The 224,738-nt window shown below is 69.1% G+C and carries 204 protein-coding genes and 8 tRNA genes (2 of these 212 only partly in view); 98 read left to right on the forward strand and 114 right to left on the reverse strand.

Annotated features, from left to right (window positions below):
- From HEP74_RS11750 to HEP74_RS11760, 3 genes are all read right to left on the reverse strand, one after another.
- A protein-coding gene (locus HEP74_RS11750; RefSeq protein WP_185813041.1) for a TonB-dependent receptor crosses the window boundary here: on the reverse strand, window positions 1-543 show its start. The gene continues 2,190 nt to the left of window position 1, outside the view; only the first 543 of its 2,733 coding nucleotides appear in the window; it begins with the start codon at window positions 541-543; its stop codon lies off the left edge, out of view.
- Between the two features lie 371 nt (window positions 544-914).
- Window positions 915-3,767 carry a TonB-dependent receptor gene (locus tag HEP74_RS11755; RefSeq protein ID WP_185813042.1) on the reverse strand — a complete coding sequence of 951 codons (2,853 nt, stop codon included), beginning with the start codon at window positions 3,765-3,767 and terminating at the stop codon, window positions 915-917.
- A gap of 462 nt (window positions 3,768-4,229) precedes the next feature.
- Window positions 4,230-5,189, reverse strand: coding sequence for a LysR substrate-binding domain-containing protein (locus HEP74_RS11760; RefSeq protein ID WP_185813043.1), 960 nt, complete (start codon window positions 5,187-5,189; stop codon window positions 4,230-4,232).
- 332 nt (window positions 5,190-5,521) lie between these two features.
- On the opposite strand from HEP74_RS11760, the gene HEP74_RS11765 reads away from it, so the two are divergent.
- From HEP74_RS11765 to fdxA, 5 genes are all read left to right on the forward strand, one after another.
- A complete protein-coding gene (locus HEP74_RS11765) occupies window positions 5,522-6,142 on the forward strand; it encodes a 2-dehydro-3-deoxy-6-phosphogalactonate aldolase (RefSeq protein WP_185813044.1) in 621 nt (206 codons plus the stop codon).
- Complete coding sequence (gene dgoD, locus HEP74_RS11770) at window positions 6,139-7,290, forward strand: galactonate dehydratase (protein ID WP_185813045.1); 1,152 nt, start codon at window positions 6,139-6,141, stop codon at window positions 7,288-7,290. The genes HEP74_RS11765 and dgoD overlap by 4 nt, the downstream gene beginning before the upstream one ends.
- 8 nt (window positions 7,291-7,298) lie before the next feature.
- Window positions 7,299-8,222 (forward strand): SMP-30/gluconolactonase/LRE family protein, encoded by a 924-nt coding sequence (locus HEP74_RS11775; protein ID WP_185813046.1) that lies wholly within the window; start codon window positions 7,299-7,301, stop codon window positions 8,220-8,222.
- On the forward strand, window positions 8,219-9,118 hold the full coding sequence (locus tag HEP74_RS11780) for a 2-dehydro-3-deoxygalactonokinase (RefSeq protein ID WP_185813047.1): 900 nt from the start codon (window positions 8,219-8,221) through the stop codon (window positions 9,116-9,118). Before HEP74_RS11775 ends, HEP74_RS11780 begins: the two co-directional genes overlap by 4 nt.
- Window positions 9,119-9,269: 151 nt before the next feature.
- Window positions 9,270-9,593 (forward strand): ferredoxin FdxA, encoded by a 324-nt coding sequence (fdxA, locus tag HEP74_RS11785; RefSeq protein ID WP_003475089.1) that lies wholly within the window; start codon window positions 9,270-9,272, stop codon window positions 9,591-9,593.
- A gap of 200 nt (window positions 9,594-9,793) precedes the next feature.
- On the opposite strand, the gene HEP74_RS11790 is transcribed toward fdxA, so the two are convergent.
- Together HEP74_RS11790 and dapA are read right to left on the reverse strand one after the other, a co-directional pair.
- Entirely contained in the window at window positions 9,794-10,327 is a 534-nt protein-coding gene (locus tag HEP74_RS11790) for a hypothetical protein (protein ID WP_185813048.1), read from the reverse strand.
- Between the two features lie 18 nt (window positions 10,328-10,345).
- Window positions 10,346-11,254: a 4-hydroxy-tetrahydrodipicolinate synthase gene (gene dapA / locus HEP74_RS11795; RefSeq protein WP_185813049.1), complete on the reverse strand. Its 909-nt coding sequence runs from the start codon at window positions 11,252-11,254 to the stop codon at window positions 10,346-10,348.
- A 162-nt stretch (window positions 11,255-11,416) separates the two neighbouring features.
- Between dapA and HEP74_RS11800 the strand changes: the two genes are divergently transcribed.
- The 9 genes from HEP74_RS11800 to HEP74_RS11840 all read left to right on the forward strand — a co-directional run bounded on the left by HEP74_RS11800 (window position 11,417) and on the right by HEP74_RS11840 (window position 17,325).
- Window positions 11,417-11,992 carry a glycine cleavage system transcriptional repressor gene (locus HEP74_RS11800; RefSeq protein WP_003475101.1) on the forward strand — a complete coding sequence of 192 codons (576 nt, stop codon included), beginning with the start codon at window positions 11,417-11,419 and terminating at the stop codon, window positions 11,990-11,992.
- A 61-nt stretch (window positions 11,993-12,053) separates the two neighbouring features.
- Window positions 12,054-12,533, forward strand: a complete 480-nt coding sequence (locus HEP74_RS11805) for a peroxiredoxin (protein ID WP_009604221.1) — start codon at window positions 12,054-12,056, stop codon at window positions 12,531-12,533.
- Window positions 12,534-12,617: 84 nt separating this feature from the next.
- A complete protein-coding gene (locus tag HEP74_RS11810) occupies window positions 12,618-14,018 on the forward strand; it encodes a PhoH family protein (RefSeq protein WP_185813050.1) in 1,401 nt (466 codons plus the stop codon).
- Window positions 14,015-14,509: a hypothetical protein gene (locus HEP74_RS11815; RefSeq protein WP_185813051.1), complete on the forward strand. Its 495-nt coding sequence runs from the start codon at window positions 14,015-14,017 to the stop codon at window positions 14,507-14,509. The genes HEP74_RS11810 and HEP74_RS11815 overlap by 4 nt, the downstream gene beginning before the upstream one ends.
- Window positions 14,510-14,578: 69 nt before the next feature.
- Entirely contained in the window at window positions 14,579-15,247 is a 669-nt protein-coding gene (locus HEP74_RS11820; protein ID WP_185813052.1) for a YoaK family protein, read from the forward strand.
- Between the two features lie 43 nt (window positions 15,248-15,290).
- Window positions 15,291-16,100, forward strand: coding sequence for a bifunctional hydroxymethylpyrimidine kinase/phosphomethylpyrimidine kinase (gene thiD / locus HEP74_RS11825; RefSeq protein WP_185813053.1), 810 nt, complete (start codon window positions 15,291-15,293; stop codon window positions 16,098-16,100).
- Complete coding sequence (locus HEP74_RS11830) at window positions 16,097-16,948, forward strand: alpha/beta hydrolase family protein (RefSeq protein ID WP_185813054.1); 852 nt, start codon at window positions 16,097-16,099, stop codon at window positions 16,946-16,948. The genes thiD and HEP74_RS11830 overlap by 4 nt, the downstream gene beginning before the upstream one ends.
- A gap of 63 nt (window positions 16,949-17,011) precedes the next feature.
- Window positions 17,012-17,088 (forward strand) — tRNA-Arg (locus HEP74_RS11835).
- Between the two features lie 160 nt (window positions 17,089-17,248).
- Window positions 17,249-17,325, forward strand: a tRNA-Arg gene (locus tag HEP74_RS11840).
- 80 nt (window positions 17,326-17,405) lie between these two features.
- On the opposite strand, the gene HEP74_RS11845 is transcribed toward HEP74_RS11840, so the two are convergent.
- Window positions 17,406-18,395 (reverse strand): DedA family protein/thiosulfate sulfurtransferase GlpE, encoded by a 990-nt coding sequence (locus tag HEP74_RS11845; protein WP_185813055.1) that lies wholly within the window; start codon window positions 18,393-18,395, stop codon window positions 17,406-17,408.
- Window positions 18,396-18,498: 103 nt separating this feature from the next.
- Window positions 18,499-19,425: a LysR substrate-binding domain-containing protein gene (locus tag HEP74_RS11850; protein WP_185813056.1), complete on the reverse strand. Its 927-nt coding sequence runs from the start codon at window positions 19,423-19,425 to the stop codon at window positions 18,499-18,501.
- Between the two features lie 160 nt (window positions 19,426-19,585).
- On the opposite strand from HEP74_RS11850, the gene HEP74_RS11855 reads away from it, so the two are divergent.
- The 5 genes from HEP74_RS11855 to HEP74_RS11875 all read left to right on the forward strand — a co-directional run bounded on the left by HEP74_RS11855 (window position 19,586) and on the right by HEP74_RS11875 (window position 24,482).
- Window positions 19,586-20,287 (forward strand): pirin family protein, encoded by a 702-nt coding sequence (locus HEP74_RS11855; RefSeq protein WP_185813057.1) that lies wholly within the window; start codon window positions 19,586-19,588, stop codon window positions 20,285-20,287.
- A 293-nt stretch (window positions 20,288-20,580) separates the two neighbouring features.
- Window positions 20,581-22,710, forward strand: a complete 2,130-nt coding sequence (gene glgX / locus HEP74_RS11860) for a glycogen debranching protein GlgX (protein ID WP_185813058.1) — start codon at window positions 20,581-20,583, stop codon at window positions 22,708-22,710.
- Window positions 22,711-23,137: 427 nt separating this feature from the next.
- A complete protein-coding gene (locus HEP74_RS11865) occupies window positions 23,138-23,482 on the forward strand; it encodes a type II toxin-antitoxin system prevent-host-death family antitoxin (RefSeq protein ID WP_185813059.1) in 345 nt (114 codons plus the stop codon).
- A gap of 3 nt (window positions 23,483-23,485) precedes the next feature.
- Window positions 23,486-24,127 (forward strand): ATPase, encoded by a 642-nt coding sequence (locus HEP74_RS11870; protein ID WP_185813060.1) that lies wholly within the window; start codon window positions 23,486-23,488, stop codon window positions 24,125-24,127.
- A 184-nt stretch (window positions 24,128-24,311) separates the two neighbouring features.
- On the forward strand, window positions 24,312-24,482 hold the full coding sequence (locus HEP74_RS11875; protein WP_185813061.1) for a CsbD family protein: 171 nt from the start codon (window positions 24,312-24,314) through the stop codon (window positions 24,480-24,482).
- Window positions 24,483-25,188: 706 nt separating this feature from the next.
- Here the strand turns inward: HEP74_RS11875 and HEP74_RS11880 are convergent.
- From HEP74_RS11880 to HEP74_RS11915, 8 genes are all read right to left on the reverse strand, one after another.
- A tRNA-Ser gene (locus tag HEP74_RS11880) sits at window positions 25,189-25,281 on the reverse strand.
- Between the two features lie 81 nt (window positions 25,282-25,362).
- Window positions 25,363-25,575 (reverse strand): carbon storage regulator CsrA, encoded by a 213-nt coding sequence (gene csrA, locus HEP74_RS11885; protein WP_145700275.1) that lies wholly within the window; start codon window positions 25,573-25,575, stop codon window positions 25,363-25,365.
- A 135-nt stretch (window positions 25,576-25,710) separates the two neighbouring features.
- Entirely contained in the window at window positions 25,711-28,359 is a 2,649-nt protein-coding gene (gene alaS / locus HEP74_RS11890) for an alanine--tRNA ligase (RefSeq protein ID WP_185813062.1), read from the reverse strand.
- Window positions 28,360-28,465: 106 nt separating this feature from the next.
- Window positions 28,466-28,960 carry a recombination regulator RecX gene (gene recX / locus HEP74_RS11895; protein WP_185813063.1) on the reverse strand — a complete coding sequence of 165 codons (495 nt, stop codon included), beginning with the start codon at window positions 28,958-28,960 and terminating at the stop codon, window positions 28,466-28,468.
- 120 nt (window positions 28,961-29,080) lie between these two features.
- Window positions 29,081-30,130, reverse strand: coding sequence for a recombinase RecA (gene recA / locus HEP74_RS11900; RefSeq protein ID WP_003471577.1), 1,050 nt, complete (start codon window positions 30,128-30,130; stop codon window positions 29,081-29,083).
- Between the two features lie 184 nt (window positions 30,131-30,314).
- Window positions 30,315-30,950 carry a transcriptional repressor LexA gene (gene lexA / locus HEP74_RS11905; RefSeq protein WP_184414639.1) on the reverse strand — a complete coding sequence of 212 codons (636 nt, stop codon included), beginning with the start codon at window positions 30,948-30,950 and terminating at the stop codon, window positions 30,315-30,317.
- Window positions 30,951-31,101: 151 nt separating this feature from the next.
- Window positions 31,102-32,778 (reverse strand): ABC1 kinase family protein, encoded by a 1,677-nt coding sequence (locus HEP74_RS11910; protein WP_185816602.1) that lies wholly within the window; start codon window positions 32,776-32,778, stop codon window positions 31,102-31,104.
- A 29-nt stretch (window positions 32,779-32,807) separates the two neighbouring features.
- Window positions 32,808-33,302 (reverse strand): CinA family protein, encoded by a 495-nt coding sequence (locus HEP74_RS11915; RefSeq protein WP_185813064.1) that lies wholly within the window; start codon window positions 33,300-33,302, stop codon window positions 32,808-32,810.
- On the opposite strand from HEP74_RS11915, the gene HEP74_RS11920 reads away from it, so the two are divergent.
- The gene (locus HEP74_RS11920; RefSeq protein WP_185813065.1) at window positions 33,301-33,522 is read left to right on the forward strand and encodes a hypothetical protein; all 222 of its coding nucleotides are present in this window, start codon (window positions 33,301-33,303) and stop codon (window positions 33,520-33,522) included. The two genes, HEP74_RS11915 and HEP74_RS11920, sit on opposite strands and share 2 nt — an antisense overlap.
- 129 nt (window positions 33,523-33,651) lie before the next feature.
- On the opposite strand, the gene hflX is transcribed toward HEP74_RS11920, so the two are convergent.
- From hflX to rlmE, 6 genes are all read right to left on the reverse strand, one after another.
- The gene (hflX, locus tag HEP74_RS11925) at window positions 33,652-34,977 is read right to left on the reverse strand and encodes a ribosome rescue GTPase HflX (RefSeq protein ID WP_185813066.1); all 1,326 of its coding nucleotides are present in this window, start codon (window positions 34,975-34,977) and stop codon (window positions 33,652-33,654) included.
- Between the two features lie 26 nt (window positions 34,978-35,003).
- Window positions 35,004-35,279, reverse strand: a complete 276-nt coding sequence (hfq, locus tag HEP74_RS11930; RefSeq protein WP_009604477.1) for an RNA chaperone Hfq — start codon at window positions 35,277-35,279, stop codon at window positions 35,004-35,006.
- Between the two features lie 119 nt (window positions 35,280-35,398).
- Window positions 35,399-36,349, reverse strand: coding sequence for a tRNA (adenosine(37)-N6)-dimethylallyltransferase MiaA (gene miaA / locus HEP74_RS11935; RefSeq protein ID WP_185813067.1), 951 nt, complete (start codon window positions 36,347-36,349; stop codon window positions 35,399-35,401).
- Window positions 36,349-37,248 carry a dihydropteroate synthase gene (gene folP / locus HEP74_RS11940; RefSeq protein WP_185813068.1) on the reverse strand — a complete coding sequence of 300 codons (900 nt, stop codon included), beginning with the start codon at window positions 37,246-37,248 and terminating at the stop codon, window positions 36,349-36,351. Before folP ends, miaA begins: the two co-directional genes overlap by 1 nt.
- Window positions 37,249-37,599: 351 nt before the next feature.
- A complete protein-coding gene (ftsH, locus tag HEP74_RS11945; RefSeq protein ID WP_185813069.1) occupies window positions 37,600-39,543 on the reverse strand; it encodes an ATP-dependent zinc metalloprotease FtsH in 1,944 nt (647 codons plus the stop codon).
- Window positions 39,544-39,602: 59 nt separating this feature from the next.
- Window positions 39,603-40,235, reverse strand: coding sequence for a 23S rRNA (uridine(2552)-2'-O)-methyltransferase RlmE (rlmE, locus tag HEP74_RS11950; protein WP_185816603.1), 633 nt, complete (start codon window positions 40,233-40,235; stop codon window positions 39,603-39,605).
- Between the two features lie 66 nt (window positions 40,236-40,301).
- On the opposite strand from rlmE, the gene yhbY reads away from it, so the two are divergent.
- Together yhbY and HEP74_RS11960 are read left to right on the forward strand one after the other, a co-directional pair.
- Entirely contained in the window at window positions 40,302-40,607 is a 306-nt protein-coding gene (gene yhbY, locus HEP74_RS11955; protein ID WP_003471333.1) for a ribosome assembly RNA-binding protein YhbY, read from the forward strand.
- 19 nt (window positions 40,608-40,626) lie between these two features.
- A complete protein-coding gene (locus HEP74_RS11960; RefSeq protein ID WP_185813070.1) occupies window positions 40,627-41,001 on the forward strand; it encodes an Mth938-like domain-containing protein in 375 nt (124 codons plus the stop codon).
- 200 nt (window positions 41,002-41,201) lie between these two features.
- Here the strand turns inward: HEP74_RS11960 and HEP74_RS11965 are convergent, their stop codons facing one another.
- From HEP74_RS11965 to surE, 5 genes are read right to left on the reverse strand one after another with little or no spacing between them, the layout of a single operon-like run.
- Window positions 41,202-41,339 (reverse strand): hypothetical protein, encoded by a 138-nt coding sequence (locus HEP74_RS11965; RefSeq protein WP_185813071.1) that lies wholly within the window; start codon window positions 41,337-41,339, stop codon window positions 41,202-41,204.
- 11 nt (window positions 41,340-41,350) lie between these two features.
- Window positions 41,351-42,166: a peptidoglycan DD-metalloendopeptidase family protein gene (locus tag HEP74_RS11970; protein ID WP_185813072.1), complete on the reverse strand. Its 816-nt coding sequence runs from the start codon at window positions 42,164-42,166 to the stop codon at window positions 41,351-41,353.
- Window positions 42,145-42,759 (reverse strand): YqaA family protein, encoded by a 615-nt coding sequence (locus tag HEP74_RS11975; RefSeq protein ID WP_185813073.1) that lies wholly within the window; start codon window positions 42,757-42,759, stop codon window positions 42,145-42,147. The genes HEP74_RS11970 and HEP74_RS11975 overlap by 22 nt, the downstream gene beginning before the upstream one ends.
- A 34-nt stretch (window positions 42,760-42,793) precedes the next feature.
- A complete protein-coding gene (locus HEP74_RS11980) occupies window positions 42,794-43,471 on the reverse strand; it encodes a protein-L-isoaspartate(D-aspartate) O-methyltransferase (RefSeq protein ID WP_185813074.1) in 678 nt (225 codons plus the stop codon).
- Window positions 43,468-44,247, reverse strand: coding sequence for a 5'/3'-nucleotidase SurE (gene surE, locus HEP74_RS11985; protein WP_185813075.1), 780 nt, complete (start codon window positions 44,245-44,247; stop codon window positions 43,468-43,470). The genes HEP74_RS11980 and surE overlap by 4 nt, the downstream gene beginning before the upstream one ends.
- 101 nt (window positions 44,248-44,348) lie before the next feature.
- On the opposite strand from surE, the gene HEP74_RS11990 reads away from it, so the two are divergent.
- Complete coding sequence (locus HEP74_RS11990) at window positions 44,349-44,882, forward strand: Smr/MutS family protein (RefSeq protein WP_185813076.1); 534 nt, start codon at window positions 44,349-44,351, stop codon at window positions 44,880-44,882.
- A 16-nt stretch (window positions 44,883-44,898) separates the two neighbouring features.
- On the opposite strand, the gene truD is transcribed toward HEP74_RS11990, so the two are convergent.
- The 9 genes from truD to HEP74_RS12035 all read right to left on the reverse strand — a co-directional run bounded on the left by truD (window position 44,899) and on the right by HEP74_RS12035 (window position 52,591).
- Window positions 44,899-45,963 (reverse strand): tRNA pseudouridine(13) synthase TruD, encoded by a 1,065-nt coding sequence (gene truD / locus HEP74_RS11995; RefSeq protein WP_185813077.1) that lies wholly within the window; start codon window positions 45,961-45,963, stop codon window positions 44,899-44,901.
- On the reverse strand, window positions 45,960-46,457 hold the full coding sequence (gene ispF / locus HEP74_RS12000; protein ID WP_458309617.1) for a 2-C-methyl-D-erythritol 2,4-cyclodiphosphate synthase: 498 nt from the start codon (window positions 46,455-46,457) through the stop codon (window positions 45,960-45,962). Before ispF ends, truD begins: the two co-directional genes overlap by 4 nt.
- Before the next feature lie 65 nt (window positions 46,458-46,522).
- A complete protein-coding gene (gene ispD / locus HEP74_RS12005; protein WP_524540734.1) occupies window positions 46,523-47,224 on the reverse strand; it encodes an IspD/TarI family cytidylyltransferase in 702 nt (233 codons plus the stop codon).
- Window positions 47,224-47,577, reverse strand: coding sequence for a cell division protein FtsB (gene ftsB, locus HEP74_RS12010; protein WP_185813078.1), 354 nt, complete (start codon window positions 47,575-47,577; stop codon window positions 47,224-47,226). Before ftsB ends, ispD begins: the two co-directional genes overlap by 1 nt.
- 3 nt (window positions 47,578-47,580) lie before the next feature.
- Window positions 47,581-48,873: a phosphopyruvate hydratase gene (gene eno / locus HEP74_RS12015; RefSeq protein ID WP_185813079.1), complete on the reverse strand. Its 1,293-nt coding sequence runs from the start codon at window positions 48,871-48,873 to the stop codon at window positions 47,581-47,583.
- Between the two features lie 125 nt (window positions 48,874-48,998).
- Entirely contained in the window at window positions 48,999-49,280 is a 282-nt protein-coding gene (locus tag HEP74_RS12020) for a hypothetical protein (RefSeq protein WP_343203490.1), read from the reverse strand.
- 77 nt (window positions 49,281-49,357) lie between these two features.
- A complete protein-coding gene (kdsA, locus tag HEP74_RS12025; protein ID WP_185813081.1) occupies window positions 49,358-50,188 on the reverse strand; it encodes a 3-deoxy-8-phosphooctulonate synthase in 831 nt (276 codons plus the stop codon).
- Between the two features lie 346 nt (window positions 50,189-50,534).
- A complete protein-coding gene (gene pyrG, locus HEP74_RS12030) occupies window positions 50,535-52,199 on the reverse strand; it encodes a CTP synthase (protein ID WP_003474007.1) in 1,665 nt (554 codons plus the stop codon).
- Window positions 52,200-52,336: 137 nt separating this feature from the next.
- Entirely contained in the window at window positions 52,337-52,591 is a 255-nt protein-coding gene (locus tag HEP74_RS12035) for a hypothetical protein (protein WP_179564140.1), read from the reverse strand.
- A gap of 167 nt (window positions 52,592-52,758) precedes the next feature.
- On the opposite strand from HEP74_RS12035, the gene parE reads away from it, so the two are divergent.
- Together parE and HEP74_RS12045 are read left to right on the forward strand one after the other, a co-directional pair.
- Window positions 52,759-54,648, forward strand: coding sequence for a DNA topoisomerase IV subunit B (gene parE, locus HEP74_RS12040; RefSeq protein WP_185813082.1), 1,890 nt, complete (start codon window positions 52,759-52,761; stop codon window positions 54,646-54,648).
- Between the two features lie 188 nt (window positions 54,649-54,836).
- Window positions 54,837-56,396, forward strand: coding sequence for a S10 family peptidase (locus tag HEP74_RS12045; RefSeq protein ID WP_185813083.1), 1,560 nt, complete (start codon window positions 54,837-54,839; stop codon window positions 56,394-56,396).
- 98 nt (window positions 56,397-56,494) lie between these two features.
- On the opposite strand, the gene HEP74_RS12050 is transcribed toward HEP74_RS12045, so the two are convergent.
- Both HEP74_RS12050 and HEP74_RS12055 read right to left on the reverse strand, forming a co-directional pair.
- The gene (locus HEP74_RS12050; protein WP_185813084.1) at window positions 56,495-57,616 is read right to left on the reverse strand and encodes an inorganic phosphate transporter; all 1,122 of its coding nucleotides are present in this window, start codon (window positions 57,614-57,616) and stop codon (window positions 56,495-56,497) included.
- Between the two features lie 85 nt (window positions 57,617-57,701).
- Window positions 57,702-58,331 carry a DUF47 domain-containing protein gene (locus HEP74_RS12055; RefSeq protein ID WP_185813085.1) on the reverse strand — a complete coding sequence of 210 codons (630 nt, stop codon included), beginning with the start codon at window positions 58,329-58,331 and terminating at the stop codon, window positions 57,702-57,704.
- A 250-nt stretch (window positions 58,332-58,581) separates the two neighbouring features.
- On the opposite strand from HEP74_RS12055, the gene HEP74_RS12060 reads away from it, so the two are divergent.
- Window positions 58,582-59,925, forward strand: coding sequence for a hemolysin family protein (locus tag HEP74_RS12060; RefSeq protein ID WP_185813086.1), 1,344 nt, complete (start codon window positions 58,582-58,584; stop codon window positions 59,923-59,925).
- A complete protein-coding gene (locus HEP74_RS12065; protein WP_185813087.1) occupies window positions 59,909-60,559 on the forward strand; it encodes an exopolysaccharide biosynthesis protein in 651 nt (216 codons plus the stop codon). The genes HEP74_RS12060 and HEP74_RS12065 overlap by 17 nt, the downstream gene beginning before the upstream one ends.
- A gap of 63 nt (window positions 60,560-60,622) precedes the next feature.
- Here the strand turns inward: HEP74_RS12065 and HEP74_RS12070 are convergent, their stop codons facing one another.
- A complete protein-coding gene (locus tag HEP74_RS12070) occupies window positions 60,623-60,787 on the reverse strand; it encodes a hypothetical protein (protein ID WP_185813088.1) in 165 nt (54 codons plus the stop codon).
- A gap of 219 nt (window positions 60,788-61,006) precedes the next feature.
- Window positions 61,007-62,002, reverse strand: a complete 996-nt coding sequence (locus tag HEP74_RS12075; RefSeq protein WP_185813089.1) for an LLM class flavin-dependent oxidoreductase — start codon at window positions 62,000-62,002, stop codon at window positions 61,007-61,009.
- Between the two features lie 324 nt (window positions 62,003-62,326).
- On the opposite strand from HEP74_RS12075, the gene HEP74_RS12080 reads away from it, so the two are divergent.
- A complete protein-coding gene (locus HEP74_RS12080) occupies window positions 62,327-63,133 on the forward strand; it encodes an SDR family oxidoreductase (protein ID WP_185813090.1) in 807 nt (268 codons plus the stop codon).
- 322 nt (window positions 63,134-63,455) lie between these two features.
- Here the strand turns inward: HEP74_RS12080 and HEP74_RS12085 are convergent, their stop codons facing one another.
- Complete coding sequence (locus HEP74_RS12085; RefSeq protein WP_185813091.1) at window positions 63,456-64,211, reverse strand: sulfurtransferase; 756 nt, start codon at window positions 64,209-64,211, stop codon at window positions 63,456-63,458.
- A 207-nt stretch (window positions 64,212-64,418) separates the two neighbouring features.
- Window positions 64,419-64,784: a DUF6164 family protein gene (locus HEP74_RS12090; RefSeq protein ID WP_185813092.1), complete on the reverse strand. Its 366-nt coding sequence runs from the start codon at window positions 64,782-64,784 to the stop codon at window positions 64,419-64,421.
- 66 nt (window positions 64,785-64,850) lie between these two features.
- Between HEP74_RS12090 and HEP74_RS12095 the strand changes: the two genes are divergently transcribed.
- Both HEP74_RS12095 and HEP74_RS12100 read left to right on the forward strand, forming a co-directional pair.
- Window positions 64,851-65,294: an FKBP-type peptidyl-prolyl cis-trans isomerase gene (locus tag HEP74_RS12095; protein ID WP_185813093.1), complete on the forward strand. Its 444-nt coding sequence runs from the start codon at window positions 64,851-64,853 to the stop codon at window positions 65,292-65,294.
- A 13-nt stretch (window positions 65,295-65,307) separates the two neighbouring features.
- Window positions 65,308-66,564 carry a TIGR03862 family flavoprotein gene (locus tag HEP74_RS12100; RefSeq protein ID WP_185813094.1) on the forward strand — a complete coding sequence of 419 codons (1,257 nt, stop codon included), beginning with the start codon at window positions 65,308-65,310 and terminating at the stop codon, window positions 66,562-66,564.
- Between the two features lie 261 nt (window positions 66,565-66,825).
- Here HEP74_RS12100 and HEP74_RS12105 read toward each other — a convergent pair whose 3' ends face one another.
- The 3 genes from HEP74_RS12105 to HEP74_RS12115 all read right to left on the reverse strand — a co-directional run bounded on the left by HEP74_RS12105 (window position 66,826) and on the right by HEP74_RS12115 (window position 70,375).
- A complete protein-coding gene (locus HEP74_RS12105) occupies window positions 66,826-67,335 on the reverse strand; it encodes a GNAT family N-acetyltransferase (protein WP_185813095.1) in 510 nt (169 codons plus the stop codon).
- Entirely contained in the window at window positions 67,332-68,957 is a 1,626-nt protein-coding gene (locus HEP74_RS12110) for an FMN-binding glutamate synthase family protein (protein ID WP_185813096.1), read from the reverse strand. Before HEP74_RS12110 ends, HEP74_RS12105 begins: the two co-directional genes overlap by 4 nt.
- 125 nt (window positions 68,958-69,082) lie before the next feature.
- On the reverse strand, window positions 69,083-70,375 hold the full coding sequence (locus HEP74_RS12115) for a nucleotide sugar dehydrogenase (RefSeq protein WP_185813097.1): 1,293 nt from the start codon (window positions 70,373-70,375) through the stop codon (window positions 69,083-69,085).
- 315 nt (window positions 70,376-70,690) lie between these two features.
- Between HEP74_RS12115 and HEP74_RS12120 the strand changes: the two genes are divergently transcribed.
- Entirely contained in the window at window positions 70,691-71,014 is a 324-nt protein-coding gene (locus tag HEP74_RS12120; RefSeq protein WP_179564115.1) for a transposase, read from the forward strand.
- A 16-nt stretch (window positions 71,015-71,030) separates the two neighbouring features.
- A complete protein-coding gene (locus tag HEP74_RS12125; RefSeq protein ID WP_179564113.1) occupies window positions 71,031-71,207 on the forward strand; it encodes a hypothetical protein in 177 nt (58 codons plus the stop codon).
- 134 nt (window positions 71,208-71,341) lie between these two features.
- On the opposite strand, the gene HEP74_RS12130 is transcribed toward HEP74_RS12125, so the two are convergent.
- Window positions 71,342-72,322 carry a LacI family DNA-binding transcriptional regulator gene (locus HEP74_RS12130; RefSeq protein WP_179564111.1) on the reverse strand — a complete coding sequence of 327 codons (981 nt, stop codon included), beginning with the start codon at window positions 72,320-72,322 and terminating at the stop codon, window positions 71,342-71,344.
- 158 nt (window positions 72,323-72,480) lie between these two features.
- On the opposite strand from HEP74_RS12130, the gene ptsP reads away from it, so the two are divergent.
- The 4 genes from ptsP (at window position 72,481) to HEP74_RS12150 (ending at window position 79,127) form a co-directional block, all read left to right on the forward strand.
- Window positions 72,481-75,000 (forward strand): phosphoenolpyruvate--protein phosphotransferase, encoded by a 2,520-nt coding sequence (gene ptsP, locus HEP74_RS12135; RefSeq protein WP_185813098.1) that lies wholly within the window; start codon window positions 72,481-72,483, stop codon window positions 74,998-75,000.
- Entirely contained in the window at window positions 74,997-75,950 is a 954-nt protein-coding gene (locus tag HEP74_RS12140) for a 1-phosphofructokinase family hexose kinase (RefSeq protein ID WP_185813099.1), read from the forward strand. The genes ptsP and HEP74_RS12140 overlap by 4 nt, the downstream gene beginning before the upstream one ends.
- A gap of 97 nt (window positions 75,951-76,047) precedes the next feature.
- On the forward strand, window positions 76,048-77,769 hold the full coding sequence (locus HEP74_RS12145; protein ID WP_185813100.1) for a PTS fructose transporter subunit IIC: 1,722 nt from the start codon (window positions 76,048-76,050) through the stop codon (window positions 77,767-77,769).
- 92 nt (window positions 77,770-77,861) lie between these two features.
- The gene (locus tag HEP74_RS12150) at window positions 77,862-79,127 is read left to right on the forward strand and encodes a carbohydrate porin (RefSeq protein ID WP_185813101.1); all 1,266 of its coding nucleotides are present in this window, start codon (window positions 77,862-77,864) and stop codon (window positions 79,125-79,127) included.
- A gap of 624 nt (window positions 79,128-79,751) precedes the next feature.
- On the opposite strand, the gene HEP74_RS12155 is transcribed toward HEP74_RS12150, so the two are convergent.
- Complete coding sequence (locus HEP74_RS12155) at window positions 79,752-80,420, reverse strand: cupin domain-containing protein (protein WP_185813102.1); 669 nt, start codon at window positions 80,418-80,420, stop codon at window positions 79,752-79,754.
- A gap of 271 nt (window positions 80,421-80,691) precedes the next feature.
- Here HEP74_RS12155 and HEP74_RS12160 point away from each other — a divergent pair, with 271 nt between their 5' ends.
- The 10 genes from HEP74_RS12160 (at window position 80,692) to HEP74_RS12205 (ending at window position 89,908) form a co-directional block, all read left to right on the forward strand.
- Entirely contained in the window at window positions 80,692-81,405 is a 714-nt protein-coding gene (locus HEP74_RS12160) for a response regulator (RefSeq protein WP_185813103.1), read from the forward strand.
- Between the two features lie 29 nt (window positions 81,406-81,434).
- Complete coding sequence (locus HEP74_RS12165) at window positions 81,435-82,832, forward strand: sensor histidine kinase (RefSeq protein WP_255427727.1); 1,398 nt, start codon at window positions 81,435-81,437, stop codon at window positions 82,830-82,832.
- On the forward strand, window positions 82,829-84,265 hold the full coding sequence (locus HEP74_RS12170; protein ID WP_185813104.1) for a TolC family protein: 1,437 nt from the start codon (window positions 82,829-82,831) through the stop codon (window positions 84,263-84,265). The genes HEP74_RS12165 and HEP74_RS12170 overlap by 4 nt, the downstream gene beginning before the upstream one ends.
- Window positions 84,265-85,398, forward strand: coding sequence for an ABC transporter permease (locus tag HEP74_RS12175; protein ID WP_185813105.1), 1,134 nt, complete (start codon window positions 84,265-84,267; stop codon window positions 85,396-85,398). Before HEP74_RS12170 ends, HEP74_RS12175 begins: the two co-directional genes overlap by 1 nt.
- Complete coding sequence (locus HEP74_RS12180; protein ID WP_185813106.1) at window positions 85,395-86,162, forward strand: ABC transporter ATP-binding protein; 768 nt, start codon at window positions 85,395-85,397, stop codon at window positions 86,160-86,162. The genes HEP74_RS12175 and HEP74_RS12180 overlap by 4 nt, the downstream gene beginning before the upstream one ends.
- Window positions 86,159-87,064 carry an HlyD family secretion protein gene (locus tag HEP74_RS12185; protein WP_185813107.1) on the forward strand — a complete coding sequence of 302 codons (906 nt, stop codon included), beginning with the start codon at window positions 86,159-86,161 and terminating at the stop codon, window positions 87,062-87,064. The genes HEP74_RS12180 and HEP74_RS12185 overlap by 4 nt, the downstream gene beginning before the upstream one ends.
- A 67-nt stretch (window positions 87,065-87,131) precedes the next feature.
- Window positions 87,132-87,956 carry an alpha/beta hydrolase gene (locus HEP74_RS12190; protein WP_185813108.1) on the forward strand — a complete coding sequence of 275 codons (825 nt, stop codon included), beginning with the start codon at window positions 87,132-87,134 and terminating at the stop codon, window positions 87,954-87,956.
- Window positions 87,956-88,318 carry an EamA family transporter gene (locus HEP74_RS12195; RefSeq protein ID WP_185813109.1) on the forward strand — a complete coding sequence of 121 codons (363 nt, stop codon included), beginning with the start codon at window positions 87,956-87,958 and terminating at the stop codon, window positions 88,316-88,318. Before HEP74_RS12190 ends, HEP74_RS12195 begins: the two co-directional genes overlap by 1 nt.
- Window positions 88,315-88,713, forward strand: coding sequence for a DMT family transporter (locus tag HEP74_RS12200; RefSeq protein WP_185813110.1), 399 nt, complete (start codon window positions 88,315-88,317; stop codon window positions 88,711-88,713). The genes HEP74_RS12195 and HEP74_RS12200 overlap by 4 nt, the downstream gene beginning before the upstream one ends.
- Window positions 88,703-89,908 (forward strand): DegT/DnrJ/EryC1/StrS family aminotransferase, encoded by a 1,206-nt coding sequence (locus tag HEP74_RS12205; RefSeq protein WP_185813111.1) that lies wholly within the window; start codon window positions 88,703-88,705, stop codon window positions 89,906-89,908. The genes HEP74_RS12200 and HEP74_RS12205 overlap by 11 nt, the downstream gene beginning before the upstream one ends.
- Window positions 89,909-89,995: 87 nt before the next feature.
- Here the strand turns inward: HEP74_RS12205 and HEP74_RS12210 are convergent, their stop codons facing one another.
- The 3 genes from HEP74_RS12210 to HEP74_RS12220 all read right to left on the reverse strand — a co-directional run bounded on the left by HEP74_RS12210 (window position 89,996) and on the right by HEP74_RS12220 (window position 93,871).
- Complete coding sequence (locus HEP74_RS12210) at window positions 89,996-91,789, reverse strand: methyl-accepting chemotaxis protein (protein ID WP_185813112.1); 1,794 nt, start codon at window positions 91,787-91,789, stop codon at window positions 89,996-89,998.
- Window positions 91,790-91,917: 128 nt separating this feature from the next.
- Window positions 91,918-92,799: an arginase family protein gene (locus tag HEP74_RS12215; RefSeq protein ID WP_185813113.1), complete on the reverse strand. Its 882-nt coding sequence runs from the start codon at window positions 92,797-92,799 to the stop codon at window positions 91,918-91,920.
- Between the two features lies 1 nt (window position 92,800).
- The gene (locus HEP74_RS12220) at window positions 92,801-93,871 is read right to left on the reverse strand and encodes a GNAT family N-acetyltransferase (protein WP_185813114.1); all 1,071 of its coding nucleotides are present in this window, start codon (window positions 93,869-93,871) and stop codon (window positions 92,801-92,803) included.
- Between the two features lie 113 nt (window positions 93,872-93,984).
- Here HEP74_RS12220 and HEP74_RS12225 point away from each other — a divergent pair, with 113 nt between their 5' ends.
- Window positions 93,985-94,257 (forward strand): acyl carrier protein, encoded by a 273-nt coding sequence (locus tag HEP74_RS12225; protein ID WP_185813115.1) that lies wholly within the window; start codon window positions 93,985-93,987, stop codon window positions 94,255-94,257.
- Window positions 94,258-94,263: 6 nt separating this feature from the next.
- Window positions 94,264-95,499 carry a beta-ketoacyl-[acyl-carrier-protein] synthase family protein gene (locus tag HEP74_RS12230; protein WP_185813116.1) on the forward strand — a complete coding sequence of 412 codons (1,236 nt, stop codon included), beginning with the start codon at window positions 94,264-94,266 and terminating at the stop codon, window positions 95,497-95,499.
- A 61-nt stretch (window positions 95,500-95,560) separates the two neighbouring features.
- Here the strand turns inward: HEP74_RS12230 and HEP74_RS12235 are convergent, their stop codons facing one another.
- Together HEP74_RS12235 and HEP74_RS12240 are read right to left on the reverse strand one after the other, a co-directional pair.
- Window positions 95,561-96,916 (reverse strand): aspartate aminotransferase family protein, encoded by a 1,356-nt coding sequence (locus HEP74_RS12235; RefSeq protein WP_221893190.1) that lies wholly within the window; start codon window positions 96,914-96,916, stop codon window positions 95,561-95,563.
- 167 nt (window positions 96,917-97,083) lie between these two features.
- The gene (locus HEP74_RS12240; RefSeq protein WP_185813118.1) at window positions 97,084-97,776 is read right to left on the reverse strand and encodes an MtnX-like HAD-IB family phosphatase; all 693 of its coding nucleotides are present in this window, start codon (window positions 97,774-97,776) and stop codon (window positions 97,084-97,086) included.
- Window positions 97,777-97,930: 154 nt separating this feature from the next.
- On the opposite strand from HEP74_RS12240, the gene HEP74_RS12245 reads away from it, so the two are divergent.
- A tRNA-Leu gene (locus HEP74_RS12245) sits at window positions 97,931-98,017 on the forward strand.
- Window positions 98,018-98,193: 176 nt separating this feature from the next.
- Here HEP74_RS12245 and hemN read toward each other — a convergent pair.
- Window positions 98,194-99,600: an oxygen-independent coproporphyrinogen III oxidase gene (gene hemN / locus HEP74_RS12250; protein ID WP_185813119.1), complete on the reverse strand. Its 1,407-nt coding sequence runs from the start codon at window positions 99,598-99,600 to the stop codon at window positions 98,194-98,196.
- 763 nt (window positions 99,601-100,363) lie between these two features.
- Between hemN and HEP74_RS12255 the strand changes: the two genes are divergently transcribed.
- Both HEP74_RS12255 and HEP74_RS12260 read left to right on the forward strand, forming a co-directional pair.
- Window positions 100,364-100,678: a hypothetical protein gene (locus HEP74_RS12255; protein ID WP_185813120.1), complete on the forward strand. Its 315-nt coding sequence runs from the start codon at window positions 100,364-100,366 to the stop codon at window positions 100,676-100,678.
- Between the two features lie 11 nt (window positions 100,679-100,689).
- Window positions 100,690-101,820, forward strand: coding sequence for a 4Fe-4S dicluster domain-containing protein (locus HEP74_RS12260; protein WP_185813121.1), 1,131 nt, complete (start codon window positions 100,690-100,692; stop codon window positions 101,818-101,820).
- Window positions 101,821-101,987: 167 nt separating this feature from the next.
- On the opposite strand, the gene HEP74_RS12265 is transcribed toward HEP74_RS12260, so the two are convergent.
- A tRNA-Cys gene (locus tag HEP74_RS12265) sits at window positions 101,988-102,061 on the reverse strand.
- Between the two features lie 80 nt (window positions 102,062-102,141).
- Window positions 102,142-102,217, reverse strand: a tRNA-Gly gene (locus tag HEP74_RS12270).
- Window positions 102,218-102,532: 315 nt separating this feature from the next.
- Here HEP74_RS12270 and HEP74_RS12275 point away from each other — a divergent pair.
- A complete protein-coding gene (locus tag HEP74_RS12275; protein WP_185813122.1) occupies window positions 102,533-103,786 on the forward strand; it encodes a hypothetical protein in 1,254 nt (417 codons plus the stop codon).
- A gap of 143 nt (window positions 103,787-103,929) precedes the next feature.
- On the opposite strand, the gene HEP74_RS12280 is transcribed toward HEP74_RS12275, so the two are convergent.
- Window positions 103,930-104,628 (reverse strand): hypothetical protein, encoded by a 699-nt coding sequence (locus HEP74_RS12280; RefSeq protein ID WP_185813123.1) that lies wholly within the window; start codon window positions 104,626-104,628, stop codon window positions 103,930-103,932.
- Here HEP74_RS12280 and HEP74_RS12285 point away from each other — a divergent pair.
- A complete protein-coding gene (locus tag HEP74_RS12285) occupies window positions 104,615-105,409 on the forward strand; it encodes a hypothetical protein (RefSeq protein ID WP_185813124.1) in 795 nt (264 codons plus the stop codon). The two genes, HEP74_RS12280 and HEP74_RS12285, sit on opposite strands and share 14 nt — an antisense overlap.
- A gap of 96 nt (window positions 105,410-105,505) precedes the next feature.
- On the opposite strand, the gene HEP74_RS12290 is transcribed toward HEP74_RS12285, so the two are convergent.
- Together HEP74_RS12290 and HEP74_RS12295 are read right to left on the reverse strand one after the other, a co-directional pair.
- Window positions 105,506-106,330 (reverse strand): glycoside hydrolase family 18 protein, encoded by an 825-nt coding sequence (locus HEP74_RS12290; protein WP_185813125.1) that lies wholly within the window; start codon window positions 106,328-106,330, stop codon window positions 105,506-105,508.
- A gap of 286 nt (window positions 106,331-106,616) precedes the next feature.
- On the reverse strand, window positions 106,617-106,793 hold the full coding sequence (locus HEP74_RS12295; protein WP_185813126.1) for a hypothetical protein: 177 nt from the start codon (window positions 106,791-106,793) through the stop codon (window positions 106,617-106,619).
- A gap of 240 nt (window positions 106,794-107,033) precedes the next feature.
- On the opposite strand from HEP74_RS12295, the gene HEP74_RS12300 reads away from it, so the two are divergent.
- A complete protein-coding gene (locus HEP74_RS12300) occupies window positions 107,034-110,411 on the forward strand; it encodes a DEAD/DEAH box helicase (RefSeq protein ID WP_185813127.1) in 3,378 nt (1,125 codons plus the stop codon).
- 173 nt (window positions 110,412-110,584) lie between these two features.
- On the opposite strand, the gene HEP74_RS12305 is transcribed toward HEP74_RS12300, so the two are convergent.
- The 6 genes from HEP74_RS12305 to kdsB form a co-directional block, all read right to left on the reverse strand.
- Window positions 110,585-110,660, reverse strand: a tRNA-Gly gene (locus HEP74_RS12305).
- Between the two features lie 36 nt (window positions 110,661-110,696).
- Window positions 110,697-111,332 (reverse strand): CDP-diacylglycerol--glycerol-3-phosphate 3-phosphatidyltransferase, encoded by a 636-nt coding sequence (gene pgsA, locus HEP74_RS12310; protein ID WP_003472804.1) that lies wholly within the window; start codon window positions 111,330-111,332, stop codon window positions 110,697-110,699.
- A gap of 9 nt (window positions 111,333-111,341) precedes the next feature.
- A complete protein-coding gene (uvrC, locus tag HEP74_RS12315) occupies window positions 111,342-113,201 on the reverse strand; it encodes an excinuclease ABC subunit UvrC (RefSeq protein ID WP_179564044.1) in 1,860 nt (619 codons plus the stop codon).
- Window positions 113,198-114,619, reverse strand: a complete 1,422-nt coding sequence (locus HEP74_RS12320; protein ID WP_179564043.1) for a hypothetical protein — start codon at window positions 114,617-114,619, stop codon at window positions 113,198-113,200. Before HEP74_RS12320 ends, uvrC begins: the two co-directional genes overlap by 4 nt.
- Entirely contained in the window at window positions 114,616-115,104 is a 489-nt protein-coding gene (locus HEP74_RS12325; protein ID WP_185813128.1) for a low molecular weight protein-tyrosine-phosphatase, read from the reverse strand. Before HEP74_RS12325 ends, HEP74_RS12320 begins: the two co-directional genes overlap by 4 nt.
- Complete coding sequence (gene kdsB / locus HEP74_RS12330) at window positions 115,101-115,868, reverse strand: 3-deoxy-manno-octulosonate cytidylyltransferase (protein WP_185816607.1); 768 nt, start codon at window positions 115,866-115,868, stop codon at window positions 115,101-115,103. Before kdsB ends, HEP74_RS12325 begins: the two co-directional genes overlap by 4 nt.
- 226 nt (window positions 115,869-116,094) lie before the next feature.
- On the opposite strand from kdsB, the gene HEP74_RS12335 reads away from it, so the two are divergent.
- Window positions 116,095-118,290, forward strand: coding sequence for a TonB-dependent siderophore receptor (locus HEP74_RS12335; protein WP_255424053.1), 2,196 nt, complete (start codon window positions 116,095-116,097; stop codon window positions 118,288-118,290).
- A gap of 519 nt (window positions 118,291-118,809) precedes the next feature.
- Here the strand turns inward: HEP74_RS12335 and lpxK are convergent.
- Genes lpxK through HEP74_RS12360 form a run of 5 tightly spaced genes read right to left on the reverse strand, consistent with a single transcriptional unit; the run spans window position 118,810 to window position 125,172 of the window.
- On the reverse strand, window positions 118,810-119,844 hold the full coding sequence (gene lpxK, locus HEP74_RS12340; protein WP_185813129.1) for a tetraacyldisaccharide 4'-kinase: 1,035 nt from the start codon (window positions 119,842-119,844) through the stop codon (window positions 118,810-118,812).
- Window positions 119,844-121,580 (reverse strand): lipid A export permease/ATP-binding protein MsbA, encoded by a 1,737-nt coding sequence (gene msbA, locus HEP74_RS12345; RefSeq protein WP_185816609.1) that lies wholly within the window; start codon window positions 121,578-121,580, stop codon window positions 119,844-119,846. Before msbA ends, lpxK begins: the two co-directional genes overlap by 1 nt.
- An 8-nt stretch (window positions 121,581-121,588) precedes the next feature.
- Window positions 121,589-122,026 carry an ExbD/TolR family protein gene (locus HEP74_RS12350; RefSeq protein ID WP_185813130.1) on the reverse strand — a complete coding sequence of 146 codons (438 nt, stop codon included), beginning with the start codon at window positions 122,024-122,026 and terminating at the stop codon, window positions 121,589-121,591.
- Between the two features lie 4 nt (window positions 122,027-122,030).
- Entirely contained in the window at window positions 122,031-122,708 is a 678-nt protein-coding gene (locus HEP74_RS12355; protein ID WP_185813131.1) for a MotA/TolQ/ExbB proton channel family protein, read from the reverse strand.
- Window positions 122,602-125,172, reverse strand: coding sequence for a DNA internalization-related competence protein ComEC/Rec2 (locus HEP74_RS12360; RefSeq protein ID WP_255427728.1), 2,571 nt, complete (start codon window positions 125,170-125,172; stop codon window positions 122,602-122,604). The genes HEP74_RS12355 and HEP74_RS12360 overlap by 107 nt, the downstream gene beginning before the upstream one ends.
- 257 nt (window positions 125,173-125,429) lie before the next feature.
- On the opposite strand from HEP74_RS12360, the gene HEP74_RS12365 reads away from it, so the two are divergent.
- Complete coding sequence (locus tag HEP74_RS12365; protein WP_185813132.1) at window positions 125,430-126,494, forward strand: SDR family oxidoreductase; 1,065 nt, start codon at window positions 125,430-125,432, stop codon at window positions 126,492-126,494.
- Window positions 126,495-126,846: 352 nt separating this feature from the next.
- Here the strand turns inward: HEP74_RS12365 and lolD are convergent, their stop codons facing one another.
- From lolD to HEP74_RS12410, 9 genes are all read right to left on the reverse strand, one after another.
- Entirely contained in the window at window positions 126,847-127,485 is a 639-nt protein-coding gene (lolD, locus tag HEP74_RS12370) for a lipoprotein-releasing ABC transporter ATP-binding protein LolD (protein WP_524540796.1), read from the reverse strand.
- A 109-nt stretch (window positions 127,486-127,594) separates the two neighbouring features.
- Window positions 127,595-128,839, reverse strand: coding sequence for a lipoprotein-releasing ABC transporter permease subunit (locus tag HEP74_RS12375; protein ID WP_185813134.1), 1,245 nt, complete (start codon window positions 128,837-128,839; stop codon window positions 127,595-127,597).
- Window positions 128,840-128,862: 23 nt separating this feature from the next.
- A complete protein-coding gene (locus HEP74_RS12380; RefSeq protein ID WP_185813135.1) occupies window positions 128,863-129,318 on the reverse strand; it encodes a hypothetical protein in 456 nt (151 codons plus the stop codon).
- A complete protein-coding gene (locus tag HEP74_RS12385) occupies window positions 129,269-129,517 on the reverse strand; it encodes an FAD assembly factor SdhE (protein WP_039006563.1) in 249 nt (82 codons plus the stop codon). Before HEP74_RS12385 ends, HEP74_RS12380 begins: the two co-directional genes overlap by 50 nt.
- Before the next feature lie 130 nt (window positions 129,518-129,647).
- On the reverse strand, window positions 129,648-130,430 hold the full coding sequence (gene sdhB / locus HEP74_RS12390; protein ID WP_145700444.1) for a succinate dehydrogenase iron-sulfur subunit: 783 nt from the start codon (window positions 130,428-130,430) through the stop codon (window positions 129,648-129,650).
- A gap of 103 nt (window positions 130,431-130,533) precedes the next feature.
- Window positions 130,534-132,324, reverse strand: a complete 1,791-nt coding sequence (sdhA, locus tag HEP74_RS12395; RefSeq protein WP_185813136.1) for a succinate dehydrogenase flavoprotein subunit — start codon at window positions 132,322-132,324, stop codon at window positions 130,534-130,536.
- 29 nt (window positions 132,325-132,353) lie between these two features.
- Window positions 132,354-132,740, reverse strand: a complete 387-nt coding sequence (gene sdhD, locus HEP74_RS12400) for a succinate dehydrogenase, hydrophobic membrane anchor protein (RefSeq protein ID WP_185813137.1) — start codon at window positions 132,738-132,740, stop codon at window positions 132,354-132,356.
- Entirely contained in the window at window positions 132,737-133,129 is a 393-nt protein-coding gene (gene sdhC / locus HEP74_RS12405) for a succinate dehydrogenase, cytochrome b556 subunit (protein WP_185813138.1), read from the reverse strand. Before sdhC ends, sdhD begins: the two co-directional genes overlap by 4 nt.
- Before the next feature lie 60 nt (window positions 133,130-133,189).
- Window positions 133,190-133,360, reverse strand: coding sequence for a DUF1674 domain-containing protein (locus HEP74_RS12410; protein ID WP_179564016.1), 171 nt, complete (start codon window positions 133,358-133,360; stop codon window positions 133,190-133,192).
- A gap of 38 nt (window positions 133,361-133,398) precedes the next feature.
- Between HEP74_RS12410 and ygfZ the strand changes: the two genes are divergently transcribed.
- The gene (ygfZ, locus tag HEP74_RS12415; RefSeq protein WP_185813139.1) at window positions 133,399-134,277 is read left to right on the forward strand and encodes a CAF17-like 4Fe-4S cluster assembly/insertion protein YgfZ; all 879 of its coding nucleotides are present in this window, start codon (window positions 133,399-133,401) and stop codon (window positions 134,275-134,277) included.
- A gap of 92 nt (window positions 134,278-134,369) precedes the next feature.
- Here the strand turns inward: ygfZ and HEP74_RS12420 are convergent, their stop codons facing one another.
- A complete protein-coding gene (locus HEP74_RS12420; protein WP_185813140.1) occupies window positions 134,370-135,461 on the reverse strand; it encodes an ABC transporter ATP-binding protein in 1,092 nt (363 codons plus the stop codon).
- Between the two features lie 412 nt (window positions 135,462-135,873).
- On the opposite strand from HEP74_RS12420, the gene zwf reads away from it, so the two are divergent.
- The 5 genes from zwf to HEP74_RS12445 all read left to right on the forward strand — a co-directional run bounded on the left by zwf (window position 135,874) and on the right by HEP74_RS12445 (window position 141,847).
- On the forward strand, window positions 135,874-137,337 hold the full coding sequence (gene zwf / locus HEP74_RS12425) for a glucose-6-phosphate dehydrogenase (protein WP_255423492.1): 1,464 nt from the start codon (window positions 135,874-135,876) through the stop codon (window positions 137,335-137,337).
- Window positions 137,334-138,341 (forward strand): glucokinase, encoded by a 1,008-nt coding sequence (gene glk / locus HEP74_RS12430; protein ID WP_185813142.1) that lies wholly within the window; start codon window positions 137,334-137,336, stop codon window positions 138,339-138,341. The genes zwf and glk overlap by 4 nt, the downstream gene beginning before the upstream one ends.
- On the forward strand, window positions 138,338-139,057 hold the full coding sequence (gene pgl / locus HEP74_RS12435; protein ID WP_185813143.1) for a 6-phosphogluconolactonase: 720 nt from the start codon (window positions 138,338-138,340) through the stop codon (window positions 139,055-139,057). Before glk ends, pgl begins: the two co-directional genes overlap by 4 nt.
- A 133-nt stretch (window positions 139,058-139,190) precedes the next feature.
- Window positions 139,191-141,107 carry a phosphogluconate dehydratase gene (gene edd, locus HEP74_RS12440; protein ID WP_185813144.1) on the forward strand — a complete coding sequence of 639 codons (1,917 nt, stop codon included), beginning with the start codon at window positions 139,191-139,193 and terminating at the stop codon, window positions 141,105-141,107.
- An 83-nt stretch (window positions 141,108-141,190) separates the two neighbouring features.
- Window positions 141,191-141,847 (forward strand): bifunctional 4-hydroxy-2-oxoglutarate aldolase/2-dehydro-3-deoxy-phosphogluconate aldolase, encoded by a 657-nt coding sequence (locus HEP74_RS12445; RefSeq protein ID WP_185813145.1) that lies wholly within the window; start codon window positions 141,191-141,193, stop codon window positions 141,845-141,847.
- 126 nt (window positions 141,848-141,973) lie between these two features.
- On the opposite strand, the gene HEP74_RS12450 is transcribed toward HEP74_RS12445, so the two are convergent.
- The 10 genes from HEP74_RS12450 to HEP74_RS12495 all read right to left on the reverse strand — a co-directional run bounded on the left by HEP74_RS12450 (window position 141,974) and on the right by HEP74_RS12495 (window position 158,433).
- Complete coding sequence (locus HEP74_RS12450; protein ID WP_524540797.1) at window positions 141,974-145,096, reverse strand: discoidin domain-containing protein; 3,123 nt, start codon at window positions 145,094-145,096, stop codon at window positions 141,974-141,976.
- Window positions 145,097-145,403: 307 nt separating this feature from the next.
- Window positions 145,404-146,240 (reverse strand): carbohydrate ABC transporter permease, encoded by an 837-nt coding sequence (locus HEP74_RS12455; RefSeq protein ID WP_184411024.1) that lies wholly within the window; start codon window positions 146,238-146,240, stop codon window positions 145,404-145,406.
- Window positions 146,237-147,118: a carbohydrate ABC transporter permease gene (locus tag HEP74_RS12460; protein WP_185813146.1), complete on the reverse strand. Its 882-nt coding sequence runs from the start codon at window positions 147,116-147,118 to the stop codon at window positions 146,237-146,239. Before HEP74_RS12460 ends, HEP74_RS12455 begins: the two co-directional genes overlap by 4 nt.
- Window positions 147,115-148,425, reverse strand: coding sequence for a sugar ABC transporter substrate-binding protein (locus HEP74_RS12465; protein ID WP_185813147.1), 1,311 nt, complete (start codon window positions 148,423-148,425; stop codon window positions 147,115-147,117). The genes HEP74_RS12460 and HEP74_RS12465 overlap by 4 nt, the downstream gene beginning before the upstream one ends.
- Complete coding sequence (locus HEP74_RS12470; protein ID WP_185813148.1) at window positions 148,422-150,044, reverse strand: glucoamylase family protein; 1,623 nt, start codon at window positions 150,042-150,044, stop codon at window positions 148,422-148,424. The genes HEP74_RS12465 and HEP74_RS12470 overlap by 4 nt, the downstream gene beginning before the upstream one ends.
- Before the next feature lie 106 nt (window positions 150,045-150,150).
- Complete coding sequence (locus HEP74_RS12475) at window positions 150,151-153,126, reverse strand: TonB-dependent receptor (protein WP_185813149.1); 2,976 nt, start codon at window positions 153,124-153,126, stop codon at window positions 150,151-150,153.
- A 346-nt stretch (window positions 153,127-153,472) separates the two neighbouring features.
- Complete coding sequence (locus HEP74_RS12480) at window positions 153,473-156,454, reverse strand: TonB-dependent receptor (RefSeq protein WP_185813150.1); 2,982 nt, start codon at window positions 156,452-156,454, stop codon at window positions 153,473-153,475.
- A 117-nt stretch (window positions 156,455-156,571) separates the two neighbouring features.
- On the reverse strand, window positions 156,572-157,591 hold the full coding sequence (locus tag HEP74_RS12485) for a LacI family DNA-binding transcriptional regulator (protein WP_185813151.1): 1,020 nt from the start codon (window positions 157,589-157,591) through the stop codon (window positions 156,572-156,574).
- Window positions 157,592-157,837: 246 nt separating this feature from the next.
- Window positions 157,838-158,137 carry a BolA family protein gene (locus tag HEP74_RS12490; RefSeq protein WP_524540737.1) on the reverse strand — a complete coding sequence of 100 codons (300 nt, stop codon included), beginning with the start codon at window positions 158,135-158,137 and terminating at the stop codon, window positions 157,838-157,840.
- Complete coding sequence (locus HEP74_RS12495) at window positions 158,134-158,433, reverse strand: YciI family protein (RefSeq protein WP_185813152.1); 300 nt, start codon at window positions 158,431-158,433, stop codon at window positions 158,134-158,136. The genes HEP74_RS12490 and HEP74_RS12495 overlap by 4 nt, the downstream gene beginning before the upstream one ends.
- 371 nt (window positions 158,434-158,804) lie before the next feature.
- Between HEP74_RS12495 and HEP74_RS12500 the strand changes: the two genes are divergently transcribed.
- From HEP74_RS12500 to HEP74_RS12510, 3 genes are read left to right on the forward strand one after another with little or no spacing between them, the layout of a single operon-like run.
- Complete coding sequence (locus tag HEP74_RS12500; RefSeq protein ID WP_179563987.1) at window positions 158,805-159,743, forward strand: segregation and condensation protein A; 939 nt, start codon at window positions 158,805-158,807, stop codon at window positions 159,741-159,743.
- 22 nt (window positions 159,744-159,765) lie between these two features.
- Window positions 159,766-160,785 (forward strand): SMC-Scp complex subunit ScpB, encoded by a 1,020-nt coding sequence (gene scpB, locus HEP74_RS12505; RefSeq protein ID WP_185813153.1) that lies wholly within the window; start codon window positions 159,766-159,768, stop codon window positions 160,783-160,785.
- Window positions 160,778-162,349 carry a pseudouridine synthase gene (locus HEP74_RS12510; protein ID WP_185813154.1) on the forward strand — a complete coding sequence of 524 codons (1,572 nt, stop codon included), beginning with the start codon at window positions 160,778-160,780 and terminating at the stop codon, window positions 162,347-162,349. The genes scpB and HEP74_RS12510 overlap by 8 nt, the downstream gene beginning before the upstream one ends.
- 447 nt (window positions 162,350-162,796) lie before the next feature.
- Here the strand turns inward: HEP74_RS12510 and HEP74_RS12515 are convergent, their stop codons facing one another.
- On the reverse strand, window positions 162,797-163,423 hold the full coding sequence (locus HEP74_RS12515) for a hypothetical protein (RefSeq protein WP_185813155.1): 627 nt from the start codon (window positions 163,421-163,423) through the stop codon (window positions 162,797-162,799).
- Between the two features lie 256 nt (window positions 163,424-163,679).
- On the opposite strand from HEP74_RS12515, the gene HEP74_RS12520 reads away from it, so the two are divergent.
- Window positions 163,680-164,372: a hypothetical protein gene (locus HEP74_RS12520; RefSeq protein ID WP_185813156.1), complete on the forward strand. Its 693-nt coding sequence runs from the start codon at window positions 163,680-163,682 to the stop codon at window positions 164,370-164,372.
- Between the two features lie 81 nt (window positions 164,373-164,453).
- Here HEP74_RS12520 and HEP74_RS12525 read toward each other — a convergent pair whose 3' ends face one another.
- From HEP74_RS12525 to HEP74_RS12535, 3 genes are all read right to left on the reverse strand, one after another.
- Window positions 164,454-164,891, reverse strand: a complete 438-nt coding sequence (locus HEP74_RS12525) for a hypothetical protein (RefSeq protein WP_185813157.1) — start codon at window positions 164,889-164,891, stop codon at window positions 164,454-164,456.
- 88 nt (window positions 164,892-164,979) lie between these two features.
- Window positions 164,980-165,810, reverse strand: a complete 831-nt coding sequence (locus tag HEP74_RS12530) for an amidohydrolase (RefSeq protein ID WP_185813158.1) — start codon at window positions 165,808-165,810, stop codon at window positions 164,980-164,982.
- A 144-nt stretch (window positions 165,811-165,954) separates the two neighbouring features.
- Window positions 165,955-167,103 carry a pyridoxal phosphate-dependent aminotransferase gene (locus HEP74_RS12535; RefSeq protein ID WP_185813159.1) on the reverse strand — a complete coding sequence of 383 codons (1,149 nt, stop codon included), beginning with the start codon at window positions 167,101-167,103 and terminating at the stop codon, window positions 165,955-165,957.
- Between the two features lie 219 nt (window positions 167,104-167,322).
- Here HEP74_RS12535 and ccmA point away from each other — a divergent pair, with 219 nt between their 5' ends.
- The 11 genes from ccmA (at window position 167,323) to HEP74_RS12590 (ending at window position 176,283) form a co-directional block, all read left to right on the forward strand.
- The gene (ccmA, locus tag HEP74_RS12540; protein ID WP_047324868.1) at window positions 167,323-167,970 is read left to right on the forward strand and encodes a heme ABC exporter ATP-binding protein CcmA; all 648 of its coding nucleotides are present in this window, start codon (window positions 167,323-167,325) and stop codon (window positions 167,968-167,970) included.
- Window positions 167,967-168,662: a heme exporter protein CcmB gene (gene ccmB, locus HEP74_RS12545; protein WP_179563973.1), complete on the forward strand. Its 696-nt coding sequence runs from the start codon at window positions 167,967-167,969 to the stop codon at window positions 168,660-168,662. Before ccmA ends, ccmB begins: the two co-directional genes overlap by 4 nt.
- 115 nt (window positions 168,663-168,777) lie before the next feature.
- Entirely contained in the window at window positions 168,778-169,527 is a 750-nt protein-coding gene (gene ccmC / locus HEP74_RS12550) for a heme ABC transporter permease CcmC (protein WP_179563971.1), read from the forward strand.
- Window positions 169,524-169,697, forward strand: coding sequence for a heme exporter protein CcmD (gene ccmD / locus HEP74_RS12555; RefSeq protein WP_003474125.1), 174 nt, complete (start codon window positions 169,524-169,526; stop codon window positions 169,695-169,697). Before ccmC ends, ccmD begins: the two co-directional genes overlap by 4 nt.
- A complete protein-coding gene (gene ccmE / locus HEP74_RS12560) occupies window positions 169,694-170,146 on the forward strand; it encodes a cytochrome c maturation protein CcmE (protein ID WP_185813160.1) in 453 nt (150 codons plus the stop codon). Before ccmD ends, ccmE begins: the two co-directional genes overlap by 4 nt.
- Window positions 170,147-170,269: 123 nt before the next feature.
- The gene (locus tag HEP74_RS12565; RefSeq protein ID WP_185813161.1) at window positions 170,270-172,204 is read left to right on the forward strand and encodes a heme lyase CcmF/NrfE family subunit; all 1,935 of its coding nucleotides are present in this window, start codon (window positions 170,270-170,272) and stop codon (window positions 172,202-172,204) included.
- Window positions 172,204-172,806, forward strand: a complete 603-nt coding sequence (locus tag HEP74_RS12570) for a DsbE family thiol:disulfide interchange protein (protein WP_185813162.1) — start codon at window positions 172,204-172,206, stop codon at window positions 172,804-172,806. The genes HEP74_RS12565 and HEP74_RS12570 overlap by 1 nt, the downstream gene beginning before the upstream one ends.
- Complete coding sequence (locus HEP74_RS12575) at window positions 172,803-173,249, forward strand: cytochrome c-type biogenesis protein (protein WP_185813163.1); 447 nt, start codon at window positions 172,803-172,805, stop codon at window positions 173,247-173,249. The genes HEP74_RS12570 and HEP74_RS12575 overlap by 4 nt, the downstream gene beginning before the upstream one ends.
- A gap of 4 nt (window positions 173,250-173,253) precedes the next feature.
- Window positions 173,254-174,330 (forward strand): tetratricopeptide repeat protein, encoded by a 1,077-nt coding sequence (locus HEP74_RS12580; RefSeq protein ID WP_185813164.1) that lies wholly within the window; start codon window positions 173,254-173,256, stop codon window positions 174,328-174,330.
- 187 nt (window positions 174,331-174,517) lie between these two features.
- Window positions 174,518-175,630, forward strand: a complete 1,113-nt coding sequence (gene metX, locus HEP74_RS12585) for a homoserine O-acetyltransferase MetX (protein WP_185813165.1) — start codon at window positions 174,518-174,520, stop codon at window positions 175,628-175,630.
- Between the two features lie 26 nt (window positions 175,631-175,656).
- Window positions 175,657-176,283, forward strand: coding sequence for a DUF1294 domain-containing protein (locus HEP74_RS12590; RefSeq protein ID WP_185816613.1), 627 nt, complete (start codon window positions 175,657-175,659; stop codon window positions 176,281-176,283).
- A 109-nt stretch (window positions 176,284-176,392) separates the two neighbouring features.
- On the opposite strand, the gene cydC is transcribed toward HEP74_RS12590, so the two are convergent.
- Together cydC and HEP74_RS22125 are read right to left on the reverse strand one after the other, a co-directional pair.
- Window positions 176,393-178,078 (reverse strand): thiol reductant ABC exporter subunit CydC, encoded by a 1,686-nt coding sequence (gene cydC / locus HEP74_RS12595; RefSeq protein WP_255427731.1) that lies wholly within the window; start codon window positions 178,076-178,078, stop codon window positions 176,393-176,395.
- On the reverse strand, window positions 178,075-179,994 hold the full coding sequence (locus HEP74_RS22125; RefSeq protein WP_185813166.1) for an ABC transporter ATP-binding protein/permease: 1,920 nt from the start codon (window positions 179,992-179,994) through the stop codon (window positions 178,075-178,077). Before HEP74_RS22125 ends, cydC begins: the two co-directional genes overlap by 4 nt.
- A gap of 201 nt (window positions 179,995-180,195) precedes the next feature.
- Between HEP74_RS22125 and HEP74_RS12605 the strand changes: the two genes are divergently transcribed.
- The 4 genes from HEP74_RS12605 (at window position 180,196) to HEP74_RS12620 (ending at window position 183,238) form a co-directional block, all read left to right on the forward strand.
- The gene (locus HEP74_RS12605) at window positions 180,196-181,785 is read left to right on the forward strand and encodes a cytochrome ubiquinol oxidase subunit I (RefSeq protein ID WP_185813167.1); all 1,590 of its coding nucleotides are present in this window, start codon (window positions 180,196-180,198) and stop codon (window positions 181,783-181,785) included.
- Window positions 181,786-181,804: 19 nt separating this feature from the next.
- A complete protein-coding gene (cydB, locus tag HEP74_RS12610) occupies window positions 181,805-182,956 on the forward strand; it encodes a cytochrome d ubiquinol oxidase subunit II (RefSeq protein WP_185813168.1) in 1,152 nt (383 codons plus the stop codon).
- Window positions 182,957-182,990: 34 nt separating this feature from the next.
- The gene (gene cydX, locus HEP74_RS12615) at window positions 182,991-183,101 is read left to right on the forward strand and encodes a cytochrome bd-I oxidase subunit CydX (RefSeq protein ID WP_185813169.1); all 111 of its coding nucleotides are present in this window, start codon (window positions 182,991-182,993) and stop codon (window positions 183,099-183,101) included.
- A gap of 60 nt (window positions 183,102-183,161) precedes the next feature.
- Window positions 183,162-183,238 (forward strand) — tRNA-Pro (locus HEP74_RS12620).
- A gap of 126 nt (window positions 183,239-183,364) precedes the next feature.
- Here HEP74_RS12620 and HEP74_RS21935 read toward each other — a convergent pair.
- The 4 genes from HEP74_RS21935 to HEP74_RS12640 form a co-directional block, all read right to left on the reverse strand.
- Entirely contained in the window at window positions 183,365-183,919 is a 555-nt protein-coding gene (locus HEP74_RS21935; RefSeq protein WP_255427732.1) for a cyclophilin-like fold protein, read from the reverse strand.
- Window positions 183,920-183,953: 34 nt separating this feature from the next.
- The gene (locus HEP74_RS12630) at window positions 183,954-185,165 is read right to left on the reverse strand and encodes an MFS transporter (RefSeq protein ID WP_255427733.1); all 1,212 of its coding nucleotides are present in this window, start codon (window positions 185,163-185,165) and stop codon (window positions 183,954-183,956) included.
- A 91-nt stretch (window positions 185,166-185,256) separates the two neighbouring features.
- On the reverse strand, window positions 185,257-186,291 hold the full coding sequence (locus HEP74_RS12635) for an alpha/beta hydrolase (protein WP_185813170.1): 1,035 nt from the start codon (window positions 186,289-186,291) through the stop codon (window positions 185,257-185,259).
- 12 nt (window positions 186,292-186,303) lie between these two features.
- Window positions 186,304-187,353: an NAD(P)-dependent alcohol dehydrogenase gene (locus tag HEP74_RS12640; protein WP_185813171.1), complete on the reverse strand. Its 1,050-nt coding sequence runs from the start codon at window positions 187,351-187,353 to the stop codon at window positions 186,304-186,306.
- Between the two features lie 122 nt (window positions 187,354-187,475).
- Between HEP74_RS12640 and HEP74_RS12645 the strand changes: the two genes are divergently transcribed.
- Window positions 187,476-188,363, forward strand: coding sequence for a LysR family transcriptional regulator (locus HEP74_RS12645; protein WP_185813172.1), 888 nt, complete (start codon window positions 187,476-187,478; stop codon window positions 188,361-188,363).
- Between the two features lie 96 nt (window positions 188,364-188,459).
- Here HEP74_RS12645 and HEP74_RS12650 read toward each other — a convergent pair whose 3' ends face one another.
- Entirely contained in the window at window positions 188,460-190,376 is a 1,917-nt protein-coding gene (locus HEP74_RS12650; RefSeq protein WP_185813173.1) for a CocE/NonD family hydrolase, read from the reverse strand.
- Between the two features lie 170 nt (window positions 190,377-190,546).
- On the opposite strand from HEP74_RS12650, the gene HEP74_RS12655 reads away from it, so the two are divergent.
- Window positions 190,547-191,770 (forward strand): GGDEF domain-containing protein, encoded by a 1,224-nt coding sequence (locus tag HEP74_RS12655; protein ID WP_185813174.1) that lies wholly within the window; start codon window positions 190,547-190,549, stop codon window positions 191,768-191,770.
- A 48-nt stretch (window positions 191,771-191,818) separates the two neighbouring features.
- On the opposite strand, the gene HEP74_RS12660 is transcribed toward HEP74_RS12655, so the two are convergent.
- The 12 genes from HEP74_RS12660 to HEP74_RS12715 all read right to left on the reverse strand — a co-directional run bounded on the left by HEP74_RS12660 (window position 191,819) and on the right by HEP74_RS12715 (window position 204,446).
- The gene (locus HEP74_RS12660) at window positions 191,819-193,066 is read right to left on the reverse strand and encodes a glutamate-5-semialdehyde dehydrogenase (RefSeq protein WP_185813175.1); all 1,248 of its coding nucleotides are present in this window, start codon (window positions 193,064-193,066) and stop codon (window positions 191,819-191,821) included.
- A 182-nt stretch (window positions 193,067-193,248) separates the two neighbouring features.
- Window positions 193,249-194,439 carry a glutamate 5-kinase gene (proB, locus tag HEP74_RS12665; protein WP_185813176.1) on the reverse strand — a complete coding sequence of 397 codons (1,191 nt, stop codon included), beginning with the start codon at window positions 194,437-194,439 and terminating at the stop codon, window positions 193,249-193,251.
- A 16-nt stretch (window positions 194,440-194,455) separates the two neighbouring features.
- Entirely contained in the window at window positions 194,456-194,713 is a 258-nt protein-coding gene (locus tag HEP74_RS12670) for a YciI family protein (protein ID WP_185813177.1), read from the reverse strand.
- Window positions 194,714-194,801: 88 nt separating this feature from the next.
- Complete coding sequence (locus tag HEP74_RS12675) at window positions 194,802-195,599, reverse strand: hypothetical protein (protein WP_185813178.1); 798 nt, start codon at window positions 195,597-195,599, stop codon at window positions 194,802-194,804.
- A 51-nt stretch (window positions 195,600-195,650) separates the two neighbouring features.
- Window positions 195,651-196,949, reverse strand: coding sequence for an argininosuccinate lyase (gene argH, locus HEP74_RS12680; RefSeq protein ID WP_185813179.1), 1,299 nt, complete (start codon window positions 196,947-196,949; stop codon window positions 195,651-195,653).
- 55 nt (window positions 196,950-197,004) lie between these two features.
- Window positions 197,005-197,973 (reverse strand): N-acetyl-gamma-glutamyl-phosphate reductase, encoded by a 969-nt coding sequence (argC, locus tag HEP74_RS12685; protein WP_185813180.1) that lies wholly within the window; start codon window positions 197,971-197,973, stop codon window positions 197,005-197,007.
- On the reverse strand, window positions 197,970-198,581 hold the full coding sequence (locus HEP74_RS12690) for a GNAT family N-acetyltransferase (protein ID WP_185813181.1): 612 nt from the start codon (window positions 198,579-198,581) through the stop codon (window positions 197,970-197,972). The genes argC and HEP74_RS12690 overlap by 4 nt, the downstream gene beginning before the upstream one ends.
- Window positions 198,582-198,586: 5 nt before the next feature.
- Entirely contained in the window at window positions 198,587-199,903 is a 1,317-nt protein-coding gene (locus HEP74_RS12695; RefSeq protein ID WP_185813182.1) for an acetylglutamate kinase, read from the reverse strand.
- Between the two features lie 59 nt (window positions 199,904-199,962).
- Window positions 199,963-201,060 (reverse strand): acetylornithine deacetylase, encoded by a 1,098-nt coding sequence (locus HEP74_RS12700; RefSeq protein ID WP_185813183.1) that lies wholly within the window; start codon window positions 201,058-201,060, stop codon window positions 199,963-199,965.
- Between the two features lie 216 nt (window positions 201,061-201,276).
- Entirely contained in the window at window positions 201,277-202,518 is a 1,242-nt protein-coding gene (locus HEP74_RS12705) for an argininosuccinate synthase (protein WP_185813184.1), read from the reverse strand.
- Between the two features lie 72 nt (window positions 202,519-202,590).
- On the reverse strand, window positions 202,591-203,616 hold the full coding sequence (locus HEP74_RS12710) for an N-acetylornithine carbamoyltransferase (RefSeq protein ID WP_185813185.1): 1,026 nt from the start codon (window positions 203,614-203,616) through the stop codon (window positions 202,591-202,593).
- A 302-nt stretch (window positions 203,617-203,918) separates the two neighbouring features.
- Window positions 203,919-204,446 (reverse strand): hypothetical protein, encoded by a 528-nt coding sequence (locus HEP74_RS12715; RefSeq protein ID WP_185816617.1) that lies wholly within the window; start codon window positions 204,444-204,446, stop codon window positions 203,919-203,921.
- A gap of 384 nt (window positions 204,447-204,830) precedes the next feature.
- Between HEP74_RS12715 and cysS the strand changes: the two genes are divergently transcribed.
- From cysS to HEP74_RS12730, 3 genes are all read left to right on the forward strand, one after another.
- A complete protein-coding gene (gene cysS / locus HEP74_RS12720; protein WP_185813186.1) occupies window positions 204,831-206,240 on the forward strand; it encodes a cysteine--tRNA ligase in 1,410 nt (469 codons plus the stop codon).
- Window positions 206,241-206,444: 204 nt separating this feature from the next.
- Window positions 206,445-206,882 carry a SufE family protein gene (locus HEP74_RS12725; RefSeq protein ID WP_185813187.1) on the forward strand — a complete coding sequence of 146 codons (438 nt, stop codon included), beginning with the start codon at window positions 206,445-206,447 and terminating at the stop codon, window positions 206,880-206,882.
- On the forward strand, window positions 206,879-208,126 hold the full coding sequence (locus HEP74_RS12730; protein ID WP_185813188.1) for an MFS transporter: 1,248 nt from the start codon (window positions 206,879-206,881) through the stop codon (window positions 208,124-208,126). The genes HEP74_RS12725 and HEP74_RS12730 overlap by 4 nt, the downstream gene beginning before the upstream one ends.
- Window positions 208,127-208,151: 25 nt before the next feature.
- On the opposite strand, the gene HEP74_RS12735 is transcribed toward HEP74_RS12730, so the two are convergent.
- The gene (locus tag HEP74_RS12735) at window positions 208,152-209,273 is read right to left on the reverse strand and encodes an alpha/beta hydrolase (protein WP_185813189.1); all 1,122 of its coding nucleotides are present in this window, start codon (window positions 209,271-209,273) and stop codon (window positions 208,152-208,154) included.
- 629 nt (window positions 209,274-209,902) lie between these two features.
- Between HEP74_RS12735 and HEP74_RS12740 the strand changes: the two genes are divergently transcribed.
- The 9 genes from HEP74_RS12740 (at window position 209,903) to HEP74_RS12780 (ending at window position 220,065) form a co-directional block, all read left to right on the forward strand.
- Complete coding sequence (locus HEP74_RS12740; RefSeq protein WP_255427734.1) at window positions 209,903-211,177, forward strand: beta-barrel domain-containing protein; 1,275 nt, start codon at window positions 209,903-209,905, stop codon at window positions 211,175-211,177.
- Window positions 211,174-213,387, forward strand: a complete 2,214-nt coding sequence (locus HEP74_RS12745) for a peptidase domain-containing ABC transporter (protein WP_255427735.1) — start codon at window positions 211,174-211,176, stop codon at window positions 213,385-213,387. Before HEP74_RS12740 ends, HEP74_RS12745 begins: the two co-directional genes overlap by 4 nt.
- 119 nt (window positions 213,388-213,506) lie before the next feature.
- Window positions 213,507-214,082, forward strand: coding sequence for a 2OG-Fe(II) oxygenase (locus HEP74_RS12750; RefSeq protein WP_003470112.1), 576 nt, complete (start codon window positions 213,507-213,509; stop codon window positions 214,080-214,082).
- A 56-nt stretch (window positions 214,083-214,138) separates the two neighbouring features.
- Window positions 214,139-215,008 carry an alpha/beta hydrolase family protein gene (locus tag HEP74_RS12755; protein ID WP_255427736.1) on the forward strand — a complete coding sequence of 290 codons (870 nt, stop codon included), beginning with the start codon at window positions 214,139-214,141 and terminating at the stop codon, window positions 215,006-215,008.
- A 35-nt stretch (window positions 215,009-215,043) separates the two neighbouring features.
- A complete protein-coding gene (locus HEP74_RS12760) occupies window positions 215,044-216,705 on the forward strand; it encodes a BamB-related PQQ repeat family beta-propellar protein (RefSeq protein WP_255427737.1) in 1,662 nt (553 codons plus the stop codon).
- A gap of 107 nt (window positions 216,706-216,812) precedes the next feature.
- On the forward strand, window positions 216,813-217,643 hold the full coding sequence (locus HEP74_RS21940) for a hypothetical protein (protein ID WP_255427738.1): 831 nt from the start codon (window positions 216,813-216,815) through the stop codon (window positions 217,641-217,643).
- 73 nt (window positions 217,644-217,716) lie between these two features.
- A complete protein-coding gene (locus HEP74_RS12770; RefSeq protein ID WP_185813191.1) occupies window positions 217,717-218,100 on the forward strand; it encodes a hypothetical protein in 384 nt (127 codons plus the stop codon).
- Between the two features lie 351 nt (window positions 218,101-218,451).
- Entirely contained in the window at window positions 218,452-219,321 is an 870-nt protein-coding gene (locus tag HEP74_RS12775) for a hypothetical protein (RefSeq protein ID WP_185813192.1), read from the forward strand.
- Window positions 219,322-219,390: 69 nt separating this feature from the next.
- Window positions 219,391-220,065, forward strand: a complete 675-nt coding sequence (locus tag HEP74_RS12780; protein ID WP_185813193.1) for a secreted signal peptide protein — start codon at window positions 219,391-219,393, stop codon at window positions 220,063-220,065.
- 299 nt (window positions 220,066-220,364) lie between these two features.
- Here HEP74_RS12780 and dksA read toward each other — a convergent pair whose 3' ends face one another.
- The gene (gene dksA / locus HEP74_RS12785; RefSeq protein ID WP_185813194.1) at window positions 220,365-221,453 is read right to left on the reverse strand and encodes an RNA polymerase-binding protein DksA; all 1,089 of its coding nucleotides are present in this window, start codon (window positions 221,451-221,453) and stop codon (window positions 220,365-220,367) included.
- A 131-nt stretch (window positions 221,454-221,584) separates the two neighbouring features.
- On the opposite strand from dksA, the gene yidD reads away from it, so the two are divergent.
- From yidD to HEP74_RS12800, 3 genes are read left to right on the forward strand one after another with little or no spacing between them, the layout of a single operon-like run.
- Window positions 221,585-221,857, forward strand: a complete 273-nt coding sequence (gene yidD / locus HEP74_RS12790; RefSeq protein WP_185816621.1) for a membrane protein insertion efficiency factor YidD — start codon at window positions 221,585-221,587, stop codon at window positions 221,855-221,857.
- Window positions 221,858-223,192: a dihydroorotase gene (locus HEP74_RS12795; RefSeq protein ID WP_185813195.1), complete on the forward strand. Its 1,335-nt coding sequence runs from the start codon at window positions 221,858-221,860 to the stop codon at window positions 223,190-223,192.
- Window positions 223,192-224,052: a M23 family metallopeptidase gene (locus HEP74_RS12800; RefSeq protein ID WP_185813196.1), complete on the forward strand. Its 861-nt coding sequence runs from the start codon at window positions 223,192-223,194 to the stop codon at window positions 224,050-224,052. Before HEP74_RS12795 ends, HEP74_RS12800 begins: the two co-directional genes overlap by 1 nt.
- Window positions 224,053-224,487: 435 nt before the next feature.
- On the opposite strand, the gene HEP74_RS12805 is transcribed toward HEP74_RS12800, so the two are convergent.
- On the reverse strand, window positions 224,488-224,738 hold the 3' end of the coding sequence (locus HEP74_RS12805; RefSeq protein ID WP_255427739.1) for a C40 family peptidase. 706 nt of this gene lie beyond the right edge of the window; the window shows 251 of its 957 coding nt (coding positions 707-957); the start codon falls outside the window, past its right edge — the gene reads right to left on this strand; the stop codon is at window positions 224,488-224,490.

The following is a 224,738-nucleotide window of genomic DNA, read 5'->3' on the forward strand; positions in this document are numbered from 1 at the left end:
GCCTTCGATCATGTCCGCGGACGGATTCTTGTAGACGTTGACGCCGGCCAGCAGTTCCGCCGACACGTCCTCGAAGCTCAGGCCGCGGCCGTCGTTGGCGGTGAAGATGTCGCGGCCGTTGAGCTCGGTGCGGACCTGGGTCAGGCCGCGAATCGCGATGCTGCTGCCCTCGCCGTAGTTGCGCGCGATCTGCACGCCGGAGATGCGCTGCAGCGCCTCGGCGACGTTGTTGTCGGGCAGCTTGCCGATGTCCTCGGCCACGATCGAGTCGACGATCTGCTCGGAATTCTGCTTGACCAGCTGCGCCTTGGTCACGCTGCTGCGGGTGCCGCTGACCTGCACCGTATCCAGTTGCGTGGTGGCAGCGTCGGCCTGCGCAGGCGCGGTCTGCTCGGCTTGCTGAGCCTGCGCGGCGGACGCGGCGACCAGCGCGGCGACGGCCAGGGCAATGGCGGAGCGGCGCACGCCGCAGCCGGAAATCGAACGGGTAGCACGGGGCGCCACGGTCCGCGCAGGCGGACAATGGTGATGGGGCGCTGACATGGTGTTTCCCTCCCAGGACACAATGTGCAAACGATCTGGCGATCGCGCCAAGGGCAACGTCGCCGCTTCTAGTTGTCCGGCCGCACCGGGTCGAAATGGAGTGCTGGCCGCAAGTCCGGACGCGCACGGGATGATCGCGACGCGCACGCGATCGAAAGCGATCACGACTCGGAGGTGAGAATAGGTCGCAGTCGCCCACGCAAACCAATGAAATATTTACAGTTAGCTATACCTTTTTTTACATACGAAACACGTGCACAACCATGAATAGCGGCGCACCTGCAAGGCAGCGCCGGTTTCGGAGCGGCGGCACGAAAAAGCCCGCATGCGCGGGGCGCATGCGGGCCAGGAAACGCCTTGGCGGATGCCGCTTACCAGTTGCCGCGCAGCACCAGCGAGTAGCGGCGGTCGTTGACGAACCAGCTGCGCGTGTACAGGTGGTTGTCGACCTCGCCGTCGGCATAGGAGGTCGGCCCCATCAACACCTTGGTCACGGTATTGGTCAGGTTGTTGGCCTGGACACCGAGCTGCAGGTGCGGGGTGAACCGATAGAACACCGAAGCGTCGAGCTGGCCGTAGTCGTCCGACCAGGTCGGCAGCTTGGTCGACACGTCGCTGGCGGTCAGCAGGTAGCGCGAACGCCAGTTGTAGGCCAGGCGTACCGACAACGGCCCCTTCTCGTAGATGCCGGCGAGGTTGTAGCTGCGCCGCGACAGGCCTTCCAGCGGCAGGCTCACCCCGGTGACGGTGGTCTGCGTATACGGATCGGTCGCCGAATTCACGCCGCCGCTGCTGTCCACGAAGGTGAAGTTGGCATTGACGCCGAAGCCGCTCAGCCAGCCCGGCCACGAGTCGAAGAACTGCGTGTAGCCGTATTCGAAACCGCGGATGCGGCCCTTGGCCATGTTGAACGGCCGCGTCACCAGCCAGTCCTGGCCACCGTAGGTCTCGGTGGTGGTCTGGGTGGAGATGTAGTCCTTGACGCTCTTGTAGAACAGGGTCAGGTACATCATGTCGCTGGTGTCGAAATACCATTCCAGCGCGGTGTCGTACTGGGTGGCCTTCATCGGCTTGAGGTTCGGATTGCCCGCGGTGCCGGTCCACTTGGACACGCTGCCGTCGTCCTCGGTGGTCGCCTCCAGCAACAGATAGGGCTGCAGCTGGATGTAGTCCGGACGCGCCATCGCCTTGGACGCGGCGATGCGCCACTGCAGCGCATCGGAGAACTTGAAGCGCATGTTGAAGCTCGGCAGCACGTTGGTGTAGCTGCCTTGCGCGTTGTTGGGGAAAAACTGCCCGGTGTATTGCGCCTTGAGCGCGTCCGACCCCGCGGTGGCCGACAGGTCGGGGAACTGGCCGTAGCCGGCGGCCTCGGTCTTAGTCTGCACGATGCGCACGCCGACGTTGCCGTCCACCGGCACGCCCAGCGCGTTGTCGTTGCCGAAGTACAACACCGCGTAGGCCGCCTGGGTGCGCTCGAACTGGCGGTTGGTGTCCTGCAACTGGTACTGGTCCGGCGCCCAGCCCCAGCCGCGCAGCGCCACCAGCTGCTGGATCAGCTTGGAGGTGCCGGCATAGTCCTTGACCGCGGCATTGGTGGGAAAGTACAGGCTGTTGGGCACGCCGATCTTGCCGCGGAACAGGTTCGAGTACGAATACAGCTGCGAGGACTCGGGCGAGTAGCTGGCCAGGTCGGCCAGGCCGGTCCCGTTGGCGGTACCGGGAATCATCGCCCAGTTGTCGCTGATCACGCCCCAGTTGTAGCCGGAGTTCTTGTTGGTCTGGGTGCGGTCGGTGGCGCGGATACCGGCGCGGAAGGTGCGCAGCCACGCATTGTCGTCGTAGGTGTATTCCAGGTCGAAGCGCGTGGCCAGCTCGCGGCCGCGGTTCTTGGCCAGGTGGTCCATCGCCGCGCTCCAGAAATAATTGGAGGGGTCGGAGGTATAGCTGGTATCGGCGATCGACACCGACGGGTACTTGCCGCTCAGGTCGAAGTTCAGGCCCGGCAGGTAGATCGAACTGAACACGGTGAAGTCCAGCGAATTGCTTTCAGACTGCACCAACTGCATGTCGCCGCGCACGGTGAGGTTGCTGGTGAGCTTGTGGCTGAAGCCGCCGGACAGATCGGAGGTGGTGGTGCTCTGCTGCGAGTAGCGGTTGTCGGTGTAGAAGCGCACGCCGTCGTTGCCGGTGACGTTGCCGCGCCAGGAACTGGACACCGGCGAGCCGCTGACGAAACGGCCGTCAGCGTCATAGGTGAAGGTGGTGCCGGGGGCGGGACCGACCGCATTGGTGTCGTCGTTGAAGAACGCCGCGCGCTCCTGCCAGTTCATGTCGTAGGTGGAGCGCATGTACTGCACGTAGATTTCGGTGTCGTCGCTGGGCCGCCACTGGAACGCTCCCGCAACGCCCTTGCGCTTGCGCTCGAAGTCCAACTGCCGCCAGTTGACGCCGCCAGGCACGTAGACCTTGTCGAAATCGGTGCCGGCCAGCAGCGCCGGATCGGTACGGCGCACGAACGGCTCCATCTGGATGCCGTCGCTGCGGGTGGCCAGTTCAGAATAGGCAACGTCCAGCATCAGCCCCATCTCGCCGACGCCGGTGTTCCAGCGATCGCTGATCAGGAACGAGCCGGACGGCTTGTAGGTCTTGCTGAAGTCGCCGTAGTTCTCGTCGGCGGTGAAGCCGATCACCCGGCCCGGCTGGTCGAACGGCATGCGCGTGCGCAGGTTGACCGTGCCGCCGAGGCCGCCTTCGATGATCTCGGCCGACGGGTTCTTGTACACGTCCACGCCGGCCATCAGTTCGGCCGGCACGTCCTCGAAGCTGAGTCCGCGGCCGCTGGCGGCGCTGAAGCTGTCGCGCCCGTTGAGCTCGCCGCGCACCTGGGTCATGCCGCGGATCATCACGCCGCTGCCTTCGGCGGAGAAATGATCGGGATCGTTGCGTGCCATGAAATGGTCGATGGTCACGCCGCTGACCCGCTGCAGGGTCTCGGTGACGCTGCGGTCGGGCAGCGCGCCGATGTCTTCGGCACTGACCGAGTCGACGATCTGCTCGGCATCGTGCTTGATCGTCTGCGACTTGATCAGGCTGGCGCGCACGCCCTTGACCTCGATCGCGTCGAGCTGGGTCACTGGATCGGCGCTCTTCTTCTTGCTGCTGTCCGCGGCGTCCTGTGCCATCGCCTGCGCGCTGAGCAACAGGCCGATGCTCAGCGCCATGGCCGAGCGACGCAAAAGACAGGTATGACGAACCGCTGCGGTCGGCGAGGCCGGACCACGGTAGTGACGCGATGACATGATGTTTCCCTCCCAGGACACATGCACACACGGATGACGGTCGCGCGTACGCGCCGCCTTGCTGGTTGTGACGGCGACAAGCCAACGGCTCGCTGCCGTATCGCTAGGCGTGGCGGGCGTCGCAATGAGCGGCGCGCCGCGACAGCGGTCACGATCGACTGAGCCTAGAAGTGAATTTCGCGTTAAGCAAATGAAAAATTCACGCTAAGCTATACTTTTTTCGACTAGCTGGATGGCATTAGAGAAGGTCGAACCAGCGGACCTTGAGTCGACCGTAACCACGCTCCGCACCGCATGCCGACAGTCGCCGACCCACGACCCACGACACACCATCCGCCCGATCGTCCGCCCGGCATCATAAGACGGCGCCTCCGCGGTCTCCGCTCAGCCCGACGCGCGCTCCGGATACAGGCGCTTGGCCGCGTTGCGCAGCGCCAGCAGGACGCGTTCGGCGCCGGGCGGCAGCATGTAGTCGCGGCGGCGGATGATGCCGAACGACTCCATCCGCACCCCCAGCGCGATCGGCAGCACGGTCAGCAGCTTGGCCTGCACGTACGGCGCCACCGCGTCGGCCGGCAGCGCCGCCAGCAGGTCGCTGCCGCGCAACAGGCTGGTCATCACCGGCAACGACGAGGTCTCAATGACGTTCTGCGGGGGCAGCACGCCGTGCTCCATGAACATCGCGTCCAGCCGCGCGCGCAGCACGCTGTCCACCGGTGGCAGCACCCAGCCGTAGCGCGCCAGGTCGGCATGGCGCAGGTCGGTGCGCGCCGACAGCGGATGCCCGGCGCGCGCCACCACCGAATGCGGTTCGTCGGCCAGCGGCTCGAACTCCAGCTCGTCGCCGCCGTACGGGCCGAGGATGCGGCCGATGACGATGTCGAGTTGGCCGTCCAGCAGCTTGGCCACCAGCGGCCGGCTGTAGTCCATCTCCACCCGTACCAGGATGCCGGGGAACTCGCGCTTGACCTCGGCGATCGCCTGCGGCACCAGGTTGGTGCCCGGATTGACCACGGTGCCGATCGAGACCTGGCCCATGCGACCCTCGCGCAGCGCCGCGATCTCCTCCTGCGCGCGGCCGATCTCCGACATCGCCGAACGCGCGCGGCGGATCAGCACCTGCCCGTACCAGGTCGGCTCCACCCCGCGCGCATGCCGCTCGAACAGCTTGACCCCGAGCAGATCCTCCATTTCCGCCAACAGCTTGGACGCCGCCGGCTGGGTCATGCTCGCCGCCTCGGCCGCGCGCAGCACCGAGCGGTGCTCGTGCAACTGCAGCAGCAGCAACAGATGCCGGGTCTTGAGGCGGGCGGCGTTGAACCAGGGATTGGCGGCAGCGGTCATAAACGGAAAGCGTCCTGAGCAAGAAGATGCGTATTCACCACCGGAATAGCATATGTCTAAAATTTCATTTGCCGAGCATATCTTCGCGCGCGCAGGCTATCGGCCAGTCGCGACTCCCGCCGCGACGCCGTCCCACCGCCACACCCGCCTCGTGAAGGCGCCGGCGCACCGCGCCAGCGTCGATGAGCAGGACGATCCGCCAGCGCACCGGTCGATGGCGTCCGCCCGTTCGTCGCCAACGGGACGGTCGCTCACCTGCGCGCCACTGCGGCCGCGCGATGACGACGTCGCAGTGGACGCCTTTCGCTCCACGCACGTTGCCAGGTAAGCCGATGTCCGCCGTCTCCCCGTTCCAGTTTCCCCTGATCGCGATCCTGCGCGGCCTCACCCCCGACGACGCGCTGGACCATGTCGGTGCGCTGGCCGAGGCCGGTTACGACGCGATCGAGATCCCGCTCAACTCGCCGCGCTGGGCCGACAGCATCGGCGCGGCGGTGCAGGCGTTCGGCCAGCGCTGCTGGATCGGCGGCGGCACCGTGCTGAAGATCGCCGACGTCGACACCCTCGCCGATCTCGGCGCGCGCTTCATCGTCACCCCGAACACGCGGCCGCCGGTGATCCGCCACGCGGTCGCGCGCGGCCTGCAGGTGGTGGCCGGCTTCGCCACCGCCAGCGAAGCCTTCGACGCGCTCGACGCTGGCGCGCAGATGCTCAAGCTGTTCCCGGCCGCCACCTACGGCCCCGGCCACCTGCGCGCGTTGCGCGCGGTGCTGCCGCCGACGGTGCCGCTGTTCGTGGTCGGCGGAGTCAACACCGACACGCTGCGCGACTATCTGGCCGCCGGCGCGATCGGCGCCGGCATCGGCGGCGAACTGTACCGGCCCGGGCAGGCGCTGGCGCAGACCCAGGCGCAGGCCGCCGCCTTCCGCCAAGCCTACTTGGACCACGCATGAAGATCGTTCGCCTCACCACCTATCACGCCGCGCCGCGCTGGCTGTTCCTGAAGATCGAAACCGACGAAGGCATCACCGGCTGGGGCGAACCGGTGATCGAGGGCCGCGCGCGCAGCGTCGACGCCGCGGTGCACGAGCTGAGCGGCTATCTGATCGGCAAGGATCCGTCGCGGATCAACGACATCTGGCAACTGCTGTACCGCAGCGGCTTCTACCGCGGCGGCCCGATCCTGATGAGCGCCATCGCCGGCATCGACCAGGCGCTGTGGGACATCAAGGGCAAGGCGCTGGGCGTGCCGGTGTACGAACTGCTAGGCGGGCTGGTGCGCGACCGCATGAAGACCTATCGCTGGGTCGGCGGCGACCGCCCGTCGGCGACCATCGCGCAGATCCAGGGTTACCGCGAGCTGGGCTTCGACACCTTCAAGTTCAACGGCACCGAGGAAATGAAGCTGATCGACGGGCCGCGCGCGGTGGACGCCGCAGTGGCCAAGGTCGCGCAGATCCGCGAGGCGTTCGGCACCAGCATCGACTTCGGCATCGATTTCCACGGCCGCGTCGCCGCGCCGATGGCGCGCGTGCTGCTGCGCGAACTGGAGCCGTTCAAGCCGCTGTTCGTCGAGGAACCGGTGCTGCCGGAACTGGCCGAATACTATCCGCGCCTGGCGGCGTCCACGCCGATCCCGCTCGCGGCCGGCGAACGCATGTTCTCGCGCTTCGACTTCAAACCGGTGCTGCAGGCCGGCGGCCTGTCGCTGCTGCAGCCGGACCTGTCGCATGCCGGCGGCATCACCGAATGCCTGAAAATCGCCAGCATGGCCGACGCCTACGACGTCGGCCTGGCCCCGCACTGCCCGCTCGGCCCGGTCGCGCTGGCGGCCTGCCTGCAGGTCGATTTCGTCTCGCACAACGCGGTGCTGCAGGAACAGAGCATCGGCATCCACTACAACGAAGGCGCCGACCTGCTCGACTACGTGATCAACAAGGAAGACTTCGCCTGCGACGACAGCGGCAGCATCGCCGCACTGCCCAAGCCCGGCCTGGGCGTGGAAATCGACGAGGAGCGCCTGCGCCATGCCAACGAAAATCCGCCCGACTGGCACAACCCGGTCTGGCGCCACGCCGACGGCAGCATCGCCGAATGGTGAGTGAGTCCATGAACGCTACGTCCTCCCCCGCCCACACCGCCACGCTGGCGGTGGACAGCCGCTGCACCCACGGCGAAGGCGTGGTCTGGTGCGAACGCCGGCAAGCGCTGTTCTGGGTCGACATCGACGGACGCCAGCTGTGGCGCCACGACCCGGCCAGCGGCGCCACGCGGCACTGGGCCCTGCCTGATCGCCCCGGCTGCCTGGGCCTGTTCGACGACGGCCGCCTGCTGCTGGCGCTGGCCAAGGGCGTGTACGCCGCCGATCCCGACGCCAGCGCCGCCGACGCGACCGACCTGCCGCTGCACAAGCTCGCCGACCTGGAACCGGAGCGCGACGACACCCGCGCCAACGACGGCCGCGCCGACCGCCACGGCAACTTCGTGTTCGGCACCATGAGCGAACGCGCCGACCAGGCCCCGGTCGGCAGCTTCTACCAGTGGTCCGCACGCCATGGCCTGCGCCGCCTGCCGCTGCCCGGCGTGGCGATCCCCAACGCGATCTGCTTCAGCGCCGACGGCCGCACGCTGTACTACTGCGACTCGGTGCGCCCGCAGATCCTGTGCTGCGACTACGACGCCGCCAACGCGCAGACCAGCAACAGCCGCGTGTTCGCCGGACTCGACCACCCCGGCGCCGAACCCGACGGCGCCATCGTCGATGCCGAAGGCCACCTGTGGAACGCGCAGTGGCGCGCCTGGCGCGTGGTCCGCTACCGGCCCGACGGCAGCGTCGAACGCAGCGTCGCGCTGCCGGTCAAGCACCCCACCTGCCCGGCGCTGGGTGGCGCCGACGGCCGCACTCTGTACCTGAGCACCTCGCGCATGGACCACGCCGACGACGAACTGTTGAGCACGCCGCAGGCCGGCGGGCTGTTCGTCGCCGCGGTCGGCGTCGCCGGCCTGCCCGAAGGACGTATCGCCAGCGCATGATCGCCATCGATTGGGGCACCAGCAGCCTGCGCGGCTACCGGCTCGCAGCCGATGGCCGCGTCCTCGAGCAGCGCCGCAGCGACCAGGGCATCGGCGCCTGCCAGGGCCGCTTCGCCGCGACCCTGGCGGCGCTGATCGACGGCTGGCCCGGCGACGTGGTGCTGTGCGGCATGATCGGCAGCCGCAACGGCTGGATCGAACTGCCCTACGCGCCCTGCCCGGCCGACGCCGCCGCGCTGGCCGCGGCGATGCAGCCGCTGCACGACCCGGCCCTGCCCGGGCGCACGCTGTGGTTCGTGCCCGGCGTGGCCAGCAGCGCCGAGGCGGTGCCGGACGTGATGCGCGGCGAGGAGACCCAGCTGATCGGGCTGCTCGACGTGCTCGCGCAGGACGCACCGGGTGCAGCCGGCCACAGCGTGTGCCTGCCCGGCACCCACAGCAAATGGGTCGACCTGCAACACGGCCGCATCGCCGCCCTGGCCACGATGATGACCGGCGAGCTGTACGCGCTGCTGCGCCAGCACAGCCTGTTGGCGCGATTGATGGATGCCGACGACGGGCATTTCGACGAGACCGGCTTCGACGCCGGCCTGCAGCGCAGCGGCGAGTCCGGCGGCCTGCTGCACCACCTGTTCGGCGTGCGCAGCCTGGGCCTGTTCGAGCGGCTGAACGCGGCCGCCGCGCCGTCCTACCTGTCCGGCCTGCTGATCGGCCACGAACTGCGCGCGCGCCTGCCGCTGGCGCCGAGCGTGCACCTGATCGGCGGCAGCGGCCTGCTGAACCGCTACGCGCATGCGCTGCGCGCGCTGGGCAGCTTGGTCCACAGCCACCCGGAAGACCTCGCCGCACGCGGCCTGTACCGCCTGGCGCAACGCCACGGCGGTATCGGCGACTGATCCCCGCACGCCCCCGGCGCCGCCTACAAGCCGTGCCGCACGGCCTGCCGGCCGCGGCGCGGCGGGACCCGCGCCGCCACCGCCACCACGCGTTCTCCACGCACCGGCGCCGACTGCTTTAGAATTGCGCGCTTAACCGCCGGATCGAACCATGCCTTTTGTCGTCACCGAAAACTGCATCAAGTGCAAATACACCGACTGCGTGGAAGTGTGTCCCGTGGATTGTTTCCACGTGGGTCCCAATTTCATGGTGATCGATCCGGACGAGTGCATCGACTGCACCCTGTGCGAGCCGGAGTGCCCGGCCAACGCGATCTATCCCGAGGACGACGTGCCGGCCGGTCAGGAAGGCTTCGTCGCGCTCAACGCGGAGCTGGCCAAGGCCTGGCCGGTGCTGACCACGCGCCAGGAACCGCTGCCCGACGCCGCCGAGTGGGACGGCAAGCCGAACAAGCTGCCGCTGCTGCTGAAGTAGCCGTCGAGGCAGAGCGGTTGTTGTAGGAGCGGCTTCAGCCGCGACAGGCTCCATCGGTAACGCCTGTTGCGGCTGAAGCCGCTGCTACAAGGGTTTCCTGGAACCGCGCCAGCATCCTCTCCAAAACGAAACGGGCGCCCTGCGGCGCCCGTCTCTGTTTATCGCAACAGCCGGCGCGAACGCCGGCCAGCGATGCCGGCTCAATGGCCGAGCTTGGCCTTCAGCGCCGCGATCAGCTTGACCGGGGCATCGCCGTTGGCCGGCATGCCGCGCGGATCGACCGCCGACACGTACACGCCGGCATCCACCGCAACCACGCGGACCAGGAAGTTGCTGCCTTCGTAGGCTACGTCGTAGGAGCCCAACACCTGCGCACGGCTGGCGATGGTGACGCCCTCGATGCCGCCCAGCGCGTCGCCGACCTGGCCGAACACCTGATCGCGCGCGCCCGGCACCACGAAACCGCTGTTCGACGCCGCCGGCGCCTGGCCCGGCGCGCTGCTGGCGCCGGGGCGCTGCGTGGCCGAGGCCAGCGCCGGCACCTTCATCGCCGCCGAGGTGTCCGGCGCGGTCAGATCCGGCGGCACTTCCAGCGGACGCGCTTCGGGAGCCAGCGCATAGTCGCCGCGCGGCTTGCCCTTGTGGAACCAGCTGCAACCGCTGGTGGCCGCGACCATGGTGGTCGCCAGCACGGCGGCCGACAGCACGCGGACGTAGGGAACGGAAGCACGCATCGATAAATCTCCTGAGGGTCAGGCCGCGAGCGTTTCGCGGCTGGATAGTTCTTCCAACGCGGCTGCGTCGGTGGCGAGACGGTCGGCCGTGGCGTGGTGCGCCGCGGACAGCGGCAGCAGCGGCAGCCGCAGCCCCTGGCCGATACCGGCGCGCTGCAGCAGCGCCTTGACCGGGATCGGGTTGGATTCGATGCCGCAGAAGGCGTGGAACGGCTGCAGGCGCGCGTCCCAGGCCTGCGCCGGCTCGGCCTGGCGCGCGCGCGCCAGGTCGCACAGGCGGCGGTAGGCGGCCGGCAAGGCGTTGGAGGCGACCGAGATCAGCCCGTCGTAGCCGCCGAGCATGGCCTGCGCAGCGCTGCCATCGTCGCCGCTGAGCACGGCGAAGCCGTCGCTACGCAACGCCAGCAGCGCGGCGATGCGCTGCGGATCGCTGCTGGCTTCCTTGATGCCGACGATCTGAGGATGCTGCGCCAGCTGCGCCACCGTCTCCGGCAGCAGATCGCAGCCGGTGCGCCCGGGCACGTTGTACAGCACCACCGGCAGGCCGCCGTGCTCGGCCACCTGCAGGTAGTGCGCGAGCAGGCCGGCCTGGGTCGGACGCACGTACGGCGGGGTCACCACCAGCGCGTACTGCGCGCCGTTGGCCGCGGCGCGGCGGGTCAGCGCGACGGTCTTGGCGGTGCCGGACAGGCCGGTGCCGGCCAGCAGCGGCACGCGCCCGCCGAGCGCCTGCGCCGCCTCGCGCAGGATCAGGTCGTACTCTTCGTCCAGCAGCGTGGCCGCCTCGCCGGTCGATCCCGCCACCACCACGCCCTGCACGCCGCCGTCCAGCTGCCGTTTGAGCAGCCGCTGCCAGGCGTCGAGGTCAAGGTCGCCATTGCCCTGGAAGGGCGTGGCCAGGGCGGTGATGATGCCGGAGAGGGACAAGATGCCTGATGCTCGCTGTGTAGGTAGAAAGGGCCGCGTGCGGCCTGCACGGACTTCGATTCGTCCCGCATGTTACTTGCGGCCCGAAAGCGCGGGCAAGTATGCTGCATACTGCACCGAGCGACCGCCCGGACGCCGTTCAGCCTTACGCAATCCTACGCAATGCCGGAAGCCCCTTTGACAGACACCACGCCCCGGCCCGCGCCGACCGAAAACCACCTCCTGATCAACGCCTATACGACGCATCCGGAGTCGCCGCTGTTGCCGGTGACGCGGCGTATCGCCGACAGCGGCTGCAATCTCGTCGATGCGCGCCTGGCTACGGTCGGCCGCGACGTGTCGGTGACTGCGCTGGCGACCGGCTCGTGGGACGCGGTGGCCAAGCTCGAAGCCATGCTGACCCGGCTAGACCGCGAGGAAGGCATGAAGCTGGTGTGGTACCGCACCGGCGCCAAGCAGGCGCAATCCAACCTGCTGCCCTACATCGTCGAGGTCATCGCCGCCGACAAGCCGGGCATCCTGTTCCAGCTGGCGGACTTCTTCGACCGCCAGGGCATCACCATCGAGAACCTGCAGAGCACCCGCTACCGCGCGATGCAGACCGGCGCGGAGATGTTCTCGGCGCAGGTGACGATCGGGGTGCCGGCGAACATGCACATCGCCGCGCTGCGCGACGATTTCCTCGAGTTCTGCGACCACCTGAACCTGGACGCGATCATGGACCCGATGAAGTTCTGATCCGCGCTGGACATCGACGCAGTGGAACGCAGATGATGGCGATGCACGCGGAGGACACCCCATGAAGGACGGCGACACCCTGGACCGCACCACGCTGGCATTGCCGCTGGCGTTGTCCGGCGGCGCCAGCGCCACGCTCGGCGATTACGCCGGCCGCTGGCTGGTGCTGTATTTCTATCCGAAGGACAGCACCCCCGGCTGCACCACCGAGGGCATCGACTTCAACGCGCTGCTGCCGCAGTTCGAGCAGGCCAACGCCGCCGTGCTCGGCGTCTCGCGCGATTCGCTGAAGTCGCACGACAACTTCTGCGCCAAGCAGGGCTTCCGTTTCCCGCTGGTCAGCGACGCCGACGAGGCCCTGTGCCGCGCGTTCGACGTGATCAAGGAAAAGAACATGTACGGCCGCCAGGTGCTCGGCATCGAGCGCAGCACCTTCCTGATCTCGCCCTCGGGCCGGCTGCTGCGCAGCTGGCGCAAGGTCAAGGTACCCGGCCACGCCCAGGCCGTGTTCGACGCACTGCAGGCCGCCGCCCAGCAGTGATCATTCGCGTTTCCCGCACGTCGCATCACCCTGCCCTGCGCAGGCGGTGATGGTCTTTCCCTGTCCCATTCCCAGGAATCCACGATGACCCGAGGCAAGCGCATCTACGTGCTGGATACCAACGTGCTGATGCACGACCCGACCGCGCTGTTCAAGTTCGAGGAGCACGACGTGTTCCTGCCGATGCAGGTGATCGAGGAGCTGGACAACGCCAAGAAGGGCATGTCCGAAGTCAGCCGCAACGCGCGCCAGGTCAGCCGTTTCCTCAACGAGCTGATCGAGGGCGCCGGCGCCGAGCAGATCGAGTCGGGCATCCCGCTCAGCCATCCGCAGGGCATCCAGCTCAAGAGCAGCGGCAGCATCGGCCGGCTGTACTTCCAGACCCGCCCGGTCGAGCCCGGTCGCAGCTTCGGCACCGTGGCGCCGGACAACAAGATCCTGGCCGCGGTGCTGGCGCTGCGCGAGGACGGCCCGGAAACGCCGGTGATCCTGGTGTCCAAGGACATCAACCTGCGAATCAAGGCGGCGATCAGCGGCCTGAGCGCCGAAGACTACGAGAACGACCGCGCGCTCGACGATTTCAGCCTGCTGTATACCGGCGCGATCGAGCTACCGGAGGATTTCTGGCAGAAGCACAACCAGGACCTGCGCAGCTGGAGCGACCGCGGCCGCACCTGCTATGAAATCGCGCTGGCCGACGACGAGGACTGGCATCCGAACCAGTACCTGTACCTGCCCGGCGACGACGAAGTGGAACTGCGCGTGGTCAAGGTCAGCGGCGAGCGCAAGGCGACGCTGGCGCTGGTCGACGATTTCCGCAGCGGCCAGCACGCGGTGTGGGGCATCGCCGCGCGCAACCGCGAGCAGAACTTCGCGCTCAACGCGCTGATGGACCCGGAGATCGACTTCGTCACCCTGCTCGGCACCGCCGGCACTGGCAAGACCCTGCTGGCGCTGGCGGCGGGCCTGGCGCAGACCATGGACCAGCAGCGCTACCGCGAGATCATCATGACCCGCGCCACGGTCAGCGTCGGCGAGGACATCGGTTTCCTGCCCGGCACCGAGGAAGAGAAGATGACGCCGTGGATGGGCGCGCTGACCGACAACCTGGAAGTGCTGACCCACAACCAGGAAGGCGGCGCCTGGGGCCGCGCGGCGACCAACGACCTGCTCGCCAGCCGGATCAAGATCCGCTCGATGAACTTCATGCGCGGGCGCACCTTCCTGTCGCGCTACCTGATCCTGGACGAAGCGCAGAACCTGACCCCGAAGCAGATGAAGACGCTGATCACCCGCGCTGGCCCCGGCACCAAGATCGTGTGCCTGGGCAACGTCGAGCAGATCGACACGCCGTACCTGACCGAGACCACCTCGGGCCTGACCTATGCGGTGGACCGGTTCAAGGCCTGGCCGCACAGCGCGCACGTCACCCTGCGCCGCGGCGAGCGCTCGCGCCTGGCCGACTACGCCTCGGAGGTGCTGTGAACGCCGCCAGCGCACGCCGCCTCGGCGGCGCCGCGCTGGCCCTGGCCCTGCTCGGCGCGTGTACCACCACGCGCGGGCCGGCCAGCGTGCCGACCGCGATCAAGGCAGGGCAGTCGTGGATCGTCACCCGCAACAGCACCGCCGCGCAGGTGCTCGACACCTGTTCGCGCGACAGCCCGGCGCGCCACGACGGCGCGGTGAGCGGCTACTGGGCGCCGAGCGTGGAGCAGGTCGCGCAGTTGGAAACGCGACTGGCGCAACTGCAGCCCGCGATCGCCGATCCAGGCAGCTACGACCGCCAGTACGTCGGCATCCTCTACCGCGGCAAGCAGGCGATCTACGTCAACGCGTTCAAGCCGCGCGACGACAGCGCGCTGGATCCCAGCGTCGATGCGGTGCGCGTGTGCGGCGGTGGCGGCAGCTTCTGGGGTGCGGTGTTCGACCCGGACAGCGGCACGTTCTCCGAGATCGCCGCCAACGGCGCGAAGTAGGCCGCGGCGCATGCGCCGGCCGCCCTCGCCCAGCCCGTCGCGCGCCGCGCGGCGGCGCCGCCGCGGCGCATGAACTTCGAGCTGCCGCGCTGGGCCTGGGCGTTCGCCGGCGCGCTGGCCTGCGTCGCCGGCATGGTCAACGTGGTCGGTTATCTGGGTTTCGAGCACCAGGCGGTGACCCACCTGACCGGCACCACAACCCTGCTCGGCGCGGCGTTGGCCGATGGCGACCTGCGCGTGATCGGCAACCTGCTGGGCGTGGTGCTGGCCTTCCTCGGCGGCGCCGTGCTCAGCGGCATCGTGGTGCAGGACAGCCGGCTGCGCCTGGGCCGCCGCTACGGCGTGGCGCTTGCCTTGGAAGCATTGCTGCTGCTGGCGGCGATGCAGGCGTTCAAGCAGCAGCAACTGCTCGGCGCGCTGTTGGCGGCCAGCGCCTGCGGCCTGCAGAACGCGATGACCACCACCTACAGCGGCGCGGTGGTGCGCACCACCCACCTGACCGGCATGTTCACCGACCTGGGCATCGGCCTGGGCCAGGCCTTGCGCGGCCTGCCGCTGCCGCGGCGGCGCATCCGCCTGAGCCTGCTGATCATCGGCGGCTTCCTGCTCGGCGGGGTGCTCGGCGCCTGGGCCTACCGCCATGTCGGCTTCGATGCGCTACTGGCGCCGGCGCTGCTGACCGGCGTGGTCGGCACCATCTACGCGCTGCAGGCGCACTACCGCCGCCAGCAGCGCTGAGCCCGCGATCGCCAAGCCGCGGCAGGCGCTGCACAATCGGCGCATGAGCGAACCCACCGTCGTATCCGCACTGAGCATCGCCGGCACCGACTCGGGCGGCGGCGCCGGCATCCAGGCCGACCTGAAGACCTTCGCCGCGCATCGCGTGCACGGGCTGTCGGCGATCGCCGCGCTGACCGCACAGCACACCCGCGGGGTCAGTGCCGTGCACGTGCCGCCGCTGGCGTTCCTGCGCGCGCAGATCGACGCCTGCTTCGCCGATTTCGACATCGGCGCGGTCAAGCTCGGCATGCTCGCCAACGCCGCGGTGATCCACCTGGTCGCCGATGCGCTGGAGGAATACCGCCCGCCGTTCGTGGTGCTGGACCCGGTGATGGTCGCGACCAGCGGCGCCAAGCTGCTCGAAGACGACGCGCTGGATGCGCTGCGCCGTCGCCTGCTGCCGCTGGCGACACTGGTCACCCCGAACACCCCGGAAGCGCAACTGCTGCTGGGCCGTGCGATCGAGAACGCCGACGATGCCGAGCACGCCACCGCCGCGCTGCTCGAGGCCGGCGCGCAGGCGGTGCTGCTCAAGGGCGGCCACCTGGACGAAGGCCATCGGGTCATCGACCGCTACGACGACGGCGTCAGCCGCAGCGAATTCAGCCATGCGCGGCTGCCGCTGCAGGCGCACGGCACCGGCTGCACCCTCGCCTCGGCGATCGCCGCGCAGCTATGCCAGGGACTGGCGCTGCCGGTGGCCTGCGAGGCGGCGATCGACTATGTCGCCCGTGCGCTGCAGGGCGGCTACCGTCCCGGCCGCAGCGAGGTGCTGGTGCTGGACCACTTCGGCGCCGCGCGCCACGCATGAGCACCCACGCGCTGGCGAGCGCGGCGCTGCCGGCCAGCGCCGGCGACGGCCATCGTTGGACGCTGCTCGCACGCATTCCCGCAGCGCCGCGCCAGGCCCTGCTGTGGCTGCCCGCACTGGGCGTGGCCGCGCGTCATTACCTGCCGTTCGCCGAAGCGCTGGCCGCGCAGGGCGTGGCCGTGTTCCTGCGCGAATGGCGCGGCAACGGCAGCAGCACGCTGCGCCCGTCGCGCACGCAGGACTGGGGCTACCGGCAACTGCTGTGCGAGGACCTCCCGGCGAGCCACGCCGCGATCGCGCAGCACAGCGCGCTGCCGCCGGCCATCGGCGGCCACAGCCTCGGCGGGCAAATCGCCTGCTGCTACGCCGCGCTGCATCCGCAGGCCTTCGCCCAGCTGTGGCTGGTCGCCAGCGGCACGCCGTACTGGCGCCATTTCGCCGCGCCGCGCCGGTATCTGTTGCCGCTGGCATACCGCTTCCTGCCGTGGCTGGCGCGGCGCCAGGGCGTGCTGCATGGGCGCAGGCTCGGCTTCGGCGGGACCGAAGCGCGCTCGCTGATCGCGGACTGGGCGCGGGTGGGCCTGAGCGGCCGCTATGCGGCTGCAGGCCTGGCAGCGGACCTGGAAACGCTGCTGGCGCAGTTGAGCGCACCGGCGCGCGGCGTGCTGCTGCAGGACGACTGGATGGCGCCGCAAACCTCGCTGCGCGCCCTGCTGCGCAAAATGGCGCCGCGCACGCTCGATCTGCGCTCGCTGGATGCGGCGCAGCTCGGCACCGCGGCCGACCATTTCGCCTGGATGAAGCGGCCGGCGGCCGTGGCGCAGGCCCTGCTCGGCAGCGCAGACTGAATTTTTTCCGCGAAGGGCATTGACGGGTCCGGGCGACTCGGTAATAATTCCGCTCCTGACGACGCGCCCGTAGCTCAGTTGGATAGAGTACCTGGCTACGAACCAGGCGGTCGGGAGTTCGAATCTCTCCGGGCGCACCAGTCAGATAAAAAACGACAAACTCGGTTTGTCGTTTTTTTTTGCGTGTTCGCCAGCCATTTGCAGGCATGCGAGCGCAACATTGCGCAGCCCGACGACGCATCGGCGCACGCCGCTGTAGACGAATCGGCCGAACTCGGGAATAATCCCGCGCCTGACGACGCGCCCGTAGCTCAGTTGGATAGAGTACCTGGCTACGAACCAGGCGGTCGGGAGTTCGAATCTCTCCGGGCGCACCAGTCAGATGAAAAACGACAAGCCTGCGCTTGTCGTTTTTTTTGCCCTTCCGTTTGCCCCTGCCCGCGCCGCAAGCGCGCGCTTACGCGGCGACCTTGCCGCCGATGTCCGGCGCCTGCGCCGCCACGCCGCCGCCCAGCTCGATCACCGCATAGCCCGCCGCACGCCACGCATCCAGCCCGCCGCGCAGCGGCACCACGTCCTCGTAGTGACGCTGGCGCAGGCGCGTGGCCAGCACCGCCGCCGACACCTCGTTCGGACAGGCGCAGTAGATGACGATCTTGCGGTCGCGCGGCAACGCCGCGACGATGGCGTCGATGCGGCGATCGTCCACCTCCAGCGCACCGGGAATCGCGAACGGCTCGATCGCCCTATAGCCCGGCGCGCGGATGTCCAGCAGCACCGGCACCGCCTCGCCCTGCATCAGCGCGTACAGCTCGTCGACGTCGATGCGCAACGTCTCCATCGACTTCAGCAACGCATGCCGGCGCCACGCGCGATAGCCGATATAGAGCACGAGCAGGCCCGCCAGCAGCAGCACCGCGCGCGTGCCGAGCAGGCTCAGCCAGTCGAGCACGTCCTGCACCTGGTCGGCGAACGCCAGGCCCAGCAGCAGCCCGCAACCGGCCCACAGCGCCGCGCCCAGCGCGTCGTAGCGCAGGAACGCGCCCGGGCGCACCCGCATCGCCCCGGCCATCGGCACCGACACCATCGACAGGCCGGGCACGAACTTGGCCACCGCCAGCACGCGCACGCCCCAGCGCGTGTAGAAGCGCTCGGTCTGCTTCATGCAGGTATCGCGCGACAGCGACAGGCGGCACAACGACTGCAGCGTGCGGTTGCCGTAGCGGCGGCCGGCGCCGAACCAGACCAGGTCGCCGATCAGGCTGGCCACGATCGAGACCGACAACGCGGCCAGCAGGCTGCTCCACACCGCGCTGCCATCGAGCAGCGCATAGGTCGCACCGACCAGTATCAACGTCGGCAATGCCGGTACCGGCAGCCCCAGCGACAACGCCAGCACATTGACGAAGACCAGGCCCAGGCCGTAACGCGCGATCAGTTCCTGCATGGCCGTGCCTGCGCCTGGAAAAAGAGGATGCGCCATTATCCTCCCGGCATCGCCAGCCGGTGCGGGCAATGGCGCACCACCAGCGGAACAGACCCGCCCACGCTCAGTCCAATCGCGCCTGTAGCCGCGCCAGCCACGCCTCGAACACCCCCGACTGGCGCATGCGCGCGCGCCACCAGGCCAGCGCCGCGCCCTCCTCGCCGCTGCGCCACGCCAACTGGAACACCTCGTCCGGCTTCGGCTCCTCGACCTGCTTGCGCAGCAGCGCGCCGCGCGCCAGCGCCGCCCGCGCGTAGGGTTCGGGCAGGAAACCGAAGCCCAGCCCGGCCACCTGCAGCAGATACTTGCTGCGCATGTCCGGCACGGTCAGCGCATCCTGGCCGAACAGCAGCCCGACCGTGCGCGGCAGCAGCCGCCGCGCCGAATCGGCGACCGCGATCGCGCGATGCTCGGCCAACTGACTGCGGCCGAGCGGCTCGGCTTCCTGCGCCAACGGATGGGTGGGCGCGACCACGAACACGAACGGCAGCGTGCCGAACGCTTCGGCCACATAGCCGCCGCCGCTGGGCCCCTCCCCGGCCGCGCCGACCAGCAGGTCCACGCGCCGGTCCAGCAGCGCCTCCCAGGTGCCGGACAGCGATTCCTGCACGATCCGCAGCCGGGTCCGGTCGGCGACCGCATAGAACGCGGTGATGTCTTCGGCCAGGCAGTCCGGCGCGAACACCGAATCCAGGCCCAGCGCGAACTCGGTCTCCCAGCCGGAGGCGACGCGGCGCACCCGCAGTTCCAGATCGCCGGCCGCGCGCAGCAGGTGCCGGCCCTCGCGCAGCAACTCGGCCCCGGCCGCGGTGAGCGCCACCTTCGGTCCGAGGCGGTCGAACAGCTGCACGCCCAGGTCTTCCTCCAGCTTGGCCACCGTGTAGGAAATCGTGGACGGCACCTTGTACAGCGCCTTGCCGGCCGCCGAGAACGAGCCGCGGCGGTCGATGGCGTCGATGATCTGCAGCGCGTCGAGGCTGATCTTGAGCATTCGAATTTTTCGATGATAGACCCCGAATCTATCCGTTTTTCAAACCCGGCAACAGTGCGGATACTTGTCCTCACCGCAAGGCAGCCACGAAATCAAGCAGATATCGCCGCCGCCCTGCTATCGACCCACTTGCACATACCGCCACTACCAGGAGCTTTCCATGTTGCAGATCCGCACCAGCGATACCCGTGGCCGCGCCGAGCACGGCTGGCTATCCTCGCGCCACACCTTCTCCTTCGGCCACTACCACGATCCGCGCCACATGGGCTTCGGGCCGCTGCGGGTGATCAACGAGGACCGGGTGCAGCCGGGCCAGGGCTTCGGCACCCATGCGCACCGCGACATGGAGATCCTCTCCTACGTGCTCGAAGGCGCGCTGGAGCACAAGGACAGCATGGGCAACGGTTCGGTGCTGCGCTACGGCGACGTGCAGCGCATGAGCGCCGGCTCCGGGGTCACCCACAGCGAGTTCAACCACTCCGCCAGCGAGCTGGTGCACTTCCTGCAGATCTGGCTGATGCCGGAACGCGCCGGGATCGAACCCGGCTACGAGGAAAAGCACTTCGCGCCGGAGACCAAGCGCGGCCAGCTGCGCCTGATCGCCGCGCCGCAGGGCGAGGACGGTGCGGTGCGGATCCACCAGGATGCGCGCATCTACGCGGCGATCCTGGACGGCGCCGAGCGCGTCGACTACGCGCTGGCGAACGGACGCGGCGCCTACGTGCAGGTCATCCGCGGCGCGCTGACGGTCAATGGCCAGTCACTGAAGGCCGGCGACGCGGCGCAGACCGTCGACGAGACCGAGCTGCACTTCGCCGACGCGCAGGACACGGAATTCCTGTTGTTCGACCTGCCGCGCTGAGCCGCGGCGCCAGCCCGAGCGCTGCCACAGCGCGGGCAGCGCACGAAGAACCCGCCCGATGGCGGGTTCTTCGCGTTGGCGCAATGCACTCGCACATCCGCGATGCGGCATCGGCTGTTCACTCCCCAATGCCTCTGCGCCGCACATCTCCGGCGCCACCACACGCGGAAGCGGCGCCGTACGGCGCGCTCCTCACGCCTCTCTCGGAATGCCATGACGCGTCCTGCACGGTACCCGCGTCAATGCTTGCGCTCTTTCCCTACGCCGGCACGCCGGCCGAGAGCCCTCCCCCGATGCGACACCCCGCCAGCGCCGTCTACGCCACTCCCTCGCGCATCCGCCAAGGACGCCCCTTTCCCCGCGGCGCCGTGTTCGATGGCCAGGGCACCAACTTCGCCCTGTTCTCGGCGCACGCCACGCGCGTCGAGCTGTGCCTGTTCGACGAATCCGGCACGGAAACGCGGCTGGACCTGCCCGAGTACACCAACGAGATCTGGCACGGCTACCTGCCCGACGCCAAGCCAGGCCAGCGCTACGGCTATCGCGTGCATGGCCCGTACGCGCCCAGCGAGGGCCATCGCTTCAATCCCAACAAGCTGCTGCTCGATCCCTACGCCCGCGAAATCGAGGGCGACCTGGTCTGGGCCGACGAGCTCTATGGCTACACCGTCGGCCACCCGGATGGCGACCTCAGCTTCGACGAACGCGACAGCGCGCCGTTCATGCCCAAGTGCGTGGTGGTCGAGGACACCTACGACTGGGGCGACGACGCCCGGCTGCTGACACCGTGGAGCGACACCCTGGTGTACGAGACGCACGTGCGCGGCTACACCATGCGCCACCCGCAGGTGCCGCAGGAGCTGCGCGGCACCTGTGCCGGACTGGCGCAGGAATCGGTGCTGCGCTACATCAAGGAGCTGGGCGTCAGCGCGGTGGAACTGCTGCCGGTGCACGCCTATCTCGACGACCAGCACCTGCTCGACAAGGACCTGCGCAACTACTGGGGCTACAACACCCTGGGTTTCTTCGCGATCAAATCGCGCTACCTGGCCAGCGGCCACCGCGACGAATTCCGCGACATGGTCAAGGCCATGCACCGCCAGGGCCTGGAGGTCATCCTCGACGTGGTCTACAACCACACCGCCGAAGGCAGCGAACTCGGCCCGACCCTGTCGTTCCGCGGCATCGACAACGCCAGCTACTACCGCCTGGCCGAGGACAAGCGCTACTACATCAACGATACCGGCACCGGCAACACCTTGAACCTGAGCAACTCGCGGGTGATCCAGTTCGTCAACGACTCGCTGCGCTACTGGGCCGGCGAGATGCACGTGGACGGCTTCCGCTTCGACCTGGCCACCATCCTCGGCCGCGAACCCACCGGCTTCGACCAGCGCGGCGGCTTCCTGGATGCATGCAACCAGGATCCGTTGCTGTCGGAAGTGAAACTGATCGCCGAGCCCTGGGACTGCGGCCCGGGCGGCTACCAGGTCGGGCATTTCCCGCCGGGCTGGTCGGAGTGGAACGACAAGTTCCGCGACAACGCCCGCGCCTTCTGGAAGGGCGACGACGGCATGCTGGCCGAGTTCGCGACCCGCTTCACCGGCTCGGCCGACCTGTTCGATCGCCGCGGCCGCCGCCCGTGGGCCTCGGTCAACTTCATCACCGCGCACGACGGCTTCACCCTGCGCGACCTGGTCAGCTACAACGAAAAACACAATGAGGCCAACGGCGAAGACAACTGCGACGGCTCCAACAACGACGGCTCCTGCAACTACGGCGCGGAAGGCGCCAGCGACGACGCCGAGATCCTGCAGCTCCGCGAACGGCAGAGCAAGAACCTGCTGGCCACGCTGCTGCTGGCGCAAGGCACGCCGATGCTGCTCGCCGGCGACGAGCGCGCGCAGACCCAGGGCGGCAACAACAACACCTATTGCCAGGACAACGAGATCACCTGGCTCGACTGGGACAACGACCTCAGCGAGGGCCGGCTGACCGCCTTCGTGAAGGCGCTGAGCGCACTGCGCAAGCGCTACCCGATCCTGACCCGCGGGCGCTTCCTCAACGGCCAGTACAACGAAGAGGCCGGCCTGCGCGATCTCACCTGGCTCAATCCCGGCGGCACGCAGATGGAGGACGCGCATTGGACCGATGCCGGCGCGCGCTCGGTCGGATTGTTGCTGGAAGGCAAGGCGCAGACCTCCGGGGTCAAGGAACTGGCCAACGACGACACCTTGCTGATCGTCATCAACGCCTACCACGAAGGAGTGAACTTCACCCTGCCCTCGTCGGAGGAGGAACTGCACTGGAAGCTGGTGCTTTCCACCGATGACGCATTGCAGATCGACAGCATGCCCGCAGGCGCCAGCGAATTCCTGGCACCGCCGCGCAGCGTCAGCGTGTTCGAGTGCCAGACACCGTAGTTGCTTGAACTGAGGCGACGCCTTGGCCGGAAGCGGCAGGCTGGCCATCGCATGCGATGTGGTGCGAGCCGATAGAGCGCAGTCTGCGCGCAGACTGCGGTCCAAGGCCGATAAAGAAGGGAAGAGCGGCAAACGGACCCATCGCCAGCCTTGTCCAAGGCTGGCGGACTGCAAGGCAACCGTTCACGCATCCCGTCATCGCTGGCGACCAACTCTGCCTGCCGAAATACTCGCAAACCGTATCGGGACAAGCGTTCGCGTTCCCCAGCTTCGCCTCAGATTTAGACACGCTCGATGCGCCACAGGCAGCGCCCATTCTTTTCACCTTGGACGCTGGATGCACCCGTGAACGGCGCATAGTCCAAATTTACCAAAATGGTAATTTTGGAAGTAGACTCGACCCTATCCCGTCCTCCGGTCCGCCCCCATGGAACTTCCCCTGGACTTCCCCGATCTGGAAAAAGCCCCGGCCAGCGACATCAAGACCAAAGGCTGGCCCGGACTGATGCGCAAGGTCCGTGCGAACGGCGCCATCGTGGTCACCAACCACAACTACCCCGAAGCGGTGGTGGTGGACGCGGAGGAATACCGCCGGCTGGTGGCCGAAGCGAGCGCAGCATCCACGGCCATTGCCCGCACCCAGTCGCTCAAGGCGCTGCAAACGAAATTCGACGAGCACTTGGCCTCAGTGAAGGACGGCAGCGGCTTGAGCCGGGCACTGGACCGCCCCGCCCGACGCGGCAAGAAAATCACCCTGGGCAAATCCCTGTAAGTGGTGGGCAGGATCCTGGTCCTGGCCGGCGTCAACGGCGCCGGCAAGAGTTCGCTGCTGGGTGCGATGCTGCAAGAGGATCAGGCGACCTGGTTCAATCCGGATTCCTTCACTCGAGCGCTGACCGAACAAGGATGGCCGTTCGAGGAAGCCAACGCCCAGGCCTGGCATGAAAGCAAGCGGCGACTGGAGTGCGCCCTTGCCGAAGGCACGGACTACGCGTTCGAGACCACGCTCGGCGCGAACACGATCCCCGCATTGATTCGCCAAGCTTGCGCGCGGCACGAGGTGACGATCTGGTTCTGCGGCCTGGCGAGCGTGGAGCTTCACCTGCAGCGCGTGGCCGCCCGGGTGGCGCGTGGCGGGCACGACATTGCGGAAGCCAAGATTCGCCAGCGCTACGACGCCTCCCGCGCCAACCTGATCGCGCTGATTCCCCATTTGAGCACCCTGCACGTCTACGACAACAGCAGCCCTGCGGACGCGGATGGCCAAGTCGCTCCCCTGCTGGTGCTGGAAATGGACAAGTCCGGCATCCACTGCCCGCTCACCGCCGAGGAATTCGAGCAAGTGCCGGAATGGGCAAAGCCGATCGTGATGGCAGCCCTCGACGCGCGCGCACCTTCAATGCCGCAGCCACCCTGATCGTCAAACACCTGCAGGCGAACAGTGCAGTCGCGCCACAACTTCGCATCCCCTCGGGCGCTCGAACTTTCCAGGAGCTAAACCGGCGCGTTCGACTACGCCGAATCTTCACTCGCGGCATACCGCGCTGCGCGCAGCTTGGCGATGCCCGCTCAAGGGTGCTCACTTACTCGCGGAGTCAACGATGGACAAGAATCGCACCGAAGGCGCAAAGAATCAGGTCAAGGGCAGCGTCAAGGAAGTCGTCGGCAAGGTCACCGGCAACAAGCTGAAGGAAGTCGAAGGCAAACTGCAGAAGGGCGCCGGCAAGGTCCAGAGCGCAGTCGGCAAGGCACGGGACAACGCTCGCAGCTGAGGCGCGATGCAACGCCTCCCGGTCTTGCAAGGATCTGGACGCAAGTGTTTTGGATGAGGGCCTTCGAGGCGCGCTCTGGATCGGCCCCCAAGCAGACGGTTTCGAGTACGACAGAGTTCGCAGCAAGGGGGTCACGCCATCGGCTTCGGCGAGTCCCGCAGCCATGCAATCAAACAGGGACTTGCGGTGATGGCGTGGCCGGGGCGGAGGATCGCCCCAAACGCCCGATGCTGTGCCATCGATCGGCAAACAGGCACAGATCGCTGTTATCGCTGATTTCGACGGTCAGAAACGGCATCCGCTCCCGCTGGTTGCAGCTATGAATGCAAGCCCCAGGACCGACTTTCCCTGAGGCGCCTCAAGCCTCATCCATCCCCGCTTGGTCCTGCCAGCGCGATGGCTGCGGAGGCAGCAAGCACGCATCGCCCTGCGGCAACAGCAGTGCGCAACAGATCGCAACGTGGCCTACAGCAGTGCGTAGCCACTTGCCTATCGCCGACGCCCTGGGCTTTGCATTGCATTTGCAGACATTGACCCGAAGCGCGGCGGCCGCAGCGGCCCGAATGCGCAAACGGACGTAGTAGCGGCCGGTCTCGCCGCGGGTGAGGTAGTGCGCTACTCGCATGGAAGTGTCCAAGCGAGTGTCCAAGGTCGGGAAAAAGAAAAACGCCCGCAAATCGTTGATTTGCGGGCGTTTCCTTAACACTGGCGGAGTGAGAGGGATTCGAACCCTCGATAGAGCTTTTGACCCTATACTCCCTTAGCAGGGGAGCCCCTTCAGCCGCTCGGGCATCACTCCGGATCTAGACGCTGCGGATATTCCGCGACCGGGCGCGAAGGATAACGGTTTGTAGGGTCTCAGGTAAACCCTTTCGACGCATCAATCGGAAGATTGATCGCCATGGCCGCCGCCATGCGAGGTCGGCTCGTCGCCGCGTTGGATGCGCTGATAGATTTCTTCGCGGTGCACGGCGACATCCTTCGGCGCGGTGATGCCGATGCGCACTTGATTGCCCTTGACCCCAAGCACCGTCACGGTGACCGAATCGCCGATCATCAAGGTTTCGCCTACCCGGCGAGTCAGGATCAACATTTTTAAAATTCTCCAGGGAACCGGTGATTCCCACCGGTACGGCATCCCGAGCCGGGACGCCCCATCACGAAAGGGAAAAGAAGATCGATGTTAAGGGAAGCCGCGCCCTGCCAGCAAGGCGGCGCGAGTTCGTGTTCAGGGGAGATGTTGCTTGACCCAGTCGGGTACGCCCTCGAGCGCAAGGGCAAGGGCGGGCCCGTCCTCGCCACCACCCTGGGCGAGGTCCGGGCGGCCGCCGCCCTTGCCCGAGATCTGACCGGCGATATGGCTCAGCAGTTCCCCTGCCTTGACCCGGCCCATTGGGCTGCCGTTCACCCCGGCGACCAGGGCCGCCTTGCCCTCGCTGGCACCGGCCAGCACGATCACGCTGTCGCCCAACTGCTGCTTCAGGCGGTCGATCGCCTCGCGCAAGGCCTTGGCGTCGAAGCCTTCCAGGCGCACAGCGAGCACCTTCACCCCGGCCACCTCGACCGCGGCGGCGGCCAGGTCGGCGGTGGCGCCGGACGCCAGCTTGGCCTTCAGCGCCTCCAGCTCGCGCTCCAGGCGCTTGTGCTTGTCGCCGAGCTGGCGGATCTTCTCGACCACGTCGCCGGCGCTGCCGCCGACCAGCTCGGCCGCCTCGTGCAGCTTGGCCTCTTCGGCCGCCACATGGTCCAGGGCGCCCTGCCCGGTCACCGCCTCGATCCGGCGCACGCCGGCCGACACGCCGCCCTCGCTGGTGATCTTGAACAGGCCGATGTCGCCGGTGCGCGCCACGTGCGTGCCGCCGCACAGCTCGGTGGAGTAGTCGCCCATCTTCAGCACGCGCACGCGTTCGCCGTACTTCTCGCCGAACAGCGCCATCGCGCCGAAGTCCAGCGCTTCCTGCATGCCCATGTGGTGCACTTCGACCGCATGGTTGGCGCGTACCTGCGCGTTGACCTTGCGCTCGACCACCGCCAGTTCCTCGGCGCTCATCGGCTGGAAGTGCGAGAAATCGAAGCGCAGCCGGTCCGGCGCGACCAGCGAACCCTTCTGCTGCACGTGAGTGCCGAGCACCTCGCGCAACGCGGCGTGCAGCAGGTGCGTGGCGGAATGGTTGAGGATGGTGGCGCCGCGGCGGTCGCTGTCGACCTGCGCCGACAGCGTGGCGCCGACCTGCAGGCGGCCGCTGCGCAACTGGCCGACATGGCCATGGAACTGGCCGGCGAACTTCTGCGTCTCCTCGACCTGGAACAGCACGCCGTCCGCGCTCAACTGGCCCAGGTCGCCGACCTGGCCGCCGGATTCGGCATAGAACGGGGTGCGATCGAGCAGCACGATCGCCGCATCGCCGGCCTCGACCGACTCGACCGGGCGCCCATCCTTCAACAACGCGACCACCTTCAGCGCATCGGCCTGCAGCGCGTCGTAGCCCAGGAACATCGTCGGAACCAGCTGCGCCACCAGGTCCGCCGGCAGCGTGGTGCCGCCGCCGAACTTGCCGGCCGCACGCGCGGTCTCGCGCTGGCGCTCCATCGCGCTTTCGAAACCGGCCATGTCCACGTCCATGCCGCGCTCGCGGGCGATGTCGGCGGTGAGATCGACCGGGAAACCATAGGTGTCGTACAGGCGGAACGCGTCCGTGCCGGGGATCGTGCCGCTGGCGCGGGCGGCGATCTCGTCGAAGATCTTCATGCCCGAATCCAGGGTCTCGGCAAAACGCTCCTCTTCGGCCTGCAGCGCCCGCTGCACGGTGGACAGCGCCGCCGGCAGTTCCGGATAGGCTTCGCCCATCAGCTCGGACAGGGTGGCCGCCATCTTGTGGAAGAACGGCTCGCGCACGCCGAGCATCCAGCCATGGCGCAGGGCGCGGCGGATGATCCGGCGCAGCACGTAGCCGCGGCCTTCGTTGGACGGCAGCACGCCATCAACGATCAGGAACGAGCAGGCGCGGATATGGTCGGCGATCACGCGCAGCGACTTGTTCTCCAGGTCGGCCATGCCGGTCAGCTCGGAGGCATGACGGATCAGCGTCTGGAACAGGTCGATCTCGTAGTTGCTGTGCACGTGCTGCAGGATCGCGGCCAGGCGCTCCAGGCCCATGCCGGTATCCACGCACGGCGCCGGCAGCGGCACCAGGGTGCCGTCGGGCTGGCGGTCGAACTGCATGAACACCAGGTTCCAGATCTCGATGAAGCGGTCGCCATCCTCGTCCGGCGAGCCCGGAGGACCGCCGGCGATATGCGCGCCGTGGTCATAGAAGATCTCGGTGCAGGGGCCGCAGGGGCCGGTATCGGCCATCTGCCAGAAGTTGTCCGAGGCGTACGGCGCGCCTTTGTTGTCGCCGATGCGCACGATCCGCTCCGGCGGCACCCCGATCATGTCGCGCCACAGCTCGTAGGCCTGCTCGTCGGTGTGGTAGACGGTGACCAGCAGGCGTTCGGCGGGCAGCTTCCAGACCTGGGTCAGCAGTTCCCAGGCCCAGGCGATGGCCTCTTTCTTGAAGTAGTCGCCGAACGACCAGTTGCCCAGCATTTCGAAGAAGGTGTGATGGCGCGCGGTATAGCCGACCGCATCCAGGTCGTTGTGCTTGCCGCCGGCGCGCAAGCAGCGCTGCACGTCGGCCGCGCGCACATAGCTGCGCTTCTCGGCGCCGAGGAACACGTCCTTGAATTGCACCATGCCGGAATTGGTGAACAGCAGCGTCGGATCGTTGCCCGGCACCAGCGGCGCGGACGGAACGATGGTGTGGCCCTTCCCGTTGAAGAACTCGAGGAAGTCGCTGCGGATCTGGGAGGTGGAGAATTTGGCGGGTGCGTTCATGGGCTGGCTATAGACGAGCGGACGGGTTTCCGGGCGTACCCCCTCAAGATAAGGGCGTGCGGAAACCGGACAAGACAATCCGCCAAGGTTAGCAGGCCCGGCCCGCTCAGTCCTCCGGCTCGTAGCGCGTGGCCGCGCGGATGCTGTCGCCATCGAAACCGCGCCGCGCCAGCAGATCGGCGGCCTTGCGCCGCTGCGGCAGATCCGCCGGTCCGGCCGCGCCGAAGCGGCGCTGCACCAGATCGCGGGCGTTTTCGCTCCAGTCGCCGTCGAAGGCAGCCATCGCCGTGGCGATGGCTTCGCTGTCCAGGCCATGGGTGCCCAGTTCGGCGCGTATGTGCAAAGGCCCGTAGCCGGTATTGGCACGGCTGCGCACCAGCAGTTCGGCGAAGCGGCCATCGTCCTGCCAGCCCTCGCCCGCCAGGCGCTCCACCGCGGCAGCGGCGGCGTCCGGCTCCACGCCGCGTGCCCGCAATTTGCGGGTCAGTTCCTTGCGCGAATGTTCGCGGCGTACCAGCAGGCCCAAGGCCCGCTGCAGCGGCGTCTGTTCCGGCTGCCGGCGGCGCCGGCGCGGTTCCTGTACTTGTTCGTCGTCAGCCATGCAGGCTTATCCCGCCATGATCGTCAATGTGCCGTCCTTGGCACCTGCCCTCCTGGCTTGCTCAAGACTGCCGAGGGAGACGAGCGGCACTGACTCCACCGCTCCCCCGGCAGAAGACCATCACGCCTCGGCGTCTGCGTCGGCGTCCTCGGCTTCGGCCGCGCTCGGCGCGACTTCCGTCGGCTGGAACTTCTCGCGCAGCTCGCTTTCCAGCTTCGCCGCCACCTGCGGGTTGTCGCGCAGGTACTGGCGCGAATTGTCCTTGCCCTGGCCGATGCGCTCGCTGCCGTAGCTGTACCAGGCGCCGGCCTTCTCGACCAGCTTGGCTTCCACGCCCATGTCGATCAGCTCGCCTTCGCGGCTGATGCCCTCGCCGTACAGGATCTCGGTGATGACCTGCTTGAACGGCGGCGCCAGCTTGTTCTTGACCACCTTGATCTTGGTCTGGTTGCCGATGATCTCGTCGCCTTTCTTGATTGCGCCGATGCGGCGGATGTCCAGGCGCACCGAGGCGTAGAACTTCAACGCATTGCCGCCGGTGGTCACTTCCGGGCTCTGGCCGGGCATCATCACGCCGATCTTCATGCGCAGCTGGTTGATGAACACCACCAGCGTGTTGGAACGCTTGATGTTGCCGGTCAGCTTGCGCAGCGCCTGGCTCATCAGGCGGGCCTGCAGGCCCGGCAGCTGGTCGCCCATCTCGCCTTCGATTTCGGCCTTCGGGGTCAGCGCGGCGACCGAGTCGACCACCACGATGTCGACCGAACCCGAACGCACCAGCATGTCGGCGATTTCCAGAGCCTGTTCGCCGGTATCCGGCTGCGACAGCAGCAGTTCGTCGACGTTGACGCCGAGCTTGCCGGCATAGATCGGGTCCAGCGCATGTTCGGCATCGATGAAGGCCGCGGTGCCGCCCTTCTTCTGGCACTCGGCGATGGCCTGCAGGGTCAGCGTGGTCTTGCCCGAGGATTCCGGGCCGTATATCTCGACGACGCGGCCCTTCGGCAAGCCGCCGATGCCCAGCGCGATATCCAGCATCAGCGAGCCGGTCGGAATCACCTCGACGGCCTCGATGATGCGATCGCCCATCCGCATCACCGAACCCTTGCCGAACTGTTTCTCGATCTGGCTCAGGGCAGCAGCGAGCGCGCGCTTCTTGTTCTCGTCCATTTTGGTGTCCTTCGGAGGTGAGGATGATTTGCGGGGTAGGTTCAATTTAGCGGCCTGGTATCGCACGGGCTGAGACAGTGCGGGGCAAAGAAAAAATAATTCGTCCGGCAGGTCTACAGCAGCGGCGAACAGCGATGTCGCGGGTCGGGAAAATCCGGCCTGCGGTGTAGTGCAATATCCAAAATCAACGGTTGGGGCGCAGCAGGCCGCAGTACAGGCCTTCGATGGCGAAATCCTGGTCCGGCAGCACTTCGATCGGCGCGTAGTCCGGGTTGCGCGGCAGCAGGCGGATGCGGTCCTTGCCGATCTTCAACAGCTTGACCGTGATCTCCTCGTCGATCCGCGCCACCACGATCTGCCCGGAACGGGCGTCGCGGGTGCGGTGCACACCGATCAAGTCGCCGTCGAAGATGCCTTCGTCGCGCATCGAGTCGCCCTGCACCTTCAGCAGGTAGTCCGGCGCTGGCGAGAAGAACACCCGGTCCAGCACCACGAAATCGTCCGAACCGATGTCCGCGCCGATCGGCAGGCCGGCGGCGACCCGCCCCAGCACCGGCAGGCGCAGGATGTCGGCGCTGTCCACCTGCGGCGCCGGGGCCGGCGCGGCCGCGCCGGTCACCAAACGAATGCCGCGCGCCTGGCCCGGCACGCGGCGGATCGCGCCGGCCTGCTCCAGGGCTTCCAGGTGGTATTGCGCGGCGCGCACGCCCTTGAAGCCGAAGGCGCGGGCGATCTCGGTCTGCGACGGCGGCGCGCCGTCGTGCTCGATACGCTGGGCGATCAGGTCGAGAATCGCTTGCTGGGTTTCGGTCAGTTCCATGGTTAGTAGTAATACTACTAAAAATGGAAATGGGCAACCACCGCGTAATTGCACCAAGGGTGGCTGCCGTTCCGCAGATCGCCCGCCCCTGCCGGGCCTGGCCGCCACGCGCCCGCACACCGGACTTGGCTTGCAGCAACAACCACTCCGCTCAGCGGCCGCTGCGCCAGATCGAAATCAGGATCCACACGCCCGACAGTGCCGCACCGATGAAGCCGCCGACGCCGATCGCCAGCAGCCAGCGGCTGGAGACGCCGCCGACGCTGTTCATCACGATCGAGGAGCCGATGATCAGCGCCGCGGTGACGATGCCCATGGTCAGCCGATTCGCGGCGCGGTTGACCTGGTCGCCGAAGCCCTTCAGCGACGTCGTCTCGACGTTGAGCTGCAGCCGTCCGCGCCGCGCCGCCTGCAGCAGCCGGCGGGTGTCGCGCGGCAGGTCGCCGAGCAGTTCCAGCGCGCCGAGCACGGTACGCCGGCCGCGCTTGGCCATCGCGCGCGGGGCGAAGCGCTGCAGCATCACCCGCTCCAGGTACGGTGCCGCGGCACTGGCCATGTCGAAGTCCGGATCGAGCTGGCGCCCTACCCCTTCCAGGGTCAGGAAGGTCTTGATCATCAACGCCAGGTCGGCCGGCAGCGCCAGCGCGTGCTGGCGCAGGATCGCGGTGACGTCGCCGAGCATCGCCCCGACCCGCAACTCCTTCAGCGGCACGCCGCGGTACTGGTCGACGAAGCCGGCGATCTCCAGTTGCAGCCGCGCCTCGTCGATCTCGGCATCGCCGTCGGTCCATTCCAGCAGCACGTCGGTGACCGCCTCGGCTTCCTGCGTGACCAGGCCATGCAGCAGCTGCACGACCTGGTAGCGGCGCTGCTCGGAAATGCGCCCGACCATGCCGAAATCGATCACCGCGATGCGCTCGCCGGGCAGGTAGAAGATGTTGCCCGGGTGCGGATCGGCGTGGAAGCAGCCGTCCTCGAGCACCATCTTCAGCACGATGTCGGCGCCGACGCGGGCCAGCTGGCGGCGGTCCAGGCCGGCGGCGTCCACGCCGGCCAAATCGCGCCCGCCGATGCCGGCGACGAAGTCCTGCACGTTGAGGGTTTCGCAGGTCCACTGCCAGTGCACGCGCGGGATCAGGATCTCGTCGTGGCCCTGGAAATTGGCGGCGATGCGCTCGGCGTTGCGGCATTCGCCGGCGAAATCCAGCTCGCGCCGCAGCGACACGGTGAACTGATGCACCACCTCCGCCGGGTGATAGCGCTTGAGGTCGGCCGCGCGCGCCTCGACGATCTCGGCCAGCCGCGCCAGCAACCGCAGGTCGGCCTCGATCACGTCGCGGATGCCGGGGCGGCGCACCTTCATCACCACCGCGGTGCCGTCGTGCAGCCAGGCGCGGTGGGTCTGCGCCAGCGACGCGGCGGCCAGCGGAGTCTCCTCGACCTGGGCGAAGATCGCCGACGGCGCCTCGCCCAATGCCTCGAGCAGTTGCGGCAGGATCTGTTCGTAGGGCAACGCCGGCGCCGCGTTCTGCAGTTCGCCGAGTTCGTCGATCCACTCCGGTGGCAGCAGGTCCACGCGCGTGGCCAGCACCTGGCCGAGTTTGACGAAGGTCGGGCCGAGATCCTGCAACGCGCGCCGCACCCGCTGCGGCGCCGACATGCGCAGCATCTCTTCGGCGTTATGCCAGTGCAGCAGGCGCCCGGCGCGTTCCAGCACGTCGGCCATGCCGATGCGGCGGACCACGTCGCCGAAGCCGTAGCGGATCAGCACCGAGGCGATTTCCTGCAAGCGCCCCAGGTCGCGGACCGTGCTCAGCGCCTCCCACATCGCAGTCGCCATCTAGAGTGCGCCGGCGCTCACAGCAGCGCGCCGAGACCGCGCAACGCGGCGGCCACGGTCTGCCGGCGCACCGCGTCGCGGTCGCCGTCGAAATTGAACAATTGCGCGCTGGCGTAGCCGCCGCGCCGTTTCCAGCCGACCCACACGGTGCCGACCGGCTTGTCGGCCGAACCGCCGCCGGGGCCGGCGATGCCGGTCACCGCTACCGCGATGCTGGCGCCGGAATTGACCAGCGCACCGGACACCATCTCGATCACCGTCTCGCGGCTGACCGCGCCGTGGTGCTCCAGGGTCTGCGGACGCACGCCGAGCAATGCCTGTTTGGCCTCGTAGCTGTAGGCGACCATGCCGCAGTCGAACCAGTCCGAGGAACCGGAGATGTCGGTCATCGCCTTGGCGATCCAGCCGCCGCTGCAGCTCTCGGCGGTGACCAGGCGTTCGCGCCCGCTGCGCAACTGGTCGCTGAGCGCAGTGGCGAGTTGCAGGAGTTGCGGATCGGTGGGGACGGTCATGGCGCTGCTCGAGAAACCAATGCGCTTTGTAGCCCAATTCGCCACGGCTGTCGCGCCTGCGCGGCGCGGCGTCGGGCATGGCTTCAGCGATGGTGGTGCAGGCGGGATGGCTGTCGCCGGTGCGGCAGATACGGCATTGCTGGCATGGTTGCGCCAGTATTGGCTTCGCGCCGCACCGAGGAAGAACAGCGGCTTGCTGATTGAGAGGACGTCACTGTAGGAGCGGCTTCAGCCGCGACAGGCGATATCGGTAACGCCCGTCGCGGCTGAAGCCGCTCCTACAGAAACTGGGCAAGCTGTAAACGCCTTAGTCGAAGCTGCACCCAGGCGACGGTGGCAACAGCGGCGGCTAACGCCGTTGCCATTCCTCTTCCTCGCGCGGCGGCAGCAGCGCGCGGATCGGAGCGCCTTCGGCGCTGGCGGCCAGGCGTTCGGCCTCGGTGATCGGGATGTCCACCTGCAGCAGCCAGCCGTCTTCGTCGGCCTGCTCGCTGCGGATCACCTGCAGTTGATGCAGCTGCGAGCGCAGGCGCCCGGCGCTGGACGGCAGGCGCAGGCTGCCCTGCACGTGCTGCAGCCCCAGCCGCTGGCCGAGCACGCCCTGCAGCAGTTCCAGGCCACGTTCGTCGCGCGCCGAGATCCACACCCGCTCGCGGCGCGCCTCGTCCGGCACGCCGTCCTGCGCATCGTGGCGTACGTCGGCGCCTTCGATGCGGTCGATCTTGTTGAACACCAGCAGCTGCGGCAGATCGCCGGCGCCAACCGCGTGCAGCACCTCGTCGACCTGGGCGATGCGCTCTTCGCGCAACGGATCGGCGGCATCGACCACGTGCAGCAGGAAATCGGCCTCGCGCGCTTCGGACAGGGTCGAGCGGAACGCGGCGACCAGTTCGTGCGGCAGGTTGCGCACGAAGCCGACGGTGTCGGCCAGCATCGCATTGCCGCCCGGTAGCGCGATGCGGCGCACGGTCGGGTCCAGCGTCGCGAACAGCTGGTCGGCGGCGTAGGCCTCGGCGCCGGTCAACGTATTGAACAGGGTCGACTTGCCGGCATTGGTGTAGCCGACCACCGCGATCCGCGGCAGTTCGCTACGCACCCGCGCACGGCGCATCTGGGTGTGCTGCACCTCGACCTTCTCCAGCCGCTTCTGCAGCTGTTCGACCCGCTTCTGCAGCAGCCGGCGGTCGGTTTCCAGCTGGGTTTCGCCGGGGCCGCGCAGACCGATCGAACCGCCGCGCTGGCGCTCCAGATGGGTCCAGCCGCGTATCAGCCGCGTGGCCATGTGCCGCAGCTGCGCCAGTTCGACCTGCAGCTTGCCCTCGTGGCTGCGCGCGCGCTGCGCGAAGATGTCCAGGATCAGCCCGGTGCGGTCGATCACGCGCCGCTCCAGGTACTTTTCCAGGTTGCGCTCCTGGCCCGGGCTCAGGGCATGGTTGACCAGGATCAGATCGGCGCCGCTGGCTTCGGCCACAGCCTTGACCTCTTCCAGCTTGCCGCTGCCGATCAGCGTCGACGGGCTGGGCTTGTCGATGCGCGCGGTCAGCGTGGCGGCGATGCTGGCACCGGCGGAGCGCGCCAGGTCGGCGAACTCCTCCAGCACGTCGTCCTCCAACGGTCCACCGGCATAGGGCTGGATCAGCAGCGCGTGTTCGCCGCGGCGGGAACGATCAAACACCCGCGGCTCCGGTCTTCAACAGCGTCTTACTCGGCTTCGTCATCTTCCGCACTACCACCCTCGTTCTGCTGCACATAGCCACCGCCCGGTCCGACGCGCACGTTGCGTGCCGGCACCACGGTGGAAATGGCGTGTTTGTAGACCATCTGGCTCACGGTGTTGCGCAACAGCACCACGAACTGGTCGAAGGACTCGATGGTACCCTGCAGCTTGATGCCGTTGACCAGGTACACCGAGACCGGCACCCGTTCGCGACGCAGCGCGTTCAGGAAAGGATCCTGTAAGGATTGCCCCTTGGACATGCTTCACTCCCGTTTATTGTTTTTATGTGCCCGGGTCGGCACTGCAGCTCCCCTGCCGTGGCCCGGACCGTCGATGTTACACAACCGCGGGCTTCAGCACAGCGCGGCGTGTAGCCAAATCAGCCAAGAAAGTCCGCCACTGCGACATCCAGGCGCGCGCCGTCGCGTTCGGGGTCGAACCAGCGCGCGTCCAGCTCCCCGCGCAGCCAGGTCAGCTGGCGCTTGGCCAGCTGGCGGGTCGCGAAGATCGCGCGATCGCGGAACGTCGCCGCATCGCTGGCCCCGCCCAAGTGTTCCCAGGCTTGGCGGTAGCCGACCGCGCGCACCGCCGGCAGCTCCAACGGCTGCGCCACCTGGCGCAACGCCGGCAAGGCGCGCAGCGCGCGCACCTCGTCGAGGAAGCCCTGCTCCAGCATCGCGTCGAAGCGCAGCTCGATGCGCCGGTGCAGCAGCATGCGCTCGGCTGGCGCCAGCACCAGTTTCAGCACCCGCAACGGCAGCCGCGGCGGCCCCGACTGCGCCTGCCATTCGCTGATCGGGCGGCCGCTGAGCTGGAACACTTCCAGCGCACGCTGGATGCGCTGCGCGTCGCCGGGCCGGATCCGCCGCGCGGCCAGCGGATCGACCTGCTGCAGCTGCGCATGCAGCGCCGCCCAGCCTTCGGCCTGCGCGCGTGCGGCCAGCGCCGCGCGCAGCTGCGGATCGGCAGGCGGCATCGGCGCCAGGCCTTCCAGCAATGCCTGGAAATACAGGCCGGTGCCGCCGGCCAGGATCGGCAGGCGGCCGCGGGCGACGATCGCATCCAGCGCGGCGCGCGCGTCCACCGCGAATTCGGCGGCCGAATACGGTTGCCACGGATCGCGCAGGTCCAGCAGATGGTGCGGCACGCGCGCCAGCTGCTGCGCGTCGGGCTTGGCCGCGCCGATGTTCAGGCCGCGGTACACCAGCGCCGAATCGACGCTGACGATCTCGCCGCCGTAGCGCTCGGCCAGGGCGATCGCCGCGGCGGTCTTGCCCGACGCGGTCGGTCCCATCAGGGCGATGGCGCGCGGGCGCCGGTCGGCCGGCATCAGTCCTCGTCCGGCCAGCGGATCGTGGCGGGCGCGGTGCCGCTGCGCGGCAACGGCACCGCCGCCAGCGCCTGCCAGACCTTCAACGCGTCCACCGTGGCGGCGACGTCGTGCACGCGCAGCAGCAGCGCGCCGCGCTGCGCCGCCAGCAGATGCGCCGCCACCGAACCGGCCACGCGCTGCTCCGGCGCGATGCGCCCGGTCAGTTCGCCGATGCTGCGCTTGCGCGACAGCCCGGCCAGCACCGGCACGCCGAGTTCGACCAGGCGCGGCAGCTGCGCCAGCAACTGCAGGTTGTCAGCAGTGCCCTTGCCGAACCCGAAGCCCGGGTCGACCAGCAGGCGGCGCTTGTCGATGCCGGCCATTTCCGCGGCGAAGATGCGCTCGGCCAGGAACCGGTGCACCTCGCCGACCACGTCGTCGTAGTGCGGCGCGCTGCCGGCGGCATAGGCGTCGTCGGGCATGTGCATCAGCACCACCGGCACCCGCAGTTCCGCCGCCGCGTCCAGTGCGCCGGGCCGGCGCAAGGCCTGGATGTCGTTGATCATGCCTGCGCCGGCGGCGACCGCCGCGCGCATCACCTCCGGCTTGAAGGTGTCCACGCTCAGCGGCACCGCGGTCTGCGCCGCCAGCCGCTCGATCACCGGGATGACCCGGCGCAATTCTTCTTCCAGCGGAACCGGGGTGGCGCCGGGGCGGGTCGATTCGCCGCCGATGTCGAGCAGGTCGGCGCCCTCCTCCACCAGGCGCAGGCCGTGCGCGACGGCCGCTTCCAGCGTCGCATGCGCGCCGCCGTCGGAAAACGAGTCAGGGGTGACGTTGACGATGCCCATCACCCGTGGACGATCCAGCAGCAGGCGGCGGCCGCCGCAATCCAGGCTCGGCGAGGTCTCGAACATCAGCGGTACTCCTGGGCGTTGCCGCGATGCATGGGAATGCTGCGCGTGTCCTTGGTTGCGACCGGGGCGGCAACGCGGAGCCTCGTGGCGACAACGGCGTTGGCAAGTGGCGGCAGCGATGGATGGGCGAGCGAGGTCATGGGCGGCGGAGAATGGATAACGGAACCGCCATTGTCGCCCAGTCGCAGTGCCTACGACGACGACGCGGCGGGATAGCTTCAAAAGATCGGCCGCAGCGACGCGATCGCCGCTCCGGCTACCTGCCCTGCACCGCCGGGGATATACAAAAGGCACCGGCAACAAAAAAGCCAGGGATCGCTCCCTGGCTTTCTGATCGACCCGAGCGCTCGCTTACAGCTGCTCGGCAGGCCCTGTGATCGGCGGCAGCGGGCGCGAATTGCCCTTGTCGTTGCCGCCGTCCTTGCCATCCTTGCCGGACTTGTTCCAGCCCATCGGCGGCGGCGGATCGCGGCCTTCCATGATCGCGTCGATCTGCGGCACGTCGATGGTCTCGTACTCCAGCAGCAACTTGGCCATCACGTGCAGCTTGTCCAGGTTCTCGGTCAGGATATGCGTGGTCTTGGCATAGGCCTTGTCGAGGATCGAACGCACCACTTCGTCGATGCGGCGCGCGGTATCGTCGGACACGCTCTTGTGCTGGGTCACCGAACGGCCCAGGAACACCTCGTCGTCTTCCTCGCCGTAGGCGATCGGCCCCAGCTCGTCGGACAGGCCCCACTTGGTGACCATGTTGCGCGCCATCTTGGTCGCGCGCTCGATGTCGTTGGAGGCGCCGGTGGTGACCTTGTCGGTACCGAAGATCAGCTCTTCGGCGACGCGGCCGCCGTACAGCGAGCACAGCTGCGACTGGATCGCGACCCGGTTGATCGAGTACTTGTCGCCTTCCGGCAGGTACATGGTCACGCCCAGCGCACGCCCGCGCGGAATGATGGTGACCTTGTAGACCGGATCGTGCTCCGGCACCAGGCGGCCGACGATGGCATGGCCGGCTTCGTGGTAGGCGGTGAGCGTCTTCTCTTCCTCGCTCATCGCCATCGAACGGCGCTCGGACCCCATCAGGATCTTGTCGCGGGCACGATCGAAGTGGTCCATGCGGACCTCCTTGACCGTTTCGCGCGCGGCGAACAGCGCCGCCTCGTTGCACAGGTTGGCCAGATCGGCGCCGGAGAAGCCCGGGGTACCGCGCGCGATCACCATCGGCTCGACGTCGTCGGCCAGCGGCAGCTTGCGCATGTGCACCTTCAGGATCTGCTCGCGGCCGCGCACGTCCGGCAGGCCAACCACCACTTGGCGGTCGAAGCGGCCCGGGCGCAGTAGCGCCGGGTCGAGCACGTCCGGGCGGTTGGTCGCGGCGATGACGATCACGCCTTCGCCGCCCTCGAAGCCGTCCATTTCCACCAGCAACTGGTTCAGGGTCTGCTCGCGCTCGTCGTGGCCGCCGCCCAGGCCGGCGCCGCGATGACGGCCGACCGCATCGATTTCGTCGATGAAGATGATGCACGGCGCATGCTTCTTGGCCTGCTCGAACATGTCGCGCACGCGGCTGGCGCCGACGCCGACGAACATCTCGACGAAGTCGGAACCGGAAATGCTGAAGAACGGCACCTTGGCCTCGCCGGCGATGGCCTTGGCCAGCAGCGTCTTGCCGGTGCCGGGCGGGCCGACCATCAGCACGCCGCGCGGGATCTTGCCGCCGAGCTTGGTGAACTTGGTCGGATCGCGCAGGAAATCGACCAGTTCGCCGACTTCTTCCTTGGCCTCGTCGCAGCCGGCGACGTCGGCGAAGGTGATCTTGATCTGGTCCTCGCCCTGCAGCTTGGCGCGCGACTTGCCGAACGACATCGCGCCCTTGGCGCCGCCGCCGCCGCCCTGCATCTGGCGCATGATGAACAGCCAGAAGCCGATGATCAGGATGACCGGCAGGAAGTTCAGCACCAGCGACCAGAAGCTCGGGCCGTTGGCCGGCTTCTGCCGGGTCATTTCCACGTTCTTGCTGTACAGCACGTCGACCAGCTTGTCGTCGCGCGGCCCGTAGACCGTGCTCTCGCTGCCGTCGCTGCGCTTGAAGCGGATAGCGGTCACCGACAGCCCGGTGTCGTCGGTGAAGTCGACCGACTTCACCCGCCCGCCGTCCACTTCCTTTAGGAACTGGGTATAGGTCACGGTGTCGTTGCCGGGACCGCCGGCCAGCCGTGGCGAGAAGCTCTGGAACACCACCATCAGCACGACGGCGACGACTACCCACAGCAACAGATTCTTGGTCAAGTCGTTCATCCTCATTGGCTCCGGTGTCCCTTCAACTCTTTCTCGATGCGTGATGCGACGGGTTCAGCTTACTTGATCTGGGCACGCTTGCCCTGTCCGAGGACATAGACCTCCGGCGAGCGCTTGCGCGATGCCGCCGGTTTGCGGATGGACACCTTCTCGTAACGGCGGCGCATCTCGCGGATGTAGTCGTCGGACCCGACGCCCTGGAACAGCTTGATCAGGAACGCCCCGCCCAGTTTGAGGTGGGTATCGGCGAACGCCATCGCCAGTTCGGCCAGATGCATCATCCGCGGCTGGTCCACCGCATCCATGCCGCTTTTATTGGGGGCCATATCCGACAGCACAAGGTCTACCGGGTTGTCGCCCAGCATTTCCTCGAACTGCGATAGCACCGTTTCTTCCCTGAAGTCGCCGTGAAGGAACTCCACGCCGGCCAGCGGCGGCATCTCCAGGATGTCCAGCGCCAGCACCCGGCCGCGCTCGCCCAGCGACTTGCGCACCTGCTGCGACCAGCCGCCCGGCGCGGCGCCGAGATCGACCACCAGCATGTCCGGCTTGAGCAACTTGTCGCGCTGCAGCAGTTCTTCCAGCTTGTAGGCGGCACGCGAACGCATGCCTTCGGCCTGGGCCTTCTTCACGAAGGGGTCGGCGAAATGTTCGCGGAGCCAGCGTTGGCTGCTTTTGCTGCGGGTTGCCATGGGATCGCGGTCGTAGTGGGCGGCCATGATACCCTGATCGCCCTTGGCAACCCCGTTCCCGCCTGCATGTCGATCAGCCTGACTCCGTCCCAGAACCGCTTCCTGCGCGGCCTGGCGCACGACCTCAAACCCCTGTTGCAGATTGGCGGCAAGGGCGTCACGCCGGCCTTCCTGGCCGAACTGGACGAGGTGCTGGAGCGCCACGAACTGGTCAAGGTGAAGGTCGGCGGCGACGACCGCGAAGCCCGCGACGCGAGCATCGCCAGCCTGGTCGAGCAATCGCACAGCGTGCTGGTGCAGCGCATCGGCCACACCGCGATCCTGTATCGCCCGGCCAAGGAAGACCGCCAGATCGTGCTGCCACGCGGCTGATCCGCTTTCCGGTGACATCATGCAGCTGACCCAGGACCTGCCCGATTACGCCTACACCCTGCGCATGGCCGATGGCCGCCAGGCCAAGGTGAACGACCGCCTGCTCACCCGCAGTTTCATTCTCGCCCCGGACACCTTGGTCGAGACGTGGGACGCGCCGGTCGCGGCCGAGCTGCAACCCCAGCACCTGCAGCCCTTGCTGGAACTGAACCCGGCCCTGGTGATCCTGGGCACCGGCGAACGCCAGGTATTTCCCTCGGCCGCCGCGCTGGCGCTGTTCCTGACCCGCGGCATCGGCATCGAGGTAATGAACAACGCCGCGGCGGCGCGCACCTACAACGTGCTGGCCGCCGAAGGCCGGCGCGTGGCGGTCGGGTTCCTGCTCGAAGGCTGAGCTTGACACCGCGCCAAGCGGTGTCTGATCTACGGCTTCCAGCCGCCACGCTTTTTTGTAGGAGCGGCTTCAGCCGCGACCGACCATCCCAGGTAATGCCCTGTCGCGGCTGAAGCCGCTCCTACAAAAGCAAAAAAGCGGCAACAGCTACGTGCTGCGCTGCGCCGGGCCGTGGATCCGCCCGACCGACGACGCGCCGATTACTTGCTGGGCAGATACAGCAGCGGGTCCACCGGCTTGCCGTTGTAGTGGGCGAAGCGGCGCCGCTTGCGGTCCACCGGACCGCGCGCCGCTGAGCGCCCGGCGCGCTGCGCCGGGCCGGGGATCCGCCCGGCCAACGACGTACCGGCTACTTGCTGGGCAGATACAGCAGCGGGTCGACCGGCTTGCCGTTGTAGCGGATCTCGAAGTGCAGCATGTCGCGCGCGGCGCCGCTGCGGCCCATCTCGGCGATCTGCTCGCCGGCCTTCACGTTCTGGCCTTCGTTGACCAGGCGCTTGCGGTTGTGGCCGTAGGCCGACAGCCATTGTTCGTTGTGCTTGATGATGATCAGTTCGCCGTAACCGACCAGGCCGGCGCCCGAATACACCACCACGCCATCGGCGGCGGCACGCACCGCCTGGCCGCTGCTGCCGGCGATGTCCACGCCCTGCTTTGTGGTCTCGCCGACCACGAAGCGGCTGACCACCGCGCCGTCGGCCGGCCAGCGCCAGCTGAAGCCGCTGCTCACCGGCGTCGGCGCGGCGACCGGCGGCCGCGCGGCCGTTCCCGCCGAACTCGGCGGCACTACCGCAGCGCTGCCGGGCCGCGCGACGACCGTACCGCTGCTACTGCCGCCACCGGGCGGATACAGCTTCAACGACTGCCCTGGGTAGATCGTGTACGGCGGCGGCAGCCGGTTCCAGGCGGCCAGGTCCTGCGGATTGATGTTGTTGACGCGGGCGATCGCATACAGCGTGTCGCCGCGGCGCACGGTCGCACTGACCCCGGGCTTGGGCACGGACGGACGCGGCGCCGCTGTGCCGGGCCTGCCAGGCGCCCCGGACGTACGCACCACGGTAGCGCTGCTGCACGCGCCCATCCCTGCCGCCACCAGCAACCACACGCTGCAACGCAGGCCGTTGCGCACCACCCGATCGACGCTCATCCGTACTTCGCTCTCCATATGACCCACACCACCAGCAGCGCCAGGATCGCCATCGCGACCCAACCGAGCGGTTCGATCCAGCGCCGCAATGCGGCTTCCGCACGCGGCCCGCCCAGGCGGATCGCGCCGGCCACCAGATACACGCGCTTGCCGCGGCCGACCAACATGCTCGCCAGGAACGGTAGCAGCGGGATTCCAACGATGCCTGAGGCCCAGGTAAATATCTTCAGCGGGATCGGGGTGAAACCGGCCAGCACCAGCAGCCAGAACGCACGCCACGGCGACTCGGCGACCACCTCGCGCAGATGGCTGACCTGCGCATCGATCTTCTGCGTCCAGCCCAGCCATTCGATCAACGGCTGCACCGCGGCGAAGGCGAAATGGCCGAGCATGTAGCCGACCAGCGCGCCAGCCAGCGAGCCCATCAGGCTCAACGTGGCGAACCACAGCGCGCGCCGCGGCTGCGCCAGCGACATCGGCGCCAGCATCACCTCCGGCGGCACCGGAAACACGATCGCCTCGGCGAAGCTGAGTCCGGTCAGGAACGCCGGCGCGCGGCGGTGCCGCGACCAGCCGATGGCGCGTTCGTACAACGGCCCGAATATCTTCATCCAACCCAACTCCGGTGCTTCAATCCAGGGTGATTCAATCCAGCATGCCCGACAGCAGCGGGACGAACGTCACCGGCGCCAGAATGTCTTGTTCGATACGGCCTTCGGCATCGCGGCGCAGGCGCACCAGCGATTGCGACGAGGGGCCGCCGACCGGCGCCACCAGACAGCCGCCCGGCGCCAGTTGCTCGACCAAGGCGTCGACCAGCGCCGGCGCCGCGGCGGTGACCACGATCGCATCGTAGGGGCCGTGCTCGGCCCAACCGATGCGGCCGTCGTCGTGCTTGCTGCGCACGTTCATGCCGAGCTGGCGCAAGCGCTTGCGCGCCTGCCGCAGCAGGTCGCCGATGCGCTCCACGGTGTAGACCTCCAGCCCCAGCGCGGCCAGGATCGCGGCCTGGTAGCCGGAACCGGTGCCCACTTCCAGCACCTTCTTCGGTGCTGCCTCGAGCACCGTCTCGGTCATCCGCGCTACCACCCACGGCTGCGAGATGGTCTGGCCGTGGCCGATCGGCAGCGCGGTGTCCTCGTAGGCGCGCGAGGCCAGCGCCTCGTCGATGAACAGGTGCCGCGGCACCGTGCGCACCGCGTTGAGCACGGCCTCGTCGAGAATGCCGGACTCGCGCAGGCGCTCGACCAGGCGGTCGCGCACGCGCTGCGAGGTCATGCCGATGCCGATCGCTTCCGGTTGCAGGCGCAGCCGCGGGGTCATGCCGGGTTGCCCAGCGCGGCGGTGAGGCCGCCGACCCAGCTGGCGACCGTCTCCAGCGCCTGGTAGCGGGTCAGGTCGACCTGGATCGGGGTGATCGAGATGAAGCCGGTGCGCACCGCGTGGAAATCGGTGCCGGGGCCGGCGTCCTGCTCGCGGCCGGCCGGGCCGATCCAGTACACGGTGCCGCCACGCGGGTCGGGCTGCGGCAGGCACGGTTCGGAGCGGTGGCGGTTGCCGAGCCGGGTGACCTCGAAGCCCTTGATCTCGCCCCACGGCAGGTCCGGCACGTTGACGTTGAGGATGGTGTCCGCCGGCAGCGGATCGGCCTTCAGCCGCGCCACGATCTCCACCGCGGCGCGCGCCGCGGTCTGGAAGTGCTTGGGTTCGTGGTTGTGGGTGACCAGCGACATCGCCAGCGCGGGCAGGCCCAGGAAGCGGCCTTCCATCGCCGCCGACACGGTGCCCGAATAGATCACGTCGTCGCCCAGGTTGGCCGAGTTGTTGATCCCCGAGACCACCATGTCCGGTTCTTCGTCGAGCATGCCGGTGAGCGCCAGGTGCACGCAATCGGTGGGCGTACCGGCGACGCTGCAGGTGTGCGGGTCGATGCGCTTGATCCGGATCGGCAGATCCAGGGTCAGCGAGTTGCTGGCGCCGGAACGATCGCGGTCGGGTGCGACCACGGTCACTTCGTGGCCCGCGCTGCGCAGTTGCTCGGCCAGCATCTTGATGCCGGGGGCGTCGACGCCGTCGTCGTTGCTCACTAGTACGCGCATGGGACTCCTCGGATAACCCGACCATGATACCGGATGCGTCCCTCGCCTTCCGCCCTCATGCACGGCTTGCGCCGCGTGACTGGCGGGTTACGCTGTGCGCCATGTCGCATCCCGAAGACGAAGATCCCGCCGCCCTGTTCCGCGCGGCGATCGGCGCGGTCACGCCGCTCAACGCGACGCCGCCGGCCAATGCCAAGCCGCGGCCGAAGCCGCGCGCGCGCATGGCCGAGCGCGACGATGCCGAGGCGCAGAGCGAGTTCCAGCGCCTGTTGCGCGACAGCGCGCCGCTGGAGGCCGGCGACGTGGCCAGCTACCGCCGCGAGAACGTGCCGGCGCGGGTGTTCCAGCGCCTGCGCCGCGGCCAGTTCTCCGCCCAGGACGAACTCGACCTGCATGGCGCCAACGCGACGCAGGCCGAGGCGCTGCTGCGCCAGTTCATCGCCGAGGCGCATGCGCACGAGTTCGGCTGCGTGCGCATCGTGCACGGCAAGGGCCTGCAGTCCGGCGGCATCCCGCTGCTGAAGAATCTGGTCGACCGCCTGCTGCGGCAGCGCAACGACGTGCTGGCGTTCCATTCGGCGCCGCCCACGCAAGGCGGTACCGGGGCGATGCTGGTGTTGCTGGCGCGGCGCTGAAACGGCGCCGCGCGGTTCATTCCTGCGCCGCCTGCTCGGCCTGCGCGCCCTGCCCGGCATCGACGACCTCGCCCAGCTCGTGCAGCAGCGCGGTGGCATAGCTGCCCGGCGGCAGCGCGAAACGCAGTTCCAGCACGTCCTCGTGCGTGTCCAGCCAGCGCCACTGCAGCTCGGCCGCGCGCAAGCGGGTGGCGCGCCGTTCCTGCTTCAGGCCTTCGCGCTCCAGGCCCTCGCGCAAGCGCACGGACGTCGCATCCTCAAGCGCGGCCAGTTCCAGCGCGCGCGCCACGTCGGCGCTGCGCAACTCGCCCGCGCCCCACAACGGCGCCGAAGGATGGATGTCGAAGCGCTGCAGCCGCTCGGCCAACACGTCGGACCAGGGCTCCGGGCCGAACACGCTGCGGCTGCCGTCGAGCAGCCACACCTCGCCGTCCAGTGGGGCATCCCAGTTGCCCGCCGCCACGCGCGCGGCCAGCACCCGGTTGAACAGTTCCGAGCGCGCCGCCGACAGCAGCAGCGAGCGCTGCTCGCGCCGCACCCGGCGCCCGCCGAACATCGCCAGCGCGTTGCCGACATTGCCGCCGTCGCGGCCGAAGCGCTGTTCGCCGAACCAGTTGGGGATGCCGCGCGCGGCGATCTGCGCCAGCCGCGCCTCGATCGCGGCGCGCTCGCCGCGCACCTCGCGCAACACCAGCACGAAGCCGTTGCCGGCCAGCGCGCCGCGCGGCAGCTTGCGGTTGTGCCACTGCGACTGCACGACCTGCAGGTCCTCGCTGTGCAACGTATCCAGCGCCGGCGCCACGCGCTTGGGCAGGTGCACCGAGAAGCGCTGGGTGGTGACCGCGTGGCGGTCCTTCATGCCCGCGTAGCCGATCGCCATCTCCGCCACGCCGGCCCACTGCGCCAGGCGGCGTGCAGCGAAGGCGGTGTTCATGCCGCGCTTGCGCACGGTCAGCAACAGGTGCTCGCCCTCGCCGCTCGGCTCGAACGCGGGCATTTCGTCGACCTGGAAATCCTCGGCCACGCTGCGCAGGCGCGCCTGCAACGGCGCGGCGCCGAACGCACGCGGCAAGTCGCTCACAGCGCCACCAGCAGCACCGCCGCCTGCGCCGCGATGCCTTCGCCGCGGCCGGTGAAGCCCAACTGCTCGCTGGTGGTGGCCTTGACGCTGACGCGATCGACTCCGACCTGCAGCAGCGCGGCCAGGCGTTCGCGCATCGCCAGCGCATGCGGGCCGACCTTGGGCCGCTCGCAGATCACGGTGACGTCGGCGTTGCCGAGCTGCCAGCCACGCTCGCGCAACAGCTGCTCGCAATGGCTCAGGAACTGCGCGCTGTCGGCGCCCTTCCAGCGCGCATCGGACGGCGGGAAATGCTGGCCGATGTCGCCCAGCGCCAGCGCGCCGAGCAGTGCGTCGCACAGCGCGTGGATCACCACATCGCCGTCGCTGTGCGCGAGCACGCCGCGCGTATGCGGCACGCGCACGCCGCCGAGCATCACGTGGTCGCCGTCGCCGAAGGCGTGCACGTCGTAGCCCTGGCCGATACGCAAGGGAGGAAAGTCAGGCATAGGCATCGCAGATCAAAAAAGGAAAAAGGAAAGGCATCGGCGGCGCGAGGCCGCAGCGCGGCGCGGCCGCTTCACGGCTGCCGCGCGCGCAGAAACAGCTCGAACTCGAAGCGCACCAGGTCGGCCGGGGTGGTGACCTTGAAGTTGTCCTCGGCACCCTCGACCAGCAACGGCCGCAGGCCCAGCAACTCCATCGCCATCGCATCGTCGGTGACCTCGACGCCGGCGGCCGCGGCCTGTTCCAGCGCCCGAGTCAGCTGCAGGCGCCGGAACAACTGCGGGGTCAGCGCGCGCCACAGGCGCTCGCGCGGCTCGGTTGCGTCGATGCCGCCGTCGTCGCCGGCGCGCTTGAGCGTGTCGCGCACCGGTGCGGCCAGGATCGCGCCGACCGGATCGCCGCGCCCGGTTTCCAGCAGCCGGTCGAGGTCGGCCAGGGCCAGGTTCGGGCGCGCCGCATCGTGCACCAGCACGAAATCGTCGGCCTTGACCGAGTCCGGCAAGGCCTGCAACGCGGCCAGCACCGAGCCGGCCCGGCTGGCGCCGCCGACGCAGGTCAGCACCGGCTTGCCGTCCAGTTCGGTCCAGCCCGGCCAATCGGCATCGTCGGCACCGAGCGCGACCATCGCCCCGGCCACCGCCGGATGCGCCAGCAAGGCCTGCAGCGCATGCGCGATCAACGGCTGCCCACCGGCCTGCAGATACTGTTTGGGCAGCGGACTGCCGAAACGGGTGCCGCGACCGGCGGCCGGCACCACCGCCCAGACCGTGGCCATCAGGGTTGCTCGCTCGGCGCGGCCGGCGCCTGCGCCTGCCTGCCGTCGGCGGCCGGTGCGACGGGCACCGGCGCGTCCTCGACGACGCGGTAGAACTTCTCGCCCGGCTTGATCATGCCCAGCTCGCTGCGCGCGCGTTCCTCGATCGCCGCCTCGCCGTCCTTGAGGTCCTTGACCTCGGCGGCGAGTGCGGCATTGCGTTGCTGCAGGCCTTCGTTATCGCGCTTCTGGTGCTCGACCTGGCTCTCGAGCACCAGGACTTCGCCGGAATTACCCGGACCGAGCCAGAAACGGTACTGCAGCCACGCCAGCAGTCCCGCCAGCACCAGCAGCAGCCAGCGCCAGTTGCGCACGGCTTACCGCTTGAGCGAGACGAATGCGTCGCGCCCTGCGTAGCGCGCGCCGCTGCCCAGCGCTTCCTCGATCCGCAGCAGCTGGTTGTACTTGGCCACGCGATCGCTGCGGCACAGCGAGCCGGTCTTGATCTGGGTGGCGGTGGTGGCCACGGCGATGTCGGCGATGGTGGTGTCCTCGGTCTCGCCGGAACGGTGCGAGACGATCGCCGCGTAGCCGGCGGCGTCGGCCATGGCGATCGCTTCCAGGGTCTCGGTCAGGGTGCCGATCTGGTTGACCTTGATCAGGATCGCGTTGGCGGTGCCGGACTCGATGCCCTGCTTGAAGATCTTCGGGTTGGTCACGAACAGGTCGTCGCCGACCAGCTGCACCTTGCTGCCGAGGCGGTCGGTCAGCAGCTTCCAGCCGGCCCAGTCGTCCTCGGCCAGGCCGTCCTCGATGCTGACGATCGGGTACTGCGCGGCCCAGTCGGCGAGGAAGTCGACGAACTGCTCGCTGGTCAGGCGCTTGCCCTCGCCCACCAGATGGTACTTGCCATTGTCGTAGAACTCGCTGGAGGCCACGTCCAGGCCCAGCAGCACGTCTTCGCCGGCGGTGTAGCCGGCCTTGCCGATCGCCTCGAGGATGGTGTCCAGCGCTTCCACGTTGCTGCGGAAGTCCGGCGCGAAGCCGCCTTCGTCGCCGACCGCGGTGGACAGGCCATGGCCCTTCAGCACCGCCTTGAGCGCGTGGAAGATCTCGGTGCCTGCCCGCAGCGCCTCGGAGAACGACGCGGCACCGACCGGCAGCACCATGAATTCCTGGAAATCGACGTTGTTGTCGGCATGCGCGCCGCCGTTGATGATGTTCATCATCGGCACCGGCAACGCGACGTTGGAGGTGTTGGCGCCGGCCAGGTACTGCCACAGCGCCTGCTTGCGCGAGGCGGCGACCGCATGCGCGTTGGCCAGCGACACGCCGAGCAGCGCGTTGGCGCCGAGGCGGCCCTTGTTCTCGGTGCCGTCCAGGTCGATCAGGCGCCGGTCCAGGCCCTGCTGGTCGGCAGCGTCGAAGCCCTGCAACGCGCTGGCGATCGTGGTGTTGACGTTCTCCACCGCCTTGCGCACGCCCTTGCCCAGGTAGCGGGTCTTGTCGCCATCGCGCAGCTCGACCGCTTCCTTGGTGCCGGTGGAAGCGCCCGACGGCACCGCGGCGCGGCCCAGCGAGCCGTCGGCCAGCGTGACTTCCGCTTCGAGCGTGGGATTGCCGCGGGAATCGAGAATCTCGCGGGCGTGGATCTTGGCGATAGTGGTCATAGGTCCGATCGGTTACCAGTAAGGGGGAAAGTACACCGGAAACAAGCTGCCGGATTATCGCCGTACACCGGCCCGTTGCCAAATCGCAAGGGGCTGAGACGCGCGACGGGTCGGCCAGCGCGGCGCTAGGCCCTCAAGCCCAGCGCCGACAAGCCAAACAGAAGCAACAACACCAGCAGCAGCGCAAGCGCGCTGGCCGCTGCGGCAGGTTGGCGACGCAGCCAGAACGCCGCCGGGCTGGCGATGAGGCACGCCACGGTCAGCAGCGCGCCCACCACCAGCGTGACCAGCATCGGGATCCGCGTGGCCTGCATTGCGTGGCTGCCGTCGCCCGGCATGCCAATGCTGGCGGCGACCAGGAAGGCCATGACGGCCAGACAGGCCCAGACACCGATCGACAGGGCCAACGCCACCCAGCCCCAGGGCCAATGGCGCCAGTGCCGGCGCTGCCGGCGCGACGCCGCCAGCGCCCATGGGTCGGACCTCATGCGAAGCGTGCGAACCCGTGCTTCTTGGTCACTGCATCGAGTTCCATCAGCGTTTCCAGCAATTCTTCCATGCGGTCCAGCGGCCAGGCATTGGGGCCATCGGACAGCGCCTTGGACGGATCCGGATGGGTCTCGGCGAACACGCCGGACACGCCCACCGCCACCGCTGCGCGCGCCAGCACCGGCACGAACTCGCGCTGGCCGCCGGAGGTGCTGCCCTGCCCGCCCGGCAACTGCACCGAATGGGTGGCGTCGAACACCACCGGGCAGCCGGTCTCGCGCATCACGCTCAGCGAACGCATGTCGCTGACCAGGTTGTTGTAGCCGAAGCTGGCGCCGCGCTCGCAGACCATGATCTGCTCGTTGCCTGTGGACTTGGCCTTGTCCACCACCGGCTTCATGTCCCACGGCGACAGGAACTGGCCCTTCTTGATGTTGACCGGCTTGCCGGCGGCGCAGACGTTCTTGATGAAATCGGTCTGCCGCACCAGGAACGCCGGCGTCTGCAGCACGTCGACCACCGCCGCGACCTCGTTCATCGGCGTGTATTCGTGCACGTCGGTCAGCACCGGCACGCCGATCTGCTTCTTCACCGCCTCGAGCACCTTCAATCCCTCTTCCAGGCCGGGGCCGCGGAAGCTGGTGCCGGAGGTCCGGTTGGCCTTGTCGAAGCTCGACTTGAAGATGAAGTTGATCCCCAGCCTGCCGGTGATCTCCTTGAGCTTGCCGGCCACGTCCAGCTGCAGCTGCATCGACTCGATCACGCACGGGCCTGCGATCAGGAACAGCGGCTGGTCCAGGCCGACTTCGAAGCCACACAGTTTCATCGGATCACCTATTGGGTTGAGCCCCTCTCCCATTGGGAGGGGGTTGGGGTGAGGGTACGGGCGAAGCTTCGAGGAATTCAGGCGCGCGAGGCTGCGTCCGTACCCTCATCCGCCCCTGCGGGGCACCTTCTCCCGATGGGAGAAGGAATGAATCAGGCTGCTGCTTGCTTTGATAACTTGCCGCCGCCCTATTCATGACACCGCCTATGGAGTTGAGCCCCTCTCCCATTGGGAGAGGGGTTGGGGTGAGGGTACGGGCGAAGCCTTGAGGAATTCAGGCGCGCGAGGCTGCGCACGTACCCTCATCCGGCGCTTCGCGCCACCTTCTCCCGATGGGAGAAAGAAGTTAGGCGCGCGCTTCCTTCAACAGCTTGCCGCCAGCCTTCTTCTCGCGCGCGGCGCGCACGAAGCCGATGAACAGCGGATGGCCGTCGCGCGGCGTGGACAGGAATTCCGGGTGCGCCTGGCAGGCCAGGAACCATGGATGCACTTCGCGCGGCAGTTCGACCATTTCCACCAGGGTGTCGTCCATCGACTTGGCGGAAATCACCAGGCCGGCGTCCTCGAGCTGGGTGCGGTAGCGGTTGTTGAACTCGTAGCGATGGCGATGGCGCTCGGACACCACGTCCTTGCCGTACATCTCGCGCGACAGCGTGCCGGGCTTGAGCCGTTGTTCCTGCAGGCCCAGGCGCATGGTGCCGCCCAGATCGGACTTCTCGTCGCGCTTCTCCACATCGCCGCTGGCGGTGCGCCACTCGGTGATCAGGCCGATCACCGGATACGGCGACTGGCGGTCGTTTTCGGTGCTGTTGGCGCCGTCCAGGCCGGCGACATGGCGCGCGTAGTCCACCACCGCTGCCTGCATGCCATAGCAGATGCCGAAGTACGGCACGCGGTGCTCGCGCGCATAGCGCGAGGTCAGCACCTTGCCTTCGAAGCCGCGATCGCCGAAGCCGCCGGGCACCAGGATGCCGTCCACGTCGGCCAGCGCCGACAGGTCGCTGCCTTCCAGTTCCTGCGCTTCCAGCCATTTCAAGGTGACCTTGGTGCGCTGGCGCAGGCCGCCGTGCTTGAGCGCCTCGCCGACCGACTTGTAGGCGTCTTGGTGGTCCACATACTTGCCGACCACGGCGATGGTGACCTCGTCGAGCGGATGCTTGGTGGCATCCACCACCGCTTCCCATTCGGACAGATCGGCCGGGCCGACCTTGTCGCGCAGCTTGAACTGATCGATGACGATCTCGTCCAGGCCCTGCCGGTGCAGTTCCAGCGGCATGCCGTAGAGCACGTCGATGTCGGCGGCGCTGATCACCGCGCGCTCGGAGACGTTGGTGAACAGCGCGATCTTGCGCCGCTCCGAATCCGGAATCGCCTGCTCGGAGCGGCACAGCAGCACGTCCGGCTGGATGCCGATCGAGCGCAGTTCCTTGACCGAGTGCTGGGTCGGCTTGGTCTTCAACTCGCCGGCGGCGGCGATGTACGGCACCAGGGTGAGATGCATGAACAGCGCGCGCTCGGCGCCGCGTTCGGTGCGCACCTGGCGGATCGCTTCCAGGAACGGCAGCGACTCGATATCGCCGACGGTGCCGCCGATTTCCACCAGCGCCACGTCGAATCCGGCGGTGGCTTCGTCCACGCAACGACGGATTTCGTCGGTGATGTGCGGGATCACCTGCACGGTGGCGCCGAGATAGTCGCCGCGACGCTCCTTGCGGATCACGTTCTCGTAGATGCGGCCGGTGGTGACCGAATTCTTGCGCGACAGGCGGGTGCGCACGAAGCGCTCGTAGTGGCCCAGGTCCAGGTCGGTCTCGGCGCCGTCGTCGGTGACGTACACCTCGCCGTGCTGGAACGGGCTCATCGTGCCCGGGTCGACGTTGATGTAGGGATCCAGCTTCATCATCGTGACCGACAGGCCACGTGCTTCGAGAATGGACGCAAGCGAAGCGGCCGCGATGCCCTTGCCAAGCGAGGACACTACGCCGCCGGTAACGAAGATCAGGGGGGTCATGGCTCGAAGGCCTCCCGGAAAGCCATAGTTTAACGGGTGAAGCCGATTTGCCCAAGCGCTTTCGGACCGATCGACTCCACAAAAAGAAGACGCCCCGGCACCAGCCGGGGCGTCGCAGGTCGCAACAGGGCGCGCGCTCAGGGCTTGCGCGCTTCCTCTTCTTCCTCTTTCTTCGGCGCAGCCGCGTCCTTGCCGGCCTTGTGCTCGGCCGCCGCAGCGGCGCGGCGCTTGGCCTTGGCATCGGCCTCGGCCTTCTCCTTCGCGACCTGCGCCTCGTAGGCGGCGGCGCCGGAGGTGGCCGGATCGGCGCTCTGCGCCTGGGCCATCGCGACCGGGATGGCCACCGCGGCGGCGACCAGCGCGGCCAGGGTCAACAGCTTGCGAACGTTCATGGCGTACTCCTGTGTAAGGCTGCAACGACTAATGGGGATGCCGTCGCGGATTTTCCAGTGCAAGGCTAGCGCGCCGCCACGGCACTGGCCCTGAACACCGGCGACGTGCAAAAAGCCGCCGCACACCGCACACTTCCGGATCTGCTTCGCGCCACCTGTTGAGACGCATGAATACCCGCTACAACGCCGCCGACATCGAAGTTCTCTCTGGCCTGGACCCGGTCAAGCGCCGGCCGGGCATGTACACCGACACCGCACGCCCCAACCACCTGGCGCAGGAAGTCATCGACAACGCCGTGGACGAGGCGCTGGCCGGCCACGCCCGGCACATCGAGGTGACCCTGTTCAAGGACGGCAGCTGCGAGGTCTCCGACGACGGCCGCGGCATGCCGGTGGACATCCATCCGGAAGAAAAGATTTCCGGCGTCGAACTGATCCTGACCCGGCTGCATGCCGGCGGCAAGTTCAACGACCGCAACTACACCTTCAGCGGCGGCCTGCACGGCGTCGGCGTCAGCGTGGTCAATGCGCTGTCGAAGAAGGTGGAGCTGTTCATCAAGCGCGACGGCAACGAATACCGGATGGAATTCGGCGACGGCTTCCCCGCCTCCAAGCTGGAGATCGTCGGCAGCGTCGGCAAGAAGAACACCGGCACGCGCCTGCGCTTCTGGGCCGATCCGAAGTACTTCGACACACCGAAGTTCGCCGTGCGCGCGCTGCGCCACCTGCTGCGCGCCAAGGCGGTGCTGTGCCCCGGGCTGACCGTGAAGCTGCACGACGAGGCCACCGGCGAGCAGGACACCTGGTACTTCGAGGACGGCCTGCGCGACTACCTCAAGGGCGAGCTGGCCGAGCGCGAATTGCTGCCGGCCGACCTGTTCGTCGGCAACCTGAAGAAGGACCGCGAGATCGTCGATTGGGCGGTGGCCTGGGTCGCCGACGGCGAACTGGTACAGGAAAGCTACGTCAACCTGATCCCGACCGCGCAGCACGGCACCCACGTCAACGGCCTGCGCAGCGGCTTCACCGACGCGCTGCGCGAGTTCTGCGACTTCCGCAACCTGCTGCCGCGCGGGGTCAAGCTGGCGCCGGAAGACGTGTGGGACCGGGTCACCTTCGTACTGTCGCTGAAGATGACCGACCCGCAATTCAGCGGCCAGACCAAGGAGCGTCTGTCCTCGCGCCAGGCCGCCGGCTTCATCGAAGGCGCCGCGCACGACGCTTTCAGCCTGTGGCTGAACCAGAACGTGGAAACCGGCACGCGCATCGCGCAGATCGCGATCGACCGCGCCAGCGCACGGTTGAAAACCGAAAAGCAGATCACCCGCAAAAAGGTCACCTCCGGCCCAGCGCTGCCCGGCAAGCTGGCCGACTGCATCAGCCAGGACCTGTCGCGCACCGAGCTGTTCCTGGTGGAGGGCGACTCGGCCGGCGGCAGCGCCAAGCAGGCGCGCGACAAGGACTTCCAGGCGATCCTGCCGCTGCGCGGCAAGATCCTCAACACCTGGGAAGTGGCCTCCGGCAGCGTGCTGGCCTCCGAGGAAGTGCACAACCTGGCGATCGCGATCGGCTGCGACCCGGGCAAGGACGACATCAGCGGGCTGCGTTACGGCAAGGTGGTGATCCTGGCCGACGCCGACTCCGACGGCCTGCACATCGCCACCCTGCTCACCGCGCTGTTCCTGCGCCACTTCCCGACGCTGGTGAAGGCCGGCCACGTGTTCGTGGCGATGCCGCCGCTGTTCCGCGTCGATGTGGGCAAGCAGGTGTTCTACGCGCTGGACGAGGAAGAGAAGCGCTCGCTGCTGGAGAAGATCGCGCGCGAGAAGATCAAGGGCCAGCTCAGCGTGACCCGCTTCAAGGGCCTGGGCGAGATGAACCCGCAGCAGCTGCGCGAATCCACCATCCACCCGGACACGCGGCGGCTGGTGCAGCTGACCATCGCCGACGGCGACGAGACCGGTTCGCTGATGGACATGCTGCTGGCCAAGAAGCGCGCCGGCGACCGCAAGCAGTGGCTGGAGACCAAGGGCGACCTGGCTTCGCTGGAGGTCTGAGGAGCCGGGATTGAGGAGCCGGGATTGGGGATTGGCCCAGCCCGATAGATTCCATGCGCTGCCCGCGCTGCCACTGGTGACGGGCTCGCGATTCGGTTGGAGCGGAGCATTGCGGCGTGCCATCGGCACTGCGCTGCGCGCCGACCATGCCTTTGTGCACATCCGCGCGCGCCGCGCCGCGGCCTAGCATGCCGGCTTCCCTTCTGCCGAGCGCCCTCCCCGTGCCGAATCTGTCCAAGCCGCTGCTGGCGGCGTTGTTGCTGGCCGTCCTGCCGATCTCCGCCGTGCTGGCCGCCGATGCCGACGCTGCCGACAAGCCAGACAAAACCGACAAGACCGACAAGGCCGACAGCGCCGAGCCGGCCAGGCCGGCCGCGTTGCCTGCCGATGCGAAGGTGCGCCAGGTCACGCACGTGGACGGCAAGTCGCTGAGCTACACCGCCACGGTCGGCACGCTGCCGGTGAAGGACGCGCAGGGCAAGACCGTCGCCGACGTGGTGTTCACCGCCTACACCGTGGACGGCAAGGACCGCCCGGTGACCTTCGCCTTGAACGGCGGCCCCGGCGCGGCCTCGGTATACCTCAACCTGGGCGCGATCGGGCCGAAGGTGGTCACCTTCGGCAGCGAGGGCGACAGCGCCTCCGCGCCGGCGACGCTGCACGACAACCCCGGCACCTGGCTGGACTTCACCGACCTGGTGTTCATCGACCCGGTCGGCACCGGCTTCAGCCGTTCGCGGGTCGCCGACGAGCAGGCCAAGAAGCTGTTCTACAACCCGCAGGCCGACATCGAATACCTGTCGCGCACGATCTACGACTGGCTGCTGAAGAACCAGCGCCTGCAGTCGCGCAAGTATCTGGTCGGCGAAAGCTACGGCGGCTTCCGCGGGCCGCGCATCACCCATTACCTGCAGACCCAGCTGGGCGTGGCGATGAACGGCGTGGTGCTGGTCTCGCCGTACCTCAACCCGACCCTGGACGACAACGGCGACGTGTCGCCGCTGGCGTGGATGCTGACCCTGCCCTCGATCGCCGCCGCGCACCTGGAGCGCGAGCAGCGGCTGACCCCGGAGGCGATGCGCCAGGTGATCGACTACACCCGCGGCGACTACGTCACCGCACTGCTGCGCGGACGCTCGGACGCGGCCGGCAGCGAACGCATGATCCAGCAGGTGGCGGCGATGACCGGGCTGGACCCGGTCTACGTGCGCCGCGCCGGCGGCCGCCTGGAAACCCAGGCCTACCTACGCGAAGTATTCCGCGACAAGGGCCAGCTCGGCAGCCGCTACGACTCCAACGTGACCGCGTTCGACCCGTTCCCGAACGCGCCCGAGCAGCGCGCCAACGATCCGCTGCTGGACAGCATCATCGCCCCGACCACCACCGCGATGGTCGATTTCGTGACCCGCGTGGTCGGCTGGAAGGTGGACGCGCGCTACCAGGCGCTGAACTACGACGTGAACAAGCTGTGGGACTGGAACGACGAACTGCGCAAGGGCTCGGTGACCGAGCTGCGCCAGGCGGTGGCGATCGACCCCAAGCTGCGGGTGCTGATCGTGCACGGCTGGAACGACCTGTCGTGCCCGTTCATGGGTTCGGTGCTGACCGTGGACCAGATGCCGGTGATGGGCAACGACCCGAGCCGGGTGCAGGTCAAGAACTATCCGGGCGGGCACATGTTCTACAACCGCGCCGACAGCCAGCGCGCGCTGCGCGGGGATGTTCTGGCGATGTATCGGGCTAACTAGCCGGGATTCGGGATTGGGGATTCGGGATTGGCAAGAGCGGGGTTTCAGCGCGCGCCAGACCCGCTTCTACGAATCCCTAATCCCGACTCCCCAATCCCTCACGTCCAACCAAACAGCGCAAACAATCGGAAAATTAAATAAGCCACGCCGGCAGCAGCCGGGATGGTCAGGATCCAGGCCCAGACGATGCGCTCGATCACGCCGAAGCGCAGCGAGCGCGGGTTCTTGGCGAAGCCCACGCCCATGATCGCGGTGGAGATGCTGTGGGTGGTGGACACCGGCATGCCGAAGTGCGCGGCCAGGGTCAGGATCGTCGCCGAGCTGGTTTCCGCGGCGAAGCCGTGGATCGGGTGCAGCTTGACCATCTTGTGGCCCAGCGTCTTGATGATCTTCCAGCCGCCCGAGGCGGTGCCGGCGGCCATCACCACCGCGCAGGTCAGCACGATCCAGGTGGCGATGCCCTGGCCCTGACTGGCGGCCGGGTGCAGGAACGCCAGCCACGACGGCAACTCGTCCAGCGCGCCGGTGCTCTGCGCGCCGACCAGGGTCATGGCGATGATGCCCATGGTCTTCTGCGCGTCGTTGTGGCCGTGCGCATAGCCCATGTACGCGGCCGAGGCGATCTGCGCCTTGCCGAAGAAGGCGTTGACCCAGCGCGGCCGCGCCAGCCGGCCGATGCGGCCGCCGACCTTGGACAGCCCGGCGATCAGCGCCCACAGCAGCAGCATCACCGCGATGCCGAGCAGGAAGCCGGCGATCGGCGAGGTGATCATCGGCACGAACACCTTCCACAGCAGGCCCTTGTTCTTGGCCCAGTCGCCGACGTTCTGCGACCAGATCAGAGCGCCCCAGTTGTTGTGCGCCGCGGCCAGGCCGGCGCCGCACAGGCCGCCGATCAGGGCATGCGAGGACGAAGACGGCAGGCCCTTCCACCAGGTGATCAGGTTCCAGACGATGCCGCCGAGCAGAGCGCACAGGATCACCTGCGGGGTGACCGTCACCACGTCGGTGTTGAGCAGGCCCGAGGCGATGGTCATCGCCACCGCGGTGCCGGTCAGCGCGCCGATCAGGTTCATGCCGGCGGCCAGGATCACCGCCCAGCCGGGGCTGAGCACCTTGGTCGCGACCACCGTGGCGATGGAATTGGCGGTGTCGTGGAAGCCGTTGATGAACTCGAACACCAGCGCGGCCAGGATCACGATCAGGACCAGCGTCAGCATCGTGCGCTCCTCGCCTCACCCATGGCGGCCGCGGCGGCGGGCATGGCGGCGCAGCCGCGCATGCAGCGGATCCGGACCGTGCCCATTACGAATTCTTCAGCACGATCTGGTAGACCACCACGCCGGCCTCGCGGCAGCGGTCGATGGCCTTCTCCAGGATCTCGAAGAATTCCTTGAGCAGGAACATCTGCAGGTTGTCCAGGCGCCCGGAGTAGATGTCGCGGTACAGCTCCAGCATCAGCCGGTCGGCCTCGTTCTCCAGCGAGCGCAGCTTGTCGTTGAGCGCGCTCATCCGGTCCAGGTGCATGTTGCGCAGGTCGTGGACCATCTCCACCACCACCGCCGCGGCCTGTTCCAGCATCGCCGCGCGCGGGGCGAAGTCGATGTGCTCCAGGTGCTGCACCGCCAGCGAATAGCGGTCGGCGAACTTCTCCACCTGCTTGGGGATCTTGTACAGCGCCGAGCCCAGCGCCTCGATGTCCTCGCGCTCGATCGGGGTCATGAAGCTGTCGACCAGCGCCTGGCCGATCTTGTCGGCGGCGGCGCGCTCGCGCAGCCGCGCCAGCTTGAAGGCGTCCAGCGCCGGCTGCCGGTCCGACGATGCGCGCATCATCGAATGCAGCGCCTTGGTGCTGTCGTAGGCGGCCTGCGCCGCTTCGTCGAGCAGGGTGTAGAACTGCTTGCCGGAACCGAAGATGGTCTGCAACGAGAACATGTAACGCAATCCCGCCGTCGCGGGAGGGACGGCACCGGGGCGGAATTATGACCGTTTGCTGACAAAACGGGGGAATCGGGCGACCGGCGGCAGCGCGTCGGCGTCGTGTGGACGCGGCCGCCACCCGGGTTTGCTACCATGCAGCCGCGCCGTCGCTAGGCGCACCCTATGGACGACCACCCCAGCCCCCCTCCCCCGCGCCGCCTCGGCGCCCATGTCCCCGCTTCCCTTGCCGCCAGGGAGCGCGCGCATGCTTGAATTATTGGTCGTGGCAGCCCTGGTGCTGCTGAACGGCTTCTTCGCGATGTCCGAGATGTCGCTGATGACCTCGCGCAAGAGCCGCCTGAAGCAGATGGCGCAGTCCAGCACGCGTGCGGCCAAGGCGCTGGCGCTGGCCGAGAATCCGGAAAACTTCCTGTCCACCGTGCAGATCGGCATCACCGCGATCGGCATCCTGACCGGCGTGTTCGGCGGCGAGGCCATCGGCGAGGCGATCGCGGCCAAGCTGCAGTCGCTGTTCCCGGCGCTGTCGGCCACCTTCAGCCTGATCGGACAGCCGCAGCCGTACTCGGCGGTGATCGGCAAGACCCTGGCGATCGTGCTGATCACCTTCCTGACGCTGATCTTCGGCGAACTGGTGCCCAAGCGCCTGGCGCTGACCCGCTCGGAAGTCATCGCCGGCTTCGTCGCGGTGCCGATGGGCTGGCTGGCCCTGGTCGCCGCGCCCGCGGTGTGGGTGCTGTCGCGCTCGACCCGGCTGGTGCTGCGGGTGCTGGGCCTGGGCAACGAGCAATCGGCGTCGGTGACCGAAGAGGAGATCCGCATGCTGGTGGCCGAGAGCCACGAGGCCGGCGTGATCGACAGCCACGAGCGCGACATGATGAACCGGGTCATGCGCCTGGGCGACCGCACCGCCGACAGCCTGATGACGCCGCGCAATCGCATCGCCTGGCTCGACGCCAACGCCGAGGCGGAGCGCAATTTCCAGACCATGCGCGAGCACGAGTTCTCGCGCTATCCGGTGTACCGCGGCAGCGACCAGGACATCGCCGGCGTGCTGGAAGTGAAATCGCTGGTCACGCGCATGGATGGCGACGCCACCCAGCTGTTCCAGAGCCTGCGCGAGACCCTGTTCGTCTCCGAATCCACCCACGCGATGAAGCTGCTGGAGATCTTCCGCGAGGAACAGCAGTCGATGGCGCTGGTGGTGGACGAGTACGGCGAGATCCAGGGCCTGGTCACGATCAGCGACCTGATGGGTGCGGTGGTCGGGCGCCTGCAGTCGGTGGACAACGCCGACGAGGACGCGCTGGTGGTGACCCGCGCCGACGGCTCGCTGCTGATCGACGGCTCGCTGGCCATCGAGGACCTGCGCGAACTGCTCGGCGGCGCCGAGCTGCCCAACGCCGAGGAAGGCGACTACAACACCCTGGCCGGCCTGTGCATCTACTACTTCGGCCGCATTCCGCACGCCGGCGAGTTCTTCGACTGGGCCGGCTGGCGCATCGAGATCGTCGACCTGGACGGCGCGCGCGTGGACAAGCTGCTGCTGAGCAAGCTGCAGGACGAGAACAGCGATGACATCACCGGGTGACGCGCCCGACGCGGCGCCCGGCCACGGCTACAGCGCCGAAGGCATCCGCACCCTGCTCGACACCTTCCTGCTCGGCGATCCGGACGAGCAGTTGCGGCTGCGCACGATCCTGGCCGACCTGCAGCACAGCGCGTTCGGCGTGTTCCTGTTCGTGGCGATCCTGCCGGCGTTCCTGCCGGTGCCGGGCCTGGCCGGCGGCCTCAGCGGGCCGCTGGTGACGCTGATCGGCGCGCAGATGCTGATCGGCCTGCGCAAACCTTGGTTGCCGCGTTTCATCGGCGAACGCGGCCCGCGCCGGCGCACCATGCAGCGCTTCGTCGGGCGCATTGCGCCGTGGCTGCGGCGGCTGGACAAGCTGCTCAAGCCGCGCCTGCCGGCGCTGGTCGAGACGCTGCCGGCACGCGCGTTCAGCGGCCTGCTACTGGTGGTATTGGGAATCCTGCTGTCGCTGCCGATCCCGTTCACCAACTACGCGTTCGGCGCGATGCTGCTGCTGTTCTCGCTGGCGCTGCTGGAACGCGACGGCGGCCTGATGCTGGTGTCGTGGCTGGGCGGCATCGCGGTGGCGCTCGGCCTGGGCCTGGCCTCGGACCAGGTGGTGGACCTGAGCCGCGAGTGGATGCACAAGCTGTAACCCGAGGCTCGCACGCAAACCGTGCCGCACGCGCCTCGCGCACACTTCTGGCGCGAGGCAGCGCTACTCCGCAAGCGGCGCTTCGGCGAACACCTGCCTGCGCATCGGCTGCGCCGCCCCGGCGGCGTCCGGCGCGCGTTGCAGACGTTGCAGTTGCAGCGCGAGCTGATGCAAGACGGCCTCCAGGCCGCAGCCGCGCGCGGCCGGCGGCAGGTATTCGGATTCCATGTGACGCCCCCTGTTTCGATCCGTTGATGCGTGGTGCCGACCGGCGCGATGCCGGGTCCTGCCGCCACGTGCGCGCCAGCCCCTGGCACGCCATCCGAATCTGATCCAAGGCCCCGGCAAGGCGCAGTGAAAACCGCCGCTGTCGCCGCCACTTGTCTACGCTGCGCGCCAAGGCAGTCCAGACGTGGCCGTGCAGTGCGCGGCCACGCCTGCCGACGCCTACGCGGCGGCCGCCTGAGTCCAGGCCTCGGCGGCGATCGCGAACGAGCGCAGCCGCGCCGCGTGGTCGTGGATGTTGGCGGTCAGCAGCAGCTCGTCCGGGCGATGACGGGCGACGAACTCCGCCATGCCGCGCGCGACCTCGGCCGCATCGCCGAGCACGGTGCAGGCCAGCGCGCGCTCCACGCCGGCCTTCTCGTGCGGCTGCCAGAACGCCTCGATGTCGTCGATCGGCGGCGGGATCAGCCCCGGGCGGCCGCGGCGCAGGTTGACGAAGCTCTGCTGCTGGGTGGTAAACAGGCGCCGCGCCGCATCCGTGGACTCGGCGCCGACCACGTTCAACGCCAGCACCGCGTACGGATCGCGCAGCCGCGCCGAGGGGCGGAACTCGCGCCGGTAGACCGCCAGCGCCTCGTCCATCGCATCCGGGGCGAAGTGCGAGGCGAACGCGAACGGCAGCCCCAGCGTCGCCGCCAGGCGCGCGCTGAACAGGCTGGAGCCGAGCAGCCACACCGGCACCTCGATGCCGGCGCCGGGCACCGCGCGCACCAGCTGGCCGGGTTCGGCCGGCTCGAAATAGCGCAGCAGCTCGGCGACGTCGTGCGGGAACTGGTCGGCGCTGTCGAAGTAGCGGCGCAAGGCGCGCGCCGTGGCCTGGTCGGTGCCGGGCGCGCGGCCCAGGCCCAGGTCGATGCGCCCGGGATACAGCGAGGCCAGCGTACCGAACTGCTCGGCCACCTGCAGCGGCGCGTGGTTGGGCAGCATGATGCCGCCGGCGCCGACCCGGATCCGGCGCGTGCCGCCGGCCACATGTCCGATCAGCACCGCGGTTGCAGCGCTGGCGATGCCCGGCATGTTGTGGTGCTCGGCCAGCCAGTAGCGGTGATAGCCCCAGCGCTCGGCGTGCTGCGCCAGGTCCAGCATGTTGGCGAAGGCCTGGGTGGTGTCGCTGCCTTCGCAGACCGGGGCGAGATCGAGGATGGAGATCGGCATCATGGAGAGCGGGTTCCTGCAAAGCGATGCAGTGGAAATGGGGACGGCCGGGCCGATTGCAGCGGCCGGGGCCGGAACGCTGATTTGCGGTGGCGGCATGGCTGCGCCAGGGTTTGCGTGCGGTCGTACCCTCACCCCAACCCCTCTCCCGGTGGGAGAGGGGCTTAGCATCTCCCTTCTCCCTTCGGGAGAAGGTGCCCCGAAGGGACGGATGAGGGTACGTGCGCCCTGCTGTCTGTCGACACCCACACACAGCCGCGACGACGGCAACGCCGACTGCACGGTCGCCTGGCTACGCTTTGCTCCCGCCCCGCACGGTTGTCCGCCATGTCCCTGATCCCGCCGGTACCCACCACCCCCGCCCTGCCGCTGCGCGACCGCGTGGTCCTGGTCACGGGCGGCGCGCAGGGCATCGGCCGCGGCGTGGTGCAGGCGGTGCTGGGCGCCGGCGGCCGGGTCGCGTTCGGCGATCTGGACGCCGAGGCCGGGCGCGCCTGCGTCGCCGAACTCGATGCCGGCGACCGGGTGCTGTTCCTGCGCCTAGACGTGGCCGCCGAGGCCGGTGTGCGGCGTTTCGTCGATGCCGCGCTGGCGCAGTTCGGCCGCATCGATGGCCTGGTCAACAATGCCGGCGTCGCCGATCCGCACAGCGGCCCGCTGGAGCGCCTGGCACTGCGCGAATGGAACCGGCGCCTGGGCGCGAGCCTGGGCGGCGCCTTCCTGTGCAGCAAGCACGCGCTGCCGGCGCTGCGCGACAGCGCCGGCGGCGGCGCGATCGTCAATATCGCCTCGACCCGCGCCCACCAATCCGAACCAGACAGCGAAGCCTACGCGGCGGCGAAAGGCGGCCTGCTCGCCTTCACCCATGCGCTGGCGATCAGCGCCGGGCCGGCGGTGCGGGTCAACTGCATCAGCCCCGGCTGGATCGCCACCGATGCCTGGCGCAAGCCCAGCGCGCGGCGCAAGCCGGCGCTGTCGCGGCAGGACCATGCGCAGCATCCGGCCGGCCGGGTCGGCACGCCGCAGGATATCGGCGCGTTGGCGGTGTATCTGCTGTCGAGCGATGCAGGGTTCGTGACCGGCCAGGACTTCGTGGTCGATGGCGGGATGACGCGCAAGATGCAGTACGCCTGACGGCGTCGGGATTGAGGATTCGGGATTGGGGATTCGCCAAAGCGGCTTCTGCCTTGCCAGAGGGGCCGAGTGCGCCATCGCGCCACTGGCTTCCCGCTCCTGGAGAACACTACGGCTCGGAGCGCTGACCGGGCGCTTGCCAGGCCAGACCCGTTTTACGGGATTCGTCGCTGGGGATTGGGGATTCGCTGGAGAGGATTCCTTTGAGGCGCTGATATGACGCGGCGGCGACACAGCTTGCAGAGCGCAAATTTTGGTCAGTCGCGTGGCAGACCGCCTTTGCCAATCCCCAATCCCGACTCCCCAATCCCTGCCGCGGCAATCAATCGCTCACCGGCGCCGCGACATCCACCAGCGGCTGCAGCTGCGGGTCCAGCGCCACGCGTTCGTCGAACACGAAGCAGCGGCCGGCGTAGCCCTCGCCGCCCACTTCCTCGAAATAGCCGAGGATGCCGCCGTCCAGCTGCAGCACGTTGTCCATGCCGTCGGCGCGCATCCACAGCGCCGCCTTCTCGCAGCGGATGCCGCCGGTGCAGAAGCTGACCACGGTGGCGTCGGCCAGGTCGGCGCGATGCGGCGCCAGCGCCTCGGGCAAGTCGGTGAACTTGACGATCGGCAGGGTCAGCGCGCCGGCGAAGGTGCCGTAGTCCACTTCCTGGGCGTTGCGCGTATCCAGCAGCACCACGCGGCGGCCGGTGTCGTCGTGGCCCTGGCGCAACCAGCGCTGCAGCGTGGCCGGCGCCACTGCCGGGGCGCGTTCGGCGGCCAGCGGCGAGGCGGCATCGCGGCGGAAACTGATGATCTCCGGCTTGACCTTGGTCTTCAGCCGCGCGAACGGTTGCTGCGCGCTGATGCTGGTCTTGACCCGCAGCGCGGCGAAGCGCGGGTCGGCACGCAACTGCGCGTAGAAGGCGTCGATCGCCTCCGGCGCGCCGGCCAGGAACAGGTTGATGCCCTCGCCCGCGACCAGGATGGTGCCGCGCAAGGCGCCGGCCTGCGCCCGGTCCTGCAACTGCGCGGCAAGCACGTCGGGATCGGCGATGGCGACGAAATGGTAGACGGCGGTATTGGCGATCATCCGCGCATTTTAGCGTGCGGCATGCGGCCGGGGCTGGCGGCGATGGCGATGGCGATGGCGATGGCATCGCAGTGCCGACGCGCGCGCCAAGGAGCAACGAGGAGCAACTATGCGTCGCTTGAATCGCCGAGCGACGATCCTTCCAGCACACGCCCAGGCACGTCGCGCCGGTTGCCGTGCCCTCTCCCGATACGCCGACTGGCTTTATTAGCCGCGCAGCAGGAAGAACGGAAGCAGCACCAGCGAGGCGATCAGCAGCATGCCCAGCAATGTCGCCAGCACGAACAGCGGGCGCCGTCGCAGCAGCATGGCGAAGGTCTCGGCGCTGCCGTCGCGCAGCGCCGCGGCCCGCTCGGCGCGGGCGCGTTCGCCGCGCTGCGCCTGGTAGTCGGCCAGCAGCGCCTTGGCCCGCGCCTGCTCGGCGTCCTCGCGCAGCCACACGCCGCCGGCGGAAATGCCGAAGGTGCCGGGGCGGGTTTCGTAGTAGTCGATGCGCGCGGCATCGAGCAGTGCACGCACCTCGGCGAGTTCGTCGTCGGGCACGTGGCGCAGATTGAGCAGCAGTTTGGCCATGCGCCGATGATAGCCGCTGCGGCGATGCGCTACCCTTGCACGCCCTGTTCGCCCATGGATGACCGCATGCGCCGTGTCCTGTTGCTGTTGAGCCTGTCGTTGCCGGCCTGGCTGTTGAGCGGTTGCACGCCGCCGGGTCCGCCGCCGGGCGGCAGCATCGCCACGTTCCAGATGATCGACGAGCAGGTCGGCAGCGGCGCCGAGGCGCGGCCCGGCAACCAGGTGACCGTGCACTACACCGGCTGGCTGTACGACGAGGCCGCCAAGAACCAGTGCGGCGAGAAGTTCGACGCCTCCGCCGATCACGGCCAACCCTTCAGCTTCACCCTCGGCGGCGGCCAGGTGATCCGCGGCTGGGACGAAGGCGTGGCCGGCATGCGCGTAGGCGGCAAGCGCAAGCTGATGATCCCGTCGGAATACGGCTACGGCGCCAGCGGCGCCGGCGGGGTGATCCCGCCCGGCGCCTCGCTGGTGTTCGAGGTCGAACTGCTCGACGTCAAGCCGCGTTGAGCCGTTGCCGCCGATGCCCGCCAACAAGTTCGCCGCCGCCGTGCGCGGCCGCATCGCCATCGTCGGCGGCGGCCCGGCCGGACTGATCGCCGCCGAGACCGCGCGCGCGGCCGGCGCCGAGGTCGATGTGTACGAGGGCAAGGGCTCGGTCGGGCGCAAGTTCCTGATCGCCGGCAAGGGCGGGCTCAACCTGACCCACTCCGATCCGTTCGCGCTGTTCGTGTCGCGCTACCGCGAGCGGGCCGCGCAGGTCGGCGCATGGCTGGCCGACTTCGATGCCGATGCGCTGCGCGCCTGGGCGCAGGCGCAGGGCGTGGAGACCTACGTCGGCAGTTCCGGCCGGGTGTTCCCGCTGGACCGCAAGGCCGCGCCGCTGCTGCGCGGCTGGGTACGGCGGCTGAAGGAGGCCGGGGTGCGCTTCCACGTGCAGCATCGCTGGCAGGGTTGGGACCGCGACGGCGCGCTGCGCTTCGCCAGCGCCGACGGCGAACGCCTGGTGCATGCCGATGCCTGCGTGCTGGCGCTGGGCGGCGGCAGCTGGCCGCAGCTGGGTTCCGATGGCGCCTGGCAGGACACGCTGCGCGCGCGCGGCGTCGATCTGGCGCCGCTGCAGCCGGCCAACTGCGGCTTCGATATCGACTGGAGCGCGCATTTCCGCGAACGCCATGCGGGCGCGCCGCTGAAACCGGTGATCGCGCACTGGCACGATGCGCAGGGCCGCGACCACACACTGCAGGGCGAATGCGTGGTCGGCGAACACGGCATCGAGGGCAGCCTGGTCTATGCGCTGTCGGCGGACCTGCGCGAGGCCATCGCCGCGCACGGGCCGACCGCGCTGTGGCTGGACCTGGCGCCGGGCCGCGATCTGGCGCGGCTGCAGGCCGAACTGGGCAAGCCGCGCGGCGGGCGCAGCTTCGGCGAGCACCTGCGGCGCCAGGCCGGCATCGACGGGGTCAAGGCGGCGCTGCTGTTCGAGGTCCTGGGCAAGCAGGCCGGCGACGATCCGGCGCGCGCGGCGGCCACGCTGAAGCGGCTGCCGCTGACCCTGCTGCGCCCGCGCCCGCTGGCCGAGGCGATCAGCAGCGCCGGCGGCGTGCGCCTGGAAGCGCTGGACCCGACGCTGATGCTGAATGCCCTGCCTGGCACCTTCTGCGCCGGCGAAATGCTCGACTGGGAAGCGCCGACCGGCGGCTACCTGCTCAGCGCCTGCTTCGCCAGCGGCCTGCGCGCCGGGCGCGGTGCGGTGGCGTGGTTGGGGCGAAATGGATGAATGGCGCGGGACTAGGGACTAGGGACTAGGGACTAGGGACTAGGGATTCGGGATTCGGGATTCGGGATTCGGGATTCGGAAAAGCTTGCGCTCTTGCCACGGGCCCGGGACTGGCGCTAGCGAAGTGCTGAAGCGGCGACCGCGTTCAGCGGGATCGCACGCAGTCGCTGTTCTCGCGCCCCGGCATGCTTCGAGCGAATGCGCACGGTGCCGCCATACAGAGAGGACCGCGTCGTGCTGTTCGCATTCGCTACCGGCGCCTCATGCGCTCGATTCCGCTGCAGCGAGCTTTTCCATATAGACGCAATCGAGCGCCATCCCGCTGGGATGCGCGTAGCTGCCCTGCCGCAGTACCGCGTAGCCCTGCGCGCTGTAGAACGCGACCGCATTGAGCGCCGCCGCCAGATGGATGCGCGTTGCCGACGGCAGCTTCGCCTCCAGCGCACGCAACAGGCGTCCGCCCAGGCCGGTGCCTTGCGCCTCCGGCGCGACGAACAGGCCATCGATCTCACTGCCGGCCAGATCGACCATGCCGAAGCCGAGCAGGCGGCCACCGGCGTCCTCGGCGAGCACTGCGCCGCCGCTGGCGATCAACTGCGGGTACGTCGCCGGTGCCGGCGATGCGGCCCAGGCCTCGATCACCGCCGGCGGATAGTGCGAGCGGCACACTTCGCGCACGCAGCGGGTGCGCAGCGCCCACATCGCATCGATGTCCGCCAGCGTCGCTGGCCGCAGCTCGATCCGCGGCGCCACGCCAGTACCGGCACTCATCGCGACTTGCTGTCGCGCAGACTGCGGATCCGCGCCGGCGGCTGGAACGAATCGCTGCGCGCATCGGCCCAGTACTCCTGGAACACCGCATGGTCGGGCACGCCATCGTGCAGCAGTTCGCCCGGTTCCAGATAACGGTACAGCGAGGCCAGCGAACGGATCTCGACCTGCGAGATGCGCCGCAGGATGTGCTCCGGCCCCAGTTGCGACGGATCGGCCAGGCCGGCGGCGCTGAGCAGTTCGCGCAGCGCGCGCAGGGTGTTGGCGTGGTAGTGCTCCACCCGCACCGCCTTGTCGGTGGGATCCAGGTGCTTCCAGCGGCGCTGGTCCTGGGTCGCGATGCCGGTCGGGCAGCGGTCGCTGTGGCAGCTCAGCGACTGGATGCAGCCCAGTGCGAACATGAAGCCGCGCCCGGCGTTGCACCAGTCCGCGCCCAGCGCCAGGGTGCGCGCGATGTCGAACGCGCTGGTGATCTTGCCGGCCGCGCCGAGTTTGACCCGGTCGCGGACGTCCAGCCCGACCAGGGTGTTGTGCACCAGCAGCAGCGCCTCGTGCATCGGCACGCCGACATGGTCGATGAACTCGGCCGGCGCCGCGCCGGTGCCGCCCTCGGCGCCGTCGACGACGATGAAATCCGGGTACAGCCCGCTTTCCTGCATCGCCTTGGCGATCGCGAACCACTCCCACGGATGCCCGATCGCCAGCTTGAACCCACTCGGCTTGCCGCCGGACAGCTCGCGCAGCCGGGCCACGAACTGCAGCAGTTGCAGCGGCGTGGAGAACGCCGAATGCCGCGACGGCGACACGCAGTCCTGGCCCATCGCCACGCCGCGGGTGGCGGAGATCTCGGCGCTGACCTTGGCCGCCGGCAGCACCCCGCCGTGGCCGGGCTTGGCGCCCTGCGACAGCTTGACCTCGATCATCTTCACCTGCGCCAGGGTGGCGTTGGCGACGAAGCGCTCCTCGCTGAAGCGCCCTTCCGCGTCGCGGCAGCCGAAGTAGCCCGAGCCGATCTCCCACACCAGGTCGCCGCCGCATTCGCGGTGGTACGGCGAGATCGAACCTTCGCCGGTGTCGTGGTAGAAGCCGCCGCGGCGCGCGCCTTCGTTGAGCGCGCGGATGGCGTTGGCCGACAGCGCGCCGAAGCTCATCGCCGAGATGTTGAACACGCTGGCCGAGTACGGCTGCGCGCAGCCGGCGCCGATGGTCACGCGGAAATCGTGGTGGGCGATCTCGCTGGTCGCCAGCGAGTGGTTGATCCACTCGTAGTCGGTGGCGTAGGCGCTGCGCAGGGTGCCGAACGGCACCACGTCCATGACGTTCTTGGCGCGCTGGTAGACCAGGGCGCGCTGCTGGCGCGAGAACGGCGCTTCCTCGATATCGCTCTGCAGGAAATACTGGCGCATCTCCGGGCCGACCGATTCCAGCCCATAGCGAAAATGCGCCAGGATCGGATAGTTGCGGCGCAGCGTGCTGCGTGTCTGCAGCAGGTCCCAGGTGCCGAGCAGCGCCAGGACCGCGAAGGCGGCCACGCCCCAGCCCCACAGCGGCCAGATCGCGCACAGGGCGATGGACAGCGCCAGCAGCACGCAGCTGGCGACATAGGCTAGGTAGCGGTGCATCGCGTTCCTCGCGAGATTCGGAAGGCGCGAGTGTAGGCGGTGCAGGCCGGCAATGGCGCTGGCGCCGCCTACTGCCCGCTTGGGCGGCGTACAGCTTGACGGTGCACAGCGTGCGGCGTTTTCGGTTACAGCCGGTCGTCCACCGCGGCGCGCGGCCACACCGACTTGACGTCGTAGACCACCAGGTTCGGCGTGCCCAGCGCGCGGATCTGCGCGGCGTCGAAGCCGCGGTATTCGTCGTGCGCCACCGCCAGTACCACCGCGTCGTAGCGGCCGGCGACCGGCGCCGGCAGCAGTTCCACGCCGCCATGTTCGCGCGCCAGCTGCGGCTCGGCCCAGGGGTCGCAGGCATCGACCCGCGCGCCGCTGGCGGCCAGCGCCTGCACCAGTTCCAGCGCGCGGCTGTTGCGCAGGTCCGGGCAGTTCTCCTTGAAGGTGACGCCGAGCACCAGGATCGTGGCCGCGGCCATGTCCACGCCCTTGTCCGCCAGCAGCGCCTGCACCCGCGCGGCGACGTGCGCGCCGACCCGGTTGTTGACCTGGCGCGCGGTGTGGATCAGGTCCGGGTGGTAGCCCATGCTCTCGGACTTGTGCAGCAGGTAGTACGGATCCACGCCGATGCAGTGACCGCCGACCAGCCCGGGCCGGAACGGCAGGAAGTTCCATTTGGTACCGGCGGCTTCCAGCACGTCCTGGGTATCGATGCCGAGGCGGTCGAAGATCAGCGCCAGTTCGTTGACCAGGGCGATATTCACATCGCGCTGGATGTTCTCCACCACCTTCGCCGCCTCGGCCACGCGGATCGACGGCGCGCGCCAGGTGCCGGCGTCGATGATGCTCGCGTACAGCGCATCGACCGCGTCGGCGGCCGCGGCGCTGGAGCCAGAGGTGATCTTGCGGATGTCGGCCAGGCGCCGCTGGCGGTCGCCCGGGTTGACCCGCTCCGGGCTGTAGCCGCAGTGGAAGTCCTCGTTGAAACGCAGGCCCGAGCCTTGTTCCAGCAGCGGCACGCACACCTCTTCGGTGGTGCCCGGATACACCGTGGACTCGTAGATCACCAGGTCGCCACGCTTGAGCACGCCGGCCAGCAGTTCGCTGGCCTGGCGCAACGGCTGCAGGTCGGGCTGCTCGTAGGCATCGATCGGGGTCGGCACGGTAACGATGTAGACGTTGCGGTCGCGCAGCGCGGCGGCATCGTCGCTGTAGCGCAGGTGCACGCCGGCACGCAGTTCGTCCGGTTCCATTTCCAGGGTCTGGTCGTGGCCGTCGCGCAACTGCGCCACGCGCTGCGCGTCGATGTCGTAGCCGAGCGTGTCGTAGCGCGCGCCGAACGCCACCGCCAGCGGCAGGCCGACATAACCCAGGCCGATGACGGCGATGCGCAGTTGCGCGGGATCGAACACGATATCGACGGGCATGCCGTTCCTTTCGGGGGCGCAGCGGCGGCGGCGTGCGCCGTCGATGCGGGTGATCGCGGAAGTGCGGATGTCCGCGGCGCGGACCCACGGCCATGGTAAGCGGCGCGGCGGCACGCTCCAAGCGGGCACTGCCTTCACGTACGACGTGCCTATCATTGGCCCATCGCACACACCGTCTCGCCAGCCTGTCGCGGTTCTTGCCACGGCCGCGACGCCGATGTGACCTGGCGTTTACGCCTTACGCCCTAGTCTGGCCAAGCGCCTCCGCGCAGTTCCCAGAACAACCCCCTCATTACTACTACAGGAGATCCTGCCGTGAGCCACGCTCCGTGCCTGCTCGTGGATGTCGAAGCCGAACTGGCGCATTGGAAGGTGCTGCACGGGGAAGGCAAGCTGGGGCCGCAGTCCTTCAGCGAGCATGCGCGTCTGATCAAGATGGCCTGCGATGTGTTTCTGCAGCTGCCGCGCGAGTCCAACGAGGTGCGCATGCAGCGCCTGCGCCAGCGCTACGACGCCGAACATCCGTGGCCGCGCATCGCCTGGAACGATGCCGAAGCCTTCGTGCTGGCCTGCTGGGCCAGGCTCGACGGTTCCGAGCGGCGCGATACCCAGCCAGATCCTGCCCCTGTCCCCGCCTGACCCTGGAGGCACGCCCATGTCCAACCCACCCAATCGCGAGAACGCGGACAGTCCGCAGCAGCGCGGCCACACGCCCGACAAGCTGCGCAACGACGCGGCGAAGTGGAAGGACCGCGACCAGCCGGACAGCGACCCCGAACGCGACCACGCCGATCCGGAGCACGACTACCCGCGGCCGGACGGCAGCGAGTAGGCAGATACACAGCCGGCGTTACAGCGCCGGCGATTCCAGACTCACGCACCGGGCATCGCGCTGCGGCGCGCTCATCGACGCTCGGGCCACCGCGCCAGCGTCCGTCCCTCGGCGCGCCCTGCGACGCCATGCCCTCAGCGCAGGCTGGACCCGCGCACGATGCAGCGTCCGCTCAGCACCACCTTGCGCATCGGCAGGGTCGGCGCATTCAGCCGTTCCAGCAGCAGTGACATCGCGGTGCGGCCCATGTCCTCCACCGGCTGTTCGATCACGGTGATGCCCGGCTCGACCAGGTCGGTCCAGCTCTCGTTGTCGAAGCCGGCCAGCGCCAGGTCCTGCGGAATGCGCAGGCCGGCGCCGCGCGCGGCCTTCAGCGCGCCCATCAGCAACAGGCTGTTGCTGGCCACCAGCGCCTCCGGGCGCTCGGGTTGCGCCAGCCACGCCTGCACCTCGGCGGTCGCCGCCTCCGCGCTAGGCGCCACCTCGCGGTAGCTCGGCGCCAGGCCGTGCGCCTGCATCGCCGCCAGATAGCCGTCGCGGCGCTCGGCGGCGGTGCTGCTGGTCTTGCCGAACAGCCCGCCGATGCGCCGCAAGCCGCGTTCGGCCAGGTGCTCGATCAAGCTCGCCATCGCCGCGGCATTGTCCAGCACCACGCTGTCGTGCACGCCGGCCTTGCCGGCACGGTCGAGCAGCACCACCGGATAGTCGAAGTTCAACTTCGGCAACTGGCTCTGGGTGGTGCGGGTCGGCGCGAAGATCAGGCCGCTGACCCGTTCTTCCTGCATCAGCTGCAGGTACAGCGCCTCGCGCTGCGGATCCTCGTCGGTGTTGCACAGAATCACCCGCATCCCGGCGCGGTAGGCCACCTCCTCGACCGCGCCGATCGCCGCGGTGAAGAACGGGTTGCGGATGTCGGCCACGATCAGCCCGACGATCCCCGAATGCTGCGAACGCAGCCGCCGCGCCATCAGGTTCGGCCGGTAGCCGGTCTCGCGCACCGCCGCCTCGACCCGCGCCCGCACGTCCTCGCTGACCGGGCCCTGGCCCAGCGCCCGCGATACGGTCGAAGTCGAGACCCCGGCCACCCGCGCCACGTCATGGATGCTGACCGTCACTGGCAACGTTCCCGCAAAATTCCCACTGCAACCCCCTTCCAAGTGGCCAAATTCGATAGTAGCACCGGGTTTTCCCGAATAAATTGTGCAGTGCACATTGACGCAGCAGTGGGAACGTTCCCACACTGCGCCCACTCGCCGCCCCAGACCCTCGAAGGATGCCCCGCGTGACCCAGACGAATCCCCCCGTATTGGTCGCCAGCGAACTGGTCCGCGTCAACGTCCAGGTCCGCGACAAGGCCGACGCCATCGCCCAGGCCGCGCAGCTGCTGGTCGCCGCCGGTTGCGTGCCGCCGGCCTACGCGGCCAGCATGCTGCGCCGCGAAGCCCTGGCCAACACCTTCCTCGGCCACGGCGTGGCGATCCCGCACTGCACCGGCGAGGACCGCCACCTGGTCCAGCGCGACGGCATCGCGGTGCTGCAGATCCGCGACGGCGTGGAGTGGAATCCGGGCCAGACCACCCATCTGGTGGTCGCCATCGCCGCGCAGTCCGATACCCACATCACCTTGCTGCGGCGCCTGACCCGGCTGATCCAGGACCAGCCGCGGCTGGACGCGCTGTTCGCCAGCGACGACCCGCAGGCGATCGTCGACGCGCTGAGCCAGGATCCGGCCGTCGCGGCGAGCGGCGCTCCGGTCGCCGACCTCGGCGAGCGCTTCGAATGGACCGTGGCCTACCCCACCGGCCTGCATGCGCGCCCCGCGACGCGCTGGGTGGAGACCGCGCGCGGTTTCGCCGCCAGGATCCAGGTGCGCGCCGGCGAGCAGACCGGCGATGCAAAGAACCTGGTGTCGCTGCTGCAGCTGGGCCTGCATGCCGGCGACACGGTGACCATCTCGGCCGAAGGCCAGGACGCCGCCGCCGCGCTGGCGCGGCTGCGCAGCGTCATCGACGGCCTCACCGCACAGGAGAAAGCCGACGCGCAGGCCGCGGCGCAGCGCCGTGCCGCCCCGGTCAGCGGCTGGACCCCGCCGCAGGCGCAGCCGGCCATCGTCGGCATCGGCGCCAGCCCCGGGCTGGCGATCGGCGTGGTGCACAAGCTGGCCGGCAACGACGGCCCGGTGCCGGACGCGCCGGTGCCGCTCAGCGACGGCGGCGCGCTGCTGCACGACGCCTTGCTGCGCACCCGCCAGCAACTGCAGGCGATCGAGGACGACACCCGGCGCCGGCTCGGTGCCGGCGATGCGGCGATCTTCCGCGCCCAGGCCGAACTGCTCAACGACACCGACCTGATCACCCTGGCCTGCCAGCTGATGGTCGAAGGCCACGGCGTGGCCTGGTCCTGGCAGCAGGCGGTCGAGCGCATGGCCAACAAACTGTCGGCGCTGGGCAATGCGGTACTGGCCGGACGCGCCAGCGACCTGCGCGACGTCGGCCGCCGGGTGCTGACCCAGATCGACCCGAGCCTGGCCAGCGGCAGCCTGGAGCACCTGCCCGACAGTCCGTGCATCCTGCTCGCCAGCGACCTGTCGCCGTCGGACACCGCGCACCTGGACACCAGCCGCGTGCTCGGCCTGGCCACCGCGCTGGGCGGGCCGACCTCGCATACCGCGATCCTGTCGCGCACCCTGGGCCTGCCGGCGCTGGTCGCCGGCGGTGCCGACCTGCTCGACCTGGACGACGGCGCCACCGTCATCGTCGACGGCAACAGCGGCCGCCTGTACCTGGCGCCGTCGGAGGCCGACCTGGCCTCGGCCCGCGCCTACATCGAGGAACAGCGCCAGCTGCGCGAGCGCGAGGCCGAGCAGCGCAACCAGCCGGCCCAGACCCAGGACGGCCACCGCGTGGAGATCGGCGCCAACGTCAACCTGCCCGAGCAGGTGCCGATGGCGCTGGCGCAGGGCGCCGAGAGCGTCGGCCTGATGCGCACCGAATTCCTGTTCCTGGAGCGCGGCAGCACGCCGAGCGAGGACGAGCAGTACGACACCTACATGGCGATGGCCAAGGCGCTGGACGGGCGTTCGCTGATCGTGCGCGCGCTGGACATCGGCGGCGACAAGCAGGTCGCGCACCTGAACCTGCCGCGCGAGGACAACCCGTTCCTCGGCGTGCGCGGCGCGCGCCTGCTGCTGCGCCGCGCCGACCTGCTGCAACCGCAGCTGCGCGCGCTGTACCGCGCGGCCAGGGACGGCGCCAAGCTGGCGATCATGTTCCCGATGATCACCTCGGCGGCGGAGATCGTCGCGCTGCGCGCCGAGTGCGAACGCCTGCGCGCCGAACTGGACGCGCCGGAAGTGCCGCTGGGGATCATGATCGAAGTGCCGGCGGCGGCGATCCAGGCCGACGCGCTGGCGCGGCATGCCGACTTCTTCTCGATCGGCACCAACGACCTGACCCAGTACACGCTGGCGATCGACCGGCAGAACCCGGACCTGGCCGCCGAGGCCGACAGCCTGCACCCGGCGGTGCTGCGCCTGATCCGCACCACCGTCGAGGGCGCCGCGCGCCACGGGCGCTGGGTCGGCGTGTGCGGCGGCCTGGCCGGCGATGCGTTCGGCGCGGCGCTGCTGACCGGGCTGGGCGTGCACGAGCTGTCGATGACCCCCAACGACGTGCCGGCGGTGAAGGCGCGCCTGCGCGGCAGCCGCCTGGATGCGCTGCAGGCGCTGGCGCAGCGGGCGCTGGACTGCGAAAGCGCGGCCGACGTGCGCGCGCTGGACGGAGCCGGCGCATGAGCGTGCAGGCCGTCAGCGTCAGCCTGAATCCGGCGATCGACCTGACCGTGGCGATCGAGCGGCTGCAGCCCGGTCAGGTGCATCGCGCCAGCAGCGCGCACGCCATCGCCGGCGGCAAGGGCATCAATGTCGCCGCCTGCCTGGCCGACGCCGGCGTCGCCACGGCCGCGCTCGGCGTGCTCGGTGCCGGCAACGCGCACCTGTTCGAGACCCTGTTCGCCGCGCGCGGCATCGACGACCGCTGCCTGCGCGTGCCCGGCGACACCCGCACCAATCTCAAGCTGGTCGCCGCCGACAGCGGCGACACCACCGACATCAACCTGCCCGGCCTGCCGCTGGGCGCGGCCGAGCTGCACGCGGTCGGCGCGCGCCTGGCCCCGCTGCTGCGTCCGGGTCTGCCGGTGGTGCTGACCGGCAGCCTGCCGGCCGGCCTGGCCGACGACAGCTGGCGCGTGCTGCAGGCGCAGGCCGCCGCCGCCGGCGCACGGGTGCTGCTGGACACCAGCGGCGCGCCGCTGCGCGAAGCGCTGGCCGCACCGCACGCGCAGCTGCCGTTCGCGATCAAGCCCAATCGCCACGAACTGGAAGACTGGGCCGGCACGCCGTTGCGCGCGACCGCCGAATTGCTGGCGGCCACCCGCGCACTGCTGGACAGCGGCATCGAACTGGTGGTGGTGTCGCTGGGCACCGACGGCGCGCTGTTCGTGCGCGGCGAGCAGGCGCTGCTGGCACGCCCGCCGCAGCTGGCCGGCGGCAGCAGCGTCGGCGCCGGCGATGCGATGGTCGCCGGCCTGGTCACGGCGCTGCTCGCCGAGGCCGACCTGGCGACCTGCGCGCGCCAGGCCACCGCCTTCGCCGTGGCCACGCTCGGCAGCGGCGCCGCGCGCCGGCTGCCGCGCGACCAGGTCGACGGCATCGCCGCCGCGGTCCGCATCGAGTCGCTGCAATGAACCCCACGTCGAACCGCATGTGTTCGAACCGCATGTCATCGAACCGCACGCCGCCGCCATCGCGCGCGGCGTCCCCCTGCGTCCATCGGGAGCAAGCATGAATCCTATCTTCGTGGTGATCGTCGCCGGCGAGCGCAGCACCGAAGCCGTCCTCGCCGCCGAAGCCTTGCGCCATGCGGCCAGCGCACGCGGCGCGGTGGTGCACGCCGAGGTGCGTACGCCGCAGGGCGTGATCGCGCCACTGGACCTGGCCGCGGCCGGCAGCGGCTATCCGCTGCTGCTGGTCGGCGACGGCGATGCCGATGCGGCGCGCTTCGCCGGCGCCGCGCCGCTGCGCGCCAGCCTGGATGCGGTGCTCGACGATGCCGACGGCGTGCTCGCGCAGCTGCTGGCCGCGGCCGCGCCGGCAACGACCGCCGGCGCGGCCACGCAGACGGACGGTCCCAAGCGCATCGTCGCCGTGACCTCCTGCCCCACCGGCATCGCCCACACCTTCATGGCCGCCGAAGGCCTGCAGCAGGCGGCCAAGACCCTGGGCCACCAGATCCGGGTCGAGACGCAAGGCTCGGTCGGCGCCCAGGACACGCTCAGCGACGCCGAAATCGCCGACGCCGACCTGGTGCTGATCGCCGCCGACCGCGAAGTGGACCTGTCCCGCTTCGGCGGCAAGCGCCTGTTCAAGAGCGGCACCAAGCCGGCGATCAACGACGGCCCCGGGCTGATCCGCAAGGCGCTGGCCGAGGCCGGCGTGCATGCGGCCAGCGGCAACGGCGCCGCACCGGCGAGCAGCGAACGCGGGAAGTCGGCCGGCCCCTACAAGCACCTGATGACCGGCGTGTCGTTCATGCTGCCGTTCGTCACCGCCGGCGGCCTGCTGATCGCGCTGGCATTCGCGCTGGGCGGCATCTACGCCTTCGACGACGCGCATAAGGGCACCCTGGCCTGGTCGCTGTTCCAGATCGGCGCCAAGGCCGGCTTCACCCTGATGGTGCCGGCGCTGGCCGGCTACATCGCCTACTCCATCGCCGACCGCCCCGGCATCGCCCCCGGCATGATCGGCGGCATGGTCGCGGCCAACCTCGGCGCCGGCTTCATCGGCGGCATCTTCGCCGGCTTCATCGCCGGCTACGGCGTGGCCGCGCTGAACCGCGCGATCAAGCTGCCGCGCACCCTGGAAGGGCTCAAGCCGGTGCTGATCCTGCCGGTGCTGGGCACCCTGCTGGTCGGCCTGACCATGCTGTACGTGGTCGGCCAGCCGGTCGCCGAAGCGCTGGCCTGGCTCACCGACTGGCTGCGCGGCATGCAGGGCAGCAGCGCGGTGCTGCTGGGCCTGCTGCTCGGCGCGATGATGGCCTTCGACATGGGCGGGCCGGTCAACAAGGCCGCCTATGCGTTCTCCACCGGCCTGATCGCCAGCCAGGTGTACACGCCGATGGCCGCGGCGATGGTCGCCGGCATGACCCCGCCGCTGGGCATCGCGCTGGCCACCTGGGTGTTCCGCAACCGCTTCACCCGCGAGGAGCGCGGCACCAGCGCCGCCACCGGCGTGCTCGGCCTGGCCTTCGTCACCGAAGGCGCGATTCCGTATGCCGCGCGCGACCCGCTGCGCACCATCCCGGCGCTGATGCTGGGCTCGGCGCTGGCCGGCGCGATCTCGATGGCGGCCGGTGCCGAACTGAAGGTGCCGCACGGCGGCGTGTTCGTGCTGCCGATCCCCAACGCGGTGACCCATCTGGGCATGTACCTGATCGCGCTGCTCGCCGGCACCGCGCTGACCGCGCTGGCGCTGCGCGTGCTGAAGAAGCCGGTCGCCGAATAAGTCCTGCGCCGACGCGCTGCCGGGGGCGATGTCCCCTCCCCCGTCGCCCACGGCGGCGCGCCGGCCTCCATCACACCCCAGGAGTCTCTGCCATGTCCCTCCCCCTCACCCGGCGCCTGTCGCTCACCGCCCTGGCGCTCGCGCTCGCCCCGCTGGCCCACGCCCAGGACGCCAGCGACGCGTTCAAGCTCAAGCTCGCCTACACCGGCGAGGCCGCGGTCTCGCTGGACGGCGGCAAGGAACAGGGCAGCGCCTACGCCGGCCAGCTGATGCTCGGCACCGACGTCGACCTGCAGCGGCTGATGGGCTGGAACGGCGCCACGCTGAAGGTCTATGCGATCAACCGCCACGGCACCAACCTGGCCAACAGCGACATCGGCAACAGCACCTCGGTACAGGAAATCTACGGCGGTCAGGGCACGCGTCTGGCCAACTTCACCATCGCGCAGAAGCTGTTCGACGACCGCCTGGAACTGGAGGCCGGACGCAGCGTGGCCAACATCCATTTCCTCGGCTCGGACCTGTGCGGCTACTTCCAGGGCAACTCGGCCTGCGGCAATCCGACCTTCGTGTTCCGCACCAGCAACTTCACCTACTGGCCGGTGTCCAGCTGGGCCGCGCACGCCAAGGCCTGGGTGACCCCGAACGTGTACGTGCACGTCGGCGCCTACGAGGTCAATCCGACCCAGGCCGAGGACGGCGAGCACGGCCTGAACTGGAGCACCCGCGACCGCACCGGGGTGATCGTGCCCTACGCGATCGGCTACAAGACCGAGGCGGCCAGCGTGCGCTTCCCGGCGATGTACGAACTGGGCGGCTGGCAGGACAACTCCGACTACACCGACCCGCTGACCGACCGCAACGGCAACCCGGCGCGGCTCAGCGGGCTGGACTACGCCACCCGCAACGGCCGCTCCGGCGCGTTCTTCCGCTTCGAACAGCAGGTCACCCGCCCCGACGCCGACAGCGCGCGCGGGCTGGTGCTGTTCGGCTCGGTGCTCAAGGGCACCTCCGGGCAACTGATCGAAGACCACTTCCTGGAGCTGGGCCTGGTCCAGCGCGGCACCTTCGCCAGCCGCGAGCAGGACAACATCGCCTTCGTCGTCACCCAGCAGCGCTACAGCGACGACGCGCTGGAAGACCTGCGCCTGGCGCGCGCCGCGGCCGGCGGCAGCGGCACCCCGCACAGCTCGCAATACATGATGGAACTGAGCTACGGCATCCAGGTCACCCCGCAGCTGCGCATCGCGCCGAACCTGCACTACATCGTGCACCCGGACCAGTTCAACGAACCGTCGCGGACCCGCGACCTGCCGAATGCGTTGGTCGCCGGCATGCGCGTGGATTGGGCGTTGTAGGGCCGGGATTGGGGATTCGAGATTTGGGATTCGTCGCGCCTGGACGGACGCTGATGGCGGCGTTTGCAGTCCGCGGCGTTTCCACAGCTGACGGGCAGCGGATCGCCGCGAGGCCAGGTGGTAGGCGGCAGATAATAGGCTGCAGGATCGAAGCAACCGCGATAGCGGCGATCCTGCCTGGCTAACGAAGCAGCGGCCCAGCGGATCTCGCGAGGCGAAGGACGGTGCTGGGACGGATGCATAGCCAGTTCCCAACAGCTGCCATGCGATGCCGATCCTGCATCGGGCCACCTCCAGACCGTCACGCCAGTCAGGTGTTCCGCGAAGCACGGCAAAGCAACATGCACCCAAACGCACGACGCCCCGGCATGCCGGGGCGTCGTGCGTTTCGTCCGTGTCACTCCGCTCGCATGCAGATGCGCCAGTCCGTCGGCGCATGCGGGAACGAAATCGGTGGCCGGCGAATCGAGATCCGTTCGATTCCGTGCAAGTGCGCATCCCTGGCGCGGGAGCGATGACGTTGCCGACGGACACAGGATGCCTTGCGGCACGTGCCGGCGCGATCGGCCAATACCGCGGCGTACTGTCAGAATTTCCCGACACGCGCCGATAGCGGATGGGCGCTCAGTGCGCTCGATCCGCCGCAAGCTGCCGCGCGCAGCCTCCTTGCGGCTGCCAGGCCTGGGTCAGGGTCGTCGGTAGCCGCTCGGCGTCGTGCAGAATCAGCGCAAAGCCTTGCCGAGGCACCGTGCCGATCGCCATCAGCAGCATCGGCGGCCCTGCCTCGATGGTCAGGCTGTTGCCGGGGCCACGGCCGATCCGAACGCCATCGGGCGTTTCCAGGCAGGTGTCGCCGCTCACCGCGAAGAAGGCCTCCGGTCCGGAGTGCACATGCAATGGCGCCATCGTCCCCGGGGTGAAGACCGAGCGGAGGTATTCGGCCGCATAGGTCGACGCAGGCGCCACCGCGAGCGGACCGACCGCGGACACGTGCTCGCCGCCCTCGGAGCGCCATTCGGCCGGTGCCAGCGTGAACAGCCACACCGATCCGAACGCCTCCACCACGACGCTGGAAGCGCTGGCGGCGGCGTCGGCCGATGGCTTGGACGCAAAGCGATCGAGGTGCCAGTACACCGGTCCGGCAGGCAACGACGGCAGCGTCTTCCTGGCCAGCAGACAGGCCGGACCCGCCTCCTCGGCCGCGTCGCATGGGCGCGCGGTCGCCTGGGCGAACGCCGTCGAAGGCAAGGCCCCCGCCGCAACCGCAAACAGCCAGAACACCAGTCCGCGCATCGCCCGCCCCTTGGCCGCAAACAGACGCGAGCGTGCGCGCTTCCGATCCCGGTTTCAATGCGCGGAACGGCGCCTTGCGCAACGCTGGACCCCGCCGCGAACGGGTCACCGGCAGGCGCCGCGGCGCTTCTCGTCCTCCCCTCGCGGCGCCGGCCGCATCGCGCTGCCGCGCAACGGTCACCGCCGCTACATAAACGGATCCCATCGTAGCGGCCTCGCCACCGCCGATTACGACGGTTTTCCAACATCCGCGTTGCAAGCATCTCGCGCCATGCGCATCCTGGTTGCCGAAGACGATACGTCCATTGCCGTTGCGTTGCGCGACTCGCTAGCCGAGTGCGGGCACGTGGTGGACCACGTCAACGACGGCGCCGCCGCCGAGCGCGCGCTCAGCGCAGAGTCCTACCACCTGCTGGTGCTGGACCTGGGCCTGCCGCGGCGCGACGGCCTGCAGGTGCTGCAGCGCGTGCGCGAGCGCCGCGACGAGGTGGCGGTGCTGGTGGTGACCGCGCGCGACGGCGTGGAAGACCGCATCCGCGCCCTCGACCAGGGCGCCGACGACTACCTGATCAAGCCGTTCGAACTCTCCGAGTTCCTGGCCCGTACCCGCGCCCTGCTCCGCCGGCGCAGCAGCGGCGGCATCCCCGAGCTGGCCCTGGGCCAGTTGCGGATCAACCTGGCCGGGCGCCGGGTGTGGCTGCAGGACGAACCGCTGGAACTGACCGCGCGCGAGTTCGCGCTGCTGGAAACGCTGCTGATGCGTAGCGGGCGCGTGGTCAGCCGCGGCCAGCTCACCGACGCGCTGTGCGACTGGCAGCACGAGATCACCGACAACGGCCTGGACATCTCCATGCACCGCCTGCGCCGCAAGCTGCACGGCTCCGGCGTCGGCATCCGCACCATCCGCGGCCTGGGCTACCTGCTGGAAGAATCCCGCACCGCAGAAGCCGACGCCGACGCCGCCCACGACCCGCAGGCGTCGTGAGCGCGGCCGTGGCAGCCGGAACGGCGGGCGTGTTGCCCGCCCATCCCAGCCTGCGCCGGCGCCTGCTGGCGTTCCTGCTGATCCCGACCCTGCTGCTGATGCTGGTGGTCTCGGCGCTGTTCTACCTGCTGATGCTCAAGTACTCCAACCACGTCCACGACATGGACCTGAAGGAGGACACGCTGGGCCTGGCCAAGGCGGTCAACGATGCCGGCGCCAGCCTGCCGTTGCCGCTGCAGGCGCGGCGCCTGCTCGAATACAGCAGCGACGGCCGGGTGTTCTTCGAAGTGCGCAGCCGCGACCACGGCGTGATCAGCAACAGCGCGCAGCCGATTCCGGCGCACGACGCGCCGGCCACGCTCGGCCGGGTGGCGCTGCGCGACGAACGCATGGCCGACGGCACCCCGGTGCGCGTGGCCAGCCTGATCGTGCCGTCGGCCTGGGAGGCCAGCGACCGGCTGACGATCTCGGTGGCCGAGACCCTGGACGACCGCCACCGCCGCGCGCGCGAGATCCTGATGCTGATGCTGCCGATCGAACTGCTGCTGACCTGCTCGCTGCTGGCGCTGGTCTGGCACGGGGTGCGCGTGGGCCTGCGCCTGCTGCAACCGGCGGTGCGCCGGCTCGACGACAGCCAGCGCGACCTGAGCCCGGTGTCCGGCCCCGACATCCCGATCGAGGTGCTGCCGCTGACCCAGGCCATCGACGGCCTGCTCGGTCGGCTCAAGCAGCTGATGGCCTTGCAGGAGCGCTTCGTCGCCGATGCCGCGCACCAGCTGCGCACGCCGCTGGCCGGACTGAGCATGCACGTGCAGCGCGCCCAGGCCAGCACCCGCCCGCAGGACACCGCGCAGGCGCTGCAGCACATCCGCCAGCTGACCGACCGCGCGATCCGCAGCTCCACCCAGTTGCTGGCGCTGACCCGCGCGCAGGCGCCGCGCGAGAGCATCCGCCCGCTGCTGCCGCTGGACCTGGCCGCGTGGCTGCCGCAGGCGCTGGCCGAGCGCATTCCCGACGCGCTGCTGGCCGGGGTCGACCTGGGCTACGACGACGACGATACCGAGGGCAGACCGGCCTGGGTCGCAGCCGATACCTGGTCGTTGCGCGAACTGCTCGACAACCTACTCGACAACGCCTTCAAGCACGCCGCCGGCGGCATGGTCACGGTGAGCCTGCGCCGGCAGCCGCGATACCTGCAGTTGGCGGTAGACGATGCCGGCCCGGGCGTGGACGAGGCCTTGCTGCCGCGCCTGGGCGAACGCTTCTTCCGGGCACCGGATGCGCCCGAAGGCGGCACCGGCCTGGGCCTGGCGATCGTCGCCAGCATCGCCGCACGCCACCACGCCGCCCTGCGCTACCAGCGCTCGGCGCTGGGCGGATTGCGCGTGGAACTGGACCTGCCCGCCAGCGCGGCACCGCCCGCATGAGCCGGCGCCACGCATCCCGGCTGGCCGGCCTTGCCGTGCTGAGCGCTGCGGCGCTGGCCGGCTGCGTCAGCACCCCGCTGCCCGACCTGGCGCAACCGCTGCCGCCGCAATGGACCGCGCTGCCGGCCGCGGCCACTCCTCGGCCGGCCGGCAGCGCCTGGTGGCAGGACTTCCACGATCCGCAACTCGACGCGCTGGTCGCGCAGGCGCTGCGCGACGATCTCGACGTGGCCCAGGCGCTGGCCAGGCTGCGCGCGGCGCGGCGCATGGACGGCGTCGCCACCGCCGATTTGAAGCCGCAGCTGCACGCGCGCACCGAAGAACCGATCGACCCCGACGCCAGCGCCTCGTTCCTGGTCGCCGGCTTCGACGCGGAATGGGAACTGCCGCTGTTCGGGCGCGGCGAAGCCGCCCGCCGCATGAGCCGCGGCGACCTGCAGGCCGCGCAGGCCAGCCTGGAACAGGTCCGCGCCGCCACCGTCGCCGACGTGGCGCGCAACTGGATCGAACTGCGCCACGCGCAACAGGCCGAACGGTTGCTGCAACGCATCGCCGACGCCCGCCAACGGCAGGCCACGCTGAGCGCCGCGCTGGTCGAGCTGCGCCTGGCGCCGCCGGCGGCCGCCGCGCAGGCACAGGCAGCGCAACTGCAGGCGCAAGCGGCGCTGGGCGAACCGCGCACCGCCAGCGCCGCCGCCGCGCAACGGCTGGCGGTGCTGCTGGCGCGCAGTGAACCGGACCCGGCGTGGAGCGCCACCGTTGCGGCAGCCGCCGCTCCGGCCGCGGCGCCATCGGGCCTGCAGATCGGCGCGCTCGACGCGGTGCCCGCCGACCTGCTGCGACGCCGTCCGGACATCGCCGCGCGCGAAGCCGAGGTGCTGCACGCGGCCGGTGAGCTTGGCATCGCCCGAGCCGACCGCTACCCGAGCATCGGCCTGGGCGGCGCCATCCACTGGTCCACCAATCTGCTCTCGCACCGCCGCACCGCCACTCCGCACGAGATCGCCTCGCTGGGGCCGCTGATCGACATCCCGCTATTCGACTGGGGCCTGCGCCAGGCCCAGGCGCAGGCCCGCGGCGACCTGCTGCAGGCGGCGGCGCTGGCCTACCGCCAATGCGTGCTGGAGGCGGTGGCCGAAGTGCAGAACGCGCTGACCGCACTGGAGCAACAACGCCAGCGCGCGCTGGCGCAGCAGCAGGCGCTACAGGCGTTGCAGCAGGCCGCCGACGCGGCGCAGGCGCGGCGCAAATTGGGCCTGGGCAGCGATCTGGACGTCGCCACGCAGCAGGCCGCGCGCGACCAGGCCGCGCTGGAACTGTTGGATGCGCAGCGCCAGCGCGACCTCGACTACATCGCGCTGCAGACCGCACTGGGCAGCGCGGACACGCAGACCGCCGCCACCGAGGCCGGCGCGGCAGGCGCGACGCCCTGATGGTCGCGCTGGCCCGCCAGACCCTGCGCCACGAATGGCGCCGCTTCCTGCCGGTGGTGGTCTCGGTCGGCTTCGCCAGCCTGTTGCTGTTGCTTCAGACCGCGCTGGTGCTGGGCATCTTCGGCAGCGCCAGCGTCTACGTGTCCGGCTCCGACGCCGACCTGTGGCTGGGCTATCCGGGCACGCAGAGCGTGGACCAGGGGCGTCCGATCGATCCCGATGCCGCCACCGCGCTGTACCTGGACCCGCGGGTGCTGCAGGTCGAACCGTTCGTGTGGTTCGACGGCGACTGGCGCGGCCCCGACGACACCGGCGCGGTATCGATCTACGTCTCCGGCATCGACACCCGCAACGACGGGCTGATGTTCGCGCGGCTGTTGAGCCCCGCCCTGCGCGCGGCGCTGCGCGAACCGGACACGGTGGTGGTGGACCGCGCCGAACTGGACAAGCTCGGCGTCGGCATCGGCCGCAGCGCGCGCATCAACGGCCACCGGGTGCGGGTGATCGGGGTCGGCCGCGGCCTGCGTGCGCTGGGCGGGGTCAACGTGCTGGCCTCGCTGGAAACCGCGCGCGCCTTGAACACCGATGCCGTGCACCCGGACTGGCCGACCTACGTGGTCGCGCGGCTGCGGCCCGGCACCGACGCCGCGGCGGTGGCGCGCGGCCTGGTCGGCAGCGCCGCGCCGGTACGCATCGAGGCGTGGAGTGCGGCGGAGTTCGCCCGGCGCAGCATCCTGTTCTGGATGTTCGACACCGGCGCCGGCTCCGGCGTGCTGTTCCTCGGCGGCATCGTGCTGCTGGTCGGCGTGGCGATCACCAGCCAGACCCTGCTGGCCACGGTGCTCGGTGCGGCGCGCGAATACGCCACGCTCAACGCCTTGGGTGTGAGCATGCGCGCATTGCGCTGGGTGGTGCTGGAACAGGCGGCCTGGGTCGGCGCGCTCGGCCTGCTCGGTGCCAGCGCGCTCGGCGCCGCGCTGGTGGCGCTGGCCCGCGCGCACGACGTGCCGGTGGCCTTCGACGGCAACGGCTGGGCCGCATGCGTGGTCGCGGTGATGCTGCTGACCCTGCTCTCGGCGCTGGCCGCGCTACGCGGCTTGCGCCGCGCCGATCCGGCGCTGTTGCTGCGATGAACCGCGCCGCCGTTCCCGCCACGCTGTTGCCCGATGCCGCCACGCTGCACGGCAGCGGCCTGTGCAAGAGCTTCGTCTCCGGCAAGCTGCGCACCGACGTGCTGCGCGAGGTGACGCTGCAGGTGTGGCCCGGCGAACTGACCCTGATCTCCGGCCCCTCGGGCTGCGGCAAGAGCACCCTGCTGTCGATCCTCAGCGGCCTGCAGCGCGCCGACAGCGGCCGCGTGCAGGCCTTGGGCGAAGACCTGGGCGCGCTCGACGCGAGCGCGCTGGAACGCTTCCGCCTGCGCCATACCGGCTTCATCTTCCAGGGCTTCAACCTGTTCCCGGCGCTGAGCGCGCTGGACCAGGTGCGGCTGCCGCTGCAGTACATGGGCCTGGCCGCCGCCGAGGTGCGCGCGCGCGCCGAAGCGGCGCTGGCCGAGGTCGGCATCGCGCATCGCCAGCAGCTGCGCCCGGCCGAGCTGTCCGGCGGCGAAAAACAGCGCGTGGCGATCGCGCGCGCGCTGGCCAAGCACCCGGCGCTGCTGTTCGCCGACGAGCCGACCAGCGCGCTGGACGCCGGCAACGGCCAGATCGTGATCGACCTGCTGCACCGCATCGCCCGCAGCCACAACACCATGGTGCTGTGCGTCAGCCACGACCCGCGGTTGATCCGCCATGCCGACCGCGTGCTGTCGATGGAGGACGGCCGCATCCTCGACGACCGCCGCCTGGCGCCTGCACCCTCGTCCCCCACTTCGCCCCGGATGTCCGCACCATGAAAGCGCTCCTCGCCGCTCCCCTGCTGGGCCTGCTGCTGGCCGCCTGCGCGCGACCGCCGCAGGCCGCGCCCGCGCCCAACGCGGCGCCGGCCTACCTGGCGGTGGCGCGCGGGCGCATCGACGTGGAAGGCGGGCTGCTGCGGCTGAGCCTGCCGGTCGCCGCGACGTTGCAGCGGGTGGCGGTGCACGAAGGCGATGCGGTGCGCCGCGGCGCGCTGCTGATCGCAGCCGACGACCGCGCCGCGGCGCTGGACCTGGACATCGCGCAGACCCGCGCGCAGGCCGCGAACGCGCACGTTCACCAGTTGCAGCAGCGACTGGCGCACGCGCAGCAGCGCCAGCAACGGCTGGCCGAGGCGGCGCGGATCGGCGCCGGCGACGGCCAGAGCGCCGACGATGCCGGCGACGCCAGCCAGACCCTGGCCGACGCGCTGCAGGCCGCGCGCAGCGACGCCGCGCTGGCCACCGAGCAGGTGCACCAGGCGCAACTGCAGCGCGACCAGTACCGCCTGTACGCGCCCGCCGACGGCCGCGTGCTGCAACTGGCCGCGGCGGCCGGCGCGCGCAGCGACGGCGGCGCCACGCCGCTGCTGACCCTGCTGCCGGACGCGCCGCGCCTGGTTCGCGCCGAATTGAACGAAAGCTACGCCGCCGCGGTGCGCCCCGGCATGCAGGCCGAGGTGATCAGCGACGACGGCCGCCAGACCGCGCTGGGCAGCGCGGTGGTGCGCTGGCTGGCGCCGGCGTTCGGCCCGGCGCAACTGCACGACGACGCCGATGGCGCCAGCGCCGGCAACGACCGCAGCGTGGCCTGCGTGCTGGCGTTCCGGCAGCCGTCGGCGCTGCGCCTGGGCCAGCGCGTGCTGGTGCGCTTCCGCAACCCTTCCGTGGCGCAACGCTGACGAAAGGCTGCTGAAACGCCCATCCGCCACGCTGCGCGCGTTCCTTCGCAGCCAACCCCGTGCCGCCATGATCCAATCCGCCGAATTCCACTTCCAGGGCGGCCGCCACGGCGTGCTGCTGATCCACGGCCTGACCGGCACCCCCAGCGAGATGCGCCTGCTCGGCAAATCGCTGAACCGCGAGGGCTTCAGCGTGCACGGCGTGCAGCTGGCCGGGCATTGCGGCAACGAGGACGACCTGCTCGCCACCGGCTGGCGCGACTGGACCGCCAGCGTCGAACAGGCCGCGGCGCAGATGCGCCCGCAGGTGGACAAACTGTTCGTGGCCGGGCTGTCGATGGGCGCGCTGCTGGCGCTGCAACTGGCCGAAGAACGGCCGGAATGGGTCGATGGCGTCGGCGTGCTCGGCGCCACCTTCCGCTACGACGGCTGGAACATCCCGCGCCGCGCGCGGCTGGCGTTCCTGCTGCCGTGGTTCAAGCGTCTGGGCATCGGCCGCCGCCGCATGTTCCTGGAAGAACCGCCGTACGGCCTGCGCGACGAGCGCATCCGCGCACAGATCAGCGGCGCGATGCTCGGCGGCGACAGCAGCGCCGCCGGCCTGCCCGGCAATCCCTGGCATGCGCTGGCCGAGATGCACCTGCTGTCGCGGCGGGTGCGCCGCAACCTGGCCAAGGTGACCGCACCGTGTCTGGTCGCGCATGCGGCCGAGGACGACATCGCGCATCTGCGCAACGCGCAGTTGGTGGTGGCCGGCGTGTCCGGACCGGTGGAATTGCTGCTGCTGCACGACAGCTATCACATGATCACCCTGGATCGCGAACGCCGCGTGCTCGGCGCGCGCCTGGCGCAGTTCTTCGCCGCGCAGGCTGCGCCGCGCCAGGCCGCCTGATGGCGCTGCAGGCGCCCGTGGTCGGCGTGTGGCTGGCGACGGTGGCGCTGGACACGGTCGGCCAGCTGGCCTTCAAGCACGTCGCCAGCGACCCGCTGGCGAGCGGCGCGGCGCGCTGGCGGCGCATGGCGCGGCAGCCGTGGCTGTGGCTGGGCATCGCCTGCTACGCGTTCGAATTCCTGGCCTGGACCGCGTTCCTGTCGCTGGTGCCGCTGGGCCGCGGCGTGCTGCTCGGCTCGATCAACATCGTGGCGATCATGCTCGCCGGACGCTGGCTGTTCGGCGAGCGGCTGGGGCGCATGCAGGTGGCCGGGATCTGCCTGGTAAGCGCCGGCGTGGCCGTGGTCGGGCTCGGCACATGACCCGCCCGCCGCTGCAACGCTACGCCGTTGGTTTCGCGCTGCTGCTGGGCTTCGACACCCTGGCCCAGTTCGGCTTCAAGCTCGGCGGCGCGCACGCGTTCCCGCCACAAGCCGAGTGGGCCTGGGTGCTGCGCCTGCTCGCCAGTCCCTGGCTGTACGCCGCGCTGCTGGGCTATGTCGGCGCGTTCTTCACCTGGATGAAACTGCTCGAGCACGCGCCGATCGGTCCGGCCTTCGCCGCCTCGCATCTGGAGATCGTCAGCGTGCTGCTGCTGTCGGCGTGGTGGTTCGGCGAGCCGATCGGCGTGTTGCAGGCGATCGGCGCGGCGCTGATCGTGGCCGGCATCGTCTGCCTCGCGCTCGGCGAGCGCGCCGCGCCGGCCGATGCGCACTGAGGTTCCGCCCACCGCCGGCCTGCCGCTGCGCTGGCGCGACCTGTGGCCGGCGCGCACGCCGCAGCGGCTGGCCGCGCAACTCGGCTTTCCCGATGCGCTGCTGACCTGCTCGGGCACCGCTGCATTGGTCATCGCGCTGCGCACCCTGGCCGCCGGCAGCCGCCGCCGGCAGGTGCTGGTGGCCGCCTACACCTGCCCGCTGGTCGCGCTGGCGGTCGCCCATTGCGGCCTGCAACTGGTGCTGTGCGATCTGCTGCCCGACTCGATCGAACCCGACCCTGCGCAGCTGGCGCAGCGCTGCGGCAGCGACACCCTGGCGATCGTCGCCACCCATCTGGGCGGACGCCTGACCGACCTGGAGCCGCTGCGCCATGCCGCCGCGGCCTGCGGCGCGATGCTGATCGAAGACGCCGCGCAGGCGCTGGGCGGCGTGCATGCCGACGGCCGTCCGGCCGGCCTGGGTGGCGACATCGGCTTCTGCAGCCTGGCGGTTGGCAAGGGCCCGACCCTGTACGAAGGCGGCCTGCTGATGTCGCCGCACGCGCCGTTGCGGCACGGCCTGGCCGCGATGGCGGCGCGCCTGGGCCAGCCCGACTGGCGCCGCGAACTGCAGCGCAGCCTGCAGTTGCTCGGCTATGCCGCGCTGTACCGGCCGCACGCCTTGCGCTGGGCCTACGGCGCGCCGCTGCGCCGCGCCTTGCGCCGCGGCGACCGCGTGGCCGCGGCCGGCGACCAGTTCGATGCGGCAATCCCGCAGCACGCGGTCGGCGCCTGGCGCGAAGCGGTCGGCGTGCGCGCCAGCGTGCGCTGGCCGGCGTTCCTGGCGCAGGCACGCGCACAGGGCCGGCGCCGCAGCGCACGTCTGGCCGCGATCGCCGGGCTGCGGGTGGTCGCCGACAGCGCCGGCGCGCAAGGCAGCTGGCCGGCACTGCTGGTGCTGCTGCCGGATGCGGCCGCACGCGAACGGGCACTGGCGCAGCTGTGGCCGCGCGGACTCGGCGTCGGCCTGCTGTTCGTGCACGCCCTGCCCGACTACGCCTACCTGCGCGGCATCGTCGATCCCGCACCGATGCCGCACGCGCGCGACTTCGCCGCGCGCTGCCTCAGCATCAGCAACAGCCCGTGGCTGGACGAGGATGGGTTCGAGGCAATCGTCGCGCTGTTGCGGCAGGCGTGTGCGGAGAGCATGGGCTGATCCGGCGGCAGCGGTGCCGGCCGTGTTTTGCCAATCGATTACGCACCGCTGCGGCGCAGGACGCCGCAGCGATCTTTCCTCGACCGGTCAGACGACCAAGGCGAGCGCGGCCTTGCCAGCGGTGCCCCGAGCATTGTTCGCCACGCTGTCGACCAGGGCCGTCGCCTGATCTTCCAACGCGCGTGCAGCAGACGCCATCGTGTCCACGAGCGCGGCGTTCTGCTGGGTGGCCGTGTCCATCTGCACGATGCTCTGGTTGATCTGCTCGATACCCGCGCTTTGCTCGCGACTGGCCGCCGCGATATCGCCGACGATGGCATTGACCTGGTTCACCGAGGCCATCAACTCGTCCATCGCCTTGCCGGCAACGCCCACCTGCTGCGCCCCCTGCCCGACCTTCGCGCCCGAGTCGGCGATCAGGCCGCGGATCTCCTTGGCGGCACTGGTGCAGCGCTGCGCGAGACTGCGCACCTCGGTGGCCACGACCGCGAAGCCGCGGCCCTGCTCGCCGGCGCGCGCCGCTTCCACGGCCGCATTCAGCGCCAGGATGTTGGTCTGGAACGCAATGCCGTCGATGACGGAGATGATTTCCCCGATCTTTTGCGAGGAAGCCTGGATTTCCGCCATCGTGCCGACCACGCCATTGACCAGCTGCCCGCCGCGAAGCGCGGTCTCGGCAGCGCCGCTGGCCAGTTCGTTGGCGCGACGCGCGCTGTCGGCATTGGTGCGCACGATGCTGGTGATTTCTTCCATGGAACTGGCGGTTTCTTCCAGCGCCGCCGCCTGTTGCTCGCTGCGCCGCGCCAAGTCGTCGTTGCTGCGCACGATGTCGCCGGCGGCATTGCTGAGCGTATTCGCCACCTCGCCGAGCTGGCGTCCGGCTTCGATGTCCATCAACGCACCGACCGCGCGCAACGGGGTGCCATCCGCCGCGCGCTTGGTCAGGCCGCGCGCCCTGAACCACCGGTACTGGCCGTTCTTGAGCTGCAGGCGGTACTCGATGTCGAATTTGGTGCGGCCGCTGCGGTCGTTCAGGTGCGCGGCGAACGCATTCAAGGCGCGCTGCTTGTCTTGCGGATGAAGCCGCGATGCCCAGCTGTCCAGCACATTGGGAAACTCCTGCTCCGACTCGAACCCGAGCTGATAGCGGAACTGCTGCGACCACCAGAACTCGTTGCTGGGGTTGATCGGGTCGCCGGCGATCACGCTCATGTCCCACAAGCCATCGCTGAGCATCTGCGAGCCGAGTTCGAAGCGCGTCAGGGTGATGTCGAGGAACTGTTCGCGTTCGCGCCGCTCGGTGATGTCGGCGATCGAACCGGCAACGCGAAGCGGCATCCCGCTGGCGTCGCGCTCGGTGGTGCCGAACGCCCGGAACCAACGGTACTCGCCCGACTTCAGCCGCAGCCGATTCTCCACGTCGTACGGCGTCCGCCCGCTGCGATCGGCAAGATGCGCCGCGAATGCGTCCAGCGTTCGCTGCTTGTCTTCCGGATGCAAGCGTGAGACCCAGCTGTCCAGCACGTTGGGGAACTCCTGCTCGGAGGAAAAGCCCAACAGCCGGCGCATCTGCGGCGACCACCACACGGGGCTGTCGGGGTGGCTCGGGTCTCCGGCGATGACGCCGATGTCCCACAGTCCGTCCGTCGTGCCGTTGGCCACCAGTTCGAAGCGGCCTTGCAGATGCCGCAGCGCGGCAGACGCCTGCTCGGCTTGCAGCACGGCCTGGTCCCGCTCCTTCTGCAGTTCGCAAAAGCGCTCAGCGAGTTGCTTGGTCAATTGCGCTGGCGCCGAGCCGGGCCACTGCGCCGACCGGCCCTGCAGCGTCGCCTCCAATGCCTTGCCCAGTGCCGCTGCTTGCTGGCTACCCGTGAACCACATGCTTGCCTCTGCTTTCTTATGATGTCCGTTGCTAGCGGCACCAACAGAAATTTATTGAGCAAAAGATGCGTTCCGTCCGGGGTCGCTACCGCTGTTCCCACAACATTTCGTCCACTGCCGGCGCCGCGCTACCGCGGCAACCCCGCCTCCGTCAGCGCCTCCAGCAACCGCAGGTTCACCTCGTGCTGCTGCGCCTGCCACGCGGCCAGCGATTGCGGCGACGGCAGCGGCTGCGCATCCAGCGCCGCCAGGCGCCGTTTCCACCACTGCGGATAGCGCGCTTCCGACACCTCGCCGGTGATGTCGCTGCCGAGCAGTTGTCCGTGCAGATAAGCGATGGCGGTGAGCAGGTGCGGCACCCGCAGTTCGCCCTGGTCCCAGTTGGTGCGCGCGTCCTGCGGATCCAGCACGTCCTTGTCCAGCGACAGGTAGGTCGGCATCGGCGTGCTGCGCAGGTGCTGCAGGAAGGCGTCGATCATCTCCATGCTCGAGCCGAAGCCGCGCACTGCCCGCCCCAGGCCGAGGCGCCGCGCCCAGCCCACGTCCACGCCGCTGCACCAGTAGCGCAGCTTGCCGCGATACAGCGGCCGCAGATGGTTTTCCCAGGCGTGCGCGGCGCCGACATCGCCCGAAGTGATGCCGACCACTTCCACCCGCGCCACCTGCGGCAGCGCTGCCACCCGCCATACCCACGAGCCGCAATGCACCGCGAACGGGAAGCGCATGTTGTCCGGGTGGTTGTCGAACACCACCACCCGCAGCGGCGCCTGTGCGCGCTGCGCCTGGCGCACGATCAGCGGCAGGCTCAGGTGATGGAAATCGCCGCTGCCGAGCAGAACGGTGCCGTGCCGTGCCGGCAGCACGCCGTCGAGCGCGGCGCCGAAACGCCGCAGCCGGCGCAGCGAACAGGCGAAGCGCAGGCCGTCGCGCCATTGCTGCAGCGGCAGGCGCAACGCGCCCGGCAGCGTGCCGAGCGAGTCGTCCAGGTCCAGCAGTACCGGTGCGCTCATCTCATTCCGCCAGGTCGGCATCGGTGTCGGCAAGGCCGACGTCGTCGGCTTCGAACAGCGGCCGCAGCCGCCGCAGCGCGATGCGCAGCAGCGGGTTGCGCAGGTACACCGCATGCCAGGTGTAGGTGAAGCTGGCGCCGAGTTGCGCCTTCACTTGCGGATCGGTCCAGCCGGCGACATAGGCGCGCAGGCCATGGCGGCAGGCGTAGTCCAGGTTGTGCATCCAGCTCAGCGCGTACAGGTTGTGCTCGCGCGCCTGCGGATAGTGCAGGCCGATGTACTTGTCGACCAAACGTCCCTGGTGCACGTAGCACAGGTTCCAGCCGATCAGCCGGCCCTGGTGACGATAGGCGAACACCAGCCCGCCGGAGTCCGCATCGGTCAACAGTGCATCGAAGAACGCTTCGGTCAGCAGGTCGAAGTGCACCTCGCTCTGCGCGTAGACCTGCAGGTACAGCGCATAGCACTGCGCGCGCAGCGCCGGATCGGCGAAGGCGGCGCCGGTCGGCAGCACCTCGATCTGCAGGTCGGCACGCGAGCGTAGCTTGCGGCGGATGTTGCGGCGGCGGCCGCGCGACAGCCGCGCCAGGTATTCGTCGGTGGAGGCGAAATCGATCGGCACCCAGGCCAGCGCCTGCCCGCGCAGCAGCACGTAGCCGCTGCGCGTGCAGGCCTCCAGGAACACGTGCGCCCAGGCGTTGTCGGTGGCATCGAGCAGCGGCGAGTGCTGCGGAATGTCCTTGACGATCAGCAGCGGGCGCTCGCGCCCCAGTTGCGCCCGCCACTGGCCGGGCAACTGCGCCGGGTCGGCCGCACGCGGCAGCCAGGCGTATTCGCTGACGGTACTGCCGACGAAGCTGGTGCGCGGCCGCAGCCAGCGCCGCCACAGCCGCTGCAGCGGCCAGCCGGCCACGCGCGCGCGCAGTGCCGGGTCGGCGGTGGTGAGCAGATCGAACACGGCGTCGAACGCAGGCACGCCGTGCTCCAGGGTCCGCGCCTGGAAATCCTGCGGAGGATGCGCGAGGAACTGCCGCTGCAGGGCCTGCGGTTCGAGTTGGCTTACGAAAGGCATCTGCAAGATTGACCGGCTAGCGTGGAGGATGGACGCCGCAGCCGTGGGCCGCGGCATGCCTTCCACCGGCGGCACCCGCCGCGCGGTGGCCATTCATTTCGCGGAGGACTGCCATGACCCCGTCTATCGAGACACAGATCCACAGCATCGTCGCCAAGCATGGCGAGATCGATCCCGCCGGCCTGACCGCGGACACCAAACTGCAGGACCTGGGCGTGGATTCGCTCGAGGCGATCGAAATCCTGTTCGACATCGAGGAACACTTCGACATCACCTTCCCGCAGCGCGATCCGAACCTGGACGACGGCTCGCTGGGCAAGCTGGCCGAAGCGGTGCAGCAGGCGCTGGCCGCCAAGGCCGCCGCGGCGCTGGCACCGGCGCACTGAGCGGGCATGGACCGCTCGGCGCAGGGACACCGCGTCGTCGTCACCGGGATGGGCGCGGTCAGCGCGCTCGGCCTGGGTGCCGATGCCCTGTGGCGCGGCATGTGCGAGGGCCATAGCGGCATCGCCGCGCTGGCCACGCCCGATCCGCAGGCCACGCTGAAGATGCGCCTGGCCGCCTGCGTGCCCGGGTTCGCGCCGCAGGCGGCGCAGCTGGGCGGCATCGCGCCGGGCCAGCTGGATCGCATGACGCAGATGGCGCTGGTCGCGGCCTGCGAGGCCGTGGCCCAGTCCGGCCTGCAATTGGATGCCGCCGGCGCCGCACGCGGCGCGGTGGTGATCGGCACCGGCGTCGGCGCCGAGTTGAGCCGCGACGAACAATCGCGGCGGCTGTACCGCGAGCAGGCCGAGCGCCTGCATCCGCTGACCATCGTGCGCAGCATGAACAACGCCCCGGTCAGCCAGATCAGCATCGCCTTCGGCCTGCGCGGCCCGGCCTTCGCCGTGTCCAGCGCCTGCGCCTCGGCCAACCACGCGCTGGCGCAGGCGGCGCTGCTGATCCGCAACGGCCTGGCCGACGTGGCCATTGCCGGCGGCAGCGAAGCCTGCCTGAGCCTGCCGCTGATCCGCGCCTGGGAAGCGATGCGGGTGATCAGCGACGACACCTGCCGGCCGTTCTGCGCGCAGCGCAGCGGCCTGGTGCTGGGCGAAGGCGCCGGCATCTTCGTGCTGGAAAGCGCCGCGCATGCGGCCGCGCGTGGCGCGGTCCCGCTGGCCGAACTGGCCGGCTTCGGCATGGGCGCCGATGCCCACGACATCGTCGCGCCCAGCACCGACGGCGCCGCCGCGGCGATGCGCCTGGCGCTGCAGGACGCAGAACTGCAGCCGCAGCAGATCGACTACATCAATGCCCACGGCACCGGCACCCTGGCCAACGACCGCTGCGAGACGCAGGCGATCCGTGAGGTGTTCGGCAGTCACGCCGATGCGCTGGCGGTGAGTTCGACCAAGGCGGTGCACGGCCATGCGCTGGGCGCCGCCGGCGCGCTGGAACTGGTCGCGGCGATCGGCGCGCTGCGCGAGCAGCGGGTGCCGCCGACCGCCAATTTCCTCGATGCGGATCCGGACTGCGACCTGGACTACGTCCCCAACCAGGCCCGCGCGCAACGGGTGCGCGCGGTGCTCAGCAATTCCTTCGCCTTCGGCGGCCTCAACGCGGTGCTCGCAGTACGCGAGGCGCGCTGAGGCGCAGGCCGCGGCGGCGGACGGGAGGCAACGCGGCGCCAACGCGCTGTCTCCCGCCATCTCATGCCACCCGCTTGGCGCGGGTCAGCAACTGGTCCAGCAGCGACAGGCCCAGATCGATCTCGTCGTGGCTGATGTGCAGCGACGGCGCCAGGGTGATCACGTTCTTGTAGTAGCCGCCCACGTCCAGCACCAGCCCGATGCGCTTGCCGTTGTGGCGCAGCTCGCCTTCCAGGCCCATGTCCACCATCGTGTCGAGCAGCTTGCGGTTCGGGGTGAAGCCGTCCGCCTGGCAGATCTCCGCGCGCAGCGCCAGGCCCAGGCCGTCGACGTCGCCGATTTCCGGATGGCGCTTCTGCAGGTCGCGCAGGCCGTCGAGGAAGTGCGCGCCCTTGGCCATGACCATCGACTCGTAGTCGGTCTCGGCCAGCATGCGCATCGTCTCCAGGCCGACCGCGGTGCCGAGCGGATTGGAGGCGAAGGTGGAATGGGTCGATCCCGGCGGGAACACGGTGGGGTTGATCAATTCCTCGCGCGCCCAGACCCCGGCCAGCGGATTGAGGCCGTTGGTCAGTGCCTTGCCGAACACCAGCACGTCCGGGGTCACCCCGAAATGCTCGATCGCCCACAGCTTGCCGGTGCGGAAGAAGCCCATCTGGATCTCGTCCACCACCAGCAGGATGCCGTACTTGTCCAGCACCCGCTTCAAGCCGGTGAAGAAGTTCGGCGGCGGGATCACGTAGCCGCCGGTGCCCTGGATCGGCTCGACGTAGAACGCGGCGTACTCGCACTGCCCGGCCTTGGGATCCCACACGCCGTTGTACTCGGTCTCGAACAGGCGCTCGAACTTGGCCACGCACTGCTCGCCGTACTCTTCCTTGGAAATGCCCTTGGGCCCGCGGAAGTGATACGGGAATTCGATGAACTGGGCGCGGTCGAAATGGCCGAAGCGGCGCCGGTAGCGGTATGAGGAGGTGATCGCCGAGGCGCCCAGGGTGCGGCCGTGGTAGCCGCCCTCGAAGGCGAACATCAGGCTCTTGCCGCCCGTGGCGTTGCGCACCAGCTTCAGCGAATCCTCCACCGACTGCGCGCCGCCGACATTGAAGTGCACGCGGCCCTTGCGGCCCCACTTGCGTTCGGCGTCCTGGGCGATGGTCTTGGCCAGTTCGATCTTGGTCGGATGCAGGTACTGGCTGGCCACCTGCGGCAGGCTGTCGATCTGCCGCTTCAAGGCACCGTTCAGGCGCGGATTGGCGTAGCCGAAGTTGACCGCCGAATACCACATCTGCAGGTCCAGGTACGGCACCTCCTCGGTGTCGTACAGATAGCTGCCGTCGCAGTGCGCGAAGATCCGCGGCGGCTCGCTGTAGTGCACGGTGTCGCCGAACGAGCAGTACTGGGCCTCGTCGGCCAGCATCTGCGCATCGCTGAGCGCGGCGTGGTAGGCCGGGCCGGTGCGCAGCAGCGCGTCCGGATCCGGCGAGGCCGGCTGCAGGCCGTCGTGCGCGGCCAGATCGAGCGTGTCGAGATCGCCGGGCAGCGGCGCAAGCGCGGTGGGGAGCGGAACATTCCGATTCATGGGGATCAGGCTCGTTGGGGAACGGGGAGTGGGAGGCGCGCGCTGGCGACGGCAGGCGCGGCGAGTTCGTGCAGCAGCGCGATGGCGTCGTCGAAACCATCGATCGCGCGGTGGGCGATGCCGCTGGCGCGGCAATGGCGTAAAAGGCCGTCCTTGGCGAAGACCAGGTCGGCCTTGCCGGCCACGCAGAAATCGGAGCGGCCGTCGCCGATCAGCAGGGTCGAGCGCGCCGGTTCCTGCTGCGCCATCACCGCGCATTTGCAGGTGCCGCTGGCGCAGTCCGGCTGCGCGTGCGGCGAGGCCATGCGCCAGTGCCCGGCGTCGGTGCGCAGCAGGCGGTTGGCGATGATCGGCAGCTGGTGCAGGCCGTGCCGCGCCAGGATCCGCGCGATCGGGTAGTCCAGGCCGTCGCTGACGATGCTCAGCGGCATGCCCAGGTCGCGCGCCAGATCGACGAAGCGCACGAACGCCGGATCGATGCGGACCTCGTCGAGCACCCGGTGCAGCGCGTCCACGTCGCCGTCGAGCAGCGCCACCTGGCCGCTCATGCATTCGCGCGCACCGATGCGCCCGGCCACCCAATCCTCTTCCAGCGCGCGCCAGCCTGGCTGGCCGAGACGCTCGAGCAAGGTATCGGTCACGTCCTGCAGCGACACGGTACCGTCGAAATCGCAAAGAATTTTCCACTGGACGCGCAAGGCGGCTCTCCGGCTAATTCGGGCAGAGCCTAGGCGCGCTGTCTTTCGTGCTCCTTTCGGGCAGATCTCAAGCGGGCGCAACCGCGCCTGATGCCGCGGCGGCGGCAAGCGCGGTTCCCAATTCGGACGCAATCAGGCACGCTAGCGGCACCAGGCCCGGATGGCGAAACTGGTAGACGCATCGGACTTAAAATCCGCCGGGGGCGACCCCATGCCGGTTCGATTCCGGCTCCGGGCACCATCGCGTTTCGGCGCGTGCAGCCGCAGATGCAGGCCTGCGCAGCGCTCGCACGCCGCAGGCGACGGCCATACAGACGGCCGCGGTGCCACAAGCGCCAGACAAAAGCCCCGGCACCGCCGCCACGACGGAACCGGGGATGCCACTGGGCAAACGGTGAACCTGTCGGCGGGCGGCGCTCAGATCGCCCGCGAATAACGTGCCGGCTGCGCCGGCTGGCGCAGGTAGCGGTCGAAGCACATCGCAATCAGGCGCAGCAGCGGGCGCCCGCGCGCGGTGGCCTGGATCGTGCCGTCTCGGTAGTCGGCCAGGCCGTCGGCGCACAACGGCGCCAGCGCCTGCAGCTCGTCATGGAAATAGCTGGCGAAGTCGATGCCGTGGCGCTGCGCCAGCGCGGCGACGTCGGCGCGGCCCTGGCACATCAGCTGCTGGATCAGCTCCGCGCGCAGCGCATCGTCGGCGCTGAGCTGCAGGCCGCGCAGCACCGGGCTGTCGCCGGCGTCCACCGCCGCCTCCCAGGCCGGCAGCTCGCGCTGGTTCTGGCTGTAGCTGTCGCCGATGCGGCTGATCGCGCTGACGCCCAGGCCGAGCAGGTCGGTGTCGGCGTGCGTGGTATAGCCCATGAAATTGCGGTGCAGCCCGCCCTGGCGCTGCGCGCGCGCCAGGTCCTCGTGCGGCAGCGCGAAATGGTCCATACCGATGTACTGGTAGCCGGCCGCCGACAGCGTGCGCACCGCCAATCCGAGCAGCGCGAGCTTGTGCTCGGCGTCGGGCAACTCCGCATCGGCGATGCGCCGTTGCGCCTTGAACAACTGCGGCATATGCGCATAGCCGTAGACCGCCAGGCGGTCCGGGCGCGCCGCGATCACCGTCTCCAGGGTGCGCTCGAAGCCGGCCAGGGTCTGACGCGGCAGACCGTAGATCAGGTCCACGTTGACCGAGCGCATGCCCTGCACGCGGCAGGCGCACAGGATGTCCAATGTTTCGGCCACGCCCTGGCGGCGATTGATCGCCTGCTGCACCAGCGGATCGAAATCCTGGATGCCCAGGCTGGCGCGGTTGAACCCCAGCGCCGCCAGCGCGGCGATGTCCTGCGGCGTCACCGTGCGCGGATCCAGTTCGATGGAAATGTCGCGATCCGGCGCCTCGCTGAAGCGGAACAGCCCGCGCAGGCCGCGCAGCAGTTCGCCGAGCAGTTCCGGCGCCAGGAAATTCGGCGTGCCGCCACCCAGGTGCAACTGCACCACCTCGCGCTCGCTCTCCAGGCAGGCGGCCATCATCGCCGCCTCCCGCAGCACGCGCTGCACGTAGGCGCGGCCCTTGCCGGCGTCGCGGGTGATGACCCGGTTGCAGCCGCAGTAGAAACACGGGTTGCGGCAGAACGGCACATGCACATACAGCGACAGCGGCCGCGCCGGATCGCTGGCCTGCACCGCCGCGAACAGCTGCGCCGGGCCGAAACCGGCCTGGAAATGCGGCGCGGTCGGATACGAGGTGTAGCGCGGGCCGGGACGGTCGTAGCGGCGCAGCAGTTCGGCGTCGAAGGTCCAGGTGGCGGCGGGATCGGAGGCGGTCAGGATGTCCATGGCGGCCAGCATGCGCGGCCAGGTGGCAGGCCGCCTTGACCTGGATCAATCCGCTGCATCGATGCGCTGCATCACTCCGCAGGCGGCAACGGCAGCGCCGGCTCGAACGGCCGCCAGCGCATGTGGTGGCGGCGCCAGAAGGTGGCGGCGATACGCCTGGTGGTAGAAGGCCAACCGCTCCCGCCGGAGAGGGGCTAGCTGCTGTTCCCTTCTCCCATCGGGAGAAGGTGGCCCGAAGGGCCGGATGAGGGTACGGAGCGAAGCCTCGCGCACCCAAACTCAACGAGACGCTGCGCGCCGTACCCTCACCCCAACCCCTCTCCCGTCGGGAGAGGGGCTATGCACGCACACTGCTTTTCCTTCTCCCACCGGGAGAAGGTGGCGCGCAGCGCCGGATGAGGGTACGGGCGAAGCCTCGCGCACCCAAACTCAACGAGACGCTGCGCGCCGCACCCTCACCCATCCACCAGTGCGCACACCTCCTCGCTGCACAGGTCCGGCCCGGGCAACGGCAATGCGGCGAGATCGTCATGCATGTCAGTGCTCCTGCTCGATGGCGCCAGTCTCAGCAGCCGCCGCGGCCCGGCCTTGATCAGGATCAATGTCGCCACGCGCTGCGCTGCCTAGTCTGCGTGGGCGGCATGCGCCTGCGCCGACGCCGACGGGGAGCGGCGGCGCGACCGCGTGCGGGCGGCGCCAGCCCATGCGTGGCACCACCCAGGCGCATGCCGCACCTCTCCTTCCGCGATGGAACCCGCCCGTCATGACGCCCAGCGACGATCCCCTGCTCGACCCGCTCGATGCCACCGCACCGCGCCCGCTGGTGCAACGGCTGGGCGTGATCCTGTGGCCCAGCTTCCTGATCGCAGGCGCGATGAGCGTGCTGTTCTTCGCCCTGGTCGATCCGCTGGCGCTGCGCGACATCACCTTCCCCGGCCGCCCGCTGAGCCGCGAACTCGGCTACACGCTGGGCTTCTTCATGTTCTGGTTGGCCACGCTGGGCTCGAGCGTGCTGACCGGGTTCCTGCTGCGGCCGGCGCCGCACGCCGCTGCAGACGACGACGAGCCGCTGTCGTGAGCGGAACGCCGATGCCCCGCAGCATTCCATTGCGCATGCACGATGCCAGTGCCGCAAACGTCGCCGCCGATGCGGCGGCAGCGCCGCGCGGCCGCTACGCGCGCCTGCGCCGCTGCAGCCTGTGGCTGCTGTTCGCCACGTTCTACCTGCTGCCGTGGCTGCGCTGGGACGGCCGCCAGGCGCTGCGCTTCGACCTTCCCGCGCGGCGCCTGGACCTGTTCGGCGGGACCTTGTGGCCGCACGATGTCGGCTGGCTGCTGCTGGCGCTGTTCGCCGCAGCTGCCGCCTTGATGCTTGCGACCACCCTGGCCGGACGGGTGTGGTGCGGTTTCGCCTGCCCGCAGTCGGTCTGGAGCCATGCCTTCGCCTGGCTGGAACGGCGCTTCGCCGCCTGGCCGGCAGCCGCGCGGCATGTGGTCTGGGCGGCGCTGGCACTGTGGACCGGGATCAGCTTCGTCGGCTACTTCGCGCCGATCGCCGATTTGGTGACGCGACTGCGGCCGTTCGCCTGGAGCGGCTGGGAAACCTTCTGGGTGCTGTTCTACGCGCTGGCCACGTGGGGCAATGCCGGCTTCCTGCGCAGCCAGGTGTGCCGCTACCTGTGCCCCTACGCGCGGCTGCAGCCGCTGCTGTGCGATCGCGACACGCCCTTGATCGGTTACGACGCGATGCGTGGCGAACCGCGCGGCGCGCGCGCCTGCGGCCAGGGCAGCGTCGCCCAGCGAGGGCGGCGCCTGCTCGACGCCGGCACCGCGCGCGACTATGCGCTGCGCGCCAGCATCGCCCGGCGCGCCGGCCAGGGCGGACAGCGCGGCGATGCGCTGACCAGCTACGCCGGTACCCTGCCCAAGTTCACCGACGCGCAACTCGGCGACTGCGTGGACTGCAGCGCCTGCGTGGATGCCTGCCCGGCGCGTATCGACCTGCGCAACGGCCCGCACTACGCGTGCACCGCCTGCGGCGCCTGCGTGGACGCCTGCGACCGCAGCATGGACCGCCACGGCTTCGCCCACGGCCTGCTGCGCTGGGCTGGCGCCAACGCGATCGAGCGCCAGCCGCGGCGCCGGTTGCGGCCGCGGCTGCTGGCTGGCGCCGCATTGCTGCTGGCGGCCTTGCTGGCGGTGTTGCTTGCGGCTGGTTGACCGGCACGCGCTCGGCGGTGGAAAGGACAGGCATCCCGGGCACGCAGCAAAAAAAGGCCCGGCACGCGCGGCAGCGCTCCACCGAAGCGAGCGCCAGCCAGATCGTCGGGCAGCCACAAACGCAAACGCCCGGTAGATCGTGGATCTACCGGGCGTCGAATTGCAGATGGAGGCCTGGGTCGGAATTGAACCGGCGTACGCGGATTTGCAGTCCGCTGCATAACCACTCTGCCACCAGGCCGGTGGACTGAATTCTAGCCGAAACCGCCAACAGCGGTGTCCGACAAAACAAAGCCCCGCTGACGGGGCTCTGTCTGAATCTGGAGCGGGAAACGAGACTCGAACTCGCGACCTCAACCTTGGCAAGGTTGCGCTCTACCAACTGAGCTATTCCCGCTTGGGAGCCAGCAATTCTACAGCCCTCCTGGGCATTGCGCCAGCCTTCCGGCAAAAAAATCCGACGGTGGCGTCCGCGCGACCGGGAAGCACGGTAAAGCGTGCCGGCCGCACCGGATTCGCGACGCGCGGCGATACCTGTCCGGACGAAGACCGCTGCCGCATCGGCAGTGCCGCCGGCGCGAGCGCGGACTGGAATCCACACCACAGCGCCTCGCCCATCGAGGTAGACAAGTGCCTGGACGCGCGCGCGACGCAGCGCACCCGCGCCGTCCCGCCCCTAGCATCGCAGCGACACCCATCCCGAGGAATCGCCATGAACCGATGGACACGCTGCAGCGGTGCGATGGTTTGCCTGATCGCGGCCGGCGCCGCGCAGGCGCAATCCTGCCGGCTGCAGACGCAGACCCTGCCCTTGCCGCTGGTCTCGCAGAACATGCCGAAATATGCCTACCAGGTGCGGGTGCAGGTCGGCACGCCTCCGGCCTCGGCGAACTCCGCCGCCGCGGCCAGCCAGGTGCTGGAAGTGGACACCGGCTCCACCGGCGTGGTCGTGCCGCTCAGCGCGGCGATCCAGCAAGCCTGGGATGCCTCGACCAAGCTCGGCTACATCTTCTATTCCAGCAACAGCAAGTACCACCCGGGCAAGTACGTGCAGGTACCGATGCGACTGGGCGTGTCGGCCGACGGCAACAGCGCCGTGGCGAGCATCGACTCGATCGAAGTCCTGGCCGCGCAATGCAGCTGCGACGTCGCCCCGATTCCGAAGGGAACGCTGCCGAGTTCGGTGCAGACGCTGAGCCAGGCGCCAGACAACTGCGCCGCCTACAACAACACTCTGGCACTGAGCAGCGGCGGCAAGCAGACGCTGCAGAACTGCAAAACGATCCCTTCCGACTTCGGCATGATGGGCGTGGGCTACGACCGCGGCGTCGACAAGGCGCGCAATCCGTTCCTCAACATCGTACAGATGCATGCCGGCAGCATCAGTCCGGGCTACATCATCAGCGCGTCCGGCATCACCCTGGGCGTCAGCGACCAGGCGCTGCAGGGCTTCTCGCTGATCCCGCTGCAACGCGAAGCGGCGAACGCCGCCGGCGGTGCCGACTGGCAGGCGCCGAACGCGTGCGCCAGCTTCCCGGCCAGCGGCAGCGACTACCAGGTCTGCGGCAAGCTGCTGCCGGATACCGGCATCACCTACATGATGCTGACCCCTACCAAACAGCCGCCTGCGCCGGCAAAGTTGCAGCAGATGCTCACTAAGCCCGCAAAGCCTGCAAGCGCAGCGTCCGGGCAGACCTCCGACACCAGCGCGAGCACCTCGCTGGTGGTGCCGGAAGGGACGCCGATGACCCTCGCCATCGGCCCAACCAGGCATCCGGTATTCAGCTACGACTTCAAGGTCGGCGGCGCCACGCCGGCGACACCGGACGGCGTGCAATGGCGGGCAGCGCTCGACGTGCCGCCCGCGCATATCAACAGCGGTCGCCATGTGCTCGCCGCGGCGGACTATGCCTACGATGCCGCCTGCGGACGGGCGGGATTCCGCGAGGCGGCGACGTCGCCCTGACATAACGGCCGGGTACCGTGCGGTTGCGACAGGCGTTGCCGGTAACGCCCCGTCGCGGCTGAAGCCGCTCCTACACGGCCAGGCCCATCGACAGACCGCGTCCGCAACGAACGCTCCGTCTCTCCAGCGCCGCCGGCACGCGTTCAGCGGCGCCGGAGCAGGAACAGACCTACGCGGACAGCGGCCAGCGCCTTCTTCAATGTGTTGGGGAGTGAGACCTTGCCGAAGGACTCACGATCGGCGCTGCCGGCCAGGTGCTGCTGCAGGCGGCGGAAGCTGTCGACCTGCCGCGCGAGCGCGTCGATATCGACGAGGTCGCCTTCGCACGCGGCGAGCAGGTACTCGGGGCCGGTGACCAGCGCGACCGCAGGAATCCTGCGCTCGAACAGCGGCTCGCCTTCGCCGAAATGCAGCAAGGCGCCGGGCTTGACCGGGGTCGCCGCGTCGACGACGGCACCGCTCCACAGCGCGCGCGTGAGTCGGGCGAGTTCAGGCGTGGTGGCGTACAGCAATTCGGGTTCTAGTGAGCCGTTGGACGCATAGCGTCCTTTGTCCGAATCGATGCGGAGATGCCTTGCGCCCAGGTGTTCGATGACCAGGCCGGCGGCCGCGGTGTAGCCGCCGGGTGTTCCGGCCCACAGCGCGCGGTGGGCATCCAGCCAGGCCGTGGTGGCTTGGCCGTGCGCGGTGACCGCAGGCATGCGTAGATGGCCTGCGGTATACACGAACACGATGCTGCGTTGGTGGGGCGCGGCGACCGCGTCCCGCGCCAGCGCGAGCAAGCCGATGTGGCCGTTCTCTTCGACCGCGTTGCAGCCGTCGCTGTGGGTGACGACCAGCACCGACTCGCTGGCCCGCGGACCGGTTCCCAGCGACGACCCAGAGCGTCTCCATGCGCGCATTCGTGGTCTTGCTCGCGCTCAAGGTCAACGTGGCCACAGCGCCGCGTCCGGCGGCGGCGAGCAGCTGCGCGCGTTCGCTTTCGGCAACCCAGACGGCCGGCAGGCCCTGATAGCCGCGGGTGAAAGGCAGATACTGACCCGCGGCGACCGCATCGAGCAGGCCGCGCCAGACCGCGATCACGCCGAGAACCCCAGCCTGCTTCGCCTTGGCCAGATCGGTGCCGGCGAGTTCGGAACTGATGATCGGGTTGGAGACCCGGTCGAACGGAAGCGGCCCGTCCCAAGTCTCGACCAGCAGCCTCGTCGGCACGGCAACGTGCGGCACTTCGATCACTGCGATCTTGCCCGCAGCCGCGCGCCATCGCTTGCGCCGCCCGCGCAGCAGAACCAGCGGCGCCGTCGTGCCTGCGCGCGGAGTCTCGCCGGAATAAGGCCACGCCGAGGCGAGCGCGATGCGGCGTTCGCCCACCTGCAGCGCCAAGGCATCACCGTCGACGTCCCAGCGTTCGAACGTGTGCGGGTCGCGCTGCACGTCGAGGCCGAGCGCGGCCAACGCGTTCGCCACCCTGTCGATCAACGCGTTGTGGGCCTGCGTGCCGGACGCGCGCGGCCCCAACTCGGCCAGATAGCGAATCTGATCCGCGTAGGCGGCATGATCGGCACTCACTTCCGCGATCTTTTCTCTCGTCTGCGCCATCGCAGTATATCCAGCGGCGCATGACACCTTGATCGTGCGCGCGGAGATGCGAGCGGAGTGCAGCCCGCCACGTCCGCCGCCAGACCTGGCGGCGGCGCACTGCCGCCGTGCCGAATCGCGCTAACGCAGCGGATCCGCGGCACCGCGCTGCGCATAAACGGTGTCGTAGATCGTCTTGGCGCCAGTGAAGGTCGGATCCACGTCTTCTTCCTGGCCGTCCTGGCCATGGTCGTTGTCGAGCCTCCAGCTGAACATGCCGCGCAAGCCGTTCTGCAGCGCGTAACTAGTCCAGGCCGCGGTGTCTTCGAGCGAGGTCTGCACGTTGCCGTTCTCGGTGGCCACCCCGCCCATCAGGATGTCTGCGCGGACGCCGGCCTGGATCCACACCTGCGCATCCTGCGGCGTGCCGGAGGACGAATAGTCCTGCAATTCGGCGGCATCCACGTACTGGTTGAACGCCGCCACCGCGCCGTCGCCGTACAGCGCGACAGGGCCGCCGGCGGGCCACGGCACCGACACCGCGATGCCGAGCCCGGCCGCCTTGAAACTCGGGCTGAGCTGCGTTACCAGCTCCACGACCGAGGACATGCCGTCGCCTTCGGAATCGATGCTGATGCCGTTGAGCCCTTGCTGCTGCAGATAGGCCACGATATTGGCGGTGGAACGATTGGCGTTGTCGCGATTGTCGGCCACCGTCGCCACCAGCCCGGTGTCGCCGACGCCGGCGTAGATCAGCGCGCTGGGCGCCTGCGTCTTGATCTGGCCGAGGTTCTGCGCGGCGAATTGCGCATTGAGGTCCAGGGTATAGCCGTTGCCGGTCTCGGCGAAGACGCCGAAGGCCAGGTTGTAGCGGCTGGCATAGCCGAGCGGCACCTTGCCCTGCGCAAGATTGTCGGCACCCGTGCCGTTCCATGTGTCGTACCAGGTCGCGATCTCGAAGTTCATGGTGGCTCCTGCAGTGGTGAGAGGGAGTTGCGGCGAGGGCGACCGTCATCCGCGCATGCGCTCGGCGCCGCGACCGCTCCGGTCCCGGCGCAAACGTCTGTCGTGTCTTGCTCGTGCCCGGTCGCTGCGACCGCAACGCCGCGGCTTCCTCCGCTTGTCTGCACGCGATGCGATGCCCCTGGCCGAACCTAGCGCAGATCGCGGCGCGCGCGGTCGACACTGTGCGGCTTCGGAACAGCCATCCCAGTCGCGGCGCCGGCGCGCGTGCCGACCGGCGGCGCCGGTCTCAGTAGCCCACGCTCACCACGTCCTGCAGGCCGAAGCGTTCGCCGGCACGGACCTGCAGCAGCACCGCCACTACCCGCGCACATTCACCACCGTGTCGGCGCTGCGCAGTCCGCGCGTGGTGGACGGTACCGGGGCGCTGCAGATCGAGAAACTCGCCGGGTGTGGATCGAACCATCCATGCAACCGGCAACCCGACACCGCACAACACGCCGATAGCGGGCGTGATAGACGCCACAATCCAGCGCTGCACCACTCCCGACTGCGATGCTCCGCACGGCATCCTGCGGACTACTGCATGGTTGGACAAATTCGGAAGCGCTATGCTCGAAGCGCATTGCTTATGTCATCGGCGGGACCGGTAAGGACTCGTGCAGGCGCAGGAAACGCGCCGATGTATCTTCAATGGAGTGCGAACTTGAGCAATTCGGCCAGCGAACCCCTTCGCGTCCTCGGTTTTTGGCGCGATCTGGAAGTCTTCAATATCCCTACCGCGCCTTCGGCCCGGGATGCCACCGATCAGACCAAGATCACAACCCTTCGCCACGGCCAGGCGCTGCCCTGGCGCAACAACGATTTCAGGCCCACGGCAGAACACGGCTACGTCCATGTGGTCTATCTCGGCGTCGTGGATACCGAGGATCTGTCCCGCCTGCTGTTGCGCGCGATCTTCCCCGACCGCGACCTGAGCGAGCGCGAGCGTCAACGCGCCACCGGCAACGGCTGGCTGGCCGCTTTCGTCGTCGACGAGCACGGCCGTCCCAAGCCTGATAGCTACCTGGCTGCCAGCTTCGCCCACGGCGTGCAGGCATTGCGGCAAACCAACGCGCTGGAGAACGTCAATGCGCGTCTTGGCCGTGCGCGCGACGAGTTCGCCCAGCGCTGCCACCGCCTCGAAGAGATCGACGATGCCTCCGCTCCCGGCACGGCGAGCGAAAGCGCGACAGCCTTGTCGCTGACCTGGGATGAGCTGGAGACCGAGTTGCAGTTGGTGCGCCAGTTGCTCGGTAACAACACCGACGAGACAGCCTTGGATTGGCGGGTGGTTGTGCGCAGCAGCCGGGTCAAACGCCGCTACCTGAGCGACAGCCTGCAGGCCGCCACCGATTTCCTGAATTCGTTCTACCTGGACGACCTCGATCGCCTGATTGCCCAGGCACAGAACGGCCGCCCCTTCGGCGCGGCGTTGAGCGCCTATCTGGGATCTGCGCTTGAGCAGCATCAGCGTACCGACATCCTGGTACAGCATGCCGCAATGGCCAGCCTGGTGAGCGCGGCGCATCTGCCCAGCGCCCGCTGGCCCGCGCCGTCGCGGCACCCCTTGGTACTGGCGCAGCAAGCCGCGGTCGCGCAGGTGTTGCATACGCTCGGAACGGCCGATGGCGTCATCGGCGTCAATGGACCTCCCGGCACCGGCAAGACCACCCTGCTGTGCGATGTGGTCGCCGACATCGTCACCGAACGCGCCCGTCGGATTGCCGCGCTCGATCGCCCTGCGGCCCTGTTCGAGGACAAGATCAGTGTGGCCGGCAAGAGCTTCTTTCCGCTCAAGGCTTCGGTGGTCGCCGGTACCTCCATCGTGGTGGCCAGCACCAACAACAACGCGGTCAAGAACATCACCCAGGAGTTGCCGGCACGCAAGAAAATCGCCGACGAGTACGGCCCTGTCGATTATTTCGCCGAGGTCATGACGGAGATATTCAAGGCGCAGAAGGTCGTGGACGACAACGATCAGCCGCTGCAAGGCTGGGGCGTGATCGCCGCGGCGCTGGGCAACGCAGGCAATCGGCGCTCGTTCGCCCAGGGGTTCTTCCGCGACGACTATGTGCCGCGGGTCGAGGCAACCGAGGCAACCGAGGCAACCGGCGAAGATGCGGAATCGACGCAGGAGCAAGCTGAGGTATCAGCTGGCGCCACTCCACCCGCCACACTGCCGCCGTCGATGAAGCAGCTGCTCGAGATCGCCGCCAACGCCGACTACCGACGCCATCAGGAAGAATGGCAAACCGCCAAACGCGGTTTCCTGCAACTGCTGTCCGAGTTCGAGCAACACCGCGAGGCGTTGCTAAGCGCAGAGCGAGCGGCCCAGGCGCTGGACGCCGAGCGTGGCGACCCGGACGCCCTCCAGGCCGACATCGATCGCATGACCGGCGACATCGCCGAGCACGCAGAGATCCTCTCCCGACAGCAGGCAGCGCTGTCGGATCAACGCGCGATGCTGGAGGCCCACAAAGCCCTGTTCGCGCAGCGGCAAGCGGCAGCGACGCCCAACCTGCGCGATCGCCTATCGAGCTTGTTCGGCCGCCAGACGCAGCGGATGGCGGCATTGCGCCAGGCCCTGGAAGAGCCCGCCAGGCGTCTGGCCGAGTCCGCCGAGACCTTTGCGCAGCAAGCCAAGGAGGTCGCCCAAAGCCAGGCAGAGCTGGATCATCGGCACGAGCGCCTGAAGTTGCTGTCCTCCAAGCGCGCCAAGTTGGACCAGGAACTGCAACGGCACAGACAGGCGCTGGAGGCCGGCTCCGCGCTGGGCGCCATCCACTTCCCGGACCGCAGCCTGTGGGAACTGCAGCCCGCCGACCTCCAACGCGCCAGCGTAGCGGTCCATGCGGAGCTTGACCAACTGCGGGCACGCGTCTTCCTGCAAGCGGTGGAATTGCACAGGCTGAGCATTCTGGCCAACGCCGGCAAATTCATCGCCAACCTGCGCGCGGTCAACGGCATGCTGATGGGCTCGCTGCGGGACAAGCTCCCCATCGAACAACGCCCCACGCTGTGGGATGCGTTCTTCTTCGTCGTGCCGGTGGTGTCCACCACCCTCGCCTCCTTCGACCGCTTGTTTCTGGGCATGGGCCAGGACAGCCTGGGCTGGTTGCTGCTGGATGAAGCCGGCCAGGCCACGCCGCAGTCGGCGGCAGGCGCCCTGTGGCGCAGCCGCCGCGCCGTGATCGTGGGCGACCCGCTGCAGATCGAACCCGTCTTCACCGTGCCGCTCAGCCTCGCCGAAGACCTGCGCCAGCGGCATGGCGTCGACCGCACCTGGTCGCCGGTCGACGAATCCGTGCAGACGCTGGCCGATCGCATCACGCCCTTCGGCTCATGGGTTGCGATGGCATCCGATCCGGCCGCAGCCGATGCGCCGGAACGCCTGTGGACCGGCATGCCGTTGCGCACGCATCGCCGCTGCGACGACCCGATGTTTTCCGTTGCCAACGACATCGCCTATGCAGGACAGATGGTGCAAGGCCGGGTGGACAAGCACGGGCAACCCCAGCCCATCGCGTTCTCCTGCGTGCTGGGCGAGAGTGCCTGGCTGGACGTGCGATCCAGCCAGATCCAGCACCCAGTCTGCAGCGACGAAATCGCTCACCTGCTCGCATGCCTGGAGCAATTGCGGCAGACGCCGGCACGCGTGCTGTCGGGATCGCCGGATGAGCCGGACACGCAGGCCAAGGTGTTCGTCATTTCGCCCTTCCGCAAGATCGCCCAGGCCTGCAGGAGCCACATCAAGCAGGCCGGCGTCAGCGGCATCGAATGCGGCACCGTACATACGTTCCAGGGAAAGGAAGCGGATATCGTGTTCTTCGTCCTCGGCACCGCGCCGGGCGCGGAGGGTGCAGGCGCGCGTGCCTGGGCCGCAGGCAAGCCCAACCTGTTGAACGTGGCGATCACGCGCGCCAAGTGCCGCCTGTATGTGCTGGGCGATGTGCAGCAATGGGGTGGCCTGGACTATTTCCGGCAATTGCGCGAAGCGTTGCCGGTGCGGCGTATCGACGCGACGACCGCATCGACGCCGTAGCGGACGGCGCGTCCGCTCGCGCGATGGCGCCCGCCAGGCGCAGCACCGTGCCGATGAGCGGAGCGTCGTCGCGCAAGCGCATTGCGCTGCCATCGGCCAGAAACGAAAAAAGGACCCGAAGGTCCTGATTTCATTGTTTCGCCGGTATCCGCTGGATGCCTGCAAAAACCGTCTGGAGCGGGAAACGAGACTCGAACTCGCGACCTCAACCTTGGCAAGGTTGCGCTCTACCAACTGAGCTATTCCCGCTTGAGGCCGCGAATTTTACCGGGAACCGGCAGGCTGTCAACCATTGCCTTCGATTTTTTTCGCATTCTTGTCCGCGACCGCGGCGCGCTCGTCGGCGCGCAGGCTCGGCCAGGCCGCATGCAGGTACTGGATGCCGGACAGCAGGGTCAGGATCGAGGCGATCGCCAGGGTCCAGTCGCCGATGTGGAAGATGAACAGGCCCATCCACACGCTCTCCGGCGGCGAGCCGTCGGGCATCACCGAATACAGCAGGCACAGCAGCGCGACCATCTGCGCGGTGGTCTTGACCTTGCCGATCATCGCCACCCGCACCTTGGCGCGCTGGCCGATCTCGGCCATCCACTCGCGCAGCGCCGACACCGCGATTTCGCGGCCGACGATCACCGCCGCCCAGAACGCCATCCACGGCGTCGGGTGGCCCTGCACGATCAGGAACAGCGCCACCGCGACCATCAGCTTGTCGGCCACCGGATCCAGGAACGCGCCGAACGCGGAATACTGGTGGTAGCGCCGCGCCACCCAGCCGTCCAGCCAGTCGGTGAACGCGGCCAGGCCGAAGATCGCCGCCGAGGCGAAGTTCGTCCACGTGTAGGGAAGGTAGAACACCAGCACCAGCACCGGAATCATCACGATCCGCAGCAGCGTCAGCCAGGTGGGGATGGTCAACTTCATTGCGCTGCTCTACTCGCCTGCCGGATCGGGCACCGGCAGCCCGTGCAGGTTAGCGTAGATTCGTGCAGCGAGCGCGTCGTTGATGCCTTCCACGCGCGCGATCTCCGCTTCGCCGGCGGCCTTGAGTCCGGCCAGTCCGCCGAAATGCTTCAACAGGCTGGCGCGGCGGCGCGGACCGATGCCGGGGATGTCCTCCAGCTTGCTGGTCATGCGCGCTTTCTGGCGCCGCCCGCGGTGGCCGGTGATCGCGAAACGGTGCGCCTCGTCACGCACCTGCTGAATGAACTGCAATGCCGGCGAGGCCGCACCGGGGCGCAGTTCGCGCCCGTCCGGCATCACCAGCGTCTCGTGGCCGGCGCGGCGCTCGGCGCCCTTGGCCACGCCGATCACCAGGATGCCGTCCACGCCCAGGTCGGCGAGCGCGGCGTTGGCCTGCGCCAGCTGGCCGGCGCCGCCGTCGATCAGCAGCACGTCGGGCAGCACCGCATCGCCCTTGCCCTCGCCTTCCGCGGCGCGGCGGAAGCGGCGCTCGATCGCCTGGCGCATCGCCGCGTAGTCGTCGCCCGGCTCGATGCCGCTGATGTTGTAGCGCCGGTACTGGCTGCGCACCGGGCCGCTGGCGTCGAACACCACGCACGAGGCCACGGTGGCCTCGCCCATGGTGTGGCTGATGTCGAAGCACTCCGCGCGCCGGACCGGCTCGGCCAGCCCCAGCATCTCGCGCAAGGCTTCGCTGCGCGCATGCTGCGCGTTGCGGCTGGTCAGTTCGGTGGCCAGCGTGGCCTGCGCGTTGCGGCTGGCCAGTTCCAGGTAGCCGGCGCGCTCGCCGCGCACGTTCCAGCGCAGTTGCACCTTGCGCTCGGCGGCCGAACTCAAGGCCGCTTCGATCATCTCCGCATCGTCGATCTCGCGGTCCAGCAGCACCTCGCGCGGCGGCGGCTGTTCGGCGTAGTACTGCGACACGAACGCGCCCAGCACCTCGGCGGCGCTGTCCTCGCCGTTGGTCTTGGGGAAGAACGCGCGGGTGCCGAGATTGCGGCCGTCGCGGAACGCCAGCAGCAGCACGCAGGCGTTGGCGCCCTGCATCGCGCAGGCGAGCACGTCCAAGTCGGCGGCGCGGCCGTCCACGTACTGCCGGCTCTGCATGCTGCGCAGCGAGCCGAGCAGGTCGCGCAGGCGCGCGGCGCGTTCGAATTCCAGTTGCTCGCTGGCGGCCTGCATCGCCTGCACCAGTTCCTCGCCGAGCTGGTCGCTGCGGCCGTCCAGGAACATCGTCGCGCGGCGCACCGATTCGGCGTACTCGTCGGCCGGCACCAGCGCCACGCACGGCGCGCTGCAGCGGCCGATCTGGTACTGCAGGCATGGCCGCGAGCGGTTGCGGAACACGCTGTCCTCGCAGCTGCGCAGCTTGAACAGCTTGTGCATCAGGTTCAGCGTCTCGCGCACCGCGGTGACGCCGGGATACGGGCCGAAGTAGCGTCCTGGCAGCGCGCGCGGGCCGCGGTGCAGCGCGATCCGCGGCCATTCCTCGCGGGTCAGCAGCACGTAGGGATAGCTCTTGTCGTCGCGCAACGACACGTTGTAGCGCGGCGCCAGCGACTTGATCAGCTGGTTTTCCAGCAGCAGCGCCTCGCCTTCGCTGCGGGTCACGGTGACGTCCATGCGCGCGACCTGGGCCAGCATCGCCATGGTCCGCGCGTTCTTCGGCGAGGCGCTGAAATAGCTGGACACGCGCTTGCGCAGCGCGCCGGCCTTGCCGACGTAGAGCAAGGTGTCGTCGGCCGCGTACATGCGGTAGACGCCGGGCGCGGTACTGAGGTTGGCGGCGAAGGCCTTGCCGTCGAACGGGGGCAGTGCGGATGCGGTCATTCGCTGATCGGCACGTCGCTCAGTTCGCCGCTGGCGATGTCGTAGCGCAACACGGCGTGGGCGTCGGTCTCGGCGATCCACACCGTGCCGGCGCTCACCGCCAGCCCGGCCGGCCCGTGCAGGCGCCGCGGCAGGGCGGTGGTCGACAGCTCGCCGCCGCCCAGGCGCAGGCTGCGCAGGCTGCCGTTGCCGCTGTCGGCGATCCACAGCAGCGGCGATTCCGGACTCAGCGCGATCGCCTGCGGAAACTGCAGGCGCGCGCGGCTGCGCGGGCCGTCCTCGTTGCCGAAGTCCCACGGCCCCTGGCCGCCGAGCAGGGTCTGCACCAGGTCGCCGCGCAGCTGCAGCGAACGCACCGCCGAGCCCAGCGCATCGCACACGTACAGCGCCTGCTGGACCGCGGCCAGGCTGCACGGCTGCGCGAACGCGGCCAGGTGGCCGCTGCCGTCGCGCAGTTCCAGCGCGCCTGCGCCGGCACGCCAGCGCAGGGTGCGGTTGCCGAGCTCGTAGCTCCAGATGCGGTTGTCGCCGGCCATCGCGATGTGCACCTGGTTGTCGGCCACCACCACGTCCTGCGGGTGGTTCAGCGGCGCCTGCTGCGCGTGCTGCACCGGCCCTTCGACCGGTTCGCCGGCGCGGCCGTTGCCGCACAGGGTATCGACGTGGCCGCTGAGCAGGTTGATCCGGCGCAACGCGTGGTTGCCGGTATCGGCGACGTACAGCACGCCGCGTTCCAGCGCCAGTCCGCGCGGCCGGTGGAACGCCGCCTCGCCGATGCCGCCGTCGATGAAATCGGCGGTGCCCAGCCCGAACTGGCGCAGCACGCGGCCGCCGGTGGTGCATTCGAGAATGCGGTGGTGGCCGCTGTCGGCGATGTACAGGCGATCCTCGGCGACCGCCAGGCCGACCGGGAAACGCAGCGGCAGGCGCGGCTCGGGCTGGGTCTCGCGCGCATCGCGCAGTTCCTCGTCCAGCGGCAGCGACTGCCCGGCGCACAGCGCGTTGAGCGCCTTTTCCAGATCGGCGCCGCCGATCCCGACCAGGCGCTCGCGCTCGTAACCGCCGGCGTCGAGCAGCACCAGGGTCGGCCAGGCCTGCACGTCGAAACGCTGCCAGGCGGCCCAGTCGGCGTCGAGCAGGATCGGCGCCGACACGCCCTGGCTGCGCAGCAGCTTCAACGCCCGCTGCGGCTCGCGCTCGCTGTCGAAGCGCGGCACCTGCACAACGATCAGCTGCAGGCGTCCTGGATTGCGCGCCTGCCACTGGCTGAGTTCGGCCAGGCGCTGCGCGCACCACACCGAGGCGGCGTTGACGAAGGCCAGCACCAGCGCGCGGCCCTGCTGCTCGCGCAGCGTGGTCGGCGCGGCATTGAGCCAGGTGCCGGGCTGCGGCAGTTCCAGGGCGGCGATCGAGTTCATCGGCCGATTATGCCGGAGCCGCCGTCGGCGGACAGTCGCGCCACGCTGCGCGCCGCCGCTTCGTCCACCAGGCGCCAGACGTCCTCGAAGTGGTCGCTGCCGCCGGTGTAGGGGTCGGGGATCTCGCTGCGGCCGTCCACCCCGGCCCACGGCAGCCACAGCGCCACCCGTTCCAACGCGGCGGCCGGCGCGCGCTGGCGCACGTCGCGCAGGTTGGCCGCGTCGGCGCACAGGATCCAGTCGAAGGCGGCGAAGTCGGCCGCGCGCAGCTGCCGCGCGCGCAGCCCGGCGATGTCCACGCCATGGCCGCGGGCGCAGGCGATCGCGCGCCGGTCCGGCGGCTCGCCGCTGTGCCAGTCGCCGGTCCCGGCCGAATCCACCTGTACCTGGCCGGCCAGCGGCGAGCGCTCGAGATGGTGGCGCAGCGCGCCTTCGGCCATCGGCGAGCGGCAGATATTGCCAAGGCACACCAGCAGCAGCTTCATGCCAGGGCCTGCAGGTGCGCCTCGGCGCGGGCCAGGTCCTCGGGCGTGTCCACCCCGGGCGGGAACGGCTCAGGCGACAGCGCCACCGCGATGCGGAAGCCGGCCTCCAGTACCCGCAGTTGCTCCAGCGCCTCCACTTGTTCCAGGCCGCCCGGCGGCATCGCCGCGAAACGGCGCAGGAACCCGGCACGGTAGGCGTAGATGCCGATGTGGCGCAGCCACGGACCCGGCGGCAGCCGTTCGCGCGAGGCGGCGAACGCGTCGCGGTGCCACGGGACCGGCGCGCGGCTGAAATACAGCGCATCGCCGTGCGCATTGCGCACCAGCTTGACCACGTTCGGATCGAACAGGCTCTCGGCGGATTCGACCGGCGTGCCCAGGGTCGCCATCTCCGCGCCGCTGTCGGCCAGCGCCTGCGCCACCGCGACGATGCCGGCGGCAGGCGCGAACGGTTCGTCGCCCTGCAGGTTGACCACCAGGGTGGCGTCGTCCCAGCCGGCGATGTCGGCGCATTCGGCCAGGCGATCGGTGCCGGAGGCATGCGCCGCGGACGTCAGCGCGACGTGCACCCCTTCCAGATCGGCCACCGCCGCGGCGATGCGCGGGTCGTCCGCGGCCACCCAGACCTGCTGCGCGCCGGCGCCGAGCGCACACCGCGCCACGTGCCGCACCAACGGCTCGCCGCCGAGCATGCGCAATGGCTTGCCGGGCAGGCGCGAGGCGGCATAGCGCGCCGGAATGGCGACCACGAACGGCGGCGGCATGGCATGTGCGGCGCTCATGCCGCGCCCGCTGCGCTGGCGATGGCTGAACGCTGAAATTCACGAAATTCGAACATGAATTGATCTTTCCCCGCTATTTATTGAGAATAGTTCGTATTCGCCATGGTCCAGCGGCCGGCCATTGCCGGTTGTCTCGCCGCAGCGCGCTGCGCAGCTCGGCGCTGCGCCCATGGCCTCTCGCCTCCCTCCATTCTATAGACCCCCACCGATGAACCTTCCCGCCCAGTCCACGTGGTCCGCCGCCCAGCCGACCCGCGTCCCCGTTCGCCGCCAGGCGCTGTGCCTGGCGCTGGCCGCCCTGCTCGCACCGCTGGCGGCCAGCGCCGCCGCCGCGGAAGCGGCATCGGCCGCCGATGCGGCAGCCGATGCCGCCAGCGCGCCGAAGCTGCTGGACAAGCTCGACGTGGTCGCGCAGCGTGCCGACGGCTACACCGCGCCGGCCAGCGCGACCGGCACCGGCCTGCTGCTGAGCCCGCTGGAAACGCCGCAGTCGGTGAGCACGATCAGCCGCGAGCAGATGGACGATTTCGGCCTGGACAGCGCCAATGCGGTGCTCGCGCTGGCCACTGGGGTCAACGTCGAGAAGATCGAGACCGACCGCACCTACTACACCGCGCGCGGCTTCGACATCCTCAATTTCCAGGTCGACGGACTGGGCCTGCCGTTCACCAACGGCGGCGCCGAAGGCGACCTGGATACGGCGATGTACGAGCGCGTGGAGGTGCTGCGCGGCGCCAACGGCCTGCTGTCCTCGACCGGCAACCCGTCGGCGACGATCGACTTCGTGCGCAAGCGCCCCACCGACGAACTGCAGGCCAGCGCCGGCGTGACCGTGGGCAGCTGGGACACGCGCCGCGTCGACGCCGACCTGTCCAGCCGCCTCAACGCCAGCGGCAGCGTGCGCGGGCGCTTCGTCGCCGTCGGCCAGGACGGCGACAGCTACCTGGACCGCTATGCGCTGAAGAAGCAGAGCTTCTACGGCATCGTCGAAGCCGACCTCGGCGACAGCACCCGCCTCAGCGTGGGCGCCAGCTACCAGAAGAACGATTCAACCGGCGGCATGTGGGGCGCGCTGCCGCTGTTCTACAGCGACGGCAGCGCCACCGACTACGCCCGCTCCACCAGCACTTCGGCCGACTGGTCGTACTGGACCACGCAGGACAAACGCGCGTTCGTGGAACTGCAGCAGGCGCTGGGCGCGGACTGGCAGCTCAAGGCCGCATTGAACTACCGCAAGCTCGACAACGACAGCCAGCTGTTCTACGTCTATGGCACCCCGGAGCGCGGCACCGGCCTGGGCTTGTACGCCTACCCGTCGCAGTACGGCAGCGAAGAGACGCAGAAGTACGCCGACGTCTACGCGAGCGGCCCGTTCGCGCTCGGCGGCCGTACACACGAGCTGGTCGTCGGCGTGAAATGGGGCCGCGTGCAGGCCGATCAGCTGTCGTGGTACGGCAACGACATCGGCACCGCGCTGCCGGCGCTGGAAGGCTGGAACGGCGACTATCCCAAGCCGAGCTTCGACGCCTATTCCGACAGCGCCGACTTCGACATCACCCGCCGCAGCGCCTACGCCACCGCGCGCTGGAACCTGAGCGACGCGCTGAAGCTGATCACCGGCGTCAACCACACCCGGATCGAGAGCCGCGGCCAGAACTACGGCGTGCAGCACGTCTACGACGACAGCAAGACCACCCCGTTCGTCGGCGCGGTCTACAACTTCGACCCGAACTACGCGCTGTACGCCAGCTATGCGGAGATCTTCAATCCGCAGACCGAGCTGGACCGCAACCTGCAGGTGCTGGACCCGATCACCGGCAGCAACGCCGAACTGGGCATCAAGGGCCAGTGGCTGCAGCAGCGGGTCAACGCCTCGTTCGCGCTGTTCCGCGCCAAGCAGGACAACACCGCCGAAACCAACCTCTACATCGGCAACGTGCAGACCTACAAGGCGGTGGACGCGACCTCCACCGGTTACGAGTTCGACCTCGCCGGCCGGCTCGGCGACCACTGGCAGCTCAACGCCGGCTACACCCAGCTGAGCCTCAAGGACGATGCGGGCCGCAACGTGCGCACCTACGTACCGCGTCGCAGCTTCAAGCTCGCCACCACCTACACCGTTCCACAGTGGGAGGCGCTGAAACTGGGCGCGACGCTGACCTGGCAGGGCGATATCTACCGCGACCAACAGGCGCTGGACACCAGCGGCAACGAGATCTTCACCCGCCAGGGCAGCTATGCGCTGCTCGGGCTGATGGCGCACTACGACTTCACCCCGCAATTCAGCGCCACGCTCAACGTCTACAACGTCACCGACCGCAAGTACATCAACAGCCTGTACTGGGCACAGGGCTACTACGGCGCGCCGCGTAACACCTCGCTGTCGCTGAACTACAGATTCTGAGCGGGCCTGTTGCAAGTGGGCAAGGCAGGCGGACAGCGCAATGCGCCGATGTCCGCCTTGCCGAATGGCGATGGCGAGCGCAGACAATTTCTCGGCACGCGGCCACACGTTGGCGCTGCAGCGCTGCGGCGTGTTCGAGGTCGCGGCAATCAGGTCGGCCGCGGCATGGAAACGAACAGCAGGCCTGCCTGCAGGCGGGACATGCGGCAGCAGCTGCGCATGCGCCGCCACGCCAGCGGTCTGCGCGTGGCAGCGATCGCGACGATCGCGGCGATGACACGGTTATACCGGCGGGCACACCCGCAGATACTCAGCTGCTGCGCGTGATCCAGGCGGCACTTGCGGCGCATCGCGACAGCGAGCTGTGGCCCCTATCCTATCGAGGCGTGATCGCGATCGGGCCAGGCGCAATCCGGACAGCCGAAGCCGCCGGGCTGGTTGGCGTTCACAGGGTTTTGCCCCCTGCACCGCCTCTCCAGTCTTCACTGGCTGCGCATGCACGCGGCGCAGCGTCCGCCGCTATTCGCTGGCGTCGCCGCTGCGCCCGCGCAGCTTGTCCAGCCGGTCGAGCAGGCCGATCCAGAATGCGGCCGGCAACTCCGCCAGCAGCGGCACGCTGAAGCACCAGTCGTCGACCAACTGCGCGCACTTGACCGCGTCCTTCTCGGTCATCAGCACCGGCAGTTCGCTGCCGAACGACAGGTCGGCGGCGCGGTAGCGGTGATGGTCGGGAAACGCGTGCGGCACCACGCCGATGCCGTGCGCGCGCAGCATGTCGAAGAAGCGCTGCGGATGGGCGATGCCGGCGACGGCGTGCACGCGCTGCCCGGCGAAGCTGCGCAAGGCGCGCGCGCGGCCGCCCTGCAGCGGTTGCGCGCTGTCGATGCGCAGGCGCATCGCCCATTCGCCGAAACCGGCCTGGACCTCGCCGACGTCGCTGGCCTGGCCCAGGTTGATGACCCGGAAATCGCATTCGCGGCCGCGCGCCACCGGCTCGCGCAGCGGCCCGGCCGGCAGCAGGCGGCCGTTGCCGTAGCGGCGCTGGCCGTCGACCACTTCGATCTCGATGTCGCGCTGCAGGCGGTAGTGCTGCAGGCCGTCGTCGCAGACCACGATGTCGCAGCCGGCCTGCAGCAACGCGCGCGCGGCGGCGACACGGTCGCGGTCCACCCGCACCGGCGCGCCAGTCTTGTGCGCGATCAACACCGGCTCGTCGCCGCCCAGTTCCGGCGTGGTCCCCGCTTCGATCCAGCGCGCGATCTGGTCCTGGCTGCGGCCATAGCCGCGGGTGGCCACGCCCGGCTTCCAGCCGGCGTCCTGCAGCTTGCGCACCAGGGCGATGGTCAGCGGGGTCTTGCCGGTGCCGCCGGCGGTGAGGTTGCCGACCACGACCACCGGCACCGCGATGCTGTAGCGCTTGCGCCAGCCGCGCCGGTACAGCGCGCGGCGCAGGCCGATCGCCGCCGCGTACAGCGGGGTCAGCAGCTGCGCGTACAGCGGCGGCGTGCCCTGGCCATACCAGTAGCCAGGCGTGTGTGGCCCGCGACCGCTCATCAGGGCTGCCTTTCGCGGAACTGCATGCTGTGCAGGTGGGCGTACAGGCCGCCCTGGGCGAGCAGCGCGTGGTGGGTGCCGCGCTCGACGATGCGGCCGTGGTCCATCACCAGCACCTGGTCGGCATGTTCGATGGTGGACAGGCGGTGCGCGATGACCAGCGTGGTGCGCTCGGGCATCAGCCGGTGCAGCGCGTCCTGCACCAGACGCTCGGATTCGTTGTCCAGCGCGGCGGTGGCTTCGTCCAGGATCAGGATCGGCGCGTCGCGCAGGATCGCGCGGGCGATCGCCAGGCGCTGGCGCTGGCCGCCGGACAGCAGCGCGCCGTTCTCGCCGACCGGGGTGCGCAGCTGCAGCGGCAGCCGCTCGATGAACTCCCAGGCGTTGGCCGCTTCGGCCGCGGCGCGGATCTGCGCGTCGCTGGCCTGCGTGCCGTATGCGATGTTGGCGGCGATGGTGTCGTCGAACAGCATCACCCGCTGCCCGACCAGGGCGATCTGCCGGCGCAGGTCGTGCAGGCGGTAGTCGTGCAGCGCCACCCCGTCCAGGGTGATGCTGCCGCCGCTGGGTTCGTAGAAGCGCGGCACCAGCCGCACCAGGCTGGTCTTGCCGCTGCCGGAACGGCCGACGATGGCAGTGACCGTGCCCGGCTTGGCGGTGAAGCTGATGTCGTCCAGCGCCAGTCCGCTGTCCTGGCGGTAGCGCAGCATCACGCCGTCGAACGCCAGTTCGCCGCGCACGCGCTGCACCGACACGGTGCCGCTGTCGCGCTCCTCCGGCGTGTCCAGGATCGAGAACAGGCGTTCGGCCGCGGCCACGCCGCGCGAGATCGAGGTCTGCACGCTGGTCAGCCGGCGCAGCGACGGGATGATCGCCATCATCGAGGTCATCAGCGCGATGAACTGGCCCGGGTTCAGGCGCCCGGCCAGCGCTTCGCGGGTGGAGACCCAGACGATCGCCGCCAGCGCCACCGCGGCCAGGAACTGGACCATGCTCGAGGCCAGCGCGCGGGTGGTCTCGACCTTCATGTTCAGGCCCAGCATGCGGTTGGCCAGCACCGCGTAACGCGAGATCTCCAGCGACTGGGTGCCGTGCACCTTCACTTCCTGCTGCGCGCTCAGCGATTGCTCGGCGCTCTGCGCCATCGAGCCCATGCCGTCCTGGATGCCGCGGCTGATCTTGCGGTAGCGCTTGCCGACGTAGGAGACGATGACCCCGATCAACGGCGCCACCACCAACAGCGCCAGGGTCACCTTGACGCTCATCTGCAGCATTACCACCAGCATGTAGAAGATGGTCAGGGTGTCGGCGACGATGGTCTTCAACGCATCGGCGGCGGCCTGGGTGACCTGCTCGGTATCGAAGTTCAGCCGGCTGACCATCACCGGCGTGGCCTCGACATCGAAGTGCGAGGACGGCAGGTGCAGGTACTTGGCCAGCACCTGCTCGCGCAGGTCGCGCACCACGCTGCGCCCGGTGCGCGCCATGCAGTAGTCGCCGACGAAGGTGGCGAAGCTGCGCATCACGAACAGGCCCAGGATCGCCAGCGGCAGCAGCACCGCCATGCGCGCCTCCGGATTGACGAAGCCGCGGTTGACCAACGGGTCCATCAGCCGGGTGAAGAAGTAGCCGGCGGTGGCTTCCACCACCATCGCCACCAGCGCGGCCGCCAGCATCACCCAGTAGGCGCGGGTATATCCGAGCAGCCGACGGTAGATCGGCCAGACCGGTGCCATTTTGCCGCTCACCGCTTGACTTCCGGCGCGTTGACTTCCGGCGCGGTGGCGATGGCGATGCGGCGGAAGCCGAGCTGGCCCAGCGCGTCCTGCGCGGTGACCACGGCCTGGTAGGGCGTGCGCGCATCGGCGCGCAGCAGCACCGGCTGCTCGCGGTCGTCGCCGGCGACCTGGGCGATGCTGCGCTTGACCGACTCCACGTCGGTGCGCAGCACTTCCTGGTCGTTGATGAAATAGTGCCCGTCGGCGTTGACCAGCACGCTCAGCGCACGCGGCGGCGCCGGGTTGTGCTGGTCGCTGGCGTTGGGCAGCTGCAGCTGCAGCGTGGAACGGGCGTCGAAGGTGGTGGTCACTACGAAGAAGATGATGAGGACAAGGATGACGTCGATCAGGGGCACCAGGTCGATATGCGGCTCGTCCTGGCCGCGGTCGTCGCGGATCCGCACCGGCTCAGCCCTTGGCCGGCGCAGCGGCGCCGCCGCGCGCAGCCGGGCGCGGCGCGGCCGGGGTCGGCGCACCGGCACGGCCGTGGCCGTCGAGGACATCGCTCAGGGCGGTGGCTTCGCGCTCCATCTCGATGATGTAGCCGGCGATGCGGCTCTTGAAATAGCGGTGGAAGACCAGCGCCGGCACCGCGATGATCATGCCGGTGGCGGTGCACACCAGCGCCTTGCCGATGCCGCCGGCGAGCTGATTCACGTCGCCGACGCCGTGGTCGAGGATGCCCAGGAACATCTGGATCATGCCGACCACGGTGCCGAGCAGGCCGAGCAGCGGCCCGGCCGAGGCCACCGTGCCCAACGCGTTCAGGAACCGCTCCATGCGATGCACGACGTGGCGGCCGGTGTCCTCGATGCGTTCGCGGACGACCTCGCGCGGCCGGCTGCGCACGTCCAGGCCGGCGGCGAGCAGCTCGCCCAGCGGCGAATTGCGCCGCAGCGACTCGATGTGGGTGGGGTCGAGCTTGCCGCGCGTGGCCCAGTTGCGCACTTCCTGGCCCAGCCCCGGCGGCAGCACTTCGCTACGGCGCAGGCTCCAGAACCGCTCCAGCACGATCGCCAACGCGACCACGCCCAACAGCAGCAACGGCACCATCGGCCAGCCACCGGCCTTGACCAGTTCCCACACGTTGCAACCCTCCGGCACGTTCGGCCGTTCGTTCACTGGCCGATAGGATAGCAGCCGCCCGCGCCCGCTCCGCGGCATCCCACAGCCGCGCCCGCCACGGCCGCCGTTCGCGCAGCTGCAGGCCGGCGCGTCCCAGCCACACGCGCAGCGCACCGCCTTGCGGAGTGGTGGCGACCTCGGCGCCGGACGCCTGCCAGCGCGCCACCACCGCCGCGCGCGGATGGCCGAAGCGGTTGCCCTCGCCGGCCGAGATCAGCACCAGCCGCGCGCCGGTGGCGGCGACGAAGTCCGCCTGCGAGGAATGCGCGCTGCCGTGATGCGGCGCCAGCACCACCTCGGCGTGCAGGTCCTGTGGCGCCTGGCGCAACAGCCGGCTTTCGATGACATCGCCGATGTCGCCGGTCAGCAGCATCGCGCCATGCGCGCTTTCCACCCGCAGCACGCAGCTCGACTCGTTGTCCAGATAGGGAAAGCCGGGCGCCGGATGCAGGAAGCGGAAACGCACTCCGTCCCACTCCCAGGCGGTTCCCGCCAGGCACGGCCGGTCCACCCGCACCGGCGCGCCGGCCGGCGCCTCGGCCAGGCCTACCGGCAGCGCCGCGCGCACCGCCTCGAAGCCGCCGGCATGGTCGTTGTCGCCATGGCTGATCACGGTCCGGTCCAGGCGCCCCACGCCGAGCGCGTGCAGCGTCGGTACCACCGCGCGCTCGCCGGCATCGTAGCCGTCCTTGATCGCCGGGCCGGCGTCGTACAGCAACTGATGCCGCGCGGTGCGCACCAGCACCGACAGGCCCTGGCCGACGTCGATCATCACCAGTTCCACTTCGCCCGCCGCCGGCCGCTCCAGCGGCGGCCAGAACAGCGGCAACCACAGCAGCGCCGCCAGCGGCTTGCCCGGCACCGCGCGCGGCAACAGCAGCCAGAACGCGCCGAGCAGCGCCAGCGGCAGCGCCCAGTCGCGCGCCTCCGGCAACCACCACAGCGCGAAGCGGCTTTCGCCCAGTGCGGTGAACAGCGGCCAGGTCAGGTCGAAGCATGCCGCCGCCGCGCGCCATGCCCACACCCCGGCGCCGGCGTACACCGCCTCCAGCGCGGTGCCGAGCAGCGCCAACGGCACCACCACCAGGCTCCACCACGGGATCGCCAGCAGGTTGGCGAGCGGCCCGGCCGCCGAGGCCTGGCCGAACAGCATCGTGCTCAGCGGCAGCAGGCCCAGCGTGGCCACGCCCTGCGCCGACAGGAATTCGCGCAGCTTGTCGCGCCAACCGCTGCCCGCGACCGGCATGCACCAGGCCAGCCAGGCCACGCCGAGGAAGCTCAGCCAGAAGCCGGCGGACAGCACCGCCAGCGGGTCGAACCCGAGCATGACGATCGCCGCCAGCGCCAGCGCATCGACCACCCGCACCGGGCGCCGCCACAGCCGCGCGACCACCACCACCGCGATCATCAACGCGGTGCGCACGGTGGGCAGCGCCATCCCCGACAGCACGGTGTAGCCGCCAGCGCCGAGCACCGCCAGCAGTGCGGCGGCCTGGCGGCGCGGCCAATGCCGTCCCAGCGGCGGCCATAGCCGCCACAGGCCGCCGCCGAGCAGCGCGAACGCGCCGGCGACCAAGCCGACATGGAAGCCGGAAATGGCGATCAGATGGGTCAGGCCGGCGGCGCGCAGGATGCGCCAGTCGCGATCGTCCAGGCTGCGCGTGTCGCCGAGCGCCAGCGCCTGCACATAGCGCGCAGACGCAGTCGGCACCGCTGCCGCGATCCGCGCCGCCAGGCGTTCGCGCCAGGCATCGATGCCCTGCCCCGGCGCCAGTTCGACCGCCTCGTGCGGCGCGGTCACGTAGCCACTGGCGCTGATCCGCTGCGCCAGCGCATACGCCTCGGCGTCGAAGCCGCCCGGATTGCTGAGCCCGCGCGGCGCGCGCAGGCGCACGCTCAGACGCCAGCGCGCGCCGGCATGCAGCGCCGTGCGCGGCCCAGCCACCTGCGCACCGAAATCGTCGTACCAGGCCAGCTGCAACAAACGTCCGCGCAACGGCGCCGGCTGCGTGGGATCGGCGTCCACCCGGAACATGAACCGCGTGCGCCGCACCTCGGCCTGCGGCAACTCCACCACCTGCCCCTGCAGCGTCGTCACGCGCTTCTCCCAGTCGGCAGGCAGTTGCCGCGCCAGCACCATGCCGGCGATCAGCCCCAGCCAGCCGCCGCCCACGGCGAAGGCGCCCAACCATCGCCAGCGCGGCCTGCCGATGCAGACCGCGATGCCGCCGAACAGCAGCGCCAGCGACAACGGCCACGGCGCCAAGCGCGGCAGCCACAAGGCGGCCAGCACGCCGGCGGCGAGGCTGGCGGCGACGGCGATGCCGAACGGGGCGACCGCGCTACGCGGCGGCAGTGCAGACCTCGGCGCAGACGCCTGCGCCAGGTCCGCATGGTCATTCGCAGATCCAGGACAGTGCTGCATGCGATCGCCACTCCTTGGCGCGGACAGGGTACGGATGGAGGTGTAACAGCGACCAGCGCGAACGATTGCGCGACATGATCCGACTGCCTGGACAGCCTCGCCTACCACTATTGCCTCCCGCTATCGGCCAAGCCCTGCGGACGGGGTAGGAATTCGCCTCTGGACGCGTGGCCGGTGCCGCGCTCAATGCGCTTTTCGCCGCATGTTCATCGGCCTGCGGCTAGCGTGCGCGGTTTACATCGAAGGGAAATCCGCGCATGCGCAAGGGCACCGCACTGGTGGTCGGGGTCACCGGCATCTCCGGCTACAACCTGGCAAACGTTCTCGTTGCCGAAGGCTGGACCGTCTATGGCCTGGCGCGCCGTCCGGTCCCGCAGGAAGGCGTGATTCCGGTCGCGGCCGATCTGCTCGACCGCGATGCGACCATCGCCGCGCTGCGCGGGCTGCCGATTACGCACGTGTTCTTCTGCACCTGGACGCGGCGCGACACCGAGAAGGAGAACGTCGCCGCCAACGGTGCGATGCTGCGCCACCTGTGCGAAGGCCTGGACAGCGCAGCGCTGCAGCACATGGCGCTGGTCACCGGCACCAAGCACTACCTCGGCTCGTTCGAGCACTACGGCAGCGGCAAGGCGGAGACGCCGTTCCGCGAGAGCGAGCCGCGCCAGCCCGGCGAGAATTTCTATTACACGCTGGAAGACCTGCTGTTCGACGCCGCCGCACGCCACGGTTTCGGCTGGAGCGTGCATCGCTCGCACACCATGATCGGCCAGGCCAACGGCAGCAATGCGATGAACATGGGCGTGACCCTGGCGGTGTACGCCACGCTGTGCAAGCACAGCGGGCAACCGTTCGTGTTCCCCGGCTCGCGCGCGCAATGGGACAGCCTCACCGACCTCACCGACGCCGGCCTGCTCGGCCGCCAGCTGGCCTGGGCCGCAACCAGTCCGGCCGCGCGCGACCAGGCGTTCAACACGGTCAATGGCGACGTGTTCCGCTGGCGCTGGATGTGGGGCGAGATCGCCGCGTTCTTCGGCCTGGAGGCGGCGCCCTATCCGGATGCGCCGATGCCGCTGCAACCGCGCCTGCAGCACAGCGCGCCGGCGCAGTGGCGCGCGATCGCCGAACGCCATGGGCTGGTGCAGGCGGACGTGGACCAGTTGGCGTCGTGGTGGCACACCGATGCCGACCTCGGCCGCGAGATCGAGTGCGTCAACGACATGACCAAGAGCCGCGACCTCGGCTTCCTCGGCTACTACGACAGCCGCGCGTCGTTCCTGGAACTGTTCGCACGGCTGCGCGCGCAGCGGGTGATTCCCTGAGGATCGCGGCATCGGCGGGCGAGCGTAGCCGCTGGGAAATCGGCTTAGAGGATTGTCGAATCGACAGGCCTTTGAGCGGCCTTGATGCGGTTGGTCGCCCTCGTTGTGTGAGAGCGACTCGGGTGGCTTCGGCCCATTTGGCCACCGGGTGTTCCATGACCGGAAAAACTCCGGCTTCGTTCGTCGCGGCTGAAGCCGCTCCTACAGGGGGCGTGGCCGGCGGCTGGGTGCACTGTAGGAGCGGCTTCAGCCGCGACCGATCGCCGGAACCGCCATTGTTCCGAAATGCATTCGTCGCAGCCGCCGGGCCGCGACCATGCCGGCGCGTTCCACGCCGGCATGGTCGCGGCCGCTACACGTCGGCAGGCGCCAGTTCGCGCAGCTTGCCCTGGTGCAGTTCCAGCACGCGGTCGAGCTTGCGCGCCAGGCTGCGGTCGTGGGTGACCAGGGCCAGGCTGGTGCCGTGCGCGCGATTGAGATCGAGCATCAGCGCGAACACGTTGGCCGCGGTCTTGTCGTCGAGGTTGCCGGTCGGCTCGTCGCCGAGCACGCAGGCCGGGCGATTGACCAGCGCGCGCGCCACCGCCGCGCGCTGGCGCTCGCCGCCGGACAGCTCGCCGGGCTTGTGCTCCAGGCGATGGCCCAGGCCCACCGATTCCAGCAAGGCACGCGCGCGCGCGTCGGCATCCTTGACCGCGGCGCCGCCGAGCAGCACCGGCATCATCACGTTCTCCAGCGCGGTGAATTCCGGCAGCAGGTGATGGAACTGGTAGACGAAGCCGAGCGAGCGGTTGCGCAGCTGGCCGCGCGCCGCGTCCGACAGCGCCGACATACGCTGCCCGGCCACGTACACCTCGCCGGCGGTAGGCACGTCGAGCCCGCCGAGCAGATGCAGCAGCGTGCTCTTGCCGGCGCCGGACGCGCCGACGATGGCCACGGTCTCGCCCGGCGCCACGCTCAGGTCCAGCCCGTCGAATACCGGCGTGCGCATCTTGCCCTCGGCATAGGTCTTGCCCAGGCCCTCGGCACGGATCGCCGCGTCTGTTAGCTGTGGCTTGCGCACTGCCGATTCCCGATTCCCCATTCCCGACTCCCGGCCGTCATTCATAACGCAGCGCCTCCGCCGGTTGCGTGCGCGCCGCGCGCCAGGCCGGATACAGCGTGGCCAGGAAGCTCATCAGCAGCGCGACGATGGTGATCACCACCACGTCGTGCGGCTGCATGTCGGTGGGCAGGCCGGTGATGTAGTACACGTCCTCCGGCAGCAGCTTGATGTTGAACAGCGCCTCGATGCCGGCCAGGATCCGCTCCAGGTTCAGGGTCAGCAGGATGCCGCCGATCACCCCGGCGATGGTGCCGAACACGCCGATCAGCGTGCCCTGCACCATGAACACCTGCATCACCCCGCCCGGGCTCAGCCCCAGCGTGCGCAGGATGGCGATGTCGGCCTGCTTGTCGGTGACCAGCATCACCTGCGAGGACACCAGGTTGAACGCGCCCATCGCGATGATCAGCGACAGCAGGATGCCCATCACCGTCTTTTCCATCTTCAGCGACTGGTACAGGTTGGCGTTCTCGCGGGTCCAGTCGCTGACCATGTACGGGCCGTGCAGATTCAGCGCCAGGTCGCGCGCCACGTCCCAGGCCAGGTCCATGTTGTGCAGCTTCAGGCGCACGCCGGTGACGCCATCGCCCATGCGCAGCACGCGCTGCATGTCCGGCATGCTGGTCACCGCCAGGCCACGATCGATCTCGTTGTAGCCGGCCTCGAAGATGCCGCTGACGGTAAAGCGCTTGTAGCGCGGCACCATGCCCATCGGGCTGGCCTGCGGTTCGCCGAGCATCACCACCACCTTGTCGCCGACGCCCACGCCCAGCCACAGCGCCAGTTCCTGGCCGAGCAGGATGTTGTAGGAACCGGGGGTCAGGCTGTCGATCGAACCCTGCTTCATCTTCTGCGCCAGCACCGAGACCTTGGCCTCTTCGCTGGGCAGGATGCCGCGCACGATCGCCGGCTGGTTGCGCTGCCCGGTGAGAAGCGCCTCTTCCTCGACGTACGGCGCGGCGCCGGCCACGCGCGGATCGCGGGTGGCCACGTCCACCGCGTGCTGCCAGTTCTCCATCGGCGCGCCCTGCGCGCTGACCGTGGCATGCGCGGCCATCTGCAGCAGGCGGTCGCGGATCTCCTTCTGGAAGCCGCTCATCACCGCCAGCGTGGTGATCAGCACGGTCACGCCCAGCGCGATGCCGAGGATCGAGGCCATCGAGATGAAGGAGATGAAGTTGTTGCGGCGCTTGGCGCGCAGGTAGCGCAGGCCGATGGCCACGGGTAAGGGTTTGAACATGCGCAGCCACCATCCAGGGAGCGCTATGGTGCCATCTGCGGCGGCGCAGACGAAGCGGCACGGGCCTGAGCGGCCAGACGCAGTTCACGTCGTGCCGCCGGCGGCAGCGTGTCCGGCCACCAGGCCAGGCGCCCTGCCCGGCCATCCGCGTCACGCCAGCGCACGAACGCCAGCGGCCCGCGCCAGTCCACCTGCAGCGCCGCGACCGGCCGGCTATCGACGCTTGCCGCCACGCTGCCCTGCGCCGGGATCAGCAGCGCATGCGGCGCCCGCCGCGCCTCACGCCGCAGCAGCCATGCCGCGTACAGCGCGGCCAGCGCCGCCGCCGGCCAGGCCCAGGCGCGCGGCATATCCGAACCCAGGATCGACAACGGCGCCAGCACGCTCAGCAGCGCCAGCGCCGCCAGCAGCCAGCGCGAGGGGCGCCACTCAAGCCGGCATGGCGCGGATGGTGGCGATGAGATCGGCGGCGCGTGCATCGGGACAAGCCTCGTAGCCCATGAACCAGCGCCACAACTTATCGTCCTCGCATTCGAGCAGGTATAGGAAAACCCCGCGCTCGGCCTCGGAGGCCTGCGCCCAGCGCCGGTCCAGGTAGCGCCCGAACAGCTGGTCCAGTTCGCGCATGCCGCGCCGGCAGCGCCAGCGCAGCTTCTTCAGTTCGGTGGCTTCGTCCATCGCATCGCACCCTTGTCTTGATGGGCGGACGCCTGCTGCGGCGACCGTCGAAAACGCGCGCGGCACCGAACCCGAGAGCCGGTGCCGCGCAAGTCGGACGGGCCTGCCGTCCGTGGTTGGCGCTAGCCGATCAGGCGCGGCGCGCCATCATCAGCTTCTTGATCTCGGCGATCGCCAGCGCCGGGTTCAGCCCCTTGGGGCAGGTCCGCGCGCAGTTCATGATGGTGTGGCAGCGATACAGCTTGAATGGATCTTCCAGATCGTCCAGGCGCGCACCGGTGTCCTCGTCGCGCGAGTCGATGATCCAGCGGTAGGCCTGCAGCAGGATCGCCGGGCCCAGGTAGCGCTCGCCGTTCCACCAGTAGCTCGGGCAGCTGGTCGAGCAGCACGCGCACAGGATGCACTCGTACAGGCCGTCGAGCTTCTTGCGGTCTTCCGGCGACTGCAGCCGCTCGCGGTCCGGCGGCGGCGGGGTCTGGGTGCGGATCCACGGCTTGATCGACGCGTACTGCGCGTAGAAGTGGGTCAGGTCCGGCACCAGATCCTTGATCACGCTCATGTGCGGCAGCGGATAGATCGGCACTTCGGCCTTGCCGCAGTCGGCGATCGCCTTGGTGCAGGCCAGGGTGTTGGTGCCGTCGATGTTCATCGCGCACGAACCGCAGATGCCTTCGCGGCAGGAACGGCGGAAGGTCAGGGTCGGATCGATCTCGTTCTTGATCTTGATCAGCGCGTCCAGGACCATCGGGCCGCACGCGTCCAGATCCACCTCGTAGGTGTCGGTACGCGGATTGCTGTCGTCGTCCGGATTCCAACGGTAGACCTTGAAGGTGCGTGCATTCTTCGCGCCGGTGGCGGGAAAGTGCTTGCCCTTGCCGATCTTGGAATTCTTGGGGAGGGTGAACTCTGCCATGGCTTTAAAATCCGGGAATGGGGATTAGGGATTGGGGAGGTGTTGAGAGCAGGAAACGAAGTGTTTCGAATCCCGAATCACCAATCCCCAATCCCGGCTTTGGTCAGTACACGCGCGGTTTCGGCGGCACCACGTCGACGTCCTTGCTGAGCGTGTACATGTGCACAGGGCGGTAGTCGAAGCTGCACTGGCCCTTGTCGTCCACGCTGACCAGGGTGTGCTTCTGCCAGTTGACGTCGTCGCGGTCCGGGAAATCCTCGTGCGCATGCGCGCCGCGGCTTTCCTTGCGCTGCTCGGCCGAGTTGATCGTCGCCACCGCGTTGAGCAGCAGGTTGTTCAACTCGTAGGTCTCGATCAGGTCCGAATTCCACACCAGCGAGCGGTCGGAGACCTTCACGTCCTCGAAGGTGGCGTAGATCTCGGCCATCTTGTCCACGCCTTCCTTGAGCGTCTTGCTGGTGCGGAACACCGCCGCGTCGGACTGCATGGTGCGCTGCATCTTGTCGCGGATCACCGAGGTCGGCGTGCCGCCGTTGGAATTGCGCAGCTTGTCGAGCAGGCCCAGCGCCTTGTCGCAGGAATCGCTGGGCAGGGTCTTGTGCGGCGCGCCGCTCTTGATCGTCTCGGCGCAACGGATCGCCACCGCGCGGCCGAACACCACCAGGTCCAGCAGCGAGTTGGAGCCCAGGCGGTTGGCGCCGTGCACCGACACGCAGGCCGCCTCGCCGATCGCGTACAGGCCGGGCACCACCGCATCGGGGTTGTCGCCGTCCTTGCGCACCACTTCGCCGTGGTAGTTGGTTGGGATGCCGCCCATGTTGTAGTGCACGGTCGGGATCACCGGGATCGGCTGCTTGGCCACATCGACGCCGGCGAAGATGTGCGCGCTCTCGGCGATGCCGGGCAGCTTCTCGTTGATCACTTCCGGGCCGAGGTGGGTCAGGTCGAGCAGGATGTGGTCCTTGTGCTCGCCGACGCCGCGGCCTTCGCGGATCTCGACGGTCATCGAACGCGACACCACATCGCGCGAGGCCAGATCCTTGTAGTGCGGTGCGTAGCGCTCCATGAAGCGCTCGCCGTTGCTGTTGCGCAGGATGCCGCCTTCGCCGCGCACGCCCTCGGTGATCAGGCAGCCGGCGCCGTAGATGCCGGTGGGATGGAACTGCACGAACTCCATGTCCTGCATCGGCAGGCCGGCGCGCATCACCAGGCCGCCGCCGTCGCCGGTGCAGGTATGCGCGGAGGTGGCGCTGAAGTAGGCGCGGCCGTAGCCGCCGGTGGCCAGCACCACGCCGTGGGCGCGGAACAGGTGCAGCGAGCCTTCGGCCATGTCCAGCGCGAGCACGCCGCGGCACACGCCTTCCTCGTCGAAGATCAGGTCGAGCGCGAAGTACTCGATCATGAAGCGCGCGTTGTGCGCCAGCGACTGCTGGTACAGCGTGTGCAGCATGGCGTGGCCGGTACGGTCGGCGGCGGCGCAGGTGCGCTGCGCGGACGGGCCTTCGCCGTACTTGGTGGTCATGCCGCCGAACGGACGCTGGTAGATCTTGCCGTCCTCGGTGCGGCTGAACGGCACGCCGTAGTGCTCCAGCTCGATGATCGCCGGGATCGCCTCGCGGCACATGTACTCGATCGCGTCCTGGTCGCCCAGCCAGTCCGAGCCCTTGATGGTGTCGTAGAAGTGGTAGCGCCAGTCGTCCTCGCCCATGTTGCCGAGCGCGGCGGAGATGCCGCCCTGCGCGGCCACGGTGTGCGAACGGGTCGGGAAGACCTTGGTCAGGCAGACCGTCTGCAGGCCCTTGGCGGCCAGGCCGAAGGTGGCGCGCAGGCCGGCGCCGCCGGCGCCGACCACGACCATGTCGTACTTGTGTTCGGTGATCTTGTAAGCGGACATCTAATTTGAATTCCTGTTCCGGGCGCCGATCAGGCGCTGCCCAGCGCGATGCGGGCGACCGCGAATACACCGACGAGCGCACCGAGCACGGCGACGAACTTCACCGTGGTCTGCAGCGCCAGGGCCAGCAGCGAGTTGTGCACATAGTCTTCGAGGATCACCTGCAGGCCGATCTGCGCATGCCAGAACATCGCGATCAGGAAGCCGACCAGCAGCACCGCGTTCCACGGCTTGGCCACCGCCTCGGTGGCGGTGACGTAGTCGGCGCCGAGCAGGCTCAGCACGAACACCAGGAACCAGATGGTCAGGCCGACCAGCGCGGTGGCGGTGAGCCGCTGCAGCACGAAATGCTCGGTGCCGGACTTGGCGGCACCCAGGCCGCGCACGTTCTTCAACGGGGTGCGATAGCGGTTCATGCGGCGGCTCCGATGAGCACGTAGGCCCAGATCAGCGCGACCAGCACCAGGCTGCCGATCACCGACAGCCAGCTGTTGCGCACGAAGGCGGGGATGCGGAAGCCGTGGCCGAAGTCCTGCACGATGTGGCGCAGGCCGTTGCACAGGTGGTAGGCGAAAGCCCAGCTCCAGGCGAACAGGAACAGCTGGCCATACCAGGCGCCGGCCATGCCGCGGAAGCAGTTCCAGGAGGCCGGGCCGAGCATCAGCACCAACAGCGCGGCCGCAATGATCAGGGCACCGACCGACAGGATGATGCCAGTGGCTCGATGCAGGATCGAAGTCACCATCTGGATCTGCCAGCGATAGACCTGCAGGTGGGGGGAAAGAGGACGTTCGCGGGTCGCCATTCGCTGGGCTCGTTGTCTCGGCTGGGCGGCGTGCTTAAGGCCGCGTTGGCTCAAATCTGCTCAAAAATCGATGCAGCGTCCGTTTTTCTCCCAGTCGCCGTAGCGCGTCGGCTCGAGGCCGCCGCGACCGCCGATTTCCCGCGGCGCAGGCGTCGCTTCCGGAGTGTTCTCCTCGGCGGGTCGCTGCGTTTCGGGATCGGGCTCGGGTGTGGGGGTTGGTTGGCCTATCATGCGGGTCTCACAACAGCGTAATTTTAGTCCTCCCCCTCGTGCCTGACAACCTGAATCTCACTTCCGCCGGTTTTTCCGCGCTCCCAGACCTGCAATACGTGGCCTTGAGCGGCGCGGATGCAGTCGCTTTCGCCCAGGCGCAGTTCGCCAACGACGTGCAGGCGCTGCGCAACGGCCACTGGCAGTGGAACGCCTGGCTGAGCGCCAAGGGCCGGGTGATCGCGCTGTTCGCGCTGCTGCGCCGCGCCGACGAAGACTTGCTGGTGCTGCTGCCGGACGGCGGCGCGGCCGATCTGGCCACGGCACTGAACCGCTTCGTGTTCCGGCGCAAGGTGCGCATTGCCGCGCACGACGACCTGCACGCCTACGCGCGCCTGGCCGCGCCCGCGCATGCGCAAGGCGCAGCGCTGGCCGAGCGCGACGATGGCGCGATCGAACTGGACATGGGCGGCGACGGCCTGCCGCGCACGCTGCTGCTGGTGCCGGCCGCGCAGGCCACGCAAGCGCAAGCCGCGGCCGACCCGGCCTTCGCCGCCGCCTGGCGGCAGGCCGACCTGCGCCTGGGCCTGGCCCGGCTCGATCCCGGCCAGCGCGAACAATGGACGCCGCAGCAGCTGGCACTGGACCGACTGCACGCGTTCAGCGTGAAGAAGGGCTGCTATCCGGGACAGGAGATCGTCGCCCGCACCCATTTTCTGGGCAAGGCCAAACGCGCACTGCAATTGCTGGAAGTGGACGGCACGGCCGAGGTCGGTGCGCAGGTGGTGCGCGACGCACAGCCGCTGGGCAGTGTGGTCAGCGTCGCCGGCACGCTGGCGCTGGCGGTGCTGCCGCTGGAGGAGGCGCCGCCGACCGGTTTGTCGATCGACGCACATCCGGCGCACTGGCAGCCGCTGCGCGACGGTCTGGCACGCTGAGCGAGCCTCGCGGCTCGCCTGCCCTGCTCGGCAGCGCACTGCGTCGGCGCGGCGGCTCGCCCGAAAGCGCCGCGGCCGATTGACGCGATGACTCAGGCCGGCGACAAACGCTCGCCGCTTTCCGGATCGAAGAAGTGCAGCGCCTCGCCGCGCACCGCCACGCGCAGGCGCTCGCCCAGGCCTGGCAGCGTACGTGGCGACACCCGCATCACCAGCGGCTGGCTGCCGTAGCTGAGATTGACGAAGATTTCGTTGCCGACCGGCTCGATCACCTCGACCGTTGTCTCGAACCCGCCCTGCCCGTCCTCGCTGGGCTGCAGGTGCTCCGGGCGGACGCCGATCGCGATCGGCCGGCCCAGCCATTGCGCCGCGACATGCGCGCCTTGCAGCGGCACGTGACTGCCGTCGGCCAGTTGCAACTGCTGCAGGCCGCCCTCTTCGACCAGCTGGCCCTGCAGCACGTTCATCGCCGGGCTGCCGAGGAAACCGGCCACGAACAGGTTGGCCGGGCGGTCGTACAGCGCCATCGGCGTGTCGATCTGCTGGATCAGCCCGTCCTTGAGCACCACGATGCGCTGGCCCAGGGTCATCGCCTCGACCTGGTCGTGGGTCACGTAGATCATCGTGGTGCCGAGCTTGCGGTGCAGCTGCGCGATCTCGGTGCGCACCGAATGGCGCAGCTTGGCGTCCAGGTTCGACAGCGGCTCGTCGAGCAGGAACACCGCCGGCTCGCGCACCAGCGCGCGGCCCAGCGCCACGCGCTGGCGCTGGCCGCCGGACATCGCCCGCGGCAGCTTGTCCAGCATCGGGGTCAGGCCCAGGGTGTCGGCGGCAGCGGCGACGCGGCGCGCGATGACCTCCTTGCTCTCGCCGCGCAGCTTCAGCCCGAACGCCAGGTTCTCGGCCACGGTCATGTGCGGATACAGCGCGTAGCTCTGGAACACCATCGCGATGTCGCGGTCCTTCGGCGCCACGTCGTTGACCACACGCTCGCCGATGCGCAGCTCGCCGCCGCTGATCTCCTCCAGGCCCGCGATCATCCGCAGCAGGGTGGATTTGCCGCAGCCCGACGGCCCGACCAGCACCATCAGTTCGCCGTCGGCCACTTCGAAGGTGGCCCCGTGCACGGCGACCTGGCCGTTGTCGTAGACCTTGCGGATGTTGTCCAGTTGTACTTTCGCCATGGTGCGGTATCCGGTTTCCGGCTGGAGAGACGGGCTGCCGCCGGTCCCTCCCGAAGGCAGTGCATACGAATGCGCTTCGCATCGTGCCAGCGACGCAGGCAACAATGGGATCGCAATGCGGTATTCTGCCATGTAACCGTTTTCACGGGGCAACATCGACGCCTGGGAGGGCTTGCGATGCGAACCGCCAGCCGCCGCCGTCCGGGCGTGCGCCGAGCGCCGGCTCTGATGCTTGAGGCATTAGACAGGTATGCTCAGAGGTCTGGCAGTCGTATTCATCTCCCGGATCGTGCGGTCCCGCCTGGCGGTCGTTATCGCTATGCCTACGCGCGAGCTGCAGGACGGATACAGGCCGCTTCCGCCGCTTGCTTACCAACGCCACGTCACTACTAGCCCCCAGGTGATCGACGAAATGTCACCCGAAACCGAAAACCGGTCGATGCACGATACGTTCCTGCTGTTTGGCGCCACCGGCGATCTGGCCCAGCGCTACCTGTTCCCGTCATTGCTGCGCATGCTCGACGACGGCTTCCTGCCGGAAGACTTCCGCATCCGCGCGCTGGCGCTGTCGCCGCACGACACCGCCAAGTTCCACGAGATCCTCAAACCGCGGCTGCAGGCGGCCATGCCGCAGGTCAGCGAGGCGGTGATCCAGTCGCTGCTGGATCGCACCGACTACCGCTCGGTGGACCTGCGCAACGCCGAGTCGGTGGCCGATGCGGTGCGCGAGCTGGCCTCGCGCAAGTGCGTCAGCTACCTGGCGATCCCTCCGGGGCTGTACATCAGCACCTGCCAGGGCCTGGCCCTGGGTGGCGCGCTGGCCGCGCCGAACCGGCTGATGCTGGAGAAGCCGATCGGCCACGACTCGGCCAGCGCGCGGGAGATCCTGCAGGCGATCGGCGCGCTGATCGACGAAGACCGCGTGTTCCGCCTGGACCACTACCTGGGCAAGGCGGCGGTGCAGAACCTGATCGCGCTGCGCTTCGGTAACACGCTGCTCGAGGCGGTGTGGAACCGCAACTACATCGAATCGGTGGAGATCCTGGTCGCCGAGAGCGAGGGCGTGGACGGCCGCGACGCCTACTACGCGCGTTCCGGCGCGCTGCGCGACATGGTGCAGAGCCACATCCTGCAGCTGCTGTGCCTGGTGGCGATGGAGCCGCCGGCCTCGCTGGAAGCGGACCGCATCCGCGACGAGAAGGTCAAGGTGCTGCGCGCGCTGCGTCCGCTGCAGGCCGCGCATGCCGCGCGCGACAGCGTGCGCGGGCGCTACACCGCCGGCACCATCAACGGCCAGCAGGCGCAGGCCTACCAGCCGCCGGAAGGAAGCGACGTGGAGACCTTCGTCGGCGTCACCGCCTACATCGACAACTGGCGCTGGGCCGGGGTGCCGTTCCGGCTGTGCACCGGCAAGCGCCTGGCCGAACGCACCACGCGCATCGTGGTCACGCTCAAGCCGGTCACCCATTGGCTGTTCGAGCGCCCCGACGCGCAGCACGTGGCACCGAACCGGCTGACCTTCCAGCTGCAGCCGCAGGAAAACATCGAACTGGGGCTGATGAGCAGCCTGGCCGGCCCGGAATGGGGCGCGCTGGAACTGCAGCCGCTGGAACTGGAACTGTCGGTACCGACCGGCCTGCACCGCCGCATCGCCTACGAGCGGCTAATGCTGGACGCGCTCAATGGCAACCATGCGCTGTTCGTGCGCGACGACGAAGTGCGCGCGGCCTGGGCCTGGATCGACAGCGTCAGCGACGCCTGGGCGCAGGCGCAACTGCCGCTGCTGCCCTACCCGGCCGGCAGCTGGGGTCCGCAGGAAGCCGAGCGCTATGTCTCCGCCGACGACGCCAGCGCCGTACAGCGGGACACCCCATGAGCGCGCCGCTGCGGCCGGTGCTGGTCGCCGACATCGGCGGCACCAATGCGCGCTTCGCGCTGGCCGACCTCGGCGCTTCCACGCCGCTGCTCGACGACAGCACCCAGACCTACGCGGTGGTGGAATTCCCGTCGCTGGGCGACGCGGCGCGCCACTACCTGCAGCAGACCGGGGTGGACGCACGCAGCGGCGTGTTCGCCGTGGCCGGCCGCGTCGACGGCGACGAGGCGCGGATCACCAACCATCCGTGGGTGATCTCGCGTTCGCGCACCCGCGCCATGCTCGGCTTCGACGAACTGCACCTGATCAACGACTTCGCCGCGCAGGCGATGGCGATCAGCCTGCTGCAGCCGCAGGACGTGGTCCAGGTCGGCGGCGCGGCGTGGCAGCCGGCGCCGATCGCGCAGCCGCGCAACTACGCGGTGATCGGCCCCGGCACCGGCCTGGGCGTGGGCGGCCTGCTGATCCGCGGCGGCCGCTGCTATCCGCTGGAGACCGAGGGCGGCCACGTCAGCTTCCCGCCTGGCACACCCGAGGAAATCCGCATTCTCGAGCTGCTGTCGCAGCAGTTCGGGCGCGTGTCCAACGAACGCCTGATCTGCGGTCCCGGCCTGGTCAACATCCATCGCGCGCTCAGCGAGATCGCCGGCGACAACCCCGGCCCGCTGCAGCCGGCGGACATCACCGCGCGCGCCGCGCAGGGCGACTACCGCGCGATGCGCACCATCGACGTGTTCTGCGCGGTGTTCGGCGCCATCGCCGGCGACCTGGTGCTGATGCACGGCGCCTGGGACGGCGTGTTCCTGACCGGCGGGCTGGTGCCGAAGATGCTCGACGCGCTGCAGCACTCCGGCTTCCGCCAGCGCTTCGAGCACAAGGGCCGCTTTTCGTCGATCATGGCGCGGGTGCCGTCGCTGGCGGTGACCCACCCCCGTCCCGGTCTGCTCGGCGCCGCCGCCTATGCGGTGGATGCCGAACGCGAATCCCCAGGAGTCGTTGCATGAGCCCCACGTTGTCCGATCGCATCACCCTGATCCGTTACGACGATGCCGACGAATGGATCGACGCGGCGGCGGCCGAGATCGGCGACGCGCTGCGCCAGGACATCGACCTGCGCGGCGGCGCACGGCTGCTGCTGTCCGGCGGCACCACGCCGGCGCCGGTGTACCAGGCGCTGGCCGAGCTGCCGCTGGACTGGAGCAAGCTGGAAGTGGGCCTGGTCGACGAGCGCTGGCTGTCGCCGCAGGACAGCGACAGCAACGCGTACCTGGTGCGGCAGAGCTTCCTGGAGCGTGCCGAAGGCGCGCGTTTCGAGCCGCTGGTGCGGGTCGGCAAGCCGCTGCAGGATTGCGTGCATGCCGCCAACCTGCATGCGCAGCACGCGCCGGCCGCATGCATGGCGGTGCTGGGCATGGGCGGCGACGGCCACACCGCGTCGCTGTTCCCCGGCGCCACCGACCTGAACAAGGCGCTGGCCAATCCGCTGCCCTACGCCGCGCTCGACGCCACCGGCTGCCCCGGCGCCAATACCTGGCCGCTGCGCATCACCCTGACCCCGGCCGGGCTGGCGCCGATCGGCCAGCGCATGCTGCTGCTGCGCGGCAAGCAGAAGCTCGACGTGCTCGAGCGCGCGCTGGCCGGCAACGATCCGCACGAATTCCCGATCCGCGTCGCCTTCGACACGCCCGGTGCGCGCTTGCGCGTGCATTGGTGTGAGTGAGGCCGGGATTGGGGATTCGGGATTGGGGATTCGGAACAGCAAAGCGCTGCCGTATTCCCGCTCTTTCGAGTCCCGAGTCCCCGGTCCCGAGTCACGACCACAACACCCCCACACTTCATAGCCACTTCAGCCAATGAGCCTGCATCCGAAAATCCACGCGATCACCGAACGCATCCGCGCGCGCAGCGTGCCGTCGCGTCGCGCCTACCTGGCCGGCATCGACGCCGCATTGCGCGACGGCCCGTTCCGCAGCCGCCTGAGCTGCGGCAACCTGGCGCACGGCTTCGCCGCCTGCGGCCCGACCGACAAGAGCCGGCTGGAAGGCGGGATCACCCCGAACCTGGGCATCGTCACCGCCTACAACGACATGCTGTCGGCGCACCAGCCGTTCGAGCACTACCCCGAGATGATCCGCAGCACCGCGCGCGCGCTCGGCGCTACCGCGCAGGTCGCCGGCGGCGTGCCTGCGATGTGCGACGGCGTGACCCAGGGCCGCCCGGGCATGGAGCTGTCGCTGTTCTCGCGCGACGTGATCGCCCAGGCCACCGCGATCGGCCTCAGCCACGACATGTTCGACACCACCCTGTACCTGGGCGTGTGCGACAAGATCGTGCCCGGCCTGCTGATCGGCGCGCTGGCGTTCGGCCACCTGCCGGCGGTGTTCGTGCCGGCGGGGCCGATGACCCCGGGCATTCCCAACAAGCAGAAGGCCGAGGTGCGCGAGCGCTACGCCGCCGGCCAGGCCACCCGCGAGGAACTACTGGCCGCCGAATCGGCCTCCTACCACGCGCCCGGCACCTGCACTTTTTACGGCACCGCCAATTCCAACCAGGTGTTGCTGGAAGCGATGGGCGTGCAGTTGCCCGGCGCCTCGTTCGTCAATCCGGGCACGCCGCTGCGCGACGCGCTGACCCAGCAGGCCACCGAACGCGCGCTGCGCATCACCGCGCTGGGCAGCGATTTCCGTCCGCTCGGCCGGCTGATCGACGAACGCGCGATCGTCAACGCCGCGGTCGCGCTGATGTCCACCGGCGGCTCCACCAACCACACCATCCACTGGCTGGCGGTGGCGCGCGCGGCCGGCATCGTGCTGACCTGGGACGACCTGGACGAACTGTCGCAGATCGTGCCGCTGCTGACCCGGGTGTATCCCAACGGCGAAGCCGACGTGAACCATTTCGCCGCGGCCGGCGGCGTGGGGTTCGTGTTCCGCGAACTGATGGACGCCGGACTGATGCACGACGACCTGGCCACCATCGTGCCCGGCGGCATGCGCGCCTACGGCGACGAGCCGTGCGTGCAGAACGGCGCGCTGGCCTACGTGCCGAGCCCGGCCAAGAGCGCCGACGAAACCGTGGTGCGCCCGGCCTCCAATCCGTTCGAGGCGCAGGGCGGATTGCGCCTGCTGCGCGGCAATATCGGCCGGTCGCTGATCAAGCTGTCGGCGGTGAAGCCTGAGTTCCGCACCATCGAGGCGCCGGCCGTGGTCATCGACGCGCCGCAGGCCTTGAACAAGCTGCACGCTGCCGGCGTGCTGCCGCACGACTTCGTGGTGGTGCTGCGTTACCAGGGACCACGCGCCAACGGCATGCCGGAACTGCATTCGCTGGCGCCGCTGTTGGGCCTGCTGCAGAACCAGGGCCGGCGCGTGGCGCTGGTCACCGACGGGCGCCTGTCCGGCGCCTCGGGCAAGTTCCCGGCGGCGATCCACGTGACCCCGGAAGCGGCGCGCGGCGGCCCGATCGCGCGCGTGCGCGAAGGCGACATCGTGCGCCTGGACGGCGAAGCCGGCACCCTGGAAGTGCTGGTGGATGCCGCCGAATGGGCGGCACGTGCGCTGGCGCCGAACACCGCGCCGGCCGCGCACGACCTCGGCCGCAACCTGTTCGCGATCAATCGCCGCGTGGTCGGCCCCGCCGACCAGGGCGCGATGTCGATCTCCTGCGGCCCGCCCGCGGCCGACGGCGACGACTGGAACTACGACGCCGAGTACGACCTGGGCCGCAGCAGCGAGGCCGCCGACGCGCCGCACGAGGCGAAGGACGCGTAAACCTGCGGCGCCACGCCCCCCCCCCCCGCGTCGGCCGCCTGCGGCCGATGCACTCCCGCCATCATCGCGACTACGAGATTGCCATGACGATTGCCGAACACCAGAACACCGCCGAACAGCTCCTGCGCGCCGCCGGCATCCTGCCGGTGGTGACCGTGCACAGCCTGGACGAGGCGCGCCGCGTCTCCGCCGCGCTGCTCGAAGGCGGCCTGCCCGCGATCGAGCTGACCCTGCGCACGCCGGTGGCGATGGACGCGCTGGCGATGCTCAAGCGCGAGCTGCCGGACATCAAGATCGGCGCCGGCACCGTGCTCACCGAAACCCAACTGCAGCAGGCGATCGACGCAGGTGCCGATTTCATCGTCACCCCGGGCACGCCGCCGGCACTGGCCGACGCGCTGGCGCGGGCGCCGCTGCCGGTGGTGCCGGGCGCGGCAACCCCGACCGAACTGCTGTCGCTGATGGCGCGCGGCTTCCGCGTGTGCAAGCTGTTCCCGGCCACCGCGGTCGGCGGCCTGGCGATGCTCAAGGGCCTGGCCGGCCCGCTGGCGGACCTGAAGCTGTGTCCCACCGGCGGCATCGGCGAAAGCACCGCCGCCGAGTACCTGGCGCAACCGAACGTGGTCTGCATCGGCGGCTCGTGGATGGTGCCGAAGGACTGGCTGGCCAACGGCGAGTGGGACAAGGTGCGCGAGAGCGCGGCGAAGGCGGCGGCGATTGTGCGCGGGATTAGAGATTAGGGATTAGGGATTCGCTAAAGCCCGACTCCCCACGATCGGAAAAAAAAAAAGCGCCGGCATGCCGGCGCTTTTTTGCTTTTGCTTTTGCTGTTACGAATCCCGAATCCCCAATCCCGAATCCCCGCCTCAACGCACCTCAATCTGCACATCCGCCGGCAACGAACGAATCCGCAGCTCGCCGTTTTCCCACTGCGCCGCTTCGCCGTTGACCAGGGTGCCCCCGGGTTCGCCCGGATACGGCCACGGCAACACCAGGCCGCCGCTGGGCACGCGCAGGCCGCCGCCGATGCCCAGGGTCAGGCGGTTCTTCTGCCGCCGCAGCTGGTAGCTCAGTTCGCCCTGCGGGGTGCGCAGGTCCTGGATGGCGATGCCCTTGCCGTCGAACCACGCCGCCGGCACGCCGGCCGCCAGCACCAGGCTGTCGTCGATGTCGCGCGCATAGGCGAACATGTCCAGCGTCGAGCGCACGAAGTCCGACGCCACCCAGGCGTGCGGCAGGTCGCCGACGAAGAACGGCTTGCGCGGCGTGCGCGAGACCACTTCGGCCCACTGGTTCCACGGCTGCGGCGCGCGGTCCTTGAAGAAGAACTGGGTCGCGTCCCAGGCGCGCTCGCGCCAGCCCAGGCGCACGAACGCGGCGACGTTACGCCATTCGTACGGGGTGTAGTCCTTCCACTCGCGCTTGCCGTCGCGGCGGCTGGCGAATTCGCCCCAATAGCGCTCGAAGGTGTTGCCCAGCAGCTGCGGCGGCAGCCGGCCCTGCTCCCCGCCCGGCGCCAGCGCGATGGTCGTGGAGGTGGGATCGAAATCGCCCAACTCGGCCGAACCGGGCAGGAAATCGATGTGGTGCTGCTGCGTGGCGGTCTGCAGCGAGGCGTACAGGTCCTGGCGGAACTCGTCGCGCGCGGCGGCGAAGCGCGCCGCATCGTCGACGCGCCCCAGCTCGGCGGCGATCTCCACCGCGTCCTTGTAGCCGCGCAGCGCCCAGAAATTGTCCCAGTACGAATGCATCGGCTTGGCCGAATAGCCTTCGTGGCTGATCGACACCGGCATCATCCCGTAGAACGCCGGATTGCGCGCCCGGTTCTCCTCGGTGCGCTCGCTCTGCCGCAGCTGTTCCATGTACTCGTACGCGGCCAGCACATGCGGCCACATCTTTTCCAGGAATGCGCGGTCGCCGCTGTAGCGGTAGTAGTCGGCGACGCCGAAGATCAGCTCGCCATGACTGTCGTTCTCCGGCACCGGATCGCTGCCGCGGTCGTCCACGCAGCACGGCACCATGCCGTTGGCGAACTGGTACGGCGCGTACCACTCCAGGTATTCGCGCGCCACGTCGGCGCGGCCCAGGCGCAGCAGGCCTTCGGAAATCATCGCGCCGTCGCGGATCCAGCTGCGCGAATACGAGCGCGTGCCCGGCTGCAGGCGCGGCCCGATCCGCGAGATCAGCATGTGCGCCAGCGCGGTGCGCAAGGTGTCGGCCAGCGGCTTGCCCTCGGCCGGGACGTTCACCTGCACCCGGTCCAGCTTCTCGCGCCACTGCTCGGCCACCTGCTGTTGCGCACGCGCCGCGTCGAACCCGGACGGCAGCGCCTGTGCGCCGGTCTGCGGGATCAGCAAGGCCACTTCGCGCACTTCGCCCGGGGCCAGGCGCCCGCGGTACAGCAGCGCGCCCGAGGCCAGGCCGTCGGCATCGGACGCCTGCTGCGGCAGCGCGGCGCTGTCGGCAGCCAGGCGCTCGATGTCGATGCCGGCGTCGAACGCGGTGGCATAGGCCGCGTCGGGCTTCTGCACCGCGAACACGCGCGGCTCGCCGTTGACCTGCACCTGGGCGCCGTCGAAGGCCAGCAGATGGATCGGACTGACCCCGCCGACGGTGTTGAGGAACTGGCTGGGCGGATTCACCTGGAATGGCCGCACCGCCAGCGCCAGGGTGTAGTCGTGCGGCTTCTTGCTCGGGTTGCTGAGCCGGTAGCGCGCCACCAGCTGCGCCTGCTCCGGCGTGCCCTGCACGAAGGCGGTGATGCGCAGGCCGGCGTTGTCGTGGCTCCAGTCCACGCTGGGGATCGGCAGGTAGTCGTCCTGCAGGCTCTGCGCGGTCTTCACGTCGGCCCAGCTCAGGCGCTTGCCGTCCAGCAGCAGGAACGGCTCGATGCTGAAGCCGCCCTTGCCCACTTCGATCGCGCCGTCCTCGCCGACCAGGCCCTGCTCGCGGCCGCCGTCCAGGCCGACGATGGTCCAGTACGGCTGCTCGCCGCTGAAGCCGCGCGGGAACCAGCCGCGGGTGGAATCGGCCGCCACCGACTTGACGAAATCGTTCGGGGTGGCGGCGAAGGCCAGCGGCTGCAGCGCGATGTCGGCGATGCCGTAGCGGAAGCTGGGGCCGTCCTCCAGGTCGATGCGCACGTAGCGCGCCTCGGTTTCTGGCATCGGCAACCAGTCGGTGCCGCCGTTGCCGGCGGTGACGTTGCGCAGCTCGCGCCAGCTGCGGCCGTCGGCCGAGCCCTGCAGCTTGTAGCGCGAGGCATACACGCCCGGCGCCCACTGCACCTTGGCGCCGCCGAACTCGCGCACCTTGCCCAGGTCGAGCATGATCGTCTGGGTCTTGGCGTTGCCGCTGTACCACACCGTGTCGGCCTTGCCGTCGGCGATGCGCTGCTCCAGCGCCGGCGCGGTGTCGGCGCTGACCTTCACCGTCAGCGGCGAGGTGTCCTGCGGCGGCAGCGGGGTCAGGGTCAGCTGGTCGAAGCACACCGTGCCCTTGCCGCCGACCTGGTTGTAGATGGTGAACTCGACCTGTGCGCTGCGCTTGAGTTCCTTGTCCGGGCTCGGCCCCCAGGCCTTGTCGATCTGCCGCTTCTTGAAGCTGACCGTGCTCCACTGCTTGGGAAAGTCGTAGCGCGGCCGGTTGACCCACCACACGTTGTCGCCGCTGGCATCGACCAGCTTGAACTGCAGGTCGTTGCTCGGCGAATCGCCGCGCAGCTGGAATGCGAGCTGGTAGTTGTCCGGATAATCGATCGGGATCGCACGGCGGATCCCGGCGTAGCCGGAGACGCCGTTGAAGTCGTAGTCCAGGCAGATCGCCTTGGCGCGGCCGCCGCTGGCGGCCTGCACCAGCCGGGTCGAGGCGGTGACCTGGTTGGAGACGACGATCTGCCAGTTGTCGAGATTGTTGAAGCCGTCCAGCGGGACCGGTGCGGTCGGCGCCGCGGCGAAGGCCTGCGCCGCCGCCAGGCCCAGGATGGCCATCGTCCACCGTCTGCTCGTCATCGCCGCTGCCGTCATGAACCTCGTTCCCGTTGTGTCGTTGGCTTTTTTGCAGGAGGGGCTTCAGCCCCGACGCGTTACCGGTAGGGCGTCGGGGCTGAAGCCCCTCCTACAGCTACATCCTCAGCATGGCCGGCAGTTCAGCGCCGAGCGACGCAAGCGCGTTCCCACACTCGTGCATTTCCCATGCCGTCCATGGCGCAGCATACCGGCTCCGGACAAACCGGCCCGGCCATCCATGGCCGGCCGTTCGGCGCAACGCGCGCCAGTGGCGCGCAAGCGTTGCGCCTCACCCCTTCACGCTACCCAGCAGCAATCCCTGGATGTAGTAGCGCTGCAGCGCCAGGAACAGCGCCAGCACCGGGATCACCGTCACCACCGCGCCGGCCATCATCATTTCCACGTCCATGATGTGCTCGCGTGACAGCGCCGCCAGCGCCACCGGCAAGGTGTAGTGCTCCTGGTCGGTCAGCACGATCAGCGGCCACATGAAGTCGTTCCACGCGGCCATGAAGGTGAAGATGGTCAACGTCACCAGCACCGGCTTGAGCATCGGCAGCACGATCTGGAAGAAGATGCGCAGCTCGCCGGCGCCGTCGATGCGCGCCGCCTCCAGCAGTTCGTCCGGGATCGAGCGCGCGTACTGGCGCACCAGGAAGATGCCGAACACCGTCGCCAGCGCCGGCACCACCACCCCGCCGAAGTTGTTGACCAGGTGCAGCTGCTTCATCAGCAGGAACAGCGGCAGCATCGCCACCTGCGCCGGGATCACCAGCGCCGCCAGCAGGATCTGGAAGATCCGCTCCTTGCCGACGAAGCGCAGCTTGGCGAAGGCGTAGCCGGCCATGGTGTTGATCAGCAGCGAGCCGAAGGTGATCGCGCACGACACCAGCAGGCTGTTGGCGAAGTTGCGCGCCATGCCGGTCCGCGAAAACAGCTCGCCGTAGTTGGCCAGGGTCGGGCCGGTGGGCAGCATCGGTGGCGGGAAGCGGCTCGCCTGCCCCGCCGGCATGAACGACACCGACACCATCCACAGCAGCGGCGCCAGGCTGACCAGCGCCAGCACCAGCAGCCCGCCATTGACCAGCAGCGTGTTCCAGCGCGACGCGCCGATTTCGCGGCTCATACCAGGTCCTTCTTGCGGCCGAAGCGCAGCATCACGGAGGTCACTCCCAGGATGATCAGGAACAGCAGGAACGCCACCGCCGACGCGCGGCCGAGGTTCCACCACTTGAAGCCTTCCTCGAACATGAAGTACAGCACGCTGACCGTGCTTTGCAGCGGGTCGCCGCGGGTCATCACGTAGGGTTCGGCGAACAGCTGGAAATAGCCGGACACGGTGATCACCCCGACCACCAGCAACACCGGCCCCAGCATCGGCAGGGTGATGTGCAGGAACTGCCGCCACTTGGACGCGCCGTCGATGCGCGCGGCCTCGTACAGGTCCTGCGGGATGCCCTGCAGGCCGGCGAGGAAGATCACCATGTTGTAGCCGAAGTTCTTCCACACCGCGAACAGCATGATCGTCGGCATCGCCCAGTGCGGGTCGCCGAGCCAGTCGATCGGGCCGATGCCCAGATGGCTCAGGCCGTAGTTGACCAGGCCGTAGCTGGTATGGAACAGGTAGCGCCAGATCACCGCCACCGCCACCAGCGTGGTCACCACCGGCGCGAACAACGCGGTGCGGAACAGCGGCTTGAACCGCGCCACCGGCGCGTTGAGCAGCAGCGCCGCGCCCAGCGAGGCGCCGATCGACAGCGGCACGCCGACGATGACGAAGTAGGTAGTGTTCCACAGCGACTTCCAGAACATCTGCGTCTGCAGCAACTCGATGTAGTTGCCGAAGCCGACGAAGCGCAGGTGGTTGCTGTCGGCCAGCGAGTACAGGTCGAAGTCGGTGACGCTCAGCGCCAGCGCCGACAGCACCGGCAGGCCGAAGAACACGCCGATCACGATCAGCGCCGGCCCGGCGAACAGCCAGCCAGCCAGGGAACCGCGCTTCATGGCGCCGCTCCCGCAGCCGGCGCGGCCGCTGCCTGCGGATGCTGCTGCTGGTAGATCCAGCGCCGCTTCTCGAGGATTTCGTCCACGCGCTTGTCCAGGTCCTGCACCGCCTTCTCCTGGCTTTCGCCGCCGCGCACCACGCGCTCGGTGACCAGCCGCATTTCCTGCACGATGCGCTCCCACTCCAGCACCTTCGGCGCCGGCTTGACCCGCTCCAGCTGGTCGCGGAACGCGTGCGCCAACGGATCGTTGGCCAGCGACGGATACTCCCAGGTGCTGCGCCGCGGCGGCATGTCGCCGATCAGCGCGTGGAAACGCGCCTGGATCTGCGGCCGCGACAGGAACTCGATCAGCTTCCACGCCGCGTCCTTCTGCTGCGACTTGCGGAAGATCACCAGGCTGGTGCCGCCGGCGATGCCGGCGCCCGGGCCGCTCGGACCCGGCAGCGGCATCGTGCCCCACTGCCCTTTCAGCGCCGCCGGCTCCAGCTTGCGGAACTCGCGGATATTCCACGGCCCGGAGATGTAGAAGGCGTAGAAGCCGTTGAAGAATTCGTCCCACACGTTGGAGATCTGGGTCTCGGACATCTTCGGCGCCCAGCCCTGTTCGAACATGTTGGCGTAGAAGCCCAGCGCCTTGCGGAAACCGGGGCTGCGGAAGTTGCCGTAGTTGTTGTGGTCGCGCAGCAGCGGATCGTCCAGCTGCAGGCCCAGCGACAGCTGCTGCTCGAATTCGTTGATCGGCATCAGGATCGCGTAGCGCTTCGGCCCCACGTGCTTCTTCACCGCGGCCATGGCCTGCTCCCACTCGGCCCAGGTCTGCGGCAGCTTGTCCACGCCCGCGTCCCTCAGCATGTCCTTGCGATAGAACAGCAGGCGCGTGTCCACGTACCACGGCACCCCGTACAGCTGCCCGTCGATGACGCTGGTGTCCCAGATGCCGGCGAAGTAGTCCTTCGGATCGACCACCTTGGATTTATCCACGTAGGGCTGCAGCGGCTGCAGCGTATCCAGCGCGGCGAACTCTGGGATCCAGGTGTTGCCGAGCTGGCACACGTCCGGCAACCCGTCGGCGGCGAACGCGGTCAGCAGCTTCTCGTGCGCGGCGGTCCACGGGATGTTCTGGATGTCCACGTGGATGCCGGGATTCTCCTTCTCGAACTCGGGGATCAGCTCGGCCACCACCTCGGCCTCGCGGCCCATCGCCCAGAACCGCACCACCTCGCCCTGCGGCGCGCGCGCGCAACCACAGACGGCCAGCACCAGCAGGCCCAGCGACAACCACCGGCGAATCGGCAATGCGCTCATTGCGAATTCTGCGGTTGGCGTTGCGCGGGATTGGGCTGCGCCTCGGCGGACGCGGCACGCGACTCGGCGATACCCAGCGCGCGGGCCGTGGCGGCCTGCTCGTCCTTCTTCGGCAGCGGCTGGGTCTCGCCCTCCGGGGTCAGCCAGCCGCCGCTGAAGCCGGCGCGTTCCAGGCCGGTACGCAAGTACTTGTTCTTCTTCATCACGTTCCAGACGAATTCGTTGCGGTAGTTGGCGATCATGGTGACGATCGCGCCCTGGTCGATGCCGATGTAGTCGCCGGCGACCCAGCCGCGGTTGGGCAGCATGCGCCCGGTCTTGAGCGGGATATCGTAGTTGAAGCTGGGATTGAACGAATCCAGGAAGCCGTAGCTGGAATAGATGTAGTCGCCGAAGCGCTTGTGCATTTCCTGGGTGGCCGGGATCACCACTTCCGGCGCGAACACGATCGAGGACACCGCCGCGGTCGGCGCGATGGTGCCGTCGTCGAAGGCTTCGAACAAGCCGGCGCCGCGGGTGCGGTAGTGGAAGAACTGGCGCTGTTCGCCGCGGTAGTCCTGGGTGGTGTTCTGCGGGCCGTCGCTGGCGGTCAGGCCCCACACGTTCTCGCCGTACTCCTTCCACTTCATCGGGTTGTCGATGGCGTACTCGCGCTGCGCGAGCGTGGCGCGGCGGCTGTTGAGGAAGTAGTCGATGCCGTGCTCGCGCATGTATTGGTCCTGGATGTCGCGGAAATCGATCCAGACGTGGTTGTACTGGTGCGCGAACAGCGGCCCGAACGCCAGGTATTCCTGGCCGTAGTACACGCCCCAGTCCTTGTTGTAGGTGCGGGTCCACTCCAGCCAGGCATCCGGTTCCACCGGATGGGTCGGCGAGCCCAGCGCCAGCAGGTAGACCATCATGCCTTCGTTGTAGCCCATCCAGTCGTGCTGGATGAAGCCGCGCTCGGGATACCAGCCCATCGTGATCAGCGGGGTGCGCTGCTGCATCCACTTCCAGTCCACGCGGCGATACAGCGTGTCGGCGATCTGGCGGATCTCCTTCTCGTCGGCGCTGTCGCCTTCGTAGTAGGACTGCGCGAACAGCACGCCCATCATCAGCAGCGCGGTGTCCACGCTCGACAGTTCCACCCACTGGTCGTAGCGCAGGCCTTTCTGCATGTCCAGGAAGTGGTAGTAGAAGCCCTTGTAGCCGGCGCGGCCGGTGCGCTGCGGGCCGACCGGCACATCGCGCAGGAAGCGCAGCGTGGTCAGCGTGCGCTGCACCGCCTGCTCGCGGCTGATCCAGCCGTTCTCGTAGCCGATCGGATAGACGGTGAGCGCAAACCCGATCGAGGCGATGCTGGCGAACGGGCGCGACGGGTAGCGGTCGACCGCCAGGCCGTTCTGCTCGTTGGTGGTGTCCCAGAAGAACTGGAAGGTGCGCCGTTCGATGTCGTCGAACAGCGGCGGCAATTCGGGCTTGACCAGCTTCGGGGGCAGTTCCGCTTCGATCAGGATCACTTTTACCGGCTTCTTTTCCGCTACGGAGGGCTCCTCGGTTTTCTTGCAGGATGCCAGCAGCGCGACCGCCGCCAGCAGCAGGACCAATGGTGAGCGTGCGACGCTGCCCAGTTTCATGCCTTCGACACCCCTGTGAAATCGTTTACATGCATGTGCGAAATTATCCTACTTCCCGCCTCGCCGCGACCACCCTAAACGTTCCGGGGTGGCCGCGGCAAAGCCTTTACCAATCCAGGCCCAGCGACAGCTTGGCGGTGCGGGTCGCGTACTGGTCGTAGCCGGTATAGGTGCCGCTGTCCCAATCGACGCTGTAGGAGTCGTAGTTCTTCCAGTTGAAGACGTTCAGCACATCCAGGCGCATCTTCAACTTGACGTTGGAACCGGTGTCCCACACCTTCTGCGCCGCCAGGTCCAGCTGCTTGATGCCCAGCGTGGTGTCGGGATGGAACTGGCGGATACGGCACTGTCCGTCCGACGGGCAATAGGTGGTGTAGTAGTACTCCGGCGTGGACAGGGTCAGCTTGCCGGAGAACGTGGTGTCCCAGGGACCGTCGGCGACGCCGCTGACCACCAGGCGGTGCCGCGCGACGCCGCCGGAGGTGAACCAGCCGTAGCCGGCGAGCGTCGGGTAATCCAGCGCATAGTGCTCGCCGAACTGGCGGTTCTCCTTGGCGTTGCTGTAGGTGTAGGCGAAGTTCACGCTCCACGGCGATTCGGACGTGTACGGCTTCTCCAGGCTCAGCAGCAGCGAGTTGTTGCGCGTCTCCAGGCCGTTCATGCCCAGGATCAGCGAACCGTAGCCCGGCACGCCGTTGCTCCACGGCGAACCGGAAATGGTGCCTTGCTCGAAGAAGCTGCCGTCGGGCAGGCGATTGCCGAGCAGGAACACCAACCCATCCTTGGACACGATGCGCTGCAGGGTCACCGAACTGTTCCAGTCGTAGCCCAGCATCTGGAACGTGTCGCGGATGCCGAGGCTGAACTGGTCCGAATACGGCACCTTCAGATTGTTGGCCAGCAGATCGACCTCGCGGCCGGCCGCCGAGTTGTTCGCCACCAGCCCGTCGAGCGTGGACTGCTGCAGCAGCGCGTCGTCCCACTCCAGGCAATTGTTGACGCCGACCGTGCACGGATGCGCGGCGGTGTTGACCGAATAGCCGTAGCTGCCGTAGGTGGCCTTGGTCTGCTCCAGCGCCAGGTAGTCGAACAGGTTGCGGTCGTAGGAGCGCCCGGCGCCGCCGAACAGCACGTGCTTCTGGTCGCCGGTCAGGTCGTAGGAGAAGCCCAGGCGTGGCTGCCAGGCATCCTTGAACGCATGCCGGTTGCTGCCGTCGCTGATGTAGTTGGAAATGTCGATCCCGCCCAGCGCCAGCGTCTGCGCGTAGCTCTGGCCAGTCGGCGCGTTCGGGTCCTGGCTGTAGATGGCCGCCACCACGTCCGGATCGGTCACGTAGTTCAGGTAGCTCGGGGTCTTCTCGTAGTCCCAGCGCAGGCCCAGGTTCAGGGTCAGCCGGTCGTTGACCTCCCAGTCGTCCTGGAAATAGAGGCCGAACTGCTTGTTCTTGGAGGTCAGCGCGCCCTGGCTGGTACCGGTGAGGCCTGAGGCGAAGCTGACGTAGTACGGCACCGTGGTGCTGTCGTTGATGTCGTAGTAGTACTGCGGGTTGTACGGCTGCTGCTCGAGCGTGGTCAGCTCGACCTGCTTGTACTTCACGCCCATCTTGAGGGTGTGGCCTTCCCAGCCGGAGAAGGTCAGGTCGTCCTGGAACGAGTGGCCGGTCTGGCCCTTGTGCTGGTAGCCGCCCGAGCCGGCGCCGGTGGCCAGGATCACGTTGCCGGTGTTGCCCGCGCCGTCGGTCAGCACATAGCCGTCGCCGAAGTTCTTCGGCTCCAGCGACCAGAACGCCTTCTCGTAGGTGAGGTGCGCATCGTTGAGCCAGTCGCCCATGGTCAGCTGCCAGCGCAGGTCCACCCGGGTTTCGTCCACCTGGTTGTCGGTGGCATAGGACTCGGTATTCTGCGCGCCGATGTTGCCCAGGCCGGTTTCCTCGCGGCGCTTGGCGGTCAATTCGAGCAGGTTGTTGTCGTCGATCGCCCAGTCGATCTTGCCGAAGTACAGGTCCTCGTGGAACGGCACGGTGCTGTTGCGCACCGCCGACTGCACCGACGCGGGCAGTTCGGCCACGGTATAGCCCTGGCCTGGATACACGTCCTGCGGGGCGGAGTAGTCCTTGCCCTCGTAGGTCACGAAGAAATGCGCCACGTCCTTCACGATCGGGCCGCCGAACGAGAAGCCGTACTGCTCGTCCTTGGAGCGGTCCTTGCTGCCCTGCTCCTTCTCCGACTCGCGCGCCGCGCGCCAATCGGAATTGCTGTAGTCCCAGAAGAAGCTGCCGTGGAAATCGTTGCCGCCGGACTTGGTCACCGCCGACACCGCCGCGCTGCTGAGCTGGTCGTACTCGGCCTTGTAGTTGGAGGTGATGACCTTGTATTCGCCGATCGCCAGCTGCGGGAACGGATTGCCGCGGCTGGAGTCCTGCCCGGTGATGCCGCCGGCCAACACGTAGTTCTTCTGGCCGACGCCGTCGATGAACACGTTGATGTTGTTCGCGCTCTGCGCGCCGGACTGCAGCTTGGTCGAGCCGTCGCTGGGGCTGGTCTCGAACACCATGCCGGGCACGGTGTCGGCGAAGGCCAGGAAGTTGCGCGAGCTCTGCGGCAAGGCCTCGATCTGGCGCGTGGTGACGTAGGTGGCCACCTCGGAGGTCTTGGTTTCCACCGCCAGCGGCGCGGTGACCTGCACCGTGTCCAGGGTGGTGGCGCCGCCGCCAGCGGCAGTGCCGGCGCCACCGGCGGCGAGATTCAGCGTCGCCGCCTGGCCGACCTGCACGGTGATGGTCTGGCTGCTGGTGCTGTCGCCCGCCTGCACGTCAACGCGGTAGGTGCCCGGCGGCAAGCCAGCGACCGAATAACTGCCGGACGCGGTGGTCTGGACGCTGCGGCTGAAGCCGGTCGCCAGGTTGGTCGCGGTCACTTTCGCGCTGCCGGCAGCGGCCGAATCGGCCGTCACCTGGCCGCGAATGGTGGCGGCGGTACTCTGCGCGAGCACCGGCGCGGCGGCAAGCAGCAAACAGCCGGCCAGTGCGCAGGCAAGTACGCTGCGTTGCGGCCGGCACGTCGATTGAATGGAATGTTTCATGAAACCCTCCCGGGGTTCTTCATGTTCTGGTTGCAGAAAGAGCGAAGTGGCCGAATGCGAGAAAGAAAGAAAAATCCAACAAGTGACGCATCAGCAGCAGCGACACGGGCAGCGACGACGTTGCGCGGCCCATGTTTTTCCAACGTTTCCACCGGCACTGCCCACGACGCACGGCAAGGTCGCATCGGATCGCCGAGCGCTGATTCGCGCTGCGTCGGCACCGCATGTACGACAACGCGCTGTTTCGACCTCGTGCGCGTCCCGGCAATCGCGTGCATCCACACCAAGAACATGTCCCTGCAACCGCCGCGGCCCCGAACGGCGTCGGGAGCCGCGGCGGCTGGAATCACCAGTTCAGGCCGAACGACAGCTTGAACGTACGCATCGGCGACGCCAACACGCCGTTCGCGGAGCCGTACGACGTGTTGAGGTCGTCGTAGGTCCCGGTATCGGTGTTGTAGTCGGCGTAGTTGGTCCAGTTGAACAGGTTGATGACGTCGGCGCGCACGTTGAACTTGATGCCCGCGCCGGTATCCCATTCCTTGTTCGCCGCCAGGCTGAATTCCTTGTAGCCCAGCGTGGAATCCGGCTTGTACTGGATGATATAGCACTGGTCGTTGCCGGCCAGGCAGTTGGTGCCGTAGCGCGGCGTCTGGCTGGCCAGCGACAGCTTGCCGGACAGGGTGATGGCGTACGGCAACTCGTAGATGCCGGTCACCACCAGGCGGTTCTTCGGGATGCCGCCGGCCTCGCGCCAGCCATAGCCGGCCATCGACGCCTGGTCCAGCGCGTAGTGCTCGCCGTACTGGCGGTTTTCCTTGGCGTCGGAGAAGGTGTAGGCCACGGTCAGGCCCCAGCCCGACTCCTTGTCGTACGGCTTGTCCAGCTTCAGCGCCAGCTGGTTATTGCGCGTTTCCAGGCCGTTGGTGCCCAGCACGATCGCGCTGTAGCCGTTGGGCGAATCGGTCGGCACGCCGGAGGTGGTGCCGGGCAGGAAGAACGAACCGTCGGCACGGCGGTTGCCGCGCAGGAACACGAAGCCGTCCTTGCTCACGATCCGGCTCAGGGTCACGTCGGTGTACCAGTCGTTGCCCCACAGATGCACCATGTTGCGCATGCCGATGCTGAACTGGTCGGAGTACGGCACCTTGATGTTGTTGTCGATCAGGTAGATCTCGCGGCCGCCGCCGCCGGTGTTGCCCGACGCCAACCCGTCCAGGCCGGCCTGGGTGGCGTAGCTCTCGTTCCAGGGCACGCACGGGTCGCCCAGGCACGGGGTCGCAACGCCATTGTTGTTGACGCTGTTGAAGTAGTAGCTGTACGACTTGAAGCTGTTGTTGAGCTGCTCCAGCGCCAGGTAGTCGAAGATGTTGCGGTCGTAGGCACGGCCGGCACCGCCGTAGATCACGTGCGCCTGGTCGCCGAACAGGTCGTAGGAGAAGCCCAGCCGCGGCTGCCAGGCATCCTTGAACGCCTTGCGGTTATGGCCGTTGCTGATGTAGTTGGAGATGTCGTAGTTGGCGTTGTCCAGGTTGCTCCAGCTCTGCAGCGCGCTGGCGACGTCGCCCGGGGTGACGAAGTCGAGGAACGAGGGGGTCTTCTCGTAGTCGTAGCGCACGCCGAGGTTGAGCGTCAGGTGCTCGTTGACTTCCCAGTCGTCCTGCAGATAGATGCCGTACTGCTTGTTCTTGGACACCACCGAACCGCCACTGGTATCGCCCCAGCGCACCCGGTACGGCGTGTCGGTATCGGTCAGGATGTTGTAGTAGTACTGCGGATTGGCCGGATTGATCTGGGTCGAATCCAGCTCGATGTCCTTGTACTTGAAGCCCATCTTGACCGTGTGGCTGCCGTGCCAGTCCATGCTGTTCAAGGTCAGGTCGTCCTGCAGGGTCCAGCCTTCCTGCCCTTTGTTCTGGTAGCTGCTGCCGGCGCCGGCGGTGAGGATGGTGGTCTCGTTGCCGGCCTGCGGCACGTACGACAGCACGTAGCCGCTGCCGTTGGTCAGCGGATCCTGGGTCCAGTACGCGCTCTCGTAGCTCAGGTTCAGATCGTTGAGGAACGCGGCGCCGGTGTACTGCCAGCGCAGGTTGGCGCGCTTCTCTTCCTGGCCGTTGGTGCTGCCGTGCTGGTAGGTGGTGGTCTCGCCGATGTCGGACAGCTCGTCTTCCTTGCGGTACTTGCCGCTCAGTTCGAACAGGCTGTTGTCGCCGAGGGTCCAGTCGATCTTGCCGAAATACAGGTCTTCCTTGAACGGAGTGCTGTAGGTGGTGACCAGCGGCTGCAGTTCGCCCGGCAGCTGATCGACGCGATCGGCATAGATGCCGCCCGGGATCACCGTATTGGGCGTGGTGTATTCCTTGGCCTCGTAGGCGACGAAGAAGTGCGCGCGATCCTTCAGGATCGGGCCGCTGAACGTCGCCCCGTACTGGGTCTCGGAGAAATCGTCGCGCTTGCCGGCCTCGCGTTCCAGCGGGCTCTCGGCGCGCCAGTCGTCGTTGGTGGTATCCCAGAAGAAGCTGCCGTGGAAATCGTTGCCGCCGGACTTGGTCGAGGCGACGATCGCCGCGCTGCTGACCTGGTCGAACTCGGCCTTGTAGTTGGAGGTGATGACCTTGTATTCGCCGATCGCCGACTGCGGGAACGGATTGCCGCGGCTGGAATCCTGGCCGCTGACGCCGCCGGTCAGCACGTAGTTCTTCTGGCTGATGCCGTCGATGTAGACGTTGGTGCCGTTGGCCGAGGTCGCGCCGGAGCGCACCGTGGTGTTGCCCTTGGCGTCGCGCTGGAACTGCACGCTCGGCACGCTGTCGGCCAGTTCCAGGAAGTTGCGCGTGGCCTGCGGCAGCTTCTCGATCTGCACGTTGGAGATGTAGGTGGCGTTCTCGGAGGTGCGGGTCTCCACCAGCACCGGCGGCGCGGTGACCTGCACTGCGTCGAGCGTGGTGGCGCCTTCGCCGCTGGCGGTGGCGGCCGGCGCGGCGCCGCCGAGGTTCAGCGTCGCGGTCTGGCCGACCTGCACGGTGACGTTCTGCGAGGTGGTCTGGCCATTGGCGGTCAGGTCGATGCGGTACGAGCCCGGCGGCAGGCCGCCGACCGCATAGCTGCCGTTGTTGACCTGCACGGTACGCGACAGACCGGTCGCCAGGTTGGTCGCGGTGACCTGCGCTTGCGCCGACGGCGCCGATTCCAACGCAACCTGCCCACGGATCGTGGCGGCGGTGCTCTGCGCGAACGACGGCGCAGCGCTCAGCAGCAGGCAACTTGCCAGGGCACAGGTGAGAAGCTTGCGCGCAGGCCTAGCCGCGGTCTGAGAACGATGATGCATGAAACCTCCAGGGTGGTTCTTGGTTGGTGTTGCGATTGCTTGAAGCAAGCGAAAAAGTGCAGCAAGTGAAGCGTTACGAACGACATGGCGACACGGGCGACGACGATGTGGCGTCACCTATTCCTTACTGACCTTGCGACTGGAATCGCGCACGACGAGCAGCGGCGTCAGCGTCTGCCGCAGCCCCTCGTCGTTGCCCGGTTGATCGATCAATTGCAGCAGACGCCGCATCGCCTGCTCGCCGAGGCCGGCGATACTCACCTGCATGGTGGTGAGAGACGGGTGAACGAAACGCGCCAGCGGGATGTCGTCGAAGCCGGCCAGCGCGATGTCGTCGGGCACGCGTACGCCGGCCTGGGCGAAGGCGTACAGGCAGCCGAGCGCGGTCATGTCGTTGGCGGCGAACACCGCGTCGGGCAGCGTGCCCGACTGCAGCATCGCCTGCCCGGCGCGATGGCCCGAGGCTTCGTCGAACTGCCCGGGAAACTCCTGGCCCTGCGCCGCGCCCGGATACGCGGCGATCGCGTCGCGGAACCCGCGCAGGCGTTCGCGCGCATCGAAGTTCAGTTCCGGGCCGCCGACGAAGGCGATGCGGCGATGGCCCATCGCCAGCAGGTGCTCGGTCATCGCCATCGCGCCGGCATGGTCGTCGATGCTCAGCACCGGATACTCGGCGCCCGGCAGATAGGTGTTGATCAGCACCGTCGGCAGCGCCTGCGGCAGGTTGTCGGTGAGAAAGCCGGGGCGCTCGGCGTACGGCGACAGCACCAGCAGGCCGTCCACGCGCCCGCGCATCGCACGCAGCGCGCGGCCCTGCTCTTCCGGATCGCCGTGGTAGCTGGACACCAGCAGATGCTGGCGGCGCGCGCGCGCCGCGCCGTCGATGCCGCGGATCAACTCGGAGAAGAACTCGCCGTACAGGTCCGGCAGCACTACGCCCAGGGTCTGGGTGCGACGGCTGCTGAGGCTGCGCGCGGCCGCATGCGGGCTGTAGCGCAGCCGCTCGGCCACTTCCAGCACCAGCGTGCGCACCGGCTCGGCGACGTTCTCGTGCCCGTTGAGCGCACGCGACACCGTGGCCACCGATACCCGGGCCTCGCGTGCGACATCTTTGATGGTGACCGCGCTCTTCGCCATCGTGCCGCCCTCCGCGGCCGAGACATTGAGAAACTGGCGCGGACTGTAATCGTTTTCAGGACTAGGCAGAAGCCTTTTGTTATTTTTCCAATAAAAACGTTTTAATTCAGCTACTTGATTCGTTGCGAAATCACCGGAATCATGACGCGACGCAGCATAATTACGGCATGTATCCCGCTTTCCTCGGCACCCGCGGCATTGGCGCGGCGCACCGGGCGGTCCGCCAAGAGCGGCCTGCGCGACGGATCAGGCGGCGTCGCGCGGCGCCTCGGCGCGGATCGACAGCGCGTGGATGTCGGTCTGCATCATCGTGCCGAGCGCGGCGTAGACCGCGCGGTGCCGGGCCAGCGGCGCCATGCCGGCGAAGGCCGGACTGACGATGCGGACATTGAAATGACCGCGCCCGTCGCGCGCGCCGGCATGGCCGGCATGGCGGTGGCTGTCGTCCTTGACCTCCAGCGCCTGCGGCGCGAACGCGGCCTGCAGTGCGGCGCGGATGCGCTCGACCCGGCCCGCGGCCGTCTCGCTCAGGGCGGGCGCGCTCACGGCAAGGTCTTCCGGAACGGCCGCACTTCGACCCGCGCGTAGACGCCCGCCGCCACGTACGGATCGGCGTCGGCCCAGGCCCGGGCCTGCGCCAGCGAGTCGAACGCCGCCACCACCAGGCTGCCGCTGAAGCCGGCCGGACCCGGGTCCTCGGCGTCGATCGCCGGGCACGGACCGGCCAGCAGCAAGCGTCCGGCGGCCTGCAAGGCCTCCAGCCGGGCCAGGTGCGCCGGCCGCGCCGCCGCCCGCCGCGGCAGCGCATCGGCGCCGTCGTATCCCTCGATCACGTACCACATACCGCCACCCGCCCTTCGTTTCGCATATGAACCCCGCACAATTCTAGCGCCACGGCGCTGGACACCGACCCGGCTGGCGCATTACCCTTGGTTCCATTGCACGCGGCCGGATGCAGCGGCCCGTCGGTGATCGGCTCCCCAGCCCCTTCCGACGACCGATTCGCTGCCTGACACCGCCCGCGCAGACGTCCTCCTCAAGCTGTTCCGTCGCCGCGACTCGTGCGGCGTACGCCTTGTGTCCTGTTGAAGTGTGGATCGCGTTGCGGGGATGACGCGACGTGAACTGCAGTACTGCTGGCAAGGCCCCGCGCCGGATCGCCCCTGCCCGGCCCTTCGCTACCGCAACACCTGATGTACCTGACGTCCAACTGATGACCTCCGAACTCGCGCTCGACGCGAACCCGCCAATCCAGCAGACCGCGCCACAGCAGCAGGAAATGCCGCTGGCGGTGGTGCATGGGCAGCCGGTCCTGCAGATCCCGCAGGACCTGTACATCCCGCCGGATGCGCTGGAAGTCATCCTGGATGCGTTCGAAGGCCCGCTGGACCTGCTGCTGTACCTGATCCGCCGGCAGAACCTGGACATCCTGGACATCCCCGTCGCCGAGATCACCCGGCAGTACGTGGACTACATCAACGTGATGCAGGAGCTGCGCTTCGAACTGGCGGCCGAATACCTGGTGATGGCCGCGATCCTGGCCGAGATCAAGTCGCGGATGCTGCTGCCGCGGCCGCCGGCGCAGGAAGGCGAGGAAGCCGATCCGCGCGCCGAACTGGTCCGCCGCTTGCAGGAGTACGAACGCTTCAAGCAGGCCGCCGAGGATATCGACGCGCTGCCGCGGCAGGACCGCGACACCACGCCGGTGCAGGCGCATGTGCCGGACCGCGCCGCGGTGAAGCTGCCGCCGCCGGTGGAGTTGAAGGAGATGCTGCTGGCGCTGTACGACGTGCTCAAGCGCGCCGAGTTGTTCAGCGGCCACGCGATCAAGCGCGAGGCGCTGAGCGTGCGGCAGCGGATGGGCGATGTGCTGAGCCGCCTGGACGACGGCCGCTTCTACCGTTTCGAATCGCTGTTCAGCGCCGAGGAAGGCAAGCTGGGCGTGCTGGTCACCTTCCTGGCCTTGCTGGAACTGGCCAAGGAACAGCTGCTGGACATCGTCCAGGAGCCGATGGATCAGGTCGTTCGCAACGGCGAACGGCTGCCGCTGGCGCCGATCTACGTCAAGTCGCTGGCGCTGGGCAACACCAACGAACCGCTGCAGTTCAACAGCGAGTTCGACGATACCGACGCCGCCAACGACCCTACCTGAGTTTTCGAAGACCCCCTTACGCATGGATCAAGCGCTGATCAACCGCATCGTCGAGGCTGCCCTGCTCGCCGCCAACCAACCGCTGCCGCTGGCCCAGCTGCACGGCCTGTTCCCCGAGGACGAGCCGGCACCGCCGGGCAGCATCGAGCGGGCGCTGGAGCAATTGCGCGAGGCCTGCGCCGGGCGCGGCGTGGAACTGGTGGAAGTGGCTTCCGGCTTCCGCTACCAGGTCAACAGCGAGGTGCACCCGTGGGTGGCGCGGCTGTGGACCGAGCGCAAGACCCGCTACACCCGCGCCACGCTGGAGACCCTGGCGCTGATCGCCTACCGCCAGCCGATCACCCGCGGCGAGATCGAGCAGGTACGCGGCGTGGCGGTCAGCAGCAACATCATCCAGGCGCTGGAAGAGCGCGAGTGGATCCGCGTGGTCGGCCACCGCGACGTGCCCGGCAAGCCGGCGCTGTTCGGTACCACCAAGGGCTTCCTCGACTACTTCGGGCTCAAGCGCCTGGACGAACTGCCGCCGCTGTCGGAACTGAAGGACATCGGCGAACTGGAACCGCAACTGCAGCTGGACCGCGACACCCTGCCGGTCGGCGACATGGCCCAGGCCGGAGCGGCTGACGCCGACGCGGACACCGACGCGGCCAAGCCGGCAGCGGATGCCGACGCAGCCGACGCGCCGCCCGCCGAGGCCAGCGTCGACAACGACACCACATCCGATCCGGATACTGCACCCGATCTGGACGCGCAAGCCGAAGCCGGCAGCGCAGCCGATCCGCACGCTGCGGACGACACCGCCGCCGCGCACAGCGATACCGATACCGAACGCGAGACCGATGCAGACGCCGCCACGGCGACTGCCTCGTCTGCAGACACCGCCCCGACGGGCGAACCCGAAGCCGCGCCGGGCGAGCGCGCGGCGGATGCGAACGAAGCCGAAGACAACGCCGTCGCGACGACGACCGTGGCTGTTGACGATGCCGATTCCGAACCACAGGCCGACGCACCCCGCGCCGGCCGGAGCCAAGTAAATGAGTGACACCTCCCGCAAGCCGTCGTTGAACAAGCTCTCGCTCAAGCGCGATGCCGCCGAGCAGCCGAAACTGGAAGAACGCCTGCACAAGGTCCTGGCGCAGGCCGGCCTGGGGTCGCGCCGCGCGCTGGAGCAGCGCATCGCCGACGGCCTGGTCAAGGTCAACGGCGAGGTCGCGCAGACCGGCATGTCGGTCAAGAGCGGCGACAGGATCGAGCTGGACGGCCGCAGCTTCGTCGCCAGCGCACTGACCGAGCCGGCACGCGTGCTGATCTACAACAAGCCCGAAGGCGAAGTGACCACGCGCGAAGACCCCGAAGGCCGCCCGACCATCTTCGAGGCGCTGCCGGCACTGAAGGGCGCGCGCTGGATCGCCATCGGCCGCCTGGACATCAACACCACCGGCCTGCTGCTGCTGACCACCGATGGCGAAATGGCCAACGCGATGATGCATCCGTCCTACGAGATCGAGCGCGAGTACGTGGTGCGCGTGCGCGCCCCGGAAGGCGAGGACAAGGTGCCCGACAGCATGGTCGAGCGCCTCTCGCGCGGCGTGCTGCTGGAAGACGGCGGCGCCAAGTTCGACGAGATCGAACGCATCGGCGGCACCGATTCGCACGACTGGTTCCGCGTCGTGGTCAAGGAAGGCCGCAACCGCGAAGTGCGCCGGCTGTGGGAATCGCAGGGTTGCCAGGTCAGCCGCCTCAAGCGCACCCGCTACGGCAAGGTCGGCCTGCCGCGCGAGCTGCTGCGCGGGCAGTCGCTGGAGTTGGCGCAGGACAAGGTCGAGGCGCTGCGCGCCGAACTGAAGCTGGAAGAAGGCACGCCGTCGGCGCTGACCCTGCAGCCGGTGATCGGCCAGCGCAAGGCGGCCAAGGCCACCGTGCAGGTCGGCCGCGGCGGCAACGCCTACGTCAACGGCCACAACGTCGCCGACGAAGGCCGCGAGCTGCGCCGCTTCGACAACTTCCGCGAGGACCGCGGCCGCGGCCGCGGCGGCAAGAAGCCGCACGGCGGGCTGACCGTCAGCGGCGAGATGGCCGCCCAGCAGGCGCAGAAGCCGTTCAAGCAGCGCACCCCGAAAGGGCCCAAGCCGCTGCCGGACGGCAACCCCGCCGCGTTCCGCACCTGGTACGTGCCCGATGGCGTCAGCACCGGCCCGACCGGCCACCGCAATGCCGGTCCCGCCGCTGCCCGTGGTCCGGGCCAGGGCCAAGGCCAGGGTCGTCCCTACGGCAAGCCGCGCCCCGCCGGCGCCGGTGCCGGCCAGGGCGCAGGCCAGGGCCGCGGCGGCCAGGGACAAGGCCAGCGCAAGGCGCACCCGTACGGGCATCCGGGCAATGCGCCGAGCTTCCCGTCCGACCATGCCAACCCCGGCTTCAGCCCGTACGGCGCGGCACCGCGCTCGGCGCGTCCGGCCGGTCCGCGCGCCGACGGGCAGAAGCGCGGCCCGGGCGGTCCGGGTGGCCCCGGCGGTCGTCCGGGCGGCAACCGCCCCGGCGGCGGGCGTCCGGGTGGCGGCGGCCGCCCCGGCGGCGGCGGCAACCGCGGTCCGCGCGGCGGCGGCTGAGCACCACGCGGCCGGCACCCGTTGCCGGCCGCAGCAGCCAAGACCAAGGGCGCCTGCGCATGCGGCGCCCTTTTTGCTGGGCGCAGAGACGGCAGGCGCTGCAGGATCTCAGTAGCCAAGGCGGCCAGCGGCAGATTGAGCAGGCAATGCCGGCACGCAGACCAGCGCCGCGGTACCACCAGCCAGGGCGTGTCGTCGCTTCCCGAGTGAGTCGCTGGATCCGCCGGATCGCCAGCCGGCACTGCCTCGCAGCGTCCGACTGGCGATCGGGTCATCAAGCCGCGCGGCGTCGGCTGGCAGCCGGACAGGCCCGACCATCAGTGCCGCTGTTGCGCATGCGCGCTGCCGTATCAGCGCTCCGGCACGGACAACACGTGGTTCCCTTGCTGGCTTCGCCCCATGCACATGCAAGCGTGGCGCGATCCGCTCGTTGCTGGATGCCACGCCCTAAGGCGAGCCGGGCCGGCATTCCTGGCTATAGGCCACGACGTAGGATTTTTCCATGCACCGCGCCAGCCCTTCGACGACGTCCGCATTCGGCGGCCAGCGCATCTTGATCACTTGTCCGTCCTGCATCGGCAGCTCGATGACGCCGTCCTTCAACGGCGGCAGGTCCGGTGCCGGCGGCAGCGCCTCCAGCGCCTGCTTTGCCGCCGCCAGACCCTGCTTGTCGTGGGCGAGGAAAGCCATCGTCGCATCGACGTAGGGATTCCATCCGGTAGGGTCCTGCGGCGCGGGCTTCTTGGACGCCTGCATCAGCGCCATCGCGGCGGGATAGTCGCCGGCGAACGCGCGCAGTTGTCCCTCATGCCAATAGAGAAGGCCGGGGTCGTCGGGATGCGCCTTCCTGTAGTCGCGGATCAGATCGGCCGCGGCGGTTTCGCAGCCGGGACGCGCCGCCACGGCGCGCCAACCGCCGCCGGCACCGCGCACGTCCTGATCGAACTGTTGCCGATCCAGGGCCAGCAGCCCGGGCCGGTCGATCTCGCAGGCTTGCATGCCCTGCCCGGCTGCGGACGCCTCGCGCGCCGACAGCAGCGCCATGAACACAATCACCAGCCCGATCCTGCCCATTGATCGCCTCTCCTGCCTGCAGCATGCGCATACGCCGGATGTCGGTGGCGATCTTGCCACGGCAAGCAACTGCCTGCGCAACAAGCATTCGACCGGTCTGGATCCGCGCAGGTGGGACATGGCGCGAAGCTCCGCTACGGCATCCGCGCATGGCCGCACTCCCGATGCGCCGATGCGCAAAGGCGGCCAAGCCTATATCCTGCGCATCCTGCGCTGCCCACTTCCGCGGCGGCGCCTCTACCGATCGGGAGATTCCATGTCACGGAAGATACTGCTGCCCCTGTTGATTGCCGCCGTGCTGAGCCTGGGCGCGTGCAAGAAGGTGCAGGAAGAAGTCGCCGCCGCGCAGAACCCCTACCCCAAGAGTTCGCCGCTGCACGAGCCGTTCGACCGCATGCTGCGCAAGCTGGTCAACGACCCGCGCTACGTGGCGCTGCTCAAGCAGGGCGACAAGGCGCAGGCGCAGCGTGCCGGCTTCGAGCTGGCGCAAAAGGGCATCACCCGGCTGGACCATGCCACGCTGGAACAGCGCCTGGAAATCCTTGCCGCGGTCAGCGAAAAGGTGGACGTGCCCAAGTGCGCGCTGCTGGCCCGCGGCGGCAACCCGAACGATGCGCAAGCGATGAGCGCGGCGATGCTGCAGGGGCTGGAGACGCTGCCGCCGGCGCAGATCGATCAATGGTTCGAGATTTCGCTCAAGGCGACCGACGCGCAGTTGAGCAACACGCCGCCGCAGACGGTGGCGCCGGACGCTGTGCAGGCGGCGATGACCACCCTGATCACCGCCCTGCCCTCCGACCAGCAGCAGCGCCTGCTGAAGGTGCTGCCGCAGATGGCGCAGGCCAGCGACGAAGACGCGTGCTGGGCCGCGCGTACGCTGTACAAGCAGACCCTGGCCACCAAGGAACCGGTGCGCGGCCAGCTGGCCTGGGTGTTCGCTCAGCAGTGAGCGGACCTGCCGGCACTGCGGCCTTCTTCGGGAAGCCGCAGCGCCCTGGCGCCGCTGCGATCGCAGACGGCGCCGCGCGGCTCAGCGCCGCTCGATGGTGAAACCGCCGACCGCCACGCCCAGGTCCCAGCCCTTGCCGGTGCCGGCCAGGGCCAGCGAGATATCGCCCTTGGTCATGACCTGCGCGTCGGAGGACTTGTCCGCGCCGGCATGCGCCTCGGCGGTGGCGTAGGTGCCGAACAGGTCGTTGAGGGTGTAGGCGCCGGTGAAGCGGCCACGGCCGTCGACGATCTTCGACTTGCCCACGCTCAGGCCGCCGCCCTTGGCGCTGATCTTGACCGGGATCTTGGAGCCGTTGTCGCAGGTGATGGTGCCGGTGCCGCTGGCGGTCTTGTAGAACACCGACCAGCCCGAAAGATTGAAGCGCAGCTGGCAATCGATGTTGCCGGCGGCGTGCGCCTGCGGCATGAAGGCGATGCCGGCGAGCAGCGCGGCGGTGGTCAACAGTTTGTTGTGCATGGCGACGCTCCGTGGATGGGAAACGCGCCGAGCCTAGCAGCGCGCCATGCAAGACGGCGTCAGCGATCGCGGCACGGCACGACGCCGTTCAGCGATCGGCGTTGGGCGTCCCGAGGGTGAAGGCGTCGGCGTCGAGCATGGCCGGGAAGCGCGCGCGGTGCGCGGCCAGCGCCGCCGCCGAGATCGTGGTGGTGGCCACCTGCTCGCGCTCGCGGATCTCCAGCTGCGGCTGGCCGAGGAAGTCGATCACCGCGCTGTCGCCGGCATAGTGCAGGCCGTTGCCGTCCTCGCCCACCCGGTTGACCGCGGCCACGAAGCACAGATTCTCGATCGCGCGCGCGCGCAGCAGGGTGCGCCACGGGTAGGCGCGCGCCGACGGCCAGTTGGCGACGAAGAGTTGCAGGTCGAAGTCGAGCTGGCCGGGCCGCTCGACGTCGTAGCGGTTGCGGCAGAACACCGGGAAGCGCAGGTCGTAGCAGACCTGCGGATTGATCCGCCAGCCCTTCCACTCCACGCACAGCCGCTCGCGCCCGGCGGCATAGCGCTGGTGCTCGTTGGCGTAACGGAACAGGTGGCGCTTGTCGTAGTGCTGCAGCGCGCCGTCGGGCGTGGCCCACAGCAGGCGGTTGAACACCTTCGCGACACCGTCCTCACCGGGCACGCGCAACTGCACGCTGCCGGTCACCGCCGCCCCCAGCCGCGCCGCCTGCTCGCGGATCCAGGCCACGGTCGGCCCGTCCATGCCCTCGGCCTGGTCCAGCGCCTCGTTGGAGAAACCGCTGGTGAAGGTCTCCGGCAGGATCACTAGATCGGTGGCCCCGGCCAGCGGCGCCAGCAGTTCGGCGTAGTGCGCGCGATTGCCGGCCGGATCGTGCCAGCGGGTGTCGCCTTGGATCAGGGAGATGCGGAGGTCGATCATTGGGGGGCCGGGATTGGGGATTGGGGATTCGGGATTGGCAAAAGCGGGATTCGGAACTCGATTGGGGGTCGGAGGGCTGGATTTATCAGCGGGCTCCCCGCTTCTACGAATCCCCAATCCCGACTCCCCAATCCCGGCGGCTCATCAGAGCCGCTGCAGCCGCTCGATCGCCGCATCCAGCGTCGCTTCGTTCTTGGCGAAGCAGAGCCGGGCCAGGCGCTGGCCAGGCGGCGGGGTCTGGTAGAACGGCGACAGCGGGATCGCGGCCACGCCCTTCTCGATGGTCAGCCACTTCACGAACTCGGTGTCGGGCAGGTCGCTGATGGCCGAATAGTCGACCAGCTGGAAGTAGCCGCCCGGCACCGGCAATGGCTTCAGCCTAGTGGTGAGCAGCTGTTCGCGGAAGCGGTCGCGCTTGGCCTGGTAGAACGCGCCGAGCTGTTCGTCGTGTTCGGGCTCGTCGCGGATCATCGCGGCGAAGGCGTACTGGGCCGGGCCGAAGCTGGTGAAGGTGTTGTACTGGTGGACCTTGCGGAATTCGGCGCTCAGCGCCGGCGGCGCGATCGCGTAGCCGATCTTCCAGCCGGTGCAGTGGTAGGTCTTGCCGAAGCTGGAGACGACGAAGGCGCGTTCGCGCAGTTCCGGCCAGCGCAGTACCGATTCGTGGCGGCGGCCGTCGAACACGATGTGCTCGTAGACCTCGTCGGAGATCAGGAAGATGTCGCTGCCGCGCAGCAGGTCGGCGACCGCCTGCAGGTCGTCGGCGCCGAGCATCGCGCCGGACGGGTTGTGCGGGCTGTTGAGGATAAGCAGCCGCGTACGCGGGGTGATCGCCGCGCGCACCTGTTCCCAGTCCACCGCGAAGCTCTGCGGGTCCAGCGGCACGTGCACCGCGCGCGCGCCGGCCAGGTCGATCGCCGGCTCGTAGCTGTCGTAGGCCGGATCCAGCACGATCACTTCCTCGCCCGGCCGCACCACCGCATGGATGGCGTTGAACAGCGCCTCGGTGGCGCCGCTGGTCACGGTCACTTCGGTGTCCGGATCGACCTGCGCGCCGTAGCAGCGCAACGCCTTGCCGGCGATCGCCTGGCGCAGCACCGGCACCCCGGTCATCGGCGGATACTGGTTGTGGCCCTCGCGCATCGCCTGGGCCAGCGTGTCGATCAGCCGCGCCGGCGCGGCGAAGTCGGGAAAGCCCTGGCCCAGGTTGACCGCGCCGTGCTCGGCGGCCAGTTGCGACATCACGGTGAAGATGGTGGTGCCCACCTTGGGCAGCTTGGTCTGCGGGTGCATGCGTCCGGGTACGGGAGCGGGAAAGCGTCGAGTGTACGCAAAGCCGCTTGCCGGCGATGCGTCGCCGCCGCGCAAAACAGCGTTCCTCGCGCAACCCCGCGGCACCGGCGCCGCAGTCGCCGCGGCGGCGCCCGCGCCGGGTGGCCGCATGCCGATACAATGCGCGCCTCCCGCACCCACCGCCTGCCGCCGCGCCCGTCCCGGTGCGGCACTCCGCCGATGACCGATCCGCTGCATTCCCCGCCGCCGCTGCTGGCCGCGCACGGGCTCACCTTCGCCCGCGACGACGCCGCCGTGTTCGGCCCGCTGGACTTCCATCTGGATGCGGGCGAGGCGCTGCTGGTGCAAGGCGACAACGGCGCCGGCAAGACCACCCTGCTGCGGGTGCTGGTCGGGCTGCTGCGCGCGGAGGCCGGTCGCATCGAGATCGACGGCCGCCCGGTGCGCCGCGGCGACCGCGCGCGCTACATGGCCTACCTGGGCCACCTGGGTGCGCTGAAGGCGGACCTGAGCACCCTGGAGAACCTGCACTACCTGTGCGGCCTGCAGGGCCGCCGCGCCAAGCAGATGCCGGGCAGCGCGCTGGCCATCGTCGGCCTGGCCGGCTACGAGGACACCCTGGTGCGGCAGCTGTCGGCCGGGCAGAAGAAGCGCCTGGCGCTGGCCCGGGTGTGGCTGTCGCCGGCGCCGCTGTGGCTGCTCGACGAGCCCTACGCCAACCTCGACCTGGACGGCATCACCCTGGTCAACCGGATGATCGCCGCGCACCTGCGCAGCGGCGGTGCGGCGCTGGTCACCACCCATGGCGCCTACGCCGCGCCCCCGGTGCGCACGCGCATGCTGAGCCTGAGCGGGGTGGCTGCATGAGCCTGGCCGCACCGGTGCCCTCGTTGTGGCAGGCCACCCGCGCGCTGTTGCTGCGCGACCTGCGCCTGCTGTGGCGGCGCCGCGGCGATGCGCTGCAGCCGGCGCTGTTCGCGCTGCTGATCGTGGCCCTGTTCGCGTTGGCGCTGGGCAACCAGCCGCGCCTGCTCGGCGAGGTCGCCGGCGCCGCGCTGTGGCTGGCGGCGCTGCTGGCCGGACTGCTGGCGCTGGACAGCCTGTTCCGCGGCGACGCCGAGGACGGCTCGCTGGAACAGTGGCTGCTGGCGCCGGTGCCGCTGGCCTGGCTGGTGCTGGTGCGGGTGCTGCTGCACTGGCTGACCACCGCGCTGCCGCTGATCGTGGCGACCCCGCTGCTCGGCGAATTGCTGCACCTGCCGCATGACCGCATGCCGGTGCTGCTGGCATCGTTGGCGCTGGGCACGCCGCTGCTGAGCCTGATCGGCGCGGTGGTGGCGGCGCTGACGGTGAGCATGAAGCGCGCCGGGATCCTGGTCGCGCTGCTGGCGCTGCCGCTGTACGTGCCGGTGCTGGTGTTCGGCGCCGGCAGCGTGGCGGCCGCGGCGCAGGGCCTGGATCCCAGCGGCGGCCTGCTGCTGCTGGCGGCCGGGCTGGTGCTGGGCCTGGTGCTGGCGCCGCTGGCGGCGGCGGCGGCGATCCGCATCTCGTTGAGCTGAGCGCATTTGGCGCAGCGCCGGCGCGGCGCGGGCCGTACCATCGTGTTGTCCTGCTCCATCGTCGCACCGCTGTCGCCGCACCGTAGCAAGCCCCCCGCCCGCTAGAATCGACCGCATGTCCTCCGTCGTCCGCTGGTTCCACCAACTCGGTTCGCCCCCCGCCTTCGACCGCTTCGCCGCGCGCTGGACGCCGTGGTGCTATCTGGCCGCGCTGCTGCTGGGCGGGCTGGGGATCTGGCAGGCGCTGTTCGTGGTGCCGGCCGACCGCCTGCAGAGCGACGCCTTCCGCATCCTCTACATCCACGTGCCCAGCGCCTGGATGAGCCTGTTCGTGTTCGGGCTGATGGCGCTGTACGCGGCGATCGCGCAGGTCTGGCGGATCAAGCTGTGCGAGGTGCTGGCGATGGCCTGCGCGCCGATCGGCGCCGCCTTCACCGTGATCACCCTGCTGACCGGCAGCATCTGGGGCAAGCCGATGTGGGGCGCCTGGTGGGACTGGGACCCGCGCCTGACCACCGAGCTGATCCTGCTGTTCCTGTACATCGGGGTGATGGGCCTGTACCTGGCGATCGAGGACCGCCGCAACGCCGCGCGCGCGGCCGGGCTGCTGGCCATCGTCGGCGTGGTGCTGCTGCCGGTGATCCGCTATTCGGTGGTGTGGTGGAACTCGCTGCACCAAGGCCAGACCATCCGCCTGTTCGGCCAGTCGAGCATGGACCCGAGCATGCTGCCGCCGCTGTGGCTGATGGTGGCGGCGACCAAGTTCTGGTTCGCCGGCTCGCTGCTGGCGCGCGCACGCGCCGACAACCTGCGCCGCGAGGCCGGCAAGGACTGGGTGGCGAAACTGGCGGAGGCGCGCGGATGAACTACCTGCCCTATGTGATCGGCGCCTACGCGGTGTTCGTCGGCGTGCTGCTGGCCGACTTCGTGCTGGCGCGGCTGCAACTGCGCGGCGCCCTGCGCGCGGCGCGGCTGCGCGCGCAGCGCAAGCAGCAGCCCAAGCCCGACCCGGCCACGCTGGACCTGAGCCGATGACCCCGCAACGCAAGCGCCGCCTGCTGCTGTTGATGGTGCTGGTGCTGGCCGCCAGCCTGACCACCACGCTGGTGGCGATGGCCCTGCAGCGCAACACCGCCTACCTGTACACCCCGGCCGAAGTGCTGGCCGGCAAGACCGCCGAGCATGCGCGCTTCCGCCTCGGCGGCATGGTCGAGAAAGGCTCGTTCCAGCGCGCGCCCGGTTCGCTGCTGGCGCGGTTCCGGGTCACCGACGGCGATGCGCAGCTGACCGTCAGCTACGACCGGATCCTGCCCGACCTGTTCCGCGAAGGCCAGGCGGTGGTGGCCACCGGCCGCATGCACGACGGCGTGTTCGTGGCCGAGGACGTGCTGGCCAAGCACGACGAGACCTACATGCCCAAGGAACTGGAAGAGAAGATGGGCAGTGCGCATCGCAAGCACGATGTGGCGGAGGCGGCGCGGTGACTGGAGTTTTTTGCGGGACGCGGGACTCGGGACGCGGGACGCGTAACAGCAAAACCGCGCGCGGCCTGAGCATTGGCTTTTCCGAGTCCCGAGTCCCGGGTCCCGAGTCCCGGCGCACGCCCCATGCTTCCTGAACTCGGCCAAGTCCTGCTGATCCTGGCCCTGCTCGCCGCGCTGCTGCAGGCGGCGGTGCCGCTGGCCGGCGCGCAGCGCGGCGACGCGCGCTGGATGGCGGTGGCGCGGCCGGCCGCGTTCGCGCAGCTGGCGCTGGTCGCCGGCGCCTTCGCGGTGCTGACCCATGCGTTCCTGGTGCAGGATTTCTCGGTGGCCTACGTGGCCGAGAACTCCAACTCGCTGCTGCCGCTGATCTACCGCTATTCGGCGGTATGGGGCGCGCACGAAGGCTCGCTGCTGCTGTGGACGCTGATCCTGGCGCTGTGGACCGGCGCGGTGGCGCTGTTCTCGCGCAGCCTGCCGGCGCCGGTGGTGGCGCGGGTGATCGGCACGCTGGCGCTGGTCAGCCTGGGATTCCTGGCGTTCCTGCTGTTCACCTCCAATCCGTTCGCGCGGCTGCTGCCGGCGCCGCTGGAAGGCCGCGACCTCAATCCGCTGCTGCAGGACCCGGGCCTGGTGATCCACCCGCCACTGCTGTACGCCGGCTACGTCGGCTTCGCGGTGCCGTTCGCGTTCGCCATCGCCGCGCTGCTCGACGGCCATGTCGATGCGCGCTGGCTGCGCTGGACGCGGCCGTGGACCAACGTGGCCTGGGGTTTCCTGACCATCGGCATCGCGCTGGGCAGCTGGTGGGCGTACTACGAGCTGGGCTGGGGCGGCTGGTGGTTCTGGGACCCGGTGGAGAACGCCAGCTTCATGCCGTGGCTGGCCGGCGCGGCGCTGCTGCATTCGCAGGCGGTGACCGAAAAGCGCGGCAGCTTCACCGCATGGACGCTGCTGCTGGCGATCGCCGCGTTCTCGCTGTCGCTGCTGGGCACGTTCCTGGTGCGTTCGGGCGTGCTGACCAGCGTGCACTCGTTCGCCGCCGATCCCGGCCGCGGCCTGTTCATCCTGGTGTTCCTGAGCCTGGTGTGCGGCGGCGCGCTGCTGCTGTACGCGCTGCGCGGCGGGCGCGTCGGCGCCAGCGCCGGCGACGAACGCCAGCGCTTCGCCGCGTCCTCGCGCGAGACCCTGCTGCTGGCCAACAACCTGCTGCTGACCTGCGCCTGCGCGATGGTGCTGCTGGGCACGCTGTATCCGCTGCTGGCCGACGCGCTGGGACTGGGCAAGCTGTCGGTCGGCCCGCCCTACTTCGGCACCCTGTTCTTGGTGCTGATGGCACCGCTGGTGGCGCTGCTGCCGTTCGGCCCGCTGACCCGCTGGCAGCGCGAACAGCCGTCGCGGCCGCTGGCGCTGCTGGCGCCGTGGGCCGGGCTTGCGCTGCTGGCCGGCGTGCTCGGTTTCTTCCTGGCGCCGCAGGGACCATGGAAGACCGCCGCTGGCGTGGCCGGCGCGGCCTGGGTGCTGCTGGGCACCGCGCGTTTCGTGTGGAGCCGCTTCCAGCTCAAGGGCAGCCGCTTCACCGCCGAGATGCTGGGCATGACCCTGGCGCATGCCGGCATCGCCGTGTTCCTGACCGGCGCGCTGCTGGTGGAAGCGCTGGACCAGCAACGCGAAGTGGCGCTGGCGCCGGGGCAGAGCCTGCAGATGGGCCGCTACCGCTTCGAGTTCCAGAGCCTGGACGAGATCCGCGGCCCCAACTACGTGTCCGAACGCGCGCACGTGCAGGTGCTGCGCGACGACCGCCCGCTGGCGCTGCTGCATCCGGAAAAGCGCGTCTACGCCAGCGGTGGGCAGAGCCTGAGTGAGGCCGGCATCCATCCCGGCCTGTTCGGCGACGTCTATATCGCCCTGGGCGAACCGCTGGGCGGCAACGCCTGGGCGATGCGCCTGCATGTCAAACCGTTCGTTCGCTGGATCTGGCTCGGCGCGGCGCTGATGGCGCTGGGTGGCTTCGTCACCGCCGGCGACCGGCGCTTCCGTCGTTCCCCGGAGAAATCCTGATGTCCGCTCCCGCTCCACGCCGCCTGCCGCTCGCTGCCATCGTGCTCGGCACCCTGTTCTTCCTCGGCCTGCTGGCGCTGATGTTCTATGCGGTGCAGCGTTCCGGAGTGGCCGATCGCGATGCGCTGCCGTCGGCGCTGATCGGCAAGCCGGCGCCGGCGTTTGAACTACCGGTGCTGCACGATGCGTCGATCCGCGTGCGCAGCGCCGAACTGCGCGGCGCGCCGTACGTGCTAAACGTGTGGGGCAGCTGGTGCGCCACCTGCCGCGAGGAACATCCGGTGCTGACCCGCTTCGCGCTGACCAAGCGCGTGCGGGTGATCGGCTACGACTGGAAGGACACTCGCGAAGACGCGCTGCACTGGCTGGAGCAGTTGGGCAATCCGTTCTTCGTGGTGCTGTTCGATCCGGAAGGACGCACCGCGATCGACTGGGGCGTGGCCGCGGCGCCGGAGACCTTCCTGGTCGACGCGCACGGCGTGGTGCGCTGGAAGCATTCGGGCGCATTGACCGACCAGATCGTGCAGGACGAACTGCTGCCGGCGCTGCTGCAGGCCGAGCGCGACGCGCCGGCCGCCAAGCAGGGCCGGGCCGCACCGTGACGCGCCGTTGGCTCGCGCTGCTGCTGATGTTGCTGGCGTGCGCCGGGCACGCTGGCGCGCAGCCGGTGGCCGATCAGACCCCGCTGGCCTACCGTTCGGCGGCCGAGGAAGCGCGCTTCCATGCGCTGACCGCCGAACTGCGCTGCGTGCAATGCCAGAACCAGTCGCTGGCCGACTCGCATGCGCAGATCGCGCTGGACCTGCGCCGCGAAGTGCTGCAACTGATGCAGCAGGGGCGTTCGGACGCGGAGATCAAGCGCTTCCTGGTCGATCGCTACGGCGAGTTCGTGCTGTACCGGCCGCAGGTGGAAGCGCGCACCTGGCTGCTGTGGTTCGGGCCGTTGCTGCTGCTCGGCGCCGGTGCGCTGCTCGTGGTCTGGGTGGTGCGCCGTCGCGCGCCGGCCGCCGCTGCGCCGCCGGCGCAGGAGGAACAGGAATGGTGAGGCGATGCTGAGCTGGGGCATGCATGCCGCCGCGGCGGTCCTGGCCGCGCTCGTGTTCGGCGCGGTGCTGTGGCCGTTGCGGCGCAGCCGCGGCGGCGCGCCGCTGCTCGCGGTCGCGGTGCTGGCGCTGGGCGTGGCGGCCGCCGCGCTGTATGCGCTGGTCGGCACGCCACGCGCGCTGCAGGCGCAGAACCGCGAAGCGCCGCGCAACCTGGAAGACGGCGTGGCGCAGTTGCAGGCGGCGCTGGCCAAGGATCCCGGCCGCGCCGAAGGCTGGGCGCTGCTGGCGCGTTCGCAGATGTCGCTGGGCCGCCCCAACGAAGCCGCCGCCGCGTTCGCACGCGCGGTGCAGCTGGCGCCGGATGAAGCGCAATGGCTGGTGCAGGCGGCCGAAGCGCGCGCGCTGGCCACGCCGCAGCGGCAGTTCGATGCGCAAGGCGTCGCCTGGCTGCAGCATGCCTTGCAGGTCGAACCGAACAACGAGCGCGCCGCCTGGTTCCTGGGCATCGCGCAGCGCCAGCGCGGCCAGCACGCCGAGGCCGCCGCGACCTGGGAAGCGCTGCTGCCGCGCGTGGATGCCGCCACCGCCGCCGCGCTGCGCCCGCAGATCGACGCGGCACGTGCCGATGCCGGCTTGCCGGCGCTGCCGGCCGCCGCACCAGGCGCAGCGGCGACGGCTGCGGCAAGCGCAACAGCCGCGCAGAACCCTGCCGCTTCGTCTGCACCCGCCACTGCCGGCACGCTCACCGTTGCGGTGTCGCTGGACCCGGACTTCGCCGCACGCGTGCGCCTGCGCGGCGACGCCAGTGTATTCGTGATCGCGCGCGTGCCCGGCGGCCCGCAGATGCCGGTCGCGGTGCAGAAGCATCCGCTGCAATCGCTGCCGCTGCGCGTGACCCTGAGCGACGGCGACAGCCCGATGCCGACGCAGAAGCTGTCGCAGCTCAAGCAGGTGCAGGTGCTGGCGCGGCTCTCGAACAGCGGCAACGCGATGCGCCAGGAAGGCGACCTGGAATCGGCACCGGTGACGGTAACGCTGCCGACGGCGACGCCAGTGGAGTTGGTGCTCGGCAAGCCATAGCTCGGCGTCCCTGTAGGAGCGGCTTCAGCCGCGACAGCAATTTTCCGCAGCCGACATCCTTCCGGCGCCCATGTCACGGCTGAAGCCGCTCCTACAAGAGCATCGACCTCGCGCGCGTCGCCTCCGCACCGTCCTTCGCCACGCCGCACGCACGCCGCGGCCGCCGCGGCACGGCTAGAATCGGCGCATGACCGAATTCATCCCTCCCGGCAGCCGCTTCCTCGCCCTGCCCTCGCCGTTCCCGATGAAGCGCGGCGGCCAGCTGCGCGATGCGCGCGTCGCCTACGAGACCTGGGGCACGCTGGCCGCGGACCGCGGCAACGCGATCCTGATCGTCACCGGGCTGTCGCCGGACGCGCACGCCGCCGCGCATGCCGACGATCCCAGCCCCGGCTGGTGGGAGGCGATGCTCGGCGCCGGCAAGCCGATCGACACGCAGCGCTGGTTCGTGATCTGCGTGAATTCGCTGGGCAGCTGCAAGGGCTCGACCGGCCCGGCCTCGCCGAATCCGGACGACGCGCAGCCATATCGCCTGCGCTTCCCCGAGCTGTCGATCGAAGACGTGGCCGATGCCGCCGCGCACGTGGTGCGCGCGCTGGGCATCGAGCGGCTGGCGTGCGTGATCGGCAACTCGATGGGCGGCATGACCGCGCTGGCGCTGCTGCGCCAACACCCGGGGCTGGCGCGCAGCCACATCAACATCTCCGGCAGCGCGCAGGCATTGCCGTTCTCGATCGCGATCCGCTCGCTGCAGCGCGAGGCGATCCGCCTGGATCCGAACTGGAACGGCGGCGACTACGACGAGGCCACCTATCCGGAGTCGGGCATGCGCATGGCGCGCAAGCTGGGCGTCATCACCTACCGCTCGGCGCTGGAATGGGATGGCCGCTTCGGCCGCGTGCGGCTGGATTCGGACCAGGCCGACGAGGATCCGTTCGGCCTGGAATTCCAGGTCGAAAGCTACCTGGAAGGCCATGCGCGACGCTTCGTGCGCCGCTTCGACCCGAACTGCTACCTGTACCTGAGCCGTTCGATGGACTGGTTCGACCTGGCCGAATACGCCGGCGGCCACGTGCTTGCCGGGCTGGCGACGATCCGCATCGAACGCGCGCTGGCGATCGGCGCCAACACCGACATCCTGTTCCCGGTGCAGCAACAGCAGCAGATCGCCGACGGCCTGCGCGCCGGCGGCGCCGACGCGCAGTTCCTGGGCCTGGACTCGCCGCAGGGACACGATGCGTTCCTGGTCGATTTCGCGCGTTTCGGCCCGGCGGTGCGCGCGTTCCTGGCGCAATGCTGAGCCGCGACACGCGCGATGCCCGTACGGTGCGCTATCAAGGACGCCTGAGCGATTGGAACGACGCTAGCGGTTTCGGCTTTGTCGTTCCCAACGGCGGCGGCACGCGCTCATTCGTGCATATCCAGGCGTTCGAGCGGCGCGGGGGTCGGCGGCCGCGCGACGGCGATGCGATCACCTACGAAACCGCGACCGATGCGCGTGGGCGCGTGTCCGCCGTGCGTATCCACGCGGTTCGCGCCACAGTGCCGGGCGCACGCCGCGGGGCGGCGCATGCCGCGCCCTGGCTGCCGCGACGCTGGCTCGGTGCCGGCGCCTTGCTGGCCATCGTCGGCGCCGCAGCGAGCGGGCGCGTGCCGTGGTGGCTGGCGGTCTGCTACCTGGGCTGCAGCGCCGCCGCGTTGCTGTTGTATGGCATCGACAAATCGGCGGCACAGCGCGGCCAGTGGCGGACCCCGGAGGCGACGCTGCAATTGCTGGCGCTGGCCGGCGGCTGGCCAGGCGCGCTGTTCGCGCAGGGCCAGTTTCGGCATAAATCGCGCAAGACCAGCTTTCAGTTCGTGTTCTGGGCCGCGGTGCTGCTCAACCTGTTCGCGCTGGCCTGGCTGCTGCTGGCGGCGGACGCGCAGGCGTTGCGCAATTTGCTGAGCGCGTGATCCGCGCCGCGGCACGGCCCGTGTGCGCCTGGCGCGGCGCATGCCTGTGCGCTGCGTTCGCCGCAGACGGCACCAATGGCTAACTGACCCGACACGCTACCGGTGCGGCTCAGTTCAGCGGCACGAGCCGCCCCTGCTGTAACTGATAACGCGCGTGCACCACGCCATCGGGCAGCGCGTCGTGACTGATCAGCAGCAGGCTGCGCTTCCCGAGCGCGCTGGTCAGGTCGCGCAGCAAGGCCTGCGCCGTGTCCACGTCCAGGCCCTCGGTGGGCTCGTCCAGCACCAGCAGCGGCGCGTTGCGCAGCAGCGCGCGGGCCAGGGCCAAGCGTCGCGCCTGGCCTGCCGACATGGTCGCGCCGTTCTCGCCCAGCCAGGCGTCCAGGCCGCCGACCTCGTGCAGCCACGCGTCCAGGCGCACGTCGGCGAGCGCGCGCTGCAGCGTGGCGTCGTCGGCGTCGGCGTCGGCCGCGCCCAGGCGCAGGTTGTCGCGCACGCTGCCGGCGAACACCGGCGCGCCCTGCGGCAGCCAGGCGATGCGCTGGTGCCATTGCGCCTGGGCCAGCTCGCGCAGGTTCACGCCGGCATAACGGACGCTACCCTGCTGCGGATCCCACAAGCGCAGCAGCAGCGCCGACAACGTGGTCTTGCCGCTGCCGCTGTCGCCGCAGATGGCGACGCGCTCGCCTGGGGCGATATGCAGGTCGATGCCGTCGAGCACATTCCTGGTTTCGCCGGGCCAGGCGAAGACCACGCCGTCGAACTGCACGTCGCCGACATCGGGCAGCGGTTGCGGCTGTGCGGCGTCGGCCACCGGCGCGCTCTGGCCGGCGATGGCCTGCAGCCGCTGCGCGGCGACGCGGCCGGATTGCAGCGCCTGCCAGGCCAGGCCGGCACCGGCCCAGACTTCGAGCAGGGCCACGGTGAGGAAGATCAATCCGGCCGCCTGCTCGGCGCCGATCAGATCGGCGCGCGCCGCGCCCAGCGCGATCCACAGCATCGCCAGCAAGCCCAGCGCGGCGCACAGCGCGTGCAGCGCATTGCCGCCGATCAGGCGCTGCCGCTGCTGGCGGTCCTGCGCGCGTAGGTCGTGCGCGCTGGCGTCCACGCGCGCGATCCAGTCGGCCTGCGCGTCCAGCGCGGCCAGGTCGGCGGCGCCTTCCAGGCCTTCGTAGGCCAGCGTGCGTAGCATCTCGCGCTGCTGCGCGCGGCGCTGCTCGCGCACGCGGCCGCCGCGCGCGACCAGCCACGGCACGCCGGCGCCGATCGCCACGGCCAGCATCGCCAACAGCAGCGCCGCCGGCCAGTAGATCGCGGCCGCCGCGGCCACGCCGGCCACGCCGATACCCAACAACGCCGCCAGCGGCGCCAACGCGCGGACCACTAGGCCATCGACCTCGCCGATATCCGACATCAGGCGCGCCAGCAGCTCGCCGGTGCGGCTGGCGCCGAGTTTGGCCGGCGCCAACGGCAGCGCGCGGCGGAAGAACCACACGCGCAGGTCGCGGGCGATGCGCAAGGTGGCGTCGTGGCCGACCAGCTTTTCGCCGTAGCGCGAAGCGATGCGCGCGAAGGTCAAGGCACGGATGCCGGCCGAGGGCGAAAAGAAGTTGAAGCCGCTGCCCATGCCGGCCACGCCGGCCAGCGCCGCGGCGGTCAGGAAGCCGCCGGACAGGCCGAGCAGGCCGACCCCGGCCAGCATCGTGCACAACAGCAGCAGCGCGGTCAGCAGCAGGCGGCCGAGGTGGCGGCCGAACACGCTGCGCAGGTCGTCGTCGCGCATGGGGCCGCTCATGGCGCCGCTCCGATCGCGTCGTCCATCGCTGCGCGCGCCGGCAATCGCAGCACGCAGTCGGCCCAACGCATCGCGGCCTCGCTGTGGGTGGCGACGATCACGCTGCGGCCGTGGCTGAAGGCGGCCAGGGTGCGCAGCAGTTCGGTTTCGGTGTCCGGGTCGAGGAAGGCGGTGGGTTCGTCGAGCAGCAACAGTTCGGGATCGCGCAGCAGCAGCCGCGCCAGGCCGATGCGCCGCGCCTCGCCGCCGGACAGGCCGAAGCCGCGCTCGCCGATCACGGTCTCCAGGCCCAGCGGCAGATGCGCGGCGAAGCGCATGACCTGCGCCGCCTCGGCCGCGGCGTGCAGCTGCGCGGCGCTGGCCCACGGAGCGGCCAGGCGCAGGTTGTCGGCGATGCTGCCATGAAACAGGTACGGGCGCTGCCCGGCGTAGCCGACGCGCAATCCGGGACGCATTTGCAGGCTGCCGGCGCGCGGCGGTAGCCAGCCGGCCAGCGCTTCGAGCAGCGTGCTCTTGCCGCTGCCGCTAGGTCCGACCAGGGCCAGGCGCTGGCCGGGCTGCAGGCTGAAGGACAGATCCTGCAGCGCGTCGCAGCGCGCGCCTTGTGGGCGCAGCGTCAGTCCTTCGGCGCGCAACAGAGGCTGCGCGGGCGCTGCCGGCGTCGCCAGCGCCATGGGCACTGCGGGGACTGAAGGCTTTTCAGGTAGTGCGAGCGTTGCAGGCACCGCAGGCGTCGGCGGTGCTGCAGGCGACGGCACTGCGGATCCATCAGGCGCTGACGGCATCGCGGGCGCAGGTGGCACAGACAACGGCGGCGCCAGCGACGAGAGCGCCGGCGCGGCAACGGCCGGCGACGACACAGACGGCGCCAGCGCTGCCGCCGCATCCGGCAACGCGCCAAGCAACCGCTCCACCTCGGCCGCCGCCGCCAGCGCGTTGGCGCGGTCGTGGTAGTGCGCGGCCAGGCGCCGCAGCGGCGCATAGAACTCCGGGGCCAGCAGCAGGCAGAACACGCCCACGCCCAGGGTCGGCACCGCCGCGTGCAGCGCGATCATGCCCAGGTAGCTCAGGCCCAGGTACATCGCCACCATCGCCACGCTGACCGAGGCGAAGAACTCGAGCACGGTCGAAGACAGGAAGGCGATGCGCAGCACTTTCAGGGTCCGTTCGCGCACGCCCTCGGCGGCGGCGGCGATGCCGCGCAGTTCGTCCTCGCCGCGGCCGTACAGGCGCAGCAGGCCCAGGCCCTTGAGCCGGTCGGCGAAATGCCCGCCCATCCGCGCCAGCTCGCGCAGCTGGCGGCGCCCGGCCGCTTCGGCGCCCCAACCGACCAGCATCATGAAGATCGGCACCAGCGGCGCGGTGAACAGCAGCAGCAAGCCCACCACCCAGTCGCTCCAGCCGACCGCCAGCAGGATCAGCAACGGCACCACGCTCACTTCCAGCCGCGCCGGCTGGTAGCCGGCGTAGTAGCCGTCCAGCGCGTCACCGTGGGCCAGCAGCAATTCGCCCAGTTCACCATTGCGCTGGCCGCGCAGCCACAGCGGGCCGCGCTGCAGCAGGCGCCGGTACACGCGCCGGCGCAGTTCGAACTTCGCCGCATCGGCGACATCGCCGGCGGCGCGCTGCGCGCAGGCGCCGAGCAGCGCGCGCACGACCAGCACCAGCGCCAGGACGGCGAACGCGGGCAGCGCCTGCGGCAGTTCACTACCCTCCACCAGCAAGGCCTGCAGCAGCCAGGCGATGGCGCCGGCCTGCACGATCAGCAGCGCCCCGGACAGGCTGATCGCGGCCGCGGCCAGCCGTTGCCGCCCACGCGCCGCGCTGGCCAGCGACGCCAGCCAGCGCACGCGTTGCTGCCGCAGGTGCGGCGACTCGGCAGGCGATGCGGCGGACGACTCGGCGGGATCGGTCAAAACGGACTCTGCGCGGCGAACGGGCCGCCATTGTAAGGCGGCATCCGGATGGGGACCGCCGCGTGCCGCCACGATGCCGATCGCGGCCGGCAAGGGCATTGATCTGGATCAAGGCCCCGCGCGCGGCGGAAGCGGAACATCGCCCTCAACCTACCGCCACCCGGCCACCCAGATGCACATTCCCCACGAGGTAGCACAGCCATGATCGACACCACTGTCGTAGAGCTGTCGCGGCTGCAGTTCGCCATGACCGCCATGTACCACTTCCTGTTCGTCCCGCTCACCCTCGGCCTGTCCTTCATGATCGCGATCATGGAGAGCGTGTTCGTCATGACCCGCAAGGAAGTCTGGCGGCGCATGGCGCTGTTCTGGGGCGTGCTGTTCGGCATCAACTTCGCGATGGGCGTGGCTACCGGCATCGTCATGGAGTTCCAGTTCGGCATGAACTGGTCCTACTACAGCCACTACGTCGGCGATATCTTCGGCGCGCCGCTGGCGATCGAAGGGCTGATGGCGTTCTTCCTGGAAGCCACCTTCATCGGCCTGTTCTTCTTCGGCTGGAACAAGCTCTCGCCGGTCAAGCACCTGATGGTGACCTGGCTGATGGCGCTGGGCACCAACCTGTCGGCGGTGTGGATCCTGATCGCCAACGGCTGGATGCAGAACCCTACCGGCGCGGTGTTCAACCCGGACACGATGCGCATGGAAGTGGTCGACTTCATGGCGGTGGTGTTCAACCCGGTGGCGCAGGCCAAGTTCGTGCACACGGTCAGCGCCGGCTACGTGACCGGCGCGGTGTTCGTGATGTCGATCAGCGCGCTGTTCCTGCTGCGCGGCACGCACCGCGACATCGCGCGGCGCTCGTTCGCGGTGGCCGCCGCGTTCGGCCTGGCGTCCTCGCTGTCGGTGGTGGTGCTCGGCGACGAGAGCGGCTATGCCGCCAACGAACACCAGAAGATGAAGCTGGCCGCGATCGAGGCGATGTGGGAGACCGAACAGGCCCCGGCCGACTTCACCGCCTTCGGCATTCCCAACCAGGCCACCGGCAAGAACGACTACGCGATCAAGGTGCCGTACCTGATGGGCCTGGTCGCCACGCGCTCGCTGAACACGCCGATTCCCGGCATCCTGGAACTGGTCGGGCGTGCCGAGCACCGCATCCGCGGCGGCCAGATCGCCTACGGTGCGCTGGAACGGCTCAAGGCCGACCGCAACGACGTGCAGGCGCGTGAGGTGTTCGACCGCCACTGGCAGGATCTGGGCCACGGCCTGCTGCTCAAGCGCTATCGCGACGACATCCTCAACGCCACGCCGGAAGAAATCTCCAAGGCCGCGCTGGACACCGTGCCGCGCGTGCTGCCGCTGTTCTGGACATTCCGGGTCATGGCCGGCCTGGGCTTCTACCTGATTGCGTTCTTCATCGCCGCGATGTGGTTCTCGTGCAAGCACAACTTCGAGGACAAGCGCTGGTTCCTGAAGCTGGCGCTGTGGTCCCTGCCGGCGCCGTGGATCGCGATCGAATGCGGCTGGTTCGTCGCCGAGTACGGCCGCCAGCCGTGGGCGGTGGAAGGCGTGCTGCCGACGTTCTACGCCGCCTCCGGCCTGGCCCTGCACGAGATCCTGATCACCCTGGCCGGCTTCGTGGCGATCTACACCGTGCTGCTGGTCATCGAGATCAAGCTGATGCTCAAGGCGATCCGCAAGGGCCCGGACCACCTGCCCGCGCTGCTGCAGCCGACCCCGCGCCCCGCCGCGCCCCTTGCCGCCACCGCGGCCGCCGGTCAACTCTGATCCCGGCAGGAGAATGACGATGGACTTCATTGCATTGGACTACACCACGCTGCGCCTGATCTGGTGGCTGCTGCTCGGCATCCTGCTGATCGGTTTCGCGGTGATGGACGGTTTCGACCTGGGCGTCGGCGCGCTGCTGCCGTTCGTGGCCAGGAACGACGCCGAACGCCGGCTGGTGGTCAACACCATCGGCCCGGTCTGGGAAGGCAACCAGGTCTGGCTGGTGCTCGGCGGCGGCGCGATCTTCGCCGCCTGGCCGCCGCTGTACGCGGTCAGCTTCTCCGGTTTCTACCTGGCGATGTTCGTGATCCTGTTCGCGCTGATCCTGCGCCCGGTCGGGTTCAAGTTCCGCGGCAAACTGCCCAGCCAGCGCTGGCGCAACGGCTGGGACTGGGCGCTGTTCGTCGGCGGCTTCATCCCGGCGCTGATCATGGGCGTGGCGGTGGGCAACGTGGTGCTGGGCGTGCCGTTCCACTTCGACGACACCCTGCGGGTGTTCTACACCGGCACGTTCTTCGGCCTGCTGATGCCGTTCGCGCTGCTCGCCGGCCTGCTCAGCGTGAGCATGCTGGTGGCGCACGGCGCGGCGATGCTGGTGCTGAAGACCGACGGCCCGGTAGCCGAGCGCGCGGCCCGCTACGGCAGCGTGGCGGCGCTGGTGGCGTGCGCGCTGTTCGCCGCCGGCGGCGTGTGGGTGGCGCTGGGCCTGCCCGGCTATGACGTGACCTCGCAAGCGGTCACCGACGGCGCCACCAACCCGCTGCTGAAGACCGCGGTGCTCGGCGAGGTCGGTGGCTGGATGCACAACTATCAGTCGATGCCGCTGACCGCACTGGCGCCGGTGGCCGGCCTGCTCGGCCTGCTGCTCAGCGCGGTGCTGCTGCACAAGCGCCGCGGCGGGCTGGCCTTCCTCGCCTCGGGCGCGGCCATCGCCGGCATCATCCTCACCGTCGGCTTTGCGATCTTCCCGTTCCTGCTGCCCTCCTCCAGCCAGCCCGGCTCCAGCCTGACCGTGTGGGACGCCTCGAGCAGCCGCCTGACCCTGTGGATCATGCTGCTGGCTACTGCGCTGTTCCTGCCGATCATCATCGGCTACACCACCTGGGTGTACCGGGTGCTGAAGGGCAAGGTCAGCGCCGCGTCGATGGACGACAACCCCAACGCGTACTGAGCGCGTTCAACCCATTCGCATAGGAGATTGCAGCATGTGGTACTTCGCCTGGATTCTCGGTGTCGGCCTGGCCTCCACCGCCGCCATCCTCAACGGCATGTGGTTCGAGGCGCGCGAGGGCGCCGCCGCCGACGCCGCCGACTGAAATTTTTTCGCAAAGGATCTTGCCGAATGCGGGTGACCCCCGTATCATGTGCGGCTCCTTCGGGGTGTAGCTCAGTCTGGTAGAGCGCTACGTTCGGGACGTAGAGGTCGCAGGTTCGAATCCTGTCTCCCCGACCAGTTTTACGGTCACAAGAAGCCTGGAAAACGTCAGTTTTCCGGGTTTTTTTGTGTCTGCGGCAAACCCCTGCGGACGCGGCTGGCGCTGGCGGCGCGAGGCCTGCGGCGGTGAACGCGGGGCGTCCGCTAGTCGTTGGTGAATGCGACCCGGACGTCGCCCCGGCCCAGTGCCTGCGCCAGCGCAGTCGGGTCGTCGACACGTCCCAGCCGCGTGTAGGAATAGGCGGAACCGAAGCTCGCATAGAACACGACCAGCGTCTGCGCGCCGTAGAGCATCAGGTCGCCGGCATGGATCGTGCCTGGCCGGCGCGGAGCCGCCGGCAGCGGCTGCGGCAGTTCGGCGTGTTTCTCGTTGCCGTTGAGTTCGGCCATGTCCAGCACCAGCGGCAACTGCGCGGCGAACGCGCGGGCGGCCGTGTTGTCGGCCAAGGCGATGGCGAAACGGCGATCGCCGACGGTCATCCACATGCGTGCGTCCTCCGGAGTGATGGATGCCGCGGCGGCCGCGGGCGGCGCCGCCTCCGCGCGCATGCCGGCCGCAAAAGCGCCGAGTGCCGGCAAGCCGACCAGCAGTATCGGCCAGCGCAGCGCCCAGCGTCGCCTGCGATGCCCGGCGCCGTTGCCGGCGACGGGCCGCTGCGCGCCGGGCCTCGCCTCGCCATCGTCTGGTTGCCGGGTCATGGCCATGGCGCCGACCTGCGGCGAACGCGCCGGCTCATGCGCCGCGCGCCGCGTTCGCGCGCGATGCGCGCCAGGTCAGCGCGGCCGCGAGCAGCAGCAGCGCGGCGCTGGCCACGAAGGTCGCCGCGTAGCCATTGCGATCGAACAGCATGCCGCCGATGGTCGAACCCAGGGCGATGGCCAACTGGATCACCGCCACCATCAAGCCGCCGCCGGCCTCGGCGTTGCCGGGCAGCACCCGCGCGATCCAGTTCCACCATCCCACCGGCGCAGCGGTGGCCAGCAATCCCCACAGTCCCAGCAATGCGGCCACGGCAGCGACGCGCGCGCCGAATGCAATCAGCAGCAAGGCGATCGCCGCCATCAGCAGCGGAATCGCGATCAAGGTGCGATACAGGCCGCGCTCGAGCGCGACGCCGACGAGCGTGGTACCGACGAGACCGGCCACACCGATTCCGAGCAGAAGCAGCGACAGCGTGGGCACGTTCGCCAGCGTCACGGTTTCCAGGAACGGGCGCACGTAGGTGAACAACGCGAACTGCCCCATGAAGAACGCAGCGCAGGCCGCCATGCCCAAGGCGACCGCTCGGTGCCGAAGCAACACGAACACGTTGCGCGCGCCTGCCGCGCGCGCCGCGGCCATGGCCGGCAGGCTGGCCCACTGCCAGGCGAACGCGAGCGCCGCCACCGGCACCAGGCACAGGAACGCGCCGCGCCAGCCGATCACCGCGCCCAGGTAGCTTCCGAGCGGGGCCGCGACCACCGTGGCCAACGCGTTGCCGCCATTGAAGATGGCCAGAGCACGCGGTACCTGCGCGGGCGGCACCAGGCGCATCGCGGTCGCGGCCGACATGGACCAGAAGCCGCCGATCACCACGCCGATGAGCGCGCGGCCGGCCATGTAGGTCGGATAGTTCGGGGCCAGCGCGACCACCGCGCCGGACACCGCCATCAGCCCGGTCAGCGCCAGTAACAGGCGCTTGCGGTCCATGGCGCCGGCCAAGGCGGGAATGGACAGGCTGGTGAGCACCGCGAACGCACCGGAGATGGCGATGCCGTAGCCGGCCAGGCCTTGGCTGACACGCAGATCGGCGGCCATCGGCGTCAGCAGGCTGACCGGCATGAACTCCGACGCGATCAGCGCGAACACGCACAGCGTCATCGCGCACACGCCGCCCCAGTGCGCAGGCTGCGGCGTGGCGTCGCGCGGCCCGGGTCCTGCACTTGCCTGCAGCGGCGCACTCACCGCGCTGCGCCGTGGCGGCAGCGGCCAGTTGCATGCCTGAGTGCGGTCGGCGGCAGCGCCGGATGGCGCGGGCGATTCGTCATGCGTGCGCTCACGGCGCGCCCAGGTGCTGCTTGAAGAAGGATGTCAGCTTGTCGAACGGGATCAGGTCGGTGCGGTCGTAGAGATCCACGTGGCCGGCGCCCTTCACCCAGTACAACTCCTTCGGCTGCCCCGCCAGGCGGAACGCTTCCTCGCTGAACTCCTTCGAGTGCGCCTGGTCGCCGGCGATGAACAACATCGGCCGCGGCGCGATGGTCTCGATGTCGGCGAACGGATAGAAGTTCATGAACTTGACGTTGCTGGTCAGAGTCGGATGCGTGGTGAGCGCAGGCGAAGAGCCCGCCGGGGTGAACTCGCCGCGTGCGGTTCGGTAGAAGTCGTAGAACTCGCGCTGGATCGGATGCGTCCGCGCATCGAGCGCATGCACCGTGCCGCCGGTGTACTCGGCCTTCCCGCCGCTGAATTCCACGTCGCGCTGTCGCGCCGCGGCGGCGATGATCTGCTTGCGTTGCTCGAGGGTCTGCGCGTGATTCAACCCATCGCGGTTGGCGGCGCCCATGTCGTACATGCTCACGGTAGCGATGGCCTTCATGCGCGGGTCGATCTTGGCCGCGCTGATGACGAAGCTGCCGCTGCCGCAGATGCCGAGCACGCCGATGCGCTCGCGGTCCACGAACGCCTGGCTGCCGAGATAATCCACCGCCGCGCTGAACGCCTCGGCATAGAGGTCCGGCAGCACCGCGTTGCGTGGCTGGCCCTGGCTCTCGCCCCAGAACGACTGGTCGATCGCCAGGGTAACGAAGCCCTGCTCGGCCAGCTTCTGCGCATAGAGGTTCGAACTCTGCTCCTTCACCGCGCCCATCGGGTGTCCGACGATGATCGCCGGATAACGGACGCCGCCCTTGCGCTGCTTGGGCACGAACAGGTTGCCCACGATCGTCATCCGGTACTGGTTGCGGAAGGAGACCTTTTCCGCGGTCAGCGTGTCGCTCTTGTAGAAGTTGTTCGCGCCATTGGCCATGTCTTGTCCCATCGCAGTGGATGCGCTGGCCGCCAGGGCCAGTATCAGCAGCAGTCGTTTCATCTGTCTCTCCGGTCAGGCGGCCAAGGTGGCGTTGTCGATGACGAAGCGATACTTCACATCGCCCTGCAGCATCCGCTCGTAGGCGGCGTCGATCTGGTCGGCGCGGATCAGTTCGATGTCGGCGACGATGTCGTGCTCGGCGCAGAAATCCAGCATCTGCTGGGTCTCGGCAATGCCGCCGATCATCGAGCCGGCCAGAGTGCGGCGCTTCAGGATCAGGTTGAACACCGCCGGCGACGGGTGCGGGCTGGCCGGCGCGCCGACCAGCACCATCGCGCCATCGCGCTTGAGCAGGGCCAGCAACGCGTCCAGGTCGTGCGGCGCGGCGACCGTGTTGACGATCAGGTCGATACTCTGCGTATGCGCCGCCATCTCCTGCGCATTGCGCGACACCACCACCTCGTCGGCGCCCAATGCGAAGGCAGCGTCGCGCTTGGCATCGGAAGTGGTGAACGCGACGACATGCGCGCCCATCGCGTGGGCCAGCTTCACGCCGACGTGGCCGAGCCCGCCGATGCCGACCACGCCCACCTTCCTGCCGGGGCCGGCACCCCAATGGCGCAGTGGCGAATAGGTGGTAATGCCCGCGCACAGCAGCGGCGCCACCGCCGCCAGTTGCCGTGCCGGATGGCGGATGCGCAGCACGTAGTGTTCGTGGACCACGATCTGCTGCGAATAGCCGCCCAGGGTGTGGCCGGGCGCGTCGGCGGTCGGGAAGTTGTAGGTTCCGGTCATGCCGTCGCAGTAGTTCTCCAGCCCGCTGTCGCACTCCTCGCAGTGCCTGCAGCTGTCGACGATGCAGCCGACGCCGACCAGATCGCCGGGCTGGAAACCGGCGACATGCGCGCCGACCGCTGCGACCCGGCCCACGATCTCGTGGCCCGGCACGCACGGGAACCGGGTGCCGGCCCATTCGCCGCGCGCCTGGTGCAGGTCGGAATGGCAGATGCCGCAGAACGCGATGTCGATGCGCACGTCGTGCGGGCCGGGGGCACTGCGCGCGATCCGCATCGGCTCGAGGGGCTGGTCGCCGGCGTAGGTGCCGTAGGCGTTGACGGACATGGTGGGGTTCCGGTGAGACGGGAGGATGGCCATTGTCGGCACACCGCACCCGGCTGATAAGATGATGAATCCTTGCACCCCCTATTAGTCCATCTAATCAATCGGACTGTCAGACTTGACCCATGGCACGACGCAACCTCAACGACCTGCTGGCCTTCGTCACCGTCGCCCGGGAAGGCAGCTTCACCCGCGCCGGCGCGGCGCTGGGCGTCAGCCAGTCGGCGCTCAGCCAGGCGATCAAGGCGCTGGAAACGCGGCTGCAGATCCGCCTGCTCACGCGTACCACGCGCAGCGTCTCGCCCACCGCGGCGGGCCAGCGCCTGCTGCAGGCCATCGGCAACCGCTTCGACGAGATCGAGTCGGAACTGGACGCGCTGACCGCCCTGCGCGACAAGCCCGCGGGGATCGTGCGCATCACCAGCGGCGACCACATCCTGCGCACCACCCTGCTGCCCAAGCTGACCCCGGTGCTGCAGCGCTACCCGGACGTGCAGATCGAATTCGATGTCAGCTACGGCTTCCGCGACATCGTCGCCGACCGTTTCGATGCCGGCGTGCGCCTGGGCGAAAGCCTGGACAAGGACATGATCGCGATGCCGATCGGACCGCCGCTGCGCATGGCTGCGGCCGCGGCGCCGGCCTACTTCCAGCAGCGACCGGTGCCCAAGCTACCGGGCGACCTGACCCAACACCGCTGCATCAACATCCGCTTCCCCACCCATGGCGGCATCTACGTGTGGGAGTTCGAGCGGCGCAACCGGCAGGTGAACGTGCGGGTCGAAGGCCAGGTGATCTTCAGCACCTCGCCGCCGATCGTGCGCGCCGCGCTGGATGGACTCGGCATCGCGTTCCTGCCCGAGCAGGAATTCGCACCCCATCTCGAAGACGGGCGCCTGGTGCGGGTGCTGGAAGACTGGTGCCCGCCGTTCTCCGGCTACCACCTCTACTACCCCAGCCGCCGCCAGCACTCGCCGGCATTCTCGCTGGTGCTGGACGCACTGCGTCTGTGAGCCGGGTGCGCGGCGGCGCGATACGGCATGCCGCGCACACGGAATGCGCCGGCTTCGCCGGCGCTGCACACCCGCACGACCGCCCTGCAGCGGCGCTCAGCGCACCGGCAGACTGATGTAGCTCGCCTGCTGCGGCGTGTGCCAGATGCGCTGTGTGGCCTTCTGGTAATCGCCGGGCTTGGCGAAGTAGATGTTGGGCACGTAGGTCTGCGGGTTGCGGTCGTACAGCGGGAACAGGCTGGACTGCACCTGCACCATTACCCGGTGGCCGCGCTGGAAGGTGTGGTTGGCGGTGGGCAGGCCGAAGCTGTAGGCCAGCGGCTGGTTCGGCGCGATCGGCTTGGGCGTCTCGAAGCTCTCGCGGTAGCGGCCGCGGAAGATCGCCATCGACACCGCCAGTTCATAGCCGCCCAGTTTCGGATCGGAGGCCATTTCGTCCGGGTAGACGTCGATCAGTTTCACCACCCAGTCGCTGTCGCTGCCGCTGGTGGAGGCCTGCAGGTGCACGTCGGGCACGCCGGCGATGCTAAGCGGCGCGTCCAGCGGCGCGCTGACGAAGGTCAGCACGTCCGGGCGGCCGTCGACGAAGCGCTGGTCGTGCACCAGCCAGCTGATCCACATGTCGCGATCGCCGAAATCGACCGGGCGCGGCACGAACGGCACCGGCTTGGCCGGGTCGGACACGTACTCCTCGTAATCGCCCTGCCCGGCCGTCGGCGCATCGAACGACAGCGTGCCGCCGGCGGCCAGGTACAGCGGCTTGCTGCGCGCCGCGCAGCCCTGCTCACAGCTGCGCGGCCAGGTCTGCAGGCGATCCCAGTGGTTCTCGCCGGTGTTGTAGATGAACACCGGCGGCGTGTCGGCCTTTGCCGCGCCGTCGATCAGGTACTGGTCGAAGAACGGCTTGAGTACGTCGCGGCGGAACTGCAGCGCGGTGTCGCCGTCGAACTTCAGCGCGCCCAGCGCCGAGCCGTCGTAGTTGACCTGACTGTGCCGCCACGGTCCCATCACCAGATAGTTCTTGTCGTTGCCGGCGTCGCGCGGCTCCATCGCCTGGTAGCTGTGGATCGCGCCCCACATGTCCTCCTGGTCCCACAGGCCCTGCAGCCACATCGTCGGTACCTTCAGCGCGGTGCGCGCCATCACCTTGTCCAGCGCCTGGCCCTGCCAGAACGCGTCGTAGGCCGGGTGCTCGGTGAGCTTGTGCCACCACGGCAACTGCTCCAGGCCCGCGGCCTTGGCGTAGTCGCCGGCCGAGCCGGCGCGCAGGAAATTGCTGTAGTCGTCGTGGCCGTGGCGCGGGATGCCGCTGCCCTTGCCGCGCTGGGTCAGCTGGCCGGTGAAGTAGTCGAAGTTGACCTGGCGGAACGCGCCGTAGTTGAGCCAGTCGTCGCCCATCCAGCCGTCGATCATCGGGCTTTCCGGCGCGGCCACCTTCAGCGCCGGATGCGGATCGGTCAGCGCCATGACCACGGTGAAGCCCTCGTAGGACGAGCCGATCATGCCGACCTTGCCGTTGGACTCGTGCACGTTCTTGACCAGCCAGTCGATCGTGTCCCAGGCGTCGGTGGCATGGTCGACCTTGCTGCCGTTGAGCGGGCCGCGCAGCGGCCGGGTCATCACGTAGTCGCCCTGCGAACCGTACTTGCCGCGGATGTCCTGGAACACGCGGATATAGCCGCCGTCGACGAACACTTCGTCGCCCTGCGGCAACAGGTCGCGCATATGCGGCGAGGCCATGCGGCTGGCGCGGCCGCTGGCGTCGTAGGGCGTGCGCGTCAGCAGCATCGGCGCGTGCTGCGCGCCCTTGGGCAGCACGATCACCGTGTGCAGCTTGACCCCGTCGCGCATCGGGATCATCACCTCGCGCTTGATGTAGTCGTTGGCCTCGGTCGGCGCGACGAAGGCCTTGCCGGTGACATCGGGGGTCATCGGCGCGGTCTGCGCCTGGGCGGCGGCGGCCAGCGCGGCGGCAATGACGGTGACGAGCAAGCGGGCGGCGATGGGGCGCATGGAACCTCCGGGCAGTGAGATCGCGACTGTAGGCGCAACCGCGGCCCTGGCGGAAGTGTCGCTCCCACCTCGGCGCGCATGGCGGCTGCGTCGTGAACCTGAAGCGGCGGGCCGCAGCGCGGAAAGGCGTCGGCAACGCGCCCCGCCCACGTCGGAACAATGGGGGGATAATGGCGTTTTCCGATAAGGCCTGTCTGGCAGCCGCCCGCCAGCGCAAGGCCTTCGTTGCCGCCATGGTCGATGTCCCCACGCTGCTCGGCTACACCACCGTGGTGCTGCTGTGCCTGTCGTTGCTGGTGCTGGTCGCCCGCCCGCAGGCGGGCAAGCGCCTGTGGCTGGCGATGCCGTTCTTCGCAGGCGCCTGCGGCTGCGCCTTCCTGATCCAGCCGCAGGCGTTTCCCGGCAGGCTCGGTCTGCAACTGGGCGCGTTCTGCATCACCCTCGCCTATGCGTTCGGCTGGCAGGCGATCCGCGCGTTCTACGACCGCCCGCCGCGCTGGGGCTGGCTGCTGCTGCCGGCGTTGCTGTGGCTGGGCCTGGCGATCGTCGTGTTCGACCGCTACGGCTGGGCCACGGCCAACGCGGGCCTGCGCGTCGGGCTGATCTGCCTCTACAGCGCGCTACCGGCGAGAGAACTGTGGCGCCGGCGCAACGGCGGCCTTCCGTCGGCCAGGCTGCTGGCCATCGTGTTCGCGGTGGCCGCAGGGCTGGCGGCGCTGGCGGTGGCCTTCGCGCACTGGCTGCCGCAGCCATTGGGCGCGGCGCCCGCACAGACCTGGGCGGTGGTCTTCTACAACGTGCGGATCCTGCTGCACGTGCTGCTGGCGAGCGCGCTGCTGGTGGCCATGCACAAGGAGCGCGACGCACTGCGCTACTACGACGACTCGGTGCGCGACCCGATGACCGGCCTGTACAACCGCCGCTTCTTCGAGCAGCGCGCGGAGCAATGGCGCGATCGCGGCGCGCGCCGCCGCTCGGTGCTGTTCTTCGACATCGACCATTTCAAGCGCATCAACGACCGCCATGGCCACCGGCTTGGCGACGCGGTCATCGTGCTGGCCGCGCAGGTGGCGCGGCGCAGCCTGCGCAAGGGCGACTGGATCTTCCGTTTCGGCGGCGAAGAGTTCGTCTGCGTGCTGCCGGACACCGATCTGGCGCAGGCCAACGCGATGGCCGAACGGCTGCGCCTTGCGTTCATGGCCGACGCCAGGGAAGTGGAAGGACGCCGCATCGACGCCACCATCAGCATCGGCGTGGCGACCTCGGTCGGCGGCGTGCCGCGGATCGATGCACTGGTGGCGGAAGCCGACCGCATGCTCTACCGGGCCAAGACCGCAGGACGCAACCGCGTGATATCCAGCATCAACCACGATCCGCTGCCGACCGGATCCTAGGCGCTCCGCCTGCCGCGCCGCTACCGCAGCGCAGGCAGGTAGCAACGGTCAGTGCCGCACCTGCCCCTCGCCGCGCACCACGAAGCGCTCCACGGTCAGCGCTTCCAGGCCCATCGGGCCATAGGCGTGCAGGCGCGTGGTGGAGATGCCGATTTCCGCGCCCAGGCCGAGTTCGCCGCCGTCGGAAAAGCGCGAGGAGGCGTTGACCATCACCACCGCCGCGCGCAGCGCCTGCACGAACGCCTCGGCGTTGGCCGCATCGGCGGTGGCGATGACTTCGGTGTGGTCCGAACCGTAGTGGCGGATGTGCGCGATCGCCGCGTCCAGGTCCGGCACCACGCGGATCGCCAGGATCAGGTCGAGGAATTCGGCGGCGTAGTCGGCATCGCTGGCCGCGTCGATGTCCGGCAGCAGGTCGCGGCTGGCGTCGTCGCCGCGCAGGGCCACGCCGCGCTGCTGCAGCGCCTGCGCCGCCAGCGGCAGGAAGCGCGCGGCGACGTCGGCGTGCACCAGCAGCGTCTCCAGCGAATTGCACGCGGCCGGGCGCGTGGTCTTGCCGTCCACCAGCAGCTTCACCGCCAGCTCAAGGTCCGCCGAGGCGTCCACGAACAGGTGGCACACGCCCTTGTAGTGTTTGATCACCGGCACCCGCGCGTGCTCGGCGACGAAGCGGATCAGGCCCTCGCCGCCGCGCGGGATCGCCAGGTCGACGATGTCGTTGAGCTGCAGCAGTTCCAGCATGGTCTCGCGGCGCAGGTCCTCGACCAGGGTCAGCGCGTCCTCGCCGATCCCGGCTTCGCGCAGCGCGCGCCGCAGCGCGGCGGCGATCGCGGTGTTGGAATGGATCGCTTCGGAGCCGCCGCGCAGGATCACACCGTTGCCGGCCTTGATGCACAGCGCCGCGGCATCGGCGGTGACGTTCGGGCGCGCCTCGTAGATCATCGCGATCACGCCCAGCGGCACCCGCACCTTCTGCACGCGGATGCCGTTCGGGCGCACGTCGTCGCGGGTGACCTGGCCGACCGGATCGGGCAGCGCCGCCACTTCGCGCAGCGCCGCAGCGACGCCGGCCAGGCGCTTGCCGTCCAACGCCAGCCGGTCGAGCATCGCAGTGCCGACGTCCGTGGCCCGCGCCGCCTCCAGGTCGCGCGCATTGGCGGCGAGGATCGTCTCCGCATCCGCTTCCAACGCGGCCGCCATCGCCTCCAGCAAGGCCTGCTTGGCCGCCGAGGACAACTGCGCCAACGCCTGCGCGGCGTCGCGGCATTGCAGGGCTTGGATTCGGATCGTGCTCATGGATGGTTCCAGTGTTTAGGCGGACTCGGGACTCGGGACTCGGGACTCGGGACTCGGAAAGGCTGTGCGGGCGGCGGGAACTGTCAAGCCATCGATGCGAAAGCGTTGGACTCGTTCTCGCATTTGCCGAAGGTGCGCGATGCGATGGCGTGTCGGCCTGCGCATGCGCCGGCCGGCCGAGCTCACACCGGGTCCAGGGTCCCGAGTCCCGAGTCCCGAATAACAACCAGATCGTCGCGGTGAATCACATTCTCTCCATAGCTATACCCCAGGATCGATTCGATGTCGCGCGAGTGGCGGCGGGCGATGCGGCGCACGTCGGCGGCGGAGTACTGGCTGACGCCGCGCGCCAGGCAGCGGTCGCCGGCGGCGTCGCGCAGGCGCACCTCGACCATGTCGCCGCGGCGGAAGTCGCCTTCGGCACCGGCCACGCCGCCGGGCAGCAGCGAGGCGCCCTTGTCGGCCAGCGCGGCGGCGGCGCCGGCGTCGACCAGGATCGCGCCGGGTTCGACCGGCACCTGGCGCAGCCAGTACTTGCGCGCGGCGATGCGGGTGCGCGCGGGATGGATGCGGGTGCCGCGCAGACGGTCCTGGGCCAGGCCGCGCACCACCTCGGCGCTGCGGCCGTTGAACAGGTAGGTCTCGATGCCGGCGGCGCCGGCCTTGGCCGCGGCCTCCAGCTTGGTGCGCATGCCGCCGGTGCCGACGCTGCTGGCACTGCCACCGGCCATCGCCAGCACCGCCGCGGTCAGCTCGGGGACGTCGTCCAGCGGCTGCGCACGCGGATCGCTGCGCGGATCGGCGGTGTACAGGCCGTCGATGTCGGTGGCGATGAACAGCGCGTCGGCATCGACCAGCGCGGCGACGATGGCCGCGAGATTATCGTTGTCGCCGAGCTTGAGTTCGTCCACCGACACGGTGTCGTTCTCGTTGACCACCGGCAGCGCGCCCAGCCGCAACAGTTCGCCCAGGGTGGCGCGCGCGTTGAGGTAGCGGCGGCGGTTGCGCAGGTCGTCGTGGGTCAGCAGCACCTGCGCCACCGGGCGCTCGAAGAAGCGCTGCCACAGCGCGATCAGCTGCGCCTGGCCGAGCGCGGCCAGCGCCTGCCGCGCGGCGATTGCTGCGCCGGCCTCGGCGGCCCGCGGCAGGATCGCGCGGCCGGCGGCGACCGCGCCGGAGGACACGATCACCAGTTCGCGCCCGGCCGCCAGGTTGGCCGAGACGAACTGCGCCAAGCCCAGCGCGTAGCGCGGCGACAGCCCGCCGCCGCCATCGGCGGCGAGCAGGCTGCTGCCGACCTTGAGCACCGCGCGCCGCCACGGCGGCAACGCCTGCTCGACGAACGCCGATGCGCCAGCGGTCACGACATTCATCGCCGCCGCGCCCGACTCATTGCGCGTTCCATGCATACACGCTCAGTTCGGATGCTTCCTCGATCGCCAGCGGATCCTCGGCGACGATCGCCCGCGCCTGCTCCAGGCTGGCGACGTTCTTCAGCAGGTAGGCGCCGCCGCTGCCATCGCCGAAACCGCCGGCCAGTTCCAGCAGCCCGCGCGCGCGCAATGCGGCGAGAAAATCGCGGTGCGGCTGCACCACCGACGGCGGAAAGTCCGGCTTGCGCATGGCCATCACCAGGTACAACGTCATCCTGCTTCTCCTCGATCGACTTCGTCACCGCCCGGCCAGCGTGGCCGCCCGCCATTCCCGCAGCGCCTGCCAGCGGCCGCTGTCGACACTAGCGCACCACAGCCATGCGCGTCGCCGTGAAGTAGCGCAGCAGGCGCCGCATCTTGTCCTGCGCCGAAGCGTCGCCGCCATCCTCGTCCATCCAGCTGGCGTCGGCTTCGGGATGCGGGCCGGTCAGCAGCACCGTACCGGCGCCATAGCCGTAGCGGGCCATGGCCACGTCGCCGTTGCGGTAGTGGGCGATCGGCGCATAGCCCGAGGCGGCGTTGCCGGTGAAATACGGGCCGTCCTGATAGTAGACGCGTTCCAGCGTCCCGTCCCAGCGCACATCAATCGTATGGTCGCCCTCGTCGTCGATACCCGAGTCCGGGCGTCCGACCTCCGATAGCAGCGCCACGTCGACCAGCCCGATCCAGTCGCGGTCGGCGAGATAGGCGCCCATGCACAGGCCGAGGAAGCCCTTGCCGCCGCGCACGAACGCGCGGATCGCATCGGCACTGTCGTCGCCGATGGCGGCGTAGGCGGCGGGAATGTCCTGCCCGCCGCCGGGCTGGATGTACAGGTCGAATCCGCTCAGCGTGCGCGCGTTCACCTTGAGCGGCTCGCGCTCGCCGACATAGGCGACTTCGAGCTTCAGGCCGCTTCCGCGCAACGCTTTCACCACCATTTCCGAACAACCGCGGCAACCGGCCTTGCCGCGGTACACCGCCACCTTCAGCGCGTCACCGGCTGCGGCTGCCGCATGCGCCGGAAAGCACAGCGCCAACAGCAGCGGCAACAGCAACACCGCCAGCGCGGCCCAGCCAAGGCGCTTGGCTACCTGCGGCAGCGCGGTCGATCGGTTCATGCATCCTCCTTCCGATGAAAACCCATAAACCCAGCGCGGCAGCCTGCTGCCTCAGCCGGCCAGTGCGTCCCAGCGCGCCTGCAGTTCCGCCAGACGCAGATCCGCGGCGGCGCCGGGCGAGACCCGCGCGGCCAGGCTGCCTTCCGGCGTGCGCCCCTGCCCTGCGCTGGCGGCCGACGCAGCCGCCGCCTGGTAGGCCTCGCGGAACGGCACGCCGGCCAGCGCCGCCTCGACCGCGACGTCGGTGGCGTACATGCCCGAGTCGATCGCCGCGCGCAGCCTGTCTTCGCGCCACTCCAGGTTGGCCAGCAGCGCCGGCAGCAGTTCCAGCGCGGCCAGGCCGCGGCCGAAGCCGTGGAAGATCGCGCCCTTGCTGCTTTGCAGGTCGCGGTGGTAGCCGGACGGCAGCGACAGTAACTGTTCGATCTCGGTACGCGCCGCGGCCACGCTGGCGTGGGTCGCGCGCATCAGTTCGATCACGTCCGGATTGCGCTTGTTGGGCATGATCGAGCTGCCGGTGGTGTACTGCGCCGGCAAGGCGACGAAGCCGAACTCGCCGCTGGTGAACAGCGACAGGTCCCAGGCCAGCCGGCGCAGGTCCAGGGTCGCGCTGCCCAGCGCTTCCAGCGCGGCCATCTCGAACTTGCCGCGCGACAGCTGCGCGTAGATCGGACTGATCTGCATGCGCGCGAAGCCGAGCGCGGCGGTGGTGTGCTCGCGGTCGAGTTTCAGATTGACGCCGTAGCCGGCAGCGGTGCCGAGCGGGTTGGCGTCGATCAGACGCAGCGTGTCCTGGGCGCGGATCGCATCGTCGATGAAGGCCTCGGCCCAGCCGGCCCACCACATCCCCGCCGAAGACACCACGGCGCGCTGGATATGCGTGTAGCCCGGCAGCGGCAGCGCCTGCTCGGCCTGCGCGCGGTCCAGCGCGACCTTGGCGATCTCGCGGCTCAGCTGCGCCAGTTGCGCCAGCCGTTCCTTCAGCCACAGTCGGGTGGCGACCAGGATCTGGTCGTTGCGGCTGCGCCCGGTGTGGATCTTGCGGCCGGCATCGCCCAGGCGCTCGGTGAGCCGCGCCTCGATCGCCGAATGGCCGTCTTCGAAGCGCTCGTCGAGCACGAACGCGCCGCTGCGGAAATCCTCGGCCAGGATCGCCAGTTCGCGCTGCAGCCCGGCCAGCTCGTCGGCCGACAGGATGCCGATGCGCTGCAGGCCTTCGGCATGCGCGCCGCTGGCGGCGATGTCGTGCAGGAAGAATTCGCGATCCAGGATCACATCGTCGCCGGCCAGGAACGCCTGGATCTTGGCATCGACGGCGACGCCGGGTTTTTGCCAGAGGAGATTGGTCATTTTTTGGGGGAATCGGGAATGGGGAATGGGGAGTCGAAAGCCGCGGCAAGGAAGCTCATTGCGTCTGCCCCAACACCGGAATCGCGGTCAGTTCGTCCAAGCCCAGCGCCAGGTTGAGGTTCTGCATCGCCTGGGTCGCCGCGCCCTTGAGCAGGTTGTCCAGGGTCGCCACCACTACCAGGCGCTTGTTGCCCGGGGCCAGGGTGAAGCCGCCGATCTGCACGCCGTGCTTGCCAGCGATGCGGCTGACCCACGGCGCGTCGTCGAGCACCTCGATCAGCGGTTCGCCTGCGTAACGCTCGCGGTAGCGGCGCTGGATCGTCTCCAGGGCCAGCGGTTGCTGCAGCCACAGGTTCACGGTCATGGTGATGCCGCGGAAATGCGGCGCCACGTGCGGCATGAACTCCACCGGCACGCCCAGTTGCGCGGACACTTCGCGCTCGTGCATGTGGTCGGTCAGCGCGTACGGCATCAGGTTGTCGCGCAGCAGCTCGGGGTTGTTCTTGTCCGACGGCGTGGTGCCGGCGCCGGAATAGCCGGACACGCCGAAGCACTGCGGCGGGCCGGCCAGCTGGTCGAGCAGCGGCGCGATCGCCAGCTGCATCGCGGTGGCGTAGCAGCCGGGGTTGCTGATCCGCTTCTGCCCGGCGTAACGGCCGCGGGTCAGTTCCGGCAGTCCGTAGTACCAGCTGGAATCGAAGCGGTAGTCCGCCGACAGATCGACGACGATGGTCTCGGCCGCCGCCGCGTCCAGCGCCGCCACGTAGGGCGCGGCCTTGCCGTTGGGCAGCGCCAGCACCACCGCATCGGCATGCTTGGCCGCCACCGCCTCGGCGTCCAGATTTTCGTAGCGCAGCTCGCCCTCGTAATCGGCGCTGTGCTCGGCCACGCGCTGGCCGGCCAGCTCGCGCGAGGACACGAAGGCCAGGTGCAGCTGCGGATGCGCGGCGACCAGCTTGATCAGTTCGGCGCCGGTGTGGCCGCGCGCGCCGACGATGCCGACGCCATGGGTATTGGAAGTCATGTATGCGAGTCCAGGCGGAACTGCAGGTGGCGTTTCACCCCGGCCCATTCCGTATCGATGATGGAGAACACCACGGTATCGCGCGGCGTGCCGTCGGCGTGGCGCTTGTGGTTGCGCAGCACGCCGTCCTGCTTGGCGCCGAGCCGGGCGATGGCGGCGCGCGAGGTATGGTTGAACCAGCTGGTTTCGAAGCCGACGCTGATGCACTGCAAGGTCTCGAACGCGTACTGCAGCAGCATGCGCTTGACCTCGGTATTGACCCCGCTGCGCTGCACGCGCGGCGCATACCAGGTGTAGCCGATCAGCAGCGTCGGCACCTCGGCGTCCAGGCCGTAGAAGCGGGTGCTGCCGACGACCGCGCCGGCCGCATCGCGCACCGCGAACGGCAGCACGCGGCCCTGCGCCTGCGCGTCCAGCGCCGCGGCCACATAGCCATCGACCTGGTCCGGCGCCGGCACGCTGGTGTACCACAGCCGCTCCAGGCCGCTGCCGTGCAGCGCCGCGCGCAAGGCGTCGGCATGCGCATGCTGCAACGGTTCCAGCGATGCATGCCGACCCTGCAGAATCGGCACGTCGCGCCACAGCGCAGGCAGCAGGTCCAGGCTCATCGCGCTCAGCCCAGCAGGGTCGGCTTGCGGGTGGCGCAATGCGCCACGCAGTGCTGGATCTGCTCGAAGTTTTCCAGACCGTACCAGAACACCTTCCACTTCTCCTGCTTGAAGCAGCCGTCGGATTCGGCGTAGTAGAAGATGTTGACCTGGTTGTTGTGGCGCGAGCGCCAGAACAGCTGCGGCGTCTCCTCGCGCATCACGTTCCACACCGCGCGGCCCAGGCCTTCGCCCTGCGCGTCGTCGAGCACCGCGAACTTGTCCAGGTAGGTGTAGCCATCCTCGTTGGTCAGGATCACCGCGGCGCGGTAGTTCTCGCTGACGTAGGCGCGCAGCAGCCGGGTCTTGTCGAAATAGTCCGGCACCAGAGTGCGGCCGAAGCTGGATTCGATCAGCGACTTCAACCGCTGCGTGTCCAGCTCGCTCCACGCGGTGGCGCGCAGCACCTTCTCGCCGCGCCGCACCAGCGTGCCCGAACCCTTGTGGGTGAACAGTTCCTTGGCCAGGTCGGCCGGGCGCGTGATCGACACCGACGATTCCAGCGGCAGCCGGTCCAGCAGATCCTTGATCTGTTCGATCTTGACCCGCATGCCGCCGTTGATCCACGGCTGCTGCATCAGGTGCGCGTACTCGGTGGACAGGTTGATCGAATCGATCACCCTGCCCGCCTCGTCGAGCAGTCCGCCGGTGCCGGTGAGGAAGATGATCTTGTACGGCTGCAGTTCCTGCACCAGTTCGTTGGCGGCGAAATCGGCGTTGATGTTGAGGATCTGCCCGCTCGGGGTTTCGCCCAGGCTGGTGATCACCGGGATCGAGCCGGCCTGCAGGCTGGCCTCGATCGGCGCCAGGTTCACCGCCTTGACCTCGCCGACCAGGCCATAGGTGTCGCGGTCCAGGTATTGCGCCTCGAACACCCCGCCGGTGATCGAGGTAGCGCGCGCGCCGTTCTGCTGCAGCGCTTCGACCAGCTTGAGGTTCGACGCCTGGAACACCTTGCGCACGATCGCCAGCGCTTCCGGCGAGGTTACCCGCAGGCCGTTGACGGTCTGTTTCTCGATGCCGGCGGCCGACAGCTCCGCATCCAGCTGCGGACCGGCGCCGTGCAGCACGATCGGGGTCAGCCCGACTTCCTGCAGGAACGACAGCGACGAGGTCAGCGCCTCCAGATCGTCGCGCAGCACCGCGCCGCCGACCTTGACCACGGCGAAGCGCTTGGCGTCCAGCTGCGAAAAGCGCTTGAGGTACTGGCTGATCTCCTTGGCGCTGGCCATGCTCGAGAGCAGGCGGACGATGGTCTGGCGGGTTTGCTTGTTGGCGTGCATGGCGGTGATGGCGGTTCCGTGATCCGGGATGGAAGGGCCGTGGCCCCGGCGGCGCGCGCTCAGCGCACGCCGTTGATGATGCGGTCCACCGAGGTGGCGTAGCGCTGCAGCTGCTGCAGCGTCACGAACTCGTCGGCGGTGTGCGCCTGGGCGATGTCGCCCGGGCCGTAGACCAGCGCGGTATAGCCGCCGGCCGAGAACAGCGAGGCCTCGGTCCAGAAGTCCACCGCATTGCCGATCGGCAGGTGCAGCGCATCGGCGACGTCGCGCGCGGCCAGGCGCTTGTCCTCGGCGTGCGCGATGTCACCGCTGGGCAGGCTCGGCCCGCGGAAGGTCTCCTCGAAGTGCGCGGAGGCCGGATCGGCGAAACCGGCGAAGGTCGCCAGCAGCGCGTCCACGTCCATCGACGGCAGCGGCCGGAAACCGAACCGCAGTTCGGCGGCCGGCGCGATCATGTTGGCCTTGATGCCGCCCTCGACCCGGCCGATGTTGAAGCGCAAGCCGGTCAAGCCGCCGAAGCGCGCATGCGCCAGCGACTCGACATGGTCCAGCGCCTTGCCGCCCCAGCGCAGCGCCTGGTGCAGCGCGCTGGCCGACGGATCCTGCTTGCCGGAGGCATGCCCAGCGCGGCCGGCGAAACGCATCAGCACCGAACTGATGCCGCGATGCGCCAATACCGCCTCGCTCATCGTCGGCTCGGCCACCAACACCGCCTCGTAGGGAATGCGGCGTTCCAGGAACGCGGCGATGCAGCGCGGATCGTTGGCTTCCTCGTCGCTGGAGAACAGGAACGCGGCATCGCCGTCGCCGGCATTGGCCGCCGCGATCAGTGCCGCGGCCGCGCCCTTGATGTCGCACACGCCCAGGCCGATCACGCGGTCGTCGGTGCGGCGCATGCGATGCGGGTCGGCGCTCCAGTGCGGCGAATCAGGCACCGTGTCCAGGTGCACGTTGAACAGGTACTGGGGCGTGCCGCGCACCGCGTACAGGCTGACCGCGCCGGCACCGTGATCGATCACCTCGACCTGGAATCCGGGCAGCTGCGCGCGCAGGTAGTCGAAGATGCCATCGGTGCCGATCGCGCGCGGCGGATTGCGGGTGTCGAAGGACACCAGCTGCTGCAGATGCGCGAGGGTGGGTTCGAGCAGATCGGTCATGTCGGTTGCGGCAACGGCCTGGCAGAGGTGCAGAGTCCCTTCTCCCTTCGGGAGAAGGTGCCCCGAAGGGGCGGATGAGGGTACGGGCGAAGCCTGGTGAATCGAATCTCGCGCGAGCGGGTGAAGGTGCGGGGAAGCTTGCGCGGTCGAAACGTTGTGAGGCTGCGCACGTACCCTCACCCCAACCCCTCTCCCGACGGGAGAGGGGCTTTACCTTCAGCGATTGACCTGGGCGTACAGCGTCGAGCTCATCCCGAACAGCTTGATGAAGCCTTCTGCCTCGGCCACGCCCCAGTCCGCCGACTGCGCGTAGGTCGCGCCCTTGGCGTTGAGCAGGTGCGGCGACTTCACCGCCACCGCATCGACGCGGCCGCCGCGGGTCTCCAGCGTCACTTCGCCGTTGACCTTGGCCTGCGAGGAATCCAGGAACGCCTCCAGGTCGGTCTTCAACGGGTCGTGGTAGAAGCCTTCATAGACCAGCTCCACCCACTTGCGCGCCACTTCAGGCTTGAAGCGGTTCTGCTGCTTGGTCAGCACCGCGTCTTCCAGCGCGCGGTGCGCGGCCAGCAGCGCGATCAGGCCCGGCGCCTCGAACACGATGCGGCCCTTCAGCCCGATCACGGTGTCGCCGGTGTACATGCCGCGGCCCACGCCGTACGGGGCGAACAGCTTGTTGAGCTTGGCCAGCAGCTTGGCGCCGTCCAGCGGCTTGCCGTCCACCGCCACCGCTTCGCCGTGCTCGAACTTCACCGTCACCGTCAGCGGCTCGATCGGCCACGCGCTGCGCGGCGCGCACCAGCCGCGGGTGCCCTCGCCCGGCGCTTCCCAGCGGTCGATCTCGCCGCCGGACATGGTCACGCCGAGCAGGTTCTCGTTGATCGTGTAGGCCTTCTGCTTGGCGCGCACGCCGAAGCCGCGCTCTTCCAGATACTTCTGCTCGTAGGCGCGGGTCTGGGTGTGCTCCTTCTGGATCTCGCGGATCGGGGCGACGATCTCGTAGTCGCCCAGCGCCTTGACCGCCAGGTCGAAGCGCACCTGGTCGTTGCCCATGCCGGTGCAGCCGTGCGCGATGATCCGGGTGCCCAGCTCGTCGGCGCGCTTGAGCGCGGCATCGACGATCAGGTAGCGGTCGGACACCAGCAACGGGTACTGGCCCTGGTAGCCCTCGCCGGCCCACACGAACGGCTTGACGAAGCCGCTCCAGATCGCCGGGCCGCCATCGACGGTGACGTGGCTGGCCGCGCCCAGCTCGGCGGCGCGCTTCTCGATGAAGTCGCGCTCCTCGTCGTCCACTCCGCCGGTATCGGCGAACACCGTGTGCACGGCATAGCCCTTGGCCTGCAGATAGGGAATGCAGAAGCTGGTGTCCAGGCCGCCGGAGAAGGCCAGGACGATGTCCTTGGTGCCGGGAGTCGGGATTGGGGATTCGGGATTGGTGGAAGCGGTTTGCTGCGACATGGGGGAATCTCTCTGCGGTTGACTAATTAAGAGCGGAAAGGGATGTCGCCGTTGCGAATCCCCAATCCCGAATCACGAATCCCGGCGGCCCTGGCCCGCCAGGGCCGCCATGATCGCCTTCTGCACATGCAGCCGGTTCTCGGCCTCGTCGATGGCGATGCAGTTCGGCGAATCCATCACCGCGTCGGTGGCCTTGACGTTGCGTCGCAGCGGCAGGCAGTGCGAAAACACGCCGTTGTTGGTCAGCGCCATCTTGCGCTCGTCGACGATGAAGTGCTGGTACTGGTCGCGGATCGGCTTCTCCGGGCCCCAGTTGCCGAAGAACGGCAGCGCGCCCCAGCTCTTGGCGTAGACCACGTCGGCGCCGGCGTAGGCGCTGTCGATGTCGTGGCTGACCTGCAGCGAGCCGCCGCTCTCGGCCACGTTCTGCGCCGCCCAGTCCATGTAGCGCTGGTCCAGCACGTAGTCCGGGGTCGGGCACAGCAGGGTCACGTCCATGCCCATGCGGGTGGCGATGGTCAGCGCCGAATTGGCCACCGCGGTGTTCAGCGGCTTGGGATGGTAGGTCCAGGTCAGCACGTACTTCTTGCCGCGCAGGTCCTGGGTGCCGAAATGCTCCTGCAGCGCCAGCGCATGCGCCAGCTCCTGGCAGGGATGGGTGATGGTCTCCATGTTGATCACCGGCACCGGCGAGTATTTGGCGAAGCTCTTCAGCACCAGGTCCTCGCGGTCCTTGGCCCAGTCCACGAACTTCGGGAACGCGCGCACCCCGATCAGGTCGACGTAGCGGCCGAGCACCCGCGCCACCTCGGCGATGTGCTCCTCGGTGTCGCCGTCCATCACCGTGCCCAGGTCGAACTCGATCGGCCACGCGTCCTTGCCCGGCTGCAGCACCACCGCATGCCCGCCCAGCTGGAACGCGCCCAACTCGAAGCTGGTGCGGGTGCGCATCGACGGGTTGAAGAACACCAGCGCGATCGACTTGCCCTTCAGCTCGCTGCCCAGCTTGTTGCGCTTGAACAGCGCGGCCTGGGTCAACAGCGCGTCCAGCTCGGCCCGGCTCCAGTCCTGGGTGTTCAAGAAGTGCTTCAGAGACATCGGTCCATCCTTTGCTGCGTGGAGCCACCGCGGCGGTGGCGTGCGCGGGACGCGCGGTAGTCAGTTCTTTACGGGTGAAACCTTTCCGGGATATGAAAACGAAAAAACCCAGCCTCGGGCTGGGTTTTCAGAACGAACGGCACAGCGCTCCGGTTACCCAGCCAGGATGTGGGATTCCGGTCGACGCGCGCGCGACGTCATGCCCGAGGCCATGCGTGCGGCGCTGAGATCGTGCTGGGGCAGGTTCGCTTTCATCGGCGCGCATCCTCGCACGCGCACGCCGCAGGCGCAAGCGCGCGCGCTCATCGCGGCGGCACCACCACCGCGTCGGGCACGTACGGCGCCACCGACACGCGGATGCGCAGCCGGTTGCCCGGATCCTCCGGCAGCCGCGAGCGATACTTGGTGCCCTTGTAGACATAGTCGACGTCGTAGGCGATCGGACGCCGGAACTCGCGACCGACCTCGACGGTGCGGCAGTTGCGCCCGCTCGAAGCCGGCGCTGGCGCGGCTGCGGCCGGCGCGGGCGCCTCTTCGTGGCGGCGGCTGAAGATGTCCTTGACCGAATCCATCAGCCGGTTCAGGCGGCTGTCGTCCTCCGGCTTGACCGGGGCCGGCGCCGGGGCCGGCGTCTGCACCGGGTCGCATTGCTGTTCGGTGCGGGTGGCGCGCAGGGTCTGGTAGACCGGCTCCACGTTCAGCACCTGCGCGTAGTCGAGCTTGACGTTCTCGATCACCACCACGCGGTTGCGCGCCTCGCTGTCCTGCGCCCAGGCCGGCGCGGCGCATGCGAACAGGCCGACCAGCGGCAACAACAGGTACGGACGCATCGGCACCAGGCTTCGAAGGACAGATCGATCAGTGTAGGCATCGCAGCTTGCGTCGGGCTGAACGCGAGCCTACGGTTCGGTGGCCTGTCCCGGCTTGGGGTGGGACATGTTCCGTTCCCGGGCAGGTCGCACCGATTTCGTGCGTGCAGCGGTAAGGAAGCGCTAGGAAGCCGACACTTACGACAACGCGGCAGCCGGCGCGCGCAAGCGCGGTTCTGCGGATCGGGCCTGGCAGGTCGCCAGCCGGCGCGGCGCGACTGTACCTTGCCGCACCACGCACGCCCGCTGGCAACCTGGCAGACACGACCCGGCCCAGCCCGGAAGGGATGAGACGCCCTGGGCCGCTGCCGGTAGAATCGCAAGGCTTCCCCACGCCCGATGCCGATGAGCCTGCGCCTGCACAACAACCTGACCCGCCGGGTCGATGCCTTCGAACCGCTGGATCCGGTCGCCGGTCCCACGCTGTATGTCTGCGGCCCCACCGTCTACAACTACGCGCACATCGGCAACGCGCGCGGCCCGGTGGTGTTCGACGTGCTGGCGGCCCTGCTGCGGCGCCGCTACGGCGCGCTGCGCTACGCGCGCAACATCACCGACGTGGACGACAAGATCAATGCCGCCGCGCAGGCGCAGGGCGTGCCGATCGCCACCATCACCGACCGTTTCGCCGCCATCTACCGGCAGGACATGGCCGCGCTAGGGGTTGCCCCGCCGGACCTGGAGCCGGAGGCGACCGCGCACATCCCGCAGATCGTGGCGATGATCGAGCGGCTGATCGGCAACGGCCACGCCTATGCCGCCGAGGGCCACGTGCTGTTCGCGGTGGCCAGCTTCGCCGGCTACGGCAAGCTGTCGCGGCGCGATCCGGAAGAGATGCTGGCCGGCGCCCGCGTCGAGGTGGCGCCGTACAAGCGCGACCCGGGCGACTTCGTGCTGTGGAAGCCGTCCAGCGACGACCTGCCGGGCTGGGACTCGCCGTGGGGCCGCGGCCGCCCCGGCTGGCACATCGAATGCTCGGCGATGGCCGCCGCGCACCTGGGTCCGACCATCGACATCCATGCCGGCGGCGTGGACCTGCAGTTCCCGCACCACGAGAACGAGATCGCGCAGAGCGAGTGCGCGCACGGCGGCGCCACCTTCGCCCGGTTCTGGCTGCACAACGGCATGCTCAACTTCAGCGGCGCGAAGATGAGCAAGTCGCTGGGCAACATCGAGACCGTGCACGACCTGATCGCCCGGCATCCGCCGGAAGCGCTGCGCTATGCGCTGTTGAGCGCGCACTACCGGCAGCCGCTGGATTGGTCCGATGCGCTGATCGAACAATGCAAGAACACCCTGGACCGGCTGTACGGCACCTTGCGCGCGCTGGACGCGGTGCAGGCCACCGCGTCGATCCCGCAGGCGATCGAGGCCGCGCTGGAAGACGACCTCAACACGCCGCAGGCGCTGGCCGAAGTGGCGCGGATCGCGACGGTGGCGCGGCAGCTGCTCGCGCCGGCCGGCGGTCCCGACGCAGCGCGCGACGCACAGCTGCAGGCGCAATTGCAGCAGGCCAAGTCCGACCTGCTCGGCGCCGGCCTGGCGCTGGGCCTGCTGCAGCAGACGCCCGAGGCCTGGTTCAACCGCGGCGTTGGCGACGGCGACGATGCGCGCATCCAGGCGCTGATCGACGAACGCACCGTCGCAAAGAAGAACCGCGATTTCGCCCGCGCCGACGCGATCCGTCAGGAACTGGCCGAGGAAGGCGTGGTGCTGGAAGACACCGCGCAAGGCGTGCGTTGGAAGCGTGGCTGAGCTTTTCCCTTCTCCCATCGGGAGAAGGTGCCCCGAAGGGGCGGATGAGGGTACGGCAACACTCGATAAGGGTACGGACGAAGTGGCTGGCATCGATTTCTAATGAGGCTGCGCCCTACCCTCGCCCCAACCCCCTCTCTCCCACGGGGACTCCCTACGGTCGCCGGAGGGAGAGGGGCTTTACCGAATGATCTTGGATTTGCGATGACCGATACCGATTTCCCGCTCGAACCCACGCCCGCCGACGCGCAGGCCGCCATCGCCGAGGAATTCGGCTTCTTCGGCGACTGGTCCGAGCGCTACCAGTACCTGATCGATCTGGGCCGCAAGCTGCCGGCGTTCCCCGAGGAGTGGAAGACCGAGCAGCATCGCCTGCACGGCTGCCAGTCGATGGTGTGGATCGTGCCCGAGGGCAATGCGCAGCGGCTGGTGTTCCATGCGATCAGCGACTCGGCGATCGTCTCCGGGCTGATCTACCTGGCGCTGCGGGTCTACTCCGGGCGCAGCGCCGCCGACATTCTGGCCACCGCGCCGGACTTCGTCGCCGCGATCGGCCTGGGCAAGCACCTGTCGCCGACCCGCAGCAACGGCCTGGCCGCGATCCTGGCGTTCATCCAGGACAGTGCGCGCGCACAGGCATGAGCACCCCGCTCCCCCCTGCACAGAGTCTGCGCACGCTGCTGGCGCATCCCGGCTTCGCGCTGGTGCTGGCCTATCGCATCTGCGCGATGCTGTCCTACCAGATCGTCGCGGTCACGGTCGGCTGGCACATCTACGAGATCACCCGCAATCCGTTCTCGCTGGGGCTGATCGGGCTGGCCGAGATCCTGCCGTTCTTCTGCATCGCGCCGTTCGCCGGCTACCTGGTCGATCACCTGCCGCGGCGCCGGCTGGGCATGCTCGCCAGCCTGGGCCTGGTCGCGACCGCGGGGGTGCTGACCGCGCTGACCCACGGCTGGCTGCCGATGCATGGCGTGTGGCCGATCTACGCGGCGATCGCGCTGACCGGCGCGGCGCGCGCGTTCCTGTCGCCGGTGTACAACGCGCTGTTCGCGCGCACGCTGCCGCGCGAGGCCTATGCGCGCGGCGCCAGCATCGGCAGCGTGGTGTTCCAGACCGGCATGGTGATCGGGCCCGCGTTGGGCGGGGTGCTGGTCGGCTGGGGCGGCAAGGGCCTGTCCTATGGCGTGGCCATGGCGGTGGCCGGCGTGGCGATGCTGTCGCTGTTGCTGCTGCGCGTGGCCGAGCCGATCAACGACGGCCCGCGCGCGCCGATCTTCCGCAGCATCGCCGAGGGCGCGCAGTTCGTGTTCTCCAACCAGATCATGCTCGGCGCGATGGCGCTGGACATGTTCTCGGTGCTGCTCGGCGGCGCGGTGTCGATGCTGCCGGCCTTCATCCACGACATCCTGCATTACGGCCCCGAAGGCCTGGGCATCCTGCGCGGCGCGCCGGCGCTGGGGTCGGTGCTGGTCGGGCTGTGGCTGGCGCGGCGCCCGCTGCAGCGCAATGCAGGCCGCATCCTGCTGCTGGCGGTGACCGGCTTCGGCCTGTGCACCATCGCCTTCGGCCTGTCGCGGCATTTCTGGCTGTCGGCGGCGATCCTGCTGGTCTATGGCATGTGCGACGGGGTGTCGGTGATCGTGCGTTCGACCATCCTGCAGCTGGCCACGCCGGATGCGATGCGCGGCCGGGTGTCTTCGATCAATGGCATCTTCATCGGCTCGTCGAACGAACTTGGCGCGTTCTACGACGGGGTCATGGCGCGACTGATCACACTCGTGCCCGCGGTGGTACTGGGCGGATGCGTGACCTTGGTCGTGGCCGGCGTTACCGCCTGGAAAGCGCCGAAGCTGCGCAAGCTGGACCTGCGCGAGCTGCAGTGACGGCCTGACCGCCGCCGCGTCGCGCTCAGTGCGTCGCGGCGGCGTCCAGGCGTTCGTCGGCGTCCCACGCCGCCGCGCAGCCGGGCACGTTCGCCGGCTGGATCAGCCCGCCCTTGCCGGCCAGGAACCGGCAGGTCGCCGCGAACACTGCCGGCACCGCCTTGGAGCGGATCGGCGAGGCCAGCACGTGATTGCCGGCGCCAGGAAAATCCACCGCCTGGCGCAGCGCCGGCGGCGTGCCCAGTTGCGCGAACATCGCCTGCATCGCCGCCACCGATACCGTCGCGTCCTGATGCTGCGCGTCGCGATAGTAGTAGCCGAGAAACACCGGCACATGGATCCGCGCATAGGTCGCCGGCAACATGCCGCCGCGGGTCAGCGCGGCCAGCGCGCGATAGCCGTCGACATGGGTGGCGTCGGCCCAGTAGCCGCTGTCGACCGGATAACGCATGACCGGATCGCCGCCATTGCGCGACCACAGCAGCAACTGCGCGCCCCACGGCCACAGCATCGGCTGCAGTTGCTCGGCGTGCTCGCGCACCAGCGGCGACCACAGCACCAGGGCCTGCACCTGTTGCGGGTGCGCGGCCACGGTCTGCAGCGCCAACGCGCCGCCCATCGAATTGCCGATCACCACCACCCGCCGGCCCAGCACCTTGGCGATCGCCAGCGCTTCGGCGGCGCCATCGAGCAGGCGCGGCGCATCGACGCCGCGCAGGGCGTCGGCGGCGACCAGCCCGTGCCCCGGCAGGCGCGGCAGATACAGATTGCAGCCGAAGCTGCGCGCCAGGCGTTGGTGGGTCGGCGCGCCCTCGCCCTGGCTGGCGGTGAAGCCGTGCAGGTAGACCATGGCGCAGTCGCGGCGTCCCGGATGCGCCGGGTCGGCCCAGACGATGCGCGCCTGGTTGTCCGCACGCAGGCCGGCAGTGGCGCGCTCGCGCGCGTCCAGCCAGGCCTGCAGCGCGAGCGGATCCTGCGGCACCGCCGGCAACGCGACCTGCGGCAGCGCCGGGCTGACCCGTGGTCCCAATGCCAGCACCGCCAGCAGCACCAGCAAGAGCAGCAGCGGCCAGCGCGCATAGCGCCAGACGCGGAACGTGCCTGCGCGTAGCGGCGTCGCCGCGACGGAGACCGGTGTAGCGGTCATGCGCACATGTCCGCGGCCTGCAGCGGATGGCACCGCGCTAGCGGCGGTCGCAGCGGCGTGGCTTGCTTAGCGCCCTCGGCGCCGGCAGCACGGACCCGCCACCTCGCAGGAGCGTGCACGGCCAAGACGGCCACGCGCTGCGGCGGACAGGGAAGGCGATTGGCGAGCATCGGCAGGCGGCGGCAACGTGGCCGTCCGCCACGCGTCCAGTCTGCGGCGGCGGCATGACAGGCGCATTTAAGCCCGATCGCGATCCGGCGTGCGCGGCAAATGCGTGAAATGCGTGACGGCGCAACCTCGCCCTTTTCGGCCTGCGCCTGCGTCGCCGCAGGCAGGTCCAGCGCATTTGTCTACAGGATGCGCCGAGCCGCGTGCGCACGTCCGCTTGCGCTGCTGCGACGCCGATTTCCTTGCGTTGCGGCGGCGAAAGACGCACGCCGTCTCACTCGCTCGCAGCACCCGGCGCATGCGCACGCCATGGCCGGATCGCAGCGACGCGATACCGAAAGGTTCGCGAAAGCCATGCCTGGAACCGTTGCGCCCGGACCAGCCGCAGGGTCCTTGACGGAACGCCAGGTTCGCCGCCTGCCTGCATTTTCCCGTGCGAAGTTCATACGGAAAGAACTGAAATGGAAGGTTCGCTTTTTCGCAGCGAAGTGCTGGACGCCCCCAGCCAGGCATGGCTGGGAACAGTGCGGTTGGCCACGCCGGTCTCGACCCAGGCATGGACGGTTGCCGCGCTGCTCATCGGCGCCTCGATCCTCGCCTGGCTGTTCGCCGGACACTACACGCAGCGCGTGCACGTCACCGGCCTGCTGGTGCCGCGCGCCGGCTTGATCAGCCTGACCGCCAACACCGTCGGCGTGGTCGACCACGTCGCCGCCGCGGAAGGCGATCGCGTCGTCGCCGGGCAGATCCTGGTGTCCCTGTCCGGCGAACACACCAGCAAGGCGCTGGGCAATACCGCGGCCGGCGTCAGCACGCAACTGCAACGGCAGGCCAGCAGCCTGCGCCAGGACATCGGCGATGCGCTCACCCTGCGCGACAAGCAGGCCGAGGACAACCGCACCCAGCAGACCCTGCTGAAGGATCAGCTGGCGCAGATCGACGCGCAGATCGCGATCGAGAAGAAACAGATGGCGCTGGTCCAGGACCTGGTGAACAAGTGGTCCGGGCTGGTGGCCGGCGGCTACATCCCGGCGCTGCAGGTCGAGCAGGAACAATCGGCCCTGCTCGCCGACGAATCGCAATTGCGCTCGCTGCAGCAGCAGCACGCCGGTACGCGCCAACAGCTGAGCGCGCTCGACGACCAGTTGACGCAGCTGCCGTTGGCGGTCTCGGCCAAGCTCAACGAACTGCGCCGGCAACTGGCGCAGGTCGAACAGGCGCTGGCCCAGAACGAAGCGACCCGCGCCAGCGAACTGCGCGCGCCGGCCAGCGGCATCGTGTCCTCGCTGCTGGTCAAGCCCGGCGCGTCGGTGTCGCTCGGGCAGCCGCTGCTGGCCATCGTGCCCGACGGTTCGCGGCTGCAGGCGCAGCTGCTGGTGCCAAGCCAGGCGGTCGGCTTCGTGCATCCGGGCGTGGATGTCACCCTGCACTACCAGGCCTTTCCCTATCAGAAATTCGGCCTGCAGCATGGCGTGGTGCGCAGCGTCTCGCGCAGCGCGCTGATGCCCGGCGAGGTGACCCTGCTGCTCGGCGGGGGCACGCCGCCATCGACCGACTCGCTGTACCTGGCGCACGTGGATCTCGCCAACCAGAACGTCCAGGCCTACGGGCAGCAGCAGCCGTTGCGCCCGGGCATGGCGCTGGAAGCGGACATGCTGCTGGACCGGCGCCGCATCGTCGAATGGATCTTCGAACCCCTGTACGGCATGGGGCATCGCTGGAGCAGCGGTTCGTGAGTCGCCGCGCCGAGGATCGCAGCGCGAACGACGACAGTCTGCATGCCACTCGCGCGGAGAGCACGCCGCGGCTGCGTTTCTGGCGCTCGCGCGGCCTGCCGAACGTGCTCCAGTCCGAAGCGGCCGAGTGCGGACTCGCCTGCCTGGCGATGATCGCCGGTTACCACGGCCACCACACCGACCTGGCCGCGTTGCGCCGGCGTTTCACCCTGTCGCTGAAAGGCATGACCGCGCGGCGCCTGATCGAGGTCGCACATGCGCTGGGACTGCAATGCCGGCCGCTGCGGCTGGAGATGGACGAACTCGGCCAGTTGCAGACGCCGTGCGTGCTGCATTGGGACCTCGACCATTTCGTGGTCCTGCACGAGGTCGGCAGGAACAAGGTCACCCTGCACGATCCGGCCGTGGGCGTGCGCACCCTGCCGCTGGCCGAGGTCGCACGGCATTTCACCGGCGTCGCCATCGAGTTTTCGAAAGGCCCCACATTCCAGCGCCAACGCGAGGCGCCGCCGGTCTCGCTGCGCTCGCTCGCCGGCTCGATCCGCGGCCTGGGCCGCGGGCTGGCGCAGATCTTCGGCCTGGCGCTGGTGCTGGAGCTGTTCGCCTTGCTCGCGCCGCTGTTCATGCAACTGGTGGTGGACCAGGTCATCGCCGACGGCGACCACGACCTGCTGACCTTCCTCGGGCTCAGCTTCGCCCTGCTGATCGTGCTGGAAACGCTGGTCTCCGCGTTGCGCAGCTGGACGGTGATGTGGCTCAGCACCCACTTCAACCTGGGCTGGACCGGCAACGTGTTCCAGCACCTGATGCGGCTGCCGCACGCCTACTTCGGCGCGCGCCACCTCGGCGACATCGTGTCGCGCTTCGGCGCGATCGACGCGATCCAGCAGACCCTGACCACGCGCTTCGTCGAGATCCTGCTCGACGGGCTCATGGCCAGCATCACCCTGGTCGTGCTGTTCGCCTACAGCCCGCTGCTGTCGGCCATCGTGCTGGGTGCGGTGGCCCTGTATGCGGGCCTGCGGCTGCTGTATTTCCGCATCTACCGCGAAGCCAACCTCAGCCAGATCACGGTGACCGCGAAACAGCACAGCCGCTTCCTGGAAGCGGTGCGCGGGGTGCAGACGATCCGCCTGCACAACCAGGAAGCCGAGCAGACCGGGCGCTACCTCAATGCGGCGGCCGATACGCTCAACACCTCGATCGCGGTGCAGCGCCTGGACATGCTGTTCACCGCGCTGCAGGGCCTGGCCACCGGCGCGCAACGGCTGGGCGTGCTGTGGCTGGGCGCGTGGCTGGGGCTGAAGGGCCAGTTCACCGTCGGCATGCTGACCGCGTTCGTCGCCTACGGCGACCAGTTCAGCAGCCGCGTCGCCAGCCTGATCGATTACGCGATCGAACTGCGCATGTTGCGCCTGCAGGCCGAGCGCCTGGCCGACATCGTGCTGACTGCGCCGGAAGCCTATGCCAGCAGCGAGCACGTCGGCCCGCTGCCGGCACCGGGCGTGGCGTTCAACAAGGTCGGCTTTCGCTATGCCGAAGGCGAGCCGTGGATCCTGCGCGAGTGCAGCTTCGCGGTGCGGCCGGGCGAATCGGTGGCCATCGTCGGCCCGTCCGGCTGCGGCAAGAGCACCTTGATCCGGCTGCTGCTCGGCCTGCTCGACCCGCAGCAGGGATCGATCGAGATCGGCGGCATCGATCTGCGCCGGCTCGGCAAGTCGCGCTATCGCGCGATGACCGCCAGCGTGATGCAGGACGATCACCTGTTCACCGGTTCGATCGCAGAAAACATCAGTCTGTTCGACGCCCTCGCCACGCCGCAGGACATCGAGGACGCAGCGCGCCTTGCCGGCGTGCACGAGGACATCGTGGCCATGCCCATGGGCTATCACAGCCTGGTCGGCGACATGGGTTCTTCCCTTTCCGGCGGACAGCAGCAGCGCCTGTTCCTGGCCCGCGCGCTGTATCGCCGGCCGCAGATCCTGGTGCTGGACGAAGCCACCAGCCACCTGGACGTCGCCATGGAACGGCGGCTCAACCACGCCATCAAGGCGCTGAACATCACCCGCATCGTCATCGCGCACCGGCCCGAGACCATCGCGCATGCGGATCGTGTCATCGAGTTGTGCGAAGGGGCAGCCGTGACGCGTCCGCTGCCGCGCCACGCGGCTCCCATCGCGGCGACGTCGTCCATCGGAGACGCGCCATGAGACCACGCCGGCTCCTGGCGGGCGTCGGCGACGACGCCGCGCCGCGGCCTCCGCCGGGAACGCGTGGCGCTCGCCCATCCCCGCACCTTTCGCCCTCCACGAAACCATGAGGTAACGCCGTGTCGTCATCGGAAGCGTCATCCCTGAAGGTCGTCAACAACTTCGTCGACGTGCAGCATCTGCCGGAACTGGCCAGCGGTCGCGGCGGCTGGGCATACGGCGTCTACCCGGGCCTGCTCGGCGACGCGCATCCGTCCTGGCACATCCACCTGTGCGGCAGCCGCAACGCGCAGGACCGGGCCATCCACGACGACGTGCTCAACGCCACGCCGGGGCTGGAATCGCTCAACGACGTGTGGCGGCACATCCGCGAAGAACTGGCGCCCGACTATGGCCTGGTCCGCGCCTACGCCAGCGGCCACACGCACGGACAGGACGGCGCCGCGCATCACTACGCCAAGCCGTCCGACCAGGAGCGGGTCGCCCTGCTCTACACCAGCACCGAATGGAAGGACGGCTGGGCCGGCGAAACCGTGTTCTACGATGCCGCGCGCGAATGCATCTCCATCCGTCCGCGTCCCGGCCGGCTGGTGCTGTTCGACGGGACCATCGTCCGTGCGTCGCGCGCCCCGGCCCGCGATTGCCCGACGCTGTGCACCACCCTCGCGTTCCACATGCGGCGCATCCGCCGCTAGACCAGCACAGCAAGAGACGACTTCCGATGCAGACCACCATGCCACGCAGCGCGCTCGTGGCGGCGCTCCTGGCCTTCGCCGTGGCGCCGCACGCGGCGAAGGCGGACGCTCTCGGCCGCAGCCGCGCCGACCTGGGCGAACCGTTGCGGATCCCGATCGCCGACGACAGCGGACATCCATGGACGCTGCAAGGGCGCCTGTGCCGCCCCGAGGGCGTGCATCGCCCGCGGCTGGTGGTGATCGCGCACGGCTCGCCGGCGAAAGCGTCGGAGCGGCCGGGCATGACGCTGGAGAGCTGCAGCGGCGAATCCGCGCAATGGTTCCTGCACCGGCACTACGCCGTCGCGCTGGTGCTGCGGCTGGGCTACGGCGCGACCGGCGGCCCCTGGACCGAAGGCTACGACGGCTGCGACCGCGCCGACTACGCCAAGGCCGGCCTGGAGACGGCGCGGCAGCTCAAGACGATCGTGGATTTCGTCACCGCCCTGCCCGGCCTCGATCCGGGCCGCGCCATCGTCGTCGGCCAGTCGGCCGGCGGCTGGGGCACGCTGGCCTACGACAGCCTGCCGCATCCGAACGTCGCGGCCTTCGTCAACATGGCCGGCGGCCGCGGCGGCCACTTCCACGATCGGGCCAACAGCAATTGCGCGCCGGAAAAACTGGTCGAGGCGGCAGGCCGCTTCGGCACGACCGCAAGCACGCCGATGCTGTGGATCTACACCGGCAACGACAGCTTCTTCGACCCGGCGCTGGCCGCCGCGCTGCATCGCGCCTTCGTGCAGGCCGGCGGCCGCGCCGAACTGGTCGCGCCCGCCGCCTACGGCGACGACGGGCATCACCTGTTCTTCGGCCGCCGCGGCTCCGCGATCTGGGGACCGCCGGTCGATGCCTACCTCAAGACGCTGGACGCTGCGGCGTCCCCATGACCTCCCCGACCACCCGCGCAGAGCACACGATGACCATGCAATCGATCCGGGACATCATCCAGACCATCGGCCTGCACACCGCGGCCGAGAACATTCCGCTGATCACCAAGAAGGGCGGCGCCTACACCTGGCTGTTCGACCTGCGCCGGGTGTTCATGCAGCGCGAGGCGCTCGAGCAGATCGCCCACGCGTTCTGGGAGCGCAACGCCAGCCGCGAACCGTTCCAGCTCGGTGGCCTGGAGACGGCGGCGATCCCGCTGCTCACCGCATTGCTGCTGACCGCGCCGAAAGAGCGCGGCGCGGTCAACGGCTTCATCATCCGCAAGGACCGCAAGACCACAGGCCTGGGCAATGCGATCGAAGGCGAGGTGCTGGACCTGCCGATCGTGCTGGTTGACGACTCGCTCAACTCCGGCAACAGCGCCGAAAAGGCGCGCGCGGTCATCGCCATGGCCGGCCACCCGCTGGGCGAGGTGTTCGTGGTGGTCGATTTCCTGTCCAGGGCCGGCATGCAGTGGCGCAAGACCCACGGCATCGCCGTGCAATCGCTGTTCACCCTGAAGGACTTCGACCTTCCGCCGGACCACAGCACGCCGCACCCCACGCAGGCCTACCGCGAGCTGTGGCGAACGGCGACACCGGGCGGCTTCGCCTATCACGTGGTACCGAAGTCCGCGCCGCTGCTGGTCGGCGACACCATCTTCCGCGGCTGCGACGCGGCGAAGATGCAGGCGTTCTCCGCCGAGACCGGCGGGCTGCTGTGGGAATACCAGGTGACCGGCGCGGCCTATACCAAGAAAGGCATCTGGTCGTGCCCCGCCCATCACGACGGGCGCCTGTACTTCGGCGCCTACAACGGCACCGTCTATTGCCTGGACGCGCAGAGCGGCGAAGAGATCTGGACGCATCCGGACGGCGACTGGATCGGCGCCTCGCCACTGCTGCTGCCGCAGCACAACCTGCTGTATGTCGGCATCGAGTACGTCCGCCCCTGGGCGCAGGGCAGCCTGGCCGCCTACGACATGGGCACGGGCGAGAAGGTCTGGGAACATCAGGTCGAGAAGCTGCAGCACGGCTCGCCAGGCTATTGGGAAGGCGGCGACCTGGTGATCTGGGGCAGCGCCGATCACGAGACGCTCGCGCTCGAAGCCAAGACCGGCCGCATCGTGTGGCGCTTCCCGACGCGGCGCTCGGTGAAATACGCGCCAGCCGTCGACGAACAGCGCCGGCTGACCGCCTTCGCCTCCTTCGACAAGTCGATCTACCTCCTCGACGTGGCCACCGGCGAGAAGCGCGGCGAATGGCAGACCGACGAGATCTGCTACACCACGCCGCTGTTCGCCGGCAACAAGCTGTTCTGCGGCTCCGGCGACCGGCATCTGTACGTCATCGACGTGGACACCATGCAGCTGCTCAAGAAGATCAATCTGCGCGCGCGGGTGTATGCCTCGCCCAAGCGCGTGGGCAATCGGGTCATCGTCGGCAGCAATGGCGGCCGCGTCGTGGAGATCGACATCGACACGCTCGAAACCAAGGGCGTGCTGCAACTGCCGGATGCGGTCACCAACGGCGTCGCGGTCTCGCCGGACGGCCGGCGCATCTTCGTCTCCACCTACATGAACCATCTCTACGCGTTCGAGCGCTTGCGCGAGGCCGGGGAAGGCGCGGCCGGCCAGGCGTTTGCCGCGTCGTCGTAGCGCGGCGCGCGCGGCAGGATCGATCCGGACGCGCGGCCAGAAACGGCGTGCCGCCGGATCAACCGAAGCGAGGACGGTTTTCCCCGCAAACATGTCAAAGGATCAACATGAGAACGCTCGATATCATCGAAATCGACATGGTCGCCGGCGGCACGCGCGCTTCGATCGGCGCGCACCCGTTGTCCACCTCGATCCATCACGCCAAGGCGCACAAGAAAGTGCACCACGCCAAGGCCAAGGCCCATCACCACCACGCGGCGATGCACAAGTCGGCCGCGATGCAGACGGTCGCCGAGTTCGACGCGCCGATCGAGGCCGAAGGCGGTGAAGGCGGTGAAGGTGGTGAAGGTGGTGAAGGTGGTGAGGGAGGCGAAGGTGGCGAAGGTGGCGAAGGTGGTGAGGGTGGTGAGGGAGGCGAAGGTGGTGAAGGTGGCGAAGGCGACGGCGGCGGCGGTTACGACGACGGCAACGATGCGGACGGCAACGGGCCGGCCGATACCAGCATAGGCAGCAGCCACCAGACCAGCGATGGCAGGACCGTTTCGATCACCTACCAGAACACGCAAGACGGTTCGAGCAGCGACAATCCGGTCACGTCCAAGATGGCCTCGGCGCTGAACTCGGTGCTCGACAACGACGATGGCGTCAACAGCATCGACATCTCCGCCACGACCAACGGCAGCCACAACCCCAACTCCGCCCACTACACCGGCAACGCCGTCGATATCAACATCATCAACGACGTGCATGTCGGCACCAGCGGCACGGGCTTCGACAACGCGCAGGCGCTGGAGAATGCCGCGATGAACGATCCCAACGTCAGCTACGTGGAAGGCCCCGCCGGCAATTTCATCAGGTCGAGTCCCACCGCGGACTGGACGGCCGCCAGCCGGGAAAGCGGCGACACGACGCACGTCCATATCAGCGTCTTCAAGTAACCCGGATCCCACTCCCCTCTTTCGGGCCGGAACCGCTCCGGCCCGGAAGACAATCACCTATCGGAGATTCCCCATGAAGTCCCCCTGGCTGCCGCGCATGTGCATGGCGTCGCTTCTCGTCTTCGCCATGCAAGGATCGTTGCAGGCGATGCAACCCGCGCCCGGCAACGAAGCCGAACAGGCGCTCGCCTATGTCCTGAAGAACGACATCGTCCTGTCGAGGACGTTCGGGGAGTGCCCGAACCTGACATTCACCCGCAGCGCGGTAAAGGGCGCCCACACGTTCCTGATCGAGGGCCGCTGCGACATCAAGAACAATCCCGAGGAAGATGCGGACTGTCCCGCTTACCACGTGCACGCGAGCGGGACGATCGACGCGCCGTCGCATTGGACCGTCCGCCAGCTGGAGTTGAAGCTGGTGTGCTCCAGCGAGGGAGCGGCGGCGCAGCGGATGTGATCGTTCGGCACGCTGCTCGTACTCCCACGGAAACCACGATTGCCGGAGCCATGCATGGCACGCGGCGAGCGTTGCCAGGTGCCACCTCGCACCAGCATGCGACCGCAAGCGACGCTCGGCGTGGCGATGCCTCCAGTTCCCGGGACGCATCGGCATGCCGACCTGCATGAACCATCTGTACGCGTTCGAGCGTTGCGCGCAGCCGAGGAAAGCACGGCCGGCCACGCGCTTGTCGCGTCGCCGCAGCGCAGCGCGCGCGGCAGGATCGATCCGGACGCGCGGCCATGCGCCTGCGGCCGGATCAGCCGAAGCGAGGACGGCTCCTTCCCCGCAACATGTCAAAGGATCTACATGAGAACGCTCGATATCATCGAAATCGATATGGTCGCCGGCGGCACCCGCGCTTCGATCGGCGCGCACCCGCTATCCAGCTCGATCCATCACGCCAAGGCGCACAAGAAGGCGCACCACGCCAAGGCCAAGACCCATCACCACCACCACGCGGCGATGCACAAGGCGGTGGCGATGCAGACCGCCACCGAGTTCGACGCGCCGATCGAGGCCGAAGGCGGTGAAGGCGGTGAAGGTGGCGAGGGCGGTGAAGGCGGTGAAGGCGGTGAAGGCGGCGAAGGTGGCGAAGGTGGTGAGGGAGGCGAAGGCGGAGAAGGCGGAGAAGGCGATGGCGGCGAGGGAGATGGTGGCGACGGTGATGGCGATGGCGATGGCGACGGCGGCGATGGCAGCGACGGTGGCGAAGGCGACGGTGGTGCCGGCAGCAACGCCAATCCGGCCACGTCCGCATCGGCCAGCGGCACCACGGTGACCTACACCGCCGCGGACGGCTCCACCCAGGAGGTCACCGGCACCCATCCGAACCGCGACAACAACCCGCTCGACATCCGTTCCGGCAACTTCGCCGACGACCACGGTTCGCTCGGCAACGATCGCGGCTTCGCGATCTTCTCCAATCCGCAGGCCGGACTCGACGCTGCGGTGGCCAACATGAACCGCATCAACGACAGCAACAACGGCACCGCCACGCTCAGCCAGATCATCAGCACCTGGTCGCCGCCGAGCGAGAACCCGACCTCGGAGATGATCACCACCATCACCACCAATTCGGGCCTGAATCCGACCGACCAGTGGGGCTCGTTGAGCAGCGCCCAGCAGAGCGCGTTCGTCACGGCCTATGGCCACCGCGAAGGCTGGCACGGCAACTAATTCAAGCAAACGGCGAGACCGGGATGCGCATCCCGGCCTCGTTCACCATGACACGCCACGGAGATCCCCATGACACCCCGATCCCTTTCGCTGTTCGGCCTGCTCGCCTTCGGCATGGCCATCGCGCAGGTCCACGCCGCCGGCAGCGACGCCGCCGCCTGCACGCGCGCGTTGCAGCAGGCCTTCGCCGCCTCCGCCAGCGCGGCGACCCTGCCCGCTCCGTGCACGCGCATCGGCCCGGTCGCGCTGGGCATGCGCAAGCAACAGGTCCTGGCCGCGCTCGGCCAGCCGGACGTCACCCGCGCCGATGCCGCACACCCGCAGACGCTCAGCGTCGTGTACCTGTACCCGCGCGAGCTCAACGCGCAGCTGGCGCGCCATCCGCGTGCGGCCGGCACGCTCGTCCACAGCCAGTTGGCCGTGGGCTTCCGCAACGACCGGGTCACCAGCCTGATCGCCTTGGCCGATCCGAACGCCCCCCTGCCCTTCGACCTGCTCGGCCAGCCGGCCGGCACCCACATCGACCGCCTGCTGCAGGCGATCGGCGGCCGCCCGCAATGGAACGACAGCCGCGACTATGTGCAGTTCGCCGCCATGCCGCTGGGCGTGGACGTGGATCCGGATACCTCGGCCATCGTCGGGCTGAACATCGCAGCCAGCAAGGCGGACCTGGACAGCTTCGGCCTGCCCGGCCTGCAACTGCTCAAGGACGCGAAAAGCGGTTTGGTCAACGGCGTCCGCTGAAGGTCGCAGTGGTCCCCGCGGCGCGGTGAGCGGCGTGCGCCGCAGCGCGGCGCCGGGCCGCAGGCACCGGAGCGGCGGCTCCACGGGACCTGCGCACGCGCCATGGCGGACACGCCAGGCGCAGCGGCCACGCGTGACGCAGACGTCATCGCCCTTGGCCTCCCGCCGCCATCGCGGCACCGGATCGCAAGCTTGGCGGCAAACAGACAGGCAAACCGCCGGACCGGCGCGATCACCAGAAAGCACAAGGCCCCGCGCGAGCAGGGCCTTGGGCGAACGCAGACGCAGGCGTTGGCGAATCAGTCGCCCTGCTGCTTCTGCAGGTGTTCCCAGCGCTCCTGCGCATCGATGGTGCGCTCGGCGGTCAGGCGCGCCTCCAGGCGCTCCAGGCCGATCTCTTCGCCGGTATCCACGCAGTAGCCGTAGTCGCCGGCATCCAGACGCTTGAGCGTGCTGTCGATCTTGCCGATCAGCTTGCGGTAGCGGTCGCGGGTGCGCAGTTCCAGCGAGTTCTCGGTCTCGCGGGTGGCGCGCTCGGCCTCGTCACCGATGTCGCGGACTTCGTCGCGCAGGTTCTCGATGGTCTGCTTGGATTCCTCGACCAGGTCGGCACGCCAGTTGAGCAGGCGCTGGCGGAAGTACTCCTGCTGCAGCGTGCTCATGTACTCCTCGTCGCCGGCCGGCTTGTAGCCCTTGGGCAGGATCGGACGGCCGGTCGCTTCGTCGGTCTTGTACTCGACCACCTTGTACTTGGCCGGCTTGGCCGGCGTGTTGGACTTGGCGGTCACTGCGACGGCGACCTTGCCGGTCGGCTTGGCGATCGGCGCCTTGGGGGTGGATTCGGATTTGGTGGGGGTTTTCGCGGAGGATTTCGAAACGGACACGGGATTCTTATGTGACGGGGCCGAGGGCGCAGCGGGCTTGGCGGCGACCGGCTGGGAAACCGGGGCTGCGGCGGGCGTGGCGGCCTTGGCCGGGACAGACTTGGCCGGCGCCGGCTTGGCAGCCGGCTTCGGTACGGATTTGGCAACCGCCGGGGCAACCGGGGCGGTGGCCTGCTTTGGTTTCACTGCGGGCGTGGCCTGCTTGGCTGCGGCTGCCTGCTTGGCGACCGGGGCGGCGGCGGATTTGGCGGCGGCTTTCGCTGGCTTGGCGGCCGGCTTGGCCGGGGCCTTCTTGGCCGGCGCGGCGGCAACCGGCTTGGGCGCCGGCTTCTTCGCCACCGCCTTGGCCGGAGCCTTCTTGGCCGGCGCGGGCTTGGCTGCCGGCTTCGCCACCGGTTTCTTCAGCGGCTTGGCAGCAGCGGACGCCGTCGCCTTCTTGGCAACGGGCTGGACGGGCTTCTTGGCGGCCTTGACGGCCTTCTTTGCAGGTTTTTTAGCAGCCACGAATCGCTCTTCCTTGGTTTCCCCGGGGCCCGGGAAAGCGGGCCTTTATAGCCTACCCTACCCCCAGCGGCAACCACACCGTCTACACGCTAGTGAATGGCAGGCCGGCGAACGGCGGCCCCGTTGCGCAACTGGCATATCATGGAGCGGTGATCGCCCGCGCTCTCATCGCCTTGCTGCACCTGTACCAGCGCTTCATCAGCCCCCTGCTGGGCCCGCGCTGCCGGTTCGTGCCCAGTTGCTCGGCCTACGCGGTCACCGCCATCGCCCGCTACGGCGCGCTGCGCGGAGGCTGGATGGCGGCCCGCCGCGTCGGCCGCTGCCATCCCTTCCATCCCGGCGGGTTCGACCCGGTGCCCGATCCCGCGGCGCCGCCGGCCTGCCGCTGCCCAGGAAAACACTGAATGTCCTCCTCCACCCTCATCGTCAACGCCCGCCTGGTCAACGAAGGCCAGGAAACCCAGGGCGACCTGCGCATCGCCGACGGCCGCATCGCCGCGATCGCCCCGCAGCTGGCCGCCCGCGACGGCGAGACCGTGGTCGACGCCGCCGGGCGTTGGTTGCTGCCCGGCATGATCGACGACCAGGTGCACTTCCGCGAACCCGGCCTGACCCACAAGGGCGACATCGCCAGCGAGTCGGCGGCCGCGGTGGCCGGCGGCCTGACCAGCTTCATGGACATGCCCAACACCAACCCGCCGACGCTGGACGCGGCGGCGCTGCAGGCCAAATACGACGCCGCCGGCGGCCGCGCCTGGGGCAACTACGGCTTCTACCTGGGCGCCAGCAACGACAACCTGGCCGCGATCCAGACCCTGGACCCGAAGACCGCGCCCGGGATCAAGGTGTTCATGGGCGCCTCCACCGGCAACATGCTGGTCGACAACCCGCAGACGCTGGACGCGATCTTCCGCGACGCGCCGACCCCGATCATCACCCACTGCGAAGACACCCCGACCATCGACGCGACCCTGGCCGCGTTCAAGGAAAAGTACGGCGACGCATTGACCCCGGAGATGCATCCGGACATCCGTTCGCGCGAGGCCTGCCTCAAATCCTCGCAGCTGGCGGTATCGCTGGCGAAGAAGCACGGCACCCGCCTGCACGTGCTGCACATCTCCACCGCCGACGAACTGGCGCTGTTCGCGCCCGGCCCGATCCAGGGCAAGCGCATCACCGCCGAGACCTGCATCCACTTCCTGCGCTTCGACCGCGCCGACTACGCGACGCTGGGCAACCTGATCAAGTGCAACCCGGCGATCAAGGACGCCAGCGACCGCGAGGCGCTGATCCGCGCCCTGGCCGAGGACGTGATCGACGTGCTCGCCACCGACCACGCGCCGCACACCTGGGAAGAGAAGAGCAAGCCGTATGCGCAGGCGCCGTCGGGCCTGCCGTTGGTGCAGTACGCGCTGGTCGCGGCGCTGGAACTGGTCCACGAAGGCCGGCTCAGCGTGGCCCAGGTGGTGCACAAGTTCGCGCACGCGCCGGCGCTGCTGTTCGACGTGCACCAGCGCGGCTTCCTGCGCGAGGGTTACCACGCCGACCTGGTGCTGATCGACGACACCGCCTTCACCGTGCGCCGCGAGGACATCCTGTCCAAGTGCGGCTGGTCGCCGTTCGAAGGCCGCAGCTTCCGCTCCAGGATCGCCGCGACCTGGGTCAACGGCGAACTGGCCTGGGACGGCACCCGCCTGGTCGGCAGCCCGAACGGGCAGCGCCTGGCGTTCGACCGCTGATGCGGCGCACACGCGTGCCGGGTGCCGCGCTGGCGCTCGGCCTGCTGGCGTCGGCGCTGGCGATGCCGTCGCTGCAGGCGCAGACCGGCACCGCCGCCAGCGCCGACACGCGCAGCGTGTTCCCGGCCAGCGCCTCGCAGGGCGCGTTGGTGATCGGCAAGGTGGCGCCCGGCAGCCGCGTGCAGTACGCCGGGCGTACGCTGCGGGTCAGCGGCTACGGCAGCGTGGTGTTCGGCATCGGCCGCGACGAACGCGGCCCGCTGCGGCTGCTGGTGCAGCGCGCCGACGGCGGCAGCGAGAGCATCGACATCGCGGTGACCCCACGCGACTGGCCACTGGAACGCGTCAACGGCGTGCCGCCGAAGACGGTCAACCCGCCGCCGGCGATCGCCGAGCGGATCAAGCGCGAACAGGCGCAGGTCACCGCCGCGCGCGACCGCGACGACGACCGCACCGACTTCGCCGCGCCCTTCATCTGGCCGGTGCAGGGCCGCATCAGCGGCCGCTTCGGCAACGCCCGCGTGTACAACGGGCAACCCGGCGCAGGCCACTCCGGCATGGACATCGCCGTGCCCACCGGCACCCCGGTCAAGGCACCCGCGGCCGGCGTGGTCACCTTCGCCGCGCCGGACCTGTACCTGACCGGCGGCACCGTGCTGCTCGACCACGGCTACGGGGTCAGCTCCAACTTCCTGCACCTGTCGCGGATCGACGTGAAGGTCGGCGACCGCATCGCCCAGGGCCAGGTACTCGGCGCGGTCGGCGCCACCGGGCGCGCGACTGGACCGCATCTGCATTGGGGGATGAATTGGTTCGACGTACGCATCGATCCGCTGTTGGTGCTGGAGCGGACGAAGTAACAGCCTGGTGGTTCGCCAGCAGCGGCGCGCGGCGGCGCGTTCTTTATCCCCGTGGCCGAGGCGCTCGTCTTGCGCGGTTCGACGTACGCATCGATCGCTGCTGGCGCTGAAGCGCACGAAGCGACTACTTTTTTGTGGGAGAGACTTCAGTCGCGACGAGCCTTACCGGTAGAGCCCGTCGCTACTGAAGTCGCCCACAGAAGTCGTCTCCACAAATATCGAGGGACGTTCGCCCTTTTGTAGAAACGGCTTCAGTCGCGGCCGGCGCAGCGGTGAACCTTCGGGCTTCGGACATGACATGGTCGCGGCTGAAGCCGCTCCTACAATGCACACCGCAAGTACCCGCGCACTTTGTAGGAGCGGCTTCAGCCGCGACAGACACCATCCGCAAACGCACTTTCGCAGCTTACGAAACTCCTGATTGAGCAGCCGGCGCTACGCCGGCGCATCCTCCGCCTGTAACAGCCGGCCCAGCACCACGTGCGAGGGGCTGTTGGCCAGATCCAGCGGCATCACCAGCTTGGGATTGGGATGCGGCAGCGGCGTTGGCGTTGCATCGGCGGCCGCCTCCACCAGCAGCGAACCGTCATCCAGCGCTTGATTGGTCACCGGCAGCGGCTCCAAACCCAGCCCGGCGCGCACCGCATTGGCGCGCGCGGCCAGTTCATCGTCGCCGACCGCGGTCA

The sequence above is a fragment of the Xanthomonas sp. SS genome, from assembly GCF_014236835.1.
Classification (GTDB): Bacteria; Pseudomonadota; Gammaproteobacteria; order Xanthomonadales; family Xanthomonadaceae; genus Xanthomonas_A.

Bases quoted from the DNA above. Each gene is read 5' to 3' on its own strand.
- HEP74_RS11755 (WP_185813042.1), bottom strand. From the start codon at position 3,767: ATGGCGCTGAGCATCGGCCTGTTGCTCAGCGCGCAGGCGATGGCACAG.
- HEP74_RS11760 (WP_185813043.1), bottom strand. From the start codon at position 5,189: ATGACCGCTGCCGCCAATCCCTGGTTCAACGCCGCCCGCCTCAAGACC.
- HEP74_RS11765 (WP_185813044.1), top strand. From the start codon at position 5,522: ATGTCCGCCGTCTCCCCGTTCCAGTTTCCCCTGATCGCGATCCTGCGC.
- dgoD (WP_185813045.1), top strand. From the start codon at position 6,139: ATGAAGATCGTTCGCCTCACCACCTATCACGCCGCGCCGCGCTGGCTG.
- HEP74_RS11775 (WP_185813046.1), top strand. From the start codon at position 7,299: ATGAACGCTACGTCCTCCCCCGCCCACACCGCCACGCTGGCGGTGGAC.
- HEP74_RS11780 (WP_185813047.1), top strand. From the start codon at position 8,219: ATGATCGCCATCGATTGGGGCACCAGCAGCCTGCGCGGCTACCGGCTC.
- fdxA (WP_003475089.1), top strand. From the start codon at position 9,270: ATGCCTTTTGTCGTCACCGAAAACTGCATCAAGTGCAAATACACCGAC.
- HEP74_RS11790 (WP_185813048.1), bottom strand. From the start codon at position 10,327: ATGCGTGCTTCCGTTCCCTACGTCCGCGTGCTGTCGGCCGCCGTGCTG.
- HEP74_RS11800 (WP_003475101.1), top strand. From the start codon at position 11,417: ATGCCGGAAGCCCCTTTGACAGACACCACGCCCCGGCCCGCGCCGACC.
- HEP74_RS11805 (WP_009604221.1), top strand. From the start codon at position 12,054: ATGAAGGACGGCGACACCCTGGACCGCACCACGCTGGCATTGCCGCTG.
- HEP74_RS11810 (WP_185813050.1), top strand. From the start codon at position 12,618: ATGACCCGAGGCAAGCGCATCTACGTGCTGGATACCAACGTGCTGATG.
- HEP74_RS11820 (WP_185813052.1), top strand. From the start codon at position 14,579: ATGAACTTCGAGCTGCCGCGCTGGGCCTGGGCGTTCGCCGGCGCGCTG.
- thiD (WP_185813053.1), top strand. From the start codon at position 15,291: ATGAGCGAACCCACCGTCGTATCCGCACTGAGCATCGCCGGCACCGAC.
- HEP74_RS11830 (WP_185813054.1), top strand. From the start codon at position 16,097: ATGAGCACCCACGCGCTGGCGAGCGCGGCGCTGCCGGCCAGCGCCGGC.
- HEP74_RS11845 (WP_185813055.1), bottom strand. From the start codon at position 18,395: ATGCAGGAACTGATCGCGCGTTACGGCCTGGGCCTGGTCTTCGTCAAT.
- HEP74_RS11850 (WP_185813056.1), bottom strand. From the start codon at position 19,425: ATGCTCAAGATCAGCCTCGACGCGCTGCAGATCATCGACGCCATCGAC.
- HEP74_RS11855 (WP_185813057.1), top strand. From the start codon at position 19,586: ATGTTGCAGATCCGCACCAGCGATACCCGTGGCCGCGCCGAGCACGGC.
- glgX (WP_185813058.1), top strand. From the start codon at position 20,581: ATGCGACACCCCGCCAGCGCCGTCTACGCCACTCCCTCGCGCATCCGC.
- HEP74_RS11865 (WP_185813059.1), top strand. From the start codon at position 23,138: ATGGAACTTCCCCTGGACTTCCCCGATCTGGAAAAAGCCCCGGCCAGC.
- HEP74_RS11875 (WP_185813061.1), top strand. From the start codon at position 24,312: ATGGACAAGAATCGCACCGAAGGCGCAAAGAATCAGGTCAAGGGCAGC.
- csrA (WP_145700275.1), bottom strand. From the start codon at position 25,575: ATGTTGATCCTGACTCGCCGGGTAGGCGAAACCTTGATGATCGGCGAT.
- alaS (WP_185813062.1), bottom strand. From the start codon at position 28,359: ATGAACGCACCCGCCAAATTCTCCACCTCCCAGATCCGCAGCGACTTC.
- recX (WP_185813063.1), bottom strand. From the start codon at position 28,960: ATGGCTGACGACGAACAAGTACAGGAACCGCGCCGGCGCCGCCGGCAG.
- recA (WP_003471577.1), bottom strand. From the start codon at position 30,130: ATGGACGAGAACAAGAAGCGCGCGCTCGCTGCTGCCCTGAGCCAGATC.
- lexA (WP_184414639.1), bottom strand. From the start codon at position 30,950: ATGGAACTGACCGAAACCCAGCAAGCGATTCTCGACCTGATCGCCCAG.
- HEP74_RS11910 (WP_185816602.1), bottom strand. From the start codon at position 32,778: ATGTGGGAGGCGCTGAGCACGGTCCGCGACCTGGGGCGCTTGCAGGAA.
- HEP74_RS11920 (WP_185813065.1), top strand. From the start codon at position 33,301: ATGGCGCTGCTCGAGAAACCAATGCGCTTTGTAGCCCAATTCGCCACG.
- HEP74_RS11915 (WP_185813064.1), bottom strand. From the start codon at position 33,302: ATGACCGTCCCCACCGATCCGCAACTCCTGCAACTCGCCACTGCGCTC.
- hfq (WP_009604477.1), bottom strand. From the start codon at position 35,279: ATGTCCAAGGGGCAATCCTTACAGGATCCTTTCCTGAACGCGCTGCGT.
- miaA (WP_185813067.1), bottom strand. From the start codon at position 36,349: ATGCCGGCCGACCGGCGCCCGCGCGCCATCGCCCTGATGGGACCGACC.
- folP (WP_185813068.1), bottom strand. From the start codon at position 37,248: ATGTTCGAGACCTCGCCGAGCCTGGATTGCGGCGGCCGCCGCCTGCTG.
- ftsH (WP_185813069.1), bottom strand. From the start codon at position 39,543: ATGAACGACTTGACCAAGAATCTGTTGCTGTGGGTAGTCGTCGCCGTC.
- rlmE (WP_185816603.1), bottom strand. From the start codon at position 40,235: ATGGCAACCCGCAGCAAAAGCAGCCAACGCTGGCTCCGCGAACATTTC.
- yhbY (WP_003471333.1), top strand. From the start codon at position 40,302: ATGTCGATCAGCCTGACTCCGTCCCAGAACCGCTTCCTGCGCGGCCTG.
- HEP74_RS11960 (WP_185813070.1), top strand. From the start codon at position 40,627: ATGCAGCTGACCCAGGACCTGCCCGATTACGCCTACACCCTGCGCATG.
- HEP74_RS11970 (WP_185813072.1), bottom strand. From the start codon at position 42,166: ATGGAGAGCGAAGTACGGATGAGCGTCGATCGGGTGGTGCGCAACGGC.
- HEP74_RS11975 (WP_185813073.1), bottom strand. From the start codon at position 42,759: ATGAAGATATTCGGGCCGTTGTACGAACGCGCCATCGGCTGGTCGCGG.
- HEP74_RS11980 (WP_185813074.1), bottom strand. From the start codon at position 43,471: ATGACCCCGCGGCTGCGCCTGCAACCGGAAGCGATCGGCATCGGCATG.
- surE (WP_185813075.1), bottom strand. From the start codon at position 44,247: ATGCGCGTACTAGTGAGCAACGACGACGGCGTCGACGCCCCCGGCATC.
- HEP74_RS11990 (WP_185813076.1), top strand. From the start codon at position 44,349: ATGTCGCATCCCGAAGACGAAGATCCCGCCGCCCTGTTCCGCGCGGCG.
- ispF (WP_458309617.1), bottom strand. From the start codon at position 46,457: ATGCCTATGCCTGACTTTCCTCCCTTGCGTATCGGCCAGGGCTACGAC.
- ispD (WP_524540734.1), bottom strand. From the start codon at position 47,224: ATGGCCACGGTCTGGGCGGTGGTGCCGGCCGCCGGTCGCGGCACCCGT.
- eno (WP_185813079.1), bottom strand. From the start codon at position 48,873: ATGACCACTATCGCCAAGATCCACGCCCGCGAGATTCTCGATTCCCGC.
- kdsA (WP_185813081.1), bottom strand. From the start codon at position 50,188: ATGAAACTGTGTGGCTTCGAAGTCGGCCTGGACCAGCCGCTGTTCCTG.
- pyrG (WP_003474007.1), bottom strand. From the start codon at position 52,199: ATGACCCCCCTGATCTTCGTTACCGGCGGCGTAGTGTCCTCGCTTGGC.
- HEP74_RS12035 (WP_179564140.1), bottom strand. From the start codon at position 52,591: ATGAACGTTCGCAAGCTGTTGACCCTGGCCGCGCTGGTCGCCGCCGCG.
- parE (WP_185813082.1), top strand. From the start codon at position 52,759: ATGAATACCCGCTACAACGCCGCCGACATCGAAGTTCTCTCTGGCCTG.
- HEP74_RS12045 (WP_185813083.1), top strand. From the start codon at position 54,837: ATGCCGGCTTCCCTTCTGCCGAGCGCCCTCCCCGTGCCGAATCTGTCC.
- HEP74_RS12050 (WP_185813084.1), bottom strand. From the start codon at position 57,616: ATGCTGACGCTGGTCCTGATCGTGATCCTGGCCGCGCTGGTGTTCGAG.
- HEP74_RS12055 (WP_185813085.1), bottom strand. From the start codon at position 58,331: ATGTTCTCGTTGCAGACCATCTTCGGTTCCGGCAAGCAGTTCTACACC.
- HEP74_RS12060 (WP_185813086.1), top strand. From the start codon at position 58,582: ATGCTTGAATTATTGGTCGTGGCAGCCCTGGTGCTGCTGAACGGCTTC.
- HEP74_RS12065 (WP_185813087.1), top strand. From the start codon at position 59,909: ATGACATCACCGGGTGACGCGCCCGACGCGGCGCCCGGCCACGGCTAC.
- HEP74_RS12070 (WP_185813088.1), bottom strand. From the start codon at position 60,787: ATGGAATCCGAATACCTGCCGCCGGCCGCGCGCGGCTGCGGCCTGGAG.
- HEP74_RS12075 (WP_185813089.1), bottom strand. From the start codon at position 62,002: ATGATGCCGATCTCCATCCTCGATCTCGCCCCGGTCTGCGAAGGCAGC.
- HEP74_RS12080 (WP_185813090.1), top strand. From the start codon at position 62,327: ATGTCCCTGATCCCGCCGGTACCCACCACCCCCGCCCTGCCGCTGCGC.
- HEP74_RS12085 (WP_185813091.1), bottom strand. From the start codon at position 64,211: ATGATCGCCAATACCGCCGTCTACCATTTCGTCGCCATCGCCGATCCC.
- HEP74_RS12090 (WP_185813092.1), bottom strand. From the start codon at position 64,784: ATGGCCAAACTGCTGCTCAATCTGCGCCACGTGCCCGACGACGAACTC.
- HEP74_RS12095 (WP_185813093.1), top strand. From the start codon at position 64,851: ATGCGCCGTGTCCTGTTGCTGTTGAGCCTGTCGTTGCCGGCCTGGCTG.
- HEP74_RS12100 (WP_185813094.1), top strand. From the start codon at position 65,308: ATGCCCGCCAACAAGTTCGCCGCCGCCGTGCGCGGCCGCATCGCCATC.
- HEP74_RS12105 (WP_185813095.1), bottom strand. From the start codon at position 67,335: ATGAGTGCCGGTACTGGCGTGGCGCCGCGGATCGAGCTGCGGCCAGCG.
- HEP74_RS12110 (WP_185813096.1), bottom strand. From the start codon at position 68,957: ATGCACCGCTACCTAGCCTATGTCGCCAGCTGCGTGCTGCTGGCGCTG.
- HEP74_RS12115 (WP_185813097.1), bottom strand. From the start codon at position 70,375: ATGCCCGTCGATATCGTGTTCGATCCCGCGCAACTGCGCATCGCCGTC.
- HEP74_RS12125 (WP_179564113.1), top strand. From the start codon at position 71,031: ATGTCCAACCCACCCAATCGCGAGAACGCGGACAGTCCGCAGCAGCGC.
- ptsP (WP_185813098.1), top strand. From the start codon at position 72,481: ATGCCCCGCGTGACCCAGACGAATCCCCCCGTATTGGTCGCCAGCGAA.
- HEP74_RS12140 (WP_185813099.1), top strand. From the start codon at position 74,997: ATGAGCGTGCAGGCCGTCAGCGTCAGCCTGAATCCGGCGATCGACCTG.
- HEP74_RS12145 (WP_185813100.1), top strand. From the start codon at position 76,048: ATGAATCCTATCTTCGTGGTGATCGTCGCCGGCGAGCGCAGCACCGAA.
- HEP74_RS12150 (WP_185813101.1), top strand. From the start codon at position 77,862: ATGTCCCTCCCCCTCACCCGGCGCCTGTCGCTCACCGCCCTGGCGCTC.
- HEP74_RS12155 (WP_185813102.1), bottom strand. From the start codon at position 80,420: ATGCGCGGACTGGTGTTCTGGCTGTTTGCGGTTGCGGCGGGGGCCTTG.
- HEP74_RS12160 (WP_185813103.1), top strand. From the start codon at position 80,692: ATGCGCATCCTGGTTGCCGAAGACGATACGTCCATTGCCGTTGCGTTG.
- HEP74_RS12170 (WP_185813104.1), top strand. From the start codon at position 82,829: ATGAGCCGGCGCCACGCATCCCGGCTGGCCGGCCTTGCCGTGCTGAGC.
- HEP74_RS12175 (WP_185813105.1), top strand. From the start codon at position 84,265: ATGGTCGCGCTGGCCCGCCAGACCCTGCGCCACGAATGGCGCCGCTTC.
- HEP74_RS12180 (WP_185813106.1), top strand. From the start codon at position 85,395: ATGAACCGCGCCGCCGTTCCCGCCACGCTGTTGCCCGATGCCGCCACG.
- HEP74_RS12185 (WP_185813107.1), top strand. From the start codon at position 86,159: ATGAAAGCGCTCCTCGCCGCTCCCCTGCTGGGCCTGCTGCTGGCCGCC.
- HEP74_RS12190 (WP_185813108.1), top strand. From the start codon at position 87,132: ATGATCCAATCCGCCGAATTCCACTTCCAGGGCGGCCGCCACGGCGTG.
- HEP74_RS12195 (WP_185813109.1), top strand. From the start codon at position 87,956: ATGGCGCTGCAGGCGCCCGTGGTCGGCGTGTGGCTGGCGACGGTGGCG.
- HEP74_RS12200 (WP_185813110.1), top strand. From the start codon at position 88,315: ATGACCCGCCCGCCGCTGCAACGCTACGCCGTTGGTTTCGCGCTGCTG.
- HEP74_RS12205 (WP_185813111.1), top strand. From the start codon at position 88,703: ATGCGCACTGAGGTTCCGCCCACCGCCGGCCTGCCGCTGCGCTGGCGC.
- HEP74_RS12210 (WP_185813112.1), bottom strand. From the start codon at position 91,789: ATGTGGTTCACGGGTAGCCAGCAAGCAGCGGCACTGGGCAAGGCATTG.
- HEP74_RS12215 (WP_185813113.1), bottom strand. From the start codon at position 92,799: ATGAGCGCACCGGTACTGCTGGACCTGGACGACTCGCTCGGCACGCTG.
- HEP74_RS12220 (WP_185813114.1), bottom strand. From the start codon at position 93,871: ATGCCTTTCGTAAGCCAACTCGAACCGCAGGCCCTGCAGCGGCAGTTC.
- HEP74_RS12225 (WP_185813115.1), top strand. From the start codon at position 93,985: ATGACCCCGTCTATCGAGACACAGATCCACAGCATCGTCGCCAAGCAT.
- HEP74_RS12230 (WP_185813116.1), top strand. From the start codon at position 94,264: ATGGACCGCTCGGCGCAGGGACACCGCGTCGTCGTCACCGGGATGGGC.
- HEP74_RS12235 (WP_221893190.1), bottom strand. From the start codon at position 96,916: ATGCTGGCCGACGAGGCCCAGTACTGCTCGTTCGGCGACACCGTGCAC.
- hemN (WP_185813119.1), bottom strand. From the start codon at position 99,600: ATGGACATCCTGACCGCCTCCGATCCCGCCGCCACCTGGACCTTCGAC.
- HEP74_RS12255 (WP_185813120.1), top strand. From the start codon at position 100,364: ATGACGCCCAGCGACGATCCCCTGCTCGACCCGCTCGATGCCACCGCA.
- HEP74_RS12260 (WP_185813121.1), top strand. From the start codon at position 100,690: ATGCCCCGCAGCATTCCATTGCGCATGCACGATGCCAGTGCCGCAAAC.
- HEP74_RS12275 (WP_185813122.1), top strand. From the start codon at position 102,533: ATGAACCGATGGACACGCTGCAGCGGTGCGATGGTTTGCCTGATCGCG.
- HEP74_RS12290 (WP_185813125.1), bottom strand. From the start codon at position 106,330: ATGAACTTCGAGATCGCGACCTGGTACGACACATGGAACGGCACGGGT.
- HEP74_RS12295 (WP_185813126.1), bottom strand. From the start codon at position 106,793: ATGGTTCGATCCACACCCGGCGAGTTTCTCGATCTGCAGCGCCCCGGT.
- pgsA (WP_003472804.1), bottom strand. From the start codon at position 111,332: ATGAAGTTGACCATCCCCACCTGGCTGACGCTGCTGCGGATCGTGATG.
- uvrC (WP_179564044.1), bottom strand. From the start codon at position 113,201: ATGACCGCATCCGCACTGCCCCCGTTCGACGGCAAGGCCTTCGCCGCC.
- HEP74_RS12320 (WP_179564043.1), bottom strand. From the start codon at position 114,619: ATGAACTCGATCGCCGCCCTGGAACTGCCGCAGCCCGGCACCTGGCTC.
- HEP74_RS12325 (WP_185813128.1), bottom strand. From the start codon at position 115,104: ATGAAGCTGCTGCTGGTGTGCCTTGGCAATATCTGCCGCTCGCCGATG.
- kdsB (WP_185816607.1), bottom strand. From the start codon at position 115,868: ATGCCGCCGCCGTTCGTGGTCGCCATTCCGGCGCGCTATGCCGCCTCG.
- HEP74_RS12335 (WP_255424053.1), top strand. From the start codon at position 116,095: ATGAACCTTCCCGCCCAGTCCACGTGGTCCGCCGCCCAGCCGACCCGC.
- lpxK (WP_185813129.1), bottom strand. From the start codon at position 119,844: ATGAGCGGTCGCGGGCCACACACGCCTGGCTACTGGTATGGCCAGGGC.
- msbA (WP_185816609.1), bottom strand. From the start codon at position 121,580: ATGGCACCGGTCTGGCCGATCTACCGTCGGCTGCTCGGATATACCCGC.
- HEP74_RS12360 (WP_255427728.1), bottom strand. From the start codon at position 125,172: ATGCAGCACTGTCCTGGATCTGCGAATGACCATGCGGACCTGGCGCAG.
- HEP74_RS12365 (WP_185813132.1), top strand. From the start codon at position 125,430: ATGCGCAAGGGCACCGCACTGGTGGTCGGGGTCACCGGCATCTCCGGC.
- lolD (WP_524540796.1), bottom strand. From the start codon at position 127,485: ATGCGCACGCCGGTATTCGACGGGCTGGACCTGAGCGTGGCGCCGGGC.
- HEP74_RS12375 (WP_185813134.1), bottom strand. From the start codon at position 128,839: ATGTTCAAACCCTTACCCGTGGCCATCGGCCTGCGCTACCTGCGCGCC.
- HEP74_RS12380 (WP_185813135.1), bottom strand. From the start codon at position 129,318: ATGCACGCGCCGCCGATCTCATCGCCACCATCCGCGCCATGCCGGCTT.
- HEP74_RS12385 (WP_039006563.1), bottom strand. From the start codon at position 129,517: ATGGACGAAGCCACCGAACTGAAGAAGCTGCGCTGGCGCTGCCGGCGC.
- sdhB (WP_145700444.1), bottom strand. From the start codon at position 130,430: ATGGCAGAGTTCACCCTCCCCAAGAATTCCAAGATCGGCAAGGGCAAG.
- sdhA (WP_185813136.1), bottom strand. From the start codon at position 132,324: ATGTCCGCTTACAAGATCACCGAACACAAGTACGACATGGTCGTGGTC.
- sdhD (WP_185813137.1), bottom strand. From the start codon at position 132,740: ATGAACCGCTATCGCACCCCGTTGAAGAACGTGCGCGGCCTGGGTGCC.
- sdhC (WP_185813138.1), bottom strand. From the start codon at position 133,129: ATGGCGACCCGCGAACGTCCTCTTTCCCCCCACCTGCAGGTCTATCGC.
- HEP74_RS12410 (WP_179564016.1), bottom strand. From the start codon at position 133,360: ATGATAGGCCAACCAACCCCCACACCCGAGCCCGATCCCGAAACGCAG.
- HEP74_RS12420 (WP_185813140.1), bottom strand. From the start codon at position 135,461: ATGGCGAAAGTACAACTGGACAACATCCGCAAGGTCTACGACAACGGC.
- zwf (WP_255423492.1), top strand. From the start codon at position 135,874: ATGTCACCCGAAACCGAAAACCGGTCGATGCACGATACGTTCCTGCTG.
- glk (WP_185813142.1), top strand. From the start codon at position 137,334: ATGAGCGCGCCGCTGCGGCCGGTGCTGGTCGCCGACATCGGCGGCACC.
- pgl (WP_185813143.1), top strand. From the start codon at position 138,338: ATGAGCCCCACGTTGTCCGATCGCATCACCCTGATCCGTTACGACGAT.
- edd (WP_185813144.1), top strand. From the start codon at position 139,191: ATGAGCCTGCATCCGAAAATCCACGCGATCACCGAACGCATCCGCGCG.
- HEP74_RS12445 (WP_185813145.1), top strand. From the start codon at position 141,191: ATGACGATTGCCGAACACCAGAACACCGCCGAACAGCTCCTGCGCGCC.
- HEP74_RS12450 (WP_524540797.1), bottom strand. From the start codon at position 145,096: ATGGCCATCCTGGGCCTGGCGGCGGCGCAGGCCTTCGCCGCGGCGCCG.
- HEP74_RS12455 (WP_184411024.1), bottom strand. From the start codon at position 146,240: ATGAGCCGCGAAATCGGCGCGTCGCGCTGGAACACGCTGCTGGTCAAT.
- HEP74_RS12460 (WP_185813146.1), bottom strand. From the start codon at position 147,118: ATGAAGCGCGGTTCCCTGGCTGGCTGGCTGTTCGCCGGGCCGGCGCTG.
- HEP74_RS12465 (WP_185813147.1), bottom strand. From the start codon at position 148,425: ATGAGCGCATTGCCGATTCGCCGGTGGTTGTCGCTGGGCCTGCTGGTG.
- HEP74_RS12470 (WP_185813148.1), bottom strand. From the start codon at position 150,044: ATGAAACTGGGCAGCGTCGCACGCTCACCATTGGTCCTGCTGCTGGCG.
- HEP74_RS12475 (WP_185813149.1), bottom strand. From the start codon at position 153,126: ATGAAACATTCCATTCAATCGACGTGCCGGCCGCAACGCAGCGTACTT.
- HEP74_RS12480 (WP_185813150.1), bottom strand. From the start codon at position 156,454: ATGCATCATCGTTCTCAGACCGCGGCTAGGCCTGCGCGCAAGCTTCTC.
- HEP74_RS12485 (WP_185813151.1), bottom strand. From the start codon at position 157,591: ATGGCGAAGAGCGCGGTCACCATCAAAGATGTCGCACGCGAGGCCCGG.
- HEP74_RS12495 (WP_185813152.1), bottom strand. From the start codon at position 158,433: ATGTGGTACGTGATCGAGGGATACGACGGCGCCGATGCGCTGCCGCGG.
- HEP74_RS12500 (WP_179563987.1), top strand. From the start codon at position 158,805: ATGACCTCCGAACTCGCGCTCGACGCGAACCCGCCAATCCAGCAGACC.
- scpB (WP_185813153.1), top strand. From the start codon at position 159,766: ATGGATCAAGCGCTGATCAACCGCATCGTCGAGGCTGCCCTGCTCGCC.
- HEP74_RS12510 (WP_185813154.1), top strand. From the start codon at position 160,778: ATGAGTGACACCTCCCGCAAGCCGTCGTTGAACAAGCTCTCGCTCAAG.
- HEP74_RS12515 (WP_185813155.1), bottom strand. From the start codon at position 163,423: ATGGGCAGGATCGGGCTGGTGATTGTGTTCATGGCGCTGCTGTCGGCG.
- HEP74_RS12520 (WP_185813156.1), top strand. From the start codon at position 163,680: ATGTCACGGAAGATACTGCTGCCCCTGTTGATTGCCGCCGTGCTGAGC.
- HEP74_RS12525 (WP_185813157.1), bottom strand. From the start codon at position 164,891: ATGCACAACAAACTGTTGACCACCGCCGCGCTGCTCGCCGGCATCGCC.
- HEP74_RS12530 (WP_185813158.1), bottom strand. From the start codon at position 165,810: ATGATCGACCTCCGCATCTCCCTGATCCAAGGCGACACCCGCTGGCAC.
- HEP74_RS12535 (WP_185813159.1), bottom strand. From the start codon at position 167,103: ATGCACCCGCAGACCAAGCTGCCCAAGGTGGGCACCACCATCTTCACC.
- ccmA (WP_047324868.1), top strand. From the start codon at position 167,323: ATGACCGATCCGCTGCATTCCCCGCCGCCGCTGCTGGCCGCGCACGGG.
- ccmB (WP_179563973.1), top strand. From the start codon at position 167,967: ATGAGCCTGGCCGCACCGGTGCCCTCGTTGTGGCAGGCCACCCGCGCG.
- ccmC (WP_179563971.1), top strand. From the start codon at position 168,778: ATGTCCTCCGTCGTCCGCTGGTTCCACCAACTCGGTTCGCCCCCCGCC.
- ccmD (WP_003474125.1), top strand. From the start codon at position 169,524: ATGAACTACCTGCCCTATGTGATCGGCGCCTACGCGGTGTTCGTCGGC.
- ccmE (WP_185813160.1), top strand. From the start codon at position 169,694: ATGACCCCGCAACGCAAGCGCCGCCTGCTGCTGTTGATGGTGCTGGTG.
- HEP74_RS12565 (WP_185813161.1), top strand. From the start codon at position 170,270: ATGCTTCCTGAACTCGGCCAAGTCCTGCTGATCCTGGCCCTGCTCGCC.
- HEP74_RS12570 (WP_185813162.1), top strand. From the start codon at position 172,204: ATGTCCGCTCCCGCTCCACGCCGCCTGCCGCTCGCTGCCATCGTGCTC.
- HEP74_RS12580 (WP_185813164.1), top strand. From the start codon at position 173,254: ATGCTGAGCTGGGGCATGCATGCCGCCGCGGCGGTCCTGGCCGCGCTC.
- metX (WP_185813165.1), top strand. From the start codon at position 174,518: ATGACCGAATTCATCCCTCCCGGCAGCCGCTTCCTCGCCCTGCCCTCG.
- cydC (WP_255427731.1), bottom strand. From the start codon at position 178,078: ATGAGCGGCCCCATGCGCGACGACGACCTGCGCAGCGTGTTCGGCCGC.
- HEP74_RS12605 (WP_185813167.1), top strand. From the start codon at position 180,196: ATGATCGACACCACTGTCGTAGAGCTGTCGCGGCTGCAGTTCGCCATG.
- cydB (WP_185813168.1), top strand. From the start codon at position 181,805: ATGGACTTCATTGCATTGGACTACACCACGCTGCGCCTGATCTGGTGG.
- cydX (WP_185813169.1), top strand. From the start codon at position 182,991: ATGTGGTACTTCGCCTGGATTCTCGGTGTCGGCCTGGCCTCCACCGCC.
- HEP74_RS21935 (WP_255427732.1), bottom strand. From the start codon at position 183,919: ATGACCCGGCAACCAGACGATGGCGAGGCGAGGCCCGGCGCGCAGCGG.
- HEP74_RS12635 (WP_185813170.1), bottom strand. From the start codon at position 186,291: ATGAAACGACTGCTGCTGATACTGGCCCTGGCGGCCAGCGCATCCACT.
- HEP74_RS12640 (WP_185813171.1), bottom strand. From the start codon at position 187,353: ATGTCCGTCAACGCCTACGGCACCTACGCCGGCGACCAGCCCCTCGAG.
- HEP74_RS12645 (WP_185813172.1), top strand. From the start codon at position 187,476: ATGGCACGACGCAACCTCAACGACCTGCTGGCCTTCGTCACCGTCGCC.
- HEP74_RS12650 (WP_185813173.1), bottom strand. From the start codon at position 190,376: ATGCGCCCCATCGCCGCCCGCTTGCTCGTCACCGTCATTGCCGCCGCG.
- HEP74_RS12655 (WP_185813174.1), top strand. From the start codon at position 190,547: ATGGCGTTTTCCGATAAGGCCTGTCTGGCAGCCGCCCGCCAGCGCAAG.
- HEP74_RS12660 (WP_185813175.1), bottom strand. From the start codon at position 193,066: ATGAGCACGATCCGAATCCAAGCCCTGCAATGCCGCGACGCCGCGCAG.
- proB (WP_185813176.1), bottom strand. From the start codon at position 194,439: ATGAATGTCGTGACCGCTGGCGCATCGGCGTTCGTCGAGCAGGCGTTG.
- HEP74_RS12670 (WP_185813177.1), bottom strand. From the start codon at position 194,713: ATGACGTTGTACCTGGTGATGGCCATGCGCAAGCCGGACTTTCCGCCG.
- HEP74_RS12675 (WP_185813178.1), bottom strand. From the start codon at position 195,599: ATGAACCGATCGACCGCGCTGCCGCAGGTAGCCAAGCGCCTTGGCTGG.
- argH (WP_185813179.1), bottom strand. From the start codon at position 196,949: ATGACCAATCTCCTCTGGCAAAAACCCGGCGTCGCCGTCGATGCCAAG.
- argC (WP_185813180.1), bottom strand. From the start codon at position 197,973: ATGACTTCCAATACCCATGGCGTCGGCATCGTCGGCGCGCGCGGCCAC.
- HEP74_RS12690 (WP_185813181.1), bottom strand. From the start codon at position 198,581: ATGAGCCTGGACCTGCTGCCTGCGCTGTGGCGCGACGTGCCGATTCTG.
- HEP74_RS12695 (WP_185813182.1), bottom strand. From the start codon at position 199,903: ATGCACGCCAACAAGCAAACCCGCCAGACCATCGTCCGCCTGCTCTCG.
- HEP74_RS12700 (WP_185813183.1), bottom strand. From the start codon at position 201,060: ATGACCGATCTGCTCGAACCCACCCTCGCGCATCTGCAGCAGCTGGTG.
- HEP74_RS12705 (WP_185813184.1), bottom strand. From the start codon at position 202,518: ATGTCGCAGCAAACCGCTTCCACCAATCCCGAATCCCCAATCCCGACT.
- HEP74_RS12710 (WP_185813185.1), bottom strand. From the start codon at position 203,616: ATGTCTCTGAAGCACTTCTTGAACACCCAGGACTGGAGCCGGGCCGAG.
- HEP74_RS12715 (WP_185816617.1), bottom strand. From the start codon at position 204,446: ATGCGTCCGTACCTGTTGTTGCCGCTGGTCGGCCTGTTCGCATGCGCC.
- cysS (WP_185813186.1), top strand. From the start codon at position 204,831: ATGAGCCTGCGCCTGCACAACAACCTGACCCGCCGGGTCGATGCCTTC.
- HEP74_RS12725 (WP_185813187.1), top strand. From the start codon at position 206,445: ATGACCGATACCGATTTCCCGCTCGAACCCACGCCCGCCGACGCGCAG.
- HEP74_RS12730 (WP_185813188.1), top strand. From the start codon at position 206,879: ATGAGCACCCCGCTCCCCCCTGCACAGAGTCTGCGCACGCTGCTGGCG.
- HEP74_RS12735 (WP_185813189.1), bottom strand. From the start codon at position 209,273: ATGACCGCTACACCGGTCTCCGTCGCGGCGACGCCGCTACGCGCAGGC.
- HEP74_RS12740 (WP_255427734.1), top strand. From the start codon at position 209,903: ATGGAAGGTTCGCTTTTTCGCAGCGAAGTGCTGGACGCCCCCAGCCAG.
- HEP74_RS12760 (WP_255427737.1), top strand. From the start codon at position 215,044: ATGCAATCGATCCGGGACATCATCCAGACCATCGGCCTGCACACCGCG.
- HEP74_RS21940 (WP_255427738.1), top strand. From the start codon at position 216,813: ATGAGAACGCTCGATATCATCGAAATCGACATGGTCGCCGGCGGCACG.
- HEP74_RS12770 (WP_185813191.1), top strand. From the start codon at position 217,717: ATGAAGTCCCCCTGGCTGCCGCGCATGTGCATGGCGTCGCTTCTCGTC.
- HEP74_RS12775 (WP_185813192.1), top strand. From the start codon at position 218,452: ATGAGAACGCTCGATATCATCGAAATCGATATGGTCGCCGGCGGCACC.
- HEP74_RS12780 (WP_185813193.1), top strand. From the start codon at position 219,391: ATGACACCCCGATCCCTTTCGCTGTTCGGCCTGCTCGCCTTCGGCATG.
- HEP74_RS12795 (WP_185813195.1), top strand. From the start codon at position 221,858: ATGTCCTCCTCCACCCTCATCGTCAACGCCCGCCTGGTCAACGAAGGC.
- HEP74_RS12800 (WP_185813196.1), top strand. From the start codon at position 223,192: ATGCGGCGCACACGCGTGCCGGGTGCCGCGCTGGCGCTCGGCCTGCTG.